Source organism: Cellulomonas sp. KRMCY2 (assembly GCF_000526515.1).
Lineage (GTDB): Bacteria > Actinomycetota > Actinomycetes > Actinomycetales > Cellulomonadaceae > Actinotalea.
Genome location: NZ_JAGF01000001.1, coordinates 850,866 through 1,080,580, shown reverse-complemented (window position 1 = coordinate 1,080,580; position 229,715 = coordinate 850,866). Strand labels below are relative to the sequence as shown.

The 229,715-nt window shown below is 71.5% G+C and carries 200 protein-coding genes, 4 tRNA genes and 6 pseudogenes (2 of these 210 cut by a window edge); 118 read left to right on the top strand and 92 right to left on the bottom strand.

All coding sequences use genetic code 11. The annotated features are described in order from the left end of the window. Window positions 1–101, top strand: partial view of a SpoIIE family protein phosphatase gene (locus K415_RS0105260; protein WP_024286041.1) — the 3' end only. It extends 2,035 nt beyond the left edge of the window; 101 of the gene's 2,136 nt are visible here — the last part of the coding sequence; the start codon falls outside the window, past its left edge; it ends in the stop codon at window positions 99–101. Between the two features lie 67 nt (window positions 102–168). On the opposite strand, the gene K415_RS0105255 is transcribed toward K415_RS0105260, so the two are convergent. After that, entirely contained in the window at window positions 169–507 is a 339-nt protein-coding gene (locus tag K415_RS0105255; protein WP_024286040.1) for an STAS domain-containing protein, read from the bottom strand. Window positions 508–746: 239 nt separating this feature from the next. On the opposite strand from K415_RS0105255, the gene K415_RS0105250 reads away from it, so the two are divergent. The 17 genes from K415_RS0105250 to K415_RS0105165 all read left to right on the top strand — a co-directional run bounded on the left by K415_RS0105250 (window position 747) and on the right by K415_RS0105165 (window position 17,726). Next, window positions 747–2,033, top strand: a complete 1,287-nt coding sequence (locus tag K415_RS0105250) for an adenylosuccinate synthase (protein WP_024286039.1) — start codon at window positions 747–749, stop codon at window positions 2,031–2,033. 4 nt (window positions 2,034–2,037) lie between these two features. Then, window positions 2,038–3,369: a phosphoribosylamine--glycine ligase gene (gene purD, locus K415_RS0105245; protein WP_024286038.1), complete on the top strand. Its 1,332-nt coding sequence runs from the start codon at window positions 2,038–2,040 to the stop codon at window positions 3,367–3,369. Beyond that, entirely contained in the window at window positions 3,366–4,202 is an 837-nt protein-coding gene (locus K415_RS0105240) for a L,D-transpeptidase (RefSeq protein WP_024286037.1), read from the top strand. Before purD ends, K415_RS0105240 begins: the two co-directional genes overlap by 4 nt. A gap of 30 nt (window positions 4,203–4,232) precedes the next feature. Continuing rightward, the gene (locus tag K415_RS0105235) at window positions 4,233–5,159 is read left to right on the top strand and encodes a phosphoribosylaminoimidazolesuccinocarboxamide synthase (RefSeq protein ID WP_024286036.1); all 927 of its coding nucleotides are present in this window, start codon (window positions 4,233–4,235) and stop codon (window positions 5,157–5,159) included. Further along, window positions 5,159–6,724 (top strand): amidohydrolase, encoded by a 1,566-nt coding sequence (locus K415_RS0105230; protein WP_024286035.1) that lies wholly within the window; start codon window positions 5,159–5,161, stop codon window positions 6,722–6,724. The genes K415_RS0105235 and K415_RS0105230 overlap by 1 nt, the downstream gene beginning before the upstream one ends. A gap of 77 nt (window positions 6,725–6,801) precedes the next feature. Further along, complete coding sequence (locus tag K415_RS0105225; protein ID WP_024286034.1) at window positions 6,802–7,848, top strand: zinc-dependent alcohol dehydrogenase family protein; 1,047 nt, start codon at window positions 6,802–6,804, stop codon at window positions 7,846–7,848. Next, on the top strand, window positions 7,848–8,918 hold the full coding sequence (locus tag K415_RS0105220; protein ID WP_024286033.1) for a zinc-dependent alcohol dehydrogenase family protein: 1,071 nt from the start codon (window positions 7,848–7,850) through the stop codon (window positions 8,916–8,918). Before K415_RS0105225 ends, K415_RS0105220 begins: the two co-directional genes overlap by 1 nt. A gap of 108 nt (window positions 8,919–9,026) precedes the next feature. After that, window positions 9,027–9,350: a hypothetical protein gene (locus tag K415_RS0105215; protein ID WP_024286032.1), complete on the top strand. Its 324-nt coding sequence runs from the start codon at window positions 9,027–9,029 to the stop codon at window positions 9,348–9,350. Window positions 9,351–9,413: 63 nt separating this feature from the next. Beyond that, window positions 9,414–9,737: a PadR family transcriptional regulator gene (locus K415_RS0105210; protein WP_024286031.1), complete on the top strand. Its 324-nt coding sequence runs from the start codon at window positions 9,414–9,416 to the stop codon at window positions 9,735–9,737. Then, window positions 9,737–10,945 carry a hypothetical protein gene (locus tag K415_RS0105205; protein WP_155859374.1) on the top strand — a complete coding sequence of 403 codons (1,209 nt, stop codon included), beginning with the start codon at window positions 9,737–9,739 and terminating at the stop codon, window positions 10,943–10,945. Before K415_RS0105210 ends, K415_RS0105205 begins: the two co-directional genes overlap by 1 nt. A gap of 167 nt (window positions 10,946–11,112) precedes the next feature. Further along, the gene (gene purS, locus K415_RS0105200) at window positions 11,113–11,391 is read left to right on the top strand and encodes a phosphoribosylformylglycinamidine synthase subunit PurS (protein WP_024286029.1); all 279 of its coding nucleotides are present in this window, start codon (window positions 11,113–11,115) and stop codon (window positions 11,389–11,391) included. A 65-nt stretch (window positions 11,392–11,456) separates the two neighbouring features. Next, complete coding sequence (purQ, locus tag K415_RS0105195) at window positions 11,457–12,143, top strand: phosphoribosylformylglycinamidine synthase subunit PurQ (RefSeq protein ID WP_029663195.1); 687 nt, start codon at window positions 11,457–11,459, stop codon at window positions 12,141–12,143. Between the two features lie 17 nt (window positions 12,144–12,160). Beyond that, window positions 12,161–13,186 (top strand): GNAT family N-acetyltransferase, encoded by a 1,026-nt coding sequence (locus K415_RS23845; protein WP_197024673.1) that lies wholly within the window; start codon window positions 12,161–12,163, stop codon window positions 13,184–13,186. Next, window positions 13,186–13,758 carry a GNAT family N-acetyltransferase gene (locus K415_RS0105180; protein ID WP_024286027.1) on the top strand — a complete coding sequence of 191 codons (573 nt, stop codon included), beginning with the start codon at window positions 13,186–13,188 and terminating at the stop codon, window positions 13,756–13,758. The genes K415_RS23845 and K415_RS0105180 overlap by 1 nt, the downstream gene beginning before the upstream one ends. 206 nt (window positions 13,759–13,964) lie before the next feature. Beyond that, a complete protein-coding gene (locus K415_RS0105175) occupies window positions 13,965–14,327 on the top strand; it encodes a DUF4214 domain-containing protein (protein WP_024286026.1) in 363 nt (120 codons plus the stop codon). Further along, window positions 14,282–16,732: a DUF4214 domain-containing protein gene (locus K415_RS0105170; protein ID WP_024286025.1), complete on the top strand. Its 2,451-nt coding sequence runs from the start codon at window positions 14,282–14,284 to the stop codon at window positions 16,730–16,732. The genes K415_RS0105175 and K415_RS0105170 overlap by 46 nt, the downstream gene beginning before the upstream one ends. Window positions 16,733–16,874: 142 nt before the next feature. Beyond that, complete coding sequence (locus K415_RS0105165) at window positions 16,875–17,726, top strand: alpha/beta fold hydrolase (RefSeq protein ID WP_024286024.1); 852 nt, start codon at window positions 16,875–16,877, stop codon at window positions 17,724–17,726. Window positions 17,727–17,794: 68 nt separating this feature from the next. Here the strand turns inward: K415_RS0105165 and K415_RS0105160 are convergent, their stop codons facing one another. The 6 genes from K415_RS0105160 to K415_RS0105135 all read right to left on the bottom strand — a co-directional run bounded on the left by K415_RS0105160 (window position 17,795) and on the right by K415_RS0105135 (window position 24,674). Beyond that, window positions 17,795–19,462: a bifunctional 3'-5' exonuclease/DNA polymerase gene (locus K415_RS0105160; protein ID WP_024286023.1), complete on the bottom strand. Its 1,668-nt coding sequence runs from the start codon at window positions 19,460–19,462 to the stop codon at window positions 17,795–17,797. Between the two features lie 70 nt (window positions 19,463–19,532). Continuing rightward, window positions 19,533–19,991, bottom strand: coding sequence for a VOC family protein (locus K415_RS23840; protein ID WP_024286022.1), 459 nt, complete (start codon window positions 19,989–19,991; stop codon window positions 19,533–19,535). Then, window positions 19,970–20,776, bottom strand: a complete 807-nt coding sequence (locus tag K415_RS22520) for a DUF6884 domain-containing protein (RefSeq protein ID WP_024286021.1) — start codon at window positions 20,774–20,776, stop codon at window positions 19,970–19,972. The genes K415_RS23840 and K415_RS22520 overlap by 22 nt, the downstream gene beginning before the upstream one ends. A 75-nt stretch (window positions 20,777–20,851) precedes the next feature. Beyond that, window positions 20,852–21,967: a MaoC/PaaZ C-terminal domain-containing protein gene (locus K415_RS0105145; protein ID WP_081785180.1), complete on the bottom strand. Its 1,116-nt coding sequence runs from the start codon at window positions 21,965–21,967 to the stop codon at window positions 20,852–20,854. 2 nt (window positions 21,968–21,969) lie between these two features. After that, window positions 21,970–23,346 (bottom strand): 3-oxoacyl-ACP reductase, encoded by a 1,377-nt coding sequence (locus K415_RS0105140; RefSeq protein WP_024286019.1) that lies wholly within the window; start codon window positions 23,344–23,346, stop codon window positions 21,970–21,972. Next, window positions 23,343–24,674 (bottom strand): acetyl-CoA C-acetyltransferase, encoded by a 1,332-nt coding sequence (locus tag K415_RS0105135; protein WP_024286018.1) that lies wholly within the window; start codon window positions 24,672–24,674, stop codon window positions 23,343–23,345. Before K415_RS0105135 ends, K415_RS0105140 begins: the two co-directional genes overlap by 4 nt. A 90-nt stretch (window positions 24,675–24,764) precedes the next feature. Here K415_RS0105135 and K415_RS0105130 point away from each other — a divergent pair, with 90 nt between their 5' ends. Beyond that, on the top strand, window positions 24,765–25,478 hold the full coding sequence (locus K415_RS0105130) for a TetR/AcrR family transcriptional regulator (RefSeq protein ID WP_369795184.1): 714 nt from the start codon (window positions 24,765–24,767) through the stop codon (window positions 25,476–25,478). Between the two features lie 89 nt (window positions 25,479–25,567). Then, window positions 25,568–27,658: an acyl-CoA dehydrogenase gene (locus K415_RS0105125; protein ID WP_024286016.1), complete on the top strand. Its 2,091-nt coding sequence runs from the start codon at window positions 25,568–25,570 to the stop codon at window positions 27,656–27,658. A gap of 31 nt (window positions 27,659–27,689) precedes the next feature. Here K415_RS0105125 and K415_RS0105120 read toward each other — a convergent pair whose 3' ends face one another. The 4 genes from K415_RS0105120 to K415_RS0105105 form a co-directional block, all read right to left on the bottom strand. After that, window positions 27,690–28,445 carry a phosphotransferase gene (locus tag K415_RS0105120; RefSeq protein WP_024286015.1) on the bottom strand — a complete coding sequence of 252 codons (756 nt, stop codon included), beginning with the start codon at window positions 28,443–28,445 and terminating at the stop codon, window positions 27,690–27,692. Between the two features lie 96 nt (window positions 28,446–28,541). After that, window positions 28,542–29,450 carry a LacI family DNA-binding transcriptional regulator gene (locus K415_RS0105115; RefSeq protein WP_024286014.1) on the bottom strand — a complete coding sequence of 303 codons (909 nt, stop codon included), beginning with the start codon at window positions 29,448–29,450 and terminating at the stop codon, window positions 28,542–28,544. Window positions 29,451–29,552: 102 nt separating this feature from the next. Further along, a complete protein-coding gene (locus tag K415_RS0105110; protein ID WP_034661043.1) occupies window positions 29,553–30,614 on the bottom strand; it encodes an ATP-dependent DNA ligase in 1,062 nt (353 codons plus the stop codon). A 42-nt stretch (window positions 30,615–30,656) separates the two neighbouring features. After that, the gene (locus tag K415_RS0105105; RefSeq protein ID WP_024286013.1) at window positions 30,657–30,866 is read right to left on the bottom strand and encodes a hypothetical protein; all 210 of its coding nucleotides are present in this window, start codon (window positions 30,864–30,866) and stop codon (window positions 30,657–30,659) included. 14 nt (window positions 30,867–30,880) lie between these two features. Here K415_RS0105105 and K415_RS21440 point away from each other — a divergent pair. Continuing rightward, window positions 30,881–31,954: pseudogene (locus K415_RS21440) on the top strand (ATP-dependent DNA ligase). A 301-nt stretch (window positions 31,955–32,255) separates the two neighbouring features. Here the strand turns inward: K415_RS21440 and K415_RS0105095 are convergent. Beyond that, window positions 32,256–32,612, bottom strand: a pseudogene (locus tag K415_RS0105095) (transposase); the annotation flags it as partial. A gap of 445 nt (window positions 32,613–33,057) precedes the next feature. Between K415_RS0105095 and K415_RS0105090 the strand changes: the two are divergent. From K415_RS0105090 to K415_RS0105080, 3 genes are all read left to right on the top strand, one after another. Beyond that, window positions 33,058–36,393, top strand: coding sequence for an RHS repeat domain-containing protein (locus K415_RS0105090; protein ID WP_231494830.1), 3,336 nt, complete (start codon window positions 33,058–33,060; stop codon window positions 36,391–36,393). A 446-nt stretch (window positions 36,394–36,839) separates the two neighbouring features. Further along, window positions 36,840–37,226 carry a hypothetical protein gene (locus K415_RS0105085; RefSeq protein WP_024286010.1) on the top strand — a complete coding sequence of 129 codons (387 nt, stop codon included), beginning with the start codon at window positions 36,840–36,842 and terminating at the stop codon, window positions 37,224–37,226. Window positions 37,227–37,495: 269 nt separating this feature from the next. After that, the gene (locus tag K415_RS0105080; RefSeq protein ID WP_024286009.1) at window positions 37,496–38,020 is read left to right on the top strand and encodes an RHS repeat-associated core domain-containing protein; all 525 of its coding nucleotides are present in this window, start codon (window positions 37,496–37,498) and stop codon (window positions 38,018–38,020) included. A gap of 731 nt (window positions 38,021–38,751) precedes the next feature. Here the strand turns inward: K415_RS0105080 and K415_RS24890 are convergent. Continuing rightward, window positions 38,752–39,732 (bottom strand): LysE family translocator, encoded by a 981-nt coding sequence (locus tag K415_RS24890; protein ID WP_155859372.1) that lies wholly within the window; start codon window positions 39,730–39,732, stop codon window positions 38,752–38,754. Here K415_RS24890 and purL point away from each other — a divergent pair. From purL to purM, 6 genes are all read left to right on the top strand, one after another. Next, complete coding sequence (gene purL, locus K415_RS0105065; protein ID WP_024286008.1) at window positions 39,622–42,057, top strand: phosphoribosylformylglycinamidine synthase subunit PurL; 2,436 nt, start codon at window positions 39,622–39,624, stop codon at window positions 42,055–42,057. The two genes, K415_RS24890 and purL, sit on opposite strands and share 111 nt — an antisense overlap. 123 nt (window positions 42,058–42,180) lie before the next feature. Continuing rightward, entirely contained in the window at window positions 42,181–43,518 is a 1,338-nt protein-coding gene (gdhA, locus tag K415_RS0105060; protein WP_024286007.1) for an NADP-specific glutamate dehydrogenase, read from the top strand. Window positions 43,519–43,551: 33 nt separating this feature from the next. Further along, complete coding sequence (locus K415_RS0105055; RefSeq protein WP_024286006.1) at window positions 43,552–43,929, top strand: sterol carrier family protein; 378 nt, start codon at window positions 43,552–43,554, stop codon at window positions 43,927–43,929. A 178-nt stretch (window positions 43,930–44,107) separates the two neighbouring features. Further along, entirely contained in the window at window positions 44,108–48,160 is a 4,053-nt protein-coding gene (locus K415_RS0105050) for an ExeM/NucH family extracellular endonuclease (protein ID WP_024286005.1), read from the top strand. Between the two features lie 120 nt (window positions 48,161–48,280). Beyond that, on the top strand, window positions 48,281–49,825 hold the full coding sequence (gene purF / locus K415_RS0105045) for an amidophosphoribosyltransferase (protein WP_024286004.1): 1,545 nt from the start codon (window positions 48,281–48,283) through the stop codon (window positions 49,823–49,825). After that, entirely contained in the window at window positions 49,822–50,946 is a 1,125-nt protein-coding gene (purM, locus tag K415_RS0105040) for a phosphoribosylformylglycinamidine cyclo-ligase (RefSeq protein ID WP_024286003.1), read from the top strand. Before purF ends, purM begins: the two co-directional genes overlap by 4 nt. 128 nt (window positions 50,947–51,074) lie before the next feature. Here the strand turns inward: purM and K415_RS0105035 are convergent, their stop codons facing one another. Next, window positions 51,075–51,278, bottom strand: a complete 204-nt coding sequence (locus K415_RS0105035; RefSeq protein ID WP_024286002.1) for a DUF3073 domain-containing protein — start codon at window positions 51,276–51,278, stop codon at window positions 51,075–51,077. A gap of 435 nt (window positions 51,279–51,713) precedes the next feature. Between K415_RS0105035 and K415_RS0105030 the strand changes: the two genes are divergently transcribed. The 3 genes from K415_RS0105030 (at window position 51,714) to K415_RS0105020 (ending at window position 54,166) form a co-directional block, all read left to right on the top strand. After that, complete coding sequence (locus K415_RS0105030; RefSeq protein WP_024286001.1) at window positions 51,714–51,923, top strand: BldC family transcriptional regulator; 210 nt, start codon at window positions 51,714–51,716, stop codon at window positions 51,921–51,923. 177 nt (window positions 51,924–52,100) lie between these two features. After that, window positions 52,101–53,630, top strand: a complete 1,530-nt coding sequence (locus K415_RS0105025; RefSeq protein ID WP_034661041.1) for an Ada metal-binding domain-containing protein — start codon at window positions 52,101–52,103, stop codon at window positions 53,628–53,630. Beyond that, window positions 53,627–54,166, top strand: a complete 540-nt coding sequence (locus tag K415_RS0105020) for a methylated-DNA--[protein]-cysteine S-methyltransferase (RefSeq protein ID WP_024285999.1) — start codon at window positions 53,627–53,629, stop codon at window positions 54,164–54,166. Before K415_RS0105025 ends, K415_RS0105020 begins: the two co-directional genes overlap by 4 nt. Window positions 54,167–54,222: 56 nt before the next feature. Here the strand turns inward: K415_RS0105020 and K415_RS0105015 are convergent, their stop codons facing one another. From K415_RS0105015 to K415_RS0104995, 5 genes are all read right to left on the bottom strand, one after another. After that, window positions 54,223–54,504, bottom strand: a complete 282-nt coding sequence (locus K415_RS0105015) for a DUF3618 domain-containing protein (RefSeq protein WP_024285998.1) — start codon at window positions 54,502–54,504, stop codon at window positions 54,223–54,225. After that, window positions 54,501–54,920, bottom strand: coding sequence for a phage holin family protein (locus K415_RS0105010; protein ID WP_024285997.1), 420 nt, complete (start codon window positions 54,918–54,920; stop codon window positions 54,501–54,503). The genes K415_RS0105015 and K415_RS0105010 overlap by 4 nt, the downstream gene beginning before the upstream one ends. A 195-nt stretch (window positions 54,921–55,115) precedes the next feature. Then, window positions 55,116–55,191 (bottom strand) — tRNA-Phe (locus K415_RS0105005). 58 nt (window positions 55,192–55,249) lie between these two features. Continuing rightward, window positions 55,250–55,323: transfer RNA gene (locus K415_RS0105000), tRNA-Asp, on the bottom strand. A gap of 70 nt (window positions 55,324–55,393) precedes the next feature. Then, window positions 55,394–55,466, bottom strand: a tRNA-Glu gene (locus K415_RS0104995). A gap of 155 nt (window positions 55,467–55,621) precedes the next feature. On the opposite strand from K415_RS0104995, the gene K415_RS0104990 reads away from it, so the two are divergent. Continuing rightward, window positions 55,622–55,975 (top strand): metallopeptidase family protein, encoded by a 354-nt coding sequence (locus tag K415_RS0104990; RefSeq protein ID WP_024285996.1) that lies wholly within the window; start codon window positions 55,622–55,624, stop codon window positions 55,973–55,975. A 43-nt stretch (window positions 55,976–56,018) separates the two neighbouring features. Continuing rightward, on the top strand, window positions 56,019–56,924 hold the full coding sequence (locus K415_RS0104985) for an LLM class flavin-dependent oxidoreductase (protein WP_024285995.1): 906 nt from the start codon (window positions 56,019–56,021) through the stop codon (window positions 56,922–56,924). Window positions 56,925–56,949: 25 nt separating this feature from the next. Here the strand turns inward: K415_RS0104985 and galE are convergent, their stop codons facing one another. Together galE and K415_RS0104975 are read right to left on the bottom strand one after the other, a co-directional pair. Further along, window positions 56,950–57,933, bottom strand: a complete 984-nt coding sequence (gene galE / locus K415_RS0104980) for a UDP-glucose 4-epimerase GalE (RefSeq protein WP_024285994.1) — start codon at window positions 57,931–57,933, stop codon at window positions 56,950–56,952. Between the two features lie 144 nt (window positions 57,934–58,077). Beyond that, the gene (locus tag K415_RS0104975; RefSeq protein ID WP_024285993.1) at window positions 58,078–58,350 is read right to left on the bottom strand and encodes a GlsB/YeaQ/YmgE family stress response membrane protein; all 273 of its coding nucleotides are present in this window, start codon (window positions 58,348–58,350) and stop codon (window positions 58,078–58,080) included. Between the two features lie 141 nt (window positions 58,351–58,491). Between K415_RS0104975 and K415_RS0104970 the strand changes: the two genes are divergently transcribed. Continuing rightward, window positions 58,492–59,979 carry a mechanosensitive ion channel family protein gene (locus K415_RS0104970; RefSeq protein ID WP_024285992.1) on the top strand — a complete coding sequence of 496 codons (1,488 nt, stop codon included), beginning with the start codon at window positions 58,492–58,494 and terminating at the stop codon, window positions 59,977–59,979. 7 nt (window positions 59,980–59,986) lie between these two features. On the opposite strand, the gene K415_RS0104965 is transcribed toward K415_RS0104970, so the two are convergent. After that, on the bottom strand, window positions 59,987–60,760 hold the full coding sequence (locus tag K415_RS0104965) for an SDR family NAD(P)-dependent oxidoreductase (RefSeq protein ID WP_024285991.1): 774 nt from the start codon (window positions 60,758–60,760) through the stop codon (window positions 59,987–59,989). Window positions 60,761–61,002: 242 nt separating this feature from the next. Between K415_RS0104965 and K415_RS0104960 the strand changes: the two genes are divergently transcribed. Continuing rightward, window positions 61,003–61,284, top strand: a complete 282-nt coding sequence (locus tag K415_RS0104960; RefSeq protein ID WP_024285990.1) for a hypothetical protein — start codon at window positions 61,003–61,005, stop codon at window positions 61,282–61,284. Window positions 61,285–61,334: 50 nt separating this feature from the next. On the opposite strand, the gene K415_RS0104955 is transcribed toward K415_RS0104960, so the two are convergent. The 3 genes from K415_RS0104955 to adhP all read right to left on the bottom strand — a co-directional run bounded on the left by K415_RS0104955 (window position 61,335) and on the right by adhP (window position 64,753). Next, the gene (locus K415_RS0104955) at window positions 61,335–62,276 is read right to left on the bottom strand and encodes a phosphotransferase (protein WP_024285989.1); all 942 of its coding nucleotides are present in this window, start codon (window positions 62,274–62,276) and stop codon (window positions 61,335–61,337) included. A gap of 18 nt (window positions 62,277–62,294) precedes the next feature. Next, window positions 62,295–63,536, bottom strand: coding sequence for an EAL domain-containing protein (locus K415_RS22515; RefSeq protein ID WP_197024672.1), 1,242 nt, complete (start codon window positions 63,534–63,536; stop codon window positions 62,295–62,297). 206 nt (window positions 63,537–63,742) lie between these two features. Next, on the bottom strand, window positions 63,743–64,753 hold the full coding sequence (gene adhP / locus K415_RS0104945) for an alcohol dehydrogenase AdhP (RefSeq protein ID WP_034662045.1): 1,011 nt from the start codon (window positions 64,751–64,753) through the stop codon (window positions 63,743–63,745). 281 nt (window positions 64,754–65,034) lie between these two features. Here adhP and K415_RS0104940 point away from each other — a divergent pair, with 281 nt between their 5' ends. Further along, window positions 65,035–66,555: an aldehyde dehydrogenase family protein gene (locus K415_RS0104940; RefSeq protein ID WP_024285986.1), complete on the top strand. Its 1,521-nt coding sequence runs from the start codon at window positions 65,035–65,037 to the stop codon at window positions 66,553–66,555. Between the two features lie 8 nt (window positions 66,556–66,563). Beyond that, window positions 66,564–66,923: a DUF779 domain-containing protein gene (locus K415_RS0104935; protein WP_024285985.1), complete on the top strand. Its 360-nt coding sequence runs from the start codon at window positions 66,564–66,566 to the stop codon at window positions 66,921–66,923. A 71-nt stretch (window positions 66,924–66,994) separates the two neighbouring features. Here K415_RS0104935 and K415_RS0104930 read toward each other — a convergent pair whose 3' ends face one another. Then, window positions 66,995–68,422 (bottom strand): GAF domain-containing protein, encoded by a 1,428-nt coding sequence (locus K415_RS0104930; RefSeq protein ID WP_231494829.1) that lies wholly within the window; start codon window positions 68,420–68,422, stop codon window positions 66,995–66,997. Window positions 68,423–68,868: 446 nt separating this feature from the next. On the opposite strand from K415_RS0104930, the gene K415_RS0104920 reads away from it, so the two are divergent. Then, window positions 68,869–71,256, top strand: coding sequence for a TIM-barrel domain-containing protein (locus K415_RS0104920; protein WP_024285983.1), 2,388 nt, complete (start codon window positions 68,869–68,871; stop codon window positions 71,254–71,256). 240 nt (window positions 71,257–71,496) lie between these two features. Here the strand turns inward: K415_RS0104920 and K415_RS24885 are convergent, their stop codons facing one another. The 7 genes from K415_RS24885 to K415_RS0104885 form a co-directional block, all read right to left on the bottom strand. Beyond that, the gene (locus K415_RS24885) at window positions 71,497–71,631 is read right to left on the bottom strand and encodes a hypothetical protein (RefSeq protein ID WP_255347116.1); all 135 of its coding nucleotides are present in this window, start codon (window positions 71,629–71,631) and stop codon (window positions 71,497–71,499) included. A 213-nt stretch (window positions 71,632–71,844) separates the two neighbouring features. Beyond that, window positions 71,845–72,588 carry an ASCH domain-containing protein gene (locus tag K415_RS21420; RefSeq protein WP_197024671.1) on the bottom strand — a complete coding sequence of 248 codons (744 nt, stop codon included), beginning with the start codon at window positions 72,586–72,588 and terminating at the stop codon, window positions 71,845–71,847. Window positions 72,589–72,657: 69 nt separating this feature from the next. Then, window positions 72,658–73,017: a hypothetical protein gene (locus K415_RS0104905; protein ID WP_024285981.1), complete on the bottom strand. Its 360-nt coding sequence runs from the start codon at window positions 73,015–73,017 to the stop codon at window positions 72,658–72,660. A gap of 62 nt (window positions 73,018–73,079) precedes the next feature. Beyond that, on the bottom strand, window positions 73,080–73,388 hold the full coding sequence (locus K415_RS0104900) for a hypothetical protein (RefSeq protein ID WP_024285980.1): 309 nt from the start codon (window positions 73,386–73,388) through the stop codon (window positions 73,080–73,082). Then, on the bottom strand, window positions 73,385–73,561 hold the full coding sequence (locus tag K415_RS23835; RefSeq protein ID WP_155859370.1) for a hypothetical protein: 177 nt from the start codon (window positions 73,559–73,561) through the stop codon (window positions 73,385–73,387). Before K415_RS23835 ends, K415_RS0104900 begins: the two co-directional genes overlap by 4 nt. 3 nt (window positions 73,562–73,564) lie before the next feature. Beyond that, on the bottom strand, window positions 73,565–74,077 hold the full coding sequence (locus tag K415_RS0104890; protein ID WP_024285979.1) for a hypothetical protein: 513 nt from the start codon (window positions 74,075–74,077) through the stop codon (window positions 73,565–73,567). Between the two features lie 219 nt (window positions 74,078–74,296). Then, a complete protein-coding gene (locus K415_RS0104885; RefSeq protein WP_024285978.1) occupies window positions 74,297–78,052 on the bottom strand; it encodes a helix-turn-helix domain-containing protein in 3,756 nt (1,251 codons plus the stop codon). 234 nt (window positions 78,053–78,286) lie between these two features. Between K415_RS0104885 and K415_RS0104880 the strand changes: the two genes are divergently transcribed. The 3 genes from K415_RS0104880 (at window position 78,287) to K415_RS0104870 (ending at window position 79,815) form a co-directional block, all read left to right on the top strand. After that, window positions 78,287–78,799, top strand: coding sequence for a hypothetical protein (locus K415_RS0104880; protein WP_024285977.1), 513 nt, complete (start codon window positions 78,287–78,289; stop codon window positions 78,797–78,799). A gap of 26 nt (window positions 78,800–78,825) precedes the next feature. Further along, a complete protein-coding gene (locus K415_RS22510; protein WP_024285976.1) occupies window positions 78,826–79,512 on the top strand; it encodes a class I SAM-dependent methyltransferase in 687 nt (228 codons plus the stop codon). Between the two features lie 108 nt (window positions 79,513–79,620). After that, entirely contained in the window at window positions 79,621–79,815 is a 195-nt protein-coding gene (locus tag K415_RS0104870) for a hypothetical protein (RefSeq protein ID WP_024285975.1), read from the top strand. A gap of 143 nt (window positions 79,816–79,958) precedes the next feature. Here K415_RS0104870 and K415_RS0104865 read toward each other — a convergent pair whose 3' ends face one another. After that, window positions 79,959–80,366 (bottom strand): hypothetical protein, encoded by a 408-nt coding sequence (locus tag K415_RS0104865; protein WP_155859368.1) that lies wholly within the window; start codon window positions 80,364–80,366, stop codon window positions 79,959–79,961. Window positions 80,367–80,671: 305 nt separating this feature from the next. After that, window positions 80,672–81,433: a GntR family transcriptional regulator gene (locus K415_RS0104860; RefSeq protein WP_029663179.1), complete on the bottom strand. Its 762-nt coding sequence runs from the start codon at window positions 81,431–81,433 to the stop codon at window positions 80,672–80,674. 115 nt (window positions 81,434–81,548) lie between these two features. Here K415_RS0104860 and K415_RS0104855 point away from each other — a divergent pair, with 115 nt between their 5' ends. Genes K415_RS0104855 through K415_RS0104835 form a run of 5 tightly spaced genes read left to right on the top strand, consistent with a single transcriptional unit; the run spans window position 81,549 to window position 86,541 of the window. Then, window positions 81,549–82,691, top strand: a complete 1,143-nt coding sequence (locus tag K415_RS0104855; protein WP_024285972.1) for an SIS domain-containing protein — start codon at window positions 81,549–81,551, stop codon at window positions 82,689–82,691. Between the two features lies 1 nt (window position 82,692). Further along, window positions 82,693–83,679: an N-acetylglucosamine kinase gene (locus tag K415_RS0104850; RefSeq protein WP_024285971.1), complete on the top strand. Its 987-nt coding sequence runs from the start codon at window positions 82,693–82,695 to the stop codon at window positions 83,677–83,679. Next, window positions 83,676–84,668 (top strand): DMT family transporter, encoded by a 993-nt coding sequence (locus K415_RS0104845; RefSeq protein WP_024285970.1) that lies wholly within the window; start codon window positions 83,676–83,678, stop codon window positions 84,666–84,668. Before K415_RS0104850 ends, K415_RS0104845 begins: the two co-directional genes overlap by 4 nt. Continuing rightward, entirely contained in the window at window positions 84,665–85,711 is a 1,047-nt protein-coding gene (locus K415_RS0104840) for a 1-phosphofructokinase family hexose kinase (protein ID WP_024285969.1), read from the top strand. Before K415_RS0104845 ends, K415_RS0104840 begins: the two co-directional genes overlap by 4 nt. Before the next feature lie 8 nt (window positions 85,712–85,719). Beyond that, window positions 85,720–86,541 carry a class II fructose-bisphosphate aldolase gene (locus K415_RS0104835; protein WP_029663176.1) on the top strand — a complete coding sequence of 274 codons (822 nt, stop codon included), beginning with the start codon at window positions 85,720–85,722 and terminating at the stop codon, window positions 86,539–86,541. A 15-nt stretch (window positions 86,542–86,556) separates the two neighbouring features. Here K415_RS0104835 and K415_RS0104830 read toward each other — a convergent pair whose 3' ends face one another. The 3 genes from K415_RS0104830 to K415_RS0104820 form a co-directional block, all read right to left on the bottom strand. Next, complete coding sequence (locus K415_RS0104830; protein ID WP_024285967.1) at window positions 86,557–88,002, bottom strand: ATP-binding protein; 1,446 nt, start codon at window positions 88,000–88,002, stop codon at window positions 86,557–86,559. 754 nt (window positions 88,003–88,756) lie between these two features. Further along, entirely contained in the window at window positions 88,757–89,386 is a 630-nt protein-coding gene (locus tag K415_RS0104825; protein ID WP_024285966.1) for a hypothetical protein, read from the bottom strand. Window positions 89,387–89,445: 59 nt separating this feature from the next. Continuing rightward, window positions 89,446–90,390, bottom strand: a complete 945-nt coding sequence (locus K415_RS0104820; RefSeq protein ID WP_024285965.1) for a sugar-binding transcriptional regulator — start codon at window positions 90,388–90,390, stop codon at window positions 89,446–89,448. A gap of 251 nt (window positions 90,391–90,641) precedes the next feature. Here K415_RS0104820 and K415_RS0104815 point away from each other — a divergent pair, with 251 nt between their 5' ends. The 6 genes from K415_RS0104815 to K415_RS0104790 all read left to right on the top strand — a co-directional run bounded on the left by K415_RS0104815 (window position 90,642) and on the right by K415_RS0104790 (window position 97,112). Beyond that, window positions 90,642–91,700, top strand: coding sequence for an ABC transporter permease (locus tag K415_RS0104815; RefSeq protein WP_024285964.1), 1,059 nt, complete (start codon window positions 90,642–90,644; stop codon window positions 91,698–91,700). A 16-nt stretch (window positions 91,701–91,716) separates the two neighbouring features. Then, on the top strand, window positions 91,717–92,715 hold the full coding sequence (locus K415_RS0104810; protein WP_197024669.1) for a substrate-binding domain-containing protein: 999 nt from the start codon (window positions 91,717–91,719) through the stop codon (window positions 92,713–92,715). A gap of 1 nt (window position 92,716) precedes the next feature. After that, entirely contained in the window at window positions 92,717–94,276 is a 1,560-nt protein-coding gene (locus K415_RS0104805) for a sugar ABC transporter ATP-binding protein (RefSeq protein ID WP_024285962.1), read from the top strand. Window positions 94,277–94,339: 63 nt separating this feature from the next. Beyond that, the gene (locus K415_RS0104800) at window positions 94,340–94,993 is read left to right on the top strand and encodes an SIS domain-containing protein (protein WP_024285961.1); all 654 of its coding nucleotides are present in this window, start codon (window positions 94,340–94,342) and stop codon (window positions 94,991–94,993) included. A gap of 2 nt (window positions 94,994–94,995) precedes the next feature. Next, on the top strand, window positions 94,996–96,471 hold the full coding sequence (xylB, locus tag K415_RS0104795; RefSeq protein ID WP_155859367.1) for a xylulokinase: 1,476 nt from the start codon (window positions 94,996–94,998) through the stop codon (window positions 96,469–96,471). After that, entirely contained in the window at window positions 96,468–97,112 is a 645-nt protein-coding gene (locus K415_RS0104790) for a transaldolase family protein (RefSeq protein WP_024285959.1), read from the top strand. The genes xylB and K415_RS0104790 overlap by 4 nt, the downstream gene beginning before the upstream one ends. 380 nt (window positions 97,113–97,492) lie before the next feature. Here K415_RS0104790 and K415_RS0104785 read toward each other — a convergent pair whose 3' ends face one another. After that, on the bottom strand, window positions 97,493–98,230 hold the full coding sequence (locus tag K415_RS0104785; RefSeq protein ID WP_024285958.1) for an alpha/beta hydrolase: 738 nt from the start codon (window positions 98,228–98,230) through the stop codon (window positions 97,493–97,495). Continuing rightward, window positions 98,227–99,588: a Gfo/Idh/MocA family protein gene (locus K415_RS0104780; RefSeq protein ID WP_024285957.1), complete on the bottom strand. Its 1,362-nt coding sequence runs from the start codon at window positions 99,586–99,588 to the stop codon at window positions 98,227–98,229. The genes K415_RS0104785 and K415_RS0104780 overlap by 4 nt, the downstream gene beginning before the upstream one ends. 48 nt (window positions 99,589–99,636) lie before the next feature. On the opposite strand from K415_RS0104780, the gene K415_RS0104775 reads away from it, so the two are divergent. Together K415_RS0104775 and K415_RS0104770 are read left to right on the top strand one after the other, a co-directional pair. After that, entirely contained in the window at window positions 99,637–101,700 is a 2,064-nt protein-coding gene (locus K415_RS0104775; RefSeq protein WP_081784887.1) for a glycoside hydrolase family 97 protein, read from the top strand. 77 nt (window positions 101,701–101,777) lie between these two features. Next, window positions 101,778–102,779 carry an acetylxylan esterase gene (locus K415_RS0104770; protein WP_231494828.1) on the top strand — a complete coding sequence of 334 codons (1,002 nt, stop codon included), beginning with the start codon at window positions 101,778–101,780 and terminating at the stop codon, window positions 102,777–102,779. Window position 102,780: 1 nt separating this feature from the next. Here K415_RS0104770 and K415_RS0104765 read toward each other — a convergent pair whose 3' ends face one another. Continuing rightward, complete coding sequence (locus K415_RS0104765) at window positions 102,781–104,085, bottom strand: ROK family transcriptional regulator (protein ID WP_024285954.1); 1,305 nt, start codon at window positions 104,083–104,085, stop codon at window positions 102,781–102,783. Window positions 104,086–104,341: 256 nt separating this feature from the next. Between K415_RS0104765 and K415_RS0104760 the strand changes: the two genes are divergently transcribed. The 6 genes from K415_RS0104760 to K415_RS24545 all read left to right on the top strand — a co-directional run bounded on the left by K415_RS0104760 (window position 104,342) and on the right by K415_RS24545 (window position 116,178). After that, window positions 104,342–105,733 (top strand): ABC transporter substrate-binding protein, encoded by a 1,392-nt coding sequence (locus K415_RS0104760; RefSeq protein WP_081784886.1) that lies wholly within the window; start codon window positions 104,342–104,344, stop codon window positions 105,731–105,733. Between the two features lie 156 nt (window positions 105,734–105,889). Continuing rightward, window positions 105,890–106,771 carry a carbohydrate ABC transporter permease gene (locus K415_RS0104755; RefSeq protein ID WP_231494827.1) on the top strand — a complete coding sequence of 294 codons (882 nt, stop codon included), beginning with the start codon at window positions 105,890–105,892 and terminating at the stop codon, window positions 106,769–106,771. Beyond that, window positions 106,768–107,751: a carbohydrate ABC transporter permease gene (locus K415_RS0104750; protein ID WP_231494826.1), complete on the top strand. Its 984-nt coding sequence runs from the start codon at window positions 106,768–106,770 to the stop codon at window positions 107,749–107,751. The genes K415_RS0104755 and K415_RS0104750 overlap by 4 nt, the downstream gene beginning before the upstream one ends. A 66-nt stretch (window positions 107,752–107,817) precedes the next feature. Next, entirely contained in the window at window positions 107,818–110,868 is a 3,051-nt protein-coding gene (locus K415_RS0104745) for a glycoside hydrolase family 38 C-terminal domain-containing protein (protein ID WP_024285950.1), read from the top strand. After that, window positions 110,868–112,586, top strand: a complete 1,719-nt coding sequence (locus K415_RS0104740; RefSeq protein ID WP_024285949.1) for a glycoside hydrolase family 13 protein — start codon at window positions 110,868–110,870, stop codon at window positions 112,584–112,586. The genes K415_RS0104745 and K415_RS0104740 overlap by 1 nt, the downstream gene beginning before the upstream one ends. Before the next feature lie 91 nt (window positions 112,587–112,677). Beyond that, complete coding sequence (locus tag K415_RS24545) at window positions 112,678–116,178, top strand: carbohydrate-binding protein (protein WP_231494825.1); 3,501 nt, start codon at window positions 112,678–112,680, stop codon at window positions 116,176–116,178. 271 nt (window positions 116,179–116,449) lie between these two features. On the opposite strand, the gene K415_RS0104730 is transcribed toward K415_RS24545, so the two are convergent. Then, window positions 116,450–117,718 (bottom strand): MFS transporter, encoded by a 1,269-nt coding sequence (locus K415_RS0104730; protein WP_024285947.1) that lies wholly within the window; start codon window positions 117,716–117,718, stop codon window positions 116,450–116,452. Window positions 117,719–117,921: 203 nt separating this feature from the next. On the opposite strand from K415_RS0104730, the gene K415_RS0104725 reads away from it, so the two are divergent. Both K415_RS0104725 and K415_RS0104720 read left to right on the top strand, forming a co-directional pair. Beyond that, window positions 117,922–118,938 carry a LacI family DNA-binding transcriptional regulator gene (locus K415_RS0104725; protein ID WP_024285946.1) on the top strand — a complete coding sequence of 339 codons (1,017 nt, stop codon included), beginning with the start codon at window positions 117,922–117,924 and terminating at the stop codon, window positions 118,936–118,938. Window positions 118,939–119,277: 339 nt separating this feature from the next. Further along, a complete protein-coding gene (locus K415_RS0104720; RefSeq protein WP_024285553.1) occupies window positions 119,278–120,375 on the top strand; it encodes an IS110 family transposase in 1,098 nt (365 codons plus the stop codon). A 296-nt stretch (window positions 120,376–120,671) separates the two neighbouring features. Here the strand turns inward: K415_RS0104720 and K415_RS23305 are convergent. Beyond that, a pseudogene (locus K415_RS23305) lies at window positions 120,672–120,920 on the bottom strand (integrase core domain-containing protein); the annotation flags it as partial. Between the two features lie 399 nt (window positions 120,921–121,319). Continuing rightward, on the bottom strand, window positions 121,320–121,700 hold the full coding sequence (locus K415_RS22505) for a hypothetical protein (RefSeq protein ID WP_024285944.1): 381 nt from the start codon (window positions 121,698–121,700) through the stop codon (window positions 121,320–121,322). A 232-nt stretch (window positions 121,701–121,932) separates the two neighbouring features. Between K415_RS22505 and K415_RS0104705 the strand changes: the two genes are divergently transcribed. Then, window positions 121,933–122,541, top strand: a complete 609-nt coding sequence (locus tag K415_RS0104705) for a shikimate kinase (protein ID WP_024285943.1) — start codon at window positions 121,933–121,935, stop codon at window positions 122,539–122,541. 168 nt (window positions 122,542–122,709) lie between these two features. Here K415_RS0104705 and K415_RS0104700 read toward each other — a convergent pair whose 3' ends face one another. Next, complete coding sequence (locus tag K415_RS0104700) at window positions 122,710–123,312, bottom strand: hypothetical protein (RefSeq protein ID WP_051480395.1); 603 nt, start codon at window positions 123,310–123,312, stop codon at window positions 122,710–122,712. A gap of 229 nt (window positions 123,313–123,541) precedes the next feature. Between K415_RS0104700 and K415_RS0104695 the strand changes: the two genes are divergently transcribed. Then, window positions 123,542–124,075 carry an ATP-binding protein gene (locus K415_RS0104695; RefSeq protein WP_081784884.1) on the top strand — a complete coding sequence of 178 codons (534 nt, stop codon included), beginning with the start codon at window positions 123,542–123,544 and terminating at the stop codon, window positions 124,073–124,075. A gap of 62 nt (window positions 124,076–124,137) precedes the next feature. Here K415_RS0104695 and K415_RS0104690 read toward each other — a convergent pair whose 3' ends face one another. Further along, a complete protein-coding gene (locus K415_RS0104690; RefSeq protein WP_029663164.1) occupies window positions 124,138–124,632 on the bottom strand; it encodes a GNAT family N-acetyltransferase in 495 nt (164 codons plus the stop codon). A gap of 698 nt (window positions 124,633–125,330) precedes the next feature. On the opposite strand from K415_RS0104690, the gene K415_RS0104685 reads away from it, so the two are divergent. The 3 genes from K415_RS0104685 to K415_RS0104675 all read left to right on the top strand — a co-directional run bounded on the left by K415_RS0104685 (window position 125,331) and on the right by K415_RS0104675 (window position 127,116). Then, on the top strand, window positions 125,331–125,789 hold the full coding sequence (locus K415_RS0104685; RefSeq protein WP_231494824.1) for a hypothetical protein: 459 nt from the start codon (window positions 125,331–125,333) through the stop codon (window positions 125,787–125,789). A gap of 1 nt (window position 125,790) precedes the next feature. Further along, window positions 125,791–126,018 carry a helix-turn-helix transcriptional regulator gene (locus tag K415_RS0104680; protein ID WP_024285938.1) on the top strand — a complete coding sequence of 76 codons (228 nt, stop codon included), beginning with the start codon at window positions 125,791–125,793 and terminating at the stop codon, window positions 126,016–126,018. Window positions 126,019–126,123: 105 nt separating this feature from the next. Beyond that, a complete protein-coding gene (locus K415_RS0104675) occupies window positions 126,124–127,116 on the top strand; it encodes an NAD(P)-dependent alcohol dehydrogenase (RefSeq protein ID WP_155859363.1) in 993 nt (330 codons plus the stop codon). A 1,369-nt stretch (window positions 127,117–128,485) separates the two neighbouring features. Here K415_RS0104675 and K415_RS0104665 read toward each other — a convergent pair. Both K415_RS0104665 and K415_RS0104660 read right to left on the bottom strand, forming a co-directional pair. Beyond that, entirely contained in the window at window positions 128,486–129,070 is a 585-nt protein-coding gene (locus K415_RS0104665; RefSeq protein WP_197024667.1) for a maleylpyruvate isomerase family mycothiol-dependent enzyme, read from the bottom strand. Beyond that, complete coding sequence (locus K415_RS0104660) at window positions 129,067–129,900, bottom strand: metalloregulator ArsR/SmtB family transcription factor (protein ID WP_024285935.1); 834 nt, start codon at window positions 129,898–129,900, stop codon at window positions 129,067–129,069. Before K415_RS0104660 ends, K415_RS0104665 begins: the two co-directional genes overlap by 4 nt. 9 nt (window positions 129,901–129,909) lie before the next feature. Here K415_RS0104660 and K415_RS0104655 point away from each other — a divergent pair, with 9 nt between their 5' ends. The 4 genes from K415_RS0104655 (at window position 129,910) to K415_RS0104635 (ending at window position 134,435) form a co-directional block, all read left to right on the top strand. Beyond that, entirely contained in the window at window positions 129,910–131,151 is a 1,242-nt protein-coding gene (locus K415_RS0104655) for a serine/threonine protein phosphatase (protein ID WP_231494823.1), read from the top strand. Between the two features lie 767 nt (window positions 131,152–131,918). Further along, window positions 131,919–132,884 (top strand): ABC transporter ATP-binding protein, encoded by a 966-nt coding sequence (locus K415_RS0104645; protein ID WP_034661032.1) that lies wholly within the window; start codon window positions 131,919–131,921, stop codon window positions 132,882–132,884. Next, complete coding sequence (locus K415_RS0104640; RefSeq protein WP_155859362.1) at window positions 132,881–133,648, top strand: ABC transporter permease; 768 nt, start codon at window positions 132,881–132,883, stop codon at window positions 133,646–133,648. The genes K415_RS0104645 and K415_RS0104640 overlap by 4 nt, the downstream gene beginning before the upstream one ends. Beyond that, a complete protein-coding gene (locus tag K415_RS0104635) occupies window positions 133,641–134,435 on the top strand; it encodes an ABC transporter permease (RefSeq protein ID WP_024285932.1) in 795 nt (264 codons plus the stop codon). Before K415_RS0104640 ends, K415_RS0104635 begins: the two co-directional genes overlap by 8 nt. A 556-nt stretch (window positions 134,436–134,991) precedes the next feature. Here K415_RS0104635 and K415_RS0104625 read toward each other — a convergent pair. Next, window positions 134,992–136,131 (bottom strand): ATP-binding protein, encoded by a 1,140-nt coding sequence (locus tag K415_RS0104625; RefSeq protein WP_024285930.1) that lies wholly within the window; start codon window positions 136,129–136,131, stop codon window positions 134,992–134,994. A gap of 203 nt (window positions 136,132–136,334) precedes the next feature. Then, window positions 136,335–137,576 carry an IS256 family transposase gene (locus tag K415_RS0104620; RefSeq protein ID WP_024285929.1) on the bottom strand — a complete coding sequence of 414 codons (1,242 nt, stop codon included), beginning with the start codon at window positions 137,574–137,576 and terminating at the stop codon, window positions 136,335–136,337. Window positions 137,577–138,129: 553 nt separating this feature from the next. Here K415_RS0104620 and K415_RS0104610 point away from each other — a divergent pair. Together K415_RS0104610 and K415_RS0104605 are read left to right on the top strand one after the other, a co-directional pair. Then, on the top strand, window positions 138,130–139,728 hold the full coding sequence (locus K415_RS0104610) for an IS1634 family transposase (RefSeq protein WP_029663160.1): 1,599 nt from the start codon (window positions 138,130–138,132) through the stop codon (window positions 139,726–139,728). Window positions 139,729–139,847: 119 nt separating this feature from the next. Continuing rightward, window positions 139,848–141,230 carry an IS1380 family transposase gene (locus K415_RS0104605; protein ID WP_024285360.1) on the top strand — a complete coding sequence of 461 codons (1,383 nt, stop codon included), beginning with the start codon at window positions 139,848–139,850 and terminating at the stop codon, window positions 141,228–141,230. Between the two features lie 333 nt (window positions 141,231–141,563). Here K415_RS0104605 and K415_RS0104600 read toward each other — a convergent pair whose 3' ends face one another. Continuing rightward, window positions 141,564–142,679 carry a DegT/DnrJ/EryC1/StrS aminotransferase family protein gene (locus tag K415_RS0104600; protein WP_081784882.1) on the bottom strand — a complete coding sequence of 372 codons (1,116 nt, stop codon included), beginning with the start codon at window positions 142,677–142,679 and terminating at the stop codon, window positions 141,564–141,566. Window positions 142,680–142,742: 63 nt separating this feature from the next. Here K415_RS0104600 and K415_RS0104595 point away from each other — a divergent pair, with 63 nt between their 5' ends. From K415_RS0104595 to K415_RS0104580, 4 genes and pseudogenes are all read left to right on the top strand, one after another. Next, entirely contained in the window at window positions 142,743–143,231 is a 489-nt protein-coding gene (locus K415_RS0104595) for a GNAT family N-acetyltransferase (protein WP_024285925.1), read from the top strand. A 26-nt stretch (window positions 143,232–143,257) separates the two neighbouring features. Beyond that, the gene (locus tag K415_RS0104590) at window positions 143,258–144,340 is read left to right on the top strand and encodes a substrate-binding domain-containing protein (protein ID WP_155859359.1); all 1,083 of its coding nucleotides are present in this window, start codon (window positions 143,258–143,260) and stop codon (window positions 144,338–144,340) included. A gap of 1 nt (window position 144,341) precedes the next feature. Further along, window positions 144,342–145,478 (top strand): glycosyltransferase, encoded by a 1,137-nt coding sequence (locus tag K415_RS0104585; protein ID WP_024285923.1) that lies wholly within the window; start codon window positions 144,342–144,344, stop codon window positions 145,476–145,478. 93 nt (window positions 145,479–145,571) lie between these two features. Then, window positions 145,572–146,644: pseudogene (locus tag K415_RS0104580) on the top strand (IS630 family transposase). A gap of 557 nt (window positions 146,645–147,201) precedes the next feature. Here the strand turns inward: K415_RS0104580 and K415_RS0104565 are convergent. From K415_RS0104565 to K415_RS25085, 4 genes and pseudogenes are all read right to left on the bottom strand, one after another. Then, window positions 147,202–147,528, bottom strand: a complete 327-nt coding sequence (locus K415_RS0104565; protein ID WP_024285919.1) for a hypothetical protein — start codon at window positions 147,526–147,528, stop codon at window positions 147,202–147,204. Between the two features lie 393 nt (window positions 147,529–147,921). Further along, window positions 147,922–148,638: a hypothetical protein gene (locus K415_RS0104560; RefSeq protein WP_024285918.1), complete on the bottom strand. Its 717-nt coding sequence runs from the start codon at window positions 148,636–148,638 to the stop codon at window positions 147,922–147,924. A gap of 193 nt (window positions 148,639–148,831) precedes the next feature. Next, window positions 148,832–148,990, bottom strand: a pseudogene (locus K415_RS25090) (helix-turn-helix domain-containing protein); the annotation flags it as partial. A 29-nt stretch (window positions 148,991–149,019) separates the two neighbouring features. Further along, window positions 149,020–149,418 (bottom strand): annotated as a pseudogene (locus K415_RS25085) (recombinase family protein); the annotation flags it as partial. Between the two features lie 247 nt (window positions 149,419–149,665). Here K415_RS25085 and K415_RS0104550 point away from each other — a divergent pair. The 7 genes from K415_RS0104550 to K415_RS21405 all read left to right on the top strand — a co-directional run bounded on the left by K415_RS0104550 (window position 149,666) and on the right by K415_RS21405 (window position 153,590). After that, complete coding sequence (locus tag K415_RS0104550) at window positions 149,666–150,025, top strand: helix-turn-helix transcriptional regulator (RefSeq protein ID WP_231494822.1); 360 nt, start codon at window positions 149,666–149,668, stop codon at window positions 150,023–150,025. Next, window positions 150,018–150,506, top strand: a complete 489-nt coding sequence (locus tag K415_RS0104545) for an SRPBCC domain-containing protein (RefSeq protein WP_024285916.1) — start codon at window positions 150,018–150,020, stop codon at window positions 150,504–150,506. Before K415_RS0104550 ends, K415_RS0104545 begins: the two co-directional genes overlap by 8 nt. Beyond that, window positions 150,503–151,033 (top strand): pyridoxamine 5'-phosphate oxidase family protein, encoded by a 531-nt coding sequence (locus K415_RS0104540; protein ID WP_197024666.1) that lies wholly within the window; start codon window positions 150,503–150,505, stop codon window positions 151,031–151,033. Before K415_RS0104545 ends, K415_RS0104540 begins: the two co-directional genes overlap by 4 nt. Before the next feature lie 34 nt (window positions 151,034–151,067). Beyond that, window positions 151,068–151,823: an alpha/beta fold hydrolase gene (locus K415_RS0104535; RefSeq protein ID WP_024285914.1), complete on the top strand. Its 756-nt coding sequence runs from the start codon at window positions 151,068–151,070 to the stop codon at window positions 151,821–151,823. Window positions 151,824–151,884: 61 nt separating this feature from the next. Continuing rightward, complete coding sequence (locus tag K415_RS0104530) at window positions 151,885–152,547, top strand: recombinase family protein (protein WP_051480388.1); 663 nt, start codon at window positions 151,885–151,887, stop codon at window positions 152,545–152,547. Window positions 152,548–152,573: 26 nt separating this feature from the next. Then, window positions 152,574–152,876 carry a DUF1016 N-terminal domain-containing protein gene (locus K415_RS23830; protein ID WP_155859358.1) on the top strand — a complete coding sequence of 101 codons (303 nt, stop codon included), beginning with the start codon at window positions 152,574–152,576 and terminating at the stop codon, window positions 152,874–152,876. 93 nt (window positions 152,877–152,969) lie between these two features. Beyond that, on the top strand, window positions 152,970–153,590 hold the full coding sequence (locus K415_RS21405) for a PDDEXK nuclease domain-containing protein (RefSeq protein WP_197024665.1): 621 nt from the start codon (window positions 152,970–152,972) through the stop codon (window positions 153,588–153,590). Between the two features lie 54 nt (window positions 153,591–153,644). On the opposite strand, the gene K415_RS0104520 is transcribed toward K415_RS21405, so the two are convergent. Together K415_RS0104520 and K415_RS0104515 are read right to left on the bottom strand one after the other, a co-directional pair. After that, a complete protein-coding gene (locus K415_RS0104520; protein ID WP_024285912.1) occupies window positions 153,645–154,565 on the bottom strand; it encodes a hypothetical protein in 921 nt (306 codons plus the stop codon). A 165-nt stretch (window positions 154,566–154,730) separates the two neighbouring features. Further along, window positions 154,731–155,627, bottom strand: coding sequence for an EamA family transporter (locus K415_RS0104515; protein WP_024285911.1), 897 nt, complete (start codon window positions 155,625–155,627; stop codon window positions 154,731–154,733). An 81-nt stretch (window positions 155,628–155,708) separates the two neighbouring features. On the opposite strand from K415_RS0104515, the gene K415_RS0104510 reads away from it, so the two are divergent. Continuing rightward, on the top strand, window positions 155,709–156,185 hold the full coding sequence (locus K415_RS0104510) for a CGNR zinc finger domain-containing protein (protein ID WP_024285910.1): 477 nt from the start codon (window positions 155,709–155,711) through the stop codon (window positions 156,183–156,185). A gap of 78 nt (window positions 156,186–156,263) precedes the next feature. On the opposite strand, the gene K415_RS0104505 is transcribed toward K415_RS0104510, so the two are convergent. The 6 genes from K415_RS0104505 to K415_RS0104480 all read right to left on the bottom strand — a co-directional run bounded on the left by K415_RS0104505 (window position 156,264) and on the right by K415_RS0104480 (window position 161,418). Continuing rightward, the gene (locus tag K415_RS0104505; RefSeq protein ID WP_155859356.1) at window positions 156,264–156,875 is read right to left on the bottom strand and encodes an IS630 family transposase; all 612 of its coding nucleotides are present in this window, start codon (window positions 156,873–156,875) and stop codon (window positions 156,264–156,266) included. A 4-nt stretch (window positions 156,876–156,879) separates the two neighbouring features. Beyond that, window positions 156,880–157,257 (bottom strand): helix-turn-helix domain-containing protein, encoded by a 378-nt coding sequence (locus tag K415_RS0104500; RefSeq protein ID WP_197024663.1) that lies wholly within the window; start codon window positions 157,255–157,257, stop codon window positions 156,880–156,882. Between the two features lie 234 nt (window positions 157,258–157,491). Next, window positions 157,492–157,564, bottom strand: a tRNA-Lys gene (locus tag K415_RS0104495). A gap of 208 nt (window positions 157,565–157,772) precedes the next feature. Further along, complete coding sequence (locus K415_RS0104490; RefSeq protein ID WP_024285907.1) at window positions 157,773–158,987, bottom strand: hypothetical protein; 1,215 nt, start codon at window positions 158,985–158,987, stop codon at window positions 157,773–157,775. After that, window positions 158,984–159,532, bottom strand: a complete 549-nt coding sequence (locus K415_RS0104485) for a sigma-70 family RNA polymerase sigma factor (protein ID WP_051480385.1) — start codon at window positions 159,530–159,532, stop codon at window positions 158,984–158,986. The genes K415_RS0104490 and K415_RS0104485 overlap by 4 nt, the downstream gene beginning before the upstream one ends. Before the next feature lie 209 nt (window positions 159,533–159,741). Then, entirely contained in the window at window positions 159,742–161,418 is a 1,677-nt protein-coding gene (locus K415_RS0104480) for a GAF domain-containing protein (protein WP_024285905.1), read from the bottom strand. A 248-nt stretch (window positions 161,419–161,666) separates the two neighbouring features. Here K415_RS0104480 and K415_RS0104475 point away from each other — a divergent pair, with 248 nt between their 5' ends. Then, a complete protein-coding gene (locus K415_RS0104475) occupies window positions 161,667–162,032 on the top strand; it encodes a VOC family protein (protein ID WP_024285904.1) in 366 nt (121 codons plus the stop codon). 122 nt (window positions 162,033–162,154) lie between these two features. Here K415_RS0104475 and K415_RS0104470 read toward each other — a convergent pair whose 3' ends face one another. After that, window positions 162,155–163,339, bottom strand: coding sequence for a DUF4349 domain-containing protein (locus tag K415_RS0104470; RefSeq protein ID WP_081784877.1), 1,185 nt, complete (start codon window positions 163,337–163,339; stop codon window positions 162,155–162,157). A 165-nt stretch (window positions 163,340–163,504) separates the two neighbouring features. Continuing rightward, window positions 163,505–164,122, bottom strand: coding sequence for a TetR/AcrR family transcriptional regulator (locus K415_RS24180; protein ID WP_024285902.1), 618 nt, complete (start codon window positions 164,120–164,122; stop codon window positions 163,505–163,507). A 149-nt stretch (window positions 164,123–164,271) separates the two neighbouring features. On the opposite strand from K415_RS24180, the gene K415_RS0104460 reads away from it, so the two are divergent. Beyond that, complete coding sequence (locus K415_RS0104460; protein WP_024285901.1) at window positions 164,272–165,939, top strand: FAD-binding protein; 1,668 nt, start codon at window positions 164,272–164,274, stop codon at window positions 165,937–165,939. Here K415_RS0104460 and K415_RS0104455 read toward each other — a convergent pair. Both K415_RS0104455 and K415_RS0104450 read right to left on the bottom strand, forming a co-directional pair. Next, on the bottom strand, window positions 165,843–166,355 hold the full coding sequence (locus K415_RS0104455) for a hypothetical protein (RefSeq protein ID WP_024285900.1): 513 nt from the start codon (window positions 166,353–166,355) through the stop codon (window positions 165,843–165,845). The genes K415_RS0104460 and K415_RS0104455 overlap by 97 nt on opposite strands. Then, entirely contained in the window at window positions 166,352–167,020 is a 669-nt protein-coding gene (locus K415_RS0104450; RefSeq protein ID WP_024285899.1) for a DUF2510 domain-containing protein, read from the bottom strand. The genes K415_RS0104455 and K415_RS0104450 overlap by 4 nt, the downstream gene beginning before the upstream one ends. A 158-nt stretch (window positions 167,021–167,178) precedes the next feature. On the opposite strand from K415_RS0104450, the gene K415_RS0104445 reads away from it, so the two are divergent. Beyond that, a complete protein-coding gene (locus K415_RS0104445) occupies window positions 167,179–167,637 on the top strand; it encodes a thioesterase family protein (protein WP_024285898.1) in 459 nt (152 codons plus the stop codon). 3 nt (window positions 167,638–167,640) lie between these two features. On the opposite strand, the gene K415_RS0104440 is transcribed toward K415_RS0104445, so the two are convergent. Next, window positions 167,641–167,934, bottom strand: coding sequence for a DUF4287 domain-containing protein (locus K415_RS0104440; RefSeq protein WP_024285897.1), 294 nt, complete (start codon window positions 167,932–167,934; stop codon window positions 167,641–167,643). 74 nt (window positions 167,935–168,008) lie between these two features. Then, window positions 168,009–169,670, bottom strand: a complete 1,662-nt coding sequence (locus K415_RS0104435) for a phospholipase D family protein (protein WP_231494821.1) — start codon at window positions 169,668–169,670, stop codon at window positions 168,009–168,011. Between the two features lie 125 nt (window positions 169,671–169,795). Here K415_RS0104435 and K415_RS0104430 point away from each other — a divergent pair, with 125 nt between their 5' ends. Genes K415_RS0104430 through K415_RS0104410 form a run of 5 tightly spaced genes read left to right on the top strand, consistent with a single transcriptional unit; the run spans window position 169,796 to window position 173,982 of the window. Further along, window positions 169,796–170,473 (top strand): metalloregulator ArsR/SmtB family transcription factor, encoded by a 678-nt coding sequence (locus K415_RS0104430; protein ID WP_024285896.1) that lies wholly within the window; start codon window positions 169,796–169,798, stop codon window positions 170,471–170,473. Further along, window positions 170,470–171,213 carry a PIG-L family deacetylase gene (locus tag K415_RS0104425; RefSeq protein ID WP_081784875.1) on the top strand — a complete coding sequence of 248 codons (744 nt, stop codon included), beginning with the start codon at window positions 170,470–170,472 and terminating at the stop codon, window positions 171,211–171,213. The genes K415_RS0104430 and K415_RS0104425 overlap by 4 nt, the downstream gene beginning before the upstream one ends. Then, the gene (locus K415_RS0104420; RefSeq protein WP_024285894.1) at window positions 171,210–171,560 is read left to right on the top strand and encodes a DsrE/DsrF/TusD sulfur relay family protein; all 351 of its coding nucleotides are present in this window, start codon (window positions 171,210–171,212) and stop codon (window positions 171,558–171,560) included. The genes K415_RS0104425 and K415_RS0104420 overlap by 4 nt, the downstream gene beginning before the upstream one ends. Next, window positions 171,560–172,714 carry a cysteine desulfurase family protein gene (locus K415_RS0104415; protein WP_024285893.1) on the top strand — a complete coding sequence of 385 codons (1,155 nt, stop codon included), beginning with the start codon at window positions 171,560–171,562 and terminating at the stop codon, window positions 172,712–172,714. Before K415_RS0104420 ends, K415_RS0104415 begins: the two co-directional genes overlap by 1 nt. A gap of 2 nt (window positions 172,715–172,716) precedes the next feature. Further along, window positions 172,717–173,982, top strand: coding sequence for an MFS transporter (locus K415_RS0104410; RefSeq protein ID WP_024285892.1), 1,266 nt, complete (start codon window positions 172,717–172,719; stop codon window positions 173,980–173,982). Window positions 173,983–174,048: 66 nt separating this feature from the next. Here the strand turns inward: K415_RS0104410 and K415_RS22495 are convergent, their stop codons facing one another. Next, on the bottom strand, window positions 174,049–174,552 hold the full coding sequence (locus tag K415_RS22495) for a hypothetical protein (protein WP_024285891.1): 504 nt from the start codon (window positions 174,550–174,552) through the stop codon (window positions 174,049–174,051). Between the two features lie 140 nt (window positions 174,553–174,692). On the opposite strand from K415_RS22495, the gene K415_RS0104400 reads away from it, so the two are divergent. Beyond that, window positions 174,693–175,418, top strand: a complete 726-nt coding sequence (locus tag K415_RS0104400; protein WP_024285890.1) for an AIM24 family protein — start codon at window positions 174,693–174,695, stop codon at window positions 175,416–175,418. 140 nt (window positions 175,419–175,558) lie between these two features. Then, a complete protein-coding gene (locus tag K415_RS0104395; RefSeq protein ID WP_024285889.1) occupies window positions 175,559–176,842 on the top strand; it encodes a serpin family protein in 1,284 nt (427 codons plus the stop codon). A 13-nt stretch (window positions 176,843–176,855) separates the two neighbouring features. Here the strand turns inward: K415_RS0104395 and K415_RS0104390 are convergent, their stop codons facing one another. The 4 genes from K415_RS0104390 to K415_RS0104375 form a co-directional block, all read right to left on the bottom strand. Then, window positions 176,856–178,556: an ABC transporter ATP-binding protein gene (locus K415_RS0104390; RefSeq protein WP_024285888.1), complete on the bottom strand. Its 1,701-nt coding sequence runs from the start codon at window positions 178,554–178,556 to the stop codon at window positions 176,856–176,858. Then, the gene (locus tag K415_RS21395; protein WP_034662013.1) at window positions 178,553–179,512 is read right to left on the bottom strand and encodes an ABC transporter permease; all 960 of its coding nucleotides are present in this window, start codon (window positions 179,510–179,512) and stop codon (window positions 178,553–178,555) included. The genes K415_RS0104390 and K415_RS21395 overlap by 4 nt, the downstream gene beginning before the upstream one ends. A 136-nt stretch (window positions 179,513–179,648) precedes the next feature. Next, window positions 179,649–180,749 carry an ABC transporter permease gene (locus K415_RS0104380; protein WP_024285886.1) on the bottom strand — a complete coding sequence of 367 codons (1,101 nt, stop codon included), beginning with the start codon at window positions 180,747–180,749 and terminating at the stop codon, window positions 179,649–179,651. Between the two features lie 109 nt (window positions 180,750–180,858). Then, window positions 180,859–182,511 carry an ABC transporter substrate-binding protein gene (locus tag K415_RS0104375; protein WP_024285885.1) on the bottom strand — a complete coding sequence of 551 codons (1,653 nt, stop codon included), beginning with the start codon at window positions 182,509–182,511 and terminating at the stop codon, window positions 180,859–180,861. Between the two features lie 312 nt (window positions 182,512–182,823). Here K415_RS0104375 and K415_RS0104370 point away from each other — a divergent pair, with 312 nt between their 5' ends. Genes K415_RS0104370 through K415_RS0104355 form a run of 4 tightly spaced genes read left to right on the top strand, consistent with a single transcriptional unit; the run spans window position 182,824 to window position 186,871 of the window. After that, window positions 182,824–183,963, top strand: a complete 1,140-nt coding sequence (locus K415_RS0104370) for an ABC transporter substrate-binding protein (protein ID WP_024285884.1) — start codon at window positions 182,824–182,826, stop codon at window positions 183,961–183,963. Next, window positions 183,960–184,892: an ABC transporter permease subunit gene (locus K415_RS0104365; RefSeq protein WP_024285883.1), complete on the top strand. Its 933-nt coding sequence runs from the start codon at window positions 183,960–183,962 to the stop codon at window positions 184,890–184,892. Before K415_RS0104370 ends, K415_RS0104365 begins: the two co-directional genes overlap by 4 nt. Then, a complete protein-coding gene (locus K415_RS0104360) occupies window positions 184,889–185,755 on the top strand; it encodes an ABC transporter permease (protein ID WP_197024662.1) in 867 nt (288 codons plus the stop codon). The genes K415_RS0104365 and K415_RS0104360 overlap by 4 nt, the downstream gene beginning before the upstream one ends. A gap of 24 nt (window positions 185,756–185,779) precedes the next feature. After that, the gene (locus K415_RS0104355) at window positions 185,780–186,871 is read left to right on the top strand and encodes an ABC transporter ATP-binding protein (RefSeq protein ID WP_024285881.1); all 1,092 of its coding nucleotides are present in this window, start codon (window positions 185,780–185,782) and stop codon (window positions 186,869–186,871) included. A gap of 166 nt (window positions 186,872–187,037) precedes the next feature. Here the strand turns inward: K415_RS0104355 and K415_RS0104350 are convergent, their stop codons facing one another. After that, a complete protein-coding gene (locus K415_RS0104350; protein ID WP_024285880.1) occupies window positions 187,038–188,072 on the bottom strand; it encodes a DUF2804 domain-containing protein in 1,035 nt (344 codons plus the stop codon). A 91-nt stretch (window positions 188,073–188,163) separates the two neighbouring features. Next, window positions 188,164–188,367 carry a hypothetical protein gene (locus tag K415_RS0104345; protein ID WP_024285879.1) on the bottom strand — a complete coding sequence of 68 codons (204 nt, stop codon included), beginning with the start codon at window positions 188,365–188,367 and terminating at the stop codon, window positions 188,164–188,166. Between the two features lie 161 nt (window positions 188,368–188,528). On the opposite strand from K415_RS0104345, the gene K415_RS0104340 reads away from it, so the two are divergent. After that, window positions 188,529–188,915 (top strand): VOC family protein, encoded by a 387-nt coding sequence (locus K415_RS0104340; protein WP_024285878.1) that lies wholly within the window; start codon window positions 188,529–188,531, stop codon window positions 188,913–188,915. A gap of 10 nt (window positions 188,916–188,925) precedes the next feature. Here K415_RS0104340 and K415_RS0104335 read toward each other — a convergent pair whose 3' ends face one another. Continuing rightward, window positions 188,926–189,789, bottom strand: coding sequence for an endonuclease/exonuclease/phosphatase family protein (locus K415_RS0104335; RefSeq protein WP_369795179.1), 864 nt, complete (start codon window positions 189,787–189,789; stop codon window positions 188,926–188,928). 319 nt (window positions 189,790–190,108) lie between these two features. Between K415_RS0104335 and K415_RS21390 the strand changes: the two genes are divergently transcribed. The 4 genes from K415_RS21390 to K415_RS0104315 all read left to right on the top strand — a co-directional run bounded on the left by K415_RS21390 (window position 190,109) and on the right by K415_RS0104315 (window position 193,735). Next, window positions 190,109–191,455, top strand: a complete 1,347-nt coding sequence (locus K415_RS21390; RefSeq protein ID WP_197024661.1) for an AAA family ATPase — start codon at window positions 190,109–190,111, stop codon at window positions 191,453–191,455. 189 nt (window positions 191,456–191,644) lie between these two features. Then, window positions 191,645–192,076 carry a PLD nuclease N-terminal domain-containing protein gene (locus tag K415_RS0104325; protein ID WP_024285876.1) on the top strand — a complete coding sequence of 144 codons (432 nt, stop codon included), beginning with the start codon at window positions 191,645–191,647 and terminating at the stop codon, window positions 192,074–192,076. A gap of 114 nt (window positions 192,077–192,190) precedes the next feature. Further along, window positions 192,191–192,694, top strand: a complete 504-nt coding sequence (locus K415_RS0104320; protein ID WP_024285875.1) for a dsRBD fold-containing protein — start codon at window positions 192,191–192,193, stop codon at window positions 192,692–192,694. Window positions 192,695–192,781: 87 nt separating this feature from the next. Next, window positions 192,782–193,735 (top strand): 5'-3' exonuclease, encoded by a 954-nt coding sequence (locus tag K415_RS0104315; protein WP_029663143.1) that lies wholly within the window; start codon window positions 192,782–192,784, stop codon window positions 193,733–193,735. Window positions 193,736–193,762: 27 nt separating this feature from the next. Here the strand turns inward: K415_RS0104315 and K415_RS0104310 are convergent, their stop codons facing one another. Then, on the bottom strand, window positions 193,763–194,293 hold the full coding sequence (locus tag K415_RS0104310; protein WP_024285873.1) for a flavodoxin family protein: 531 nt from the start codon (window positions 194,291–194,293) through the stop codon (window positions 193,763–193,765). A gap of 102 nt (window positions 194,294–194,395) precedes the next feature. Between K415_RS0104310 and K415_RS0104305 the strand changes: the two genes are divergently transcribed. Continuing rightward, entirely contained in the window at window positions 194,396–194,944 is a 549-nt protein-coding gene (locus K415_RS0104305) for a DUF1697 domain-containing protein (protein ID WP_024285872.1), read from the top strand. Between the two features lie 16 nt (window positions 194,945–194,960). Here K415_RS0104305 and K415_RS0104300 read toward each other — a convergent pair whose 3' ends face one another. From K415_RS0104300 to K415_RS22475, 8 genes are all read right to left on the bottom strand, one after another. Beyond that, on the bottom strand, window positions 194,961–195,686 hold the full coding sequence (locus tag K415_RS0104300; protein WP_024285871.1) for a M50 family metallopeptidase: 726 nt from the start codon (window positions 195,684–195,686) through the stop codon (window positions 194,961–194,963). 32 nt (window positions 195,687–195,718) lie between these two features. Continuing rightward, entirely contained in the window at window positions 195,719–196,543 is an 825-nt protein-coding gene (locus K415_RS0104295) for a LamG-like jellyroll fold domain-containing protein (protein WP_024285870.1), read from the bottom strand. Continuing rightward, on the bottom strand, window positions 196,524–197,213 hold the full coding sequence (locus tag K415_RS0104290; protein WP_024285869.1) for a signal peptidase I: 690 nt from the start codon (window positions 197,211–197,213) through the stop codon (window positions 196,524–196,526). The genes K415_RS0104295 and K415_RS0104290 overlap by 20 nt, the downstream gene beginning before the upstream one ends. A 66-nt stretch (window positions 197,214–197,279) precedes the next feature. Continuing rightward, window positions 197,280–197,909: a TasA family protein gene (locus K415_RS0104285; RefSeq protein ID WP_024285868.1), complete on the bottom strand. Its 630-nt coding sequence runs from the start codon at window positions 197,907–197,909 to the stop codon at window positions 197,280–197,282. Between the two features lie 94 nt (window positions 197,910–198,003). Next, window positions 198,004–200,073: a bifunctional diguanylate cyclase/phosphodiesterase gene (locus K415_RS22490; protein WP_081784872.1), complete on the bottom strand. Its 2,070-nt coding sequence runs from the start codon at window positions 200,071–200,073 to the stop codon at window positions 198,004–198,006. Window positions 200,074–200,284: 211 nt separating this feature from the next. After that, window positions 200,285–203,680, bottom strand: coding sequence for an EAL domain-containing protein (locus tag K415_RS22485; RefSeq protein ID WP_024285866.1), 3,396 nt, complete (start codon window positions 203,678–203,680; stop codon window positions 200,285–200,287). Further along, window positions 203,677–207,117 carry an EAL domain-containing protein gene (locus K415_RS22480; protein ID WP_024285865.1) on the bottom strand — a complete coding sequence of 1,147 codons (3,441 nt, stop codon included), beginning with the start codon at window positions 207,115–207,117 and terminating at the stop codon, window positions 203,677–203,679. Before K415_RS22480 ends, K415_RS22485 begins: the two co-directional genes overlap by 4 nt. A gap of 57 nt (window positions 207,118–207,174) precedes the next feature. Then, the gene (locus K415_RS22475; RefSeq protein ID WP_197024660.1) at window positions 207,175–210,609 is read right to left on the bottom strand and encodes an EAL domain-containing protein; all 3,435 of its coding nucleotides are present in this window, start codon (window positions 210,607–210,609) and stop codon (window positions 207,175–207,177) included. A 293-nt stretch (window positions 210,610–210,902) separates the two neighbouring features. On the opposite strand from K415_RS22475, the gene K415_RS0104260 reads away from it, so the two are divergent. The 6 genes from K415_RS0104260 (at window position 210,903) to K415_RS0104235 (ending at window position 216,191) form a co-directional block, all read left to right on the top strand. After that, on the top strand, window positions 210,903–212,438 hold the full coding sequence (locus K415_RS0104260) for a DEAD/DEAH box helicase (RefSeq protein WP_024285863.1): 1,536 nt from the start codon (window positions 210,903–210,905) through the stop codon (window positions 212,436–212,438). Continuing rightward, window positions 212,413–213,096 carry a 1-acyl-sn-glycerol-3-phosphate acyltransferase gene (locus K415_RS0104255; protein WP_231494820.1) on the top strand — a complete coding sequence of 228 codons (684 nt, stop codon included), beginning with the start codon at window positions 212,413–212,415 and terminating at the stop codon, window positions 213,094–213,096. The genes K415_RS0104260 and K415_RS0104255 overlap by 26 nt, the downstream gene beginning before the upstream one ends. 47 nt (window positions 213,097–213,143) lie before the next feature. Next, window positions 213,144–213,554: a peptide-methionine (R)-S-oxide reductase MsrB gene (gene msrB, locus K415_RS0104250; protein ID WP_024285861.1), complete on the top strand. Its 411-nt coding sequence runs from the start codon at window positions 213,144–213,146 to the stop codon at window positions 213,552–213,554. 13 nt (window positions 213,555–213,567) lie between these two features. Beyond that, a complete protein-coding gene (locus K415_RS0104245) occupies window positions 213,568–214,203 on the top strand; it encodes a hypothetical protein (protein WP_231494819.1) in 636 nt (211 codons plus the stop codon). Window positions 214,204–214,569: 366 nt separating this feature from the next. Beyond that, a complete protein-coding gene (locus K415_RS0104240; protein WP_024285859.1) occupies window positions 214,570–215,184 on the top strand; it encodes a DUF47 domain-containing protein in 615 nt (204 codons plus the stop codon). A gap of 5 nt (window positions 215,185–215,189) precedes the next feature. Further along, window positions 215,190–216,191 (top strand): inorganic phosphate transporter, encoded by a 1,002-nt coding sequence (locus K415_RS0104235; protein WP_024285858.1) that lies wholly within the window; start codon window positions 215,190–215,192, stop codon window positions 216,189–216,191. Between the two features lie 53 nt (window positions 216,192–216,244). On the opposite strand, the gene K415_RS0104230 is transcribed toward K415_RS0104235, so the two are convergent. From K415_RS0104230 to mshD, 3 genes are all read right to left on the bottom strand, one after another. Beyond that, the gene (locus tag K415_RS0104230; RefSeq protein ID WP_024285857.1) at window positions 216,245–217,231 is read right to left on the bottom strand and encodes a histidine phosphatase family protein; all 987 of its coding nucleotides are present in this window, start codon (window positions 217,229–217,231) and stop codon (window positions 216,245–216,247) included. A 5-nt stretch (window positions 217,232–217,236) separates the two neighbouring features. After that, a complete protein-coding gene (locus K415_RS0104225) occupies window positions 217,237–219,564 on the bottom strand; it encodes an RNA degradosome polyphosphate kinase (RefSeq protein WP_024285856.1) in 2,328 nt (775 codons plus the stop codon). A 64-nt stretch (window positions 219,565–219,628) separates the two neighbouring features. Beyond that, on the bottom strand, window positions 219,629–220,621 hold the full coding sequence (gene mshD / locus K415_RS0104220; RefSeq protein ID WP_034661023.1) for a mycothiol synthase: 993 nt from the start codon (window positions 220,619–220,621) through the stop codon (window positions 219,629–219,631). 149 nt (window positions 220,622–220,770) lie between these two features. On the opposite strand from mshD, the gene K415_RS0104215 reads away from it, so the two are divergent. After that, the gene (locus K415_RS0104215) at window positions 220,771–221,889 is read left to right on the top strand and encodes an NAD(P)-binding domain-containing protein (RefSeq protein WP_034661021.1); all 1,119 of its coding nucleotides are present in this window, start codon (window positions 220,771–220,773) and stop codon (window positions 221,887–221,889) included. 136 nt (window positions 221,890–222,025) lie between these two features. Here the strand turns inward: K415_RS0104215 and acs are convergent, their stop codons facing one another. Together acs and K415_RS23820 are read right to left on the bottom strand one after the other, a co-directional pair. Next, complete coding sequence (gene acs, locus K415_RS0104210; RefSeq protein WP_051480777.1) at window positions 222,026–224,053, bottom strand: acetate--CoA ligase; 2,028 nt, start codon at window positions 224,051–224,053, stop codon at window positions 222,026–222,028. Between the two features lie 123 nt (window positions 224,054–224,176). Next, entirely contained in the window at window positions 224,177–225,214 is a 1,038-nt protein-coding gene (locus K415_RS23820; RefSeq protein WP_024285853.1) for a hypothetical protein, read from the bottom strand. A 212-nt stretch (window positions 225,215–225,426) separates the two neighbouring features. Here K415_RS23820 and K415_RS0104200 point away from each other — a divergent pair, with 212 nt between their 5' ends. Genes K415_RS0104200 through K415_RS0104190 form a run of 3 tightly spaced genes read left to right on the top strand, consistent with a single transcriptional unit; the run spans window position 225,427 to window position 228,138 of the window. Further along, the gene (locus tag K415_RS0104200; protein WP_029663133.1) at window positions 225,427–226,815 is read left to right on the top strand and encodes an OFA family MFS transporter; all 1,389 of its coding nucleotides are present in this window, start codon (window positions 225,427–225,429) and stop codon (window positions 226,813–226,815) included. Window positions 226,816–226,817: 2 nt separating this feature from the next. Continuing rightward, entirely contained in the window at window positions 226,818–226,997 is a 180-nt protein-coding gene (locus K415_RS0104195; RefSeq protein WP_024285851.1) for a hypothetical protein, read from the top strand. A gap of 55 nt (window positions 226,998–227,052) precedes the next feature. Then, complete coding sequence (locus K415_RS0104190) at window positions 227,053–228,138, top strand: NADH:flavin oxidoreductase/NADH oxidase (protein WP_024285850.1); 1,086 nt, start codon at window positions 227,053–227,055, stop codon at window positions 228,136–228,138. Between the two features lie 47 nt (window positions 228,139–228,185). Here K415_RS0104190 and K415_RS0104185 read toward each other — a convergent pair whose 3' ends face one another. After that, the gene (locus K415_RS0104185) at window positions 228,186–229,613 is read right to left on the bottom strand and encodes an NAD-dependent malic enzyme (RefSeq protein ID WP_024285849.1); all 1,428 of its coding nucleotides are present in this window, start codon (window positions 229,611–229,613) and stop codon (window positions 228,186–228,188) included. Between the two features lie 73 nt (window positions 229,614–229,686). On the opposite strand from K415_RS0104185, the gene K415_RS0104180 reads away from it, so the two are divergent. Then, window positions 229,687–229,715, top strand: the 5' end (the start) of a protein-coding gene (locus K415_RS0104180; RefSeq protein WP_024285848.1) for a hypothetical protein. The gene runs 952 nt beyond the window's last position; the window shows 29 of its 981 coding nt (coding positions 1–29); its start codon is at window positions 229,687–229,689; its stop codon lies beyond the right edge, outside the window.

Sequence of the window (229,715 nt, the reverse complement as noted above, 5' to 3'; positions counted from 1 at the left end):
GGGGCTGGCGGCCGGCGGGTACCGGCAAGCTCGTGTGGGCGCGGGTGCGGCCGGTGCCGTTCGGCAACCTCACCAGTGCCCGCGGGCCCGAGCAGTCCTGACCCTCGGTCGGTCCTGACCCCGGACGGTCCGGTCCCTCGGGCGGCGGGCGCCGCCTCGGCCGACGCCTCAGGAGACGATCGACTCCACCGGTGGGCACGCGTGCTCGGTGTCGAGCCGGAACATCTGCAGGGCGCCGCAGACCTCGAGCACGAAGAGCTCGCGCTCGTCGCAGCCGCGCAGCACCGTCGCGCCCCCGCGCTTGCGGCCGGAGTCGGCGAGCGAGATGAGGAACGCCGCCCCGGTGGAGTCCATGAAGGTGACCCCGCACATGTCGATGACCAGGAGCTGGCGGCGCAGGCCGGTCACGCGGGCGGCGATCTCGGGGAACTGGTCACGCTCGGCCAGATCGAGGTCACCGGAGATGACCAGCGTGGTGGTCGCCGGGGACATGGCGATCTCGATCATGGGGTTCTCCAAGAGGGGGCCGGGGGGCCAGGCCGTGCTCGACTGTAGTCACGCCGTCGGGCAGCCGCACGTCAGGACCGGTTCAGGTCGGGGGAAATCACCCGGGTGGGAACGGCCGCGGCGGCGGGCACCCTGCCCGGGACGAGACGGCCGCTCCGGGCAGGTCCACCTCCGGTAGCCTCGATGCGGCACTCGGGAGGTCCCGGTCGTGTGCCACTGCTCCCGAGAGAAGGATCCTCATGCCAGCCGTCGTGGTGCTCGGTGCCCAGTGGGGCGACGAGGGCAAGGGCAAGGCCACCGACCAGCTCGGGTCGCGCGTCGACTACGTCGTGAAGTTCAACGGCGGCAACAACGCCGGGCACACCGTGGTGATCGACGGCGAGAAGTACGCCCTGCACCTGCTGCCCTCGGGCATCCTGTCGCCAGGGGTCACCCCCGTGATCGGCAACGGGGTCGTGATCGACCTCACCGTCCTGTTCCAGGAGATCGACGCCCTCGACGTCCGCGGTGTCGACACCTCGCGGCTGCTGGTCTCGGCGAACGCGCACATCATCCCGCCGTACAACCGGACCATCGACAAGGTCACTGAGCGGTTCCTCGGCAAGCGCCGGATCGGCACGACCGGGCGCGGCATCGGACCGACCTACGCGGACAAGATCAGCCGCGTCGGCATCCGGGTCCAGGACCTGTTCGACGAGCACATCCTGGCGCAGAAGGTCGAGGGGGCGCTCGACCAGAAGAACCACCTGCTGGTCAAGGTCTACAACCGCCGCGCGATCACCGTCGAGGAGACCGTCGCCGACCTGCTGGCGTACGCCGAACGGCTCCGGCCGATGGTCGCGGACACCGCGCTGATCCTGAACAAGGCGCTCGACGAGGGCAAGACGGTCCTGTTCGAGGCCGGTCAGGCGACGATGCTCGACGTCGACCACGGCACCTACCCGTTCGTCACGTCGTCGTCGGCCACTGCGGGCGGGGCGTGCACCGGCTCGGGTGTCGGACCGACCCGGATCGACCGCGTGGTGGGCGTCATCAAGGCGTACACGACCCGGGTCGGTGAGGGTCCGTTCCCCACCGAGCTGCTCGACGACACCGGCGAGTGGCTGCGCAAGCAGGGCGGCGAGTACGGCACGACGACCGGCCGTCCGCGGCGCTGCGGCTGGTACGACGCGGTCGTCGCGCGCTACTCGAGCCGGGTCAACGGGCTGACCGACCTGGTGGTCACCAAGCTCGACACCCTGACCGGGCTGGCGAAGGTGCCGATCTGCGTCGCCTACGACGTCCACGGCACGCGGTACGACGAGATGCCGTTCGACCAGAGCGACGTCCACCACGCCGTGCCGGTCTACGAGGAGCTCGACGGCTGGTGGGAGGACATCACGGCCTGCCGCACCTTCGACGAGCTGCCGGTCAACGCCCAGCGGTACGTCCTGCGGCTCGAGGAGATCAGCGGGACGCGGGTCTCCGCGATCGGCGTCGGCCCCGGCCGCGAGGCGACCATCGTCCGCCACGACCTCCTCGGCTGACACCGTGCGGATCCTGGTCATCGGTTCGGGCGCGCGGGAGCACGCCATCATCCGTGCGTTCGCCGGTGGTCCGGCGGGCCCGGCCGGCTCGGTCGGCCCCGCAGGTTCGGCGGGCGCGGCGCACGAGCTGCACGCGGCACCGGGCAACCCGGGGATCGCGGCCCTGGCGACCCTGCACGACGTCGACCCGATGGACGGGGCGGCCGTCGCTGCCCTCGCCACCGAGGTGCAGGCCGAGCTGGTCGTCGTCGGGCCGGAGGCGCCGCTCGTGGCGGGGGTCGCCGACGCGGTCCGGGCCGTGGGGATCGCGTGCTTCGGGCCCACCGCGCAGGCCGCGGCGCTCGAGGGCTCGAAGGCCTTCGCCAAGGACGTGATGGCCGCCGCGGGTGTGCCGACCGCCATGGCACACGTCTGCACGACCGTCGAGGAGGTCGCCGAAGCCCTCGACGCGTTCGGCGCGCCCTACGTGGTCAAGGACGACGGTCTGGCGGCGGGCAAGGGGGTCGTCGTGACCTCGGACCGCGAGGAGGCCCTCGAGCACGCACGTGGCTGCCTGGAGCGTGGAGCCGGTCACGGCGCGGTCGTCGTCGAGGAGTACCTCGACGGGCCGGAGGTCTCGCTGTTCTGCCTGACCGATGGCGTGACAGTCGTGCCGCTGGCCCCGGCGCAGGACTTCAAGCGGGCCCTCGACGGCGACGCCGGCCCCAACACCGGGGGGATGGGCGCGTACTCGCCGCTGCCGTGGGCCCCGGCGGACCTGGTCGACGAGGTGGTCGCCCGCGTGGCGGAGCCGACGGTCGCCGAGATGCGGCATCGCGGCGTCCCGTTCGCCGGCGTCCTGTACTGCGGCCTCGCCCTGACCGGTCGCGGAGTGCGGGTGATCGAGTTCAACGCGCGGTTCGGCGACCCCGAGACGCAGGTCGTCCTGGCGCGGCTCGCCTCGCCGCTCGCCGAGGTGCTCCTCGCGGCGGCCACCGGTCGTCTCGACGAGCAGCCGCCGCTGCGCTGGCACGACGACGCCGCGGTGACCGTCGTGGTCGCGGCGCACGGCTATCCGGGCACGGTGCGCGCCGGCGACGAGATCGAGGGTGTCGCCGAGGCCGAGCAGGTCCCCGGGGTGCACGTGCTGCACGCCGGGACGGCACGGGCGCAGGACGGCGGGCTCGTCTCGGCCGGCGGGCGCGTCCTGTCGGTCGTCGGGACCGGTCCGGACATCGACGCGGCCCGGGCGACCGCCTACGCCGGGGTGGAGCGGATCGCGCTGCGCGGCTCGCAGCACCGCACGGACATCGCCGCGACGATGCCGGAGCTCGAGGTGCCGGAGGCCGCTCTGTGACGAGGCCCGACGGCGGTGCCGACGGCCGTGCGTGCGGCAGCCGGGACGCGCAGCGGGGTGGTCCGACGGTCCGAGCCCTCGCCGCGCTGGTCCTGGTCGCGCTCCTCGCGGGGTGCTCCGCCGGGTCGCCCGACGAGGCCGCGTCTCCGACCGCGTCGACCGGACCTGAGCCGTCGCCCACGGCGGAGCCGTCGCCCACCCCGACACCGGAGCCCGACCCGGCGGTGACGGTGGTCGCGACCGCCTCGGTCGACCCGGTGGAGGTCTTCGCGAGCCCGGACGACGCGGCACCGACGCAGGTCGTCGCCGCGGCCGACGCCATCTCCCTGCCCGGTCAGGTCCCGGTGACGTTCGTGGTGACCGAGCAGCGCGAGGACTGGCTGCAGGTGCTGCTGCCCGTCGAGCCGCAGGGGTCGAGCGGCTGGGTACGTGCTGCCGACGTCGCGCTGTCGATGACCGACGACCTGATCGAGGTGCGGTCGGCCGAGCACCGTCTTCTGCTCCACCGGGGCGACGAGGTCGTGCTGGACGTGGCGATCGGGCTCGGTGCCGAGATGGTGCCGGTCGGCAGGTACTTCCTCAAGGAGCTGCTGCAGCCGCCCACGGCCGGCGGGGTCTACGGCGCCTACGCCTACGGCCTGTCCGGCTACCCGCCCGCCCTGGTGTCCTTCGCGGCCGGCCGGGGTGTCGTCGGGATCCACGGCACCAACCAGCCGACGGTGGTCGGCACGGACCCGTCGGTCGGCTGCATCGTGATGACCGACGCCGACATCGTCCGCCTGGTCGAGGAGATCGGCCTGCCGCTCGGCACGCCGGTGGAGGTCGTTGCGTGAACACCCTTCTGCCGCTGGGAGACTGACCACATGACCCTCGAGCTGCCGGGCTGGACGCACACCTACTCGGGCAAGGTCCGCGACCTGTACCTGCCGTCGGCGGGCTCGGCGGCGGCCCAGGAGCACGGCGACGTCGTCCTGGTCGTGGCGAGCGACCGGATCAGCGCCTACGACCACGTCCTGGCGACCCCGGTCCCCGGCAAGGGGACGGTGCTGACCCAGCTCAGCCTGTGGTGGTTCGAGCAGCTCGACGACCTCGTGCCCCACCACGTCGTGACGGCCGCACCGGGGGCCGCGGGGGTGCCCGACGCCGTGGCCGGGCGCGCGATGGTCTGCCGTCGGCTCGAGATGTTCCCGGTGGAGTGCGTGGCCCGCGGCTACCTGACCGGCTCGGGGCTGGTCGAGTACCGCGCAGGCGGCGCGGTGTGCGGGGTCCCGCTGCCGGCCGGGCTCGAGGACGGGTCGCGGCTGCCGGAGCCGATCTTCACCCCGGCCACCAAGGCCGAGCTCGGCGAGCACGACGAGAACGTGACGTTCGACCTCGTGGCGCAGCGGATCGGGGCCGACGACGCGGCCCGCCTGCGTGACCTGACGCTGGCCGTCTACCGCCGGGCCGAGGTGATCGCGCGCGACCGCGGCGTGATCCTCGCGGACACGAAGCTCGAGTTCGGTCGGGCCCTGCAGGGGCCGCACGCCGGTCGGATCGTCCTGGGTGACGAGGTCCTGACCCCGGACTCCTCGCGGTTCTGGCCCGCCGACGCCTGGCAGCCCGGCCGGGCCCAGCCGAGCTTCGACAAGCAGTTCGTGCGCGACTGGCTGACCTCGCCGGCGTCCGGCTGGGACCGCGCGGCGGACACCCCGCCGCCGCCGCTGCCCGCCGACGTCGTGGCCCGCACCCAGGAGCGCTACCTCGACGCCTTCCGCCGCCTCACCGGTCGCGACCTCGTCCTGCCCTGATGCGGGAGGCCCACCGGTCCGAGGACGACGACGGCGCCGCTCACGGCAGGCCCGTCCTGCTGCGCGGGGGACGGCTGGTCGACGCCTCCGGGGGACGCAGCGGTGAGCCGGTGGACGTGCACCTCGTCGCCGGCCGCGTCGCCGCCATCGGGCCGCAGCTGACCGCCTCGCCGGGGGACGACGTCGTGCACCTGGACGGCCGCTGGGTCGTGCCGGGGCTGTGGGACGCGCACACCCACATGACCCAGTGGGCGCTGGCCCGACGGCGGCTCGACGTGTCGACGGCGACCTCGGCCACCCGCGCGGCCTCGCTCGTGACCGAGCGGCTGCGCGCCGACCCGCCGCCGGCCGGGCTCCCGCTGATCGGCTTCGGCTTCCGGGACGGCCTGTGGTCCGACGAGCCGACCGCCCGGCTGCTCGACGACGCGGCCGACGCGGCGCACCGGCCCGACGTCCCTGTCGTCCTGGTCAGCGGCGACCTGCACTGCGGCTGGCTGAGCACCGCGGCCGCGCGGTCGTTCGGCGTCGCGACCGACCCCGGCGCGTCGCCGGACGGCTCGGGCCTGGTGCGCGAGCGTCAGTGGTTCGCAGTGATCGACCGGCTCGGGGAGGCGCCGGACGACGTGCTCGACGGCTGGGTCGCCGAGGCAGTAGCCGCCGCCGCGGCGCGAGGTGTCGTCGGCGTCGTGGACTTCGAGGCCGCCGGCGGCATCGACGTCTGGGCGCGGCGGTCCGCGGGTGGGCCGCTCGGGTTGCGCGTGCAGGCCGCCGTCTGGCCGGACGGGCTCGGGGCGATCGTCGCGCGCGGTGTGCGCAGCGACGACGTGGTGCCGGGCACCGCCGGTCTGGTGACGATGGGCTCGCTGAAGATCATCACCGACGGATCGCTCAACACCCGGACCGCCTGCTGCGCCGACCCGTACCCGGGGCTCACCGGGCCGGGGGCGACCGGCGTCCTGTCGGTCCCGCCGGACGAGCTGCGGGCCCTGATGCGCCGAGCGGCGGCAGCCGGCCTGACCTGCGCGGTGCACGCGATCGGGGACCGCGCGAACACGCTGGCGCTCGACGCGTTCGACGCGACCCGGGCGCGGGGCAGCATCGAGCACGCCCAGCTCCTGGCGCCGCGGGACGTCGGCCGGATGGCCGCCCTCGGTGTGGTCGCGAGCGTCCAGCCCGAGCACGCGCTGGACGACCGGGATGTGGCGGACCGGTACTGGGCGGGCCGCACCGACCGCGCCTTCGTCTTCCGCTCGCTGCACGAGGCCGGGGTCCGGCTGGCGCTGGGCTCGGACGCACCCGTCGCACCGCTCGACCCGTGGCAGGCGATCGGTGCCGCCGTCGAGCGCACCCGGGACGCGCGGCCGGCCTGGCACCCGGAGCAGCGGATCCCGGTCGAGGTGGCCCTGCGCGCCACCACCGGTGGCCGGTCCGTCGTCGCCGGCGGTGACCTCGCCGACCTCGCCGTTCTCGACGCCGATCCGCTGACCCGGCACGGTGTCGACCTGCGGACCATGCCGGTGGCCGCGACGATGCTGGACGGGCGCTGGACGCACCGGACGGTCTGAGCCGCAGCCGGCGACTGCGGGTACGTCCGAGCCACCACAATGGTCAGGTCCACGACGCGCTCCGAGGCGAGGTGCTCATGAAGGCAGCGATCATCCACGGCGGCTTCGACGTGCGGGTCGAGGAGGTTCCCGATCCCGTGCTGCTCGAGCCGACGGACGCCGTCGTGCGGGTCCTGATGTCCTGCATCTGCGGCAGCGACCTGTGGCCGTACCGGAGCACCGGGCCGCGCCGCAACGGTCCCGCCCGGATCGGCCACGAGTTCCTCGGCGTGGTCCAGGAGGTCGGTGCCGACGTCGCGACGATGCGACCGGGCGACGTCGTCATCGCACCCTTCATGTGGTCCGACGGGACCTGTCCGCACTGCCTGGCCGGGATCCAGACGTCCTGCCTGCACGGTGGTGGCTGGGGCGAGGACCGGGTCGACGGCGGTCAGGGTGAGGCGGTCAGGGTCCCGCAGGCCGACGGCACACTTGTCGTCGCACCGGTGGCGCCGGACGACGAGCGACTGCCCGCACTGCTGACCCTGTCCGACGTGATGGGCACCGGCCACCACGCGGCGCTCGCCGCCGGGGTCGGGCCGGGCTCGACCGTCGCGGTCGTGGGCGACGGCGCCGTCGGGCTGTGCGGGGTGCTCGCGGCGCGGCGGCTGGGCGCGGAGCGGATCATCCTGCTCGGCCGGCACGACAGCCGGGTCGCCGTGGCCCGCGGCTTCGGTGCCACCGACGTCGTGCCCGAGCGTGGTGACGACGCCGTCGCCCGGGTCATGGAGCTGACCGAGGGACTCGGCGTCCCGCACGTCCTGGAGTGCGTCGGCATGCAGTCGTCCTGGGACACGGCCGTCGCGATCGCCCGGCCGGGTGGGACCGTCGGCTACGTCGGTGTGCCCAACGGCATGGAGTCCGGGCTGCCGCTGCGCACGATGTTCGGCAACAACATCGCGGTCCGCGGCGGGGTCGCCCCGGTGCGTTCCTACCTGCCCGCGCTCATGGCCGACGTGCTCGACGGCACCATCGACCCGTCGCCGGTCTTCGATCTGGAGCTCCCGCTGGACCAGGTTCCGGACGGCTACGCGGCGATGCACGAGCGACGGGCGATCAAGGTCCTGCTGCGGCCGGGTCGTTGATGCGCGCCGTCCTCTTCGAGGAGTTCGGTGGGCCGTTGACGGTGGCCGACGTGCCCGCGCCCGCGTGCCCCTCGCACGGCGTCGTGGTCCGGGTCGAGGCGACCGGCGTGTGCCGCAGCGACTGGCACGGCTGGCAGGGGCACGACGACGGGATCGCGCTGCCGCACGTCCCGGGTCACGAGCTCGCCGGGACGGTGGTCGAGGTCGGCGCCTCGGTGCGACGGTGGCGGAGCGGCGACGTCGTCACCGTGCCCTTCGTGTGCGCGTGCGGGACGTGCCGGGCGTGCCTGGCCGGTGAGCAGCAGGTGTGCGAGAACCAGACCCAGCCCGGCTTCACCGGCTGGGGCTCGTTCGCCGAGCTGGTCGCGCTGGACCACGCCGACGTCAATCTCGTCCGCCTGCCCGACGGCATGACGCCGGTCACCGCCGCATCGCTGGGCTGCCGGTTCGCGACCGCCCACCGGGCGCTGACGGTGCACGGCCGGGTGCGCGAGGGCGACTGGGTCGCGGTGCACGGCTGCGGGGGCGTCGGGCTCTCGGCGGTGATGATCGCGGTCGCGGCCGGGGCACGCGTGGTGGCGCTCGACGTGTCGGCCGCTGCGCGGCAGGCCGCGACGGAGCTGGGCGCCGAGGTCGTGCTCGACCCGCGTCCCGCGGGCCTGCCGGACGCCGACGCGACGCCGGAGGCGGTCGGTGCGCGGGTCGTCGACGCCACCGGTGGTGGGGCCGACGTCTCGCTCGACGCGCTCGGCCACCCGGACACGGCCGTCGCCTCGGTGCTCGGGCTGCGCCGGCGCGGGCGGCACGTCCAGGTCGGTCTGCTGCTCGCCGGGCATGCCAGGACGGCCCTGCCGATGGACCGCATCGTCGGCTGGGAGCTCGAGGTCTACGGCAGCCACGGGATGGCCGCCCATGGGTACCCCGCGCTGCTGGCGCAGGTCGCGAGCGGTGCGCTGCGGCCCGAGCTGCTGGTCGGCCGGACGATCGGCCTCGACGCGGCGGGCGCAGCGCTCGCGGCGATGGCCGACCCGGGCGCGTCCGGACCGGGCATGACCGTCGTCGTGCCGTGACCGGGGTGGACGGGGCAGGCGGGGTGGACGGGCGGGGTCGGGGTGGAGGACCTTGGCTCCTGTCGGCGGACGGCACCGCGTCGTTCGCCTGAGCTGGAGGTGGTCGAGGTGTCCGTCCGGAACATGCGTCCGGTGCTGCTCGTGGCGGCAGCCCTGCTTCTCCTGGCGGCCTGTGCCGCGGGGCCGAACGACCTGATCAACACGGCGGCGGCCACCGCCACCGAGCCGGCCGGGTTCTGGTTGGGCCTGTGGCACGGGGTGATCGCGCCGATCACCTTCATCATCTCGTTGTTCAACGAGGGCGTGGGCATCTACGAGGTGCACAACAACGGCGGCTGGTACGACTTCGGCTACATGATCGGTCTGTCGGTGCTGCTCGGCAGCGGCGGCCGGGGGAGCCACGCGGCGAGCCGCAGCCGATCCCGCCGGTAGTCGAGTCCCGCGATGCTTGTGCGATAGGTCGTCTCGCGATATATATCGCACGTGCGCTTCAGGATGACCGAGCAGGCGTACCTCGTGCTGCTGTCGCTCGTCGACCAGCCCCGGCACGGCTACGGCATCGTGCAGGCGGTGGTCGACCTCTCGGCCGGTGCGACGGCGCTGGGTGCCGGGACGCTCTACGGGTTGCTCGACCGCCTGGGCGGGGCCGGGCTGGTCGAGCCGAGCGGCGAGGAGGTCGTCGACGGTCGACTGCGTCGCTACTACCGGCTGACCGAGGCCGGGACCGCGGCCGTCGCGACCGAGACCGCGCGCCTGCACGCGCTGACCCGGCGGGCGCAGTCGGTGCTGCACGCCGGACCGGCGCTCGGTGGTGCGTGATGGCGCGGCAGCAGCCCGCCCTTGCTGGGCCGCCCCGCGGGGTGAACCCGCGGTTCGAGCGGAGTGTGACCCGCTGGCTCCGGGCCTACCCGCCGCGGTGGCGCATCGTGCGGGGTGCCGAGCTGTTCGGCGTCCTCGTCGACCTCTCGCGGCCCGACGACGATCGCCTGAGCTTCCGGACAGTCGTCGACCTGGTCCGGTCAGGGTGGGCGACGCGCTGGCGTGAGCGCCCACCGCTACCCACCTGGTTCCTGTACCGGTTCTTCAACCGCCGCATCCCGGCCGCGCACCGTGGATGGGCGGCTGACGACATCGACGGCGCCCTGTACCCGACCCGGCAGTATCTGGCCTCGATGTGGGCGCTCCTGGTGATCTGGTCGTTGTCGCTTCCGCTCGGGAGCGCACAGCCCGCTGAGGTCTACGGCTTGATCATCGTCGGACTCGGGCTGGCATCGCTGGTGCTCTGGCCGAACCACTACCGCCGCCAGGCGCGCCTCAAGCACCTGGTGCCGCAGCCCGGCGAGCTTCTCGTGCCGGGGGTGCTGATCGGCCAGGAGGTTCCCGGTGTCCGGGTCGACGCCCGATCCGCCCTGCGCTGGGCCGTGCCGGCGCTCGGACTCGTCGCGGTCGGCTCGGTCGTCTCGGTGCTGGCCGCGCCCAAGGCGCTCCGGACGATCCCGCTGGACGTAGGCAGCTGGGAGATCGTCGTCGGCCCGATCGGCACAGGGCGGACGGTGGCGCTGATCGTGCTCGGCGCCGCCCTGCTGGCCGGGGTCCGGATCGCCGTCGTGGCGCAACGCCGGCTGCGGCGGTGGCTCCCCGAGCGGGCGGGCCAGCCCTACCGGGTCCTCCGCCGGCTCTCGCGGACCGGTCGCGTGAACGTGGTCCTGTGGACCGGCGCGGTCGGTGCGCTCGTCTGGGCCGAGGTCGCCGGGACGCTCGCGCTGGTCCTGAGCGTGCCGCTGGGTGTTGCGGCGATGCTTCTGCTTCCTGGTGCCGCGGTCGCGCTGGCGACGATCTGCCGGAGCGACCCGGCCGACGTGGACGATCTCGCCGGCTACGACGTGTGGTCGACGGCAACCCGCGGCCGGGTGCCGGACGTCGACCGTCTCGCGATCGCGGTGCGGCCGCTGGCCGGTCCGGTGCCCGACGGTGCCGTCGTCCCACCGCACCGGCTCGGGGACCCGCCCTACCCCGTCCTGCGGTAGCCGTTCCCGGCGACCGCGCTGCCCCTGCAGTCTCACCGCTCGGGGGTCGAACCGTGGGCACGCGCGTCGTCGCGCACGCCCGGCTGGGTACGCTGGCCTCGGCCGAGCACAGCGCCGTGCAGCGCGCCGCAGCAGCTGCCGCCCAACACCAGCACCTGGAGCTCCCCGTGGGACGTGTCATCGTCGATGTGATGCCGAAGCCCGAGATCCTCGACCCGCAGGGCAAGGCCGTCGCCGCTGCCCTGCCGCGGCTCGGCTTCACCGGGTTCGTCGGCGTGCGCCAGGGCAAGCGGTTCGAGCTCGAGGTCGAGGGCGAGGTGACCGCCGAGGTGCTGGACGCGGTGCGCCGCGCCGCGGAGACCGTGCTGTCCAACCCGGTGATCGAGGACGTCGTCCGGGTCGCCGCGGCAGAGCAGCACGACGCCGGTCAGGAGCACGGCGAGTGACCACGCCGACCGCCACCCAGAACGGGTCCGCCGGTCCGCGTGACGGGTCGGCGGCCGGTGCCCGCATCGGTGTCGTGACGTTCCCCGGGACCCTCGACGACCGGGACGCTGCCCGCGCCGTCCGGCTGGCCGGCGCCACCGCCGTCCCGCTGTGGCACGCCGACGCCGACCTGTACGGCGTGGACGCCGTCGTGCTGCCCGGTGGCTTCTCCTACGGCGACTACCTGCGCGCCGGGGCGATCAGCCGCTTCGCCCCGGTGATGGACTCCGTCATCGCCGCCGCGGCCGGTGGGCTCCCCGTGCTCGGCATCTGCAACGGCTTCCAGATCCTGTGCGAGGCGCACCTGCTGCCGGGGTCGATGATCAAGAACGACCACCGGACGTTCGTCTGCCGCGAGCAGGTGCTCGCCGTCGAGAACGTCGACACCGCCTGGACCCGCGACTACACGCCCGGCGAGCGGATCACCGTCCCGCTGAAGAACCAGGACGGCCAGTTCGTCGCCGACGAGCACACCCTCGACGAGCTCGAGGGCGAGGGCCGCGTCGTCTTCCGGTACCAGGACTGGAACCCGAACGGCTCGCGCCGCGACATCGCCGGGATCTGCAACGCCGCAGGGAACGTCGTGGGGCTGATGCCGCACCCCGAGCACGCCGTCGAGCCCGGCTTCGGACCGGACGGGCCGCGCGGCCCGCGCACCGGGACCGACGGGCTGCGGCTGTTCACGTCGGTGCTCGGCGCCCTCGTCCGCTGAGCGGCCCAGGGCGCGCGATGGACCGGGACGACGCCCCGCAGGTGACCGGTGCGGTCGAGATCGCTGTCGTGCCGTGGCACGACGACGACGCCGCGCGGTTGCGCGAGGAGCAGCAGACCGAGCTCGCCGGCCGCTACGACGGCGAGGGTGACATCGAGCCGATCCTCCCACCCGAGCAGATGCTCGGCACGGTCCTGGTCAGGGTCGGCGGTGAGGTCGCGGGCTGCGGTGCACTGCGTGACGGCGGTGGGTACGGGCCCGGCTACGGCGAGCTCAAGCGCATGTACGTCCGCCCGGCGTTCCGTCGCCGCGGCCTGTCCCGGCTGATCCTCCTCGAGCTCGAGCGGATCGCCCGTGAGTACGGGCTCGCGCGGTTGATCCTGGAGACCGGCGTCCGCCAGCACGAGGCGATCGGCCTGTACCGCTCGTCCGGCTACCGGCGGATCGCCGGCTACGGTCCCTACGCGACCGAGGTCCGGTCGGTCTGCTACGCCAGGTGGCTCGCGCCCGATGCCGGGACACGGGTCCTGGTCATCAACGGAACGGTGGGCGCCGGCAAGACGACGATCGCCGCCGCTGCTGCCGCTCTGCTCGGTGAGCGCCAGGTCCCGCACGCCTGGCTGGACGCCGATGTCTTCCGCCGGGTGTGGCCGACGCCTCCGGGTGATCCCTTCGCCCAGCAGGTCGTGTTCGCGCAGCTCGCTGCGATCGCGCCGAACCTCGCCGCGCACGGGTACTGGCGGGTGCTGCTCGCCGACGTGGTCGAGGACCCGGCGGACCGGGAGCGCTACGAGGCAGCCTTCGACGGCGCGGACGTGGCCATCGTCCGGCTGACCGTCAGCGAGGCGAGCCGGCTGGCCCGGTTGACCGAGCGGGAGGACGACCGGAGCGCACGGGACTGGCACCTGGCCCGGACGGTCGAGCTCGACCGGATCCTCGACACCGCCGGCCTGGACGACGTCGTCGTCGACAACGACGGGCGCCCTCCCCGCGAGGTCGCCGCCGAGGTGCTGGCCGCGGCCGGCTGGGTCGAGGAGTGCTGATGGAGCACGCCGTCACGCTCAGCGGGCACGGGTTGCGACTGGAGCCGCTGGCCCTCGGGCACGCCGAGGCCCTGGTGTCCCTGGTCGACGACGGCGTCTGGGCCGGCACGACGTCGCCCACACCGCGCGACGCCGCGCACATGACGGGCGTGATCCGCACCGCGCTGGAGACGCCGGACCGGTACGCCTTCGCGGTCCTCGACGCCGGCACGGCAGAGGTCCGCGGGTCGACCTCGTTCTACGACGTGCTGCCGGCCCAGCAGCGCTGCGAGATCGGGCACACCTTCTACGGCCGGCAGTGGTGGGGTGGGCGCACCAACCCGGCGTGCAAGTACCTGCTGCTCAGCCACGCCTTCGACACGTGGGGCATGCACCGGGTCGCCCTGCGCGCGGATGCCCGCAACGTGCGCAGCACCGGTGCCATGCGCCGGCTGGGCGCCGTCCCCGAGGGTGTGCTGCGCGGCCACCGGATCGCCGCCGACGGGTCGCGGGCAGACACCGTCTACTTCTCGGTCCTGGCGCCGGAGTGGCCGGCCGTGCGGGACGGGTTGCTGGCGCGCCTCGCGGTGTGACCGGGCGGGTGCCGGCGGTCCCGATCATGGTCCCGGCGGGCGCTGGGCCGAACGGGTGGGATTGTGACCTGCGGCGATGCTGGATGGCCCGATGGCGCCCGCTCCTGCGCGCGGCTGGATACGGTTCTCATGATCGCCTCCCCCAGAGTGATCATCCCCGCCACGGCCGTCTCCTGTGACGTCCGGCTTCGACCCAAGGAACCCCCATGAGTGCGTCGAGCCGCTTCCGCGCGACCAGCCGTCGACGCGGGTCTGCCCTGGTGCTCGGGGTGTGCCTCGTCGTCGCAGGCGCATCCAGCGCGAACGCACGGCCGGCGGAGGTCCGTGCAGGAGCGACGGTGCCTGCGTCGGCCACGACCTCCGGTACCGGCACCGCCGCCGCCACCGTCGTTGCTGATACCGAGGAGTCAGCGGTCGAGCGATACATCCGACGGGTCTACCTCGACCTGTTCGACCGGGCACCCGACCCGACGGGGATGGCGGGGTGGACCGCGGCGCTGAACAGCGGCACGCCCGAGTCGCGGTGGCGAACTCGATCACGTACAGCACCGAGTACCGCGCGCGACTGATCGGCGCCTCGTACGCGCGCTACCTGAACCGCGGACCCGACGCGGTCGGACTGAGCACGTGGCTGGCGGCGATGAAGAACGGTTGGACCATCTCCCAGATGGAGTCGGGCTTCATCGCCTCCCCGGAGTACTACGCGAAGGCGGGTTCGACCGATGCGGGTTGGGTCGCCGCGCTCTACACCGATGTGCTCGGCCGGGCCGCCGGGGCGAACGAGATCACCTACTGGACGGGGCGACTGGCTGACGGCGCGGGGCGCGTCCCCGTGGCCATGGGGTTCCTGCTCTCGACCGAGCGCCTCCGGACCGTGGTGGACGAGCACTACCAGCACCTGCTCGGCCGCGGCATCGACCCGTCAGGCCAGTCGACGTGGGTCGGCATCCTGCAGGCCGGCGGGCGCGATGAGGCGATCATCGGCGGGATCATCGCGAGCGACGAGTACTGGTCCCGCGGCGCCGCCACACCCGCGGTGCTGACGGCGTCCGCGCTGGTCCGCGCCGGTTCACCGCTGGCCGTCTCAGGCTCCGGGTTCAAGCCCGGCTCCACGGTCCGGGTGTCGCTCCAGACCGGACCGCTCGACCTCGGCACCGTCGCGGTCTCTGCGGGGGGCGCATTCAGTGCCACGCTCCTGGTACCGGCAGGGGTCCCCGACGGCGTGCACACCGTCGTGGCGGAGGGTCGCGACGGCTCAGGCCTGCCGACGAGGGCTGTCGCGTCGGTCCGCGTCGACTCGACGGGCCCGAGCGTCACCACGGTCACGGTCTCCAAGCCCGTCGCAGCGCCCGGGGATGTGGTGACCTTCCAGGGGAGCTTCGCTGATGTCGCGGGTGTGGCCTCGGCCAGTCTCCGGGTCGGACCTGGCGCCGGCTTCTGCGACCCGACCGCTCGTCTGACGGAAGGCTCCGCGACGCTCGGTACCTGGTCGGTCACGTGCACCGTGCCGCTCGATGCGACGGCGGGGCAGTACACCGTGACACCGTCCGCTGCCGACGTCGTCGGCAACTGGCTCAACACCAACGGTGGGCCGACGACGACGGTCCGCGCGACGTTCACCGTGGCGCCCGTCGTCATCGTGCCGCCGGACATCCCTGCGGTCCAGGTCACCGCGGGATCGGTCGTCCGGCCGGGTGGTTCCCTTGCCGTCTCCGGCTCGGGGTTCAAGCCAGGCTCGACGACGCGCCTGGTCCTGCACTCCGACCCGATCGACCTGGGCACCGTGACGGTCTCCGGTGCGGGCACGTTCAGCACCACCGTCACGGTCCCGTCGTCGACGCCGGAGGGTGCGCACGAGATCGAGGCCGCGGGGCAGGACATGGCCGGCAGTGCTGCCGGTGCCACGGCCCCGTTGGTCATCGACGCGTCACCGCCGGTGGTCGACTGGATCACCGTGTCGCCGACGACTGCCTCGCCGGGGCAGGTCCTGACCTTCTCCGGCCACTTCACGGACGCCGTCGGCCTCGCGTCGGCCGCCCTCCAGGTCGGCATGAACGGTGACTACTTCTGCGACACGACCACAGCTCTGACCTCGGGCACCGTCCGTGACGGCGTCTGGTCGCTGTCCTGCACCGTGCCCGCGCTGGCCCTCTCCGGCCCGCACGAGGTTCTGGGCTTCGCGTACGACATCGCCGGCAACTGGGGCCACGGCACACCGATGGTCGGGGACCCCGTCCGGGGCACCTTCACCGTGATCGGTGGGCGTGAGCCGTCGGTGCCGGTCGTCTCGTCCGTGACCGTGTCACCCGCTGTCGTGGCCCCTGGCGAGCCATACGTGATCAGCGCGGACATCACCAGTGACGTCGGCATGACCACCGTCCAGCTGGTCTCGGCGCTCGATGGTGCCGAGGGCGTGGAAGCCCTCTGCACCACCGAGACCGCGACGCTCACGGCCGGGACGGCCACGGACGGGACCTGGTCCCTGAGCTGCACCGCGCCGGCGCAGGTGCTCTCCGGGAGCTACACGGTCACGGCCTACGGCTGGGACGCCGGCGGGATCTGGTTCAACGGGTCGATCGGGGAGACACCCCGTGGCACCTTCACCATTGCCGGTGGCTACGCCGACGTCCAGCGGCCGACGGTCGTGTCGGTCGACGTCACCCCGTCGCCGGTCCCCGCCGGCCAGACGTTGACGATCAGCACCCACCTGACCAGCCCGGTGGGTGTCGCCTTCGTCCAGATCGAGTCGACGGCGGACGGGGTCGAAGGGAACTCGTCCTTCTGCAACGGCGTCGCGACCCTGACGTCCGGCACCGCCACGGACGGTTACTGGACCATGTCCTGCACCGTGCCTGGGACGGTCGCCGCGCCGTTCTACACCGTCAAGCCCTACTTCCGGGACGTGCTCGGGCAGTGGGTCAACGTCAACGGGCCGTACACCAGTGACGTGCGGGGGCACTTCGAGATCGCCTGAGTGAGCTGAGCTGAGCTGAGCTGAGCTTGAGCTGCGCTGAGCTTGAGCTGCGCTGAGCAGGGCGCGGCGGTGCGGTGCGCCCGCCCCTGCTCAGGGCGGGTCGGCGCGTGCCGCCCCGGGCGCGGCTGGCTACCGTGAGGCGATGGTGATCGAGCGGGAGGTCGTCGTCGGCGCCGGGCGGACGGTGCGCACGTACGAGACCGGGGCCGGCGACCCGGACGAGCTGACCGTGATCTGGCACCACGGCTCCCCGCACACCGGTGCCCTCCTTCCGCCGTTGCTGGCCGCGGCATCCGAGCGGGGCATCCGGCTCGTGTCGTACGCCCGACCGGGCTACGGCGGATCCGTCCCGGCACCAGGTCGGGACGTCGCGTCGGCTGCGGGTGACGTGGCGCGGATCGCCGAGGCTCTCGGTGTGGGCAGGTTCGCGACGATGGGCGCATCGGGTGGCGGACCGCACGCCCTCGCCTGCGCGGCCCGGCTCCCGGACCAGGTCATCGCTGTCGTCTGCCTGGCCGGGCTTGCGCCGCTCACCGGGGACATCGACTGGTTCGGCGGCATGACCGCCAAGGGTGCGCTGCGAGCGGCCGTCGCGGGACGGGACGAGCGGGCCCGGTACGCCGAGACCGCGGAGTTCGATCCCCGCACCTTCACCGACGCCGACTGGGCGGCGTTGTCGGGACCGTGGGCGTCCTTGGGTGACGACGCCGGACGGGCCGCCGCGGCCGGTGGTGACGGGCTCATCGACGACGACGTCGCGTTCGCCGCTCCGTGGGGCTTCGACCCGGCGCAGATCGGCGCACCCGTGCTCCTCGTCCACGGCGGTCAGGACAGGATGGTGCCGCCGGCGCACTCCGCCTGGCTGGCCCGCCGGATCGGGCGCGCAGAGCTCTGGCATCGGCCCGACGACGGGCACGTCTCGGTCCTGCGCGAGGTCCCGGCGGCGATGGACTGGCTCGCGGGCCACCACGCGCGAGACGTGCGAGCCGGGTAGGGCCCGTCTCACCCCACCGCGCGGACGGCTCCGCGCCGACGGCTCCGAGCCGGGCCGGCCCGGTCGGGTCACTTCGCCGCGTCGTAGCTGTCCACGACCGACACCTGCAGCGCGAAGTCGACGGGCGAGTCGCCGAAGAGCAGCCGGCCCGCCTCGTTCGCAGCCTCGCGCACCGCCTCGGCGACCTGGTCCGCGACGATCGCCGGGGAGTGCACCATGACCTCGTCGTGCAGGAAGAAGATCAGGTGGGGTCGGCCCTCGACGGCCAGGAGCCGACGCCGCAGGGCCGCCATCCAGCACAGGGCCCACTCCGCGGCTGTGCCCTGGACGATGAAGTTCCGGGTGAACCGGCCCCAGTCACGTCGCCGTCGCCGCGCCGCGCGCACGTCGTCCGGTCCGGCGTCCTCACCGGAGGCCGCCTGCATCTGGTCCTGCCAGAGGGCACCGGGTGCCGGTGAGGAGCGGCCCAGCCAGGTGGAGACGATCTCACCCCGCTCCCCGGCGCGCGCCGCGGCCTCGACCATCCCGACCGCCTGCGGGTAGGCCCGGGTCAGCTGGGGCATGAGCACGGCGCTCGCCCCGGTCGTGGCGCCGTAGATGGCTCCGAGCATCGCGACCTTGGCCTGCTGCCTGGTCTCGACGATGCCGCCGTCGACGACGCCCTGGTAGAGGTCCGCCTGGCGGCCGGCTGCGGCCATCGCCGCGTCTCCTGACATCGCCGCGAGGACCCGGGGCTCGAGCTGTGCGGCATCGGCCACCACCAGGCGCCAGCCGGGGTCGGCGCGGACCGCGCCCCGGATGCTCGCGGGCAGCTGAAGGGCGCCTCCACCGCTCGTCGCCCACCGCCCGGTCACCACACCGCCGGGCACGTAGTCGGGCCGGAAGCGGCCGTCGTGGACCCAGGTCTCCATCCACGACCAGCCGTTGGCGCTGAGCAGGCGAGCGAGCTTCTTGTACTCGAGCAACGGCGCGACCACGGGATGCTCGAGCGCGCGGATCTCGTGCGTCCGCGTCGTGGTGACGTCGAGGCCGGCGAACCGCAGAGCACGCAGCAGGTCCGGCTGGGAGTCGACGTTGAGCGACGCCTGGCCCAGCGTCGTGCAGATCTCGTCGGCGAGTGCCTCGAGCCGTGCCGGCCGGCCGCCGCCGCGGGGCCGCTCGCCGAGCAGCCGGGTCAGGAGCTCGTCGTGCACCTCGGTGCTCCACGGCATCCCGTCGTGGCGCATCTCGGCCGCGATCAGCGCCCCGGTCGACTCGGCGGCGAGCAGCAGCCGCAACCGGCCCGGCTCCCTCGACCCGGCGACCGCGGCGAGCTGGCGCTGCAGCTCGGCGGGCGCGTCGAGCCGGTCGTCGACGGCGGACGCCGCCCGCGGGTCGTCGAAGAGGCTCGCGACGATCGGCGTCGGATCACCTGTCCTGGGTCCGTCCCAGGGACCCGGCGGCGCGAGCGCGACGGCGGAGTCGTCGCACAGGACGCTGCGCCGCAGGATCGCGTGGCACAGCCGCAGGTCGTGGCAGCGCTCGACCCGCACCCCGGCGGCGAGCAGGGCCGGGTAGCGGCGGGACGTGTCGTCCCACGCCCAGCGCGGGTGCTCGGCCTCCCGCTGGGCGACCGCCGAGGGCAGCTCGATCGCCGTGACCTCGGTCCGGGAGAGCGGTGCGCCGTCGTCGGCGGTCTCCTGCAGGACGACGAGGTCGGGCCGCTCGACGTCGTCGTGCACCACCAGGAAGGACACGGTCCATTGTCGCGGACACCGCCGACAACCCGGCGCAGGCCGTGCGCCCGTCCGCGACGAGCGACCGGGCTCAGTCGACGGGCCCCAGCCGAACGGTGCCGTCGGGGTCGACGGACCATCCCGGGTTGTGGGCGACCTCCCAGAGCGTGCCCGCGGGGTCGGCGAAGTAGCCGTGGTACCCGCCCCACTCCGCCCGCTGCGCGGGTTTGCGGATCGTCGCACCGGCGCGTGCGGCGTCGGCGAGCACGGCGTCCACCTCGGCCGCCGACCCGACGTTGTGGGCGAGGGCGACCCCCCGCGGCCCCTGAGCTGCACCCGCCGCCTCGTCGGGGACGAGGGTGGGGTCGACATCCTTGGCGAGCTCGCCAGCGCCGAAGATCGAGAGCGCGAGCCCGTGCCCGACCTGCAGGAACACGATCTGCCCGGGGACGTCGAGGATCGGCTCCCAGCCCAGACCCTCGACGTAGAACTGGCGTGCCTGCTCGACGTCGGGCACGCCCAGGGTGATCAACGAGACGTTCGGATCCATGGCACGACGGTAGCGGTGGGCACCGACACGTCACCGGGATCGGGCTGGTGGGTGTCGTACCAGGCCAGCGTCTCGCCCATCGAGTGCGCGACGACGGGGTCGGTCAGGGCGGCGCCGGCCCGCTCCACCGCAGGGCGCAGCGCGTCGACGTCGTGGTCGCCCGCATGGATCTCCACCACCGTGCCGGCCAGTGGCGCGAACGCGGCGAGCTGCCCGACGACGAACTCGGCCCAGCCGTGCCGGTACGTCGCGGGCATGTCACCGAGGACGACGTCGTACGGCGCGATCACCTCGTCCGGTGCGACCAGACCCCACCGGCTGCTGAGCACGAACCACGGGCGACCGGAGGCCTCGGCGTAGCAGCGCCGTCGAGCGAAGAGCGTGCTCGTGTACAGGAGTCGTGCGGGCGCGGCCTCGGTCTGCATCGACTTCACGCTGCCGATCAGCAGGACGTCAGCGGTCGGCAGGGCGCCCGCGCCGTCCGGTGCGATCAGCTCGTGGGACGGTCCGCCGAAGAGGGCGGGTTGGCGGGGCAGCCCGCGCGCTCGCCGGTACAGGCCGTGGCCGACCCGTTCGAGCACCGGACGCCGACCCGCAGGGCTGTAGTGCTCGACGCCCGGCGCATCGCTCTGGGTGAGCTCGACGATCTGGCTCTCCACGGTGCTGGGCCGGACGTCGGGGTAGCTCTGCGCGAACCACCGCAGGATGTCCTGCCGGGTGAACGGTGCGGGCAGGGTCCGGGCGCACTCGTCGAGCAGCTCGCTCACGGGTCGGTCGTACTTCATGGCGCCTCCAGCAGCAGGCAGCACCGCGTGCGTCCAACCATGGCAGACCCGCGGGCGGCGTGGTGCGTCCCGCGATCAGGCGGGCGGCGCCACGCTCCCACGGAGGTGTCGTCGCCCGGTCCGTGCGTCCCAGGCCGCGAAGGTGAACCCACCCGCCGGGCCGGCACCGGCGGCGTCGTCGGCTGCGATGCGGACCGTGACGGTCGACGGCAACAGCACCGGCTTGGCGAACTCGACCTGCCAGACGTACGACTCGCCGCGCGCGGCCCCGACGTCGGCCAGGGCGCGCGCCGCGGTGTACATGCCGTGCGCGATGGCCCGCGGGAAGCCGAAGGCCTTGGCGGCGAGCGCCGACGTGTGGATCGGGTTGCGGTCCCCGGACACGGCCGCGTACCGCCGGCCGACCCCGGCATCGAGCCGCCACAACCCGGTCGGCTCCGGCGCGACCCACACCTCCCGCTCACCGCCCGAGTCGTCGGACCGGGGCGCGTCCCCCGAGGGCCGTGGCTCTGCCGGCCCTGAGGGGCGGGGGGTCGGGGGCGTGAGGTGGTAGCCCTTGGCGAGGTAGGTCGAGGTGCCACGCCAGGCGATCTCGTCGGCCACGCTCACCTCGGCGACGAGGTCGACAGTGACGCCGGAGCGGTGGCTGCGCAGATCGGCCGCGCGCACCCGGATGTCGACGGTCTCGCCGAGGCGGATCGCGCGACGCTGCTCGACCCGGTTGGCGACGTGCACCATCCCGAGCAGCGGCAGCGGGAAGTCGGCACGCACCATGAGCGCTGTCGCGACCGGGAAGGCCAGCACGTGCACGAACCCGGCGGGCAGCGCATCGCTTGCGGTCTCGCCCAGCAGGTGCTGGTAGGCGGTCAGGTGCGCGGCGTCGGGCCGGACCCCGCGCACGACGAGCGCCGTGCCCGGCAGGTCGGTGGCCGCCACGGCCCGACGGCGGGTCGCCCTGGCGCGTGCGGTCCCGCCGACACCGCGCAGGTACAGGCCGCCGAGCGCGGGGACCTCGGTGAGCTCGACCACGACCGGCAGCGGAGCCAGGTCCGGATCCGAGCCTGCGTCGCCCGGATCCGAGCCCGAGCCCGCCGCGCCGCCCGAGCTGCCCGAGCCTGCGGAGCCGCGCGAGCCACCCGGACGACCCGCGCCACCCGTGCGGACCGACCCACCAGGGCCGGGCCGCGTCATCTTCACGCGCCCACCAGGTTCTGCCCGCACACCCGCACCACCTCTCCGTTGATGCCGCCCGCCTGCGGTGATGCCAGGAAGGCGATCGTCTCGGCGACGTCGATCGGCCGGCCGCCCTGCTGCAGGGAGTTGAGCCGGCGGGCGACCTCGCGCGTCGCGAACGGGATGCGCGCCGTCATGTCCGTCTCGATGAAGCCGGGCGCCACGGCGTTGATCGTGCCACCGGCGGCGGCGAGCGGCCGGGCCGAGGCGCGCACCATCCCGATCACCCCGGCCTTCGACGCGGCGTAGTTGGTCTGCCCGCGGTTGCCGGCGATGCCACTGGTCGAGGCCAGGCACACGATGCGCGGTGCGGGACCGAACGAGCCGGATCCGAGCAGTGTCTCGGTGATCCGCAGCGGTGCCGTCACGTTGACCGCGAGCACCGGGTCCCACTTCTCGGGCGTCATGTTGACCAGCAGCTTGTCCCGCAGGATCCCGGCGTTGTGGACCACCACGTCGACGTGCCCGTGCCGGGCCGTGACGTGCTCGAGCAGACGGGTCGCGGCGTCCTCGGCCGTGACGTCGAGCTGGACGGCGGTGCCGCGCACCTCGTTGGCGACCTGGGCGAGCGCGTCGCCGGCGGCCGGCACGTCGACGACGACGAGGGTGGCCCCGTCCCGCGCCAGCGTGCGCGCGATCGCCGCGCCGATCCCGCGTGCCGCGCCGGTGACCACCGCGACGGTGCCGTCGAGCGGCCGGTCCCAGTCGGTCGGGACGGACCCACCGTCGGATCCCACGTGCACGAGCTGCCCGTCGACGAAGGCCGAGCGTCCGGACAGCAGGAAGCGCAGCGCGCCGACGGCCGACGGGGCCCCGACCCCGACGTCGGCCGCGAGCACGATGCCGTTGCCGGTCGCGCCCGCCCGCAGCTCCTTGGCCAGCGACCGGAGCATGCCGTCGACGCCCTGCCGCGCGGCCGCGACGAGCGGTGGGACCGCGGCGCCGTCGGCGCCCTGCTGCGCGTGCGGCTGCGGCGACCGCGACACGGTCACGACCCGTCCGCCGGGCACGAGCCCGCGCAGCACAGCCCCCATGCGCAGCATCGGTTCGCCCAGGTCGGCCGGTGCGCCCACCTCGGTGAGCACCAGGACGACAGCGCCGAACCGGTCGTCCGGCCCGCCGTGGCGCCGTACGTCCAGGTCCCAGTCGACGAGCTGTGCGGCGACGGCGTCGGCGTCGGCCGCGGACGCCGGGTCGCTGAGCACCAGCACGGCTCCGGGTACCAGGGGTGCACCGGGCACGTGGCGACGCAGGACGGCGGGACGCGGTAGGCCGAGGCGCTTGGCGAGGGTCTTGGTGAACCCGGAGTTGACCAGGTTCAGGTAGGTGTCGGTCATGCTGCCTCCAGGATCGCGACGACGGCCTGCCCACCGGCAGCGCACACGGAGATGAGCCCGCGCCCCGAGCCCTTGGCGGCGAGGAGCTTCGACACGGTGGCGACGATCCGACCACCGGTCGCTGCGAACGGGTGCCCGGTGGCCAGCGAGGAGCCGTTGACGTTGAGCCGGCTGCGATCGATCTCCCCGAGCGCACCGTCGAGCCCGAGGCGCTCGCGGCAGAACTCCTCGTCCTGCCACGCGGCCAGGTTGCACAGCACGGTGCCGGCGAACGCCTCGTGGATCTCGTAGAAGTCGAAGTCCTGCAGGGTCAGGCCGTTGCGGGCCAGGATCCGCGGGACGGCGTGCGCGCCCGCCATCAGCAGACCGTCCCGGCCGTGCACGAAGTCCACCGCACCGACCTCGACGTCGACCAGGGTCGCCAGGACCGGCAGGCCGCGCTGCTGCGCCCACTCGTCGCTGGCGAGCAGCACCGTCGATGCGCCGTCGGACAGCGGGGTCGAGTTGCCGGCCGTCATCGTCGCCGGCACGTCCAGGTGCGTGCCGAAGACGGGCTTGAGGGCTGCCAGCTTCTCCAACGAGGTGTCCGCACGTAGGTTCGCGTCCCGGGTCAGGCCGCGGTACGGGGTCAGCAGGTCGTCGAAGAAGCCTGCGTCGTAGGCGGCGGCGAGGTTGTGGTGGCTGGCCAGGGCGAGCTCGTCCTGCGCCTTACGGGTCAGCCGCCAGGCGGCCGTCGTCAGGGCCTGGTGCTCGCCCATCGAGAGTCCGGTGCGCGGCTCGGCGGTCGTCGGCGCCGACGGCGCGAGGTGCCCGGGCCGGATCCGGGCGAGCGCGGCGAGCCTCTGCGGCGTCGTCCGCGCGCGGTTGAGGTCGAGCAGAGCCCGGCGCAGCGGGTCGCTGACCACGATCGGGGCGTCCGAGGTGGAGTCGACGCCGCCGGCGATCCCGGACTCGAGCTGCCCGAGGCGGATCTTGTTCGACAGCCCGACGACGGTCTCCATGCCGGTCGCGCAGGCCTGCTGGACGTCGTAGGCGGGCGTCTCGGGCGACAGCGCCGAGCCGAGCACCGCCTCGCGGGTCAGGTTGAAGTCCTTGGAGTGCTTGAGGACCGCGCCGGCCGCCACCTCGCCGATGCGCTCGCCGGCCAGCCCGAAGCGAGCCACCAGCCCGTCGAGCGCCGCGGTCAGCATGTCCTGGTTGCTGGACCGGACGTACGGGCCGCCGGACCGGGCGAACGGGATCCGGTTCCCCCCGACGACGACGGCTCGGCGTGGCCCTCGGGTCTCGGGTGCGGTCTTCGAGCGGGTCGTGCTGCGGGGTGCCGCCATGGCAGGTCCTCTCGCGTCGTCGTTGAGGCGGTGGTGGTGGTGGTGGTGCGTCAATGCCCGACACTCACAGTACCTGATACTGTCGGTCTTGTGAGCCGCATCACACCAGCAGTGCCGCCGGACCACGGACCGGACGTCGACGACGAGGCAGCGCTCTCGTCCGACGGCCGCTCGACGCGTTGGGACGACCACCGGACCAGCCGGCGGGCCGAGCTCGTGCACGCGGCCCGGCGCGCGGTCCACCGGATCGGGCCCGACGTCTCCATGGACGAGATCGCCGCGACCGCCGGGACGTCCAAGTCGATCGTCTACCGGTACTTCGCCGACAAGACCGGGCTGCAGGTCGCGGTCGGCGAGGCGGTCATCGCCCAGATGCACACCGCCCTGGACGAGGCTGCCCGCGCGGCCACCACGCCGCGGGACGCCCTCCGGTCGATGATCGACATCTACCTGGAGATGGTCGAGGCCTCCCCGAACGTCTACTCCTTCGTCACCCGCCCGGTGACCGAGGACGCCTCGGCGCCCCTCGGCCACTTCCTCGAGGCGGTGGCGGCGCTGATCGCCGAGCCCTTCGCGAGGGTGCTGACCGCCGGGACCCGCGAGCCTGCGCTCGCCGACGTCTGGGCGGCGGGGGCGGTCGGCTTCGTCCGGGGCACCGGCGACTGGTGGCTGACCCACCGGTCCGACGCGGACGCGCCCACCCGCGAGGAGCTGACCGAACGCGTGACGGCCTGGCTCTGGGCCGGCCCGGTCGGCTCCCTGGCACGCACCCGCTCCACGCCGTCCACCGCCGCCGACACCTGAACCGCCGCCGAGACCCGTACCGCCGCCGACGCCTGAACCGCTGCCGACACCCGAACCACCGCCGAGACCCTCAACGACGAGGAGCCATCATGAGCACCCAGACCACCCGGACCACCCAGAGCCGGACCACCCAGCGCGCCCGGCGACCGGTGACCGTCGTCCCCGGCCCTGCCGCGCAGGTCGACGTGCCGCTCCTCGAGCAGGTCCTGCTGGGCAGGTGGGCCGACATCCGGCGCAGCGCCCGGGCCCTGCTCGCCGACCCGAGGCTGCACCGGGTCGAGGGGCAGAGCGCGGCCGAGCACCGTGAGCGGGTCCTGGCCCAGCTGCGGATCCTCGCCGCGGAGGGTGACGTCCTGCGCTCCTTCCCGGCGGCGCTGGGCGGCGCGGACGACCACGGCGGCAGCCTCGCGCGGTTCGAGGAGGTCGTCACGGCCGACCCGTCCCTGCAGATCAAGGCCGGTGTGCAGTGGGGTCTGTTCGCGTCGTCGATCCTGCACCTGGGCACCGCGGGCCACCATGAGCGGCTGCTCCCGGCGGCGATGTCGGTCGAGGTCCCCGGGGCGTTCGCGATGACGGAGACCGGCCACGGGTCCGATGTCGCGAGCATCGGGACGACCGCGACCTACGACCCGCAGACCCAGGAGTTCGACCTGCACACCCCCTTCCGGGCGGCCTGGAAGGACTACCTGGGCAATGCGGCGATGCACGGGACCGCTGCCGTCGTCTTCGCCCAGCTCGTCACCGCCGGTGTCAACCATGGCGTGCACGCGTTCTACGTGCCGCTGCGCGACCCGGCGACCCTGGACTTCCTGCCGGGGATCAGCGGCCAGGACGACGGGCTCAAGGGTGGGCTCAACGGCATCGACAACGGTCGCCTGCGCTTCGAGCACGTGCGGGTGCCCCGCCACGACCTGCTCAACCGCTACGGCGCCGTCGCGCCGGACGGCGCGTACTCCTCGCCGATCGCGAGCCCCGGCCGCCGCTTCTTCACCATGCTCGGGACGCTGGTCCAGGGCCGGGTCTCGCTCGACGGCGCCGCCGTCAACACGAGCAAGCTCGCCCTGATCATCGCGGTCAGCTACGCCAACGAGCGACGCCAGTTCACCGGGCCGTCGGTCACCGACGAGGTCGTGCTGCTCGACTACGCCGAGCACCAGCGACGGCTGCTCCCGCTGCTCGCGCAGACCTACGCCCAGGTGTTCGCCCACGAGCGCATGCTCGAGACCTTCGACGGCGTCTTCTCGGGCGCGAAGGACACCGAGGCGGACCGGCAGGACCTCGAGACGATCGCCGCGGCCCTCAAGCCGACCTCGACCTGGCATGCGCTGACGACGCTGCAGGCTGCACGGGAGGCCTGCGGCGGTGCCGGCTTCCTGACCGAGAACCGGCTCGTCTCGCTCCGCGCGGACCTCGACGTGTACGTCACGTTCGAGGGTGACAACACCGTGCTGCTCCAGCTCGTCGCCAAGCGGCTGCTCGCCGACCACGCCAAGGAGTTCAAGGACGTCGACGCCGGCGGGCTCGCCCGGTACGTGGCGGGCCGGGCGGCCGACGCCGCACTGCACCGGACCCCGCTGCTGCGCGTCGTGCAGACCCTGGCCGACGGGGGGGACGTGCGCCGGACCGCCGGGCACCTGCGGGAGACCGAGGCGCAGCGCGAGCTGCTCACCGACCGGGTGGAGACCATGGTCGCGGAGGTCGCTGCGGCGCTGCGACCGGCGACCAAGGCGCCGCGCGACGAGGCCGCGCGCCGCTTCAACGAGCACCAGCACGCGCTGATCGAGTGCGCGCGGGCCCATGCGGACCTGCTCCAGTGGGAGGCGTTCACGGCGGGCCTGTCGAAGGTCGACGACCCGGGCACCCGTCAGGTCCTCACCTGGCTGCGCGACCTGTTCGGGCTCACGGTCATCGAGCGCAACCTCGCCTGGTACCTGATCAACGGCCGGCTCTCGGCCGGGCGCGCCCGCACGATCACGTCGTACGTCGAGCGCCTCCTGACCCGGCTGCGCCCGCACGCCCAGGACCTCGTCGACGCGTTCGGCTTCGGCCCCGAGCACGTGCGGGCCTCGATCGCCACGGGTGCCGAGCGGGACCGCCAGGACGAGGCGCGGGAGTACTACCGTCGGCTCCGGGCCAGCGGCGACGAGCCCGTCCAGGAGCGCTCCGCGCCGAGACGCTGAGCCTGGAGCCGAGACGCTGAGCCTGGACCGGTCAGGCCAGCAGCTCCCGGCGCAGGGCGGTGCCGTTGGCCACGATCCACTCGGCGTCCCGACGCCAGGCGTCCCCGTGCCCCTCGTCCCACAACCGGGCCCACGGCTGCTCGCCGGTCTCGTGGCCGCCGTGCAGCAGCGCGTGCATCGACCACGTCCGCGGCGCAAGGGTCTCGGCGAGCCGTGAACGTCCGGCCTCGTCGAGCCGGTAGCCGTCCGCGAGCCCGCGCAGCCGCGCGACCACCTGCGGCCACGGGGTCGCAGGCTCGAGGGGGACGAACCCGTGCGCGGCATAGGCCAGGTCCCACGTGCGGGTGCCGGGCGAGCAGCCGTCCCAGTCGATCAGGACCAGGCGTACGGCGCCGACCACGAGGTTCCACGGTGCGATGTCGTTGTGCACGACCAGGTCGGCGCCGTCGGTCGGGATCGGGCAGACCCACGCCGCGTCGGCCGGCGGCGTCCAGCCGTCGAGGGCGTCGTGCAGGTCCCGGATCAGGCGTCCGACGTCGGCGGCGTCCACCGGTGGCACGTCCGGCCCGGTGGGGTGCGCCATCGGGCCGGGGACGTACTCCACGACGTGCCGGCCCGCATCGTCCAGGCCGTGGCTGCGTGGGGCGTTGCGGAAGCCGACGTCGGCCAGGTGGGTCAGCAGCGCGTGGACCGCCGGAGTCTGCGGCCCGGCCGGCCTGCGGACCGTCCCGCCGATCCGGACGAGTCCTACCGTCACGTTCCCGCCGGTGAGCGCCTCGCTGTCCACCGCGCCATCCTGCCGGACGACGGGCTCCCGCGTCCGCCCGGCTGTGATCCCGCACCTGCGACGCCAGTGCCACGCGCGGGACCGCGCAGCGTCAGGTCACGGCCTCGCGCCCGGGGCGCAGCCGCAGCTCGAGCGGACCACGAGCTCGGTGGGCAGGGTGACCCGCCGGGCCTCCGCGCGGGGTGTCGACATGCGGCGGTCGAGGACCTCGGCGGCCAGTGCGCCGAGACGATGCATCGGCTGGTGGACGGTGGTCAGGCCCGGGCGCGAGTAGCGGGCCGCCATGACGTCGTCCCAGCCGGTGATCGAGATCTGGGAGCCGACGTGCAGGCCGGCCTCCTCGGCCGCCAGGACGGCGCCCAGCGCGATCTCGTCGTTCGCGCACACCAGGGCGCGGGGGCGGTCGCCGGCTGCGAGCATGTCGCGGACCGCGTGGTAGCCGTTCGTCTCGTTGAACGCACACTCGACGACGTCCAGGCGGCTGCCATGGCCGGCGAAGGCGTCCCGGACCCCCTCCCAGCGTTCCGCGGCGTCGGGCGAGGCACCGGGGGAGCCGACGAACCGGACCGAGCGGAAGCGGTGCGCGGCGAGGTGCTCACCGAGAGCCACGGCACCGCTCCGGTTCTGGACGCGCAGGCAGTCGGCGCCGGGCACGGGAGGACGGGCGACGAGCACGACGGGCAGCCCGGTGGCGAGGATCTCCTCGACGACCTGGTCCGACGCGGTGCGGCCGAGCATCACGAGGCCGTCGACCCGGCCGGCCAGCTCGCGGACGGCCGTGGCGACGTCGGGCAGGCCTTCGGTGGCCTGGACCAGGACGCTGCGTCCGGCCCGTGACGCGGCCTCGACGTAGCCGAGCAGAACCTCGGCGTAGTACGGGCCGGACAGGTCGGGAAAGACGATCCCGTTGGCCGCGTGCCGCTGCCCCGCCGGAGAGGCGCCCAGGCGGGTCGGCTGGGCGGCGACCTCGCCGGTCGTGATCCCGACTGCGGCGGGCTGCGCCACGTCAGAGATCGTCGTCGACGGGGGCCCGGGCAGAGGGCCAGTCATCCTGTGACCCTGGACCCGATCGGCGACTCACGCAAGGTGCATTCGGGTGGTCGGGCCTCACCCGAGGACGTCGGCCAGGTCGAAGCGCACCGGGTGCTCGAGCTGGGCGTAGGTGCAGCTCGCGGGCTCACGGTCGGGGCGCCACCGCACGAGCTGGGTGGTGTGCCGGAACCTCGGCCCCTCCATGTGGTCGTAGCGCACCTCGACGACGCGCTCCGGTCGCAGCGGGACGAAGGCCAGGTCCTTCCCGGCGTTCCACCGGCTGCCCGCGGCCTCCTGCGGTGTGCGGGTCCCGGCAGCCTGCGCCGCCGCCGTCCACGGGTGGTCCAGGGCGTCGGTGACCAGCGGTGCGAGCTCGGCGAAGAGCTCCTTGCGCCGGGCCATCGGGAAGGCGCTCGTGACCCCGACCGACGCGAGCGTGCCGTCGTCGGCGTACAGGCCCAGGAGCAGCGAGCCGACGGCGTCGTCGGTGCCCTTGTGCACGCGGTAGCCCGCGACCACGCAGTCTGCTGTCCGCTCGTGCTTGATCTTCGTCATGACCCGCTTGTCCGGCTGATAGGCCAGGTCGGTCCGCTTGGCGACGATGCCGTCGAGCCCCGCGCCCTCGAAGACCTCGAACCAGCGCCGCGCCTCGTCGAGGTCGGACGTGGCGCGGGTCAGGTACACCCCCGGCCCGATACCCGCGACCGCCTCCTGCAGGCGGGCCCGGCGCTCGCCGAACGGCCGGGGCATCAGGTCGTCGTCACCGAGGGCGAGCAGGTCGAACACGACCAGCATCGCGGGTGTCTGCCTGGCGAGCATGCGCACCCGCGAGTCCGCCGGGTGGATCCGCTGCAGGAGGGCCTCGAAGTCCAGGCCGGTCGCGTCCGCGCTCGGGACCACGATCTCGCCGTCGACGACGCAGCGCGGCGGGAGCTCGTGCAGGCACGCGGCGACGACCTCGGGGAAGTAGCGCGTGATCGGCTTCGTGGTGCGGCTGGTGATCTCGACCTCGTCGCCGTCGCGGAAGACGATCGCCCGGAACCCGTCCCACTTGGGCTCGTAGTGCTGGTCGGGCGGGATCTGCGACACCGCCTTGGCGAGCATCGGCGCGACGGGTGGCATGACCGGGAGATCCATCGCCCCAGTGTGGAGCCGAGCGGCCGATGGCGCACGCGCCGGCTATGTCGGTCGGCGACGCAGGGCCGCGTCGATGCGGTCCCCCTCGACGGCGAGCCATGCCTCGGCACGGGGCAGCCGGTCCTTGACGCCCTGCATCCACCAGCGTCGGAACACCGGGTCCACATCCGCCGCGGCGGACATGACGAGGGTCGAGTTGTGGGCCCGCTGTCGCGCGACGGGCACGACGACGGCGCGCTGCCTGGCGGTCATGCCGTATGCCGTGCATGGACCTCCCCGTGATGCCGCCTGTGGCCCCGATGCTCGCCAAGGCCGTACCCACCATCCCGGACCTGGGCCACACGGAGCCCAAGTGGGACGGCTTCCGAACCATCGTGTTTCGCGACGGCGACGAGGTGGTGCTGGGTAGCAGAAACGAGCGGCCGATGACCCGGTACTTCCCGGAGGTGATCAACGCCATCAAGGAGCAGACTCCGCAGCGGTGTGTGCTCGACGGCGAGATCATCGTCGTCACCGCTGATCGGCTGGACTTCGACGCCCTCCAGCAGCGCGTCCACCCCGCGGCGAGCCGCGTGAAGCTGCTCTCCGAGCAGACCCCAGCAGCCTTCGTCGGCTTCGACCTGTTGGCTGAGGACGACGAGAACCTCATGCGTCGCCCGTTCCGTGAGCGCCGAGCGCGACTCGTTGCCGCCATCGGCGACGCATCCGGACGGGTCTTCCTCACGCCCAGCACACCGGACTTCGCCACCGCGCAGGACTAGTTCACCCGCTTCGAGGGCGCTGGCTTGGATGGCGTGGTGGCGAAGCCGCTCGACAGCCCGTACCAGCCTGACAAGCGCAGCATGTTCAAGATCAAGCACGAACGCACGGCCGACTGCGTGGTCGCTGGCTACCGCCTCCACAAGACGTCAACGCAGAGCAGACCGCTCCTCGGCTCGTTGCTCCTCGGGCTGTACGACAACGGCAGACTCCAGCACATCGGAGTGGCCGCGTCCTTCACCACCGCCAAGCGTGCGGCACTGCTCGACGAACTCCGGCCGTTCGAGAGCGGCACCGACGACCATCCGTGGGCCGACTGGGGCGATCAAGCCATCGCCAACCCGGACCGGATCCCCGGGACGGTGAGCCGGTGGAGCCAGGGCAAGGACCTCTCCTTCACACCACTGCGGCCTGAGCTTGTGGTCGAGGTCGCCTACGACCAGATGCAGGGCAGCCGACTGCGACACACCGCCCGCTTCCGCCGCTGGCGCCTCGACCGCGATCCCTCGTCATGCACCTACGACCAACTCGAAGTGCCTGGCGACTTCCGGCTCTCTGAGATCCTGAACCTCGCACGCTGAGCTCCGGGTTGGTGTGCCTCTTCGCAGGTGTCGGAACCTGGAGCGTCGGTTCCCGTGGATAGCGTTCGAGCGTGGCTAAGGCCGTCCGGGTGCGTGAACTCGGCGCACGGGTATCCCGCAGCGTCGTGGGCCACGCCGACCCGTCGACCGGCCTTAGCCTCGATCTTTCATCGGGCCGGGGTGTGAGGTCCGGAAGCGGCTCGGTAGCCGCTGTGGTTCCTGATTCTGGCCCGCGGGTGTGACAGCGGGCCCGCTGTCGTGCGGGGTGGGCGCGGGTACCGGGCTGGGGTCGTGCTCGAGGTCATGGCGAGGGTGGTGTCCGGTGTTGGCCGGGTGCCAGTGCTCCGAGGCGGTCCAGGCCGCTCAGCGTGAGTGCGGCGAACGGTGATCGGGTGGCCAGGTGCAGGCGGACGCGTCGCCCGGAGGGGGCCAGGGTCGCGGGGATCGTGAAGAGCCGGAACCGCAGGGCCTTGGGCTCCCAGCGGCGAGCCTCGTGCCCGTGCAGGGCGAGCATCTGCATCCAGGCAGTGATCTCGGCGGCCAGCGCAACGACGACGCACCAGATCCGGTTCGCGGCGAAGGAGTGCAGGGGCAGGTTCGCCAGGCCGGTGTCCTTGGCCAGACGGATCCGGTCCTCGCAGCGGGCGCGTCGCCGGTGGCCCCGCTATGAGCGGTCGAGGTCGTGTCGGTGGCGGTCCACGAAGGCGGCCATGCCCGGCACGGTGTAGGCCACTTGCCGACAGCGTCTCGGTTCGAAATGACATCACAGGCACTATCGGGCCTTGGTTCGGCGCCTCGGGTGCGTTGCCCGGCGTCCGCGTTCGCGTTCGTCGAAACGGACATTCCTTGACGATCTTGGGCGTATCGCGGTACTCCTTACATGCCAGCTGACGCTAGGGGGCGCCGGGGGCCGACCTGTGGGGGCCAGGATGCGTGCAGCTCGGTGGGGTCTTGTTGCGCTGGGGACGATCGCGGCGATGGTCGGGACGACGGTCCCGGCGTGGGCGGCGACACCGAGTGTCCCGACAACTCTGGTGTTCGAGCGGCCTGTGTCGCACACACCGGTCCTCGCGGCGACGGTGGCCGATCCTGATGGTGGGGCGGTGACGGCGAAGTTCTTCGCCCGCTCCCCGGGGTCGGGGACGTGGAACTACCTCAACGGCACCACGGTCGCGGCGACGTCGGGGCAGGTCGCTCGCGCGACGCTGCCGGCGTTGAGCGCGGGTTCGACGGTCGAGTGGACGGTCCAGACGTGCGACGCGACGCAGTGCTCGACGTCGGCGCCGGTCAAGACGAGTGTGGTGGCCGGCCTGTTGGGCGCCGGTGGTCGTAAGGGCGCGACGCCGCTGCCGTTCCAGCTCGGTGACCGGGTCCAGGGGCAGGTCGACGTCGGCACCGGCAACCTCTTGGTGGTCGCCGAGGGCCTGGCCGCGCCCGGCGTCAACGGGGACACCCCGGTGGGGATGGCCTACAACTCCCTCGCGCTGGTCGGTCTGGCGTCCCAGGCGGTGACCGCGAACCCGGCGGGCTTTGGGTGGACCCAGACGGTGGGTCTGGGTGTGCGGGTGGAGTCCCAGGCCGACGGGTCGGTCATCTACTGGGGTCCGTCCGGTTTGTCGGGGACCTTCGCTCCGAGCGGTACGGCCGGCGTGTGGGTGCCGCCGGCGGGGTTCACCGCTGACCTGGTGCAGATCACCGGCGGGTGGACGTTGACCGATCACGCCAGCGCGCATAAGCAGACGTTCAACGCTGCGGGCCTGTTGACGTCGATCACCGACCGCAACGGCAACGTCACCACGATCATCTACAACCCCTACGCCGCGACGGTCCCCCTGACGGTTACTGGCAACGCCGGCCCGACGGCCGCGAGGGCCGTCAACGTCGTGCGGAACACCAGCACGGGTCGGATCTCCGGGCTGAACCAGAGCGGGACCGGGTCGGTCTCGCGCGCCGTCGCCTACGGGTATGACGCGGCCGGTGACCTGGTCACGGTCAAGGACGCTCTGAACCGGACGACCACGTTCACCTACTCCGGGCACAAGCTGATCACCGTGGCGGCCCCTGGTGGGGTCACGACGCACTTCACCTATGACTCCCGGGCGCGGGTGACCTCGGTGCGCCAGGTCAACACGACCGCCGGATCCCCCGGGGACACCTGGACCCGCTTCGCCTACCCGAGCGCCACGCAGGTTCTGGTGTCGGACGGCGCCCAGGAGCAGGCCGGGTCTCCGACGACCGGACCGCACACTACGTACACCCTGACCACCGACCAGCGGGTCAGCACCGCGGTGGACGCCGCGGGCCGGACCCGGTCCGCGCAGTACACCCCGAACTTCGACCCGGCTAGCACCACCCAGGGCGCCGGGCCAACCGGTGCGACGACGTCGATGACCTACGGGGCGAACAGCGGTGAGTCCCTGACCCAAGCGGCCGCCCCGACCGGTGCGACGCGGGGCTGGGCCTACACGAACACCGCGGCGGCGACCAAGCACCTGCCGTCCTCGAGCACAGACAGTGCCGGCAGCCAGTCCCTGTTCACCTACAACGGTGCCGGGAACGCGATGACGGCGACCAGCGCCCTGGCCGCTCAGGCGACCTTGACCCGTAACACCGACGGGACGGTCGCGACCGCGACCGGCCCGGGGAACGCGCCGAACGCCACGGGGTACACCTACACCAACGCCCAGGTCACCCAGGTGACCCCGGTGACCGGGTCGAGCCTGGGGGTGCGGAACTTCACCTACGACCCCTACGGGCGCCTGGCGACCGAGACTAACGGGCGGGGGATCACCACGACCTACACCTACGACGTCCTGGACCGGGTCACCGGTACCGACTACTCCGGTACCACCCCCAACCCGGACGTGTCCTACACCTACGACAGCGCGGGTCGGCTCGCGACCCGCACCGACCCCGCTGGGACCACGACGTCGACCTATGACCAGGTCTCCAACCTCCTGACGCGCGTGAACACGTTTGACAACAAGACGATCAGCTACGGCTATGACAAGGCCGCCCGCCTGGCGAAGGTGACCGACGGGCGCGGGAACACGACCTACGCCTACGACACCGCGGGGGCGCTAACAGCGATGGAGTACAACCAGGGCGCCGGGAGGGCCACGACCCGGTTCGCGGTCGATGACAAGGGCCGGCGCACCGACACCTGGATGCAGACCAACACCACCAACACGATCTGGGCCGCGCACTCCCACACCGACTACGACGCCTCGGGGCGGCCCGCCCGGATCATCGGGGAACGCAACGCACCTTCCAGTGGTGGTGGGGCGCCGACCGTGGAGGTCGACCTGACCTACTGCTACGCCGCCAGCTCGACCTACCCCACGTGCTCGACCACCCCGACCAACGACCGGTCGTTCGTGCAGTGGCGGGCGAACAACCTCACCGGCCAGGTCACCACCTACACCTACGACACCGGTGGGCGCCTGACCGGCGCCGCGATGACCGCAGGGACCAAGGCTGACGGCACGACCATCGCGGCGGTCACCTACATCTACACCTACGACGCGCGCGGCAACCGCACCACCGCCTCGACCACCACCGGTGGGGTCACCACCACCCAGACCCGCGCCCACAACCCCGCGAACCAGCTGACCACGGCCGGGTTCACCTACGACGGCGCGGGGAACCTGACGGCCGACCCCACCGCCGGGACCATCACCTACAGCGCCGGCGACCAGATGGCCGCCGTCACCCGCAACGGCACCACCTATGACTACACCTACGCCGGGACCGGCAACAACGAGCTCCTGCGCCACGAAGTCGGGGCCTCCACCTACGCCTACACCTATGGCCGCGAAGCGGCGAACGGGCGCCCGGTCATCGAGCAGGTCCACCTGGGCACCACCCAGTCCGCTTACCTGGACAACGACCCCACCGGTCAACCCATCCAGCTGCGGACCTCCACCGGCCAGGCCCTGCTCTACATCTACGACGGCCTCGGCTCACCCGCCGCCCTGCTGACCTCGTTTGACACCTCCGCGTTCCAGTACTCCTTCGACCCCTACGGCGTCGCCACCCTCGAACAAAGCTCCGGTGGGAACGCCGTCGCCCAAACCCCGTTCCTCTACACCGGCGGCCTGCACGACCGGACCACCGGGTGGATCAAGAACGGCGCCCGCTACTACACCCCAGGCGAAGGCCGCTGGACCCAACACGACACCCTCGACGCACCCCTAGACCCCAACAACGCCAACAGGTACGCCTACGCCGGCTGCAACCCCATCAACTACACCGACCCAACGGGCCGCTCACTCAGCGACTCAACGATCTGCGCGATGCCTGGATACATTACTGGCGGAATATTCACGGTTGGTCTCGCGTTCGCGCCTATATCTGCAGGTGCAAGCATTGGGATAAGCCTCGCCATAATGGGAGCAACGGCCTGGGCCACCGAGATTTCTTGCAGGCACACGCGATGACCCTCAGGCGGAGCGGCCTGATCGCCTACGCTGTTGGCCTCTCGGTCGGCTTTGTTTCTCTCATAGCGGCTGACATGAGGGCTGCAGAACACCTCTTGTGGAGCATGGCACTCGGGGTTGCGTCAGCAGGAGTGGTGGTCGTGGCACTTGTCATCCGTAAGCGAAGAAGGGCTCGCCATGCGTCGGACAGCCACGCCGACGAGAGGCTGGGTCCCACTGCCTAGGAAGAAGTGCCCAGGTGTATTCGGGGCTCAATGCCGAATGCTTCTTGCGAATCTCGCAGAGCGCCGCCGCAGGACACGGCCGGTGCTCGCTGGTGCGTTTCACTGGCGAACCAGTGCTGAGCCTGGTCGCTCGCGGGGACGAGTCAGTAGTCTGGTCGGTGGCTGTGTCTCTGGGGCTATAGCCCAGATCTTGACGACCGCGTTTACGACTAATGACTAGAGGTGGAGACGTTGATGCGAGAGCGGTCAGGTGAGCACGCTGCGGATGGGCGCGCGATCAAGGTGCTCTGGCGGGGACTGGCGAACAGGCGCGTCGCGACGCTGTGGTCGATTGGCGGTATCGTCACGGTGGACACGGAAGGGATCCATTTCGAGCCGAACCGAGTGGAGCGGGCCCTTCGTTCGCGAGGGATGCACATCAGCGCTTCCGACATCGAGTCCTTCGATCTGCGGCCGGGCCTCTTCGACAACGTCTTCGTTGATCTCGCCTCTGGGAAGACGGAACGCTTCAAAGCCACTGAACCGTCCGCAATGTTGGAAGCACTTCGAACGCTAGGTGCGGGGGGAGCCCGTCGCAGCAGTAGATCCCATGGCGACGACCTCGCGTGAGCTCCAGCCTAGGTTCGGCGCCCGGCTGCGCTGCGTCTGAGTGTTGAGAGGAAAGAGATCACCGTGATTCGAATCGGCTTGTCACTGGTCACGCTACTCGCAGGAATCGGCTTGCTGATATTTGCGAGCAATGCCGGATCGGTTGGAGCGGCGAGCATGCTTATCGTCGCCGGTCTGGGCAACGCACTCTGGGCAATCATTGTTTTGCGACGAACGAGGCTCGACCGTCCGGCTTAGGCGGAACAGTGCGAGGAAAGCGGGACACCGGATTGCGCTGCGGTACGTGCAAAACAGCCACGCACCTACCCGGCGCTCTCCGATCACCCGCCGCCCTCCTGACCTCCTTCGACACCTCCGCGTTCCAGTACTCCTTCGACCCCTACGGCGTCGCCACCCTCGAACAAAGCTCCGGTGGGAACGCCGTCGCCCAAACCCCGTTCCTCTACACCGGCGGCCTGCACGACCGGACCACCGGGTGGATCAAGAACGGCGCCCGCTACTACACCCCAGGCGAAGGCCGCTGGACCCAACACGACACCCTCGACGCACCCCTAGACCCCAACAACGCCAACAGGTACGCCTACGCCGGCTGCAACCCCATCAACTACACCGACCCGACAGGCGAGAACGCGTGCAGCCTCGCCGCGACGATCGCCGGCGTCGTTCACACCACGATCTGGGCAACAGCCGCGTCGGCGGCCTTCACGGGCGGGACCAGCCTCGCAGTTGGCGCCGGCGTCAGCCTCGTGCTCGGCGTGTTCTGGGGCGCGATATCAGAGTTCGGATGCAACTGATGACTAGGGCACAGAACGACACGGGTACGGCCGTCACCCGATTCGCGTGGATTTCTCTCGTCCTGACGGTGGCTTCACTGGCGGTAGTCGCAGCCCAGATCGCGTCCGGGCACAACGACGCGCGTCCGAACGATCAGTTCAGTCGGGTTTTTCTCGCAGGATGGGTTGCCAATCTAAGTACGGCCGTACTCCACACAATGGTGACTCGTGCGAAGTGGCCGATTGGCGCGCGAGTGCTGGTCTTAGCGTTGAACTGGTTACTAACGGCTGCCCTCATTTTCTGGGCAGCTACCCTACTGTGGCGATGACGGGTGTCCAGACTCTTCGAACATCAAGGATGTCGATCGTGTCTAGAGTTCATCCGAGGCGCCTACGGGCGCCTGGCGATCACGGCCGACCCCACCGCCGGGACCTTCACCTACGGCGCCGGTGACCCGCACCCCAGAAGGACAGGTCGGGACGAAGGCGCCCCTCGCGGTGGTCAGGGTTCAGGTGAGTCACGCCCGGGGCCGGGCGACCGATGGCAGCCTGCCAGCCAGTCCCAGACCAGCCGCCAGCGAGACCCACAGAGGTTCAGTGAAGGAACCCGTCCCACTTGGGCTCGTAGTGCTGGTCGGGCGGGATCTGCGACACCGCCTTGGCGAGCATCGGCGCGACGGGTGGCATGACCGGGAGATCCATCGCCCCAGTGTGGAGCCGAGCGGCCGATGGCGCACGCGCCGGTCACGACGTCAGGCGAGCCGTCGTGCCGCCAGGGTGACCGCGCCCAGGGTGGCGTAGACGACGGCGGACACCCGGTCCAGCACGACCATCCGCAGCCGGGGCACCAGGCGACGCAGGCCGTCGCCGCCGATCACCCAGAGCCAGTCCAGCGCGCAGGCCATGGCGACGAAGACCATGCCGAGCGTGAGCATCTGTGCCCACACGGGGCCGGCGTCCGGCCGGACGAACTGGGGGAGCAGGGCGAGGAAGAACAGGGCGGTCTTGGGGTTGAGCGTCCCGACGACCGCGCCGGCGCGGACGGTTCGGAGCCACGGGTGCCGGCCAGGGTCCGCGGGCACGGCCAGGTCGGCCAGGTCGGGCGGTCCGGACGGCTCGCCCAGCGCGCCGACAGTCCCCGGTGTCCGGGCCCGCCAGGCGCGCACCGCGAGCCAGAGCAGCCACGCCGCGCCCGCAACCTTGACCGCCGTGAACGCCGTCGCGCTCGTCGCCAGGACCGCCGAGACACCGAGGGATGCCGCGACGACGTGCACCGTGTTGCCCACCTCGATCCCGACCGTCGCCGCCAGACCGGCCGACCGGCCCGGCGAAGCGTCGTGGTGAGGATGAAGCCGACGGCCGGCCCGGGGCGGCGACCAGGGCGAGGCTCGCGGCGGCGAACAGCAGCAGCGTCTGCCGCTCGACCATCGTGGCTCCCCTCGCAGCGCCGGCGCGTCCTCGGTGCTGCGATCATCCTGCGCGGCCGGCCCGGGTGTCGATCCGGTCGGCGGGCCGGGTGCTCCGGTGCGGAGCGGGCCGCATCCGGCGTGCGAGACGCGGACGGTCCGACCGGCCGACGCGGGTAGCCTGAGGCGTCCCCTTGGGCCTCCGGTAGGGAATCGATGACCACCGCATCCGACAGTGCCGACCGTGCCGACCGTGCCGACAGCGCCGACCGTCCTGACACCGCCGACGCCGCCCGCCCCGGCGGGCTCCCCGACACCGTCGAGCACGCGGCCGCGACGCCGCAGACGGCCCTGCCGTACGCCGAGCTGGGCCTGAAGACCGACGAGTACCTGCGCATCGTCGACCTCCTCGGCCGGCGTCCCACGGCTGCCGAGCTCGCCATGTACTCGGTGATGTGGTCCGAGCACTGCTCGTACAAGTCCTCCAAGGTGCACCTGCGCCAGTTCGGCGAGAAGGTCAGCCCTGCCATGCGCGAGCACCTGCTCGTCGGCATCGGGGAGAACGCCGGTGTCGTGGACATCGGCGACGGCTGGGCGGTGACGTTCAAGGTCGAGAGCCACAACCACCCCAGCTTCGTCGAGCCCTACCAGGGGGCGGCGACGGGTGTCGGCGGCATCGTCCGCGACATCATCTCGATGGGCGCCCGCCCGGTCGCGGTCATGGACCAGCTGCGGTTCGGGGCGGTCGACCACCCGGACACCGCGCGCGTCGTGCACGGTGTCGTCTCCGGCGTCGGCGGCTACGGCAACTGCCTCGGCCTGCCGAACATCGGCGGCGAGCTCGTCTTCGACGCCGCCTACCAGGGCAACCCCCTGGTCAACGCCCTGTGCGTCGGCGTCCTGCGGCACGAGGACATCCACCTGGCCAACGCCTCAGGGGTGGGCAACCTGGTGGTGCTGTTCGGCGCCCGCACCGGCGGGGACGGCATCGGCGGCGCCTCGATCCTGGCCAGCGAGACGTTCGACGAGACCAAGCCGTCGAAGCGACCGAGCGTCCAGGTCGGCGACCCGTTCATGGAGAAGGTGCTCATCGAGTGCTGCCTCGAGCTCTACGCGGCGCGCGTCGTCGAGGGCATCCAGGACCTCGGTGCAGCCGGCATCTCGTGTGCGACCTCGGAGCTGGCGAGCAACGGTGAGGGCGGCATGCACGTCGACCTCGAGAAGGTCCTGCTGCGCGACCCCTCGCTCACCGCGGGCGAGATCCTCATGTCGGAGTCCCAGGAACGCATGATGGGGATCGTCACGCCGGCGAACCTCGACGCCTTCCTGGCGATCACCGACAAGTGGGACGTCGAGACGGCGGTGATCGGCGAGGTCACCGGGACCGGCCGCCTGACCATCGACCACCACGGTCACCGCATCGTCGACGTCGAGCCCCGCTCGGTCGCGCACGACGGCCCCGTCTACCACCGGCCCTACGCCCGCCCGGCCTGGATGGACGCGCTGCAGGCCGACACGACCAGCGGAGCCGACGGCGCGGCTCGCTACCCGCGGCCGGCCACCGCCGCCGAGCTGCGCGCGACGCTGCTGCGCCTGGTCGCCTCGCCCAACCTGGCGAGCAAGGCGTGGGTCACCGACCAGTACGACCGGTTCGTGCAGGGCAACACGGCGCTCGCGCAGCCGGACGACTCCGGGGTGGTCCGGGTGGACGAGGAGAGCGGCCTCGGTGTGGCCCTGTCCACCGACGCCAACGGCCGCTACGCCAAGCTCGACCCGTACGTCGGTGCGCAGCTCGCGCTCGCCGAGGCGTACCGCAACGTGGCCACCGTGGGCGCCCGCCCGCTCGCCGTGACCGACTGCCTCAACTTCGGCTCGCCCGAGGACCCGGACGCGATGTGGCAGCTGGTCCAGGCGATCACGGGTCTCGCCGACGCCTGTCTCGAGCTCGGCATCCCGGTGACCGGCGGCAACGTCTCGCTCTACAACGGCACGGGGGAGCCCGGGACGATCGACTCCTCGATCCACCCGACCCCGGTCGTCGGGGTGCTCGGCGTGCTCGACGACGTCGGCCGGGCCACCCCGTCCGGCTGGCGGGTACCCGGCCAGGCCGTCTACCTGCTGGGCACCACGCGGCCTGAGCTGGACGGCTCGGCGTGGGCCGACGTCGTGCACTCCCATCTCGGCGGCCGCCCGCCGGTGGTGGACCTCGCCGCGGAGCGCACCCTCGCGGCCATCCTGGTCAACGCCTCACGCGACGGCCTCGTCGATGCCGCGCACGACGTGTCCGAGGGCGGGCTCGCCCTGGCGCTGGTCGAGTCCTGCCTGCGCTACGGGACGGGTGTGCGGGTGTGGCTCGCCGAGCTGTGCGAGCGTGACGGCGTGACCCCGTTCGAGGCGCTCTTCTCGGAGTCGACCGCGCGGGCGATCGTCGCCGTGCCGCGCACCGAGGAGGTCCGGTTCGTCGACATGTGCACGGCCAGGGGCATCCCCGTGCTGCGCATCGGCGTGACCGATGACACGGCGGACTCGCGTGACGGAGTCAGCTCCGCAAATGACCAAGGACCCACGCTCGACGTGCAGGACCTCTTCACGATGTCCTTGGTGGATCTCGACCAGGCCCACCACGGAGCCCTGCCCGCGATCTTCGGCTGATCGCCGGAAGGCGACGGCGAGCGGGTCGCTGGAACGACGCACACGACACTGCCCGTCACAGGCCCGAGGCATCGGCGTGCCCCCGGCCGCGACGGCGGGAAGGGCACTCCGATGGACCACGCGATGGACAGCGCGCTCGAGCCCGTCTTCGCCCAGGTGCTGCGACGCAACCCCGGCGAGGTGGAGTTCCACCAGGCGGTGCGCGAGGTCTTCGACACCCTCGCGCCCGTCATCCGCAGGCATCCGCAGTACGGCGACGCGGCCATCCTGGAGCGCATCTGCGAGCCGGAGCGACAGATCATCTTCCGGGTCCCGTGGGTCGACGACACCGGCCGGGTCCGGATCAACCGCGGGTTCCGGGTCGAGTACAACTCCGCGCTCGGCCCGTTCAAGGGCGGCCTGCGCTTCCACCCGTCGGTCTACCTCGGCATCATCAAGTTCCTCGGCTTCGAGCAGGTGTTCAAGAACGCCCTCACCGGGATGCCGATCGGTGGCGGCAAGGGCGGCTCGGACTTCGACCCCCGCGGTCGCTCGGACGGCGAGGTGATGCGCTTCTGCCAGTCGTTCATGACCGAGCTGTACCGGCACCTGGGCGAGTACACCGACGTCCCCGCCGGCGACATCGGCGTCGGCGGCCGGGAGATCGGCTACCTCTTCGGCCAGTACAAGCGGATCACCAACCGCTACGAGTCGGGCGTGCTCACGGGCAAGGGCACCGGCTGGGGCGGGTCGCTGGTCCGCACCGAGGCCACCGGGTACGGCACGGTGCTGTTCGCCCAGGAGATGCTCGGGACGCGCGGCCTGTCGTTCGAGGGTCTGCGGGTCTCCGTCTCCGGGGCGGGCAACGTCGCGATCTACGCGATCGAGAAGGCCCAGGCGCTGGGTGCGAACGTCGTCGCGTTCTCCGACTCGTCGGCGTACGTGGTCGACGAGGGCGGCGTCGACCTCGCCCTGCTCAAGGAGATCAAGGAGGTCCGGCGTGGCCGCGCTGCGGACTACGCCGCGCAGCGCCCCGGCGCGCGGGTGGTCACCGGAGGCAGCATCTGGGACGTCCCGGTCGGCGTCGCCCTGCCGTGCGCGACCCAGAACGAGCTGACCGGTGACGACGCCAAGGTGCTGCTGAGCAACGGCGTGGTGGCCGTGGCCGAGGGCGCCAACATGCCGACGACGCCCGACGCCGCCGCGCTCTTCCAGGAGGCCGGGGTGCTCTTCGCGCCCGGCAAGGCGGCGAACGCCGGTGGCGTGGCGACGTCGGCCCTCGAGATGCAGCAGAACGCCTCGCGTGACTCGTGGAGCTTCGAGGACACCGAGGCGCGGCTGGCGCGCATCATGTCCGGGATCCACGCCGCCTGCGCCGGGACGGCCGAGGAGTACGGCGCTCCGGGCAACTACGTCCTCGGCGCGAACATCGCCGGGTTCCGCCGGGTCGCCGACGCGATGCTCGCGTTCGGCGTGGTCTGAGCCGAAGCGCACAGGCGTGGTTGGCTTGTCCGCATGCCACCGCGTCGCCGGACCGACCCCGGACAGGGGCGCGCCGCGTTGAGGGCGTGGCGCGCAGATCCGGCGGCCGCGACCCGCGACGTCGTGCGCACGGCGGTGCGGTTCACCCTCGAGGAGCTCGCCTCCGTGGCGCCGGGCAACGCCGTCGAGGTGCGGGTCCCGCCGGACGGCGCCGTGCAGGCCGTCCCGGGCCCCCGGCACACCCGCGGAACCCCGCCCAATGTCGTCGAGACGGATCCGGCGACCTGGCTCGAGCTCGTCACCGGAGCGCTGACGTGGGCCGACGCGGTCGCCGGCGCGCGACTGCGTGCCTCGGGCGAGCGGGCCGACCTGGCGGCCTGGCTCCCGCTCCAGGCGGCCCGGGACCGCTGACCACGGGGTGTCCACCAGATGGACGGTCCGCTCAGCCGGTGAACATCCGCTGTCGAGGCCGTGACCGATGTCACATCGGGCCTGGTGAATTCACCCGCGACCGGTCTACGGTTCGGCACGTCAGGGCGCTATAAGCGTCTCCCCGTCGTGCACACATGACCCCTGGAGGTCCGCCACGATGCACACCATCCGGCGCAGCAACCCGCGCCACGTCTCCCTCACGGCAATCAGCGCCCTGTGCCTGGTTGCCGTTCTCGTCCCGCCCGCCGCGGCCGCGGACGAGGCCACGCTCCTGGCGGCGACCCACACCATCGCCGAGGTGCAGGGAGCCGGTGCGGCCACCACGATCCCCGGCACGACGGTGACCGTCGAGGGCGTCGTCACAGCCGACCACCGCACGGGCGGGTACAAGGGCATCTACGTCCAGACGGCCGGCTCGGGTGGCGTGACCGACGCGACCCCCGGGGCCTCGGACGGCGTCTTCGTGTACCTCAACGCCCGGACCACCGCCGCCCAGCTCGGCGACCTGGTCAGCGTGACGGGCGTCGCGGCGGAGTACTTCGGGCTGACCCAGATCAACGCGAGCGGCGCAGCCGACCTGGTCCAGGTCGTCGGCACCGGTACGGTGCCGGCCGCCGTCGCACTGCCGGACACCCTGCTGGGCGCAGATCGCGAGCAGTACGAGGGCATGCTCGTCGCCCCGCAGGGCGAGTACCTCGTGGCCTCCACCCACGAGGTGGACCGCTACGGCACGGTGTGGCTCACGACCGGGCCGGCGCTGCCCGTCAAGAGCACCGAGCTGGCCCCGGCCGGGGCGGAGGCCGACGCGATCGCCGCGCAGAACGCCGCCCGCCGGCTGCTTCTCGACGACGGCAAGAACGCTCAGGTCACGGGTGCGACCCAGCCGTACCTGACGGCCGGTGACCCGGTACGGACCGGGGACGCCGCCGTCCTCGACGGCCTGCCGTACGTCCTGCACTACGGCTTCGACGAGTGGCGGCTGCAGCCGATCACGCCGATCGACGCGACCACCGCGGCCGGCGCCAAGGCGTCCTTCACCGAGCGCAACGCCCGGACGACGGCCCCGGCCGACGTCCTGGGCGACGCCGACGGCCTCGTCGTCGCGGCCTTCAACGTGCTCAACTACTTCACCACGTTCAGCAGCGTCGACGCCGACGCCCGTGGCGCGGTGGACCAGGCGCAGTTCGACCTGCAGAAGCCCAAGATCCTTGCGGCCATCACGGCGCTCGACGCGGACGTCGTCACCCTGATGGAGATCGAGAACTCGGTGCACTTCGGCGACGGGACACCCGATGTCGCCCTCGCCGACCTCGTCGCCGGGCTCAACGGCCAGGCCGGATCGGACGTGTGGGCCTACGCGCCGACACCGGCGGCCCTCGTCGGGGCCGCAGCGCCGGCCACCGATGTGATCATGAACGCGATCATCTACCGGACCGACGCGGTGACCCCGGTCGGCGAGAGCACCGCGGACGTCGACGAGACGGTCTGGGACATCGCGCGCGAGCCGATCGCCCAGACGTTCGCCACTGTCGCCGGCGACGGCAACGAGTTCACCGTGGTCGCGAACCACTTCAAGTCCAAGGGCGGCACCGGGACGGAGCCGGCCGACGGGCAGGGCTTCTTCAACGCCGAGCGGGTCGAGCAGGCGGGCGCGGTCGTCGACTTCGTGGCCGAGCTCCAGGCGTCGACCGGCGTCGAGGACGTCGCCGTCATGGGCGACCTGAACTCCTACAGCCACGAGGACCCGATCGGGGTCTTCGCGCAGGCCGGGTTCGTCGACCTGGTCGCCACCCACGCGGCCGGCCAGTACACGTACACGTTCGACGGTGAGCTCGGGTCCCTCGACCACGCGCTCGCGACGCCGTCGTTCGCCGCCCGGGTGATCGGCGCGGACGTGTGGGAGATCAACTCCCCGGAGTGGTTCGGCTACCAGTACTACGGCTCCTTCCCGCAGGCCGAGGCCGGTACCGTCTACCGGTCCTCCGACCACGACCCGATCCTGTTCGGCCTCGCGGACGTCGTCGAGCCGACGGTCACGATCGACCTGCTCGGCATCAACGACTTCCACGGGCGGATCAAGCCCAACGGTGTCGAGGCCGGCGCGGCGGTCATGGCCGGAGCGGTCAACGCCTTCCGTGCCGCGAACCCGAACACGGTGTTCCTCTCGGCCGGCGACAACATCGGGGCCTCGACCTTCGAGTCCTTCGTCGCGCAGGACCAGCCGACCATCGACGCCCTCAATGCGGCGGGCCTCCAGGTCTCCGCGGTGGGCAACCACGAGCTCGACCAGGGCCGGGTGGACCTCGACGACCGGGTGATCCCCGCCGTCGACTTCCCCTACCTCGCAGCCAACCTCTACGACCGGGCCACCGGTGAGCCTGCGTACGACGAGTACTGGGTCACCGACGTGGACGGGGTCGACGTCGGCTTCGTCGGCGCCGTCACCGAGGCACTGCCGTCGCTCGTGACGCCTGCCGGCATCGCGAGCCTCGAGGTCCGGCCGCTGGTGACCGAGGTGAACCGCGTCACCGCAGAGCTCAGCGACGGTGACGCGACCAACGGCGAGGCCGACGTGATCGTCGTCCTCGTGCACGAGGGCCCGGCCACCTCGGCCATCGCCGACTCGACAGGTGACTCGGTGTTCGGCCAGATCGTGGCCGGGCTCGACGCCCAGGTGGACGTCGTCTACTCCGGGCACACCCACCAGGCGTTCATCCACCAGATCCCGGTGGTGGGCTGGGCCGACGGCCTGACCCGGCCCGTGGTGCAGAGCGGCCAGTACGGCACCAACCTCGCGCACGTCAGCCTCACGGTCGACACCGCATCCGGCGACGTCGTGGCGAACTCGGCCGAGCTGGTCCCGCTGGCCCCTGGCGGTGCGGCGGCCTTCCCGGCCGACCCGGCCGTCAAGGCCATCGTCGACGCAGCCGTCGCCGATGCCGCAGTGCTCGGCCGGGTGTCGCTCGGCTCGATCACCGCAGCCCTGCTCCGGTCGTACCAGGCCGACGGGGTGACCGAGAACCGGGGCGGGGAGTCGACCCTCGGCAACCTCGTGGCCGATGCGCAGCTGTGGGCTGCCGGAGACCTCGGGGCGCAGATCGCCTTCATGAACCCGGGCGGCATGCGAGCCAACCTCGCCTACGCCTCGACCGGCGCGGACGACCCGGACGGGAACGTGACCTTCAAGGAGGCGGCGGACGTCCAGCCCTTCGCCAACACGTTGGTCACCATGACGCTCACCGGCGACCAGGTGGCGCAGGTGCTCGAGGAGCAGTGGCAGCCCACCGGGGCCCAGCGACCCTTCCTCAAGCTCGGCGTCGCCGGCCTGACGTACACCTACGACCCGACCGCCGCAGCAGGCGACCGGATCACCCGGGTGCTCGTCGGTGGTACGCCGATCGACCCGGCCGGGTCGTACACGGTGGTCGTGAACTCGTTCCTCGCCTCGGGTGGCGACAACTTCGCGACCCTCGCGCTGGGGACCGGGAAGGCCGACTCGGGCCGGATCGACCTGCAGGCCTTCGTCGACTACTTCGCGGCGAAGACCCCGATCAGCCCCGACCTGACCCAGCGGTCCGTCGGTGTCCACCTGGACACCCCGGCCGGTGGCTACCTGCCGGGTGCGACGGTGACCGCGAACCTGTCCTCGTTGGTCTTCAGCCGGATGGCGGTCCAGCCGGCTGAGGTGACCCTGTCGATCGACGGCACGCCGGTCGGGACCTTCCCGATCGACCCCGCGATCGTCGACACGACCGACGAGCAGGGGCGTGCGACGGCGACCTTCGCGGTCCCCGCCGACGCGACCGGCGAGACCCTCGAGGTGGTCGCCACGGTGGCGGGGACGGGCACGACGGCGTCCTTCATGCTGCCGCTCGCGGCCGCTCCCGTGCCGGCCTGTGCGGTCACCTACGACGCCTTCCGGCTGTGGCCGGTCACGCTGCTCGGTGCGGTCACGGTGACCAACACCAGCGCCGAGGCCGTGCAGGGCTGGCAGCTGCAGTGGCAGTTCACCAAGGGTGAGAAGGCCAAGCTGGGCCTCGGCGCCGGCATCCGCCAGCGCGGAGCGACAGTGACGGCGACCAGCACGCGCTGGAACGCCACGATCCAGCCCGGCGAGGACGTCTCGTTCGTCTTCCTCGGCACGGCGCCGCGAGGGTTCGCGACCCCGAGCAGCTTCACGCTCAACGGGCAGGAGTGCTCGATCGGCTGACGCCGGATGCCGGGCCCGGCGGCCGACACGGTCGCTGGGCCCGGCATCTGCCCGGAGTCGGCCCGTCCATCTCCCGGGCACCTGGACGGCCGCCGTCCCACGGTGTGACAACATTGTGGCGTGGCCCGTGGTGACGGACGTCTGACGCACGACCTCTTGCCTGGCGAGAAAGGTCCTCAGGACGCCTGTGGCGTCTTCGGGGTCTGGGCTCCCGGCGAGGAGGTCGCCAAGCTCACCTACTTCGGCCTCTATGCGCTGCAGCACCGGGGCCAGGAGTCGGCGGGGATCGCGACCTCCAACGGTGAGCAGCTCCTCGTCTACAAGGACATGGGCCTGGTCTCCCAGGTCTTCGACGAGACAGCCCTCAACGCCTTGACCGGGCACCTGGCCATCGGCCACACCCGCTACTCCACGACCGGCGCGTCCACGTGGGAGAACGCCCAGCCGACGCTCGGCGCGACAGCGGGCGGGACGGTGGCGCTCGGGCACAACGGCAACCTGACGAACACGGCCGAGCTGGTCGACCTGGTCGCCGAGCGGTACGGCTCGAAGCGTCGTGGCGAGCTGGCGCGCGGCAACACCACCGACACGGCGCTGGTCACGGCGCTGCTCGCGGGCGACCCGGACCACACCCTCGAGGCGACCGCGATGGAGGTGCTGCCGCTGCTGCGGGGTGCCTTCTGCCTGGTGTTCATGGACGAGCACACCCTGTACGCGGCGCGCGACCCGCACGGCGTGCATCCCATGGTCCTCGGCCGGCTCGAGCGGGGCTGGGTCGTGGCCAGCGAGTCCGCAGCCCTCGACATCGTCGGTGCGTCGTTCGTCCGCGAGGTCGAGCCCGGCGAGCTCATCACGATCGACGCGGACGGCTTGCGCAGCCAGCGCTTCGCGGCGGCGACGCCGACGGGCTGCGTCTTCGAGTACGTCTACCTGGCACGGCCGGACACCGCGATCGCCGGCCGCTCGGTGCACGCCGTGCGGGTCGAGATGGGTCGCACCCTCGCCCGCGAGTTCCCGGTCGAGGCCGACCTGGTCATCCCCGTGCCGGAGTCCGGGACGCCGGCCGCGATCGGCTACGCGGCAGAGTCCGGGATCCGGTACGCACAGGGCCTGACCAAGAACGCGTACGTCGGTCGCACCTTCATCCAGCCGTCGCAGACCTTGCGTCAGCTCGGCATCCGGCTCAAGCTCAACCCGCTGCGTGAGGTCATCCGGGGCCAGCGCCTCGTCGTCGTGGACGACTCGATCGTGCGGGGCAACACCCAGCGCGCCCTGGTGCGCATGCTTCGCGAGGCCGGCGCGGCCGAGGTGCACGTGCGGATCTCCTCGCCGCCCGTGAAGTGGCCGTGCTTCTACGGCATCGACTTCGCGACCCGGGCCGAGCTCATCGCCACGGGCCTGTCCGCGGAGGAGGTCGGCCGGTCGATCGGTGCCGACTCGCTGGGCTACATCTCCCTCGAAGGCATGGTGGCCGCGACCGAGCAGCCCGCCGCCCAGCTGTGCATGGCCTGCTTCACCGGTCGATACCCGATCGAGCTCCCGCCGGCGGCCCGCCTCGGCAGGAACCTCCTGGAGCAGAGCGAGCTGCCGCTGGGTGCCCCGGAGGACGGTCTGGCCACGTTGATGAGCGGCGTCGGCGGCGTCGGCGCGCTGGACCACCCGTGAGCGGCCACGACGGTGCAACGCCCCAGGTCACCTATGCCTCGGCCGGTGTCGACACCGCGGCCGGGGATCGCGCCGTCGACCTGATGAAGGGCGCTGTGCGTGCGACGCACGGCCCGCAGGTCCTCGGTGGCTTCGGTGGGTTCGCCGGTCTGTACGACGCCTCGGCGTTGACCGGCTACCGCAGGCCCCTGCTGGCGACCTCGACGGACGGCGTCGGCACCAAGGTCGCGATCGCCCAGGCGCTCGACGTGCACGACACGATCGGCTTCGACCTCGTGGGCATGGTGGTCGACGACATCGTCGTGGTCGGCGCCGAGCCGCTGTTCATGACCGACTACATCGCGACCGGCCGTGTCGTGCCGGAGCGGGTGGCCGCCATCGTCCGCGGGATCGCGGCGGCCTGTGCGGAGACCGGCACCGCGCTGATCGGCGGCGAGACGGCCGAGCACCCCGGTCTGCTCGGGCCGGACGAGTACGACGTCGCCGGTGCGGCCACCGGTGTCGTCGAGGCGGACGACGTGCTGGGCCCGGACCGGGTGCTGGCGGGCGACGTGGTGATCGCGATGGCGTCCTCGGGCCTGCACTCGAACGGCTACTCCCTGGTTCGACGGGTCATCGAGGTCGCCGGCTGGCGCCTCGACCGGGACGTGCCGGAGCTGGGTCGGACGCTCGGGCTCGAGCTCCTCGAGCCCACCCGGCTCTACACGCGTCCCTGCCTCGACCTGGCCAGGTCGGCCGGTGCGCACGTCCACGCGTACAGCCACGTCACCGGCGGCGGCCTGGCTGCGAACCTGGCGCGCGTGCTCCCGGCCGGGCTCGTCGCCGACGTCGATCGCTCGACCTGGACCGTCCCGCCGATCTTCGACCTCATCCGTGGCCTGGGCGGCGTGCCGTGGCACGACCTCGAGTCGACCCTCAACCTCGGGATCGGGATGGTCGCCGTCGTCGGCGCGCAGGGCGCTGACGAGGCCATCCGTCGCCTCGCAGCCGCTCAGGTGCCGGCCTGGGTGCTGGGAACCGTCCGGATCGACGAGGGTGAGAGCGGGCCCGACATCGTCCGGGGCACCAAGGGCGTTCACGCGGGTGCCGTGCACCTGCGGGGGAGCTACCGCAGCCGTTGAGCCCGTGACTCGCGGGTCAGGTACTCGCGGGTCAGGTCATCGCGTGTTCAGTCACTGAGCGCTGTCGGTCGGCCGAGGAGGAGTCGGCCACAGGGGACGGCGAGCGGCCACCGGGGACGGCAAGCAGATCAGCGCTCGTCGGCGGTCCAGTCGGCGTACTTCTCGGCGTCCTCGTGCTTCTCCGGAGCGTGGCGGCTCTCGGTCGCTACGTCGGTACGGCGTCCACCGGACGTGAGCTCCTGCTCGAGGGCGCGATAGTTCGGCTCGTAGCTCGAGTACTTGAGCTCGCGAGCGACCTTCGTCTGCTTTGCCTTCTGACGGCCGCGCCCCATGGCATCGACCCCCTCCAACGTAGAAGCGGGGCGGCACCGTGCTGTCACGTGCGGCCCCGGGGTGCTTGTGCTTCGTCGTGGGCTAACGGTACATGGCCTGCGGCCCTTCCGGCGACTCGCTCTGTGTCCGGCTGTCCCGGCCGGGGGGTGAACTGCGTCCGGTCCGCCCATCGGACGGTTCTCACATTCACGCTTTCGACGGTCGGTCACCCGTGTCACGACCGATCCGACACCGGTCACGACGGCGGACGACTGATCCGAAAGTCATCGAGAACCCGGACGGTGCAGATCGCGGACGTGTCGCGAGCCCACGTTGCGCGCGCCCGGCATGTCGCGAGTAAGGTGATTTGATACACATTTGTGATGACGTGAACAGGTCGGAGCGACGCACCGGACGTCCGCCGCGCTCCTTCGGCCCACCGGAGGGAGGATCACGTGTCAGCACGCCCGATCAGCTCCGAGGCGCTCCTGACGCCGTCGGAGGTAGCCGAGCTCTTCCGCGTCGACCCGAAGACGGTGACGCGCTGGGCCAAGGCCGGGAAGATCACATCGATCCGGACCCTGGGTGGCCATCGGCGCTACCGCGAGGCCGAGATCCGTGGCCTCCTCGGTGGTGTCCCGGGACAGCGGGCGGCCAGCGCCTGACCCGGGCGCACCCCCGGCAAGCACGGCGGCGGCGGCTACCCCACATGGTCGGCGCTGCCGCTCTCCTTGACCGCCGGGCCCCACCGACCCACGGCCCGGCCTCGACCCGTCCCGCAGGGTCACGGCGATGTCCGATTCTCGCCAGACCGCGTCGCGGGGGCATGTGACGATGTGCCCATGACAGCGTCCCCGGCTCCGACGATCGACAGCGACGTCGCCTATCGCGCTGTGATGGGTCGCGACCCGCGGTTCGACGGCCGCCTGTTCGTCGGGGTCCTGAGCACCGGCATCTACTGCCGGCCGTCGTGCCCCTCACGGACACCCAAGCGGGAGAACTGCCAGTTCCACCTGACGGCGGCCGGCTGCGTCGCGGCCGGGTTCCGGGCCTGCCGCCGATGCCGCCCCGATGCCCTGCCCGGCTCACGCGACTGGGACGTCGACGCGGATCTCGCGCACCGCGCCCTGCGCCTGATCGGCGACGGCGCCGTCGACGACGCCGGCGTCGCGGGCCTGGCACGGCGCGTCAACGTCAGCGCACGCCACCTGCACCGCGTCCTGGTCGCCCAGGTCGGAGCCTCCCCGGTCCAGATCGCTCGGACCCGCCGGGCGCAGGTGGCCCGGATGCTCGTCGAGCAGACGTCCTGGCCGATGAGCGACGTCGCCTTCGCGGCGGGCTTCGCGAGCGTCCGTCAGTTCAACGACGTGTTCCGCGCCGAGTACGGGGCGACGCCGACCGCCCTGCGCCCGCAGCAACCGATGCGCGGCGCGTCGACCGGTCCGGGGGCGTCGACCAGTTCAGGGGGGTCGACCGGTCCGGGGAGCGGCTCCGGGCTCCCGCGGGGCGACCGGGGCGCGACGCTCACCGTGCGGTTGCGCACCGCCCAGCCGATGCATGCCGAGGCGTACCTCCGCCACGTGACGGCCCGGGCCGTGCCGGGCCTCGAGGCGGTCGACGGCGCCACCGTGCGTCGCGTCGTTCCCGGCCGCGGCGGCCCGATCCTGGTCGAGCTGACTGTCGACGGCCAGGTCACGGCCCGGCTCAGCATGACGGCCATCGACGACCTGCCGCGGGTGGTCGGGCGGCTGCGGCACTGGGCCGACCTGGATGCCGACCCCGTGCGCGTGGACGCCGTTCTCGGCGCGGACCCGCTGCTCGCGCCGATGGTCGCCGCGCGGCCCGGTCTTCGCGTGCCGGGGACTGCCGACCCGGCTGAGCTCGCGATCCGCACGGTCCTGGGTCAGCAGGTGAGCGTCGCCGCGGCGCGGACCTTGACCGCGCGCCTGGTGGCCACCTTCGGTGAGCCGACGGTGTTCGGCCTGAGCCAGTTCCCCACGCCCGACCGGCTCGCTGCGGCGGGTCCGGACGTGCTGGCCCGGATCGGCCTGACGACCGCGCGCGCCGCGACCCTGGCCCGGCTGGCCGAGGTGCTCGCCGCCGGCCTCGACCTGGGTCCCGGCGCCGACCGGGACCTGGCCCGGGCCACGCTCGGTTCGATCCCGGGGGTCGGACCCTGGACCGTCGAGTACGTCGCCCTGCGGGCGATGGGCGACCCCGATGCCTTCCCTTCCCACGACCTCGTGCTGCGGCAGGCCCTGGGTGGCCTGTCCGCCGCCGAGGCGGGGCGCCGCGCCGAGGCCTGGCGGCCGTGGCGCGGCTATGCCGCGCAGCACCTGTGGACCTCTCGAACCTGGATGGAGACACCATGACCACCTCGACCTTGCTCGCCGGGACGGTGCCGACCCCGGCCGGCGCGATGTGCCTGGCCGTCACGCCGGACGGCGTCGTGCGGGCGGCCGGGTTCGGCGACCTCGACCTGTTGCTCGGCCGGCTGAGCCTCGCGGAGCCCGCCATGGCGGCCGGGGCGGTGCAGGCGCGCCGGGTGACGATCGACGAGCTGCCGGCGGCGGTCGTCGACGCGGTGCGTCGGTGGGCAGCGGGGGAGGTCGGTGCCCTCGACGTGGTTCCGGTGGACCAGCCGGGCGGGCCGTTCTTCCAGGACGTGTGGCGGGCCATGCGCCGGGTGCCGGCGGGCACCACCGTGACGTACCGCGAGCTCGCCGAGATGTCCGGCCGTCCGGCGGCGGTGCGCGCCGCCGGCTCGGCCTGCGCCCGCAACCTGGTGGCGCCCTTCGTGCCGTGCCATCGCATCGTGCGCAGCGACGGCACCCTCGGTGGGTATGCCTACGGCCTGGACGCCAAGCGCGCGCTGCTGGACCACGAGCGCGGTGCCCTGGCCGGCTGACCCCTCAGCGCTCGCTGGCCGGCTGACCCCTCAGCGCTCGCTGGCCGGCTGACGCCTCAGCGCTTGCGCAGGATCGCCCCGACGAGGGCCGCTGCCGCCGCGGCAGCCGCACCGATCACGACCCAGCCGGTCCTGGAGGGCTCCGGCTCACCGAGCGGCCGCACCTCGCCGGTGACCCGGCGCTTGAGGTCGACCAGCGCGATCTTGGCCTCGTCGGCGGCGTGCGCCGCCTGGGTGCGCGGGTTGAGCCGTTCGGAGAGCTCCTCGACGGTGCTCCTGAGCTCGGTGCGGGTCCGGGCGATCTCCGCCTCGATCTCCTCGGGTGTGGTCCCGCTCATGAGGTCAGTCCTTCCTTGAGGGCCTCGACGTCGGCCTTGATGCTGGCCTGCGCGCGCTCGGGCATCGGTGGGGAGCCCTGATCGAGGGAGCGCTTGCCGACGGCGACCATGACGCCGGCGACGACCAGCAGGATGACGGTGACGATGAGGGCCGCGAGCCAGGCCGGCACGGCGTTGGCCAGACCGAGGACAGCTGTGGCGATCAGGGTGGCGAAGGCGAAGAAGCCGAGGAACGCCGCTCCGGCGAACAGGCCGCCGCCGATGGCCGCGTGCTTGGCCTTCTCGGTCATCTCGGCCTTCGCGAGCCGGATCTCGTCCCGGATGAGCTGGGAGAGCTTCTCCGAGAGAGTGCTCACGAGCTCACCGATGCTCGGCCGGGCGTCGTTGCGATCGGGAGTGCTCTGCGTGCTCGTCACCTCACCACGTCCTTCTTCCGTCCTGGGTACCTCGGGCGTCGGCCTCCTGGCCGGTCCCGGTCCCCATTCTGGGTCACCCCGCAGCGGAGCGCAGTCCGATCGGCGATCGCGGGGCCGTCGGCCGTGCCGGAGACGACGACGCCCCGCCAGGTCAGGGTCCTCTGACGGGCGGGGCGGGTGCTCTCGCGGACGAGATGGTGGCCACTGGCAGGGTCGAACTGCCGACCTTTCGATTTTCAGTCGAACGCTCTACCAGCTGAGCTAAGTGGCCGTGCTGTGCTGATGTCACAGACGTCGACGCCCGGTCTGCTGACCGGGCGGACGACGAGCGACCCCGACGGGACTTGAACCCGCGACCTCCGCCGTGACAGGGCGGCGCGCTAACCAACTGCGCTACGGGGCCTTGTGGTGAGACAAGGTTCCTGTGCTGCTTCGTTCTCCGTGCTGGTCCTGCTGGTGGTGCGTACTGCTCGTACCCCCAACGGGATTCGAACCCGTGCTACCGCCGTGAAAGGGCGGGGTCCTGGGCCGCTAGACGATGGGGGCCCGTGTCATGGACGCCCGTGACGTCTCGCGTCGAAGACCTCAGAAAGCATACGGGAGCCGCCTGGTATCTCCAAAGCGGCCCCGAGGATCGCGCACGGCGAGCGGCGAACGGCGATGACGCCGACGACCGCGGGCGATGGTCGACAATGGATCCCATGGTCGAGATGTCGCGTGCGGAGTTCGAGGGAGCCGTCAGCGACGCCCTCGATCTCATCCCGGCCGAGCTCGCGGCCCAGATCGACAACGTCGTCGTCCTCGTCGAGGACGACGCCCCCGACGACGAGCCGGAGCTGCTCGGCCTCTACGAGGGTGTTGCCCTGACCGAGCGGGACGGCTGGTGGGCTGCCGGCTCGCTGCCCGACCGGATCACGATCTACCGCAACCCGACGCTCGCCATCTGCGAGACGGTCGAGGAGGTCGTCGAGGAGGTCGCGGTCACGGTGGTGCACGAGGTCGCGCACCACTTCGGCATCGACGACGAGCGGTTGCACGAGCTGGGCTGGGACTGAGCCGGTCGACCGACCGGCCGGCCGTCGGACCGAGGGAGACACGATGCGGATCGGGATCGTGCTGCTGCCCCAGCAGCGCTGGCACGTCGCGCGCGAGCGCTGGGTGCGTGCCGAGGAGTACGGCTTCGACCATGCCTGGACCTACGACCACCTGGCCTGGCGGACGCTGGCCGACGAGCCCTGGTTCGCGACGGTCCCGCTGCTCGCGGCGGCCGCGGTGGTCACCGAGCGGATCCGGTTGGGCACCTGGGTCGCGAGCCCGAACTTCCGCCACCCGGTGCCCTTCGCCAAGGACGTCATGGGCCTCGACGACATCAGCTCCGGACGCTTCCTGCTCGGCCTCGGCGCGGGCGGCACGGGCGCCGACGCCGACGTCCTGGGGCCGGGTCCGGTGCCGCGCGTGCGGGCCGCACGCTTCGAGGAGTTCGTCGACCTCCTGGACGAGCTGCTGACGCAGCCGGTGACCGAGCGCACCGGGGAGCACTTCGAGGCGCACGGGGCGCGGATGATCCCGGGCTGCGTACAGGCTCCGCGGGTCCCGTTCGTCGTGGCCGCGAACGGTCCGCGTGCCCTGCGCGTCGCGGCCCGCCACGCCCAGGGATGGGCCACCTACGGTCCGTCCCTCGAGCCCGAGGCGATCGAGGCCATGGGCACGGCTGCGGCCACCGAGCTCTGGTGGGACGGGCTCGCCGCCCTGGTGGGGCGGTTCGAGGCGACGGCGCGCGAGATCGGGCGCGACCCGGCGAGCGTCGACCGGTACCTGAGCCTGGACGGTGCGCCGGTGTTCTCGATGGACTCCTACGACGTGATGGCGCAGGGCGTGGAACGTGCGCGCGCGCTCGGGTTCACCGACGTCGTCGTGCACTGGCCGCGCGCTGCGGGCGTCTATGCCGGGCGCGAGGCCGTGCTCGAGGAGATCGCGAGTCGGCTGCCTGAGCTGCGCGCCTGACGGTCCGGGGTCGGTCCGGTGCGGGTCAGGAGTCGGCAGTGTGCCGGCGGGCGTCCCACGCGCTGGCGACCATGTCGAGGAGCGTGTTGCGCATCTGCCAGTCCAGGTCGCGTGCGGCGAGCTCGCCCGACGCGACGATCCGGGCCGGGTCGCCCGGTCGGCGCGGGGCGAGCTCGGGGGTGAAGTCGATCCCGGTGACCTCGGCCATCGCCGTCATGATCTGCCGGACCGAGACGCCGTCGCCGCTGCCCAGGTTGTAGACCGGCTCGAGGGTCCGCCCGGCCGCCAGGGCCCGGGCCGCTGCGACGTGCGAGACCGCCAGGTCGGCGACGTGCACGTAGTCGCGGACGCAGGTGCCGTCGGGCGTCGGGTAGTCCGTGCCGTTGATCCGAGGCGTGCGCCCCGCGACGAGGGCGTCGAGCACCAGCGGGAAGAGGTTGTGCGGGCTGGAGTCGTACAGGTCCTCGCGCCCGGAGCCGACCACGTTGAAGTACCGCAGCGACGTGTGGCGCAGGGGAGCCGGGCCGTCGGCACTCGCCCGGGCCTGGTCCCGCAGCAGCCACTCGCCGATCAGCTTGGTCTCGCCGTAGGGCGACTCCGGCAGGGTGGGGGTGCGCTCGGTGACCACGTCCGTGTCGGGGGTCCCGTAGACGGCGGCACTCGAGGAGAAGACGATCCGGGTGACGCCGGCCTCGCCCATCGCGCGCAGCAGGCTCACGGTGCCCGTGACGTTCTGGTCATAGGTGTGCAGCGGGCGGTCGACGCTCACCCCGGCGTACTTGAAGCCGGCCAGGTGGACGACACCGGTCACGGCGTGGTCGCGCAGGGCTGCCAGCACCAGGGGTGTGTCGAGGATGCTGCCCCGCACGAACGGGACGCCGTCCGGCACGAACTCGGCGTGCCCGGAGGAGAGGTCGTCGATCACGACCACGTCGAGCCCTCGGTCGATGAAGGCCTGCACGACGTGCGAACCGATGTAGCCGGCACCGCCGGTAACCAACCAGGTCATGGGTCGACCATATCAACAAACCCGAAAGAAAATCAACAAAGCCAAACAGGGATGATCGGGCGCCGGTCGGTCCCGCCGGCCGGGACGCACCGGCCGGACGCACCGGTGCCCGGCGGCACGTGGCCACCGGGCGCTCGGGGGCGGTCAGAGGCGGCGCCGGCCGCCGAGCGTGCGAGCGGCGAACGTCACGCCGATGACCGCGAGGCCGATCTGGATGAAGAGCTCGATCCAGTCGATGCCGTCCGTCGTCTCGACACCGAGGGCCCGGGCGAGCAGTGAGCCGAGGAACGCAGCCACCACCCCGACGATGATCGTCATCGGGATCGAGATCTTCTGTCGCCCGGATGCGAAGAACCGGCCGAGGGCACCGATGATGATCCCGACCACGAGCGCACTGATGATGCCGTCGATCTCCATGGCGAGACCCTTTCGTCGATGGTCCTGGTCGAGGGACGCCCCGTCCAGATGAGGGACGCTAGACGCAGACCGTGGGGTTCGCACGTCGAGAGCGCGACGCACCGCGGAGCCGAAGTGCCCGGATCGCCCTACCCTGGGCCCGTGACCCTGACTCTCCCCCCGACGTCCTTCCTGCCCCTCGCCGCCCGTGCCGCGGTCGATGAGGGCTCCGGCGGCGCGTCCGGCGTCGCCGTCGTCCTCGCCGTGGCCGCCGCCCTGATCGCGGCCATCCTGCTCGCCGAGGTCGTCGCCGCCGTCGTGCGGGCGATCGGTCACCGCTCCTGGTTCGCCCAGAACCTCTCGCGCCGGTCCCGGCGTCCGTTGCGGGCCGTGCTGCTCGTGGCGGCGGTCTGGATCGCGGTGCGACTCGTCACCGAGCAGCCGCCGGCCGGTCCTGATTGGCTCCCGGCCTTCGAGCACGTGCTGCTCATCGCCACGATCATCGGGGTGGCCTGGCTCGTCGGGACGCTGGCCTTCGTCGCCGAGGACGCCGCGGTCGCGCGCTACCGGACCGACGTGCCGGACAACCGGCACGCCCGACGGGTGCGCACCCAGGTGATGGTCCTGCGCCGGATCACTGTTGCGGTCCTGGTGGTCTGCGCCGTGGCCGGCGTGCTGCTGACCTTCGACGCCGCGCGGACCGCGGGCGCCGGCCTGCTGGCGTCGGCCGGGTTGGTGTCGATCGTGGTCGGGCTCGCTGCGCAGACCGCGCTCGCGAACATCTTCGCCGGCGTCCAGCTCGCGTTCACCGACGCGATCCGGGTCGACGACGTCGTGGTGGTCGACGACGAGTGGGGCCGGGTCGAGGAGATCACCATGACCTACGTCGTGGTGCACCTCTGGGACGACCGGCGCCTGATCATGCCGTCGACCTGGTTCACGACCAACCCGTTCGAGAACTGGACCCGGCGGGCGGCCGACCTGCTCGGCACTGTCGAGCTCGACCTGGACTGGGCGGTGCCGGTCACCGAGATGCGTGCGGAGCTGACCAGGCTGCTGCAGTCGAGCGACCTGTGGGACCACCGGGTCGGCGTGCTCCAGGTCACCGGGGCGACCGGCGGCCTGGTCCGGGTGCGGGCCCTGGCCAGTGCGGCCGACGCCCCGACCCTGTTCGACCTGAGGTGCAACGTGCGCGAGGGCCTCGTGCTGTGGCTCCAGCGCGTGCACCCGGAGTCGCTGCCGAAGACCCGGCTGGAGCAGGTCCCGTACCTCGACGCCGGTGGCGCCCGACGCGACGGCGCTCACCCGACCGGCGCTCACCCGACCGGCGAGCAGCCGGTCACGGGCGTGCAGCCGATCACCGGGGAGCAGCCGATCACCGGGGAGCAGCCGTCCACCGGCGGGACGCCCCCGGGCGAGACGACGACCACCGGCGAGACGGCGACCCGTCGGCGCAGGGCAGCGGCCGGCCGGCCGGACGACACCGTGCGGCTCGACGTCGACCGGGACGCGCGGCTCTTCACCGGCAGCCTGCAGGCGATCGAGAGGTCCAAGGCCTTCGCCGGCCCCGGCGAGGACGTGATCGCCGAGCGCGAGCAGACCGCCGAGGGCCCCGTCGTCGGAGCCGAGCCGCGACGACACACGCAGTAGCGCCCGCTCAGCGCGGCAGCGTGACCCCGGTGATCGTCGCGAGGCGCGCGAGCAGGCCGTCCTGCAGCGCCACGTCGGAGGCCTGCGGGTTCGCCTCCTGCAGCGCGAACCGCTTGACGTAGCGGCCGGTCACCCGGGCGTCGTCCTCGTCGCTGGTCGCGAGCCACACCTGGGTCGCGGCACCGTCGCCGACCTCGTCCCAGGCGTCCGGACCGCCGAGCTTCGTCTTGATCCAGCCGGGGTCCACCGCCGTGGCGAGCACCCCCGGCCACAGCCGGGCGACCGCGAACGCGAGCATCACGTCGCAGAGCTTGGAGTCGGAGTACGCCTGCATGCCGTCCCACGGTCGGCCGGCGTGCTGCAGGTCGTCGAGGGCGACCGAGCCCTGGGCCTCCAGGCCGGAGGTGAGGTAGACCAGGCGCGCCGGACGCGGCATGAGGGCGGTGAGCAGGTACGGCGCGACGGTGTTGACCTGGAAGATGCGCTCGATGCCATCGGCTGTGACGGTGCGTTCCGTGGCCCCGCCGCCCACCCCGGCGTTGTGGATGACCGCGTCGAACGGCCCGGCGGCCGTGGCGTCGGACGCAAGGTCGCGGGTCTGCGCGAGGGATGCGAGGTCGCCGACGACGACGTCCCGCAGTCCTGGGAGCCGGCTGTGCACGTCAGCGGCGCGCTGGTCGTCGCGGGCGTGGGCCACGACGTCGTGCCCCGCCTCGAGGAGCAGCCGGGCCGACTCCAGGCCGATGCCGTCGGTCGAGCCGGTGACGAGGACGCGTGACATGGGGGCTCCCTGGGTCGGGGGAACGCCATCGTCCCACCTGAGGTTCCCCGACCGGCGACGCCGTGGCCGACGTCGTGCCGGCCACGACCGTCATGATCGGTCTGTCCACCCAGTGGACGGTTGGCGCCCCAGCGTTTGCGGCCCTGGCCGAGGCTTGTCACGGTGGACGCGCCCGAGACGTCCGGGCCTGGATCTCCTCGATCCCCCGGACTGTCACCCCCGGCACGATGAAGGAGCGACCTGTGCTCACGCTGACCGACAACGCCCGATTCGCACTCCAGGACATCGCCACCCGCGCAGGGCTGCCGGACGACGGCGGTCTGCGGATCGCCGAGTCCCCGGTCCAGGAGGGCAGCTTCGAGCTCTCCCTGGTCCCCGAGCCCGTCGACGGCGACGAGGTCATCGAGGCGGACGGCGCCCGCGTCTTCGTCGAACCGCTGACCTCGACGATCCTCTTCGACCAGCAGCTCGACGCCGCCCCGTCGGACGACGGCACCGGCTTCCTGCTCGCCCCCCAGGGCTGAGCCGAGCGCCCTGGACCGCGCCTCGCCTCGACGACTGAGAGAGCCGCGGGTCATTCCACGGCGCGGCCGAGGCCGGCCAGGGTCTCGGCGAGCAGGGCGTCCATGCCCTCGCCCGCCGCGTACTCCGCGAGGGCCGCGCTGACGGACACGGCGGTCGTGCGGGCCCGCAGCTCACGGTCGGGCGGCACGTCGCCGTAGGCGTCCAGGAACGCCGTGCGTGACGCGCCCTCGAAGGCGGAGTAGCCGATCATCAGGTCGACCGACGGGTCCGCCAGCGCCGTGTCGCCCCAGTCGATCACCCCGGCCAGGGCCCTGCCGTCGACCAGGACGTGGCGCGCGTGCAGGTCCCCGTGCACCAGGACGGCCTGCCCCGGTGGTGTCGGCGGCGCCGCCGCGGCGCGGTCGAGCAGCACGTCGACGCGTGGGTCCGCCGCCCAGATGCCGGCCGCGACGAGCCGGCCGAGACGTTCGCGCGCCCGGGTCGCCGTCCGGCTCGCGTCCGCGCGACCCAGCGGATCCGACGGCAGTGCGACGTCGGATGCCGCCGCAGCCGTCGTCGTCGCCGCGGCGAGGTCCGGCGCATGCAGCTCGCGCAGGAAGCTGCCGAGCGACGCCGCGACGTCGGTGCGCTCGGCAGACGGCAGCCCGGCCTCGGCGAGCTCCCGACCCGGCAGCGCGCGCGTGCCCCAGAACGGCCAGCCGACCTCCGGCGTCGGGGTGCCGACGAAGACCGGGTGGGGGATGGGCACCGCGAAGCGGTCCGCGAGGTGGCGCAGCACGGCCAGCTCGCGGCGCGACCCGTCGAGGGCGATCCGCCGGTGGATGAAGCGGAAGAGCCACGCGTCGCCGACGGCGAGCACGACGTTGTCCCAGCCGGCGTCGAACGTGCGGACCGGCAGGCCGGCGAGGTCGGGGAACTGCTCGGCGATCACGCGTCCGGCGAGCTCTGCGTCGATGACTCGTTCGGCGGTCCACTCACGTCGTCCGGTCATCGGCCGAGGATAGACGTCTCAGCCGGGCGGCGACGGGTTGCCGGCGGTGATGCGCGCTCGCTGGTTCGTGATCACCGGGCTCACGCCGGGCACCGGGAGGGACTGCGGCAGCCCGACGAGGAAGCCCTGCACGGCGTGCGCGCCGAGCGACGCCCACGTGGTCAGGTCGCCGACCTCCTCGATGCCCTCCACGACCAGCTGGGCGCCGGTGCGGTGGGCGAACTCGATGAGCGAGCCGGCCAGCGCGCGGCGCAGCGGGCTCCCCGCGAGGTTCTGCGTCAGGGACATGTCGAGCTTGATGGTGTCCGGGGCAAGCTGCACGATGTGCCGCAGGCTCGCGAACCCGGCGCCCGCGTCGTCGACGGCGATCTTGACGCCCATGAAGCGCAAGGCGTCGACAGTCCCCTGGAGCAGGTGATAGTCCTCGACGACCGCGTGCTCGGTGATCTCGACGGTGAGCTGGCGGCCGTGGGCGGAGCGGACGAGGTCGAGCATGCCGGCCTCGCCCAGGGTCGCCGGCGAGGCGTTGACGGACAGCTCCACGGTGGGCGGCAGCTCGTGGGCGGTGGTGAGCGCCAGCTGGATCGCGGCGAGCTCCAGCTCGGTGCCCCGGCCCACCTGGTGCGCAGCGGCGAACCAGAGGTCCGGTGTCCGGTACGGCTCGACGTCGAACCGCGTCAGCGCCTCGACGCCGATCAGCATGCCGTCCGCGAGCGAGTAGATGGGCTGGTAGACGGAGTGGAACGCCTGGGTGTCGATGACCTCGTCGATCAGGGGCAGCAGGCTCTCGTCCACGTCGGGCCCACCGGACTCGGACCGGGTGATCGCGTTGCGGACCTCCGAGGCGAGCTGCTGCTGGTAGACCCGGTCCCGCATGGTCAGGGCGAGCGATGCGATGCTCCCGACGATCATGAACATCGCCGCCCGGAACAGCCAGCTGCCGACCTGCTGCGGCTCGCCGGTGACCGTGCTGAGCGGCATCAGCGGACCGCAGATCACTGCTGCGACCGCGGACGTGCCGATCGACCCGCGCAGTCCGAACGGCAGCGTGGCGAGGATGATCGGGATGTAGAACAGGTGGGGCAGGGCGCGCTGCGTGCCACCGCTCGTGTAGACCGCGACCCACGCTGCGACGAGCATGACGCCGAGCGTCAGGACGGCCACCCAGGCGGGCACCTGCACACCACGCACGACGGCGCGGTCGACCCAGCCCAGGCCGGCCGGTGGTGTGGCGGCGACCGGGATGGCAGTGCGTGTCATCGGCGCCCCCTCCATGGCTGCTCAGGTCCGCTTCGTACCGGTGTACCCAGTGTGTCGGCATGTCGGGCAGGCAGGTAAAGGGGTGTCCTCCACCGAGTTGCCGGCCCTCCGGTGGGCAGGCAGCGGCATCGGATGAACCGGACGAGCCGCACCCCAGCGGCGCGGTTCGTCCGGCCCGGTCCTCCGAGCTCGGTGCGTGATCGCGATCAGTACGTGATGACCACGCGCCCGTCGATCTGGCCGCGGCTCATCTCGCCGAAGATCTCGTTGATCTCGCCGAGTCCCCGAGTGGACACCGTCGGGTGGATCTGGCCGCGTGCGTAGAAGCTCAGGGCCTCGTCCAGGTCCTGGCGGGTGCCGACGATCGAGCCCCGCACGGTCAGCCCCTTGAGCACGATCTCGAAGATCGACGCCGGGAAGTCACCTGCCGGGAGGCCGTTGAACACGATGGTGCCACCCCGTCGCGTCATGCCGATCGCCTGACCGAACGCTGACGGGTGGACCGCCGTCACGAGCACACCGTCGACCCCACCGGTCGCCCGCTGCACGGCCGCAGCCGGGTCGCCCTCGCGCGCATCGACGACGACCTCGGCACCGTGCTTCTTCGCGAGCGCGAGCTTGTCGTCGGCGATGTCGACGGCGACCACCCGCAGCCCCATGGCCCTCGCGTACTGCACCGCGATGTGCCCGAGGCCGCCGATCCCGGAGATGGCGACCCACTGGCCGGGGCGCGCCTCGGTCATCTTCAGACCCTTGTAGACCGTGACACCGGCGCAGAGGATCGGCGCGACCTCCGTCGTGTCCACACCGTCGGGGATGCGTGCGGCGAAGCGCGAGTTGACGAGCATGTACTGACCGAACGAGCCGTCGACGCTGTAGCCGGCGTTCTGCTGCTTCTCGCAGAGGGTCTCCCACCCGGTGCGACAGTGCCGGCAGGTGCCGCACGCGGACCAGAGCCAGGCGTTGCCGACCAGGTCCCCGACGGCCAGGTCGTCGACGCCCGCACCGATCGAGACGACGGTGCCGACCCCTTCGTGGCCCGGGATGAACGGCGGGCTCGGCTTGACCGGCCAGTCGCCGTTGACCGCGTGCAGGTCCGTGTGGCAGACGCCGCTGCTGATGAGCTCGACGAGGGCTTCACCCGGTCCAGGCTCCGGGATCGGGACGTCCTCGATGGTGAGGTCCTCGCCGAACGCCGTGACTACGGCCGCCTTCATGGTCGTCATCTCGAACTCCTTCGTTGGTGATGGTGTGCACGGATCGGCTGGTGGAACCGGGGTGGACGGCGGTGCCCGGTACGAGCACGACGGACCAGGGGCGCCGCCCCGTTGCGGCGCGCCACGACGGGCAGGCTAGGCAGGTCGACGTTGCGCGACCGTTGCACGCCGCCCTGGTTGACGCGGCTGACACCCGGGTGTTCAGTCAAAGGCACGGTGCTCGCCGTGTAGGCCGACGCGGCACCGACACGAGGTTCACTGCCGTGCAAAGGAGCAACGACATGAAGTACGTCGCACCCGGCCAGCCCGGAAGCATCGTCTCGGTCAAGCCGAGATATGAGAACTTCATCGGTGGCAAGTGGCTCGCGCCGACGCACGGCAAGTACCGCGTCGACGTGACCCCGGCCACCGCCGGGCCGATCGCCGAGGTGGCCGAGTCCACACCGGAGGACGTCGAGCTCGCTCTCGACGCCGCACATGCTGCGAAGGACGCGTGGGGTGAGGCGACGGCGACCGAGCGCGCCGCGGTGCTCAACGCCATCGCCGACGTGATCGAGAAGAACACCGAGATGCTGGCGGTCGCCGAGAGCTGGGAGAACGGCAAGCCGGTCCGGGAGACCCTCGGCGCGGACATCCCGCTGGTCGTCGACCACTTCCGCTACTTCGCCGCAGAGGCACGTGCGGAGGAGGGCACCTCCACGGAGATCGACAAGGATCTCGTCGCCTACCACTTCCGTGAGCCGCTGGGTGTCGTCGGGCAGATCATCCCGTTCAACTTCCCGCTGCTCATGGCGGCCTGGAAGCTCGCGCCGGCGCTCGCGGCCGGCAACTGCTCGGTGCTCAAGCCGGCCTCCCCGACCCCGTGGTCGATCCTCAAGCTGATGGAGGTCATCGAGGACGTCCTCCCGCCGGGAGTGATCAACGTCGTGACCGGCCCCGGTGCGGAGATCGGCAAGGCGTTGGCCACCAACCCGCGGATCGCGAAGATCGCGTTCACCGGTGAGACGGTGACCGGGCGGCTGATCATGCAGTACGCGGCGCAGAACCTGATCCCGTCGACCACGGAGCTGGGCGGCAAGTCGCCGAACATCTTCTTCAGCGACGTGATGGCGCACGACGACGAGTACCTCGACAAGGCGATCGAGGGTCTGGTGCTCTACGCCTTCAACAAGGGCGAGGTGTGCACGGCCCCGTCCCGGGCGCTGATCCAGGAGGACATCTACGAGGAGTTCATGGCGCGCTGCCTGGCGCGGATCGCCAAGATCAGGCAGGGCGACCCGCTGGACACCGAGACCATGATCGGGCCGCAGGTCTCCAAGCAGCAGATCGAGAAGATCGCCTCGTACGTCGACATCGGCCGCGCCGAGGGTGCCGAGGTCCTCATCGGGGGCCACCGGGCATCGATGGAGGGCGACTTCGCCGGCGGCTACTTCTACGAGCCGACGGTGCTCAAGGGCCACAACAAGATGCGGGTGTTCCAGGAGGAGATCTTCGGCCCGGTGCTGGCGGTCACCACCTTCAAGGACGACGAGGAGGCGTTGGCGATCGCCAACGACACCCTCTACGGCCTGGGCGCCGGGGTCTGGACACGCGACGGGAACCGGGCGTACAAGATGGGCCGCAAGATCAAGGCCGGTCGCGTGTGGACGAACTGCTACCACGCGTACCCGGCCGGCGCGGCCTTCGGTGGCTACAAGATCTCCGGCGTCGGCCGCGAGAACCACCGGATGATGCTCGACCACTACAGCCAGACGAAGAACCTGCTGGTCAGCTACAGCACCAAGCCACTCGGCTTCTTCTGAGGAGTGTGATGTCGGAGCCAACGATTCCGGCACGCATCACCGCCACCCCGGCGGCGCGCGAGGCGATCGCCCGCCTCCGCGCCGCGCGGGGCGCTCCGGTGATGTTCGTGCAGTCCGGCGGATGCTGCGCCGGCAGCACACCGATGTGCTTCCCCCTGGGGGAGTTCATCATCGGCGACGTCGACGTGCTGCTCGGCGACGTCGACGGCAGTCCGTTCTACATCGACAAGCGCCTCGACGAGGCGTGGCACCAGGACGTCTTCCTGCTCGACGTCGAGGAGGGCGAGCCCGAGGACTTGTCGCTGGCGGCTGGGGACAACCTGCACTTCGTCACGCTCTCTCCCGCCTGCGTCGTGCCGACGGACTGAGGCTCCCGCCGCGGGACTGCCGCCCTCAACCACCGGCGCAGTCCCGCCGCGGGATGGCGGCCGGTGCCCGGTCAGCCGGAACGGTCCGGGCCGGCGTCGAGGGTGAGCTCGCGGTCCAGGAGGTCGGCGTGCGCGCGAGCCCGTATCCACCCTGGAGACCCCTCCGGATGCAGGGTGAGCAGCCGCTGCCACGCCGCCCAGTCGCCCACCCCGGTCGGGCTGCGGGTCCACGCCTCGAGGGCCGTCGGGTCGTTCGTCCGGGCGAGCGCGGCGCGCATCTCCGCATCGAGCTCCGTCCGCAGCTCGATGACCCCCGGTGCCTCCGACCGAGGCAGCACCGGCCCGCGGTAGAGCTCCACGGCCCCCGCGACGTCGTCCCGGGAGAGCCGTTCGTGCACGTCGTCGATGTCGGTGCGGATCCGGCCCTCGGGGCGATCGGTGAGCCGGTAGGGCCGGGAGCTGCCCAGGAGGTCACCGGCAGTGTGGCGCAGGCGCGACATCTCGGCCCGGACCGTGACGCTCGAGAGGGTGCCGGGGTGCAGGAGCGCGGCGAGCGCGTCACCCGTCAGCCCGGTGGGGTTCCTGCTGAGCAGGAGGAGCAGCTCGGCATGGCGAAGCGTCGCGACCTGGCGGACGCCGCCGCGCAGGAGCGTCCCCGTCAGTGTCCCGAGGACCTCGAGCCGCCAGGCAGACCCCGACCCCGGGTCGCCCGGGGTGATCCCGGGGAGGGCTTCGGCGGCAGCGTCGGGTGAGCGGGCACGCCGGACGCGCGAGCGGCGAGTGGTGTCGTCCAACCTCGCCCGCAGGGCACGAACCGCGAGCTCGGACTCCATCGCGGCCACCGTCGCGCGCACGAGCGAGTGCATCTGCGGCGAGGCCGCCGGGTCGCGTCCGGTCACGTCGAGAACGCCGAGCAGGCGACCCGTGACGGGGTCGTGCACCGGCGCTGCCGTGCAGCTCCACGGCTGCATGGCGCGCGTGAAGTGCTCTGCGCCGAACACCTGCACCGCGCGATCCGTCGCCAGGGCCATGCCGGGCGCGTTCGTGCCGGTGTCCTGCTCGCGCCACTGAGCGCCCTCGACGAAGCCGACCCGCTCGACGGCGCTCCGCACGACGCGATCGCCTTCGACCCACAGCAGGCGACCCGCGTCGTCCACGAGCGCGACGAGCATGCCCTCCGAGCCGCCGCCATCGAGCAGCAGCCGGCGCGCGATCGGCATCAGCGGCGCGAGCGCGTGCCCGCGTCGGAAGGCTGCGAGATCCGCGCCGGCGACGTCCACGGGTGGTCTCGGGGTCTCGGGGTCGACGCCGCTGCCGCGGCTGCGCAGCCACGACTCCAGCACCACGCGGCGCACCCGCGCCCGCGCCCGCGGCGAGCCTGGGTCGCCGCTCGCCGCGCCGCCCGACATGAACAGCTCGTGGGCGACGCGCAGGCGTGCGGCCACGTCGGCGGGATCGGCTCCGCTGGGCCAGGCGATCCACGGGCTCGTGGGCGTCAAGCGGTACATCCCCTCGACGTCGTCGTCGGGCGGTGCGGGCGGTGCAGGCGATGCAGGCGACGCACTGCGGCGCGGTGAGTCCCGCGCCCCCTGAACGGTAGCCCGACGAGCCCGACCCGGGTAGGGCTCCATCGGCCGGTCAGGGTCGGCGACGGGGTGTGGTCGCGATGACCCGAGCGACCCAGCAGCTCGTCATCCTCACGAGCTCCTGACGTCGGCTGCGAACTCGTCGTTCTCATCGACCCGGAGGGGTTCAGTGCGGGCATCGACGCAGCGGTCGGTCGTCATGTCGGACGCCGTCGGCACTGACAGGAGCGCGTCCGCTGGTGTGGATCAGACCACCGGGCATGCTGGGGGCACATGCCCGGCGATCGATACCGCGCGCCACCTCGTGGACGCGCGCACCAGGTCCCGGCAGATCGCGCCGGGAGAGAGGGGTTCGGCTCATGCCTAGGACGGACCACTACGTACGCTTCGATCGGGTCGACTCCGTCGAAGAGACGGACCACGGGATCATCGCGACCCTTCACGGCGAGCGCCTCCGGATCGATGTCGTCCGCGACACCGTCGTGCGGGTGAAGATCAGTCGCGGCGGAGTGTTCGACGAGTCGCCGACCTTCGCCGTGTGCGTCGATCCCCTGGCGCACGGCGTGCCGTTCACGGTCGAGAACGCCTCAGGCCTGGTGCGCCTGCGGACTGCGGAGATGGTGATCTCGCTGTGGCTGGACCTGTTCCGGATCGACGTGCATCGGACCGACGGCAGCCCGGTCGTCGAGACCGTGGTGGACGTCGAAGGTCGGTACTGGAGCTACGCCACCCTCAACGACGCCTTCGTCGTCCGTCGGAGGTGCCGCCGGGAGGACGCGATCTTCGGTCTCGGGGAGAAGTCAGGACGCCACAACCGCCGGGGGCGCGAGTTCACCCTGTGGAACACCGACGTCCTCGCCCCGAAGGCGACCGGTGAGATGGACACCAGTACTGACGCCGACCCGCTCTACGTCTCGATCCCGTTCTTCTACCACCAGGCATACCCGACGGGTGCGATCGCCGGATCCTTCGTGGACAACGGCTATCGCGCGAGCTACGACTTCTCACCGGGCGAGGAGTACGCGGTCCAGTTCGACGGCGGTCAGTACACCGAGTACATCTTCGCCGGCCCTGACATGCCGGCGATCCTCGAGGACTACACCTGGTTGACCGGGCGGACCGCTCCACCCCCGCTGTGGTCGCTGGGCTACCACCAGTGCCGCTGGTTCGACTACTCACAAGATGCGGTCGAGACCCTTGCTCGGCGTCACCGCGATGCCGGCATCCCGTGCGACGCCCTCTGGTTGGACATCGAGCACCTGGACGGATACCGGGTCTTCACCTGGGACACCGACCGGTTCCCCGACGTGCCCGGCATGCTCACCCGGCTCGATGACCAAGGTTTCAGAGTCATCACGATCGTCGACCCGGGGGTCAAGCACGACCCGGGCTACTGGGTCTTCGACCAGGCACTCGAGCGCGACGTGCTGTGCCGCACCGCGGGGGGCGACCACTACATCGGCCAGGTCTGGCCGGGCAGGACGGTCTTCCCGGACTTCGTCACCGAAGAAGCCCGGGCCTGGTGGGGCGAGCTGAACGCCGCGCACGTGGCATCGGGCCTGGCCGGGATCTGGAACGACATGAACGAGCCGGCCACCGGTGCGATCGACGCGGCGGCGATGAGGTTCGGACGAGGGCAGTACTCCCATGAGCGCTATCACAACCAGTACGCCCTGCTGATGGCGATGGGAACGACCGCGGGGCTGCTAGAGGCGATGCCCGAGAAGCGGACGTTCGTGTTGTCGCGGGCCGGTTCCGCGGGCATTCAGCGGTACGCAGCCAACTGGCTGGGCGACAACGCATCCCGGTGGGACCACCTGTCGCTGAGCATCCCGATGGCCAGTGGGTTCGGGATCTCCGGGCAGGCCTTCGTCGGTGCGGACATCGGTGGCTTCTGGGGGGACACGAACCCGGAGCTGTTGCTCCGTTGGATGCAGTACGGAGCCCTGACGCCGTTCTGTCGGAATCACACCGGTGCGAACACCGTCGATCAGTACGCCTGGGCGTTCGGCACGGTGGTCGAGGGCTACGTGCGCGAGGCGATCCGCCTTCGCTACAGACTCATGCCCTATGTCTATGCCAGCTTCCTGCGCGCATCCGAGAGCGGTGCCCCGGTGCAGCGCCCCTTGGTGTTCGACCACCAGTACGACGCGCTGGTCCGGGACATCGACGACCAGTACCTCTTCGGCCCCGACCTGCTTGTGGCGCCGGTCCTGGCGCCGGGCGTGACGTCCCGGCAGGTCTACCTTCCGGCGGGGACCTGGTTCGACTGGCACACCGGTGAGCGCCACCGCGGCAAGCAGTACGTCAGAGCGACGACCCCGATGGATCGAATCCCGATCTACGCCCGCGGAGGAGCCGTCATCCCGATGTGGCCGGAGGCCCCGGCGTCCACCGACGGGTACTTCCCTGCACTCATCGAGCTCCACCTCTTCGTCCCGGACGGTGACGACACGTCGACGTCGTTCCTCCAGGAAGATGACGGGATCACCTTCGCGGCCTCGGGCGGCGCCCGCGTCCGGACCAGCTTCGAGGTCACCCGCCAAGGCAGCGAGGTGACGGTCCTGGCGGGCGTCGAGGGGGACGGGTTCCCACAGTCCGCCCGCGAGGCCTTCCACCTCGTCGTCCACGGGGCGGTACCCCGCGCGGTACGACTGGACGACGAACCACCTCGTGCCTACCTCGGCCGCGTCCCGATCCCCAACACGGGTCAAGGATTCGTCGTCCGACTCGATCTGGGGGCCTGAGCAGTGCGCAGTGGTGCGGGCTCACGACGTGGGAGCCACGACGGCGCAGCGGGCGGAGATCACTTCGCTCTCCGGGCGTCGGCTCCGCCGCCATCCCGCAGTATCGCGGTCATCCTCTTGCCCCTGGCCAGCTCATCGACCTGACCTTGCTGTCCGGACGCCACGTGATCGTCCCGACGAACGCGTGCTGATCGGCGGGACGTGCGTTCGCGCCGACGAGGTCGATCTGTGACGGTTCGGTCAGTGGTGCTGGTGGGCCAGGGCCGTGGCCAGGCGCTCGATGAGGTCGTACGGGATCGGGTCCCGGTACGGGAACCTCAGGGTGTCCTTCTGTGCCCGGTAGGGGGCCACCTCGGCCTCGAGGTCCGGGGTCATGGGCGGGAACCGGGTAGATGCCTACGTGGTGCTTCCAGCCCGCGAAGTGGAGTGCGTACCGGCCGCCCAGCACGACGGCGGGCATCCCGTAGCGGATCCGTTCCTCGGCCCCGGGCAGTGCCCGGCGCATCGCAGCCGCCACGTCGGAGAGCACCGGCTGAACATCTGCGGGGAAGGTGGCGATGTACTCCTCGGTGGTGGTGACCGGATCGTTCATGCGCTGCGGCTCCTGGGGGTGCTGTCGCTGTGCAGTGAGGTGACGTGGAACCGGACCACTGCCACCTCGGCGTCATCGGCGAGGTCGGGGTAGTGGTGGTTCAGTCCGGCACGCAGTGACGCGACGGAGCCGGCGTTCTCGCGGGTCGCATCCTCCTCGGTCAGCCGGTCCAGGCGTGTGCAGCCGACCTCGTCGACGACGCCGGGGAGCCGGCGAAGGCCGTCGTCGTCCTCGAAGACGAACCATGCCGGCCCCACCGAGACCGGATCGTCGAAGCGGATGGTTGCCGTCTTCAGGCCGGCTCGCACGCCGTCGTAGTAGGCAGGGCTGAACCGGATGAACCTCTCGGGTGACGCGTCCGGGTAGTCATAGGCGAACGGCAGCAGCTTTCTGATCGGCCGGTAGTCCGGCCCCTGCGCGGTCGGGACGATCACGAAGCAGTCGGGGTGCTGGTCGAGGATCGTCTGACGGCATCGGCCGCACGGCGGCAGGACGCCGCGACCACCATTGCCGACGGCGACGATCGTCGTCAGCGGCCCGGCCGACGCGGAGGCCGCCATGCCCAGCACGACAAGCTCAGCGCAGGGCCCGCCGGTGAAGTGGTACACGTTCACGCCGGCGTAGATCGTCCCGGTGGTGTCCATCGCGGCAGCGGCCACGGTGTGGTTCGGATCCCCGCCGAGGCTCTCGGCGAGCTCGGACGCGGCCTTCAGGACACGCAGCTCGTTGGGGTAGAGCACGCACGCATCCTGACAGAGCCACCCGCCGGCGCGGACGCCGCTGGGGAGGCGCGCCCTGGTCTCGGCTCCTCACTGCCGCGTCAGCGTGACGACCTCCTGGCCGCCGGTGGTCAGGGTCATCGTGTCCCCGTCGATCGCGACCTGATAGGTGATCTGGTTCGGCGCCTGACGCACGACCAGGGAGTAGTAGCCACCGGTCGAGGTCGAGGACAGGGTGCACGTCTCCGGTCCGCCGATGTCGAGGACGGACGTCCCGTTGTAGTACATGCCGGAGCACGACCCGTCACCGTTGATGATCTTGGTCTCGGATCCGTCGGAGGCGGACCAGGTTCCGGTGATGCTGACCGGCGACGACGAGCAACCCGCGACCATCGCGGCGGAGACTGCGATGACCGTCGAGATGGAGGCGGTCCGGGTGACTGGACGCATGAGACTTCCTCTGGGGTTGGCATCGGGGAGTGCTGGAGGCAGGACGGCGAGCCGGGGTTCGGTCACCAGGTCCCGGAGTCCCAGTCGGTGACGTCTTCGAGACGCCCCTCGGGGTTCTCGCTCGAGAACGGACCGCAGAAGTCCACGATCGCCTGAGTGACGCCGAGGATGTTGCCGGTGTCCGTGGGCTCCAGGTCGTGGGCGGCGAGCAGGTCCATGGTGACCTCGGCCTGCTCGCCAGGGCTCAGCGCGCCGTACTCGGCGCACGTCAGGTCGTCGGGTGAGCTGCAGCCCGACAAGGTCGCCGCTGCCATGGCGGTGACGATGCACACGGCTGTGGCCCGTCGCCCCGCGACCGTCCGGCGGTTCATGGCTGGGCCCGATCCTTGAGGGCCTCGCCGGTGGCGAGCAGTGCCGCGCCGCCCAGACCGAGCACGATCAGGACGGGGACCTGACTGGGGTAGAAGCCGATGATCGAGGCCCAGACGATGGCGACGAGGGCCATCGCCCCGCCGACGACGCGAAGAACGGTGACGAGCTGCACGGTTCACTTCCTCATTCCGACGGGGACCAGGTGGGTCTGACTCGTGCCGCCCTGGGAGGTGACGGCTTCGGCGATCTGTTCGCGCACTTCCCGCATCCGACTCGTGATCCCGCTGGACTGGATCACGCCGTCGTGAGTCGTCCAGTTGGTGACGCGGTAGGTGCCGACGGTGCCGCCGGCGCCGTCGGGCTCGAACGCGGCGGCGCCCGACCACTCGGTGCCGAGCTTGTTGCCCAGGGCCACCCGCAGCAGATCGGGTCGGGACTCGCTGACGTGCATCTTCCCGACGAGGGTGGGGACCTCGTGCGGCAGGGCGAGTCGTGCGTCGACCGCCCGGCACACGCTCTCCGGGGGGGACGGGGCGGCGAAGGTCAGGACGGTGTGGATCTCGTCGACGCCCTTGGAGTTCGTGTTCTTGTAGATCACCTTGGCGGCACCATGGCTGATGCCCTTCTTGATGTACTGGATGGCCACGACGACCGCGACGATCCCGATGAGCACGAGCAGCGTCTCCATGATCGATCCCTCCGGGTCATGCCCCGGGAGATGGTTCGTGCGCGCTCCGGGGTGCAAGGGAAGTCAGCCACGTCCGGGTCCGGCGTGGGCGGGATCGTGCGTTCGGAGTTGTCCGGCCAATACCCGCCCGCTCGCGTCGTGCGCGACGAGCTACCGGGACAGTGCGCGACGAGCTACCGGGAGAGTGCGCGACGAGCTACCGGGACAGTGCGCGACGAGCTACCGGCAGAGGGCGGGAAGCTCGAGGTCGCCGGCGATGCGCGCCCACTCGGCCTGCGTCATGGCCAGGCCCCGGACGGCGCTCGCGCAGATCTCGGCATTCGCCTCGGCCAGGGACGTGTTCCAGATCCGGACCGTCCGGTCGGCACCCGCGGCGCTGAGATGGTGCCCGTCCGGGGAGAACTCCAGGCCGTAGACCGTTCCGGCGATCCCCGCCAGGGTGGCCCACCGAGCCGGGTGCTGGCGGTCCGTCAGGTCCCACAGGCGCACGGTGCCATCGGTCATCGCGGCGGCCAGGAGGGAGCCGTCAGGGCTGAAGGCGAGGTTCGTGGCATACCCGTCCGCCCACACGAGGGGCGCTCCGAGCGGGGTGGGCCGTGCCGGGTCGGTGACGTCCCACAGCCAGATGGTCTTGTCGTTCCCGCTGGCGGCGATGGTTCGGCCGTCCGGACTGAAGCCGGCGCTGTAGACGTACCCGACAGGTCCGGTCAGGGGTTCCCCCAGGAGCTGGGGGTCGGCCAGGTCGCTGACGTCGACGATCAGGACCTGCCCGTCGAGCACCGAGGCGACCAGCGTCCGGGCGTCCGGCGAGAACGCGGCCGCGTAGACGAAGCCGCCGAGGTCGTCGAGGCGTGACGTCGGTGCGTCGGGGATGCCTCGCGACAGGTCCCACAGCGAGATCGAGGTGTCGTCCGAGGACACGGCCATCCGGGTGCCGGACGCGTCGAACGCGACCGAGTCGACCCAGTCGGAGTGCGCCTGCACCGAGGTGAGGTACGTTGGGTCGCCGGCGTCGGCGACGTCCCAGAAGTGCAGCGCACCGGTGGTGTCCCCGGCCACGACGAGGCCGAGGACGTCCGAGATGTCGACGGCGCCGTCGAGGCGGACACCGGCGGGCGGTGGTGCCAGGCTCAGCCGGGTCACCGCGTCGGGGTCGGACGCGTCCCAGAGCTGGATCCCGTCCGCCGTCGCGGTCGCGACCAGATCGGCTCCGAAGACACCCTGGCCCGGGATCGACGTGAAGCCGGAGAGCGTCGAGCCGGGATAGGTCCACTCCCGCACGACGCCGTCGGCCCCGCCGGAGTAGAGGCGTTCGTCGTCGGGGGACCAGCCGGCGCTGAGCAGGGTGGTGGGATGCACCAGGGCCTGCGTCACCGCACCCGTGCCCGTCCGCCAGATCCACAGGTGCTGGTCGGAGCTCGGCGCGGCGAGCAGCGACCCGTCGTTGCTGAAGCTGACGTCGTTGACCCACGACGCCGGCCCGGCGAGGACCAGGCCGGCAACCGGCTCGGCCGGGTCGGAGATGTCCCACAGGTGGACCAGGGTGTCGATCGCTCCGGCCGCCAGGGTGTGCCCGTCGGGGCTGATGTCCAGCGAGGTGATCTGGCCGCCGGCCGCGGTGACGTCCTGGGCGAGCCGGTCGGGGTGGGCCGGGTCGCTCACGTCCCACAGCGCCAGGAGCCCCTCCGAGCCCGCCGTGGCGAGGAGATTCCCGGACGGGTCGATCGCCACGGCCTGGGCGGTGCCCTCGAAGGCGGGCAGGACGGCCACCAGGGCGAACCCGTCCGCCGGGGTGTCCCGCTGCCACAGGTGAACCGTTCCGTCAGCCACAGCGGCGGCGAGCGTCACGCCGTCGGCGCCGAAGGCCAGGCCGTAGAGCGTCGTGCCGACCTCGGCGCCCAGCACGTCGATCGGGACCGGGTCCTCGGGGTCCGACAGGCGCCACAGGGAGAGCCGACCGCTGTCCCCGCCGGTGGCCAGGACCTGGCCGTCGGGGCTGAAGGCAACCGCGTAGACGGCCCCGTCGGGCACCGGGATCTCCGCGATCTCGTGCGGCTCGGTGCCTGTGGACCAGACCATGATCGTCGCCTGGTCGGTCCCGACGGCGACCATCGAACCGTCAGGGCTGATGTCGAGGGCGTTGACGATGCCGGGGGCCTGGGCGAGCCGGGAGACAGCGGTACGACCGGACGCGCTGAGCAGCGCGGTGCGCGCCTCGAGCGTGTCGGCGGTCAGGTAGGAGGCGGCGGCGACCTGCCCGGCCAGCGCCGGGTCGGTGACGGCCAGGCTCTGGGCGGTCACCGCGAGCTGACGCGAGACGGCCAGGTCCCGCTCGTCGGAGACGTGTCGCTTCTGGGCCACCGCGGCAGCGGCGAAACCGCCGGTGGTCGCGGTCAGCACGGCGAGGCCCGCCGCGAGCACCCGCAGCCGCCGGGTGGTCCGGCGCCTCGCGCTCGCGCGCTGGAGCTCGGCGACCGAGCTCGCGTGCAGGAACTCGACCTCGGCCGGCTCCAGGCCGCCCCGCTGGTCCGGGTCGCCGGTCCAGGCGACCGCGGTCTCCAGCGCCGAACCCCGGTACAGCAGGTCAGGGTCGCGCCCGGAGATCAGCCAGTGCTGGACCGCTTCGGTGAGCCGGCTGTGGGTCCGCAGACCGTCGCGGTCGGCGTCGAGCCAGGACCGGAATCGCGGCCACGCGGTCAGCAGGGCCTCGTGGGCGATCTGGATGTGCTCCTGATCGGAGATCAGCAGGCGGGCATCGACGAACGCGGTGACGACCTCCATCGCCAGCGTCGATCCGAACTCGCGCGGGACGGCCATCCGACGGGTGTCCGCCGCACCGTCACGCACGTGCACCAGCCGCGAGAGTGTGCGCCCGGCGGCGGCACGCTGCTCGTCGGTCAGCCGGTTGTACACCTCCTCGGCGGTCTGGGCGATGGATCCGGCGAAGCCGCCGGCCTCCCGGTACTGCGCCAACGTCAGACGGCGGCCGGACGCCGCCAGCCACGACGCGAAGAGCACATGCGACAGCAGCGGGAGCACACCGGTCTCCAGGTCCGAACCCGGGGTCGACCGGGAGCCGGCCGTGGCCTCGGCGACGAGCACCTCGACGAGCGCGTCCTCCACCTCGATCCCGACCGCCCGGGCCGGCTCGACCACGACCCGTCGCAGGGCCTCAGCGGACATCGGTCCGACCAGGACGTTGTTCTCCGTGAGCCAGGTGGTGAGGAGCTCGACGCCGAGGATCCGGTCGAAGAAGTCGGCACGTACTCCCAGGACCACGACGACACCAGCGCGGTGGATCGCGGCGAGCGCCTCGACGAAGGTGGACGACGAGGGCGTCTGCCCGGCTGCGAAGAGCTCCTCGAACTGATCGACGATCAGCACGCCCCCGACCCCGGGCCCCGAACCGGCCATCGCATCGGCCAGGGCGGCAGCGGGGTCCTCGCCCGGCGTGACGACGACGGCCCGGCGGCCTTCGGCGATCAGGGTCGCGGCAAGGCCGGCCCGCAGCAGGGAGGACTTGCCCGACCCCGACGAGCCGATGACGACCAGCGGCGTCGCCGGCCCCGCGGTGACCGTCGCGACCAGCGTCCGGGTCAGGGCCTCCCGGCCGAAGAACAGCGCCGCATCCTCGGGCTGGTAGGCCGCCAGCCCGCGGTACGGGGCCGGGGCCGTCGCCGGGCGCCGGCCCGGCCGGCGCCGCAACCGGCCGATCGCGGCCACCCACACGACGGTCTCGGACTCGGGGACGTCGAGCACGGTGAGCACCCGCACGAACTGGTCCACGGCGGCCAACGGGGGAAGGTGGCGTCCGCTGAAGTAGCCGCCGGCCGTGGCGAGCGGCAGGCCGGCGGCTTGAGCCACGTCGCGGATCGTCAGACCGCGTCGTTCGCGAAGGTGGGTGAGCGCTGCGGCGAGCTCCTCACGCGAGCTCGCGGTCGCAGGACTCGGCTCGGGACGATCCTTGACGGCCATCCCAGCTCCCTCGTCGATGCAGCATCGGGCCCGCGGGACAGCGTCGGCGGCCCCCGAAGCGTAACGATCCTCGACACCGCTGCGGCCGCACGATCACCCACGCCGCCCGCGGGTGATTGCCCGGACAACGCCGAACGCCCGATCCCGCACGTCGGCGCGCTCCGTCTGACTGACTTCGCACAGGGCGCGGCAGCGCTCAGCTGCTCGGCACGATCAGGGACCAGGGAGGACGACGTGAGCGTCGACGGAGTGGGCTGGCGTCACCGGTGGGACGACCCGCCTGGCGTGCAGCGGTGGTGGGACGGTGCGCACTGGACCAACCGGATCACCGGCGGCGCGGCGCTGGCCGCCCTCACGGCGGCCAAGAGCGCCGTCGACGGTCAGGCTTTCCCGGACGTCGCGGACGTCCGCGAGCTCGAGGTCCTCCGGCAGCGGGTGCGCGAGCTGGAGAGCGCGGGCGTCGTGGCGACCGGCGAGCCGGTGATCGCCGGGATGTCGACGCCGTCGGTACCGACGCCCCCGGTGGCGGTGCGGGCCCCCGGGCCCCGATCGACCTCGGAGAAGATCGGGACCGGGCTCGACGTCGTCGGCCGTGGGGCTGCGATGGTCTCTCGGGTGCTGGTCTCGCTCCTGTGGGGAGCGGGCGTCGTGGGCTGCTTCGCGATCGGTCAGCCGCTCCTGGCGCTCGCCGGGATCGCCTACCTGGCCTATCTGTGGGTGTGGCGCGGTCGATGGCTGATCTATTGACCGCGCGGACCTCAGGGTCCGCCGTGATGTCCCGGGGCGTGTTCTGGCGGGTGTACGCCCGGTGGTACGACGCACTGTGGGACACGGGGCTGACGGCAGCTGTGGCGCGGCGTGTCGTTCAGGAGGTGCCGCCGGAGCTGCCCGTGATCGAGCTCGGAGCCGGCACCGGGCTGGTCACCCGCGAGCTCGCCGCCGCACGACGGGTCGTGCGCGCCTGTGAGCCGGACCCGGACATGCGCGCCCGGCTGGTCGCGAGAGACCTCGACGTCGAGCAGGTGACGGACGAGTCGATCGAGGAGTGCCACCCCCCGGCGGGCGACTGCTGCGTCGTCGCGGTCAACGTCCTGCACCTCGTCGCCGACGTGCCGGCCTGTCTGGAGCACCTGCGGTGGATGGCCGGCCCGCACGGCCGCGTCGTCGTGGTGGTCCCGACTGCCCAGGCGACCCTGGGCCGGGTGGCTCGCGCGCATCGTTCGGCAGGCGCCGGAGCGACGCACAGCGTCCTCTTCCTCCTCGCCCATGTCGTCCTTGGTCCGCTGGCAGCGCTCGCCGGAGTCCGCCTCTCGCCCGCACCCTTGGCCCGCCCGTCGCTTGTCGGTGTGGTGGGCGACGTCCAGGAGGTGCACGTGCTGGACGGGCCCGATCGTCCGATCGACGGATGGGCGAGAGCCGTGACGTCTGTGCACGCGGTGACGCACCAGTGTCAGCTCTGACCACGTGGAGGTTCTCGATGCGCCACCGGGACATGGGATATCGCCTTCGGTGACCTTGTTGTCGAGATCGACGGCCCGATCGACGGCTCGCGCGAGTTCGACCACGCCGTGGCAGGTGGCTTCCCCGCTGCGGACGCCTCACCTGCCGACGTGTTCACGTCCTCATGGGCACCGGAGAACCAGGAGTCGGGCTACGTGCCCGACCCGGGGGAGATCCAGGTGCGCACCGAGGGTGACGCGGTGCGGATCGTCCACACCAGCATGGATGGGCGCAGCACGACCACGACCTGCACCAAGGAGTGACGGCAGCTCGCCGCCGCCGCTCGGGACTCCTGCGCGCATCGACGTCCACGGCGGCCGAACCTCGGCGTAGGCGCACCATCGGGACGGGCGTCGGCTCCTGTCGCCGCGCGTCCATCCATCGGCGGCCCCTGAGCGAGGTCCGGCTACCGGCTCGGCACCATCGTGACGTGCACCTCGGCCGCCTTCAGGCCACGGGCCTCGGCCAGCGCCTGGACCATCCTGCCCTGCGCCTGCTCCAGCTCGTCGACCAGGAAGGTCACGCCGAGCGCCTGGTTGCACCACACCCGCCACCCGGCCCCCTCGGGGTTTGCGCAGGCGGTGAAGCTCTGCACCTCGAACACCACACCGCCGTCCGCCTGCCACGCGGCGTGCACCTTGGCGCAGGCCGCGGCGATCATGAACTCGGGTGACGCTGCGTGCCCGACGAACTTCTCGGTGGCCACCACCCGGCCCCGGTGGTCGAGCAGAGCGATCCGGGCGTCTCCCATCGCTGCGGAGGTGAAACGGTAGGTCCACCCCTCGGGCAGCTCCGGTGCGCGCGCAGGGGACACCACCCGTCGCTCGGGAGCGTCGTCGGCAGCTGCAGCTGCAGGCGCCGCGGATGCGGCCTCCGTGGCGGGAGCGGGCGCCGGCTCCGGTACTGCGGATGCGGCCTCCGTGGCGGGAGCGGGCTCCTCGGGGGCGTTCGGACGCGTGCGGCTGAAGAGGGGCATCGTCGGATCTCCGGATCACGGGACGGGGTGCTGACTAGGTTGTCGGCCGACTGAGCCGCGTCCGACACGTCCGAACGGGTGACAGAGGCTCCGCGTACGTCGAGCGTGAGCCCGATGCACTTGGCGACGGCGGTCACCGGCGGTCAGTCCGTGATCGACGCGTGGAAGGTGTACCGGTCCCCGCGGTAGGCCTGCACCGTCAGCTCGATCGGCTGACTGTCCTGATTGAACGTGAGCTGCGTGGCGCTCAGGATGGGGACAGGTCCGTCGATGTCCAGCAGCTCCCGCTCCTCCTTCGTGGCATTGCGTGCCTCGACCGAGTAGTCGGCGTAGCGGGGAGACTGCGGGGGATCGGCCGCACGCAGCAGTGCGTACAGCGACGTCTCTGAGAAGTCGGCCTCGCCCATCGCGGGAGCGATCGACAGGGGTAGCCGGTTGTGCTCGACGGCGATCGTGAGGTCGTTGAGGTAGCGGACGCGTCGCATCTCGAACAGCTCGGTGCCCGGGACGGTGCGCAGCAGATCGGCCTCATGCACAGTGGCCGGGCGGATGGCTGTCTCCAGGACACGACTGCGCATCCGCAGCCCCCGTTGAGAGGCGAGATCCGAGAAGCCCTGGACCCGATCGCGCCCGAGCCGGCCGGCCCCCTCGAGCGAGCCCCGCGCCACCGCCCATCCCCGCGCCGGGAGGGAGACCAGCACTCCCTGTGCCTTGAGCTCGTTGAGCGCGGCGCGCACCGTGACACGCGAGACCCCGAAGCGCTCGGTGAGGCGCCTTTCCGACGGCAGACGCGCCCCGTCGGCCCCCGCCTCGCTCACCAGGTCGGCACGGATGTCCGCGGCCAGCCGCTCGTAGAGCGGCCGTGCGTCGATGCCGAGAAGCCCACCGTGATCCGCTGCGTCCATACCACCAGAATACCAGTTGGCCGCCAGTCCAGTAAGATACCAGTAGGATACTGTTGACAGTCCAGACGGAGACCGCTTACAGTCCGGTATCCGCAGTGTCGCGAGGGAGAGTGCTATGGCCACCGAAGTTCGGACCGTTCTAGGGTCCTGCAGGACCGGGTTCGAGATCGCACAGCAGCCGCGCGTCTGGCGCGACGTCGCGGGCGTCGTCGAAGGGCGCCGCGGCGATCTGGACCGTTTCCTCGCCGATGCCCTGGCGGATCCGGCGTGCGTGGTCGTCCTCGCCGGCGCCGGGACGTCGTCGTTCATCGGTGAGCTGGTCGCGCACCCGCTTGCACGTCGGCTCGCGCGCACCGTCACGGCCGTCCCGACCACCGACGTGGTCTCCGCGCCGCACGCCGCGCTCCCGGTGGACCGCCCCGTCCTGCTGGTCTCGTTCGCGCGCAGCGGTGACAGCCCGGAGTCCGTTGCCGCGGTCGAGCTGGCAGATCGCCTCACGTCGACGGTGCGGCACCTCGTGATCACGTGCAACCCCGACGGCGACCTCGCTCGTCGCTGCGGGAGCCGCGACGACGCGTTCGTCCTCGTGCTCCCGCCCGAGTCGAACGACGAGGGGTTCGCCATGACCTCGTCCTTCACCGGGATGGCGCTCGCGACCCTGCTCGCCTTCGGCGTCGATGTGGACGTCGAGCAGCTCGCGGTCGCCGGCGAGGCCGTGCTGGCCGGTGTGGAGCCGGCGGTTGCCGCACTCATCGCGCAACGCCCTCGTCGGCTGATCTACCTGGGATCGGGTGCCCTGAAGGGCCTGGCCCACGAGTCCGCCCTGAAGTGCCTCGAGCTGACCGCCGGCCGGATCTTCGCCGTCGGGGACGCGTCGATGGCCTTCCGCCACGGGCCCAAGTCCACCCTCGACGCGGACACGGTCGCGGTCGTCTACCTGTCCAACGACGAGTACACCCGCGCGTACGACCTCGACATCGCCCGTGAGCTCTCCGCCGCCATCGGTCGAGAGCGGGTGGTCGTGGTGGACGGCGCCGGGGAGGCGGACGTCCCGGCGGTGACCTGGCGGGTACCCGGCGTCGCCACGCAGGCTGACGCGGCCTGGGCGCTGCCCGCGATCGTCTTCGCGCAGACCCTGGCGCTCGCCGCTTCGCTCGACGAGGGCTTGTCGCCGGACAACCCGTTCCCCGGTGGCGAGGTCAACCGGGTCGTCCAGGGCGTCGTCATCCACCCGCTCACCGCGAACAAGGGGTCGTGACGTGTACCTGGGCGTTGACGGCGGCGGCACCAAGACCGCGTTCTGCCTGCTCGACGACGACGGTGCCGTGGCAGCCGAGTCCCGCCAGAACAGCATCTACTACTTCACCGAGGGCATCGGTCTCGTCGAGAGCGTGCTGCGCGACGGCGTACGGGCGGTCTGCGACGTCGTCGGACTCGCGCCGGAGGCGCTGACCCACTCGTTCGTCGGGATCCCGTGCTACGGCGAGGTCAGCGGGGACCTGCCCGAGCTCGACGCGATCCCCGGCCGGGTGCTCGGCACGGACCGCTACGCCTGCGGCAACGACATGGTCTGCGGTTGGGCCGGGTCGCTCGGCGGTGCTGACGGCATCAACGTCGTCTCCGGCACCGGCTCGATCGCCTACGGGGAGCGGGGCGGCACGAGCTGGCGGGCCGGCGGATGGGGTGAGCTGTTCGGTGACGAGGGCTCCGGGTACTGGGTCGCGATCCAGGGGCTGAACGCCTTCACCCGCATGAGTGACGGCCGGCTTCCGGCCGGGCGACTCGTGGGCGCCGTGCGGGCCGCGCTCGGGCTTGCCGCAGACCTCGACGTGATCGACGTCGTCCTCAACCAGTGGCACGGGGATCGCGCGAAGATCGCCACCCTCAGCCGGGCGGTCGGGGAGGCCGCCGACGCGGGGGATACCGTCGCGGCCGACATCCTGCGGGCGGCCGGGCGCGAGCTCGCCCTCCTGGTCGACGTCGAGGCCGATGCCCTCGGGTTCGACGACGGCGAGGCGATCCCGGTCTCCTACTCGGGCGGCATGTTCGGGTCGCCCCACGTCCGCGAAGCCTTCGCAGCGGGGGTGCGTGCGAGTGCGCACGCCTACGACCTCCGCGCGCCTCTCCTGCCGCCGCACGTCGGCGCGGCGGTCTACGCCGCACGCCTCGCGGGGCACCGGTTCGACCCCGACCAGCTCGAGCGCCTCCAGTCCGAGACGAACACCCAGGAAGGAATCCCCTCATGAGCTCCACCGGCAACGTCGCCGCGGCTCGCCGTGGTACCAGCTGGATCCCGTATGCAGCCCTCCTCGTCCTGTTCTGGGGCGTCTGGGGCGCCTTCTCGAGCCAGCCCACGTCGAGGTACGGCTACCCGGACGAGATGGTCTACGTCATCTGGGCGTGCACGATGCTGATCCCCGCGTACTTCTCCATGCGCGGACGGACCTTCGACCGGCGCGGCGTCGCCACGAAGTACGGCCTGATCATCGGTCTGACCGGGGCGGGCGGCCAGCTGCTGCTCTTCAAGGCCCTGACGATGGGTCCCGCCTACATCATCTTCCCGATCATCGCGCTCTCGCCTGCGATCACCGTCGTCATGGCCCTCGTGTCCCTGCGGGAACGGGTCAACCGGCTGACGGCGATCGGCGTGACCATGGCACTCGTCGCGATCGTGATGTTCTCGATCTCGTCGGGTGACTCGGAGCTGTCCACCGGCCCCTACCTGGTGCTGGCCGTGCTGATCTGCATGGCGTGGGGCGTCCAGGCCTACTTCATGCGCAAAGCCGCCACCGTGGGCGTCAACGACGCCACGACGTTCGGCTGGATGACGATCACCGGGATCCTGCTGATCCCGCTGGCCATCGTCATGATGGGCGGTCTGCCCGGTGGGTTCCCCTGGCAGGCCCCCGCCCTCACGGCCGCGACCCAGGTGCTCAACGCCGTCGGTGCGCTCTTCCTCGTGATGGCTCTGAGCCGCGGCAAGGCATCCATCGTGGCGCCCGTCACCAACGCGCTCGCACCGGTCCTGACCATCATCCTGTCGTTGGTCATCTACCGGACGCTGCCGTCGGCCTACCAGACGATCGGCATCGCTCTCGCGCTCGCCGGGTCCACGCTGATGGTCTACAGCGACGAGAAGCGCGGCGAGGAGCTCACTGTCGGCGCCGTCGCGGACGGCGGTCGCACGCCACGGGTGCTTCCCGCCGCCGAGGACACCGTCCCCGAGGTCCGGTGACCTCACCTGACGGCGCGACCCCGTCGCCCGTGCCCACGATCCGGGCAGGGGCGGCGGGTCGCGCCGGGGTGGCACTCCGGGTCGCGACCGTGACGCTCAACCCGGCGATCGACGTCACGTACGAGGTGCCCGCGCTCGTGGTCGACGACGTGGTGCGGGTGCGGGACGTGCGGGTGCGCGCCGGCGGCAAGGGTGTGAACGTCGCCGCCGTGGCGGCGCACCTCGGCGCCGAGCCGACTGCTCTCGTCCTGACGGGCGGACGCGCGGGAGCGGAGCTGACGGAGGGTCTCGCGACACTCGGCCTGCGCACGCTGACCGTCGACGCGCTGACCGACGTGCGTCGCACCGTCGCGGTGGTGGCGGACGACGGCACCACGACGAGCCTGCAGGAGGCGGGCGCGTCTGTGCGCGACCCCGACCAGCTGACGGGTCAGGTTCTCGCAGCTGTCGACGACCTGCTCGCGCAAGGGGTGCGTGCTGTCGCGGTGAGCGGTTCCCTGCCGCCCGGCTGCCCGGTGGACCTACCGGCGCGGATCGCGCGGCGGTGCCTCGACCTGGGCGTGCCGGTGGTGGTGGACACCTCGGGTGCGGCTCTCGCGGCCGTCGCCGGGTCCGGCGCGATCCTCACCCCCAACCGCGACGAGCTCGCGGAGCTCGTCGGAGGAGCGGTCGCGGACGGGGACGTGGTCGCTGCCGCCGGGCTGCTCGTGCGGGGTGGCGCGCCCGCTGTGGTGGTCACGCTGGGTCCCGATGGCGTCGTCGGCGTGACGGCCACAGGGGCGCTCGCCGCCCGACCTCCGGTTGCGGTCCGCGGGAATCCCACCGGAGCAGGGGATGCCGCCGTCGCGGCCCTCCTGCTGCACCTCGCGGCAGCGGGCGACGCGGCACACGTGGACTGGCCGGAAGCGCTCGCGGACATGGTCGCCACGTCCGCCGCCTGCGTCCTGCGTCCGGTGGCCGGCGAGATCGACCGTGCGTCCCGTGACGCGTGGCTGCCCGACGTCCGGGTCCAGGTGCTGGGCAAGGACGGTGGGGGCCGATGATCGGCGACATGGCCGCCATCGCGCACGCCTACCGCGCGCAGGGCCGTGCGGTGGGGGCGTTCAACGCGATCCTGCTCGAGCACGCCGAGGCGATCGCCTCCGGCGCCGAGGACGCCGGGCTGCCGGTGATCCTCCAGCTCTCGCACAACGCCGCGCGCTACCACGGCGCTCTGGCGCCCATCGCGCGGGCAGCGCTCGCGATCGCCGAGGCGGCCGCCGTGCCGGTGATCGTGCACCTCGACCACGCCGAGGACGAGGCGCTCGTGGACCAGGCGCTCGACCTCGGTATCCGGTCGGTGATGTTCGACGCGTCCACGGTGCCGTACGACGAGAACGTGGCACGGACGGCCGCAGTGGTCGAGCGCTGCCACGCGGCGGGCTGCTGGGTCGAGGCCGAGCTGGGCGAGGTCGGCGGCAAGGACGGCGCCCACGCGCCGGGAGTGCGAACGCACCCTGCCGAGGCCGCTGCGTTCGTGGCGGCCACCGGCGTCGACGCGCTCGCGGTGGCGGTCGGATCGTCGCACGCCATGGCCAGCCGCGACGCCGTGCTCGACGACGCGCTCATCGCCCGACTGCGGGACGCCGTGGGAGTACCCCTCGTCCTGCACGGCTCGAGCGGGGTCCCGGACGAGGGGCTGCGCGGCGCGGTGCGTCACGGCATCACGAAGGTGAACGTCGGGACCCGGCTCAACGCCGTCCTGACGGGCGAGGTGCGTCGGGTGCTCGCCGAGCGCCCGGATCTGACAGACCCCCGGAGGTACCTCATCCCGGGGCGCGATGCCGTGCGGGCCGAGGTCGGCGGACTGCTGCGCCTCCTCGCCGGTCCCTGAGGGCGCGCAGCGGCGCTACTGCCACGCCTGAAGCAGGTCGTCGGCGGTCCACACCTGCGCGAGCCGGTCATCAGCCACCGCGCCCGCAGGGCACACCGCCACCAGGGGCGTGCCCGATCCGACGTCGGGGATCGCGGTCGCGTCCTTCGCGAGCTTGGTGAGCTCGGCTGTCGTGACCCTGCTGTCAGGACGCCACTTGATCGTCCCGACGAACGCGTACTGGTCAGCAGGTCGTGCGTTCGCACCGACGAGGTCGATCTCCGGCACGTTCGATCGCGGCCACCAACCGCCGACCGCCCGCACCTCAGGCCACCGACTGTCGGGCAGCAGACGCTCGAGGGCATCACGCACGACGGGTTCGATCGCGCGGCCCCGCCAGGTCGTGTAGTCGTCGTGGACGCGCCGCAGGGCGAGGTCGCCGCGCCCGCGATCGATGTCGTCCACGGCAGGACCGACGTACCGGAGCCAGAACCGCAGGCCGGGGTCGGCGACGCGCCAACGACGGTTCTTGGTGTCCGACTTCGTCGACAGGGGCTCGTCAGCGACGGCAGCACGCCTCGTCGACAGGGTGTCGAGCGCCTCGCTGAGAGTCGCCGAGTTCATCGGTCTGCCTCCGGTGGACTGCGCGATCGAGGTGAAGGTCCGCTCACCCTTCCCACCGATCGCAGTCAGCACCGTCCTGGGCGAGGCAGCCGTGGGGAACTCGCTGTCGAGGATCCGCTGCCCGGACACCACGAGCGGGGTGATCGCATCCGAGAGCTGCGTCGCGAGGAACTCCTGGCGGCCCATCCCCGGCGCCCACGCGCGGGTCACGGTCGGCAGGCCACCGGTGATCAGCCAGGCGTCGAACGCGTCGATCCCGGTGGTACCGGTCATCCGGCCGACGTCCCGTGGGGACAGCACGTCCAGAACCATCGGGGTCGCCCGGCCGTGGAACGGGGCGTCGTGGTGGTCGAGCGCTTCCATCATCGCGAGGTCCGACCCGAGCAGGAGCAGGAGGACGGGCTTGCGGGACAGGTCGTGGTCCCACACCCGCTGGAGCTCGCCCGCACCACCGGGGATGCTCGCGAGGAGCCATGGCGCCTCGTCGATCACGACGATCGATGGCCGGTCGGCGGGCAGCAGCCGGTCGACGATCCGCAGCGCATCGGTCAGGGTCGACGGGGTCGTGGACTGCGCGAGCCATGCCTCGGGCAGGTCCGACTGCGCAGCGGCCGCCATGAGGGCCCGCAGCTCGGCGGCGGGGTCGGCGCCTCGCGCGGCCTGGAAGTACACCGCTGGGAGACCGGCCCGAGAGATCAGCTCGGACACCAGCCGGCTCTTGCCGACCCGCCGACGACCACGCAGCAGCACCGCGGTGCCGAGGTCGTGGGTCCGGCCCGCTCCCGCGCGTGCGCTGATCTCCGCGAGCAGCCGGGTGAGCCGGTCGAGCTCGACTGTCCGTCCCACGAAGTCAGACATCTGACACCCTTCCGAGTTCAGTTGGGTCAAGCATACTATGGAGGGGCAAAGTAAACTGCGACGTAGTGGACGCCGCGGGCGTCGGGGCGAGACGCACCTCAGTCCTCGACCACGCTCCTGTCGCGTCGGATCAGGCCGGCGCGGACGAGCTCGTCGATGCGGGTCGGGCGTCACCGATCGGCCTCGGCGGTGGCGGCCATGAACTCGACGAACTCGGCAGTGGTCCCCGTGGCGGCGCACACGGCGCAGGCGCACGGGCAGGCGTGCCGCTGCGAGGTAGCGGCCGCGTCCGATGGTTGAGTGTGTCTCGGTCACCGTGCGGCGGTAGTGGGGCACGGTCTCGGCGGGCGCCGTCTCGGCGCGGCGGGCGCATCCGACGATCACGCGCATCCCCGCCTCGATGGGCGGTGACTCTACAGCCGCGCTGGCGGGATGTCCGGGTCGTCTGCTGGCTCTCGACCCTCTGCGGCGAAGGCGCTCCGACGGCGCGGCTGACGAGGAACTCGGCCACGACGCCGCGAAGGGTGTTTGTCCGCAGGTCCGACATGCCCCATCGCCAGAAGTCCGAGACGGTCGAGCCGTCGAGACCGACGAAGGACTCCGACCCGGTGAGCAACGGCGCAGGGGGAACAGGCCCGATCGGCACGCCGGTTGGCTCAGGCATGGTCTGACGCTAGCCCGGGGTCGGGCGGCGGGTGTGTCGGACGGCCGCTCCCCCAAGGAGTTCCTCTGCCGAGCATGGTGGCGTGGTCGGTCAGCTGACTAGAGGTGCGTCGTCGTGCGCCGATCCGCGGACCGCGTTCAGCCACGCACGCGGACTGGCGGCCGAGAGGATATCGGTCCCGCTGACGATCCAGGTCGCACCGTGCTGCTGTGCGTTGAGCGCTGCGCTGTGCGTGACACCGCCGTCCACGCCAAGGAGTGCCCGACCGCGCAGGGTGCTGATCCGTGCCAACGCGGTCTCGGCGAAGGCCTCCCCGCCCTGCCCGGGATGAACGCTCATGACCAACGCGCCGAGTCCCGGAGGGACGTCGGAACCGATCACCGTGTCGGGAGAGAACGCGACAGCCGGCGTCGCACCGCGCGCCGCGATGCGCTCGACGGCGAATCGCCAGCCCGCGGCTTCGACATGGACGGTGACGACTTCGCAGAAGCCTGTCCAGGCATCCACGTGCCGGAGGGGATCGCGGACCATGAGGTGTGCCTCGGCGCGTAGGCCAGCGGCAGCGGTGACCGCCTCGGCGCGAGCGGGCGTGAACCCGCCGTCTCGAGCGAACTCGCCGTCGGTGGTGTCCCAGTGGAGCAGGTCCAGTCCGGCGTCACCGAGGCGGATCGCCTCGGTGGTCAGGAGGTCGTCCGCCACCGACCAGAGCGAGGCGGCCACCCGCAGGCGACGCCTCGATGGCGATGACGGCACGGCGATCGGCCTGCCGCTTCGCGCGCTCACGTGGCCTCACGGCGCTCTGCCCGCTGGGCGGGAGCGTTCTCGACGGCGGGCCCGGCCAGGATCACCTCAGCGAGCTGACGGTCCGTGACGAGTTCGGTGAACAGGCCCGCACGCGCCACAGCCAGGACGGCACCGGCCTTCACCGCACCGCCGGCGACGCCGACGACCCGGGGGATCCGCGAGAGCTGGTCGGCGGTGATGGAGATGCACCGCTCGGCGAAGTCGGGGGCGATGCGTGATCCGTCCGCGCCGAGCAGGATCGCGGCGATCTCCGCACGTACCCCCCGGGCGAACAAGTCGTCACGATCCTCGGCATTCATCGTTGCGCGCAGCTGCGAGGCGGGCGGGTCCCATGATCCGACGGCGACCACCGCCGTGGTGATGTCGTCGAACATGCGCAGGGCCTGGGCGACGTCGGGTTGCCGGCGCAGGGCGGTTGCGGTCGCGGCGTCGTCCACGACGAGGGGGGCGAAGATCGGCTGGGCGGTACCGCCGGAGTTGAGTGCGACTCTCCGGACGATCTCGACGGGCGAGTCCTCGAGGTTGGACCCGACCGCGCCCGTGAGCTGTACCACGGAGACCCGGGGGAGCGAAGGCATCGACTCCACCATCGCCGACAGGGTGCGCCCCCAGGCCATGCCGACGACCTCCCCGGGGCGCAAGGTGGCACCGAGAAGCTCGGCCGCAGCGGTCCCGACGCGCTGCCGGGACTCGTCGTCGTCACTCTCCACAACAATGGCGTCCTGCAGGCCCAGGTGAGCCGCCAACCGCGCGGAGAGGTCCGCATCGATGGTGCCGTGGTCGTGCAGGGTGATCGTCACGATTCCCAGGGCCCTTGCCTGCTCGAGCATTCGAGCCACCTTGAACCGTGAGTAGCCCAGCTCCTGGGCGATCTCGACCTTGCTGCGGTCCTCGAGGAAGAACCGTCGCGCCACGGTCACGAGGCGGGATCGTTCCACAGAGCTGAGTTCGCTGCTCGTTTGAGCGTCAGTCTCGCTCATTCTGTTATCAGACCGTGACATGAGCCCTCCTTGCCCGCTTCCGTTTCCGCCCGTAGTCTCAATCGCATGAGCGCAGCATATGCTCATCTGAGCGGTCAGGCAAGCGGTCGCGGCGTGCGGGCCGCCCGGTGGTCCGCCGCATCGGCAGGTCAGAAGCCGGCGAGGGTCGCCGGTCTGCAAGGAGGCAGAAGATGACGCGACGTCGCGTCCCTGAAGAGCTCGGCATCGCCGTCGTCGTCGTCCTCGTCGGCGGCATCCTCAGTGCGATGTCCGCGCAGTTCCGTACCGTCGACAACCTTCAGATCCTGCTGCTGAACGGGGCGGTGATCGCCTTCCTCGCGCTGGGGCAGACGTTCGTGCTGCTCACCGGAGGCATCGACCTGTCGACCGGATCCAACGTCGCGATGACCGGGATGATCGCGGCGCTCCTCATGCAGAGCGGCTTGCCCTGGACGCTCGCGGCGCTCGCTGCGCTGGCCGCCGGAGTTGTCGTGGGCCTGTTCAACGGGGCGCTCGTGCACTTCCTCGGGCTGCCGCCCTTCATCGTGACGTTCGCCAGCTTCGGTGTCGCCGCGAGCATCCCGCTCATCCTCACTGGCGCCAGCTCGGTCTCGGTCAAGGACCCCGCGTTCGCGATCGTTGGCCGTGGTGCCCTGTTCGGCGTGCCGATGCCCGTTGTCCTGGTCGCCGTCGCTGCGGTCATCCTGACGGTGCTGCTGCGCCTGACCCCGACGGGTGTCCACATCTACGCGGTCGGCGGGAACGCCGAGACAAGCCGCTTGGCCGGCATCCGGATCGGTCGCACGACGATGCTCGTCTACGCGATCAGCGGACTGTGCGCCGCGATGGGTGGCCTCATCGTCACCAGCCGCCTCATGGTCGGCTACCCGAGCGCGGGCTCGGGCAACGAGCTGTTCTTCTCCATCGCAGCCGCCGTGGTCGGCGGCGTCAGTCTCTTCGGCGGCATCGGTTCGATCCCCGGAGCACTGCTCGGTGCCGTCCTCATCGCCGAGGTCTCGAACGGGATGAATGTCGTGGGCGTGCAGAGCTACTGGCAGCCCCTCGTCATCGGCCTGATCATCCTGCTCGGCATCATCCTCGACACCTACCGCCGCCGGGTCTCGTTCAGCGAGGTCCTGCAGCGCCTTCGCAGCCGTGGCGCCGTCCCGGTCGCGCCCCAAGCCCCCCCACTCAGCGAGGCCGTGGCCGCCGACGGCGCCACCACGAGCCACACCACCACCAGGAGGTAGTTCGATGCAACGACGCATGACCCTTGCAGCAGGTCTCGCTGCGGCAGCCCTCACCCTTGCCGCGTGCAGCGGCGCGGTCGACACCGGCCAGGACGCGGAGCCCACCGAGGACACCGGAACGGCAACCACGGACTCGGGGCGCCCGGCCGCCTGTGACGAGGAGACCCCGTACCTTGCAGTCGCACTGCCGAACCTCACCAACCCCTACTACGTCGCGATGAAGCAGGGGTTCGAGGACGCCGCAGAGGCGAACGGCTTCGAGGTCGAGGTCCAGATCGCCAACGACGACGACGCCGCCCAGCTCGCTCAGGTCCAGTCCATGCTCCAGAAGGAGCCCTGCGCTCTGGCGCTCAACGCGGTCAAGTCCGAACCGGCGGCCGCCATCGTCAAGGCCGCGAACGATGCGGGCGTCCCGGTGTTCACGGTCAACGTCATCGTCTCCGAGGAGGCCTTGACCGATCAGGGTGCCGAGATCATGCAGTACCTCGGTGCGGACAACGCTGCTGGTGGTGCACAGATGGCCGAGCAGGTTCTCGCGGACCTCGGTGCGGACGCGACGTTCGAGATCGGGTTCATCACGGAGCCCGACGAGGTCCCGGTCCTGATGCGTGACGAAGGCTTCGAGGAGGCCATCGCGGTCAACCCGAACGCCACCGTCGTGGCCAAGGTCGACGGCAACGTCAAGCCCGACGACAGCCTGCAGGCCACCACCGAGCTGCTCTCCGGCAACCCGGGTGTCACGGTCCTGTTCGCGAGCACCGGTCCGGCCACCTACGGCGCACTGCAGGCCCTCCAGGGCAACGACAACGTCAAGGTGTACGGCTTCTGCGCCTCGGAAGAGCCACTGACGGGCATCTACCCGGCCTGCGTGGCCCAGGAGCCCGCCGACTACGGCAAGCGAGTTGTCGAGCAGGTGCGTGCCTGGGTCGACGGGGCGACCCCCGAGCCGGTCATCCTGCGGCCGCTGAAGATGTTCCTCGACGGCGACACGCCGGCACCGGGCGAGGTGGGCTGACGTGAACGGGCCGGCGGCGACGGATCACACCCAGGTGGACGGAGGCCTGCGCGCGCACGACGTGATCAAGCGGTACTCGGGCGTCCCGGTGCTCAAGGGTGTGTCGGTCGCCGTCCGGCCCGGCCAGGTCGTCGGACTGGTCGGCCACAACGGCGCCGGCAAGTCCACCCTCCTGCGGATCCTCGCCGGAGCGACCAACCCGGACGGTGGACGGCTCGAGGTCGACGGCCAGGCCCTGGCCCTCGCCTCACCGGCCGACGCCCTCGAGGCAGGGATCGCGACTGTCTACCAGGAGCTCTCGCTCCTGCCGAACCTCACGGTGACGCAGAACGTCTTCCTCGGCACCGAGTCGGCGCGGGCGGGCATCATGCTCCGTGAGGACATGCGCCGCCGGGCACAGGACCTGATCGAGCGGTTCGAGCTGAAGCTCGACGTCGACCGTCGGTTGGGTGACTACCCGGTCGCCACCCGCCAGCTCCTCGAGATCGCGATCGCGACGCACCGCGACGCGAAGTACCTGTTGCTCGACGAGCCGACCACCAGCCTGGAGGGCGACCAGGTCGAGCGTTTCCTGGCCAAGGTCCGGTCGTTGGCGAACGACGAGGGCCTGGGAATCCTGTTCGTTGATCACAAGCTCGACGAGCTGTACTCCGTGGCCAGCGACATCGTGGCCCTGGTCGATGGTGAGGTCCGGATCAGCGGCTGCGTCGACGCAGTCAGCCGCGCCGACGTGGTGCAGGCGATCGCAGGTCCGGACCACCGCCCGCTAGCGGGTCGCGGCGCTTCCTCCGTACCGGAGGCTCCCGATGCGACCCGCAACCCGGTCGACGACCGCCCGGCGGCACTGGAGGTGCGCGAACTGCGCACGCCCGTGCTTCAGGGCGTCAGCCTCCGGGCCCATCCGGGTCGGGTACTGGGTCTCTACGGCCTTGTCGGCTCCGGGCGCACAGAGTTCCTGCGGGCGCTGGTCGGCCTGGACGCGGCTGCTTCCGGCGACATCGAGCTCCGCGGCTGCCCGTACCACCCGCGCAATCCCGCAGCTGCCCAGCGGGCCGGGCTCGTGTACCTCACCGAGGAACGCAAGATCGACGGGATCGTCCCCGGGCTGGACTCGGCCACCAATGTCGCCCTGCCCATCCTGGGGTCCTTCACCCGGCTCGGGTTCCTCGACCACCGTGCGATGCGACGAGGCGCCAGCTCCTACCTCGACCAGCTCCGTGTGCTGGGCAATCGCAACGCCCCCGTCGTCAGCCTCTCTGGGGGCAACCAGCAGAAGGTCCTGCTCGCTCGGGCGCTTGCCCAGGAGCCGACGGTCCTGCTCCTCGACGAACCCACCAAGGGCGTGGATCTGGGGGTCAAGGCGGAGATCCACCGGATCATCCGTGCGCTCGCCCACGACGAGGGCCTGACGGTCGTCCTGGTCTCCAGCGAGGAGGACGAGATCCTCGAAGTCTCCGACGACGTCGTGATCTTCGCCCATGGGCGCTGCACCGGTGAGCTGCTGCCCGCCGCCGCCCTCAGCCCGTCCCAGCTGCGCCACGCCGCATGGAACGCGGCCTGACGTCGTGCCCAGGCGGCTCTCATCGAGCCCGCCGCACGGACCCCCACCACCATGAGGAGCACCATGCCCGACCCAGAGCCCGCCACGATCCTCGCGGCCGCCCGTGAGGCCATTGAGACTGAAGCGGCCGGGGTGCTCGCTGTCGCCGAGCATCTCGACGAGAGCTTCGTCCAGACCGTCGAACTGCTGGCCGGGTGCACCGGAAAGGTCTTCGTCACTGGCTCAGGGACGTCAGGGGCAGTAGCCCGGCGGATGGCGCACCTGCTCTCGGTCTGCGGCACGCCCGCTGTGTACGCCCAGCCGATGGACGCGCTGCACGGGTCGATGGGTGCGATCGTCGAGGGCGACATCCTCATCGCCATCTCCCATGGCGGCGAGTCCAACGAGGTCAACGAGCTCGCCCGGCGCGTGCGTGCCCGCACCGTCCCGATCGTGTCCCTGACCTCCGCCCCCGAGTCCACTCTCGCCCAGCTCGGCGACATCACCGTCGTGCTGTCCGACGAGGACGTCGACCCCGGTGGAGTCATCGCAATGGGCAGCACCCTGATGGTCGCCGTCTGGGGTGATGCACTGGCCTACGTCCTGATGCGGCGCAGTCGCTACGGTTGGGAGCAGGTCCTGGAGACCCACCCGGCCGGTGCGGTCGGGCAGATCGCCGAGCTCCCCGACTCCCTGCCGTCGTTGTCCGGCACGGGCGCGGCGCACCCGGAGGAGTGAGCGTGGGCGTCGTCGCCGGCATCGACAGCTCGACCCAGTCCTGCACCGTCGAGCTGCGGGATGCACTCACCGGAGTGCTGATAGGCCAGGGCCGAGCACCGCACCCGCCGACCTACCCGCCGATCAGCGAGCAGCCTGCGCACGCGTGGTGGCAGGCGCTGGTCGTCGCTCTGGGGGCCGCGGTCAGCGCCGCCGGGATCAGCGGCCGGGAGATCGACGCGGTGAGCGTCGCAGCGCAGTGCCACGGCCTGGTGATGCTTGACGCCTCGGGCGAGCTGCTGCGCGACGTGAAGCTCTGGAACGACACGACCTCGGCGCCGCAAGCGACTGCGATGGTCGAGCTGCTGGGTGCTGCCACCTGGGCTGACGCTGTCGGCTCGGTCCCGACCGCCGCGTTCACGATCACGAAGCTTGCCTGGGTCGCCGAGCGTGAGCCGCACCTGCTCACCCGCCTCGCGCAGGTCATGCTCCCGCACGACTACCTCACCTTCCGCCTCACGGGACGGGCGGTCACCGACCGCTCCGAGGCATCGGGAACCGGGTACTACGCCGCCCACGAGGGTCGTTGGCGCTACGACCTGCTCGATCGGCTGGTCTCCCCGGACGTCGACTGGCCCGCGGTCCTGCCCGTGGTCCTCGAGCCCGGCGAGCCTGCCGGGCAGGTCACGCGAGCCGCGGCTGAAGTCTTGGGGCTGCGCCCCGACGTCGTCGTCGGTCCAGGCGCGGGTGATCAGCACGCCGGAGCCCTGGGCATCGGTATGGCGCCGGGCGAGGTGCTCTACAGCCTGGGTACCTCGGGAGTCGTCATCAGCGTCTCGCCAGACCCGGTGCACGACCCGACCGGCTGGGTCGACGGAGTCGCGGACGCCGCAGGCGGCTACCTGCCTCTGGTCTGCACCCTCAATGCCACCAAGGTCACGGACACCATCGGGCGCATCCTCGGGGTCGACCACACGGAGCTCGCACGCCTCGCCCTGGCCGCGCCGGTCGACGAAGAACGACCGACCCTCGCCGCATTCCTCGACGGTGAGCGCTCCCCCGACCGCCCCCGTGCCACCGGCCTTCTCGGTGGGCTCACCACCGCAACAACCCGCGAGGGCCTTGCCCTGTCCGCCTACGAGGGTGTGCTCCTCGGCCTTCTCCGTGGCCACGACGCCATCCGTGCCGCAGGCGCGACGGCCGACGGGGCCGTACTCGTCGCGGGGGGCGGTGCGCGGTCCGCCGCGTATCGCCAGGTCCTCGCCGATCTGCTCGGAGCGCCGGTCTACACCCGCGACGCACCCGAAGCGACCGCCCGTGGAGCGTGCATCCAGGCTGCCGCAGTGCTCAGCCGGGCTGACATCGGGACGGTGCGCGACTCCTGGACGCCGCCCACCACGAGCACCACGATCCCTCGTGCCGCGGTCCCTGATGCCGTTCGCGAGCGCTACCTCGCGTTGGCGGAGGATCGCACGTTCGACAACGAAGGGATCGCATGACTCTCTACCTCGACTCCGCGGACCGCGACGCACTCGCTCCGCTCCTCGCGACAGGTCTGTTCGCCGGGGTCACCACGAACCCGCTCCTGCTCGCGCGAGCAGGGCTGACCAGCGCCGATCTTCCGGCGCTGCACGACTGGGCCGTCGCCCACGGCGCTCGCACCGTCTTCCTTCAGACGCTCGGCACCGACGTCGACCAGATTGTTCGCGAGGGCGAGAATCTGAGGGCGTTGAGCGAGCGTGTCGTCGTCAAGGTCCCCGCGACCCGGGCCGGGCTGACCGCGACCCGGAGGCTCGCGGACTCCGGGGTACCCCTCTTGGTCACCGCGGTCTACCGGGCATCTCAGGCGCTCCTTGCCCAGGCCGCCGGCGCGCAGTACATAGCCCCCTACCTCGGCCGGATGACTGCTGCCGGCCGATCCGGCTACGAAGAGATTCTCGCCATGCGGCGGATCCTGACCGAAACCACCCTGGAGATCCTCGTCGCGAGCATCAAGGACGTTGAGGCGGTGATTGCGCTCGCGGCGGCCGGTGTGCCTTCATTCACCGTCGGCCCCGAACTCGCCGCGAAGCTCCTCGACGACGACCTCTCGAACGCCGCCGCCCAGGAGTTCGAGGCGATCGCGCTCGCCGGATCCTGACGGCGCTCGGATCGGGGCGCACGGGCCTGAAGCTCTGGCTCCTGACGAGCGGCTCGCCTATCGTCTACGCGGCGGAGATCTCGGACACCGGGCTGCACTCGCTCGATGGTGCTCGGCACCTGCGTTCGATCGGGGCGCCCGGGAGCGTGACCCGGCTTCCCGGACACCTGACCCACCGGAACCACTGTCGCCCGGCAACAGGAACCGCGTCCGCGACCTGCCAGCCAGGGACCTGAACCGGGGTGTCCACCATCTCCCGGAGTCCCACACTGCGGATACTTCCTCGGTGCTGCCATGACCCTCATCCTCCGTGGCTTGCAGCCCTCCACGGAACCCGGGGCGATTCAGCTCCGGGCGTCCCGTCGATCGTGTTCGTCGAGCTAGCGGAGTCCGCTCGGCTCGAAGCAGCCGCGTCTCAGCCATCCCTCGCACAGGTCCGTCCACTGTCGAATCGTTGAGTTGTCCCGACCAAGGCCCAGCCCGTGCCGACCGTGCGGGAAGACGTGCAGCTCGACCGACACTCCCGCCTCGATGAGTGCCTGCGCGTAACGCAGAGAGTGTGTGGCCGGAACAGTGGCGTCGTCGGCCGTGGTCCAGACGAAGGTTGGTGGCGTGGCGCGGTCGACGTGGCGGTCGAAGGACACCTGCACTCGTGTTCCGCGTGACGGGTTCGTGCCGAGGATGTTGTGGGTACTGCCGGGGTGGGGGTGGACCTCGAAGCTGATGACGGGGTAGGCAAGGATCGCGAAGTCGGGCCGCTGACCCGCTCCATCGCCGGTCACCTGGCCGCCGGCGGTGGACAGCGCGGCGGCGAGATGCCCTCCGGCGGACGAGCCGATGACTCCGACGGGAAGGTGGACCGGTGTTCGGCTGCGCACGTGCCGTAGTGCGGCGCGGGCGCCGATGAGCGCGGCAGGCCATGCGTGCGGCCCGACGGGGTAGCGCAGGACGTAGGCGTCGTACCCGAGAGCAGCGAGCCATTCGGCGTAGGGCTCGGCCTCATGGGGGGCGTGGCGTTCGTAGCCTCCGCCGGGCAGCACGAGGACGCCGCCGATGGGTTCGCCCGCGGCAGGGACGAGAGTCGTCGAGTCGGTCACGGCGCCTGAGGGCGTGATCACGGTTCGAGCCCGAGATCCGCCACGGTCACCGGCTGACCCGTGGCCAACGATCGGTTGGCCGCGAGCCCGACGACGGCTGAGGCGATGCCGTCGCGCCATCCGGCCGGCCGGCCGAGCGGGTCGTCGCCCGGGCCGAGGAGCACGTCACGCAGCAGCAGGGCGTCCCCGCCGCCGTGGGCGCCCTCGCCGCTGGGGATCGGCACTTCGTACGCCTCTTCGAAGTGCCGCTGCACCACGAGACGTTCACCGTCGAGGCGTGCAGCACCAAGGCGGGTCCCGCCGTGGTCACGCCTAGCGGAGGGGTCGACGACCTCGCTGTCGGGCAGGTGGGCGGCGCGCTCCACGACGTCGAGCTCGGCGCGTCCACGGGTTCCGGTGACCGAGACGCGGTATCCCTCCCAAGGGCTGTAGGCGATCAGGGAGTAGGTCAGCTGGACGCCGCGGGTGTAGCGGACCATCACCGACATGGTGTCCTCGATGGTGACTCCCGGTGCGAAGACGTCCTGGTCGCGCCGGTACCCGTCGAAGCGCTCACCGTCGAGGTACATCCGCCGGAACGGCTCCGAGCTGCGCAGGTCCATGGCCCACGGGTCGACCGGCGCCTGCAGGCTCGGGCCGCCGGGGGCGCCGGGTGTGCCGCGCTCAGGCCGAGGCAGACCCGCCTCGCCGAGGCCGGCGCCATCGGGCCCGTAGAACCGCAGCGCACCCTGGGCGTAGATGCTGTCCGGCCAGTCGGCGAGCCACCAGTTGACCAGGTCGAAGTGATGGGTGGCCTTGTGCACCAGCAGGCCACCGCTGTTGGCCTTGGCGCGGTGCCAGCGACGGAAGTAGTCGGCCCCGTGCCCGGTGTCCAGCAACCACTCGAAATGCACCGCCGTCACCTCGCCGATCGCGCCGGAGGCGATCACCTGCTTCAGGGCGCTGTTGCGCGGCGAGTACCGGTAGTTGAAGGTCACGACGGGCTCGCGGCCGGTCGCCTCGGCTGCGGCCTGGATCTGCCGGCAGCCGGCGACGGACATGGCCATGGGCTTCTCCAGGATCACCTCAGCGCCGGCGTGCAGTGCGCGTGCCACCACGTCGCCGTGAGTGCTGTCCGGGCTGGCCACCACCACGACATCGACTGCCTCGGTGCGGATCATCGTCTCAAGCTCAGGGGGCGCATACGTCGCCACCGGCGAGGCTCCCGCGGCGTCGACGACCTCGTCGTAGTAGCCGGACCGGGCCGGGTTGGGCTCGCACCAGGCGACGATCGACCCCGCCCGGCGGAACGGACCTAGCAGCGCGTCGACGTACATTCCCGCGCGGTTTCCGGTCCCCACTATCGCGAACCGGCGAGGAGTCGTGTCGGCGGTTGTCATTCGGGCTCTCCTTGACTCGGGCCGCCGAGGAGGCGGTTGGCGAAGGCAATGTGGATCGGCGGCCTCGGAGAACGAGCGTGGCGCCATGCGTCCGTCCTGGCCACCGGTGTGCTCCGTCCTCGTCCGGGGATCGTGCCTGGACATTACTCCGACAAACAGAATAATGTACGACGGCGGGTCCGGCCAAGAGTCGTGCCGACCGAGCAGGCGGCGATGCAGAGGGGACTGACGATGCGGTGGACGTTTGCTTCGCCGGGGGGCGACGTCGCTCTGACGGTGGGGCTCGACGGCGCTGGGCGCCTGTCATGCGACGCGGCGCGGCGAGGCGCCGACCAGGTGACTGTGCTGCTGGGCATCGAGCGGGCAGACGCCTCGTTCGACGCCGGGCTGGCCGCGCTGGGCGCGCCGGTGGTCGGGGCCGTCGACGAGGCGTACGAGATGCGTCACGGGAAGCGCAGCCGGCTCCATCATCACGCCACCACGGCGACCGTCGCCGTGTGCAACGCGGCGGGCGATCGGCTCGACCTCGACCTGCGGGTGTATGACACCGCCATCGCGTTCCGGTACCGCTTTCCGGAGAACGACGACGACGGCCGGCTTCGGACGGTCACTGGCGAGATGACGACCTTCAGACTCCCGGCGGACGGGCGGGCGTGGCTCCAGCCCGTGTCACCGTCCGACAGTCCCGACCACGCGCACGAGAACCTCTACGCCAACGGCGTCCCGATCGGCACGCCGTCACCGTCGCACGCGTGGGACCTCCCCGCGACGTTCGAGGTCGAAGGCCATTGGCTGCTGGTCGGCGAGGCCGACCTGGACGCGGGCTACCACGGCGCCCGGCTGGCCGGTGCGCCGCACGGGCGCTCGTACGCCGTGGTCGGGCCCGACTCCTGGGAAGGGCGCGGCCTGGGGGCGGCGCAGGCGTCGTCGACCCTGCCGTGGACGTTGCCGTGGCGGTTCATCGGGTTCGCGGACACCGCGGCGGCGTTGCTGGAGTCCACCGTCGTGACGGACCTGGCCCGGCCGAGCCGCCTTGCTGACACCTCGTGGATCCGCCCAGGCCGCGCCTCGTGGAGCTGGTGGTCGGACGTGTCCAGTCCGCGTGACCTCGCCACGCTACGCCGGTTCGTCGATCTCGCAGCCGAGATGGGGTGGGAGTACTCGCTCATCGACGCCAACTGGACGGTCCACTCTGAAGCGGAGATGCGTCAGCTCGTCCGCTACGCCGCCGCCCGCGCGGTGGGCATCTGGCTCTGGTACAACTCCGGGGGCCCGCACAACGACGTTGCCGGGGAACCTCGGGACCTCATGCACGAGCAGGTCGTCCGTCGGCGCGAGATGGCCCGGATCGCGGCGTGGGGGGTCGTCGGGCTCAAGGTCGACTTCTTTCACTCCGACAAGCAGGATGGCATCGGCCGCTACCTCGGCATCCTGGAAGACGCAGCCGAGGCCCGGCTGATGGTCAACTTCCACGGCTGCACCGTCCCCCGCGGCTGGGAGCGGACCTGGCCGCACCTCATGACGATGGAAGCGGTGCGTGGCGCTGAGTGGTACCTGATCAACCTGGCCTTCGCCGACGACGCCGTGTGGCACAACACGGTGCTGCCCTTCACCCGCAACGTCATCGGGCCCATGGACTACACGCCTGTGACCTTCAGCGACACCTTCCGGGCGCGGCGCACCACCGCGGCGCACGAGCTTGCGCTCGCCGTCGTCTTCGAGACCGGGATCCTGCACTTCGCCGACTCTGCCGAGTCGTACCGCAATCAGGACCCGGCCGTGCTCGACGTCCTCCGCCGCGTGCCCGTAGCGTGGGACGACACTGTGGGCCTGGCGGGGGAGCCGGGCGATCACGCCGTGATGGCCCGGCGCAACGGCGACACGTGGTGGGTCGCGGGCATCAACGGCCCCAACGCGAACCCGGGGGCCGACCTCGACCTCACCCGGCTCGGGCCGTTGCGTGGCACGTGGTGCATCGTGCACGACGGGGCCGGGCGCGACAGTGTCTTGACGCGGGAGGTGCGGATCGACGACCAGCCGGAGTTCGCCGGCTTCCGAAGTCCGCCGATGGCCGCTGGCGGCGGCTTCGTCGCCCGCCTCGAAGCCCACTGACCGCGCAGTCCGAGTGCACAGCGCCGCGACCGAGGCGACCTTCGCACCCGAAGGCGCCCGAACGAGCCGAGCCCGGGATGTCACCGGTACGAGACGAGGAGACCATGCACTTCGACCTGCCGCTCGACCAGCTGCGCCAGTACCGGCCCGAGATCGCGGTGCCCGAGGACTTCGACGGGTTCTGGGCAGGCACCCTCACAGAGGCGCGACGCCACGACCTCGGTGTCAGCGCGGCGCTCGTCGACACCGGGTTCGCCGCGATCGAGACGTACGACGTGCGATTCGCCGGGTTCGGTGGCCACCCGATCCGTGCCTGGCTGCGCGTACCGGCCGACCGCCGAGGAGGGCAGGCGCCGGTCGTCATCGAGTACCACGGCTACGGCGGCGGCCGCGGGTGGGCGATCGACCCGGTCATGTGGCCGCTCGCCGGCTACGCCCACCTGTCCGTCGACACGCGGGGCCAGGGTGCGGGGCGGCAGCGGAGCGCCACGCCCGACCCGGAGCCGGGCGACGCAGGAGAGCCGACGGGGTGGATGACACGGGGGATCCGCGCCCCTGAGACGGCCTACTACCGGCGGGTCTTCACCGACGCCGTGCGTGCGGTGGAAGCCGCCCGCACCCTTCCCGGCGTGGATCCGGCCCGGGTCGTCGTCACCGGCGTCAGCCAGGGCGGCGGCATCGCGCTCGCGGTCGCCGGTCTCGTACGGGATCTCGCGGCGGCAATGGTCGACGTCCCGTTCCTGTGTCACATCGAGCGCGCGATCACCCTGACCGACCGTGACCCGTACCAGGAGATCGTGCGCTTCCTGCGGGCGCACCGCGAGGAGGAGCCGGTCGTGCTGCGGACCCTGTCGTACGTGGATGCAGCCAATCACGCCGTGCGCGCGAATGCTCCCGCTCTGTTCTCCGTCGGGCTGATGGACCTCACCTGCCCGCCGCGGACCGTGTTCGCCGCGTACAACCGCTATCACTGCGACGACAAGGAGATCGTCGTGTACCCGTACAACGATCACGAGGGCGGTCAGGCACCGCACGAGCAGGCGAAGCTGGACTGGCTACGTGCGCGGGTAGCGCCCTGACTCAGCCGAGCAGCAGGGCCGAAGGCCGGGCGGCGAACGTGCCGTCGAGCACGAGGCTGGCCGCGCCGAGCGCGCCGACGTCGGCACCGAGCGAGGTGCCGACGACCCGGACGTCGTGGATGTCCCGCATCACGAACTGCGCAGAGACCTGCGACTCCAGCGTCGGCAGGTAGTGGCGCGCGGCCGGTTCCCAGGCCGGGCCACCGACGACGAATAGGTTCGCGTCGGTCAGGTCGGCAACCGTGGCGATCGCGCGGGCGAGCCGCCGCGCGCAACGGTGCAGGATCGCCAGTGCGCGCTCATCGCCATCGTCGGCAGCGCGACAGACCAGAGAGAACCGTCGGATCGCCCCCATCCAGTTGTCCTCGTCGGGGCTGGCCCCGAGGACGCCGGCTGCCTCGGCCTCCCGGGCCAGGGTCAACGGGGAGACGGTCACACCGAGGCAACCGCGCTGGCCGCACGGGCACGGCGGGCCGTCGACGTCGACGATGAGGTGACCGATGTCGCCCGCGTTGCCGGAGTGCCCGCGCACGACGATGTCGTCGGTGACGATCCCGACGCCCACGCCGGTGCCCAGGTACAGCAGTGCGAAGTCGCTGGCGCCCACGGCGGCTCCCGCCCAGCGCTCGGCGACTGCGGCGGCCGTGACGTCCTTGTCGAGGACGACGGGGAGTCCGGTGGCCTCCCCGAGGCGGTCGCGGAGCTTGACCCGGTGCCAGCCGGGCAGATGGGGCGGGTCGACGACGATCCCGCCCTCCGTGTCGATCGGTCCGGGTGAGGCGATGCCCAGCCCGACGATGCTTGTCGCATCAACGCCGGAACGCGTGATGAGGTCGTCCAGCGAGCGCGACATCTCAGCAAGGATGCGGTCGGGCTCGGTGGTCACCCTCGTCTCATGGCTCGCGTGCGCGACGAGGCTGCCGCCCAGGTCGAGCAGGACGTAGGTGATCGTCGCCGGATCGATGTGCAGGCCCAGAGCGTGCCGGCTGCCGGGTACCAGCTCCAGGGTCCGGCGGGGCCGGCCGAGCCCGGTCGAGCTGGTGCCGGTCTCGGCGATCAGCCCTTGGTCGAGCAGGCGCTGGCAGATGTCGGATACCGTCTGCGCGGCGAGCCCGGTGCCGGCGGTCAGCTCGGCGCGGGAGACGCCCGCGCGGGAGCGTCGGATGGCGTCCAGGACGACAGAATGGTTGAAGTCGGCGACGTGCGTGAGGTTCGACCCTCGTCGCAGGCCCGGCCGCCGTGCGGTGGGCGCCGAACCGCGATTCGTCACCTCGAGCGAATTCCGGCCGGACGCCATCTGCGCCATCACTCCCTGAGTCCTCACCGTGCCGACGCCACGACCGGGCCCCGCCACTCTAGCCGGGACGGCGTGCGACCCGGGTCATCCCGGGTCTTGACTAATTCTGATTGCCGGACTTAGTCTACGGCTCGTTGGTGCGCGCTGGCCCACGTGGCCCGCGTGCGGCAACGAGGGTGGGTGGTTCGACCTGCGGGTCGCGTCCCGGTTCCAGCCGTGTCCCGCCCGGTCGCAGGCGATCGGGCCACTTCGTGAAGGAGTTTCGATGATGAGACGGAAGTCTTTGCACATGGGCGCGGGGGCGGTCATCGCCGCCGCGGCGCTCCTCCTGGTCGGATGCACCACCGATACTGACTCCCCGGACACGTCCGACGGTGCGGCGCCGGCGGAGAACGTCCCGGTGACGATCTCGATCAGCGACCTGCCGACCACCGAGAACCAGGAGGCCCGGGACGCGCTGCTGGCGCAGGTCGCCGCGTTCGAGGACCTGTACCCGGACATCACGGTGGAGGCGACCGAGACCGTCTGGACGGCCGACACCTTCCAGGCGATGCTCGCCGGCGGGACGATGCCAACCGTGATGTCCGTCCCCTTCACGGACATCGCCTCGCTCATCGAGCGCGACCAGGTGGCCGACATCACCGACTACATCGCCGACTCGGAGGTGCTGGCCCACCTCAACCCCGCCCTGGCCACCCTCGCCACCGACTCGGACGGGAAGGTCCGCGGTGTGCCGATCGCGGCGTACCCGATGGGCCTGATCTACAACCGCACCCTGTTCGAGAAGGCGGGTCTTGACCCGGACGACCCACCGCAGACGTGGGACGACGTGCGCGAGGCGGCCAAGGCGATCGAGGAGAACACGGACGCCCAGGGCTTCCAGGCGATGACGGCGGACAACACCGGGGGGTGGGTGCTCACCACGATGTCCTACGCGTTCGGCGGCACGCTGATCGACGAGGAGGGCGCCGCGACCATCGACAACGAGGCGACCCAGCAGGCTCTGGAGTTCTACCGGTCGTTGCGTTGGGACGACAACACGTTCGGCACCAACTTCCTGGTCAACTACGGCGACGCGAACAACGCGTTCGCAGCCGGCCAGGTGGGCATGTTCGTCCAGGGTGCCGACCTGTATCGGAACGCAGTCGTCAACCTCGGCATGGACCCGGACGACTTCGGTGTGGCTCCGCTCCCGCAGGACTCTGATGGGCTCGGCACACTGGGTGGCGGCAACGTCGCGGTGGTCAATCCGACGGCGACACCGGAGGAGATCTCCGCCGCGGTGACGTGGATCGAGTTCTTCCGCTTCGGGCGGTTCCTCGATGAGGAGGTCGCGGTCGCGCAGGCCGAGGCCGACGTCGCCAATGGTCAGGCGGTCGGTGTGCCGGAGATCCGGATCGTGGGAGCCGAGGAGTACGACCAGTGGCTCGGCTGGGTGGCAGACCTCGTCAACGTTCCCCGCGACCACTTCGAGCTGTTCCTCTCGACCGTCGAGGACGTGGCGCTGGTACCGGAGCCCGCACCCAGCGGTCAGGAGATCTACGCGGCACTCGACCCGGTGGTACAGGCGGTCCTCACCCGGCAGGACGCCGACATCGACCAGCTGCTCGGCGACGCACAGGGCACCGTCCAGGGCATCCTCGACGCCGCAAGGTGAGGTAGGCGCCCCGGCCGGATCCGTGCCCGCGGACCCGGCCGGGGGGACCGTTGGTCGGGTGCCCGGTGAAGCGCCGGGACGGGAAGGAGCGAGATGCGCGCGGCAAGCTCGAGCGTCGACGGGGCTGTTGCACCAGCGCCCCCGTCGCAAAGGTCGGTGACGCCGGCAGTCTGGGTGCGGCGCGGTGGACTGAGCACCCTCGCCTTCGGGCTGCCGATGGTGCTCGTGTTCGCGCTGTTCTCGTGGTGGCCGATCCTGCGCAGCGTGGTGATGAGCCTCCAGCAGACGAACTTCATCGTCACCGAATGGGTCGGCGTGGAGAACTTCGCGCGGGTGCTGGCCGACCCGCTGCTCGGCCGGGCAGCCTGGAACACGGTGCAGTTCATCCTGTGGTCGGTTGCCATCGGCTTCCCGACGCCGATCCTGCTGGCGGTCTTCATCGCCGAGCTGCGGCGCACGAGAGCGTTCGCGTCGGTGCTCGCGTACCTGCCGGTCATCGTGCCGCCGGTGGTGGCGGTCCTGCTGTGGAAGAACTTCTACCACCCGAGCGAGTCGGGCCTGTTCAACACCGTCCTCGGGTGGCTCGGGGTGGGGCCGTTGGCATGGCTGAACGACGGCGACCTGGCCGTCCCGGCGATCATCGTCGAGGCGACCTGGGCGGGCTTCGGCACCGCGACCGTCATCTACCTGGCGACCCTCATGACGATCCGCACGGAGCTGTACGAGGCGGCGGAGATCGACGGTGCCTCGATCCTGCGCAGGTTCTGGCACATCACGCTGCCGCAGATGCGGGGGACCTTGCTCATCATGTTCCTGCTGCAGGTGATCGGCGTGTTCCAGCTGTTCACCGAGCCCTACATCATGACCGGGGGCGGTCCGGAGAACCGGACGGTGACGGTGATGATGCTCATCTACCGGTACGCCTTCGTGTCCGGCGACTACGGGCGTGCCACGGCATTGAGCCTGCTCCTCGCCGCCGCGCTGGCCGTGCTGTCGGCGGCCTACCTGTGGGCGACCCGCCGCTGGAGCCAGTCGTGAGCGCGCCGGTGTCCGAGCTCGGCGTGAGGACCGGACCTGCCGATGGAGCGACCCGCGAGCGGGTCCGCCGCATCTGGCGCTCCCGCACGCCGAGGGAGTCGGACGGCGAGCTCAGCATCGTCTCCTTCCAGGACCGCAAGGCGCCCCGGGTCCGACTGGCGCTCGCGGTGGTGGGCGTCCTGGTCCTCGTCGGCCTGGTGCTCACCAGCGTCGGGCCGTTGGCCTGGCTCTTCAAGGCGGCGACCTCCACCTCGACCGAGACTCTGGCCCAGCCGTTCGCGCTGTGGCCCTCCGGACTCCACTGGGACAACTTCGTCGAGGCCTTCCAGCGGGTCAGGTTCGGCACCTACCTGGCGAACACGCTCTGGATCTGCCTGGGCAACTGGCTCCTCGGGATCCTCGTCGCGACCAGCGGCGGGTACTTCCTGGCAATCCTGCGGCCCGCGTACGCCAAGGTGATCTCGGCGATGCTCCTGGCGACCCTGTTCATCCCGGGCGTCGTGTCGCTGGTGCCCCTTTACCTCACCGTCATCGACGTCCCGCTGGTCGGCGTCAACCTGCTCAACTCCTTCTGGGCGGTCTGGCTCCCGGCGGCGGCCTCGGCGTTCAACGTGCTGCTCGTCGAGCGGTCCTTCGCGGCGCTGCCACGGGACGTGTTCGAGGCTGCCCGCATCGACGGCGCGGGCAAGCTCCGCGTGTTCTGGTCGATCGTGCTGCCGATGTCGAGGCCGATCCTCGGCGTCGTCTCCCTCCTCATCGTCGTCGCGGGCTACAAGGAGTTCCTCTGGCCGCTGCTCGTCCTGCCGGACGCGGGCAAGCAGCCCCTGTCCGTCGCCTTGCCCCGGCTCGAGCAGACCACCGAGCTGTCGGTGTACCTGGCTGCGCTCTTCCTCGCGCTCGCCATCCCAGTCCTGTTCTTCGTGCTCTTCCAGAAGCACTTCCTCAGCGCGGCCAGCAGCCAGGGCGCGATCAAGGAGTGACCGCAACCCCCTCCGGCCGCGGACATCAACCGCGGGCGGACCGAACGAAGGGCTCGACGTACCTCGATGCACCACAACGACCAGCACGTCACGGAGCGATCGCACCGGACTCTCGACGAGCAGCTCCTGCCCGCTGTCCACCGCGCGCGCGCCCGGGTGGACGTCGAGGCGTGGGAGGTCCCGGACGAGCCAGTCGCATTCGAGGAGGCCGTCGCGGCGGCATACCGACCGCTGGCGGTCGGCGATGCATGGGGCAGGCCGTGGGGTACCACCTGGTTCCACCTGCGGGCCCGCGTGCCCGAAGACTGGCGGGTCGGGAAGGACAGCCTCGAGCTGCTCGTCGACCTCGGGTTCACGGATTCAAGCCCCGGCTTCCAGGCGGAAGCGCTGGCCTACCGGCCCGACGGGCGGATCCTGAAGGGGATCGAGCCGCGCAACGCCCACGTGACGCTCCCTCAGCGGCCCGGCGAGCCCGTGGAGCTCTACCTCGAGGCGGCGTCGAACCCCGACATCGCCCAGGGTGGGCGTGCCTTCCTGCCGACACCGCTCGGCGACAAGGAGACCGCAGGCGACCAGCCGCTGTACCGGCTGCGCCGCCTAGAGCTGGCGATCCGCGACGTCAGGGTCTGGGACCTGGTCCAAGACGTCCGTACGCTCCACGGGCTCCTCGACGTGCTGCCGAGGGACCGGCCGCGATACGCCACCGTTCTGCGTGCGTTGGAGCAGATGCTCGACGTGATCGACCCGGACGACGTGCCGGGCACCGCCGAGCAGGCGCGCGACCTGCTCGCACCCGTGCTCGCCAGCCCAGCCAACGCGACCGCGCACACCGTCGTCGCGGTCGGGCACGCGCACATCGACTCGGCGTGGCTGTGGCCGGTGCGGGAGACCGTGCGCAAGTGCGCACGGACGTTCGCCAACGTGCTCGACCTGATGGACGAAGATCCCGACTTCGTCTTCGCCTGCTCGTCGGCCCAGCAGTACGCCTGGGTGAAGGAACGGTACCCGGCGCTGTTCGAACGGGTCCGGGCCAGGGTTGCGGAGGGTCGCTTCGTCCCGGTCGGCGGCATGTGGGTCGAGTCGGACACCAACATGCCCGGCGGCGAGGCGATGGTCCGCCAGTTCGTCGCAGGCAAGCGGTTCTTCCTCGAGGAGTTCGGGCTGGAGTCGCAGGAGGTGTGGCTGCCCGACTCGTTCGGGTACTCCGCCGCGCTGCCGCAGATCGCCGTCGGCGCGGGCAACCGGTGGTTCCTGACCCAGAAGATGTCGTGGAACGACACCAACACGATGCCGCACCACACCTTCCGGTGGGAGGGCATCGACGGCACGCGGATCTTCACCCACTTCCCGCCGGTGGACACGTACAACTCCGAGCTGTCCGCGGTCGAGCTCGACCGCGCCGAACGCCAGTTCGCGGACAAGGGGGCGACGAACGTCTCGCTCGTGCCGTTCGGCTTCGGGGACGGCGGCGGCGGCCCGACCCGGGAGATGCTCGCCGCCGCGCGGCGAGCGGGCGACTTGGAGGGTTTGCCGCGGGTGCGACTCGGATCTGCACAGAGCTTCTTCGAGGCGGCCGAGGCCGACTACGCCGATCCGCCGGTGTGGTCGGGCGAGCTCTACCTCGAGCTCCACCGCGGCACGTACACGTCCCAGGCGCGCACCAAGCGGGGCAACCGGCGCAGCGAGCACCTGCTGCGCGAGGCCGAGCTGTGGGCGGCGGCGGCCGCGGTGCGCACGGGCGCCTCGTACCCGTACGACGAGCTCGAGAGCGCATGGCACACCGTGCTGCTGCAGCAGTTCCACGACATCCTCCCCGGCTCATCGATCGCCTGGGTGCACCGCGAGGCGGAGCGCAGGTACGACGAGCTCGCACAGCGGCTCGAACCCCTGATCGACGACGCGCTCTCCACCCTCGTCGGCGCCGGGTCGTCGCCCCTGTGCGCGAACGCCGGCCCGCTCGCGGTGGCCGACGCCCCGGCCCTGGGCGTGGCGCCGGCGCTGTCCGACGGTGCCGCCCCGACGGTCACCGCCACCCCGGAGGGTGGAGCCACGCTGGACAACGGCCTGCTGCGGGTGGTCGTCGACCGGGACGGCCTGATCCGGTCCGTCCGCCACGTGGCGACCGGGCGCGAGGTCGTGGCCGCCGGCGCCGCCGCGGGCCTGCTCCAGCTGCACCGGGACACGCCGAACAAGTGGGATGCCTGGGACATCGACGCGGCGTACCGGCGGGTGCACGAGGACCTCACCGAGGCGCAGTCCGTCGCCGTCATCGACGGCGCCGACGGCGCGTGCGTCGAGGTTCGCCGGATGTTCGGCGCGTCGAGCGTGGTGCAGCGGATCGCGCTGCGGCCAGGCTCCACGTCGGTCGACCTGACCTTCGACATCGACTGGCACGAGCGGCAGAAGCTGCTGAAGCTCACCTTCCCCGTCGCCGTGCACGCCGACCGGTTCGCGGCCGAGACCCAGTTCGGGCACGTGTTCCGGCCCACGCACACCAACACGTCATGGGAGGCCGCCAGGTTCGAGGTCTGCGCGCACCGCTGGGTGCACGTCGCGGAGCCCGGCTTCGGCGTCGGGGTCGCGAACGACTCGACCTACGGGCACGACGTGCGCCGCGAGCGCACCGGTTCGGGCGACGAGGCGACGGTGATCCGCCTCAGCCTGCTGCGGGCGCCGCTCTTCCCCGACCCCGAGGCGGATCAGGGTCGGCACGCGTTGGCGTGCTCGCTCGTCGTCGGCGCGGACGTCATGGACGCCGTCGCCGAGGGTTACCGGCTCAACGTCCCGCCGCGCGCGATCCTCGGCGCGGGTCCGAGCGCTCCGCTGCTCGCCGTGGACGACCCGGCGATCGTCGTGGAGGCGGTCAAGCTCGCGGAGGATCGATCAGGGGACCTCGTCGTGCGCCTGTACGAAGCGCGCGGGGCAGCCCGGGCGGGGACGCTGACCACCGCCTTCGAGTGGGAGGCGGTGGTGGCGACCGACCTGCTGGAGCGACCGCAGGCTGAGGTCAGTGCCGACGGGCGAACGGGCCGGGTGGAGGTCGCGCTGCGCGCATTCGAGATCCGCACCCTGCGCTTCTCCGGCGCGCGGGCGGCGGGTACGGAGGAGCGGACGTGATGCCGACCGACCGAGCCGTGAGCGAACGAGCCGTGGCCGACCGAGCCGTGACCACTGCCGAGTGGTGGCGCGACGCGGTGATCTACCAGATCTATCCACGGTCGTTCGCCGACTCCGACGGCGACGGCGTCGGCGACCTGCCGGGGATCACGGCGCGCCTCGACCACCTGGCTGATCTCGGGGTCGACGCGCTGTGGCTGACGCCGTTCTACCCGTCGCCGCAGGTCGACATGGGCTACGACGTCGCCGACTACTGCAACGTCGACCCGCTCTTCGGCACGCTCTCCGACGTCGACGCGCTGCTGGCGCGGGCCCACGGGCTGGGCCTGCGGGTGATCGTCGACATCGTGCCGAACCACTGCTCGTCGGCCCACCCGAAGTTCGCCGCGGCGCTGGTGGCCGGACCAGGGTCGCCGGAACGGGAGTGGTTCGTCTTCCGGGAGGGCCGCGGCGCCGATGGGTCGCAGCCGCCCAACGACTGGCCCGGTACCGACGCCGGCACTGCCTGGACGCGCGTCGCGGCGCCCGACGGCGCCCCCGAGCAGTGGTACCTCCATCTGTTCGACGCGGCGCAGCCGGACTGGAACTGGGAGAACCCGGCCGTCGCCGACATGTTCGACGAGGTGCTGCGGTTCTGGCTCGACCGCGGTGTCGACGGGTTCCGGGTGGACGTCTCGCACGGCATGGTCAAGGCGCCTGGGCTGCCGGACATGGGGCCGCGGTCCTGGAACCAGGTGATCCCGACGGTGGACCCCGCGACGCGCCCTCCGATGTGGGACCAGGACGGTGTGCACGAGATCCATCGCCGCTGGCGGAAGGTCGTCGACGAGTACGACGGCCGCGTCCTCGTCGCCGAGGCGTGGCTGGACGCGCGACGCGGCATGCTCTACGTGCGGCCCGACGAGATGCACCAGTCCTTCAACTTCGCCTACCTGGTCACCCCGTGGCGGGCCATAGACCTGCGGACGACGATCGACGTGAGCCTCGCGGCGGACGGCTCGGTCGGCGCGCCGACGACGTGGGTGCTGTCCAACCACGACGTCGTCCGCCACGCATCGCGCCTGGGCTACTCGGCCGACTCCGCGCCTGCTGGCGGCATCGGCCTCGGGGACCCGCAGCCGGACCGCGCGTTCGGGCTGCGCCGCGCCCGAGCCGCGACCACGCTCATGCTCGCGCTTCCGGGAGGGGCCTACCTCTATCAGGGCGAAGAGTTGGGCTTGCCGGAGGTGACCGACCTGCCCGACGAGTCGCGGACCGACTACATCTGGTTCGCCAGCGGCGGGACGAGCCGGGGCCGGGACGGCTGCCGGGTGCCGCTTCCCTGGGTGCACGACGCCCCGTCGTTCGGGTTCGGGCCGGGCCCGATGAGCTGGCTGCCGCAACCCGCCTGGTTCGTGCACCACGCCGTCGACGTCCAGCGCGGGCTCGCGGGATCCACCCTCGAGCTCTACCGGCTCGCTCTGCGGCTGCGCCGCGAGCTCGGGCTCGGTCACGGCGACGTGGTGTGGCTCGAGACGCCACCGGACGTCCTCGGTGTCCGCCGCGGTCCCGTCACTGTCCTGACGAACACGGGCTCCGAGGCGATCCAGGTGCCGGTACTGGCGGGCTCCCGCCGGCTTCTCGACTCGACCGGCGAGCACACCGGCGCGCCGCTCGAGTCCCCGACCGCGACCCTGCCCCCCGACACGACGTGGTGGTTGGTACCCGATCGGGGCTGACCGTCATCGCAGACGGGCGCCGCCGAGCCGGCGCCGCACGACTCCGCCATTCGCACTCGACGAGGAGGACGAGATGAGAAGGACAACGGCAGTGGCCGCCACACGGCGACGACGGTTGGTGGCCGCGATCGCGGCAGTGGCAACGGCGATGGGCGTGGCGGCGATCGCGATCGTCGCCACGCCTGCGACGGCGGCAGGTACCAGCACGCTGGTCGGTGGGTTCGAGTCCGATGCCGAGCGCTGGTGGGCCACCGGGACCGCTGCCGCGAGCTTCGCGCGGGTCCCGGCGGCCGACGCCCCGGAGGGGTCGCAGGTGGGTCAGGTCCAGCTGACTGACACCGTCAGCGGGCTGTACGAGATCGTCCGACCGCTCCCGCTGGCGGTCGGCTCGCTGTCCTTCGCCATCAAGGCACCTGATCTCGAGCGGATCGTCGTCCGCCTGATCGACGCCACGGGACGGGCGCACCAGACCGAGCACATCCTGGACGCGACCGAGGACTGGCAGGTCGTCACGATGAGCGACCCGACCGCAGGCGACGCGTACATCGCCTGGGGCGGTGTCGACGGCGCGGGCTGGCAGGACCCGGCCGTCCAGCTGAGTCTGCTCGTCGACACCCGGTGGGTGCGCGACCCCCGTCCCGCCCAGGCCACCATCCAGGTGGACGACGTGCGCGTCGTCTCACCCGCCGTACCTACCGGTCCGCTCACTCTCAGCCAGACGACCGTGGGCAACGTCGTCGTCGGCGACGCGCCGGTGACCATCGGCTACTCGACGACCGGCGACGCGCTGCGCTGGACCCTGCGCGACGCGTCGGGCACCACGGTCGGTGCCGGTGAGCTTGCCGATCCGGGTCCCGACGGCGTGCTGCCGCTCGACGTCGGGCCGGGCTGGTACTCGCTGACGGTGCAGGCCCTTGCGGACGGCGCGGTCATCGCCACCGAATCGACGACCCTGGCGAAGGTGGCCGGTCACACCGCCGCCGAGGACAGCCCCTTCGGCGTCGCGACCCACTACGCCTGGGACTCGTGGACCACCGACTCTGTGCCGCTGGTCACCGCCGCCGGGCTGGGCACCGTGCGTGACGAGGTCTCCTGGAGCTCCCTCGAGCAGCAGCGCGGCGTCTACGACTGGAGCGTCGCGGCCTGGACGGACGTGCCGACCGGCGCTGGCCTGGACCTCTTGCTCATCCCGGGGTACGGCAACCCGCACTACGACGGCGGCGACAAGCCGACGAGCCCGGAGGCGATCGCGGCCTACTCGGCGTACGCCGCAGCGCTCGCCGAGCGGTACCAGGACGTGTCTGCGGGCATCGAGATCTGGAACGAGTGGGACCTGAGCATCGGCAACACGACCGCGGGCAGCCCGGAGGCCTACGTCGAGCTGTTGCGCGCGGCCGCGCCGGCGGTGCGCGACGTCGCGCCGGGCCTCCCGATCATCGGGCCTGCCGTGGCGATGCTCTCCACCGACTGGCTGGAGCGGACCTTCCAGCTCGGTGCGCTGGACTACGTCGACGGCATCGTGCTGCACGCCTACAGCTACCCGGCGCCGGCCGAGGCGCTGGACGCAACCCTGACAGCGGTCGACGCACTGGTGCGCCAGTACAACGACGGCGAGCCGATCCCGCTGTGGGTGACCGAGCACGGCTGGCCGACGGGCAGCAACGTCCGGGCGATCACGGAGGCCGGCCAGGCGAGCAACCTGACCAAGTCGGCGGCGATCGCGGCCGCCCACGGCGTCGGCCGGTACGTCTGGTATGACCTGCAGAACGACGGCGTCGACGACGCGAACACCGAGAACAACTTCGGGCTGATCCATCACCCGGACGACGAGCTCGGTGGCCTGACACCCAAGCCTGCGTACGTCGCCTACGCGACCGCGACCTCCTTCCTCGACGACGTCACGTTCGTCGGGCGAGACCAGACGATCGACTCGGTCTGGCAGCTGACGTACGCCTCCGGCGCAGGAGACCCCGACCTGCGCGTGCTGTGGGCCGAGCAGGACGAATCCGTCGGCATCCGCTCGGGCGCACCGTTCACGGTGACCACTCAGTACGGGGCCGCCACGGCGTACCCCGCCACGGGCGACGGTGCGGTGGTCCTCCAGCTCGACGACGAACCGGTGTACGTCTCCGGCGTCGTCGAGGCGGTGGCCGCGGACGCGTCGGCGCTGACGATCGACGAGGCGTTCGTCGGACAGCCGATCACCGTGCGATGGACGGCGGACAACACCGCCGGGACCGCCGGGCAGGAGTACGTGCTGACCGTCGACGGGCTGGCCGAGCCCGTGGTCCAGACGGTCGCCGCCGGCGAGACCGGGACCCTTGCCTTCACCCTCGCCGCACCAGCCGCTGCCGGGCCCGTGCGGGTGGTGGGGGAGCTGTCGGTCGACGGCGACCCGCGGGGTGTGCTCAGCGCCGAGGTCGATGTCCAGAAGGCGCTGGCCCTGACCGGCACGCACACGATCGACCAGGACGGTGCCCAGACCCTGCGCCTGCGCCTCTCGAACCGTGCGGCGGGCTCGTTCACCGTCGACGGGATCGACTGGACGATCGGCGATGCCGCCGGGCAGGACGGCACCGGGGCCGAAGTCGTGGGAGGGTCGGCGCTCGTCGTCGACGTACCGCTCGGCGACCTGGCCGAGCGGGTCACCTGGAGCGCCACCGCGCGCGTGGCGGGGCACGACGACCTCACGGCGGCCGGCGTCGTGGCGCCGGTCGGCGACGTCACCGACGCCGGCGAACGGCGGATCGCGGTCGACGGGGTGCTCGACGACCTCGCCGGCCTCAGCTCCGTCACCTTCGGCCTCGACGAGGGTGTGCTCGAGGCGACGGCCTGGTACACGTGGGACGCCGACGCCCTGTACCTCAGTGCGGCCGTGACCGACGACGTGCACCACCAGCGGGCGACCGGTGGGAACATCTGGCAGGGCGACTCCCTGCAGCTGACGTTCGTCGCCGGTGCGCCAGGCGAAGAGCTGCGGACCTACAACGAGATCGGCGTCGCGCTGACCCCCGAAGGGTCGGAGCTGTACCGGTGGCTACCGGCCGGCGGCACCGGGTCGATTCCCGGCGCCCAGGTGGCGGTGACGCGGGACGATGCCGCATCCCTGACTGTCTACGAGGTCGCCCTGCCGTGGTCGAGCCTCGGCGGCTGGGACCCGGGCGACGGCCTGTTCGGCTCGTCGCTCGCGATCAACGAGAACGACGGGGCGGGCCGGACGTGGGCAGAGTGGGGCGGCGGCATCGTCAGATCGAAGGACCCGTCCCTGTTCAACGCTGTCCGGCTGGTGCCGGCCCCGCCGGCACCGGAGTGGGATCCGGGCGCCACCTACCTCGCGGGTGACCTGGTGTCGTACCAGGGCGCGGAGTTTCTGGCGTCGTGGTGGACCCGCAACCAGGAGCCGGGCAACCCGTGGGGGCCGTGGCAGGAGATCGTCACCGCGCCGGACGGCACCGCGGTCTGGACCCCGTCGCGCATCTTCGGCGGGGGCGACGAGGTGCTCCACGACGGCGTCAGGTACGTGGCGCAGTGGTGGACCCGCAACCAGGAGCCCGCTGCAAGTCCCTGGGGGCCCTGGCGGCCGACCGCGTGAGACCGACCTGGTGGGGAGGCGGCCCGGGCGGAGAGCCTCCCCACCAGGTCTTCGCGGGTCGGCGGCGCGCAACGCCGGGTTCCGAGCCCGGGTGGAGCAGATGAGTGCACGGGTGAGCGAGATGACCCACCTGATCCCCGTCACCCGCGCTCACGCCTGCGTTCGGGCTCAGTCGTCGCGGCTCACGTGGAAGTGACCAGCTGACGGCGTTGCCGTCGGGGTCGCGGCCGCGCCGGTGGTCCACCTGTCGAACGGCACTCCGGCCGGCGCATTACGAATACACATGACCCGCTGCCGATTGGTCCGCGGACTCGTTGTTGGCGGACCGTGTCACTCTGCCGGAGAGCACGCGTGAGGACACCATGACGAGCAGTCCGGCGGCGGGCACGACGAGCAGGCCGAGGCGGAGGGAGGACGCATCGGCTATCGCGCCGACGACGGGGGGCGACACAAGAAAGCCGACCCGCAGCAGCCAGCTGACGATGGTGAGTCCCGTGCCACGTCGAAATCCTGGAAGTTCGTCGGCAGCGTGCATTGCCGCCGGGATGAGAGTCGCGACACCGAGGCCGGCGAGACCGAATCCGACCACCGTCCCGAGGACCGTGGGGACGGCCAGGGCAACGCCCATCCCGACGAAGACGACCAACCCACCCGTGCGTGCCACCGGGCGCTGGCCGAAGCGGTCGACGAGCCGGTCGCCGCAGATCCGCCCGACGAACTGCATCCCCTGGAGGGCAATGAAGCCGACGCCGGCGACGAACGCCGATGCCTTCAGGGAACCCGACAGGTAGATGGCCGACCAGGAGCTTCCCGCGTCCTCCACGATGGCACCCGACGCGGCGATTACCACGAGCGCGGCGAGAACCCCGTACCTGGCGAGCAGTTCCGGCCTATGCCTCGAGCGAGGCGACCCGACGTCAGGAGCCAAGGCGGGCTCGAGGTCGACGGGCTCTGCACCGGGCAACAAGAACCAGTTGGCGGCCACGGCCATGAGGCTGAAGAGCACGGCCGAGCCGGCGAGCTGCAGCGCCACGGGCACGGCGAGCTGCGCGGCGACCGCGCCGAGAACCCCGCCAAGGACCGCCCCGACGCTCCACACCGCGTGGAAGGAGTTCAGGATCGACCGTTTGTAGAGCCTTTGGACGCGTAGCCCGTGCGAGTTCTGAGCGACGTCGGTGATCGAATCCATCGCTCCGGCGAGGAAGAGCCCTCCGGCCAGTGCGATCCAGGCGGGCGCCACCCCGGCGATCAGGATTCCGACCGCCGACAACACGGCTGCAACGATCGCCACCCTGGCCGAGCGGAACCTGCGCACCAGCATCCCGGCCGTCAAACCGGCGAGAAGTGCGCCGAGGGGGAACGCGGCGACAGCGAGGCCGAACGCGGCGTTGCTGAGGTGGAGGCCGGCCTTGACCTCGGGGTACCTCGGCAGGAGGTTGGCGAAGATGGCGCCGTTGGTGAAGAACAGCATCGCCACGCCGGCGCGGGCGCGGACAGCCTCCCGGGGTGGTCGCTGAACTGGAGTCGTCGTGGAGGTCATCACGCGGAAGGTTCCTTCTTGAATAGTTGACGTGGCTGGCTGCTACCCGTCCCGCTGGAGACAACCGAGGGCACGAGGAAGCCCTTACGCGTCCGTACGCACCAGCGTGACCGGCGCGATCGTCGTGAACGTTCACGGCGATGTGACCTGCGTCGCGGCGCGACCGTGAACGTTCACGGCGACGCTACCAGTACTGTCAGTTCATGGCAATCAGCGTTGCAGCGACCACCATCCTTGACGTGGCCCGGGTCGCCGGCGTCTCCCGACAGACCGTGACCCGAGCCCTCAACGGTCTTCCCGATGTCAGCGCCGCAACGCGCGAACGGGTTGTTCGGGTTGCCCGTCAGCTGAACTACCGCCCCAATCGCGCCGCGCAAGGCTTGGTGCGTGGTCGCGATGTGACCATCGGCCTGGTCATGGAAGACCTTCGCAATCCGTACTATCCCGAGCTCGCATCGGCACTGAGCCGCATCGCTTCGGAGCAAGGTTGGAGTGTCATCCTGTGCGACATCGGAGACGAGGAAGAAAAGGCTCGCGCTCGGCTCGAGTCGATGGTGCAACGTGTTGACGCGCTCGTGCTCACAGGCTGCCGTACGGATACCATTGGACTACTTCCCGAGGATGCCCTTCGCGGAAAAGCTCTCGGCATTCCCATCGTCATCTTGGATGGTTCGTCGGACGATCAGGTGGATGCCATTGTCGAGATCGACTACCAGGCAGGCGTCCGTGCGGCCCTCGATCACTTGACGGCGAGCGGACGTTGCCGGATCGCCATGATCGATTCGAGCCACATTGCCTCGTCGCGGCGCGAGTCGTACCGCGACTACCTGCACGAGCACGGGCTGCCCTGGACCAGTCGATCCGAGTTCCGCGCAGACGAAACCCATGAGGGCGGAGTCCGCGCAGCTCAAGAGCTGCTCGGTCACTACCCGGAGGCGGACGCGGTCCTTGTGTACAACGACGTCATGGCGATCGGCGCGTTGAAGGGGTTCGCGCGGGCCGGGACTGCCGTTCCCGGTGACATCGCGGTGGTGGGCACGGACGGCTTGGATATCGGGACCCTTGTCACACCGGAGCTCACAAGTCTCTCGATCGACAAGACGGCACTCGCACAGCATGCCATCGAGCTCGTTGACAACATCCTCTCCGGCCGGGCGCCTGCCGGTTCGCGTGAACGCCGTCGCATCGGCCTCACGCTGGTGGTGCGCGAGTCCGCCTGATCGGCCGGTGGCTGCTTGGCCCTCAGGACAACCACAGCGGGCGGCAGGCCACCGCAGGAGGACGCGCGTGTCCGCCTCTGGCACCAGCTGGCCCGTGCCGGCATCGACCATCAGGACACCCGGGCACCGCCCACGAGCCGGCGGGTGACCCTCGTCGCCACGCGTCCGTACGGCGGGGGGCGTGGAGCTCGCCGAGGAACTCGCCGAGACCGGACTAGACGGTATGGAGTGACCGCCCGGGTGTGGGTGGTTGCGGGCCGGGGCCTCACTCACGCAATCTCGTGGGTTACCGAGTAGGGGCTGCCTGCTCGGCCTATCCGACATGTGTGGGAGGCCCCGGTGTTCTCTGAGCGTACGAGTGTGGGGCTCGACGTGCACGCACGGTCGGTCGCGGCGGCTGCGATCGATGGCGTGACGGGCGAGCTGTTCCAGGCGAGGTTGACGCCCTCGCACGAGCACATCCGCGGGTGGATAGGCGCGTTGCCGGGTCCGGTCGCGGCGACGTATGAGGCCGGGCCGACCGGCTTCGGGCTCGCGCGGGCACTGAAGGCGGACGGGATTCGGTGCGTGGTCGCGGCTCCCTCGAAGTTGCAGCGACCGTCGGGGGATCGGGTCAAGACCGACGCCAGGGACGCGGTGCACCTCGCCCGGCTGTTGCGGCTGGACGAGATCACCGCCGTGGTCATTCCCTCCGAGGACCAGGAGGCGGCCCGGGACCTGGTCCGGGCGCGAGAGGACTGCCGCGGGGACTTGATGCGAGCCCGGCACCGGCTCTCGAAGCTGCTGCTGCGCCACGGGATCGTCTACGACGGCGGGCAGGCGTGGACCGGGACCCACGACGGGTGGCTACGACGCCAGCACTTCGAGGCCCCGGCGGTGCAGATGGCCTTCGAGTCCGACTACGACGCCGTGCTCGCCACCGATGCGCGCCGCGACCGGCTCGACGCTGCGATCACCGCGATGGCCACGGACAGCGAGTTCACCCCGGTCGTGCGGCGGTTGAGCTGCCTGCGGGGTGTCTCGACGTTGACGTCGTTCGCCCTGGCGGTCGAGATCGGTGACTGGCACCGGTTCACCGGCAACACCATCGGCTCCTTCGTCGGTCTGGTCCCCAGCGAGCACTCCTCGGGGGCCCGCCGGGTGCAGGGCTCGATCACCAAGACCGGCAACACCCACGCCCGTCGGCTGCTGGTCGAAGCAGCCTGGCACCACCGGGCCCGCTACCGACCCGGTGCGACCATGTTGGCCCGCTGGGACCTGGCCTCACCGGCTGCCCGCGCCCGCGGTGACGAGGGGAACCGGCGTCTGCACGCCCGCTGGGTCCGGTTCGACGAACACCACAAGCGACCCGTGATCGCCAACGTCGCCATCGCCCGCGAGCTCGCCGGCTGGTGCTGGTCACTGGCCACCCTCGAGGACCACACGACGGCCCGCTGAACCACCAGGCCCACGATCTGACTCCTGACCCCAGACCGGTAGCAGCGCGTGGAGCGACCCGCGAAACTCCTATGAGCAACGAGCCCCCAGGCTCGCGACGCCCGACTCTAGACCCGCGATCCGCTCCTGCCGAACAGCCCGTCCTGCGGTAGCCAACCCGCGCATATCAGTCTGACCGCGCGTCGCCAACGACACGCTCACCGGACCCCGGGGCCACAGAGTCAACAAGGAGGCGCCGCCCAGAACCCATCCGGGCGGCGCCTCACCCTGCCCACTTGACAGCGGGTCCCTCCATATCAGGTGTTCTGGCTCATGACGTTGGTGACGCCTGCGTGGAGGCGTGAGGCCGGGGGCTGGTCGCCGGCGGCGGTGTGGGGCCGATGGTAGTTGTAGTGGACGTTCCAGATCTTGATCGCTGCGGCGCGTTCGGCCTCGCTGGTCCAGATGCGGGCGTAGAGGAGCTCCTCGGCCAGGATCCGGTTGTATCTCTCCACTTTGCCGTTGTGCCGCGGGGTGTGCGGGCGGATGCGCTGGTGGCGCGACGCGACGGTGATCTCGGATTCCTCGACGGTGCCGCGACCGATGATGATGGCGACGTAGCCCGCCGGTGCGCCCCCGGCCCTGGGCCGCAGGACGTAGGCGCCGATGCCGTGGGTGCTGGTGAGCTCGTGCATGGCGGCGACTCGTGAACGAGCCTCGGCCTCAGTGACGGTGCTGCCGCCCCGTGCGGTGAACAGATCGGCGAGCCACGCCGCGTCGGCGAGCGTCTCGCGCGTCAGGATGAACCGCCCGGTCGCGAGTTCGGGCGGCATCGGGGTGAACGTCACCCCGATAGTCAACAGCCCCAGGTGGCACGCGGACATGCCGCCGTCCGCGCTCCTGCCGATGTGCGTGCGCCTCGGGCAGCCTTCGACGGCGTTGCTTCACCGGAGCCGCGTCCAGCCTTACTCGCCGGCCAAAGGTTCCGACGGCGGGTGCACGAGGGCGTTGAGTAGGTCGTGTAGGTCGCCGCCCTCGTTCAGGATGCGGCTGCCCTGTCCGTCGGTTGCAGTCAGGGCCAGGTCGGCATGCGGAGGCCCGTCGATTGCGCGCACTCCGTCGAGCACCGACAGCACGCCGAAGAGCGCGCTGTGACTCGCATCACGGACTACCTCAACCACGAATCGCTGGTCCGCCGCCGGAAGGCGCGCGAACCACTCGTGGAGGGTCACCGTCCGCGCATGGGGGCTCCGCCCAGGTGGAGACTCGAGCGCAGAAACGACTCCCTGCACCGTGGAGTCGAAGACGGTCAAGACCAGCGCTGAAACGAACTCGTCCGGACTCACGCCTACATCCTGCCCCGGATGCCTGATCTGTTTGGCAGGTTGGGGCGGTGAGCGCCCGCACACCTCGCCGGGCTGACCGATGCACGCTCATGCGCGTTGAGGGCGGCTACGCTCGCCCGGATCTGCCGCACTCCGCGCTCGTGCCGAAGAGTGGACGTCCAGCCCCTCGGCGAAGCCGCCGGCTGCCCGACGGCTTCGCCGGCCGTAGGTGCCTCCGTGCGACGATGGCGGCGTGGATGGCGTGCCTGTCTTGGTGCTGGTCGGACCGGCTGCGGTCGGTAAGTCGACTCTGGGGGCGCTGGTCGCCGATCGCCTGGGGGTTCCTTTCGTCGACGTCGACGAGTTGGGTGACCAGTACTACGTCGAGGTCGGATGGAGCATCGACCGGCTCGTGGAGCGGGCCACGGCTGTAGGTCGCGTCGCCGCGGAGCGAGAGTGGGAGCCCGCGCGAGCCCATGCGGTGCGTCGTGTGCTCGACGACCACCCGGGTGCAGTGGTCGCGCTCGGCGCTGGGCATACGAGCTTCACCGATCCCCGCATGGCGGGCAAGGTCAGCCGTGCGCTCTCAGCGGTGCCGCACGTCGCGCTCATCTTGCCGTCGCTGGATCGCGACGACGCACTCGTCGAGCTGCGCAGGCGATCGCTCGCGACGAAAGGTACCGATTGGGTCGCCTCTGGACATGACTTTCTTGCCGAGTGGCTCGACGACAAGGCCAGCCGACGGGTGGCAACACTCGTCGTGATCACTGACGGGGAGGCTCCTGGCGCGACGGCTGGGCGACTTCTCGATCATGTACGCAAGAAGATCCCGCCAGACCAACGCGTCGCACCACAGTCATAGCCGGCGCTCATCCCCTGGCCGTCACCGCCCGCGTGGGCCCTGGGAGCCCGGATCTGCCGCGATTCGCGCGGCCCTGCCGATGTCCGGGTGGCGGGCGGCTGCTGTCGGCGGGACGGTGCCGCTGTGCGACGCGCGACGCCGCCTTCGGGCGGTCGGGTGGATCCGCCATCATCGGCCCGCTTCCGTCGGCACGCTCCCGTCCCAGCGCCAACGGTCCTGCCGAGGTCGGTCGCCCAGCGGCATGCGACCGCACGAGTAGAGCAGCACGTCGGATGGATCCCCGGAGGGAGCGGCGGGGAAGAGGCGACGAAGGACGTGATCAGCGAGTTCGGCGGGTGGACGCCAGGTGGTGGTGGGGACGAGCCCACGGATGATGTCGTAGGTGTGGACGAGAGTCTCGGCGATCCCCATGGCTGCGAACCCTTCAGAGTCGGAGACCCCGTAGATGTGGTAGCCGCGATCTTTCGCGTCGGCGCCAACGGCCGCCCGGCGAAGCAGCTCCCCATGGACCACGATGGCGTCGAGCAGGCGCGGGACGGTCGCCTCAGAATCGAGGGCGAGCTCGGTACTCAGGTAGTCCGGGCCTGCGCGGCCGTAGACGAGCTGCACGGCGTAGAAGTACAGATCATCGGCGATGTGCAGCGCGGTGTCCCAGCAGCTCCAGTCGAGGTCGCCTGCTCGGGCCGCGCGCCAGTCGAGGTCCGTGTGGGGCTCCAGCGCCGAGACACAGGCGGCTGTCGCCGCGGGAACGAGGTCCGCCAGGGTGCCCACTCCATCAGCGAACCGGACCGCTCCGGGATGCGCAAGCGATCACACGAGGTCGACCGCGCTGCACGACCAGTCATGCAGCCGCAATCAGAGCGACCCGCCCCGGGCACCTACCCGAGACGGACCGGCCAGCCAGCACCCGAGCATCACACAGCCGCTGCCCGCACCTGTGCCGAACAGCGGTAGCCGAAATTGGGGCGGAGACGCCGTCCTTCCGGGGCATGCTTCAGGCATGCTGAGCCCACGTGCTGGGGACGGCGATGAAGCCGTGGCGGTCGTTCAAGTAGTCCGGGATCACCGCTCGGGTGGGCGGCTCGTGATCGTCTGCGGTTTGCCCGGGAGCGGCAAGACGACGCTGGCGAAGACCCTCGCGGCCGAGATGCCCGCAATCCGGTTCGGGCCGGACGAGTGGATGGATGCCTTGGGCGTCAACCTCTGGGACACCGACGTCAGGGCGCGGGTCGAGGCGCTGCAGTGGTCGGTGGCCAAGGAGCTGATGGCGCTCGGCGGGTCGGTGATCATCGAATGGGGGACGTGGGGTCGAGGGGAACGTGAGGCACTGCGCGCCGAGGCTGTTGCGTTGGGCGCCGCCACAGAGCTGGTCTACCTCGATGTCGACGACGACGAGCTCTGGAAACGGATCCAGGGCAGAGGGCTCGAGGACCCTCCCGTGCAGCGCCCTGACCTACGTGCGTGGAGAGGACTCTTCGAGGCGCCGGACAGCGAGGAACTCGCCCGCTACGACGCCTCATCGACCCCGACCTGACGCACGCTCAAGCCGCGTTGACGATGGTCCGGCTCGCTCGCATCGATGACGGTCGTCGAGGATCAGCCGGCCGGCCTCTCGCATGCGAACCAGAGAAGTTGCCCCTGCTCGTCGGACGTCGCGCGTATCCGGTGGAAGCCGCCGAGCTTGTCGAGGACCCGCAAGGATGCCGCGTTCCAGGGCCGGATGGTTGCCCAGACTTGTCGGCGGCCCGTTGCGAACGCGGCCGGGAGCACGGCGCTCGCCGCTTCGGTGGCATACCCGTTGCCGTGTGCGTCGGCCAGAAGCTCGTAGGCGATCTCGGGCTCCTCGACGGTGCCGCGACCGATGATGATTGCGGCGTAGCCCGCCGGTGCGCCCCCGGCCCTGGGCCGCAGGACGTAGGCGCCGATGCCGTGGGCGCTGGTGAGCTCGTGCATGGCGGCGACTCGTGAACGAGCCTCGGCCTCAGTGACGGTGCCGCCGCCCCGTGCGGTGAACAGATCGGCGAGCCACGCCGCGTCGGCGAGCGTCTCGCGCGTCAAGATGAACCGCTCGGTCGCGAGCTCGGTCGGCATCGGGGTGAACGTCACCCCGCAAGTCTGCTGCCTTGGGCGACGCGCGGTCACAGCCGCCGACGGCGCGCTCGCGGGGCCGTGATGCGCGACCGACCTCTGCCGCCCGCCGCCCGCCGCGGGCCTCAACTTCTGATGCCGGGCGCCTGCTAGTCCACCAAGGCGCGTGGGTCGTCAGCTTCTCTACCATGGTCGCGACGTCGCGGTGGGGGTCACCAGAGACGAGCCTGGCGCATGATCGACATCGAGAAGGCTGCCAGATGGCTGCCAGAGCCGCCCCAGCCGGCCGGTCGAGCCTGCCCGACAACCCCCTGACCAGCAAAAACACAGTGGGCCCCGTGGGGCTCGAACCCACAACCTACGGATTAGCAGGTAGGGCATCAGAACGGGCCATCGCCGACTATGAGACACACTGCTGGCCTGCGCCTTCGCATCAGCGAAGACCATCTCGCGTCACGCGCGTTCACAGTGCACATCAGTGACACACAAGGGACGGCCGCGCCGCCTTCGGGCAGGGGACGCGGCCCGTAGAACTCGCGGGGTTTCACCCGAGACGGCACGAGGCCTCGCGGGTGTGCCCACGCATGGCGCACCCGCGCGACGGCGAGGGCTTCGGTGTGTCGGGGCGGCGACCACGGGTGACGGCTCGCGATGGATGTCACAAATTCTTGACATCCATCGCCACACGCCCTACTGTCGTGATGTCAAAGATTTTCGACTTCCAGGACGAGGCGGTCACGGTGTCGTACGAGGAGCGAGGCGCCTGGGTCTACCTCGTCGCCGTTGTCGCGACGTTCGCCGGCTACGTCGCCGTGGTCCTCGGCCGTGCGGGCGGGGGTGCGCCGGCCGATGCCGACTACGTCGCCCCGCTGCTGTGGTCCCTCGGCATCTCGATCGCCGTCACCATCATCGGGCGCATCGTGCTGGAGATCGTCCGGCCGGGCGACGGCACCACTGCCGATGTGCGGGACAAGGAGATCGCCCGGTCCGGGGACAACGTGACGGGCATGGTTGTGGGCTTCGGGGTGCTCCTGCCACTCGCCCTGGCCCTGATCGAGGCCGACCACTTCTGGATCGCGAACTCCATCTACGCGGTGTCCGCGCTCGCCGCTGTGGTCGGCACCGCGGTCAAGCTCGTGACGTACCGCCGGGGCTTCTGACGTGGTCAAGCCCACCCGGGTCACGAACACCGTCCGCGACCTCCGGGCAGCGCACGGCGAGATGACCCAGGCCGAGCTGGCCCGCCGCATCGGCGTCACCCGCCAGACCGTCATCGCTATCGAGCAGGGCAGGTACTCCCCGTCGCTGGAGGTGGCGTTCCAGATCGCCCGCGTCTTCGGCGTCGGGCTCGACCAGGTCTTCGCCTACCCCGAGGTCGGCGAGCACTGACCGCACCCGCCTGACTGCATCCACCCGAACCCACCTCCGCAACGCCCGGCACGCGAGGAGCACCTCGCGGCCGTGATCCCGCACACCCTCGGCAAGGAGCCCGTCATGACCACCGAACCCCTCCCGCGCACGATGACAGCCTCCGTGCACCGCCGCTACGGCCCGCCCGAGGTGCTGCACCCCGAGCAGGTGCCCGTACCGGCCCCGCGGCCCGGCGAGGTGCTCGTACGCGTCGGAGCGGTCGCCGCGAGCGCCGCCGACGCAGCCCTGCGCGCTGCGCGGCCGGCCATCGCGCGCCTCGCGGGCGGGCTGCTGCACCCGAGGAACCCGATCCTGGGCAGCGAGGTGGCCGGCGTCGTCGTCGCGCTCGGGGAGGGCGTCACAGCTGTCGCCGTAGGGGAGCGGGTCGTCGGCGCGACCGGCGCCCGGATGGGGGGGTACGCCGAGTGCGTCTGTCTGCGGGCCGTTGGCATCGCCCGGGTGCCGGACGGCCTCACGCTGCCCGACGCGGTCGGGGTCACCGAGGGCGGCCTCACTGCGCTCCCGTTCCTGCGGGACCAGGCGCGGCTGTTGCCCGGTCAGCGCGTTCTCATCAACGGTGCGTCCGGGTGCGTGGGGGCCGCCGCGGTGCAGCTTGCGGCGGACCTCGGTGCCGAGGTGGTGGGGGTGTGCAGTGGCCGCAGCGCCGAGCTGGTGCGATCGCTCGGGGCCACCGAGGTGATCGACTACACGGCCGAGGACTTCACGGCTGCACGCGGCGCGTACGACGTCGTCTTCGACACGGTGGCGACCAGTTCCTTCCGGCGCTGCCGGCGGGCACTTCGCCCCGGCGGCGTGTACCTGACGACCGCGCCCAGCCCGGTGGCAGCGGTGCAGAGCCTGCTGACGCGAGGGGCCAGGCGGCGCGTGCGACTCGCCTTCACCGGCCTGCGGCCCCAGGCGGACAAGGCGGCCGACATGACCGTCCTGATCGGACTGGCGGTGGAGGGCCGCATCCGGCCCGTCGTGGACCGCACCTACCCCCTTGCCGACGCCGCGGAGGCCCACCGGCTCGTCGACTCCCGGCACAAGCGCGGCACCGTGGTTCTCGTCCCCTGACCCGGAACCGCCCACCCCGAGGTCAAGGAGGGGGAGCGTATCCACGCAGGGGCCGTCGACGTCCATGTTCGTCCGGATCTGTCGACCTTCGACGTGTCGACCTGCTGCGGACCGTCAGGGCCCGCAGAGTTGCTCGCCCGAACTCCTCGGGCCTCTGACCAGCACAAACACAGTGGGCCCCGTGGGGCTCGAACCCACAACCCACGGACTGGCAGGTAGGGCATCAGACCGAGCCATCGCCGACCATCAGACGCACTTCTGGCCTGCGCCTTTGCATCAGCGCAGACCATCTCGCGTCACACGCGTTCACGGTGCACATCAGTGACACCCAAGGGACGGCCGGGCGGCCTGCCGCCAGGCGACGCGGCCCCGTAGCGCTCGCGGGGTCTACCCCGAGGCGCCCCGTCGTTCCCGGCTGCTGGAAGCCGGCCGACCCGAGTGGCACCGTGTTCGGGCGTAGCAGTCGAGGTTCAGCTCATCCGGGCGGTGCGTCATGGCGTCGACGCCCGCGGCGACCACCTGGACAAGATCGAGAATTGGGCCCGCCAAGGAACCCATCGTGCGGGCCTCTGGCTGACCCTCGTGAGCGAGCGACCTGACGGGCCGCGGGGACCTGCCGGGGTGCAGCTAGGGCGTGTCTCCCAAGTCCCTGGCCGAGGGGAACTTGAGATCGTCGAGGGTCGAGGGTCGAGGGGTCGAGGGTCGAGGGCCGAGGCGGCGTTCGGCTCGACGATGCACGGTTGTCTCTGGGTTCGTGTTGTCGACGACGAGCCGGGCGCGTCGCCACGGCTCGGCTTCCCGGAAGTAGATCCGATGCGCGCCGAGGTACCGCTCGAGCAACGACGGCTCAAGTGGTGCGCCGGCGCGTGCCGCCATGCGCCGCTCCGCTTCGCTGAAGGGGATCGCATGGAAGATCGAGTAGTCCCAGACGGCTCGGAGTTCGTCGCGATGCAGGAACGTCCCCTCCACCGGTACGACCGCGTCGGGGGCCGCCTGACGGGCCTCGGCGAGGAGCGGGCGCCCAGATGAGCGATCGAAGGTGCCGGGCCGGTAGATGCCCGACCCTCGCGCTCGCAGCGGCGCAAGCACGTGCGCGACAAGCCCTGCGTAGTCGTACGTGTCGAGCCAGAACCCCTCGGGCGAGTAGCGGCGCGGGCGTGCCGGATCTCAGCGGGGTTGAAGAAGTCGTCGGCGTGCACGAGGACGGTAGGACGCGACGTGATGGACTGGGCAAGCTCGGCGAGCAGGGTGGTCTTGCCGCTGGCGCCGATCCCGTCGATCGCCACCAGTGCGCGCGTGGGTGGCAACTCGCCGAGGATCGTCTCGGCGAGTCCGGCGACGAAGTCCGCTCGAGCGACCCCCGGCATGGCTACCTCCGTCCCTCAAGGCGCGACTTGGGAGACACGCCCCAGCTGCTCGGTGCCGACACGGGCACCGTCTGACGTCCGAGGAACCCGGCCAGTCGGTCGCTGGGCGTCGCGGTGGCGGGAACATCGACGGCAGAGGCGAAGTTCGAGCCGCGCGCGTCGTCGGTGATCAGCGACGACGCGAGCGCCCAAACGTCGTTCGCCAGGTCCGCCGGGGTCAGATGGTCGCTGTCCCGGGCGACCCCGATGTCCCAGCCGTGCATGGTGAACTCGATGGCCCCTGCTCGAGCCGCGGCCTGTGCACGTTCTTTCTCACTCGTCGTGGACAGCGTGGCGGCCAGGCGTGTCAGGGACTCGCCGACGATGGACACCGGATCGGGGTCGTCGGCCCGTGCCGGTTCCGGCAGGGCCAGGTCTCCGGTCTCCACCAAGGCGATGAGCCCGTCGGCGACATCGGCGAGATGGAGAACGACCCTGCCGGCGTCCCACTCATCGCATGGTGTGGGCAGCCGCAGGTCGTCGCTCGTGAGATCGCAGACGACCGTCTCGGCGTACTCCATTGCCCGGCGAAGCAACTCGAGGCTCATGCGGTCTCGACCTGCGGTACGTCCCATGGCGCGGTCCCCAGCACGTCACCGGTCTCCAGCAGGGACTTGAGGTTGGCGAGCACCGCGGGCCACCCGCGCGAGATTCCGTTGAGCATCTCGACGTTGGGGAGGTTCTCGTGGGTCACCGTCAGCCGGACGATGCCCTCGTGTGGTTCGACGACGAACCTGACCACCGACGGTCCGCCGGCCCGCTCCTTGTCGGAGTCCTCGAACGTGATCGTGAGCCGGGTCGGCGGTTCGGCTTCGAGTACGGTTCCCGCGACATCGACGGCGTTGGAGCCATCCACTCGGCGGTGCTCCCAAGGCGAACCGACCTGCCAGTCGGAGACGTTGGCGTGCCCCCAGTAGCGTGCTGTCAGGTCCGCGTCGGTCAGGGCCTGCCACACCTGCTCTGCGCTTGCCTGGATGTAGGTCACGTAGACGTACGTCGGCACGGCTGTCGCCGCTCCGGTCGCCGTCGGGGTCGTCGTGGTCTCGGTCATGGCGTACTCCTCTGCTTGATGCTTGATGCTGCTCAGGGCGGCCAGCCGGGGCGCGTCGTACGCCGCGATCCAGCGCTCCCCGATCTCGTGGATCGGGGTGGGGTTGAGGTAGTGCAGTCGCTCTCGCCCTCGTCGTACGACGGTGACGAGGTTGGCCTGCACCAGCTGGTCGAGATGCTGCGTCGCCGACTGACGCACCATCTCGAGGCTGCGGCAGAGCTCGGTGAGCGTCTGACCGTCGTGGTGACGGAGGCGGTCGAGAAGCAGGCGACGGGTCGGATCGGCCAGGGCCTTGAACACCGGGTCGAGGGTCCACTCCTCTGTCATGGATCAATCATGCAGGGGTTTACCTGCATATGCAAGAACGCCGTCAACCTGGCGCGTGGTGACTGTCAGCTCTGGAAGTTCCCTGCACGAGTCACCGGGCACGGCTTGAGGGGGAGTTGGCATGTCGGCGCGGAGCGGCCGAAGGTCGCGGACACGAACGTGAGGCGGCCGCTGTCTCACGTTCGTGTCCGGATCCTCAGTGGCGGGCAGAATGGCGTGATCCTCACCACCCGACGTGTCCGTCACGACCTCGTGTCGGCCTCGCTCGCAGCCCGCGACGACGACGAGCTGGCGGCGTTCCTCCACGCCGCACCCACCAGCGCTGTGGGCGTGGGCGGTGGCTCCTCGGTGCTCGACGTCGACGGCATCATGGTGTTCGCCAAGCGGATTCCGATCACCGACCGGGAACTGGCGCATCCGCACAGCACAGCGAACCTCTTCGAACTGCCGACCTCCTGCCAGTACGGCATGCACCGCCTCGCCGGCCCGGGCTTCGGCGCGTGGCGCGAGCTGGCCGCGAACATCACCGTCACCGAGGGAGTCCTCGGCGGTGAGTCCGAGTCCTTCGCCCTGCTGCACCACTGGCGGGTGCCACCGGGCCGCCCACCTGTCGCGTCCGAGCACCGGGACATCGAGGCGGTCGTTGCCCAGTTCGGAGGCGACCCGGCGGTGCGGATCCGCTTCGAGGAACTGGCCGACGCGGGCTCCAGCCTCGTGCTCCTTCTCGAGTACCTTCCCGATCGGCTGCTCGACAGGCTGAACGACCCGGTGGGCAGTGCCGAGACGTTCGAGCGGCAGCTCTTCGAGGCCGTCGCCTTCCTGCGTAGCCGCGAGGTGCTGCACATGGATGGACACTTCGCCAACATGCGGGCAGACGACGATCGGATCTACCTCGTTGACCTTGGGCTGGCCACATCGCCTCAGTTCGATCTGTCCGACGCCGAGCGCGACTTCGTCGCGCACAACATCGACCACGATGCGGACTACGCGGCGATGCGACTGGTCAACTGGCTGGTCACCACGGTGTGTGGGGTGCCGGTGCCGACCAGCGGTGGTCCTGCTGCACGCAACGCATACGTGAGTCGGTGCGCGAGCGGCGACATCCCGCTGGACGTGCCGGCGGCAGTGGCGGGCATCCTCGCCCGTCACGCTCCCGCTGCGGCCCAGATGAACGACTTCTGCTGGCGCCTGGTCGACGGCGACATCCACGCGCAGTATCCCGGGCCCATCGTCGGGCTGCAGCCAAGGTAGGGCGACAGGACCAGCCGCTGATCTCGAAGGCGCAGCGAGGTGCCCAGAGCTGACTCTGGATCGGCGGCTGAGCGACGCCGCGGACACGCTCACGCGCATCGGACACGTCCGATGCGACCCCGTACAGGAGCGCCTTGCACAGCCTCCAGGGCGTCGATGCCCGCGAGCGGTGCCTCGCGCTCCAGGCCGTCCGCCGTCCCCTCTCGGACCGGCCTGGGGCGAGCGTCTAGCAACACACGTGAGTGACAGCCCGACATGGGACGCACCAAGAGCAGTGTCGTTGCAGGTCATCGCATCAAGTGGGCCCCGTGGGGCTCGAACCCACAACCTACGGATTGAAAGTCGCTTGTGGTGGGAGATGGGGCGCCTGGTCAGGGTGCCGAAAACTGGCCTGACCTGCGGCGATGCCTTCCGACACTTCTCATCGGTTAGGCCATGTTCTTGGCTGGTTGCGGACTAGATGCGGACCGAAAGGTGGCCAGTTCGCCAAGGCAAGACCGACGCAGGTCGTGAAGCGCGCTCACGTCGTTGCTCACGCTGTAGGCCAGTCCCATCCGTCCAGTCTACCGACGAGGTCATGATGAGGATCGCCCTCGTAGCCCTCGTCGAACGGTGTGACCTGCTCACCGTAGAGGACAACGAGAGTCTCGTGAGCGCCGCCGCGGAACTCTTGAGCAGCATGTCGGCAAGATACTCCCGGTAGCCTTCGGCGACCGCAACTCGTGCTACGGGTCGAACGGAATCAAGGGATCGGACGGGGGGCTCGCATGGACGCGCCGGCTGTGGAGGTCGTGGGTCTCGTCCGCACGTACCGCACCGGCAAGGGCTGGCGGCCGAAGGGACCAGAGGTCACGGCGCTCGCGGGTCTTGACCTGACTGTCCCCCAGGGCGAGGTGCACGGCCTCCTAGGCCCCAACGGTGCCGGCAAGACGACGCTGTGCCGTGTCCTCTCGACGAGCCTGCTGCCGTCGTCGGGTTCCGCGAAGGTGCTCGGCCACGACGTGGTCAGAGAGACGGGGGTCGTCCGTCCCCTCGTCGGCATTGTCTACGGGGGCGAGCGTGGCCTGTACTACCGGCTGACGGCTCGGCAGAACCTGCGTTACTGGGCGGCCCTCTACAAGCTCTCCGATGCCGCCGCGTCTCGTCGTGCGCAGGCGCTGCTCGACCGAGTGGGCCTCGCAGACAAGGCAGATACGCCGGTTGAGACCTTCTCACGTGGCATGAAGCAGCGACTGCACCTGGCACGCGGACTGATCGGCGAGCCGAAGGTCGTGTTGCTCGACGAGCCGACCACCGGCATGGATCCGGTCGCCGCGCACGACTTCCGAGCGCTCGTCGGCGAGCTGCGGGCCGAGGGTCGAACGGTCCTGCTGACGACGCACGACATGGCCGAGGCCGAAGAGGTCTGCGACCGCGTGACTCTCATTGACGGCGGTCGGGTGATCGCCACCGAGACCCCTCGTGGCCTGGCACGCCGCGCCACCCGGGCGTTGCGCGTGGAGGCCGACGACGTGCCGGTCGAGGTGGTTGACCGCGTCCGCCGACGTGAGGGCGTGCTCGACGTCGTCGTACGCGACGGAGTGATGTCGGCGCGGGTTGACGGGGAGGATGCGTCAGCCGCCGTGCTGGAGCTCCTCGTGGAGTCGGGAGTCAGGTCGCTCCGGACGCTCAAACCGCGGCTGGAAGACGTGTACATCGAGCTGGTCGGCGCTCGCGGCATGGACGTCCGGTGAGGGCGGCACTCGCTGGCGCCCGGATGCAGCTGTGGCGGGCACGGCGCTCACCCGACGACCTGCAGATCCTGTTCACGACGCCGTTCTTCGCCATCGTGCTGCTCGGCATGACGCTGGCGGCAGGACGCGACGACCTGCTGGGGCATGCGCTTCTGGCGCCGGTACTGATGGGGCTCTGGATGTTCAGCATTGCCCTCGCCGGGGACGTGCTGCTCGAGGAGAAGGGCGGCGGCACCCTCGAACTGGCGATCAGCTCGCCGACCTCGCTGCTCTGGGTCGTGCTCGGACGCATCGGTTCGGTGACGATGCTGGGTCTGCTGCCGATGGTCGAGACCTACCTCGTCGCGCGGCTGCTCTTCAGGGTCGAGGTCGAGGTGCCGCATCCCGGAGTCTTCACCGTGGCCGCCCTGGCGACCACCTTTGCCATGGCTGGCACGAGCACGCTCATCTCAGCCTGGTTCGTGCTGGCGCGAGGAGGCGGCATGTTCGCGAACTTCCTGAGCTATCCGGTGTACATCCTCAGCGGCGTGATGGTGCCCGTGGCGTTCCTGCCCGACTGGATCGAGCCGCTGTCGCGGCTGGTCTTCCTCACCTGGGGTGCCGAGCTGCTGCGAGACAGCCTGGAGCCCGGCCCTGTGTCCGACGTCGGACTGCGACTGGCGGTCGTGGTCGGGTTGGGACTCGTCGGCCTGGCCGCGGGGCAGGGGCTCGTGCGGCTGGCTCTCCGCCGGGTCCGTGAGCTTGGGACGGTCAGCAGTGCGTGAGCAGCTGCGGGTGCTCAAGCACACTGCGATCGGTGCCTTTGCCGAGTACCGCGCGTTCTACACCTGGCAGTCGTGGCTCGTCGGCTGGCTGCTGCGGCTGCTGATGCAGGCATCGTTCTACGCCCTTGTCGGCCGGCTGCTCGGCTCGCAGCAGCAGGTCGAGTACCTAGTGGTCGGCAACGCCGTCTACATCGTGGCGATGGAGGCCTGCATCGTTGTCCTGGCCACCGTCAGCGAACGACGCGCCGGGACGCTACCGCTGATGGTCGCAGCCCCGGCAACGCACCTAACCGTCTACCTGGGCCGCGGGGTGCACTACCTCACATCGGGGCTCCTGACCTCGTCGATCGCCCTGTTCACGTTGCCGCCCCTCTTCGGGATCAGCCTGCCGATGCCACAAGCGCTTCTCGCTCTCCCGATGATCGTGCTGATCGGCCTGGCCGCGTACGGCTACGGAGCCGCGGTCTCGTGCCTGGTGCTGCACAAGCCCGGCCGTCGATGGACTGCGATGAACCTCAGCTACCTGGTGCTTCTTGCGTTCGCCGGCGTGAACGTGCCCGTGGACTTCTGGCCCGGCCCGGTCCAGGCCGTTGCCCAGGTACTGCCACTGACGCACGGTCTGACGGCCGTGAGGACGTTGCTGGACGGCGGCCCCGCGGCTGAGATCGCGGCGCAGCTGGCGCTGGAGGCTGCAGTAGGGGCGGGATGGTTCGTGGTCGCCGCCCTCGGCTTCGCACAAGTCGTCCGGGTCGGCCGTGCCCGTGGAACGCTGGAGCTGGCTGCCTGAGGAGGGTTGGACTTGCCCGCGGCCAAGTGATCTCGAGCCCGATATCACCCACAGCGATACCGGTGGTTGCCAGTCCGCCGGGATTGCGTTGATCCGGCCGCTCGTGGTTGCTCCCCTGTGGGGTCAGGGCATGGACTCTTGTGGCTCGGCTCGAGGTCGGCCGCATGCTCGCCTGGGAGCGCTTAGGCCCTCTCGCAGGTCAAGGAGTAGTCCTCGTTGATCGTGAGGGACCAGCCAGCGCACGCGGGCTCGTCAACCCTGCCGATCGGTTCGCCTTCCTCGGTTTTCCACGACGAGCGCCGTACCGTGGCACCCGTCCATGACCACCTCGATGCCTCCGTGCGGTCCCACGGCCTGGGTCCAGGGCCGTCAGGGCGTTCGATGGTCACCACCAGCTTCTGATCGGTGAGGTTGTGGTACCAGATCTGTGGGTTGGCGGCGTCGTAGACGAAGCAGCCACCGAGAACGCCGACGAGGACTGCTCCGCACACGGCGAGCCGTAGCCGACGACGCGATCCCATGGCGAGCCCCTGCTTCCGGTGGCCGTCCTCCGCCGTTATGTCTGGCGTCGGGTGCCGCGGGAGGCCATCTCGTAGCGGGCCGCGTGCTCGCGCAGGTATTCGCGCAGGTAGGGGATGGCGAAGTCGACGTAGCCGCGCCGGGTGGGCTCGATGACGCCCGCGGCGATGAGGCGGGCGCGGTAGGTGGAGGCGTAGTACGGGGTCTCACCGAGTCGGCGGGCGATCTCGCCGGTCGAGGACTCCCCTGGGTCCTGCGACATCGCCAGGAGATAGGTGCGGTCGACGGCAGACAGGTCCGCCAGTGCCGTCGCGTGCACCGTCGCCCCGAGGCGCTTGCGTGCGGCCGGCACGCCGGCCCGGACGGCGGGCAGGTCGATGACGTCCCCATTGGCCTTGCGCCACACGTGGTAGCCGACGAGCTGGATCATGAACGGGTAGCCGCCAGTGGCCTGCGTCGCCTCGTCGAGGGCGTCGTCGGCGATCGTGCGCCCCTCGTGGGTGATCGTGGTGTGCAGGGCATCGCGGACGGCGTCGAGCGGGACGTCCTCCAGCTCGAAGCGGGTGGCGCGGCGCAAGAAGGTCAGGACGTCGTCGCTGAGCAGGTCCGAGACCGCTGAGGGAAGGCCCGCCATCGCCAGGGCGATGTCCCGGTCTTCCCTGATGAGGTGCTGCACGGTCGCGGCGAGGTCGCGCAGGTCGTCTCGTCCGCCCTTGTGGACCTCGTCGACCGTGATGAGGAGGCCTGCGCCGCGGCTCTCCATGACGTCGAGGAGGCGACCCAGCTCGTGGCGCCACTCGACGACCTCCGCGGGACGAGTCGAGACCGTCACGCCCCCACCGATCACCGGCAACGAAACGCCCGTGAGGGTCCGGGTCGGCGCGGTGGTCGGATCGGCTTCATGGAGGGCGCGGGTGACCGCGTGCTGCAAGCGGCCCACGAGCCCCGGTGTGGCGGTCTCGGCGAGCGTCACCCAGCCGTGGCGCAGCGCCTGGTCCCCCACCTCGGTGAGCATCACCGTCTTGCCGACACCCCGCGTGCCGGTGAAGAGCGCGAGGCGACCCGGCGCGCCAGGGCCATCCTCAAGCGACTCGACAAACTCCTCGAGCACCTCGTCACGGCCGACCAACAACGGCGGCGTCGCGCCAGCAGTCGGCCTGAACGGGTTCCGCGCCATCCGTGAAGACTCCTTTGCAATCTTTGCAAAGAGTCGCACGACAGCACGGGTTCAGGCAAGCATGGTGTCGAGCGATTACCAACGATTACAAGCCGCCCTTGCTCGGGGAGCTCCGACCGGAGCGCGCTCGCGACGGCCTGTCGCAGGGTCCGGCGGTCAAGTCCCCGGACGTGGTGTGTGACGGTTGCGCGTGATCTTCGGGTTCAGGCGCTGAGCGCCGGGAGCTGGGGCGGGCTGACCTCCTGAGTGTCGGGGACGGCGGTGAGTCGTGCTCGGCCCAGGACGTCCAGGGCGAGGTAGCGGCGTCCTTCGGCCCATTCGTCGTGCTGCTCGGCAAGGACGGCTCCGACGAGGCGGATGATGGCGGTGCGGTCGGGGAAGATCCCCACGACGTCGGTACGCCGGCGGATCTCGCGGTTGAGGCGCTCGTTCGGGTTGTTCGACCAGATCTGGCGCCAGACCTCCTTGGGGAAGGCGGTGAAGGCCAGCAGGTCCGCCCGGGCGGTCTCCAGGTGGTCGGCGACCTTGGGCAGCTTGTCTGCGACGGTGTCCAGGAGCCGGTCGAACTGGGCTGCGACGGCGTCCGCGTCGACCTGGTCGAAGACCGAGTGCAGCATCGTCTTGACCCACGGCCAAGACGCCGTGGGGCAGGTGGCCTTGAGGTTGACCGTGTAGTGGGTCCGACACCTCTGCCATGACGCCCCGGGCAGGGTCGCGCCGATCGCGGCGACCAGCCCGGAGTGCGCGTCAGAGGTCACCAGCTTGACCCCGGTCAGGCCGCGTGCGGTCAGGTCCCGGAAGAACGTCAACCACCCCGCCCCGTCCTCGGCGGTCGAGACGTCGATCCCCAGGATCTCGCGGTGCCCGTCGGCGTTGACGCCGGTGGCGACCATCACCGCGATGTTCACGACCCGCCCGCCCTCACGGACCTTGACGGCCAACGCGTCGGCGGCGCAGAACGTGTAGGGGCCGGCATCCAGCGGTCGGGTCCGGAACGCGGCGACCTGCTCATCGAGATCTTGGGCCATCCGCGAGACCTGGGACTTCGACAGCCTCGTGATCCCCAGGGACTCGACGAGCTTGTCCATCCGCCTGGTGGAGACCCCGAGCAGGTAGCAGGTCGCAACCACGCTGGTCAGGGCCGCCTCGGCGCGCCGGCGGCGCTCCAGCAACCAGTCCGGAAAGTAGGTCCCGGACCGCAGCTTGGGGATCGCCACGTCCATCGTGCCGACCCGGGTGTCGAAATCGCGGTGCCGGTAGCCGTTGCGTGTGTTGGCCCGCTCCGGGGTCCGCGCGGCGTAGTCGGCCCCGCAGATCGCGTCGGCCTCGGCGCCCATCAGCGTTTCGATGAACGTGGCCAACAGGTCACGCAGCAGGTCAGGGCTGGCGGTGGTCAGGTGCTCGTGCAAGAAGCGGGCAGGGTCCAAACTAGATGCAGCGGTCATCGCGGGTCCTTCTCTCGAGTCGACTTGGTAGGTCTCTCGAAGAATCACGCGGTGACCGCCTACACGTCTACAACGACGCCCCGATCAAGGCCGAGCTCGCACACCACTCTGCGGGACGCCACTCGGCCGGTGTCAAAGCGCGATTGAGGTCGGAGCCGCTGTTGATGCGGAAGTTCACCCCGAGCCCGCCTAGTGTCCTCGATCACCGTGCCGGTGTCGGCCGGGCGAGCCGTCACGTCGTAGTCGACGTGGATCGGGCCGTTTGCCGCGCGCGGGTCGGTCGAGGAGATGGTCACTGCAGGGTCCGGGCAAGCCGCGAATACCGACAGGTCGATGTGGACGTCGCCGTTGGTGTCCGGGGTGAAGGGTTCGGGCCACCCCCACCCTCGGCAGTCGGTGGCCTGCTGCACACCTGGGTATCCCGGCAGCTCGTCGTAGGACCTGACTCGTGCCACCCTCGGTCCTCGACTGTGATCGCAGGCCGCTGACCTGGTGATTCGCTCCGCGGTCGGTGGTGATGTCACTAAGAACCTCGTCGTGGAAGCCTTCGGGGGTGGTCTCGCGGTTCGTGCGCAAGGTCCGCACCGCCTCGGGGGCGGTCGCGGTGCAGATCGTCACGCGCCGGGGCCGGCAGGTCGAGCAGGTCGAGCACGTGGGGTCTGCGTATACCGATGCCGAGCTTGCGTTGCTACTGACTGCCGCGCGTGAGCGCTTGTCCCCGGGGCAGGACGTCCTGGACCTGGGGGACCTGCCGGTGGTGGCGGTGCGGATGGACGACGTCGCGGACTGGACCACCGAAGCGACACTTCCCCTGGAACCGGCGACAGCGATGCCCGGTGGGCGTCCTGCCTCGGTCGCTGCGGGTGGGCGGGTCGTGGGGACATCCGCCGACCTGTTGTGGAAGGTCCTGACCAGCGCATATGCCCGTCTCGGGTTCGACGTGCTGGGTGATGACGGTTTCCGCGCGATGGTGCTGGCGCGGATCGTGGAGCCGACGTCCAAGGCCGAGGTCGTCCGCGTCCTGGACGAGATCGGCGCACCGGCGGTCGGTCTGCGCACCCTGTTCCGGTCGCTGGCCCGCTGCCAGGAACAGGACTACCGCGGGCAGCTGGCCACCGCGGCGTGGGCGCACTCGGTCCACACGGGCGGGACCGCGGCCCTGGTCCTCTACGACGTGACGACCCTGCACTTCGAGCGCCCCGACGAGGACGAGCTGCGCAAGGTCGGCATGAGCAAGGAGCACCGCGTCGACCCGCAGGTCCAGGTCGGGCTGCTGGTGGACCCGGGCGGGTTCCCCCTCGAGGTGCACCTGTTCGAGGGCAACAAAGCCGAGACCACCACCCTGATCCCCGTCCTGACCGCCTTCGGCGAGCGGCACGACGTGACGGACCTGGTCGTGGTCGCTGATGCCGGGATGCTCTCGGCGGGCCACCTGAACGCCCTGGAGGACGCCGGGTTCTCCTTCATCGTGGGCTCGAGGATCACCAAGGCCCCCTACGACCTGGCCGATCACTTCGCCCGGCACGGGAACTTCTTCACCGACGGGCAGGTTCTGGAGTCGGTCCGCGACATGGGCACCGGCAAGGCGGCCCGGGGCAGGCGGGTGGTCTACCAGTGGAAGTTCAAGCGTGAGCAGCACGACAACAAGGCCATCAACGCGATGATCGCCCGGGCCGAGGAGATCGCCGACGGGCGCGCCCCGTTGAAGAAGGCCCGGTTCCTGAAGGTCACCGGCGCCACCAAGGAACTCGACCAGGCCACGATCGACCGGGCACGCCAGCTGGCCGGCTTGAAGGGCTACGTCACCAACCTGCCCACCTCGACGATGGACGGCGCAGCGGTGATCGCTGCCTACCACGACCTGTGGCACGTCGAGCAGTCGTTCCGGATGACCAAGGGCGACCTGCGAGCCCGGCCCGTGTTCCACCACCAACGCCAGGCCATCGAGGCCCACCTGACCGTCGTGTTCGCCGCCCTGGCCGTCGCCCGCCACCTGCAAGACGCCACCGGCACCAGCATCAAGAAGATCGTCCAGGCCCTACGCACCGCACGCTCAGCGACCATCGAGATCAACGGCCAACGACTCACCCTCGACCCCAACCTCACCGGCACCGTCCGCGCCATGCTCACGCGGCTCGAAACGGGTCACTAACCTCGCGCTTTCATGGCAGGGGGCGTTGGGGTCGTGGCGTGACGTGAAAAGTGCTCCTGACCTGGGATGATGTGGCTTGTCGAGGGCCGTGTCAGTCCAGTTCGAGGAGCACCTTTCAGGTGAAGCAGACTACCGGGTTCTATCCGCGGCTGACGGTCGACACGAGCGGGCGGACAGCGGTGGGCCAGGCCGGTGGGGTGCTGTTGTGCTCCACGGTCCGGGCTGCGGGTCTGGACGTGGCCCTGTCGGGCGAGCTGGCCAGGTGGCGGCGGCCGACGGCCAGGCATGACCCGGCCAAGGTCCTGCTGGACCTGGCGATCACCTTGGCCCTGGGTGGGGACACCTGCTCAGACCTGGCGGTGGTCCGCGCCGAGCCGGCGGTCTTCGGGGCGGTGGCCTCCGACCCGACGCTCTCGCGCACGATCGCGACCCTTGCCGGCGACGCCGACCGGGCGCTGGCCGCGATCGACCGGGCCAGGGCCACGGCCCGAGCGCGGGTCTGGGAGCGGGCCGGGGCCGGCGCCCCGGACCATGACGTCAGCGCCGACGCCCCGCTGGTCGTGGATGTCGACGCGACCCTGGTGATCGCGCACTCGGAGAAGGAGAACGCCCGCCCGACGTTCAAGAAGGGCTTCGGGTTCCACCCGTTGTGCGCGTTCGTCGACCACGGGCCCGCCGGGACCGGTGAACCGTTGGCCATCATGCTGCGGCCCGGGAACGCCGGGTCGAACACCGCCGCCGACCACATCACCGTGATCAGCGCCGCGTTGCGTCAACTGCCCGGAGCCCGGCGCGGGAAGTCGGTGCTGGTGCGCATCGACGGGGCGGGGTCCACCCACAAGGTCATCGACTGGCTCACCGGTCGCCGGTTGTCCTACTCGGTCGGGTTCACCCTGCCCGAGAACACCCCTGACCTGCTACGACTCATCCCCGAGCACGTGTGGACCGAGGCGTGTGACGCCCACGACGCCGTCCGGGACGGGGCATGGGTCGCCGAGCTTACGCACCTGCTGGACCTGACCGGCTGGCCGCCCGGGATGCGCGTGATCGCCCGCAAGGAACGGCCCCACCCCGGAGCCCAGCTGCGGTTCGACGACGTTGAGGGGATGCGGATCACCGCGTTCGCGACCAACACCGTCCGCGGCCAGCTGCCCGACCTGGAGCTGCGCCACCGGCGCCGGGCCCGCTGCGAAGACCGGATCCGCATCGCCAAGGACACCGGCCTGGCCAACCTGCCCCTGGCCTCCTTCGCCGCCAACCGGATCTGGTGCGCCGTCGTCGCGTTGGCCGCCGACATCACCGCCTGGATGCAGATGCTCGCGTTCGCCGACACCGCGGCCCGCCGCTGGGAACCCAAGAAGCTGCGCTACCGGATCTTCACCATCCCCGCGACACTGGCCCGCACCGGACGACGCGTCCGGCTGCACCTGTCGGCCCGATCCCCCTGGGCCCACCCGACCCTGACCGGCCTGAGCCGCCTGGCCGAACTCGCCCCGGGCTGAACCCCGCGAACTCGTCCCCACGACCCCGCCCGACCCCCGGCCATGGAACCGGCGCCCACCCGAGGCGAGACCCGGGAACCTGTCACACCCAACCGCAACAATCAGACCCCAGCGACGCCACCGACGGCCGCCCCACCGACCTCAGCCGCACCGCGAAAGATCGAGGCTAAGCGAGTGGCACGAGTCAGGCCCGACGAGCGCCGGACCGCCAGAAAGGCGCTGGGCGCTCGTCGGGGTGGGACGCTCGGGCCGCATCGCCTCGATTCGGGCCTGACGCTGACAGGGTCTCTTGGCACCCCCCGGAGCGGTCGCCGAATGCGTCAGCTGAGATCGTCAGACTCCATTGGCAGCCCGTCTCACAGCATGCGCGACGCGGGCGACCGTCGAGTCAGGCATCGAGCCCCACAGGGGCAGGCAAAGTACGTCATCGCGTGCGCGGTCCGCCAAAGGTGTGGGAGCGTCGGTCGGCTGCGAGGCGACCGCGAATCGGCCTGCGAAGTATCGGCGCGACTCGATTCCCTCCCCGCCCAAGGCTCTCGAAACGTCGACCGCCAGAGGCCGGCCGTCAGTGGTCCTCAATCGCACGGCGAACGCTGCGGCATTGCTCGTCGCGTCCGCCCGCTGGATGAGCGGCATCACCCACGGCTCGTCGAGGAGCGCGGAGTAGGACTCGATGTGCCGTTTCCGCGCGGCGATCTCCTCGTCTAGATGATCGAGTGCGACGAGGCCGACAGCGCTGACGAACTCGTCCGCCTTTCCATTGGTCCCCGCGGGGTCGGCCTCCCACTCGCCCATGCCGAAATTGCGGAGCCGGCGGACCCGCTCAATCACGTCATAGTGACGGGATGACACGGCGCCTGCCTCTACGGCGCAGAGAAGTTTCGTCGCATGGAAACTGAAGGCGCTTCCGTCTCCGGCCCAGCTCAGGGGGCGCCCACGCCAATCCACGCCGACCGCTGCCGCAGCGTCGAAGACGAGTGGTATGCCGTGCAGCCGAGAGACCCGCTCGAGTCCCTCAACATCCGCCGCGAAGCCGAAAGGGTGGGTTACCAGAAGTGCTGCGGTGCGCGGGGTTACTAGTCGGTCGACGATAACTGGATCTGCCGTGAGTGTCGCGTCCTCGACGTCCGCAAAGACGGCCCTTCCACCGGCACTCCGGACGGCCTGCACCGTCGCGGCGTGGGTGAAGCTGCCCACGATCACCTCGTCGCGATCTGGCCGTGCGCCCACTCCAACGGCTGTGAGGAGGAGCTGGATCGCCGCGGTACCGTTGCGGACCACTGCGGTGCTCGGCCAGGCGAGGCGTTCGACGAACGCGCGCTCGAAACGGCTCTGAACAGGGCCGCCGTTGGTAACGACACCGCGCTCCCAGATGCCCCGTACTAGTTCAACGACCTTCTCGATCGGTGGGAGTGCGGGACGTGTGAAGGGTACTGGCTCGAGCGCCATGATCCGTCCTCAGTCCGGGTGTGCGTGTACGCACCGTGAGGTTACTGCGGTTATCATCGCCTCATGTCCGTGCGAGTCCGCGCCGCCTGCAGCGACGACCTGGCCGCCGTGCTTGCGCTCTTGCGCGAGCTCCATTCTGAAGACCCTGCCGTTCCGCTACCGCACGCGTGTGCCGTCTGGGACGCCATCCTCGCGCAGCCGGGCCGCACGGTGCTTGTGGCCGAGAACGATAGCGGTCACATCGTCGGGACCGCTGAGATCACGATTACTGAAAACCTCACCCGCGGGGCGCGACCGTTCGGGCTCGTCGAGAACGTTGTCGTTGAGGAGTCGCAGCGGCGCCTCGGTGCGGGACGTGCGTTGCTCGACCGAGCGACCGAACTAGCGCGTGCCGCCAGCGCGTACAAGGTGCAGCTCGCAAGCGGATCCGCCGATGCCACGAGCTTCTATCAGGCAGTCGGCTGGTCGGTCGCCGGTGAGACGATGAAGCGTTACTTGGCGGGCTCGGCTTTGACGGACGCGGGCAAGGCACCAGCCGACACGGCGCCATAACCGTGATCCACAATGTGCGCTCTCGCATGCGCAAGCCACAGGTATCGCGTATGGCCGTCGTCCTGCTCCCGCTATCGGTGCTCGTCTGCATTGCCGGTGCATCGCTCCTCATTGGCGCCGGATTCGATCGGGCGCTTGCTATCGGCGCTGTCGCTTATGGCGTAGCCGCTCTCGTGCTTGCGGAGATTCGCACGCGAGACGCTCCGACCAAGTCGATAGTGATCGTGGGAATCGACGACGTCGCCTTCATGACCAACGTCGTTGAAGGCCTGCGCGAGGAACTAATGGGTTCGGTGCCCTTTGAGTTGAAGATTCTCTCCCCGGGCGCGCTGGAGAAGACGCCCAGCGCATGGCAAACCCGGCAGATCGAGAGCGCCGCTGCAGCGTCGGCCGACGCATTGGTGATTGTGCCGGCTAGCGACGATTCCGGACTATGGAATGCTCTCGCTCGTCACATACGCCGCGGAGTGACGGTGGTCGCCGTTGACCGGCATCCGCGAAGGGCACTATTCCTCGACGCGGGCCTGCAGCCGCCGCCCTACGTTGCCTCCGATTTCGTCATGGGCGGTCGGCTTGTGGGAGAAATTATCGCGGATCGGCTTGCGGCGGACCCACATTCTCGTGCCCTCGTCGCCCTTGGCCCGGGAGAGTCTGGGCCGGGGGTGGCCCGCTCAAGCCAGGTTCTCTACGAGCTCGCTCGTCGGGGCATGTCGGGTCGCATGCAGGCTGCCGAGCTCGGCTCGTGGGATGTAGCCGAGGCGGTCACTCACCTGGCCGGTCCGCTCGAATCACTCCTTGCTAGGCGCCTGGCCCGCGTTGTGGTCTTCTGTGGAGACGATCGCATTGCGGTGGCACTTCAGCGTGAGTGCGCACCACGCAGGGCCTGGGCCGGGAGGGTTGAACTCGTCGGATACGACGGCGCACGTGCGGTCGACGGGCGTCTTATCGCGCTGGAGCATGATCTCGTCATCGCGACCGTGGATACCCAGCCGAGGGCGCAAGGGGGGGTGGTCGGCCAGATCCTGCGGGAGGCATACCACCGTGAGGCTTCCCAGGACACAGACCAGAGGCTCGTAGATCCGGTCCTCGTGCGTCCGGGCGGAGTGTGACATGCGCGTCCTCGTGACGTCGCAGCCCGGTCTCGGCCATCTCAACGGAATAATCTCCCTCTCGCTGGCGCTGCGGGAGCGCGGGCATGAGGTACTGGCCGCGGGCGCCCCCAGCGTCATCGCGGCGTTCGGTCGTGCCGGGGTGGCCGGCGAAGTGCTCGTAAGTGAGCCGCCCGGGTCGGACTCGCAAGAGACGCTGGACGCGGTGCCGGAGCTGCGCCTCGCGCCGGCACCGCAGCGCTTGGCCCATGTACGCGCGCATGTCGGGATTCGGACGCGCGCCTTCGCGCTCGTTGACGCGCTCCCGCTGTTGGTCGACCGGTGGGAGCCTGATCTCCTGCTCCGTGACGAGACCGAGCTTGCCGCGTGGGTCGTCGCCGAGGGTAAGGGCCTACCCGACGTATCGTTCGAAGTGAGTTCGCACTGGCCCCGGCGACGGTGGAACGCTGAGGTTGGTGGAGCATTGACAGAACTTCGCACGCACGCGGGCCTCGCGACGTCCGCTGCGGGCCCGGCTGCAACGCTCTTTCGCTACCTGCACCTGAGCAATGGCCCGAGGTCTCTCCGCGACCCCGAAATCAGTCTTCCGCTCAACACGATCGACCTTGCACCTGCATTCTTCGAAGGCCACGCGGGCTTTGTTCAACTGGACCCGGGGCTCACCGGACATGCGTACGTCGCGTTTGGCAGCGTGTATCGGGCGCCCGCCGATGTCGTGCTCTCGGTCGTAGAGACGCTCGCAGCCTCCCTCGGGTCTGTAGTCGCGGTGGATGTACGGTCGAACCACAGCGGAGTGGCGTCCCATCCGTACGTCCCCCAGACTCCCGCGATGGAGAATTGCGCCGTGGTTGTCTGCCACGGCGGCCGCAATACCGTGCTGACCGCCCTTCGGCACGCGGTGCCAGTAGTCTGCGTCCCGATTGGGTCCGACCACTTTGACGTCGCCAGGCTGGTTGTCCGGTCTGGTGCGGGGGAGGCCGCCAGCTGGAACGCCGACGAGGTCGTCTCGTCTGCCGTTCGCGTCGCGACAGAAGCGCGTTACCGCCGGGCCGCGCACCGAGTCGCCGCCGAGATTGCGTCGATGCCCGGCCCGGCTCACGCGATCGAGAGGATGGAAGCGGTTGCAGCGCGGGTATAGGCGGGCGTGTCGGCCCGTCGGGCTTCCGGTACGGAGCGACTAGCGCGGCGCGTGGTTAGTTGGTTTACGGTTGACGGGTTGGGACGATGGGGTATGGCGAATCGTCCTGCCCCGGGTTTGGTGATCGGTGATGCGGATCGTGTGGAGCTGGAGCGGCTGACGCGGTCCTCGTCAGTGTCGGCGGGTCTGGCGCAACGGGCCAGGATCGTGCTGCTGGCCGGGCAGGGGTTGTCGAACACGGCGATCGCCGGGCGGGTCGGGGTCAGCCGTCCGACGGTGCTCGCGTGGCGGAGCAGGTTCGCCGGCAAGGGGCTGGCGGGCCTGGCGGATGAGCCCCGTTCTGGGCGGCCGCGCCGTGTGGACCGGGCCAAGGTCATCGCGACCACGCTGCGCCGGCCGCCGAAGAAGTACGGGGTCACGCACTGGTCCACGCGGCTGCTGGGCAAGCACCTGGGCATCGGGGACGCCACGGTCGCGGCGATCTGGCGGGAGGCGGGGATCCAGCCCTGGCGGGCCGGCTCGTTCCGGTTCTCCACCGACCCCGAGCTGGTCGCCAAGGTCACCGACGTCGTGGGGCTCTACCTGGCCCCGCCGGAGAACGCTGTCGTGCTGTGCGTGGATGAGAAGTCCCAGATCCAGGCGTTGGACCGCACCGCACCGGTCCTGCCGACCCAGCCGCACCTGATCGAGCGCCGCTCCTCGGACTACGTACGCCACGGGACCACGACGTTGTTCGCCGCGTTGGAGATCGCCACCGGCAAGGTCACCGGCGCCCTCAAGTCGCGCCACCGCCGACAGGAGTTCCTTGCGTTCTTGCGTCAGGTCGCCCGGGCCTACCCCGAGCGCGAGCTGCACCTGGTGATGGACAACTACGCCGCCCACAAGACCCAGAGATCAAAGCCTGGCTGGAGGCCAACCCGAGGGTGACGGTCCACTTCACCCCGACCCACGCCTCCTGGATGAACCTCGTCGAGGTCTGGTTCTCGATCATCGAACGCCAGGCCATCCACCGCGGCACCTACCGATCGGTCAAAGACCTCAACGCCAAGATCCGCCAGTTCATCGACGGCTGGAACGACCGCGCCCACCCCTTCGTCTGGACCAAGACCGCCGACGACATCCTCAAGAAGGCCAACCGTCAGACCACATCAGACGCGCGGCACTAGTTGGTATTCGGCGGGGTGATGGGATCAAGGTCCGGGAGGGCCCGAGGCTCCATGCTCCTAGCCCCGAGATTTCGCGGGCGCAGCGTGCCGTAGGCGCCTCAGCGTCCAATGCGAACCGGCGTCGCCCACACAGCCCTCGGCGTCCAGAAGGCCGCCAGATGGCTGCCAGTGAGGCCTTGCACCCTAGATGGCTTGCGGGCCGCAACCCCCTGACCAGCGCAAACACAGTGGGCCCCGTGGGGCTCGAACCCACAACCTACGGATTAACAGGTAGGGCATCAGAGCGGAGCATCATCGACCATCAGAAATCACGTCTGGCCTGCGCCTTCACGTCAGCGGACACCACCTCGCGTCACGCGCGTTCACGGAGCACATCAGTGACACACAAGGGACGCCACGGCCCAGTGCGTTCTCGTGGTGCAAGGCATCCAGAAGAAGGTGAGCGCTCTCCCTGCCAGCCAACGCATGATCGACGGCGTCTGACTCCGGCATCGGACTGTGCTCTTGCACAAGCAGCGCGGGGTGGCGGCCGACCTCGCTCATCGAGATCTCGAAGGTCACAGGAACCCGTCCACCGGGCGGCCGGCAAGAGCGGCGGCGGCAGCACCAGCACCAGCACGGATGGCCTCCTCAGCGCTCGAGGCGTTGACGATCGCCCGGTCGAGCGCCGCCGAGGCGAGCTCGACCGCCCTCTCGGCAGGGATCCAGGCAGTCGCGGGTATCGGCGGCGGATAGATCGGCCTGACGGTCCGCAGCGTCGCTACGGCCTCGATGGCGCGGAACGCCAGATCGAGGTCCGGGTCATCGGCGGAGATCGCCACGAGCGGGTCGAGAGCCTGGCGGATATGGACGGGAACCGGCTGCGTCGGTACGTCGAACGTCATGGCTGCGGCCTTCCGTCTTCACGCCCGGTTGTCTGCCCTGATGGTCACTCCTGTGGACGGGGGACCCGACCCTGTCCACTGTGGGTCACCGCGCCAGGCCAAGCCTGCCCTCGGCGTCAGGAAGCCCGACCCGGCCCCCCGGGGCAGTCGCGCCGTTACGATCGCCCGCGCTGCCAGCGGAATGCCCGCCCGCTTCCCTGAGGTGCGCAATCGCGTACCCGCCGTACGACGCAGCAGCCGGCAACGCGCGGCGCCCGCTCGTGTCGTTGATCCTCTCGGACGTCTCGTCCCCGGCGGACGGTGACGACGACGGGGTGGTGGGGTCAGGTGGTGGTGTGCTCGACATGGCGATCGGTGTACCGGTGAGCACCCACGAGGGAAGGGCGGGGCGACCTACTCAGGGGCCTCGGTCGCGTCGTTGGCTGCCGCGTCGGAAGCGACGCCTGCCTCGAGGGCTTTGAGCGCGTCGCCCAGCTTCTGCTCGAAGCTCTCGGCGGCCCGGATGTGCTGCTTCACGGCTCGTCGACGCTCACGGCCGACGAGAAGGCTCGACGCAATGAGCGTGTTCGAGCGCGCGGCTGTGAGCGACACCGCGAGGTGCACGACCGGGAGTGCCTTCGCCTGCAACGCGGTCAGGTGGTGTCGAGCACTGGCGAGGTCGGCGCGGTTTGCCGCCTCGATGACGTCGGCGCGCTTGCGGTCGTAGGCGATCAGCGCGAGCCCCATGTCTCCGTGGCCGTACAGGTTCCGGCGAGCGAGAACGCTCCGCCAGTCTGCCGTTGCAGCTCCCAGCCGCTCGATGAGGGCGAGGTTGTGCGCATGCCACGTGTTCGGCTTTCCCCCGGCCGCGACGACGGCGTTCGCCTTGGTGATGGTCGTGTCGATGTCGGCCATGAGGTTCGCGAGGAGCACGTACTGCGACTCGGCGGCGCTCACGGCCTCTCCTGCGTACTTACGCTCGTGCTCGATCGCCTGGAGGTTGTAGCTCGCACGTACACCACGGACCGATCCGAGGTACGCGATCACCGCGGCGATGAGTGCGGCGAGCACACCACCGCTCACGCCGATGACCGCCGCCGTTAGGGCGACCACGGCCTGGCTATCGTTCATGAGTCCTCATGGTGGCAGCGGAAGAGGTCCGGCACCGCCGTATCAGTTCCTTGGAAGTGAGACGCTCCCCGACCCCCGCTCGCCCGGGCTGCCGGGTGTGACCTTCAGCGGTAAGTGGCGTGGTTTCTTCAGCGGTATTTGGCGCTGTCCAGCGCGCGGCTGCCGCTCACGTTTGGGTCTCCGGTTCCCCTACTCAGCGCTGATCGGTCGCCTTGGAGTCGAGTGCTGGAACTGCAGTGAGGGCTCGCCGCACCGTGGTCCTGCTGATGGCCAGGGCCTGGGCGATCTCGCTGAGGCTGGATCCGGACTCGCGGAGCCGGCGGGCTTCCGCGAGGTGGGCGGGGGTGACGACGGTGGGCCGGCCCCGAGTCGTCCAAAGGCCCGGGCGGCGGCGAGGCCGGCATGAGTGCTCTCTCTGACGAGGTTGGCCTCTGTCTGGGCGAAGGCAGCGAGAACATCGAGGATCGTCCGCCCGGCGGTGGTGCTCGTGTCGATCGGCTCGGTCAGCGAGCGGACGCCGATGTCACGCGCTGCAAAATCGATGACGAGTTGGATGAGCTCTCCGGTACGCCGCCCGATCCGGTCCAGGCGCCAGACGATCAGGATGTCGCCGGGCCGCAAGCAGTCCAGAACCTCGGTCAGGCTGGACGTGGCGTACTGGCCGTTGCCGACGTCGCTCCAGACGCGAGCGCATCCCGCGGCACGAAGGGCATCGAGTTGGAGCTCCAGGGACTCCTTCTGGGTCGGGACCCTCGCGTAGCCGAGGTGATCGCCGCTCATGGTGAGAACGGTGTCACGGTCAGCTCGGATTCGCAGATCTGGATGGCGACCTGCCGTCCGATAGGGGTTCGGCTACCGAGACGTCGTTTGTGCCGCTCCACTGCCTCGCGGCGTCGACCAGCTCGGGGTGGTCAGCCAGCGCACGTCGATCAGGAAGAGGCCACCTGCGCTTGCCAAGTGGCCGACAGCGGCCCCATACTCAAGTATTCCATTTATCACTGGAGTCCTTGTGCGAGATGAGTTGAGCTTGACCTTTGCGGCTCTGTCCGACCCCACCCGCCGGGGTCTGTTGGAGCGGCTCAATGACGGGGCAGCCACGCTGAAGGAGCTGGCGGCACCGTTGGACATGACGCCGCAGGGCGTGTCCCGTCACCTCCAGATCCTCGAACACGCGGGCCTGATCAGCCGGGGAAGGAGCGCGCAGTGGAGACCGTGCGAGCTCCGCAGCGAGCCGCTGCAGTCCGCGGCTGGCTGGCTCGACCAGTACCGACGCTTCTGGGACGCCTCTTTCGACCGGCTCACCGAGCACCTCAGCGACTCGGGACCGCCCCGGATGCCAACTGCGAACGACCCGACCCCAACTCGAGAGGAGCAGCGCGATGCCTGAACTCAGTAACGCCGGAGCCACCACCGCCGCGCTCGGCCGCTGCAGCTTCACCATCACCCGCACCTTCGACGCCTCTCCCAAGGACGTCTTCGCGGCCTGGACCGACCCGGAGCAGGTCGCGGCTTGGTTCGGACCCCGCGGCCTGACCGTCCCACCGGAGCGACTGTCCATGGACGTCCGCACTGGCGGCTCGTGGACGCTGACGATGGTCTCCAACGACGACGGCGCGGAGTACCCCGTTGCGTTCCGGTACGAGGAGATCGAACCTCCGGCCCGCCTGGTCCTCACGACCTCCACCACCGGCCCGGACGGTACGGAGCAGGAGGTGCGGGTCACCGTCGTCTTCCGCGACGTCGGGAACAGGACGGAGATGACCTTCGCCGTCGAAGACCTGCCCACCGGTGACGGCAACAAGTCCCTGCGCGACGGATGGGACTCCTCCTTCGACTGCCTCACTGCTCACCTCGGCAGGCGCCAGTGACAAGGCCGCGCCCGGACGCGCAGCCAGCCGATCAGGCGCTCCTGCCGCAAGGCGACCTGGGTCTGCTCGACGCACTGGCGGCCCGGCAACTACTGGCCTCTACTGAACTGGCCAGGATCGCCTACGTTGCGTCGGACGGCACTCCGCGCGTGTTCCCGATGCTGTTCCACTGGACGGGCGACGAGCTGGTTCTGTGCACCTTCGCCGGCGCCCGGAAGATCGCCGCGATCCGCGCCAACCCGTCTGTCGCCGTCACGATCGACGCCGCCACCACGCCGCCCAAGGTGTTGCTCCTGCGCGGCCGGGCGACCGTGCGCGAGGGCGACGGGATCCTGCCGGAGTATCGCCTCGCCCACCGGCGCTATGCAGGACAGCAGCAGGGCGACGCCAACGTCGCGGCCGTCGACCATCCCGGGGTCCGCATGGCGCGCATCGGCCTGCGCCCGGCCTGGGTCGGGCTGCTCGACTTCGTGACGAGGATGCCTGGCGGCGTCTCCGCAGAGGACTTCGACAAGCGAGGGCGGTGATGCTGGCCCCGCCCGGCCGTCCCGTGGCATGGCTATGACGTCGTTCCTTCTCCTTCCGGGCGCAGGGGGTGACCCGTGGTACTGGCACCTCGTCGTAGGCGAGCTCGTCAGGCAGGGGCACCAGGCGACCGCGGTCGACCTGCCCGCGGACGACGAGACCGCCGACCTCGACCGATACACGGACATCGCCGTCGCAGCCGCCGCCGGGATGGAGGACATCGTGGTGGTCGCCCAGTCGCTCGGCGCCTTCACTGCGCCACTGGTCGCAAACCGGCTTCCGGTCGCGTCGGTCGCCCTGGTGAATCCGATGATCCCGTTACCCGGTGAGACGCCCGGCGACTGGTGGTCGCGATCGGGTCATGACCAGGCGCAAGGCTCGCCGGCAGCCGACCCGGATGTTTTCACCCACGACCTGCCCCCGGCCGTCGCCGCAACCTTGGCCGGGCGCCAGCGAAGCCAGAGCGCGACTGTGTTCGCGTCCCCCTGCCGTTACGACTCGTGGCCGGCGGTCCCGATCCACGTGCTCCTGGGAGCGGACGACCGGTTCTTCCCCGCAGCCTTCCAGGTCGGGCTGTGCCGCGCCCGGCTTGGCATTGAGCCGGTCGTCATGCCGGGAGGCCACGCCATTGCCCTGTCGCAGCCCCTAGAAGTCGCCAGACGTCTCGTCTGCATCGGCGAGTCCGCTGTGGTTACCCGGCCTCGCACGAGGCTCGGGACGGCGGTGCCAGCGACCAAGGGCCTGCTCCAGCCCGAGAACCCGCCATCTACCGGCCAAGACTCAACGCCATAAAGCTCTGAAGATCACAGCCGGGCACGGCGCGTCGTGTTCCACAAACCCTCGCTAAACACACATCGCGGAACGCGGTCACGTCGGTAACTTCCGGTACGGTCGCAGCACGGAGCTGGGGTACGCGCGGGTCTCGACCGTCAAGCAGGACCTCGAACGTCAGCTCGACGCGCTCACCGCGGTCGGCATCGCGCCGGAGCGGATCTTTGTGGACAAGAAGTCCGGCGCCCACACCGACCGCCCCGGCCTGAACGCGCTGCTGGAGTACGCGCGCGAGGGTGACGTGATCGTCGTGCACACCCTGGACCGGCTTGGGCGCACCGTGCGCGACACCCTCAACCTCATCCACGACCTGACCGAACGCGGCGTCGGGCTGCGCAATCTCGCCGACCCGATCAAGGTCGACTCCTCGAACCCCGCCGACCCGATGGGCCAGCTCGCCCTGGTGCTGCTGGCGCTGTTCGCGCAGATGGAACGCACCTACATGTTCGAGCGTGCCGCGCTTGCCCGGGCCGTGGCTGCCCGCAACGGCCGGCGCACCGGGCGCCCCAGCGTGGTGGACCCCGACAGGCTCACCTACGCCGTCTACCTGCGCGACACCGAAGGGCTCACGATGAGCGAGATCGCGGCCAAGACCGGCATCACCCGCGCCACCCTCTACCGCCACCTGCCACCACGACCCGCCGAGCCGATCACCGCCGGCGGACAGCCGGAGCCCCGCGCCTGAGCCTGACGCCCGGCCGCGACCGGTCGATGACCGACTACCGGCAACTGCTCGAGGAGGTCCTGGCGGAGGTCCGCGCGGCGCGGATCCGGGCCGGTCGGGCGGTCAACGCCGAGCGCACGCTGCTCTACTGGCGTATCGGCCAGCTCATCCTGGAACGTCAACAGCAGGAGGGCTGGGGCGCCACGATCATCGACCGGCTCGCCGCCGACCTCGCCGCCCAGTTCCCCGGTATGCGCGGCTGGTCCCCACGCAACCTCTGGTACATGCGGGCCCTGGCCGAGGCCTACCCCACCCGCGATCGTGCAACAGCTGTTGCAGGACTCCCCTGAGGTCACCTCACCGTCCTGATGTGCCAGGTCCCCGACCCCGCAGCGCGGGCCTGGTACGTCGAACAGGCCACCCGATACGGGTGGTCCCGCTCCGTGCTCACCCACCACATCGGCGCTGACCGCTTCCAGCGGGTCGGGCAGGCGCCGGACAACTTCACCGCCACGGTGCCAGTTGGCGAACAGGATCTCGTCCGCGAGGTGCTCGCCGACCCCTACGACCTGGAGTTCCTCGCCCTCGACCCCGCCCATTCCGAACGCCAGCTCGAGAACGCCCTCGTCGCCAAGCTCAGTGCGTTTCTCACCGAGCTCGGCCAGGGATTCGCGTTCGTCGGCCGCCAGTACCGCCTCCCGGTCGGCGACCGGGAGTTCTTCGCCGATCTGATCTTCTTCCACCTCGGCCTGCGCCGGTTCATCGTCTTCGAGCTCAAGGTCGGCCCGGTCGAGCCCGAGCACCTCGGCAAGCTCTCCTTCTACGTCACCGCCGTCGACGAGCAACTGCGTCGACCCGAGCACGGCGACGGCCCCACGATCGGCATCCTGCTCGCCGGCCACCGCGATGACGTCGTCGTCGAGTACGCCCTACGCACCGTCGACGCGGCCCTGGCCGTCGCCACCTACACCACCGACCGCACCCTGCCCGCCGACCTGCGCGCCGCCCTGCCCAGCAGCGCCGAGCTCGCCGACCTCATCACGGACGTCACCGACCCCGAGTAGCCACGGCCCCTCCTCCCGGGACCGCTCCACGCCCAGCGCGATAGGCGCCGACCCCTAGCTAGTAGCTCCTCCGGCGGTCGAGGTGTCGGCGGCCGGTGAACCACCGCGCGGTCCGACCGCCACGGTGGGATCGCTGTAGTGCGCGAGCAACGCGCCCGTCGAAGCGATGACCGCGTCCGCGCCCGCTCGGCTCCACCGGAACTCACTGGTGATGGCATCGTTGTGACTCGCCGCGTCCGCCAAGCCCTTGACCGCGTAGTAGAGCGCCGCCCACCGCTCATCCTCGGCCCGGTTTCGCGGCTTGGTCTCGTGCGTGCGGCTCTCGGCCGGCAGGTCGATGAGCCTGCGCAGTTCTTCGAGCGCAGATCTACAGGTGGACACCGCGCCCGCCCATTGCTGGTCGCGGGCCCGGTCATGCGCCTCACGCAGTCGAGTCGTCGCCCGCGTGAGCGAAGGCGCTTCGCCGAGGTCTGTCGTTGCTCTCGCGCCTAACGGAGCCGGCACGCGAAGGTAGATCGCGAGAGCAGTCCCGAGCTCGTCGAGCATTGCGGACCACCGATGAGCCGGGATCCGGTAGCCGACCTCGGTCTCTGCTACCGGGTGCACGCCCGGAGGGGGTCTGACCAACGAGAGCTGGAGCGTGAACCGGAGCTCGACGTCCCGGCCGGGTTCGCGGCCGAGGGCGTCGATCTGCTCTTCGCTGAGCGTGACCAGAACCGATCCGGTTCCGCCGCGTTCGCGCAGCACAACTGCGGTCGGGGCGATGGCGCCCAGCCACGCGACTGTCGCGCCCGCGCGCACGTACCCGGTGAGCATCGCTGCTTGTGTACGCGTGCCGTCGGCCATCGGGAGCCAATCAGCCGATGACCGATACGACAGCGAGAGCGCGTGCACCCCAATGCCTCGGATGAGGTGCACATCGTCGAAGTCCAAGCGGACACGACCGTGGTCGAACTGCAGGTCTGCCGTGATCATGACAACAAGGCGTACAGCCCAATCCACCCAGAACCACGACGACGCGCTGGCCCGACTGCGACCGGCAACCGCTCGCGCCGACGCCGGCGCGCGGGAACGTGTCGTCGCGCGTGACCGCAGCGCTGCGGCGTCACGCAGCCCGCACAGCTAGCGGCGCCGCACCGATCAGCCGGCCGTGAGCAGGCCGCACGCGGCCAGGGCCAGCGCGATCCCGACACCCTGGCTGCGCGACAGTCGCTCGCGGAGCACCACGCGGGCCAGCACGATCGTGGCCAAGGGGTAGAGGCCGGCGACGACGGCGACGACGCTGAGCTCGCCGTCCCGCAGGGCGAGCATGAGGAGCGCATTCGCGACGCCGAGCACCAGACCGGCACTCGCGGCGAGAAGCGCAGTGCGCGACCGGTGGTGCCGGGAATCGACTGAGGCCCCGTGACCGTCCAGCCAGGTGACCCGGACCCTCGTCCCGCGGAGCAGGACGAGGACCAGCAGGGCGAGCCCAAGCAGCAGCAGACCGCTGACGACCTCCACGAGCACAGGGCCGAGACCCGATCCGGCCGGGGCCGCATCCAGGGCGATGATGGACAGCCCGAGGCTCACACCGGCGACCGTGGAGAGAGCGAGCGCGCGGAGGTCGACGCCCTGCTGGCGCGCCTCACGCGGGACGCCGAGGAGCAGGGCGGCGCCGATCGCGGCCGTCACGCCCAGCCAGCCGACACCCGTCAGCCGTTCGCCGAGGGCCAGCGCGACGGCGATGGGCACGGCGGACTCCAGCATCGCGATGGGGGGCGAGAGGAGGCTGATGGGTCCGGCGGCCATCGCGGCGTAGAAGGTCGTGAACCCGACAAGGGCGCTGACTCCGGCCGCGACGCCGGCGAGGATACTGGCCGACGTCCACGCTCCCGGCACGATGAGGACGCCCGCGGTCAGGGCAAGCGTGGCGAACAGGTAGGCGAGTGCTGTGACGACCAGTACCGGTGACCGCCGGGCGGCGAGCGCGCCGAGGAAGTCGGACACCCCGTAGAGCAGGCTCGAGGCGACGGAGATCAGGACGACCAGCAGCATGGTAACCACCATATCGCGTACACTGGTGACATCGGGTGCCGGCAGTGCACACCGGTCGGTGAGAGGTCCGGGATGGGGCAGATGACGGAGCAGGTGACGCTCCTGGTGGACTTCCTCAACACCCTCGACGTGGAGCACGGGGCGGATCTGCTCGACGACCGTGCTGCCTACGCCGGTTGGGGCCGTGCGCGATGCCTCGACCCCGGTAGCGCGGCCGAGGCCGGAGCGCTGCGGGCGGCCGTCCGGGCGAGCCTCCTGGGCGTGGCGGCGCCGACCTTCGCGTCGCGGGTCCCGGTCGTCCTGGCCGCCGGCGAAGGTCCACGCCCAGCACCGGTGACCGTGGTCGAGGCGGTCCTGGCAGCGGGCGCAGCGCTTGTCCTGACCGGGTCATGGGATCGGCTCAGGCTCTGCCCCGCTGACGACTGCCAGCAGGCCTTCTTCGATCGCTCACGCAACCGGTCACGGGTCTGGTGCGCGATGGCCGACTGCGGGAACCTCGCCAAGGCGCGCGGCTACCGGGCGCGCGCCAGGGGCGAGGGCCGGGCGCCCGCCGTCTGATGGCCCAGGGCTCGAGGTCACCGAGATAGCGAGAGCCGAGACGGACGACGAGGCGGGCCGCCTAGTAGACTGTCGCTTCTAAAGGGTTGGGTATAGGTGCCGGAGTTTGATGCGGGCGTCGCTGGTGGTGAACCTCCAGTCCACTTGGCGCTCGTCGGCGTTGGTGGCGCTGGCCCAGGCGGTGAGTTCGTCGTTGAGGACATCGAGGTCGGCGATGCGTCGGCCGAGGCATTGCTTGGTCAAGCAGGACAGTTCGATCTCGGCGATGTTGAGCCATGACCCGTGCTTGGGGGTGTGGTGGATCTCCAACCTGCCTGCCAGGGCGTAGGCCTTCTCCGGCGGGAATGCCTGGTAGAGGGAGGCGATCGAGTGGGTATTGAGGTTGTCCATGACGAGTACGACCTTGTCCGCCTCGGGGTAGTCGACGTTCAGGAGATGGTCGACGCCGTCGGCCCAGTCGACTCGGGTGCGGGTGGACTCGGCGTAGGCGCGGCGCCAACCGCGCAGCGGTTCGACCCACACGAAGATCGAGCAGGTGCCGCAGCGGATGTACTCGGAGTCCTGCCGGGCCATCCGCCCGGGCGCAGCCGGCGTGCCGGGCCTGGCGTCGTCGAGCGGCTGCAGTGGCTTCTCGTCCATGACAACCACGGGGTAGGCCCGGTCGTAGGGGCGGGCGTAGACGCCCAGCACGCCTTCAGATGAGGCTTATGCGCCCCCTTTGTAGGACCCGCCCGATCGTGGAGTGGTCCATCGGCGGTATCCCCTCGGTCAAGGCCACCTGTCTCTCCAGCAACCGCAGCGTCCACCGCTGACGTCCCGCCGGCGGCTGGCTGCACGCCAACGCGATCACCCGGGCCTCGACGTCACCGGTCACCTTCGGCTCCACCGGCGGCGTGGTCCGCTTCTTGCGCGTGATCACCTCCTCGACCCGACCGGCATGCGTCGTGAACGCCTTCGCGACCAGATACACCGTGCTCTCCGACGCACCGACCCGTTCGGCCACCACCCGACGCTCCGGCGCCGGCCCGCCCGACTCGTCCAAGGCCAGCAACACCCGGGCCCGGGTGATCATCCGGGCAGGATGTTTCCCCGACGAGACCACCTTGGTCAGCTTCGCACGATCCCCAGCACTCAAGGAGACCGTGAACTCCTTTGGACGAGGCACGCTGTCAACTCCTTCTGGTCGAGTACCAACCGGAACAGCGGACCACACATACCCATCAGATTAGAGGCGACACGCTACTAGTGACTACACCAGGGAAGCGCGCGCTCGAAGTGCCGAGGGCGAGCGTTAGTGCAGGTCAGGTGGGCCCCGTGGGGCTCGAACCCACAACCTACGGATTAAAAGTCCGCAGCTCTACCGATTGAGCTAGAGGCCCGGGTGATGAGTGGATTCACTCGTGGAATGCTCCGGACAACACCCTTGTCGTTCGCAGCTGCACGCGGGCCCGCTGCTGCCGACGAGATCGAAGGTACCGCCTCGCTGGGGCGGTGCAGTCACCAGGGTGATCACGCCCGACTCGGGTCTGGCGCGATCCGGAGGGTCCGGGACAGCGCCCGTGTCGCCCGAGTCGCGTCCTCGCGCGGCTACGGGAGCGTGATCGGGAACGGCCCTCCGATCGCGACCCTGGGCGCCGGGGAAAGGTCGGGGCCGGCGGAGGCGAGGATCACCGCGTAGACGTACAGGTCGTACGTGCCGCCACGGACGTTCCCGTACCTGTCGGCGTCGGGGCAGGACGCAAACCACTGGTAGACCTCGGCGGAGAACGACTCGCCCTGGCCGACGTCGAACGTGGCGCCCGAGTCGAACTCCTCCCGGGTGGGGTCGTACAGCCGGCTCACGACCATGCCGTCGCGGTCGACGAGCATGGCGTGCAGGGTCTGCGGCACTAGTCCCGTCAGCCGGCCAGGACCGGTGGCCGTCACGGTCACGTCCACGTGAAGGCCCCGCTCGACGTCGTCGAGGTCGATGCCCGGGTCGAGCGTGACGTCGAAGTCGGCGTCCACATCTCCGGCGAGCAGATCGGCCGGCGCCGGGCGGCCGCACGCGGGCACCAGGTCGGGCCACTGCCCCGCCATCTGGCCACTGCCCGGCTCGAAGCTGACCGGCGCCAGCTCCAGCGTCTCCCCGCCGTCTGTGCCGTCGGTGGTCGTGGTGGCGTACGCGCGGTACGTGCCGGTCAGCGGACGTCCCGTCCGGCAGTCCACTGCGTCGAAGAGCCCGTCCGGCGAGATCCCCCCGCTGCCGTCCGTGGCCTCGACCTGCAGCTGGTTCGCGGGATCGGTCCAGAACGCCACCGTCCCGTCCGGACCCACCAGCATCGTCGTCACCCCGGAGCGGTCACCCCCGTCGAACTCGCCTCCGGGCACGTCCGACGTGGTGACCACGTTGACCAACAGCGTCGACCCGACGTTGTTGCCCCACTCGAACCCGGCGGTCTCCGGGTCCAGCGTGCCGACGACGACCGCGCCCTGCACCTCGATGTCCGGGGCGTCCGTCTCGTCCAGCGCGTAGACGGTTCCGCACAGCGTCCCGTCGGACGTCGAGGAGCCCGTCGGCGCCGGGGTCGCGGTGACCACGGGTGCGACGGGTGAGACGTCTGCCGGGGCGTGACCGCCCACCAGAGCCACGGCCGTGACGACCGCGCCGAGCGCCGCCAGCCCGCCTGCGGAGCGGAAGACGACAGCCTGTGTGCGGCGCCGGCGCACCTTCGACCGTGCGCGGTCCACGTCGACCGGGCGGGTTGCGTCAGCCGCGCCCGCCGTGATGTCCCGCAGGGCTTGTCCGAAGTCCATGCTCATCGCACGTCTCCCTCGTTCACGAGGACGGGCTGGTCGGTGACAGGTGGGGCGAGCGGTCCGAGCAGGGTCTCCAGGCGTCCGACGGCGAGGCTGAGGTAGCGCTTCACGGTCCCGTCCGCGAGGCCCAGCAGGTCCGCGATCTCACCGACCGTGAGGTCGTCGTAGTAGCGCAGCACCACGCATGCGCGCTGCTGGGGCGCCAGCCGACCGAGCGCCGCACGGACGTCGCTGCGCACACCCACCTCGTCGGCCGGTCCGTCCTGACGCTCGCCCCGGACCAGCAGGTGCCGCACCCGCTCCCACTGCCGGCGCCGGCGATACGCGTCGATCCACGTGGTGAGGATCGCCGTCCGCACATACCCCTCGGCCGACGAGATCTCGAAGTGCCGACCGCGGACGAACGTCTTGACCAGGGCGTCCTGCACCAGGTCCTCGGCGTCCCGCAGGTCACCGGTCAGCAGGTACGCGTAGGCGTTGAGCGCCCGGCCGCGCTCATGCGCCAGGACCGCCATGACGTCGTCGCTGCGCTGACGCATGTCATCCATGTGGCCCTCTCACCGGTGGTGGTGCATACCTTCCACCCCCAAGGACGGGAAGCGCGGCCGAAACGTTGCACTCGTCGGCGAGCAGGCGCGCCCGAGACCCGGCGGCGGACGAGAACGAGGTGTCCGCGTTCCTCGAGCGTCACTCGCGCAGAGCGGCGGGCGACGGTCGGCCCGACCGGATCTGAGGGCTCCCCCCGGACGTCGTGCCGTCAGTCGAGGGCTGCGGTCCAGCGCAGCAGTGCGCCACGGCCCGACGCCGGTCGCAGCAGCGAGAACGTCCCGCCCGACTCGTGCGCCCGCTCGGCGAGGTTCTTCGTGCCGGACGCCCGCGTGGGCGCCGGCGGAACACCGACACCGTCGTCCTCCACCTCGACCGCGATCGACCCCAGCGGGCCCGAGGTCACCAGGAGCCGGACGGCGACGGACCCGGACCGGGCGTGCCGAGCCACGTTCGACAGACCTTCACGGACGACCGCGACGACGTTGTTCGCGCGGCCCGGCGCGACGAGGTCGTCGATCGTGCGCCACTCGGCCGGGTCGGCGTCGTCGGTGTGCACGAGCCGGCCGTCGACGCTGATGGTCATCGTGGGGGCGAAGCCCAGTGAGCTGTGCGCGAGCTCCACCTCGGCCTGCACCCGTTCGACCAGGGGGATCGTTGCCCCGGGGTCGTCCAGGGTGCGCACGATCACCCGGATCTGGCGGATGCCCGCGTCCACGTGATCGACCGCGGACTCGAGCACCTTGGCCATGGCCGGCGAGACCGGGTCCTGGGCGCTGCGGCGTGCGCCCTCCAGCTGCATGCCTGCGGCGAACAGCTGCTGGATCGCCATGTCGTGCAGGTCCCGCGCGATCCGGGTGCGTTCGTCGTGCAGGACGGCCCGCCCGCGCAACCGTTGGGCGTCGGCCAGGACGAACGCCAGGGCGGCCTGGGAGGCGAACGTCTGCGACATCGCGAGGTCGTCCGCGGTGAAGGGCGCCGCGCCGGGGGGCCGGAGCAGCAGGAGCACGCCGATCCCCTGACCCGCGGCATGCATCGGGGCGAACAGGGCCGGCCCGTAACGCCCGAGTGGTCCGCTCACGGCCGTGGTGGTCAGCGACGCGACGATCTGCCCCGCCCCCACGTCGAACGCCGCACGCACGCAGGCGTCGGCGGACACGTCCAGGCCGAGCAGAGCCTGCTGCCCGGTACCGGTCACGATCTCCAGCAGAAGCTCGCCCTCGGGCCCGGGCAGTGCGAGGGCGGCACTGTCGGCGCCGTCGATGTCCTGGGCGGCTGCGGCGATGCGTTCCAGGACGTCCTCCTGGTCGGCGCCCTCCAGGAGCATGGTCGTGATCGCCTGGCCGGCGGCCTGCCACTGCTGCTGGCGGCGCTCGAGGGCGTACAGCTGGGAGTTCTGGACGGCGACGGCGGCCGCGGCCGCGAGGGAGAGGACCACCGACTCGTCCTGGTCGTCGAACCCGCCGTCCTTCTCCGAGAGGTACAGCGTCCCGTACCGCTCGCCGCGCACCCGCACGGCGGCACCCAGGAAGGAGCCCATCGGAGGGTGCCCGGCGGGCAGCCCCTGGAAGGCAGGATGCGAGCGCAGGTCGGCGAGCCGCAGCACGCCCTCGTCCGGGATCTGGCCGAGCACTCCTCGTGCATGTGGTGGGTGCCCCAGCGCCGCCGCGGTCCGGGGGTCGACGCCGCTCTGCACGAACGTGGTCGACGCCCCGTCCTCGTCGACGATGTTGATCGCACCGAACCGGGCGCCGGTCAGGGAGGTGCTGGCTGCGACGAACCGCTCGAGCAGACTCGGGGTGTCCAGGTCGCCGGCCAGGGCAAGGATCGCCGACATCAGCTCGGCGGCGACGGTCGACGTCGCCGGCGGTGCGACTACCTGCTCCACGCCGCACCCTCCGTCGCCCCATACACCCAGGTCACGGTACGCGACCAGGGACCTATGTCCCATCGTGTGCCCAGATCGCCGTCGCCGTCAACGAGCGGCGGGCTGAGCGGACCTGAGGGCTCCCGCCACAGCTCACGCGGGGCGCCGCCGCGCGAGGGCTGCCGGGTCGGTCGCATGTCGGTGGATGCGCCTAGCCTGCGAGGTCTCTGGTCGGCTGCCGGTGGCCGGCCCTGGTGGAGGAGGGTTCCATGGCGCACGGAGACATCACTCACATCGACATCCCTGTCGCGGACCTCGGTCGCGCGACGTCGTTCTACAACGGCCTCTTCGGCTGGGACATCCAAGCGTTCCCCGGCTTCGAGGGCTACCCGATGTGGCGCGCACCGAACGGCGTCAGCGGCGGGGGCCTCGCCCCGCGCGAGGAGGGCTTCACCGCGCCCCGCAGCTATGTCGAGGTGGAGTCGATCGACGACACCCTCGCGCGGGTCGTCGAGCTCGGCGGTCAGGTGAAGGCGCCGAAGCGTCAGATCGATCCGACCAGCTGGTGGGCATCCATCGAGGACCTGGACGGCAACGAGATCGGGCTCTACGAAGGGTCGACCGCGACGGAGTGACGCCCGCGAGGGCATCCATGCGAGATACCTGTCGACACGACGACGGCGCGCCTTCGGGCGGTGCTCGCCGCTCCGGTCCCAGAGCCCTGGAACTGGAGCCCTGGAACCGGAGCGGCCGAGGATCAGGCCGGCGGCGGCGGCTCCGACGTGGTTGTGCTCGCCGGCGGTGTGCTCGCCGGCGGTGTGGGTGCCGCGGCCGGTGGGAGCAGCTGTGCCAGCGTCGGTCGCTGCGGGCCCTGCGCTGCATGGTTCCTCGGAGCGGGCTGACCGGGCCCCGTGCGGTCCACCATGGGTGGCAGGGCCGTCGTCGGGCCGGCGGGGCCGTCGGGCCGAGGCGACCGGGAGCCCTGCCGCGTCCGGATCGGCTTGGCGATGTAGTACCCGGCCACCGTCAGCAGTCCGAAGAAGACAAGCCAGGGGAGCAGCACTCCGACGACCTGGAGCGCGTCCGAACCCCAGGCGTAGAAGGCGTCCCAGCCGCGGGTCAGACCGGCGATGAAGCCCGTCTCGGGCTCGGGCTCGGGCGCCGGCGGCGGCGGCGGGGCGGCCTCGGGGCTGTAGACCTGGACGGTCAGCGTCGACAGCACGGTGTCGTGGGTGTCCGCGCGCTGCTGGGAGAGCAGGTTCTCGAGCTCGACCAGGCGCTGGTTGAACATCTGCTCCAGCTCGAAGGCCTCGTCGCGGGAGGTCGCGGTGGCGAGCCACTGCTCCGTCCGGTCGGCGGACATCTGCGCGACCCTGATCCGCGCCGCCAGGTCCGTGACGCCCACGGTGATGTCCTCGCGGTGCAGGTTCACGCTCTGCACCTCACCGTAGGTGGAGAGGTGCTCGATCGCCGCGTTCATCGTGGTCGGTGGCAGCTTCACCGTGATGCTCCCGCGCGCGCCCTCGTGCTCGGTCGCCGCCTGGAACTGGCGATCCACCTCCCCGCCGCCGGCGTCCACGGCGTAGTCGGCGATCCGGTCCAGGGCCGGGTAGGGGTCGTCCACCAGAACGCCCACGACGGCCGTGGTGACGAAGGTCAGCCCGGCCTCGGCCAGGTTCCGGTCCGACGTCGGGGCTTCGGCAGCGGTCTCGTCCAGGCCGGCGGACTCCCCGTCTGCGCTCGGCTCCTGAGCCGCGGTCGCACCGTCGTTCTCGCTGCCGAGGTCCTCGAGGGCGCCGTCGGTCTCGCCGGCTGGTGCATCCTGCGGAGACTCGACGCCGGAGTCGGCGGACCCCGCCTCGTCACCGGCGCCGGCGCTGCAGCCGGTGAGCGTCATCGTCGCGGCAAAGGCCACGACCATCCACATCCTTGGGGTTCGCATGGCGTCAGGCTAGGGGGGATGATCAAGGCGCGTGGGGACATCGGGGCATCGTGATGGATTCGGGACCAGTACCCGAGCTTCGTGATCGTTTCGGGACCGAATCTTGGCCATCGCGACACCGCACAGCAACCACGCGGTCCAGGCGAGCGAGGGGGTCGGGAGGTCTCAGGGTTCGGTGCCCAGCTCCTCGGGCGTCGGCAGGTGCAGCTCCGGTCGCGGGACCGGCAACCCCGCCCGGTCTTCGCGGCGCAGCGAGCGCAGGACCAGCGTCAGGGCCCGTTCGACGGGCACGGCCCCGGGCGCGGCCGGCCGGGCGGCGATCACGCCGTCGATCATCGCGATGGCGAGGAACACGTCCGTCAGGGTGACGTCCGCGCGGACAGCACCGCTCCGGTGCGCCGCATCGAGCGCCACCGACAGCAGCGTCTGTGCACGCTCGACCACGGCGTCGACCCGCGCGTGGGCGGGGGTGGACCTGCGCACGGCGGTCATGAGACCGGGTGCGTCGAGCTGGAACGCACAGATCTCCACCAGGAGGTGCTCCAGGACGTCGGCGTCGGGGTGGTCGCGGGCGTCCCGCTCGAGTGCGTCGAGCCGCATCTCCAGCACGGCGGCGATCAGCGCGCCGCGGTCAGGGAAGTGCCGGTACAGGGTTCCGTGCCCGACGCCCGCGCGTCGGGCGATCCGCTGCAGCGGGGCCGCCGCACCGTCCTCGCGGAAGACCTCGGCGGCAGCAGCGACGATCCTGGCCCGGTTGTGCCGGGCGTCCCGCCGCTGGATCACCCGACGAGCGTAGCCGGGCGTCGCGCCCGGAAGCCCGCCCTGGTGGACGGGGGCTGGGCAGGTTAGGCTCGCCGAACCGGACACCGGTGTCCGGTTCTCGTCGCGCACGGCAGCTCGGTCGCGCACGGGAGCTCGCAGGAGAGGTGCTGATGGCCGACTTCGATGACGTCGTTGATGTGGTGATCGTCGGGACAGGCTCGGCGGCGATGACCGCGGCGCTCGCGGTGAAGGAGGCCGGCAAGCAGCCGCTCGTGCTCGAGAGCACCGAGCTGTACGGCGGCTCGTCGGCGATGTCCGGTGGCGGCCTGTGGATCCCGAACAACCCCGTCATGCGGGAAGCGGGCGTCGACGACTCGCTCGAGAAGGCGCGCACCTACCTGGACACGGTGATCGGCGACGTCGGCCCGGCGAGCTCGCCCGAACGGCGCGACGCGTTCCTCCGCCAGGGCCCGGAGATGGTCACCTTCCTGCGCGGTCTCGGCATGAAGTTCGTCTATGCCAGGGGCTACTCGGACTACTACCCGGAGAAGCCGGGCGGCACGCCCATCGGTCGCGCCATCGAGGGCGAGCGCTGGAACGTCAAGAAGCTCGGACCGTGGGCCGCGAAGGTCCGCGGCCTCATCCCGATGGCCGCGCACACCTACGAGGTCGGCGCGATCAACCTGTCGTTCCGCACCCTCAAGGGCTTCCTCACCGCCGCGAACGTCGTCGGTGTCCAGACGATCCTCCCGCTCCTGATCGGCCAGAAGAAGGTCGGCCTGGGCAACAGCCTGATGGGCCAGATGCTGCATATCGCGCTGCAGCGCGACATCCCGGTCTGGCTCAGCTCTCCGATGGTCGAGCTGGTCACCGAGGGTGACGCCGTCGTCGGGGTCGTCGTCGAGAAGGCGGGCAAGCGGATCCGGATCGGTGCCCGGCAGGGCGTCATGCTCGCGGCCGGTGGCTTCGCGCAGAACGACGAGATGCGGCAGAAGTACCACCCGCACCCGATCACCACGACGTGGACCAGCGCCAACCCCGGTGACATCGGCACCGCCGTCAACGCCGGCATCGACGTCGGCGCCGCGCTCGCCCTGATGGACGACGCCTGGTGGGGCCCGTCGGTCATCAACCCGAGCGGCGCCGCCCAGTTCCTCCTCGCCGAGCGCTCGCTGCCGCACGGCTTCATCGTCGACGCGAGTGGCGAGCGCTTCATGAACGAGTCCGAGTCGTACGTCGACGCCGGTCACCACCAGTACGCCCGCAACGCGACCGTCGGCGCCATCCCCGCCTACCTCATCATCGACTCGCACCACCGCCGCTGGTACCCCTTCGGCATGGCCCTGCCGGGCATGACGCCGAAGAAGCTGATCGAGTCCGGGTTCTTCACCAAGGCCGACTCCCTCGAGGAGCTGGCCGGGAAGATCGGGGTGGACCCGGCAGGTCTGCGCCGCACCGCCGGCCGCTTCGCCGAGTTCGCCCGGCGCGGCGTCGACGAGGACTTCCACCGCGGCGACAGCGCGTACGACCGGGTGTACAGCGACCCCAGGGTCAAGCCGAACCCCAACCTGGGCGCCGTGAGCAGGCCGCCGTTCTACGCCGTCAAGATCTGGCCGGGCGACCTCGGCACGAAGGGCGGCCTGCTCACCGACGAGCACGCCCGCGTGCTGCGTGCGGACGGATCGATGATCGAAGGTCTCTACGCGGCCGGCAACACCTCGGCCTCCGTGATGGGCAACACCTACCCCGGTCCGGGCTCCACCATCGGTCCGGCCATGACCTTCGGGTACATCGGCGGCCGGCACGCGGCCGCCAAGGGACCGACCCGCGAGGGGTAGTGCGGCCCTGCCGGCCGCCACGTGCGCCGCAGGACCCCGACGGCCTCGCTCCGCTGGTGCCCGACCGCCTCGACGCCTGGCGCGCCCAGACGCCACGTCTCGCGAACCTTGGACGCGAAGAACTGGTGCTGCAGGTACCCGATCCGCATGCCGCCGGCGTCCAGCACGTCATACGTCGCGTGGCCGAGGTTCATGCGGGTCTGGGCCCGGAACGAGAAGAGCGGTGCGCGCCGTTCCTTGTCCGCGAAGAAGCGGAACTCCTCCGAGAGCGTCATCTGCTCCATCCGCGCGAACGCGAAGATCTCGCCGTGCTCGTCGTTCGGACCCAGGGTCCGGAGCTCGTAGAGGTTCTCGGTCAGCGTGATCCGGTGCTTGACGGTGAATCGCTCGACACCGATCAGGACCGGCGTGCTCACCGTGCTCCCTCGATCCGCTCGCGTCCGACCAGCCCTCTGACGAACCGCCTGACGCTCGCTCCGACCGGCAGCACCCGCCAGACGAACGTCCCGATCCCACCGACGAGGGAGAGGATGCCGGCCGCCGGCAAGACCGCGGCGAGGAGCGTCGTGGTGCTCGACGGCGCGACCCGCCCGGCGGCCGGGTCGGTGGCCGGGTAGACGACCCGCGCCGAGTCGCCGACGGCCGGGCAGTCGCTCGACGAGCCGGACGACCCGGCGACGTACGAGCTCCCGTCGACCTCGTAGGCGACGTCCGGGGCGCAGCGCCACAGGCCCTTGGCGCTCAGGTGCCGGTTCTGCGCCACGACCGTTCCCTGGACGGTGACCTCGCCGGCGCCGACGCGCCCGTCGTCCCAGTGCATCGTTCTGGTGATGAACGCGCTGAAGAGCAGGACGGCCACCCCGACGACGATCATCCGGACCGCGATCCCGGTCGCTCTGACCGGCTCACTGCCGAGGTACTGCTGCGCGGTGGTGAGCTTGGACAGCAGCTCCAGCGCCGGGGTTCCCGGCGGACCGGTCGAGGGAAGCGACTGCCGGTACTCGGTCCACCTCTGCCCGTCCCAGAAGCGCGTCATCCCTGGCTCGCCGGGAGCGGCGTACCAGCCTGCCTGCGGGCTCATGCGCACTCCGTCTCGCGGTCGGTCCCTGCGTGACGGGCAGAGACGATCGATGGCGCAGTCGGCGCACCGGGAGACTCATCGGCACGACGGCCGGGGAAGTTGACCATCGACGCCGCCATGACCGCCGCACGCCTCCCGCACCGGCCTAGGGTGACGACGTGAACCAGCAGCTGCCACGGACCGGCCGTGGCCGCGTCGTCATGCCCGTCCGATGGTCCGACGTCGACCTGTTCGGCCACGTCAACAACGCCGCCTACCTGCGCTACCTCGACGACGCCCGCTTCACGCTGTTCCCGTCGATGGGGGTCGACGAGGACGGGGCGCTGACGGCGTCGATGCTCGTCGTGGTCAAGCACGAGATCGACTACCTCGCGCCGCTGACCTTCACCCCGGCGCCGTTCGCGGTGGAGGTGTGGGTGTCCCGCATCGGGCGGTCGTCGGTGGACTTCGGCTACGAGATCGTCGACGCGGACGACACCGGCACCGCCTACCTGCGCGCGAGGTCGCGGATGGTGCAGCTGGACAAGGACACGCACCTGTCCCGAGCCTTCACACCCGACGAGCGCGCCGCGTACGAGACCTTCCTCGAGGACGCACCCACGCTGCACCCGTGGTGACCCCTACGGCTTCGGTCGGGTCGCCTTGCCGTCGAGCCAGAGGGTGTCGGACTCGTCGCGGTGCGTGCCGGTGGTCCCGACGTGCTTGGTGGCGATCCCCGGACCGTTCTTGATCACGTGCCACAGGGCCATCGCGTGACCGCGACCGAGGTCGTAGTCCGCCTTGAGCCATGCGACGACGTCGCCGGCCTTCGTCTCTGGGGCATCGAAACCCTTGCTCCGGGCGATCTCGACGAGCGTGCGTGGGGTCAACCCCGTCCGGTCCTCGATGGCGTCGAGGTATGCCTGGAACGACATGGTGAGCCTCTCGGTCGATTGCCGACGTGTCCGCACACGCTAGCGCGGGTCGGCGCAGGAGGTGCGGACGGGCCTCAGTGGTGCCCGCGCACCTTCATCCGCGGCGGTCGGCCGTCCGGGTCGACGATCGTGCGGTAGGCCGGAACGGCGAGCCGGCGCTGCCACGGCGTGGGGACCGCCATGACGTGCGTGCGCAACCGTCCGGGCGGACGCGGACCTGCGCAGCCGCCCGCGTACCAGGCGTCCAGCGCCGCGACGCTCCGACGCAGGGTCGCGACGGCCTCGTGGGGGTCGAGGAGAGCGTCGTCGTCGGGAAGCTCCAGGTGCTCACGCCACAGCTCGAGGCGCAGGCCCCGCGCGAACGTCCGCGCGCCGTCGCCGAGCCCGGCCGGGTCCGGGGGCTCACGGAGGTCCGGCGCCTCGTCGACGACGGCTGCGGTGAGCTCGGAGTCGTGGGTCCAGGACCGGCGGTTGAAGTTGTCGCTGCCGACCGTCGCCCACACGTCGTCGACGATGCAGACCTTCGAGTGCACGTAGACGGGCCGGCCGTCGTCGTTCTCCAGGTCGAGGATCAGCACCCGGTCCCGGCCGGCCTCCCGCACGATGTCCAGGGCCTGGGTGTGCCCGTGCATGGCGACCGGGATCGTCAGCTCCGCGTCCTGGTCCGGGAAGCGCGGGACGACGACGACCAGGTGCATCCGGGGCTCCTTGCGCAGGGCCTCCGCGAACACGCGCGCGACGCTGGTCGACCACAGGTACTGGTCCTCGATGTAGATCAGCCGCCGGGCCCGCCGCAGCGCCTTGGCATACCCCCGCGCGATGCTCCGCTCGCCGTGCGGGGCGAACGGGTAGCCGGGCCAGCGGTTCGGGTAGGTCCGCAGCAGCTGGACCGAGCAGGTGCCCGTGGCCGGCGGGTCCGGCAGTGGCTCCGGCAGCGGGCTCGGGTGCCGTTCGGGCAGGTCCAGCAGGCGCTGGAGGATGCGCCACGGGCTCCTCGACAGCTGGGCAGGGTCCCCCCACCGCTCCCGGAACACCTCCTCGACGTCCCGGACCGCCGGCCCGCGCACCTCGATCTGCACGTCGTGCCACGCGGGCTCGCCGCCGTACCACCGGGCGAACGGCATGCGCTGGGGGTCCCCGAGGTGCTCGATGTCGTCGCGCCTGCTGTGCGCGACGTCGATCCCGCCGAGGAAGACGACGTCCTGGTCGGGCCGGCCCGGGTGGAGCAGGACGACGAACTTCTGGTGGTGGCTGCCGAAGGGCCGGACCCGGTGGTCCAGCAGCACCTCGCCACCGGCGTCGTTGACCGCCTCCGAGAACAGCCGGTTCTGCCGACGGGAGAAGCGCATCCGGTCCATCTGGGAGCGCCACACGAGCCCCCTGACGATCACGCCGCGACGCGCGGCCGCGGCGAGCAGCTGGGTCACCGTCGTGCCGTCGTCCCGGACGAGCTCGTCGGGGTCCACCCGCCAGCCGGCCAGGAAGACCGCGTCGCCCGGTCGCGTGCGGTCGACGGCATCCGCGAGCGCGGCGAAGTACGGGCGTCCGTGCACGAGCGGCCGGACGGTGTTGCCCTCGGTCCAGGTCCGCATCCCGGTGGACCGGTTGCCGCGCTGGGAGGCGGTGAGGAACCAGTGGTGGTCGGGCTCGAGCGGGGCGGCCGCGGGCACCGCGAAGTCATCGGGAGCGACAAGCCGCACGCCCTCCCGACGGAACTCGAGCCGGAACGGGGCCACCCCTCAACGGTCGCACACCAGGGCCCTGCGCGCAGGGGATCCCGCAGCTGTCCCCGCCCGTCCACCCGGACGGATCCTCCGGTATATTCAACGAATCGCTTGATCCATTGATCGGGAGGACACCCATGCGCGCCAGGGAGTTCAAGGACGCGGTGTACGAGCAGTTCGCCCGCGTCGCGTCGGCGTTCGCAAGCCCCAGGCGGCTCGAGGTGGTCGACCTGCTCGCGCAGGGTCCGCGGTCGGTCGAGTCGATCGCCCAGCAGACGTCGATGACGGTGGCGAACACCTCCCGGCACCTGCAGGTGCTCCGCAGTGCCGGGCTGGTCACGTCGTCGCGGGACGCCCGCCACGTGGTCTACCGGGTCGCGGATCCCACGGTCCTGGCCGGGTTCCGGGCGCTGCGCGAGGTGGCCGAGGTGCGGATCGCCGAGGTCCGCTACCTGGCAGAGGCGTTCTTCGGTGAGGTCGACGGGGTCGAGCCGCTCGACATCGCGCAGCTGCTCGAGCGGAGCGGTCAGGGCGACGTCGTCGTCGTCGTCGTCGACGTGCGCCCGCCGGAGGAGTTCGAGGCCGGCCACATCGCCGGGGCGCTGAGCGTCCCGCTGGCCGAGCTCTCCGGCCGGATCGCCGAGGTTCCCACCGGGTCGACAGTCGTGGCGTACTGCCGCGGGCCGTACTGCGTGCTCTCCGCCGAGGCGGTCCGGCAGCTGCGGGCGGCCGGGGTCCACGCGCTCCGGCTCGATGCGGGAATCGACGAGTGGCGCCGGGCCGGCCGCACCGTCGAGCTCGGTGCAGCATCATGAGCGGTCCGGCCCTGCCGCCCTGGCGTTCGGTGCTGGCGGTCGTCGCGCATCCCGACGACGAGTCGTTCGGGCTCGGCGCCGTGCTCAGCGCGTTCGTCGAGCAGGGCACAGCGGTCCGGGTGCTGTGCCTGACCCGCGGCGAGGCATCGACGCTGCACGGGGTCCCGGGCGACCTCGACGCCGTGCGGGAACGCGAGCTCGTCGACGCTGCGAAGGAGATCGGCCTCGTCGGCGTCCTCCTGCGCTCGTACCCCGACGGTGGGCTGGCGGCCGTGGCCCTCGACGCGCTCGCGGCCGAGGCCCGGGAGGCGGCCCGCGCGGCGGACGCGGACGGGATCGTGGCCTTCGACTCGACCGGGGTGACCGGTCACCAGGATCACGTGCGGGCCACCGAGGCCGCACTCGCAGCCGCGGCCGTCCTGGACCTGCCCGTCCTGGGCTGGACCCTCCCGCGCACCGTCGCAGACACGCTCAACGTCGAGCTCGGGTCATCCTTCGCCGGCCACGACGACGACGCGATCGACCTGGTCGTCCCGGTCGACCGCACCCGGCAGCTGCGCGCCGTGACCTGTCACGCGAGCCAGGCGGTGCCCGGCAGCGTGCTCTGGCGACGCCTCGACCTCCTGGCCGGTCGCGAGCACCTGCGCTGGTTGACCACCCCGTCCGCACCCGCACCATCGACCGAACGGACCGGGGCTCCCGCCCCGGCAGCCACCTCGAAGGACTGGATCACGCCATGAACGTCCTGATGATCATCAACGGCCCCGCCTATGGCGCCGACGCCACCTACAACGCCGTGCGGCTCGCGGCGGCGCTGGCCAAGCGCGACGAGGTCACGATGCAGGTGTTCCTCATGGGCGACGGCGTGACAGTCGCCATCCGGAACCAGAAGACCCCGGACGGCTACTACCGGCTCGACCGCATGCTCTCCGCCGTCCCGCGCAACGGTGGTCAGGTCCTGTGCTGCGGGACCTGCATGGACGCGCGGGGAGTCAGCCAGGAGCTGCTCGTCGAGGACGCCCATCGCTCCACGATGGAGGAGCTCGCCACGCTCACCCTCGCGGCCGACAAGGTCCTGGTGTTCTGATGGGTGACGACGTCGTCTATCTCGACCACAACGCGACGACACCGGTCCTGCCTGAGGTGCTCGAGGCGATGCTGCCGTACCTGACCCGGCACTTCGGCAACCCCTCGAGCGGTCACGCACTCGGTCGACAGGCGGCCGACGCCGTCGCGCAGGCTCGCGCGCAGGTCGCCGAGCTCCTCGGTGCCCGGCCGGACGAGGTCGTCTTCACCTCCGGCGGCACCGAGGCCAACAACCTCGCCATCCGCGGGGCAGCCGCGGCCGCCGACCCCGTGCGGCGCCGGATCGTGACCTCCGCTGTCGAGCATCCCGCCACGGTGCAGCCCGTGGAGCAGCTGCGCGCCGAGGGCTGGCACGTCACGACCGTCCCGGTCACGGCGACCGGTCACATCGCCGCCGCCGACCTCGTCGCCGCGATCGGGCCTGACGTCGCCCTGGCCACCGTCATGCTCGGGCAGAACGAGACCGGGGCTCTGATGCCGGTGGCCGAGATGGCCGCCGCGGCCCGGGCGGTCGGCGCCGTCGCGCACACCGATGCCGCGCAGGCGTTCGGGAAGGTCCCGATCGACGTCGGTGCGCTCGGCGTCGACCTGCTCTCGATCGCCGGCCACAAGTGCTACGCCCCGAAGGGTGTCGGCGCGCTGTACGTCCGTCGGGGCACCGCCGTGCGGCCCGTCCTGCGCGGGGCGTCCCAGGAGCACGGGTTGCGGCCCGGTACCGAGAACGTCGCGAGCATCGTCGGGCTGGGCGCCGCGAGCGCCCTGCTGGGTCGCGACCTGGTGAGCGAGGGCGAGCGGGTCGCCGGCCTGCGTGAGCTGCTGTGGGCGACGTTGTCCGGGCTCGTGCCCGGCCTCGTGCGCCTCACCCCGGTCGAACGCATCGTGCCGAACACCCTGCTCGTCTCGCTCCCCGGCGCCGCCGGGTGGGACGTCCTGGCCGGCTGCCCCACCGTTGCGGCTGCGACCGGATCGGCCTGCCACACGGGGCAGGGGTCGGGATCCGGGGCCGTCCTGGCCATGGGTGTCGACCCGCGCACCGCGAGCGGCGCGGTCCGGCTGTCCCTGGGGCGGCACACGACCGCCGACCACGTCGCGCGAGCCGCGGCGGCGCTCGGTACGGCGTTCCGGGCCGCGGCGATCCGGGCTGCGGCGATCTGACGATGCGCGTCGGCCGCCCACCCGTTCTCGGCCTGCGTGCGAACGTCGCGCAGTTCAGCCTGCTCGTCGCGGTCAACGCTTTGGTCGGCGGGATGCTGGGCCAGGAACGGACGGTGCTCCCGCTGCTCGCCGAGGCCGAGTTCGGGCTGCGCGCCTACACGGCGACCCTGACGTACATCCTCGCCTTCGGCCTGGCCAAGGCCGTGACCAACTACCTCGCCGGGACCTGGTCCGACCGGTACGGCCGCAAGCCGGTGCTGATCGTCGGGTGGCTCGTCGCGGTGCCGGTGCCGCTGCTGCTGATCTGGGCGCCGACCTGGACCTGGATCGTGGTCGCCAACGTGCTCCTCGGCGTGAGCCAGGGCCTGACCTGGTCCACCACCGTGATCATGAAGATCGATCTTGTCGGCCCGGCCCGGCGGGGTACCGCGATGGGAATGAACGAGGCGGCCGGGTACGTCGCCGTGGCCGCTACGGCGCTCGCCACCGGCTACCTCGCCGAGGCGTACGGGCTCCGGCCGGCCCCGTTCTTCCTGGGCATCGCCTTCGCCGGGCTCGGGCTCGGCCTGTCGACCCTCGTGGTCCGTGAGACCCGCGGTCACGCCCACCTCGAGGCAACGACCCACGTCGCCCGGGACGACGGACGCCATGACCACCTGCACGACGCGCTGACCGACCGGCAGGTGTTCGTCCAGACCAGCTTCCGCGAGCCCGCGCTGTCCTCGGCGAGCCAGGCCGGGCTGGTCAACAACCTCAACGACGGCCTCGCCTGGGGCCTCTTCCCGGTGCTCTTCGCGGCGGCCGGGCTCTCGATCGCGCGCATCGGCATGCTTGCCGCGCTGTATCCGGCGGTCTGGGGCGTCGGGCAGCTGCTCACGGGGGCGCTGTCGGACCGGTGGGGCCGCAAGTGGTTCATCGCCGCCGGCATGTGGGTGCAGGCCGTCGGTCTGGCGCTGGTCGCGGTCAGCGACAGCTTCGGGTGGTGGGCGGTGGCGGCGGCCCTGCTCGGTGCCGGGACCGCGATGGTCTACCCGACCCTGCTGGCGGCCGTCGGCGACGTCGCCCACCCGGCCTGGCGCGCCCGGTCGGTCGGCGTCTACCGGCTCTGGCGGGACGGCGGGTTCGCCGTCGGCGCACTGCTCGCCGGTGTCGTCGCCGACCTCCTGGGAGTCCGCGCCGCGGTGTGGACGGTCGCAGTGCTCACGGCGGTCTCCGGGCTGGTCGTCGCCGTCCGGATGTACGAGACCCACCGGCGTCCGGTGGCCTGATCGACGTCCGGGCGTGGCTCGCACCGGCGACGGGGGCCGCCGGTCAGCCGGCCCGGGCGCTCGTGATCAGCGATCGCCGCTGTCGTCCGTCGTCATCCAGGACGGCGGCGGGGGCGCGGCGACCGGAGCGGCCGGGGGTGCCTGCGGCACAGGTGCCGGAGCCTGCGGTGGCTCGGGGCTCGGCGGTCCGCCGGCGCCGAACGGCGGCGGTGGCGTCGTGCCGGCCATCCCGGGGGGTGGTGGCGTCGTGCCGGCCATCCCTGGTGGCGGCGGGACGGCGCCGGCCATCCCCGGTGCGGGCGGTGGTGCGGTGTGCAGGGCGAACGAGCGGATCGCACCGCTCGAGTCCAGCTCCTGGAGGTTCGTCATGACGCGCGCGCGGTCAGCGGGGTCTGCCGGGCGTCCGCTCGCCTCGAGGTAGGTCAGGACCCCGAGGTCGTGGAAGTACCTGTCCACGTCACCGGCCCCGGCCGGCTTCGGACCACCGGTCAGGCCCGAGCTGCCCAGCGCCGTGTCTGCCTTCGCCGCCAGATCGCTCGCGGCGGCCTTTGCCTTGTCCAGGAATCCCATGTCAGCTCCTCCACCGGGCCTGCGGAGTTCATCTGGCCCACTCACGCGAAAGCCTACGCACGGCCCGCCCGTCTCGTTAGAGTTTCAGCGAGCCCGGCCGACGGACCAGGACGACGACGACGTACGAGGGGACGAGAGTCATGGCCATCCACGGATCGCTCTTCACCGACTTCCGCGAGAACGCTTCCCAGGATCCGTTCTCGCTGCAGAACAAGAAGCTCCTGAAGATCCAGATGGGCTATGGCCCGGTGTGGGCCAAGACCGGCTCGATGGTTGCGTACCAGGGCGACGTCCGCTTCGAGAACAAGGGCTCCGGCGGCCTGGACAAGTTCCTCAAGTCCAAGCTCACGGGCGAGGGCGTCGACATGATGCAGTGCGTGGGGCAGGGCGAGCTCTTCGTCGCCGACCAGGCCTCCGAGATCCAGGTCATGTACCTGGAGAACGACGCGATCTCGGTCAACGGCAACAACGTGCTCGCCTTCTCGTCCTCGATCGAGTGGGACATCCACCGCGTGCAGGCCCGCGGCAGCATGATGGCCGGTGGCTTGTTCAACGTCGCCATGCGCGGCACCGGATATGTCGCGGTCACGACGGTGGGCGAGCCGGTGGCCCTGGACGTCGCGAGCGCACCGACCTTCGCCGACGCCCAGGCTGTCGTCCTGTGGACCGCGGGCGTGAGCATGGACATCCGGGTCGACACCGGGGGACTGAAGTCGATGATCCGTGGCGGGACCGGTGAGCTTCTCCAGATGGCCTTCGGCGGGCAGGGCTACGTGCTCGTGCAGCCGAGCGAGTCCGTGGTCTCGGGCGGGCACCAGGCGACCCAGAGCAAGAGCGGCGGGCTCGGCAGCCTCCTGGGCGGCTGAGCCGGCCCGACCGACCCACCGACGGCGAGCCACCGGCCGCGGTGCAAGCCTGCGGCGCGCCCGGACACATGCGGAGCAGGTGGCCGCACGGCCGTGGTCATCGTGTGGGACGGCAATCGTGTGGGACGGCAGAGGGTGACATGGTCCAGGTCCGTGGGTGTCCGGCAGGGTCGCTGCGGATCGCAGCCACCTCGCTGCGGATCGCGGCCACCGCGCTCGCGGTCGCCGCTCTTGCCGCCTGCGGCGGTGCAGGCGGCGCCGCTGACACGATCGTGCACCGCGGGCAGGTCCAGCCTGTCCAGGCCGGCTCGTTGACCACTGCCGACGTCGCGGCCGCCCAGACCGCGTTCGGTCTGGACCTGCTGCACGCCGTGTGCGGGCAGCAGCCCGGCGAGAACCTGCTGCTGTCCCCGACGTCCGCAGCGGAGGCGCTCGGCCTCCTCTACCCCGCTGCCGGCGGGCAGACGGCGACGGACGTCCGACAGGTGCTGCACCTGCCCGCGTGGTCACCCGACCTGGTGGCGGCGATCCGCGAGCACACCGACGCGCTCGCCGGCCTCGGGTACGACGGCGACCTCGAGGCCGACGACGCCCCGGACAGCCTCCGGGTCAGCAACCGGATCTGGACCCTGACCGGCCTCGAGCCGGAGCAGCAGTACCTGGACGACGTCGCGACGGCGTTCGATGCGCAGGTGCAGTCCCTGGACTTCGCCGGTGACCCCAGCGGGGCGACGGACACGATCAACGAGTCGGTGAGCGACGACACCGCCGGGATCATCGAGCGGCTGTTCGACGACGCGTTGCCGGACAGCACCGTCGTCGTGCTGACCAACGCGCTGGACCTGAAGGCCAGGTGGCTCCGTCCGTTCACCGACACCCGGCCCGCGGACTTCGCGGCGCCCGGCGGTGCGGTGACAGTGCAGCTGATGAGCGGTGGGTCCGGTGCCGGTCGCACGGCGGGCGGGTGGGTGGCCGTCGAGCTGCCCTACCGGGACGGCACGCTGACGGCCGTCGCGATGCTCCCGCCGTCGGGCACCGATCCGTGCACCGTCGACGGGGCAACCCTCGCAGCGCTCGACGACGCCTCGACGACCGAGGTGGACGGCGCCCTGCCGCAGCTGAAGATCGAGCAGACGCACCAGTTGTTGTCGCTGCTGACGGGTCTCGGCCTACCGGCCATCGGTGACTACTCGGCGTTGGGCGGGGACGGGCTGGAGATCTCCCAGGTCGTGCAGAAGACGTTCCTCGCGGTCGACGAGGACGGCACCGAGGCCGCTGCGGCGACCGGTGTCGGGGTCGGCGTGACCGCACTTCCGGCGGCCCGCGACCTCGTCGTCTTCGACCGGCCGTTCCTGCTGCTCCTGACCGACACCGCGACGCGCTCGCCGCTGTTCCTCGGGGTCGTGAACGACCCGTCCGCGTGAGGCCCGGCCGTCGTCAGTGGGCCGTCGCCTCGTCTGCCGCCCGCAGCCGGTTCCACTCCGCCCGGCGCAGGGCCTGCTCGTCGGGGTCGGGGACCGGCAGCGAGGCGAGCAGCCGCTGGGTGTACGGGTCCTTCGGCGCGCCCAGCACCTGCGCACCGGTGCCCTCCTCGACGAGCCGGCCGCGGTAGAGCACCGCGATCCGGTCGGCGAGCATGTCGACGACGGCGAGGTCGTGGCTGATGAACAGCGCGGCGAAGCCGAGCTCACGCTGCAGCTCGTCGAACAGGTCGAGCACCTTGGCCTGCACCGAGACGTCCAGGGCCGACGTCGGCTCGTCGGCGATCAGCAGTTCGGGGTCGAGGGCGAGCGCCCGGGCGAGGCTCGCGCGCTGGCGCTGGCCGCCGCTGAGCTCGTGCGGGAACCGGTCGCCGAAGGCCCGCGGCAGCTGGACGGCCTCGAGCAGGTCGTCGACCCGCCCGCGGGCGTCGTGCCAGCTCGGTGCCCGACCGTGCACGACGAGCGGCTCGGCGACGCACTGGGCGATCGTCAGGAGCGGGTTGAAGCTCGTGGCCGGGTCCTGGAACACGAAGCCGATGCGGCTGCGCACCGGACGGAAGGCGCGCTCGTGCCGGCCGTTCATCTCGACACCCAGCACCCGCAGCGAACCGCCGCTGACCCGGGTCAGGCCGGCGATCGCCCGCCCGATCGTCGTCTTGCCGCTCCCGCTCTCGCCGACCAGGCCGAGGACCTCGCCCGGACGGATCACCAGGTCGACGCCGTCGACCGCCGTGAAGTCGGGCTTGCGGAACCGGCCCGGGTAGACGACGCGCAGGTCACGGGCCTCCACGACGGGAGTCTTCTCGGCCCAGCCCGGTGCCCGCCGCTCGGCCCGCTCCTGGGCACGGGCGAGGCCGACGCCGAGCCGGGGGACGGCGGCGAGCAGCTCCTTGGTGTAGGCCTCGTGCGGCGCGTTGAACAGCGTCCGCACGTCGGCCTGCTCGACGATCCTGCCCTCGTACATCACCGCGACGCGGTCGGCGAGGTCGGCCACGATGCCCATGTTGTGCGTGATGAGCACGACGGCGGTGCCGAACTCGTCACGGCAGCGGCGCAGCAGGTCGAGGATCTCGGCCTGGACGGTGACGTCGAGCGCCGTCGTCGGCTCGTCCGCGACGATCACCCCCGGGTCGAGCACGAGGGCCTGTGCGATGACGATCCGCTGCTTCTGCCCGCCGGAGAACTGGTGCGGGTAGTGGTGGACGCGCGCCTCCGGGTCGGGGATGCCGACCCGGCGCAGCACGTCGACCGCCTTGGCCAGCGCCTCGGCCCGGGTGTACCTGCCGTGCGCCCGCAGGCCCTCGGCGATCTGCCACCCGACGGGGAAGACCGGGTTCAGCGCGGTGGACGGCTCCTGGAAGACCATCGCCGCGTCCCGGCCGCGCACCGCCCGCAGCTGCGCGCCGGAGAGCTGGATGACGTCGCCGTCGGTCGTGCCGTCCTTGCTCGTGAGCACGACGGCGCCCCGCGCGGTCGCGGTCTCGGGCAGCAGGCCGAGGATCGTCTTGGCGGTGACGGTCTTGCCGCTGCCGCTCTCGCCGACGATCGCGAGCACCTCACCGGCGTGGACCGACAGGCTCACACCGTCGACGGCGGTGACCCGCCCCTGGTCGGTGGCGAAGGCGACCTGCAGGTCGCGGATGTCGACGACTGTCATCGGGCCCCTCCCGTGGGGTCGGGCTCTTCGAGTCCGCCGAACCCCGCAGGTCCGGCGCTGATCGGGCCGCCCGGCACGACCGGCACCTCGCCGACCTCGAGCGGCTCGTTGGCGACCGCACGGCGGCTGCGCAGACGCGGGTCGGCGAGGTCGTTCAGGCTCTCGCCGACGAGCGTGAGGCCGAGCACGACCAGGACGATGGCCAGGCCCGGGAACATCGAGGTCCACCAGATGCCGCTGGTCACGTCCGACAGCGCCTTGTTCAGGTCGTAGCCCCACTCGGCGGCCGCGGTCGGCTCGATGCCGAACCCGAGGAAGCCGAGGCCGGCGAGCGTGAGGATGGCCTCGGAGGCGTTCAGCGTCAGGATCAGCGGCAGCGTGCGGGTCGCGTTGCGCAGCACGTGCTGGACCATGATCCGCATGTGCCCCGCGCCGATCACCCGCGCGGACTCGACGAACGCCTCGTTCTTGATCCGGACGACCTCGGCGCGCACCACCCGGAAGTACTGCGGGATGAAGATCACGGTGATCGAGATCGCCGCCGCGAGGATGCCGCCGTACAGGCTCGACTGGCCGCCGCTGATGACGATCGCCATGACGATCGCGAGCAGCAGGGACGGGAACGCGTAGACCGCGTCGGCGATCACGATGAGCACCCGGTCCAGCCAGCCGCCGAAGTAGCCGGAGACCAGGCCGAGCAGCACGCCGGCGACGATCGACAGCGCGACCGCGACGACGATCACCAGCAGCGCGGTGCGCGAGCCCCAGATCACCCGGGAGAGCACGTCGTAGCCGCCGACGGTCGTGCCGAGCAGGTGCCCGGCCGACGGTGGGAGCTGGGCCCCGAACGGCCCGTCGGCGTTGCGCAGCTGGCCGAAGCCGTACGGCGCGAGCAGCGGGGCGAGCAGGGCTGTCAGGAGGAAGATCCCGCTCAGCACGAGGCCGGCGACGAGCATGCCGCGCTGCAGGCCGATGCTCTGGCGCAGCTGACGCACGACGGGCAGGCGCTGCCAGCGCGGGGGGCGCGGCGCGGGCGGGGGAGTCGGCTCCGGCACCGCGGGGGCGCCGGCGGGGATCGTGGCGTCGGTCATGTCAATACCTCACCCTCGGGTCGATCAGCGCGGCGAGGATGTCGACGACGAAGTTCGTCACGGCGACGATCACGGCGAGCATCGCGACCAGACCCTGCACGGCCACGAAGTCCCGGGCCTGCAGGTACTCGGCGAGCTGGAAGCCGAGCCCCTTCCACTCGAAGGTCGACTCGGTCAGCACCGCGCCGCCGAGCAGCACCGCGATCTGCATGCCCATGACCGTGATGATCGGGATGAGCGCGGGGCGGTACGCGTGCTTGCGCAGCAGGCGGGACTCGGAGACCCCCCGCGAGCGGGCGGCCTCGATGTAGCCCGTGCCGAGGGTCCCGATGACGTTCGTGCGCACCAGCCGCAGGAAGATCCCGCCGGTGAGCAGGCCGAGAGCCAGGGCCGGCAGGACGGCGTGCTGCAGCACGTCGGAGATGATCTCGCCGTTCCCGCTGCGCAGGGCGTCGATGAGGTAGATGCCGGTCGGGTTGTCGAGGCCCTGCATCTGGATCTCGGTCCCGGTCGAGGCGCGCCCGGCGACCGGCAGCCAGCCGAGCCAACGGGAGAACACGAGCTTGAACAGCAGGCCGGAGAAGAAGACGGGGGTCGCGTAGCAGAGGATCGCGAAGATCCGCAGGACGGCGTCCGGGGCCTTGTCGCGGTAGTAGGCAGCGACCTGGCCGAGCGGGATGCCGACGACGAAGGCGACCACCAGGGCGTAGAAGGCGAGCTCGACGGTCGCCGCGCCGTAGGTCGTCAGGACCTCGGTGACCAGCCGGTGGTCGCTGAGGGTCGTGCCGAAGTCGCCGTGCAGGATGCCGCCCAGGTACTCCAGGTACTGCACGTGCAGCGGCCGGTCGTAGCCGGCCTCCGCGATCCGCTCGGCGAGCTGGTCAGGTGTGAGACGGCCGCCCAGCGCCGCGGTGATCGGGTCGCCGGTCGTGCGCATGAGGGCGAAGACGGTGGTCACCAGGATGAAGATCGTCGGGAAGATGAGCATGAACCGGATCAGGATGTAGCGACCGAGACCGCCTCCGGTGCGCCGTCGTCGCGCGGGTGCGGGGTCGGGTGCGGTGTCCGGCACGGTATCGGTGAGGTCCGTCGTGGTGGTCATGTCTCTCCGTCGTGGCTGCGGTCAGGCCTGGTGACCTGCCCGCGCGCGGGGGCTCCCGGTGGTCCGCCTCGAGCGGGCGGACCACCGGGAGCCTGCGGTTCCGTTCGGGTCAGCCCTTGGACAGGGCGCCGTAGCGGAACTTGAAGGACGCGTCGAGCGTGTCCTCGGCCCCCGAGACGTCCGGTCCGACGACGGCCACCTGGGCACCCTGCAGGAACGGCACCGTCGACAGGTCAGCGGCGACACCTGCCTGGATGTCCTCGATCAGCCCGGTCCGCTCTGCGGCGTCGGGCGTGCTCGCCTGCTGCAGGATCATGTCGTTGACCGCCGGGTTGTCGTAGTGGTTCGCCAGGAAGTTCTCCTTGAGGAAGAACGGCGTCAGGTAGTTGTCGGCGTCGGAGTAGTCCGGGAACCAGCCGAGCTGGTAGGCCGGGTAGACGTCCGAGCTGCGGTCCTTGGAGTACTGGACCCACTCGGTGGTCTGCAGGTTGACCGAGAACAGGCCGGTCGACTCGAGCTGATCCTTGATCAGCGCGTACTCGTCGCCTGAGGACGGACCGTAGTGGTCGTTCGAGTACTGCAGGCTCAGCTCGACCGGTGTGGTGACACCGGCATCCGCCAGCCGACCCGCGGCCTTGTCGGCGTCCGGCCCACCGGTGCCGTCGCCGTAGAGGTCCTTGAGGACCTCGGTCGCGCCGGTCAGGCCCGCCGGGACGTAGGAGTACAGCGGCGTGAAGGTGCCCTTGTAGACCTGCTCGGCGATCTCGTCGCGGTCGATCAGGTCGGCGACGGCCTGGCGGACGGCCAGCGCCTTGGCCGGGTCGGCCTCGGCGGTCCCGGCTCCGTAGGGCTGGGTGTCGAAGTTGAAGACGATGTACCGGATCTCGCCGCCGGGACCGTCGACGACCTTGACGCCGTCGTCGGACCGCAGGTCCTCGATGTCGGTCGCGGACAGGCTCCGGAACGCGACGTCGATGTTCGCCTCCTGGATGTCCAGCTTGAGGTTGGAGGACTCCGCGTAGTACTTGACGTTGATCGTCTCGGTCTTCGGTGCGCCGAGCAGGCCCTGGTAGTCAGGGTTGGCCACGTACGACACGAGGTTGTTCATGTCGTAGTTCGTGATCACATACGGGCCGGCGAACGCGTTGCCCTCGACGATGTCGGCGTCCGGGGTCAGGGCGTCGGCCGAGAAGACGTCCTCGTCGACGATCGGGCCGGCCGGGCTGGACAGGATCTGCGGGAAGACCTGGTCGTTCTCCGACTTGAGGTGGAACACGACTGTCGTGTCGTCGACCGCCTCGGTGCTGTCGAGGTTGTACAGCAGCGACGACGGCCCGTTCGGGTCGGCGATCGCGAGCTGCCGGTCGAACGTGAACTTGACGTCCGAGGCGGTGAGCTCGTTGCCGTTCGCGAAGGTCAGCCCGTCCTTGAGGACGACCGTGTACTCGGTCGGCGCGGTGAACTCCGCCGACACGGCGATGTCCGGCTCGACGTCCGGGCTGCCGTACGGCGTGTTCAGCAGGAACGGGAAGACCTGGTTCATGACGGCGAACGAGCCGTTGTCGTAGGAGCCCGCGGGGTCGATCGTCGTGATCTTGTCGGTGGTCCCGATCGTCAGGGTCCCGCCGGTCGTGGTGTCGTCGGTGTCGCTGGTGCCTTCGCTGTCACCGCCCCCGGTGCAGGCGGTGAGAGCCAGTGCCGTGACTGCGATGCCGGCCGTGGCGATCAGCGTGCGGCGGCCGTACCTGGAGACGGATGTCATCCCCGAACCTCTTCCTCTGGTGCGCCTGCGGCCAGGGAGTCGTCGCCGCAGCCGCCTGTGGCGGAATATCGATGTCCATGATTAGCACATTTTTGTTTCGAACTATGGACAACGTTCACATCGATTCGGTAAAGACGCCATCTGGCCTAGCCGGTCGGGGGGTCGAGGCCGTCCCCGGACCCGGCGCGGGAGGTTCTTCATCCGACGTGGCCTCGGTGTTCACCGAGTGCACCCGGAGCCGTCGCCTGGCCTGCGTACAACCTGTCCCGTGCCGACAACCCCGGTCGGCGTGCCTTCTACCAAGGGACACCGATGCGCAAGCTGAGCCTGTTCGCCCCGCTCGTCCTGACCGCGGTCACGCTGACCGCCTGCAGCTCACCCGCACCAGGTCCGACCACGAGCCCGACGGCCGATGCCGCCGCAGGCGTCGACTGCGGCACGACGATCGACGAGATCGCCGACGCGGCCGCCACCGAGGGGTCGGTGAACCTGATCGCGCTGCCGGACACCTGGGCCAACTACGGCGGCATCCTCGCCTCGTTCCGGGACACCTATGGGATCGACGCCCAGGTCGCCAGCCCGGACGCGTCCTCGGCGGACGAGATCACCGCGATCGCGACCCTGCGTGGCCAGGCGGACATGCCCGAGGTCGTCGACGTCGGCGCCTCCTTCACCCAGCAGCTGATCGACGAGGGCTACGCCGAGGCGTACGAGCCGGTCGTGTGGGACGAGATCCCGGACGCCCTCAAGGACCCCGAGGGGCGCTGGGTCGCGGCCTACTACGGCGTGATGTCGATCGCGACCAACACGACCCTGGTGCCGGACGCGCCGACGACCTTCGCCGAGCTCGCGGAGCCGCAGTACAGCGGGATGGTCACGCTCAACGGTGACCCGCGCGAGGCCGGCGCGGCCTTCGCCGCCGTCATGGCGGCATCGCTCGCCAACGGCGGCAGCTTCGACGACATCCTGCCCGGCATCGAGTACTTCGCCGAGCTCAAGGCGCTGGGCAACCTGCAGTCGATCGACGTCACCGAGGCCACCCTGGTCTCCGGCGAGGTGCCGATCGCCCTCGACTGGACGTACAACTTCCCGGCGCTCGTGCCCGTGCTCGACGACGCCGGGTTCGACCTCCAGGTCACCGTGCCGGACGACGGCGTGTACGCCGGCTACTACGCGCAGTCCGTGATCACCGACGCCCCGCACCCGTGCGCCGCGCGGCTGTGGCTCGAGCACGTCGTCGGGGACGACGGCGCTCTGGGCTACCTCGAGGGTGGCGCGATCCCGGCCCGTTACGCGTCGCTGGTCGAGGCCGGACTGGTCGACGACGAGCTGGCCGCGAACCTGCCGGACGCTGCCACGATCGAGGCGATCGAGTTCCCGAGCCAGGCCCAGATCGAGACTGCGAAGGCCGTCCTGGCCGAGCAGTGGGGTCCGCTGGTCGCCGACAAGTGACAGGTCTCGACCTTGCCGCAGGTGCGGCCGGTCCGGTGTCCCAGGTGGGCGCCGGGCCGGTCGGGCTGCTGACCTGGCTGCGCTCGCACCGACCGAGCGGCACCGCGCTCGCCGTCGCGCCGTTCCTGGCCTTCGTCGCCGTGTTCCTGCTCTGGCCGACGGCCAGCGTCGTCGTCAGCGCGCTGACGCCGGACGGGCAGCCAGGGTTCAGCGCCGTGCTGCGCGCGATCTCCGGGCCCTACCGCAGCGCGTTCCGCAACTCCCTGAGCCTGTCCGCGACGACCGCCGTGGTCGGCGGGGTCCTCGGTCTGCTCCTCGCGCTCGCCGTGCGCGGAATGGACCGTCCGCGCTGGCTGCGCCCGGCGCTCGATGCGTGGTGCTCGGTCGCGTCCCAGCTCGGCGGGGTGCCGCTCGCCTTCGCCTTCGTCGCGGCCCTCGGCACGCAGGGCGTCGTGACCAAGGCGCTCGCCGCCATGGGGATCGACATCATCGGTGCCGGGTTCTCGCTGTCCACCCTGGCCGGGATGGCGATCGTGTACCTGTACTTCCAGGTGCCGCTGATGTTCCTGGTCGTGATGCCGGCCGTGTCCGGTCTGCGGGACACCTGGCGCGAGGCGGCCACGCTCATGGGTGCCTCGCCGGTGCGCTACTGGCGCACCGTGGCTGCGCCGATCCTGGCGCCGTCGGCCCTCGGCGGGATGCTGCTGCTGTTCGTCAACGCGTTCAGCGCCTACGCCACGGCGTACGTGCTGAACGCGAGCGGGCAGATCGTCCCGCTGCAGATCCGGTTCGTGCTGCAGGGCAACGTCATCACCGGTGAGCAGGACCTCGGCTACGCGCTGGTGACCTGGACCATCGTGGTTCTGCTGGCGGGCCTCGGGCTGATGGGCCTGCTGCAGCGCCGGGCCGCACGATGGTCCCGCGGATGAGTGTGCCGAACCGCCCCGCGGGTCGAGGTACGGCCCGCCGACCCGCCGTCCGCCGCTCACCGGTGCACTGGTTCCGCTGGACCTACCTCGTCGCGCTCGGGCTCTTCTTCGCCGTGCCGCAGCTGGCGATGGCCCGGTTCGCGTTCCAGAACGTCCCGGTCGCCCTGCTCGACCGGACGACGCTGGGCACGGGCTGGTCGCTGGCCCGCCTCGGTGAGGCGCTGGCCGAGCCCGACCTGTGGGCGGCCGCCCGGGTCAGCCTGCTGCTCGCCGGGCTCGCGATCGTGCTCAACCTCGCGCTCCTGCTCCCGCTGGCCGTGCTCGCCGAGATCCGGGTGCCGCGGCTGCGCGCCGTGCTCGCCGGCGTGACCCTGCTGCCTTGGGTCGTGCCACCGATCGCGCTCGTCGTCGGCGTCGCGGCGACCTTCCGGGCGGTCGCGCCGTGGTTCCTGGCCAGCCCGCTGAGTCTCGTCCCGTTCTATGCGCTGTGGGCCATGCCGTTCACCTATCGGGCGCTGGACGCCGGGTTGCGGAGCATCCATGCCCGCACCCTCGTCGAGGCGGCCCGGAGCCTCGGTGCGTCCTGGTCGACGGTGCTCGTGCGCGTCCTGGCGCCCAACCTGAGCGCATCGGTCGTCGCCGCCTGCGGGCTGACCGGCGCGCTCGTGCTGGGCGAGTTCGCCTTCGCGTCGCTGCTGCTCAAGGACACGCTGCCGACCTACCTGGTGAGCTACCAGCGCGGTGCGCCACAGGCGGGCATGGCCCTGGCGCTCGCCCTCATGGTGCTCACCGCCCTCACGCTGGGCGGCGTGGTCCACCTGCTGCGGCGGCGCGGCCTGGGCGTCGCCACACCCGGCATCTGACGTCCCGAAACCGGAAGGATCACCATGGCCACCATCGAGATGACCGGCGTGCGCAAGGAGTTCGGCAGCACCGTCGCGCTCGCCGACCTGCACCTGCGGATCGAGTCCGGCGAGCTGGTCTGCCTGCTCGGCCCGTCCGGCTGCGGCAAGACGACAGCGCTGCGCCTGCTGGCGGGGTTCGAGCAGCCGGACGCCGGACGCATCCTGGTCGACGGGTCCGACGTGACGACCGTCCCGCCGCAGCGCCGGCGGTTCGGCATGGTCTTCCAGGAGTACAGCCTGTTCCCGAACCTCACCGCACGGCAGAACATCGAGTTCGGGCTCAGGGTGCGCCGCGCGGGCAAGGTCGAGATCGCCGCGACCGTCGACCGGCTGCTGGCGGTGACCCGCCTGGAGAAGCACGCCGCCAAGTACCCGCACCAGATGTCGGGCGGCCAGAAGCAGCGCGTGGCGCTGGCCAGGGCGATCGCCACCGCCCCACGGCTGCTGCTGCTCGACGAGCCGCTCTCGGCGCTGGACGCCCAGGTCCGCGAGCACCTGCGCGACGAGATCCGCCGGCTGCAGCAGGAGGTGGGCGTCACCACTGTCTTCGTCACCCACGACCAGCACGAGGCGATGGCGGTCGCCGATCGGGTCGCGGTCATGCGCGACGGCGTCCTGGAACAGATCGACCCGCCGCGGGTGCTCTACAGCCGGCCGGCGTCCGCCTTCGTCGCCGGTTTCGTCGGTACGGTGAACCGGCTGCCGGCCGATCGGGGCAACGACGGTGTGTGGCACGTGCTCGGGTCGCCGGTCGAGGTCGCCGGTACCAAGACTGCGGCGGCTCGTGCCGAGACCGCGGCGGGCCGTGCCGAGACTGCGACGGCGGCCTCCGCGGCGGGTCTCACGGCGGTCGTCCGACCCGAGCAGATCGGCCTCAGCCGCACCGTCGTGGGCCGCGGCGCCCGGGTGGTCGGGCTGTCGTTCCTCGGCGCGCTCACCCGCGTGACCCTCGACCACCCCACGCACGACCTGATCACCGCCGACCTCCTCGGCGAGTCGGCGGACGGCCTGGCCGTCGGTGACCTGGTCGGGCTGTCGGTGCGTCCGGGATCGGGAGCCGTCCTGCTGCAGTGAGTGCTAGGCCTGCGGCGGATGACCGGGGCGGGCCGGCTGGCGGCGTCGACGCTGTCGTCCAGGTGCGCCGCCAGCAGCCGACCGGCGATGTAGGGGTCGTCCCGGAACGGTGCCTCGCTCGGCTCGAGGAGCTCCGGCCGGCGCACGGCTCGTGCGATGTCGGCGATCACCAGCGGTTGCGCGCCTCCTCGGCCCAGCCGACGGCTCCGTCGACGCCGACCCAGGTGCCGGCGTCGTCGGCCATCGCACCCGACCAGGTCCCGAAGCACTGGTGCGTCTCCGCGGCGATCAGCAGGAGGTCGGTCCGCGCCGCGCGCTCGTGGAACGGGGTGAAGGTGAGGTCGACCGATGCCCGTGCGGGATCGTGCACCCGCCACGGGGCGAGCCAGTCGGAGCGGTCGTAGGTCCACACCAGGTCGGCGCTGATCTTGTGCAGCCGACCGTCGACGAGCAGGGCGTTCTCGGTCGAGCCCGTCCCGTCCGTCCAGGCGCCACCGATCTGGACGCCGACGACGTGCCCGTCGACGACCCCGCTGCCGGCCCCCCAGTTCCAGCGCATCGAGTACGGCCACCGCCCGCGACCGAGATCGAGCACCGCCCATGAACCGTCGTCCGGCACCGGGTGCACGGTGCCGTCCACGGTCACGGTGCCCCGGGCCGGACGCGCGACGTCCTTGACCGTGTACTGGAACAGCCGGTCGCCCCAGGGCACGACGACACCGAGGGACTCGTGCCCCGGCGGCTCGACGGCGACGACGTCGACGCTCACGCGATCGGTGCGGGCCCGCAACCGGGTGCCGGCGGGGACCGGGTCGAAGGCGATCGCGAGGTTGCGCGCGAGGGCGCGGGTCGGCCCGTCGCCCAGGTTGTCCGGCAGGGTCGTCCCCCGGGCCAGCGGGACGACGGCGACCGTGTCGACCTCGAGCCCGGTCGACCGGTCCAGCACCCACACCTGGTGCTGCGCTGCGTAGTCCAGGTTCGCCACCGTCAGTGCGATCACGTGGGTCGGGGTGACGGTGGCCCAGTACTCCCAGCGCTTGGCCCGGCCCCAGCCGCGCAGGGGTGATCGGGGCCACGGGGTGGGCGGCAGGGCCGTCCGGTGCACCGGGTGCCGGGTCCACCCGACGGCCCGCGGATCCAGGCGGCCGTCCGGCCGGCACAGGTCCACCGGCTCGAGGATCTCGCGCTCCCCGGCGGTCACGGCGCCGCGCCTGCGGTCACGGTGCCGCGCCTGCGGTCACGGTGCCCCGCCGACGCTGCGCACCTGGGCTGCCACGGGCCGCGACCGGTGACTACGCGGAGGCTGCAAGGTCGGCGAGCGGGCCGGTTCGCCCGGACGTCACGGCCGCGACCTCGTCGTCGAGCAGGGCGACCAGGACGCCGTCCGAGCCGTCGTCGTCGAGCAGGTACAGGGCGCGCCTGCCGCACGCGCAGACGTGGTGCTCCAGCTCGCCGTCGTCGAAGAAGACGCAGGTGTGGTTTCGGGTGCTGGTCATGGCTCGACGGTAGCCACGGCCACTGACACGTCGTCGGACGACATGCCGTCCGACGCGATGTCCGCCCGGTTCCCCTTGTCGGGCCCGACGCGACGCGGTAGACCGGACGGACGGCGTCGGGTGCCGGCGCCACCGGGTGACCAGCGAGGGAGGTGACCGCCATGGGCGGTCGTGTCGTGCACTTCGAGCTCCCGTTCGACGACGGCGAGCGAGCACAGGCGTTCTACGCCACGGCCTTCGGGTGGGCCGTGACGGCCATGCCCGAGATGGACTACCTGCTCGTCATGACCGGCCCGACGCCCGAGCAGGGTCCGCCGACGGAGCCGGGGTTCATCAACGGCGGCATGATGCCCCGACGGGACTCGCTCAGCGGCAGCCCCGTCGTCGTCGTCGACGTCGAGGACATCGATGCCACGCTCGCCACCGTCGAGTCGCTGGGCGGCAGCACGGTCCAGGGCAAGGCCGCCGTCGCGGACATGGGCTTCACGGCCTACGTCAAGGACACCGAGGGCAACGTCGTTGGCCTGTGGCAGAACGCCCTCGGCTAGAGGCAGCCGGTCAGCGGTTGACCGCCACCCGTGGGCCCACCTGGACGTCCACGGCGACGGCGCGGTGGTCGGACAGCCCGAGGTCCATGGCCCTGCCGTCGGCCTGGGCCGTGACGTCGCCGGACGCGAGCACATGGTCCAGCTGGCGGCGCGGCTCGGTCGCCGGGAACGTCGGCGCGGCGGCCAGCGGCCGCCAGCCGGTGATCCTGGCCGGTCGGGCGCCGGGGAGGTTGAGGTCGCCGAGCAGGACGACGGGCCTCGGCTCGGGTCGTAGCAGGCGCACCAGGTGACGGAGCTGCACCGCACTCCACCACGGGATGTGGCTGAGGTGGGTGGCGACGACGGTCAACGGCCCACCCGGGACCTCGATCACCGCGACGACCGCGACCCGCGGCTCGTCGAGCACGAGCCGTGGTCGGTGGCTGCCGGGGAAGACGGCCGGGACCAGACCGGGCAGGTGCGGCAGCGCCAGCGTGCGCCACGAGCGCACCGGGAAGCGGCTCAGCAGCGCGATCCCGTAGCTCGGGGCATCGGGTGGTGGATCGCCCCGCACGACAGTCCACACCACCGGCAGGCCGGACATGGTCGCGACGAACCGGTGCTCGCGGGCGCCCATCGCGTCGGCGGCGAGGGCCGTCAGGTCCATGCCGTGCGATCGCGGCTGGTCGCGGTCGACCTCCTGCAGGGCGAGCACGTCGGCGTCGAGCGCGGTGATCGCCGCGGCGTACCGCGCGAGGTCCACCTCGCCGTCGACCGGAGCCCGGCCGTGCAGGATGTTGAAGGTCGCGATCCGCAGGGCCCCGGCGCGCGGGCCGGGTAGGTCGGGCAGCCCGGGTACGTCGGGCAGCGCTGTCGAGCCGTCGTCAGGAGACATCCGCACACCGATCTCTGCGAGGTGAACCCTGGACCGGTTCCTGCGATCACGGTAGCCGAGGGTGCCGGGCGTGGCCCGGAGCGATCCCGGTGCGCCGCCGGCCGGGTGCGCCGGCTGTGGGTGCGGGCTGGTCGTGGCGGTCCCGGCGGGACGGCGACCCGCGCTGCTACGTTCCCGCCATGACCTCGGCCGACTCGCGACGCGACCTCGATGCGCTGCTCCGCAGCCGGATACCGCTGGTCGTCGTCGAGACGCGTGACGAGGCGAGTGCGCGGGCCCTGATCCTGTCCCTGGCCGGTCGGACGACGCCCCGACGGCGGTGTTCGAGTGGCAGGTCACCGAGGGCCTGCGCCGGGCCGACGTCGACCTCGGCGGGCCGCAGCGCTTCAACGCCGACCCGGCCCAGGTGCTGGCGACGATCCGGGACGGCGGCATGCCGGGGATCTACGTGCTGCTCGACTTCCACCCGTACCTGGACGAGCCGCTGAACGTCCGGATGCTCAAGGACATCGGTCAGGGCTACGACAAGGTTCCCCGCACGGTCGTCCTGATCAGCCACGACCTGGAGGTGCCGACCGAGCTGGAGCACCTGTCGGCGCGCTTCGAGCTCGCGTTCCCCGACCCGCGGGAGCGGCGCGCCATCGTCGACGAGGTCGCCGCGCAGTGGGCGCGCGAGAACCGCGTGCCGGTGACCGCCGACGAGGCGTCGATCGGGCTGCTGGTCGAGAACCTCGCGGGCCTCTCGGTCAGCGACACCCGGCGGCTGGCCCGGACCGCCGTCTACGACGACGGCGCGGTGACCGCACGCGACGTCCCGGCCGTGATGAAGGCGAAGTACGAGCTGCTCAACCGTGGCGGGGTGCTCGGCTTCGAGTACGACACCGCCAGCATGGCCGACCTCGGTGGGATGGCGCGGCTCAAGGCCTGGCTCGTCCGGCGGCGGCCCGCGTTCGACGGGACCGCGCAGGATCTCGACCCGCCGCGCGGGGTCTTGCTGCTCGGCGTCCAGGGCTGCGGGAAGAGCCTCGCCGCCAAGGTGGCCGCCGGGACGTTCGGGGTGCCGCTGCTGCGCCTGGACCTGGCCGCTGTGCACGACAAGTACGTCGGGGAGTCCGAGCGCAAGCTCCGCGAGAGCCTCGCCACCGCGGACGTCATGGCGCCGTGCGTGGTCTGGATCGACGAGATCGAGAAGGGTCTGGCGACGTCGGACAGCGACACCGGGTCCTCGCAGCGGCTGCTCGGCATGTTCCTGACCTGGCTCGCCGAGAAGCGCGGCCGGGTGTTCGTCGTCGCGACCGCCAACGACATCGCCCAGCTGCCGCCCGAGCTCATCCGCAAGGGCCGGTTCGACGAGATCTTCTTCGTCGACCTGCCGGACGAGGCGACGCGCGCCGACGTGCTGCGCATCCACGCCGACCGCCGCGAGGTCGCCCTGACCGACGGCGACCTGCGCATCCTGGCGCAGCAGTCGGGCGGGTTCTCCGGCGCCGAGCTCGAGCAGGCGGTCGTCTCGGCCGCCTATGCGGCGCACGCGGACGGTGGCCCGGTCGGGCCGTCGCACGTCCTGGCCGAGCTCCGCGCGACGCGACCGCTGAGCGTCGTGATGGCCGAGCGGGTCGCGGCGCTGCGGGCGTGGGCCGCGGAGCGGACCGTCCCGGCGAACTGAGGGCCCGGGGCAGACCGCTGCGTCCGGCGGGTGCGGCCGGCGGACGCTACGGCATCCGGGTGACCTGCGACGCGATCCGCACGAGCAGGTCCTCGATCCTGTCCGCGGGCGCCCGCTCTGCCCTAGGTTGTCTGCAGGCCCGGCCAGGACGCAGACCGGGGCACTGTGCTCGGGCGCGAGGGGGATCCGATGCTTCGTTACTACCTGCCCTACCTGATCGAGCTCGCGCTGCTGGTCTTCGCCCTGATCGACTGCATCCAGACCGACTCGGCGGCCGTGCGCAACCTCTCGAAGACGGTGTGGGTCCTGCTCGTGATCCTGGTGCCGATCGTCGGCCCGGTCGCGTGGCTCGTCGCCGGCCGACCGGCCGCCGGGCAGCGCCGGCGCTCGGTCCCGTGGCCGTCGACCCAGACGGCAGGGTTCCCGGAGTACGAGCGGCCCCGGCCGGCCCGCGGGCCCGACGACGACCCGCACTTCCTCGCCGAGCTGAACGCGCCGGACCCCGAGCAGCAGGCCATCCTGCGGGCCTGGGAGGCGCAGCTACGCGAGCGCGAGGAGCGCCTGCGCGCCGGCCAGGACGAGCCGGGCGCCGAGCCCGTGGCGGATCCCGACCGCGGCTGATCACCTCGCCGGACGCGCCGCCGGGAACCGCCGCCAGGACCTGCCGCAACGCCCTGCACAGAGGGCCCCGGCAGGCGCATGATGGAGGGGACCACCCGTGAGGGGAGTGCAGCGATGAAGGCAACCGTTGGTGACAGGTTGGTCCTGGCGTCGAGCGTGGTGGACGGTACCGTCCGCGACGGCAGGATCGTGGAGGTCCGGCACAGCGACGGTTCTCCGCCGTACCTGGTGCAGTGGCTCGACACCGGTGAGCGCACGCTGGTCTTCCCGGGCCCGGACGCGCACGTCGAGGCCGATGTCGGCCTCGCACCCCCCGGCCAGGCGCCGGTCCCCGGCGGCAAGCCCGTCGTCCCGACGGCCGCGACCTGGCGGGTCCAGGTGATCGTCGACCACGACGGCCCCGAGACCACGGCCCAGGCGGTGCTCGTCACCGGCGACCCGGACCATGTGGGCGCGTCGGGGCGTGCCCGGCGCAACCCGCACGACCCTGCGACGCCCGTGATCGGCGACGAGATCGCCGTCGCACGCGCGCTGCACCACCTCGCGGACCGGCTGATCGACACGGCCGAGGAGCTGATCGAGGACTCGACCGGTCGCCCGGCGCGGATCCACGACTGATCCCGTTCACCCCGCAACCCCGCAACCCCGCAAACCTCGCCGCCGCGCCACCGCGCGCCGGATCGGCGCCCGCGCAAGGATGCGGGGATGAGCCTCGACGTCGGACGGACTGCCGGACCTCTGCTGCTGCTCGACACCGCCTCGCTGTACTTCCGCGCGTTCTACGGCGTGCCGGACTCGGTGCGGGCGCCTGACGGCACACCCGTGAACGCCGTCCGCGGTCTGCTCGACATGACCGCCCGGCTGGTCACGGCGCGACGCCCGAGCCGGCTCGTGGCGTGCTGGGACGACGACTGGCGCCCGGCGTTCCGGGTCGAGGCGATCCCGGGCTACAAGGCGCACCGCGTCGCGGCGGACGGCGGTGAGGAGGTGCCCCCCGACCTGACCGCACAGATCCCGCTGATCATCGCGGTGCTCGGCGCGCTCGGCATCGCGCGGGTCGGTGCGCCGGGCTACGAGGCGGACGACGTGATCGGGACCCTGACCGCACGCGAGGTGGCCCGCCCGCCCGCCGAGCGGGTGCCGGTCGAGGTCGTGACCGGTGACCGCGACCTGTTCCAGCTGGTCGACGACGAGGCCGCGGTCCGGGTGCTCTACACCGCACGCGGGATCAACGACCTGGACGTCGTGGACCAGGCGCGGCTCACCGAGCGGTACGACGTGCGCTCCGGCGCGGCCTACGCGGACATGGCAGTGCTGCGCGGGGACAGCAGCGACGGCCTGCCCGGCGTCGCAGGCATCGGGGAGAAGACCGCCGCCGCGCTGATCGGCCGTTACGGGTCGCTCGACGCCGTGCTCGAGGCGCTGCGCGACGGCGACGGTGGTCTCACCCCGGCGCAACGGCGGCGACTGACGGACGCGCTGCCCTACCTCGCGGTCGCGCCGCGGGTCGTGACGGTGGCACGGGACGCCCCGGTCGCCGAGGCCGACGACCTGCTGCCGCCCGAGCCGCCCGACCCGGACGGTCTGGTCGCGCTCGCGGCTCGCTCGGGACTCACGTCGAGCGTCAGCCGGCTCCTGGCGTCCTTCGCCGCCCTGTGACGCCCGGGCCGACCGCCGACCTGTGACTCAGCGCTCGCGGATCCGGGACGCCCCGAGCTGCTGACCCCAGGCGCGCGCGGCCTCGAGCTCGCCGTCGACGAGACCGTCGCTCTTGCCGTGCACGCGGAAGCTGCGGGGCGGCGCGACCGGCCGTCCGCCGAGCTGGCGCAGCGCCTTCTCAGCTCCTTTGGCCGCCGATCCGGGCAGGTTGGGCTTGAGCACCTTGGTGTCGAAGGTGGCGACGGGCAGGCCGCCGGTCGGCATGGTCAGGTCGCCGAGCCACTCCCGGATCCCCTTGCCGGTCGACACGACGCCGGCCTTGGCCTCCTTGGCCGCGTCGGCGCGGGTCGAGGACCGGCTGAGGCCGAACGCGTGCGTCGGCCCGCCGACGACCAGGAGCGTGATGTCGTCGGAGAGCTTGCGGCTGCCGGGCGCCGCCGCGAAGGTGCCGACCTCGATGACGCGCACCGGGCCGGAGCCCGCGAGCCCCGCTCCGATGGCCTCGGCGACGGCCTTGGTGCTGCCGTACATGGACTCGAACACCACGAGAGCTGTCATGTGACCACAGTGTCCACGAATCTGGCCCTCGCGCCAGTGCCGATCGCCCTCCGGGAGGGGTGAATCCTCGCCGGCGTCGGCCGCTGCGCCTAGCGTGGGCGGATGACGAGATACGCGGTGTTCCTCCGGGGCGTCAACGTCGGCGGCGTCGCCGTCACGATGGCCGATCTCAGGCGGGTGCTGGCCGACCTCCCGCTCGGGCAGGTCAGCACCCTGCTCGCCTCCGGGAACGTGGTGTGCACCTTCGCCGGGTCGTCCGCCGACCTCAAGGAGATGGTCGAGCGCGCCCTGCGCGACGGGTTCGGCTACGACGCCTGGGTCGTCGTGCTCACTGCCGAGCGGCTCGGCGAGCTGCTCGACGGCTGCCCGTACCCGGCCGACTCGCCCGACACCCACACCTACGTCACGGTGACGAACGACCCCCTGGCCCTGGACGGGCTGGCCGCGGCGGTGAGCGCGGTGGATCCCGAGGCCGAGGAGACACGGCTCGGTCCGGAGGCCGTGGCGTGGCTCGCACCGGTGGGCGCGACGCTCAGCAGCGTGCGCTCGACAGTCGCGTCGAGGTCGCGCCACCGATCGGCCGTGACCGACCGGAACCTGAGGACGATGATCAAGGTTCGGGCCGCGCTCGACGCGCTCGCCGTCACCTGACCCGGCGGGCGGGCTGTCATCCGGCGGTGAGTCGCTCCACGACGTCAGGCAGCAGGAGGGCGGCGCCGGCGGCGGCGGCGGCCACTGTGACCAGCCCGAGGACCGCGACCCAGACGGCGCCCGGGACGTGCGTCAGCCCGGCGAGCTGGTCGGCGTCGGAGGTCCGCGCGCCGCCACGCCGGCGGGAGTGCGCCAGCTCGGCGACGGTGCGCGGCGCCGCGAGCAGCAGGAACCAGGTCGCGGTGTAGGCGACAGCCGACTGGGTGGTGGGCGGCCCCCACCAGGTCACCGCGAAGGCCACCGCACCGCAGGCCAGCACGACCCACAACCCGAAGAGGTTGCGGATCTGCAGGAGCAGCAGCGCCAGGAGCACCAGGACTCCCCAGAGCAGGGCCAGGGGACGCCCGCCGGCGAGGACCGCGGCGGCGGCGAGCCCGACGAACGCCGGGCCGGTGTACCCGGCGAAGAGCGTCAGCACCATGCCGGCACCCCGTGGCCTGCCACGGGACACGGTCAGCCCGGAGGTGTCCGAGTGCAGCCGGATCCCGGTCAACCGCCGTCCGGTGAGCACCGCGATGACGGCGTGGCCGCCCTCGTGCGCGACAGTCACGACGTGCCGCGCGACCGGCCACACGCCCGGCAGCAGCACGAGGGCCAGGGCGGCCAGCGCGGTGGCCAGCACGACACCGGTCGACGGCAGCGGTTGAGGCGTGGTCAGGCGGTCCCAGATCTCCGGCGGCACGCGCTCATGGTGTCAGGTGCGACGGGTTGCGCTCACCAGGTGTCGGCCAGGGCGAGTCCGGCGACCGCCGCCGCGTCGAGCACCTGGTCCAGGACGAGCACCTCGTCGACGACCAGGTCCGCGCCCGCCAGGCCGGAGCCGACAGCTGCACCGACCGTCAGGGTCATCGGCGCGACGACGACCGGGCCCGGCGGACCGGCAGCGACCGCGATGCCGTCGACGTACAGGGTCGGGCCGGTGGCGCCCGAGGTCAGGACGACGAGATGGGCGGTGGCGCGCGGAGCCAGGGCGGGCGCGGCCAGGACCACCGGGGCGCCCCCGGCGTCGTCGTAGCGCAGCTCGAGCGCGCCGCCCGCGACGACGACCAGCCGGAAGGCCTCCCCGCCGTACCCGTGCACGGCCACCAGCTCACCGTCGGCGGCCGCACCCGCGGTGGCGTCGACCAGCAGGGCGACAGTGGCGTCCTCCGGAGTGGTCAGCGGCACCGGACCGGACGTCAGCCCGCCCTCGAGGGTCCCGGCCAGGTCCCAGGCTGCGCTCGCCGGGTCGCACGCGAGGAGCCCGGGCGCCTGCAGGTCGCCGACCCGCAGGCTGGCCGGCTCGAAGCGCCACTCGAGCACGGGCCCGAGAGCCGCGACGGCCTGGCTCCAGTCGATCGGGTCGCACGGACCGACAGTGACCGTGGCGGTGACGTCTGCTGCACCGGTGAGGGCGGCCGTCGTCGTTCCCGGCACGGGCAGGACAGGGCCGGCGAGTGCGCCCAGGGCGCCACCCAGGAGGACGACCAGGACCGCGCGGCCGCTCGGCCGGCGGTGCGCACCGGCGCAGGGCCCGCGGTCAGTCGAGGAGCAGCGCATCGAGGCGGCCCTCCGGGGAGTCCGGGCCGGTCGCAGCGGCAGGCTCTCGTCGCCGGCGCTCGGACCACGAGTCGACGAGCTCGAGCAGGGCGAGCAGGATCAGCGGTGGGGCGAGCATCACCCACCGGCCGGTCGGTGAGTGCGCCCAGCCGATCCGCGAGCCCCATCCGTGGTGGGCCTCCAGCACCACGCCCCGCACCCGGGTCAGCGGGGTCGCGTTGGGGTCGTTGGTCTGGTTCGCATCGCCCTTGGTCAGGATGAACGCCCGTTCGACCGGCTCCCCCGTCGCGGGGTCGTGCTGGGGCACCATCTCACCGGTCGCCGAGTTCTGGATCATGGCGGGCAGCATGACCATGTCGACGATCCGGTGGGTGACCATGTGCTCGGCGCCGGGCGGCCAGAACGAGGCGACCTGACCGACCCGGAGCTGGCTCGGGTCGGTGACCGCCTGGATCACCACGGCGTCCCCGGCCTGCACGTAGGGCGCCATCGAGCCGGACGTGACGATCAGCAGCCGTTGGCCCTGGGCGCCGAACCACAGCGGCACGGCAAGGCTCGTCACGAAGGCGGCGAGGCACGCACCGATGACCGCCCACACGAGCCCACGCAGCAGGCGGACCGGCCGGCTGCGCCCCGGGAGCGCCAGCCCCGGGTGGACGCGGTGGATCACCCTCGGTGCACCGGGAGGCGCATCGAGGGAGACCGGTCCCGCTGGTGTGGTCGGCACGGCGGGCTGTCAGTTGTTGACTGTCTGCTCGGCGTCGAACGTGAGGGTCAGGTCCGCCGTCGTGCCCTGGAAGGCGTTGGTCGTCGCGGCGGGCAGGTGCACGACGAAGCAGAGGGTCTCGGTGGAGCCGGCACCCAGCGGGCGGTCACCGAGGTTGGCCCCGGTCGCCGAGCTCCCGACCAGACCCGTCGAGACCAGCGGCAGGCCCTCGTCGGTCCCGATCGCGGTGCCAGCCTCGACCCCGGCGGCGCAGGCGGGGTCGGCGTAGACCGCGAGGTCCAGCTCGCCGGCCAGGTCCGCGACCTGGTCGTTCGTCGCGACGAGCGAGATCGAGTAGCGCAGCTCGAGGCTCCCGGCGTTGGACACCGTGACGGACCCGTACGAGGAGTCACCCGGCGCCATGTTCCCGGCCCCCAGGGTGACCGTCGGTGACATGACCGCGGCGATGTCGACGGTCCCGGTGGTGAAGTCCGAGGGCATCGTCTGGGTGTCGGTGAACAGCGCGCCGGTGGTCAACGACGTCACCCCCGCTGCGGCGAGGGCGACCGTCACCGTCGTCGCGATCAGCCGGGCCCGTCGGGCCGGGTCGACGCGGGTGGTGCGGGGTGGGTCGATCATCTCTCGGATCAGGTCGTCCATGGCGGGTCCTCCGGTGTGGGCCGTACGGGGGATGGGTGGTCGGTGGGTCGGATGGGTCGGATGGGCGCGGGCCGGGCCGGCCCCGGTCGGGTGGTCAGGTGCGCACCGGTCCGCGCTGACCGACCGCCTCGGCAGCCGGGACCGCGTGGGAGTACCAGAAGCCCTGGGCCTGGTCGACGTCGAGGGACAGCAGCGTCGCCGCGGTCCGACCGTCCTCGACCCCCTCGGCGATCACCTGCATGCCGAAGGAGTGCGCGAGGTCGACCATCGCCTTGACGACGCTGGCGGCCCGGCGCGCATCGGCGTCGGTGCGCAGGTCCTCGATGAAGAGCCGATCGATCTTCAGGGTCTCGACCGGCAGGTCGCGCAGCTGGGAGATCGAGGTGCTGCCGATGCCGAAGTCGTCGATCGCGACCCGGATCCCGGCGTCGACGAGCCGCTGCAGGACGGGTACGACGCGCCCGGGGTCGGTCACCAGGACCGTCTCGGTGATCTCGACCTCGAGCCACTCCGGACCGACGTCGTGCTCCAGGAGCAGCCGGGTGATCGTGTCCACGATCTCGGTGGACGCGACCGCGTGCCCCGAGAGGTTGACCGCGACCGGCAGGCGCTCGTCCGAGGCCCACCGGGAGAGCTGTCGGGTCACGGTCCGCAGGGCGAACTGCGTGAGGTCGTCGATCAGCCCGGACTGCTCGGCGAGCGGGATGAAGGTCGAGGGTTCCACCGCGCCCCGGGTCGGGTGCTGCCAGCGCATCAACGCCTCGAGCCCGACGGTCGCGCCGGTGACCAGGTCGATCTTGGGCTGGTAGTGCATCGACAGCTCGCCGGGACGGGTCAGGGCCCGGTGCAGCTCGGCCTGGAGCACCAGACGGGCCGGGCTCGAGTCGTCGTCGGCGAGGTCGTAGACGGCCACCCCGAGCCGGTGCTGCTTGGCGGTGTACATCGCGACGTCGGCCTTGCGCATCAGGTCGCTCGCGTCGTCGGCGTGCTCGGGGAGCGCGGCGACGCCGATCGACGTCGCGACGTGCACGTTCATCTCGCCGAGCCGGAACGGCGCGGTGAAGACCGCGCGTGCCCGGTGGGCGAGCCGCTCGGCGTCGGCGACCGAGGCGAGGCCCGGCAGGAGCACGGCGAACTCGTCGCCGCCCAGCCGTGCGACCAGGTCGCGGCCGCGGAAGGTGTCCATCAGGCGCTCGGCGACCTGGACCAGGAGCTCGTCCCCGCGGTCGTGGCCGAGCGAGTCGTTGATGTCCTTGAACCGGTCGATGTCGAGCAGCAGGATCCCGACGCCGTGCCGGTCCAGCCGGGCGGCGGCCACGGCCCGGTCCAGGCGGTCGAGCAGCATCCGCCGGTTGGGCAGACCGGTGAGCGCGTCGAGCAGAGCCATCCGGGCGTTGTCCATCGCGCTGCGCTGGAGCCGGTCGGAGGCCGTGTGGACGGTCCGGTACAGGACCAGCCAGAGCAGCAGCAGGCCGCCGCCGGCGACCAGTCCGAGCGTCCGCACGGCCGTCGCCTGGGTCGCTGCGGTCGGCGTGTGGTCCAGCATGACCTCGGCCGCACCGACGAGCTGACCGCTGTAGGTGACCGGGACGTACACGTCCATCACCGGATCGGTGCTCACCCCACCGGGCGGCGTGGCCCCGCCGGCGCCGGCGCCGGCAGCGCTGGTGGCGGCCACGCTGGTGCCGGCCACTGCCGTGTGCCCCACACCGAGCACCTCGACCTGGGTCAGGACCTCGGGCGCCGGGACGCCACGCAGCACCGCGGCGTCGAGGCGGGCGGTGTCCGCGAAGCCGATCGGCGCGCCGGTCGCGGTCCCGCCGGTGGTGTCGAGCAGGAGGGTGCCGTCCGCCGTCCAGAGCCGGACGCCCAGGAGCCGTGGATCGACCTGGTCGATCACCGCGGTGACCTCGCCGGCGGCGTCCGGGTCCAGCAGCCCCGTGCCGTAGGCGTCGAGGGGCACGACCGAGGTGGTCCAGCCGGCGACCGCCTCCGCGGTCGCGACGTCGTGGGCGAGCGCCTGGTCGTCCAGGGCCTGGGAGGTGGCAGCGACGAGTGCGACCCCGAGCACGGCCGTCCCCGTCAGGCTGATCAGGGCGAAGCGCCTGGTCAGGGAGAGCCCTCTGCCTGCGCGCGGGGTCGCGGGGACGGCTGACGGGGGCATCGGGGGCCTTTGGTGTGGGGCAGCGGCAGGTGCGGGGAGGGACCGGGTCGTGGGGGGGCGACCGGTCGGGACGAACGCGGCTGCTCTGGGGGGATGGCCGCGATCATGGACTGCAATCTGTGACGCTATGTCCGCCGAAGTGGGGGCTCAAGACCCATCTGGGGTACAACGCCGAATTTCACCCCATACCAGCGCGCTCCGGGAACCGCCGTCAGCGCTCCGGGGCGTGGGTCGTCGCGAGGGCTGCGACGGGGGTGCCGAGCAGTGCGCCCGCCTCGGCCCCGGGCATCGCGGGCGCGTACAGCCAGCCCTGTGCGGTGGCGCAGCCCATGCTCCGCAGCTGGTCGGCCTGCGACTGCGTCTCGACGCCCTCGGCGACCACGTCCATGCCCAGGGTGCGGCCCATCGCGACGATGATCCGGACCAGCTCGTTGGTCTGGACGTCGAGGTCGAGCTGCCGGACGAACGACTGGTCGATCTTGAGGGCGTCGACCGGGAAGGCGCGCAAGGCGTTGAGGGAGGACTGGCCCGTGCCGAAGTCGTCGATGTGCAGCCGGACCCCGGCCGCGTGCAGGTCGGCCATGATCTGGCGTGCCGCCTCGGGGTCGGCCATGATCACGGACTCGGTGATCTCCAGGACCAGGCACCGCGGAGGGACCCCGTGCCGGGACAGCGCCTGGGTCACGATGAGCAGCAGGGCCTCGGACCAGAACTCGCGGTGCGAGAGGTTGACCGAGACCGTCACCGGTCCGCCGTAGCCCACCCGCCAGGCGGCGATCTGCTCGCAGACCGTGTCGATGATCCACTGCCCCAGGGGCACGATCATCCCGGACTCCGACATCACCGGCAGGAAGTCCATCGGCAGCAGGATCCCGCGCTCGGGGTGCTCCCAGCGGACCAGGGCCTCGAACTGGGTCACCGCCTCCCCGTCGAGCGAGATGACAGGCTGGTAGTGCACGAGGAACTGGTGCCCGACCAGTGCGGCGCGGACCTCGGACTGGGCCTGCAGACGTCCGGTGGCCCGGGCGTGCATCGTGGGGTCGAAGACGCTGGCCGTGCCGCGCTCCGCCTCCTTGGCGTGGTACATCGCGATGTCCGCGTCGCGGAGCACCTCCTCGGCGCCGTCGTAGCTGGTCTCCGAGGTGGTGATGCCGACGCTGGCCGTGACCGAGACCTCGTGCCCGGCGAGGACGACCGGCGCGGCGATGCGCTCCTGGAGGCGCTCGACGATCGAGAGGACGGCCTCGTGCTTGAGGTCGAACAGGAGCACCGCGAACTCGTCGCCGCCGAACCGCGCGGCCGTGTCGACCGAGCGGAGGTCCCGCCGCAACCGCTCCGCGATCGTCTTGAGCAGCTCGTCGCCCATCAGGTGACCGAGCGAGTCGTTGATCAGCTTGAAGCCGTCCAGGTCGAGGAAGACCACGGCGAACCGGGTCGCGTCGCTCCGGTGCGACTGGTCGATCGCCCACTCCAGCCGTTCGAGGAAGAGCCGGCGGTTGGGCAGGCCGGTCACGGTGTCGTACAGCGCGGCCTCGCGCAGCCGCTCCTCGAGCTCCTTGCGGTCGTCGATGTCCGACAACGAGCCGACGAGCCGCCGTGCGCGCTGACCGGGCTCACCGACCGGCAGCCCCCGGCACAACGTCCACCGGTACTTCTCGTCCGGCCCCTGGACCCGGTGCTCGACGTCGAACGGCTCGTGGTCCAGGACGGCCCGCACGAGCGCGGCGCGGAGCACGGCGCGGTCGTCCGGGTGCACGCGTGAGCCCCAGGGCAGGAGCTCGGGGGCGTCCTGGCGGGCTACCGGGTCCGAGCGGTCCGGGCGGTCGTCGGTCACCCGGGCGGTCGTGATCCCGAGCATGGCCTGGCACCGCTCGGAGTAGAAGCACTCACCGTTGGCGACGTCCCAGTCCCACAGCCCGTCGTGGGTCGCGGCCGTGGCGAGCGCGTAGCGCTCCTCGCTCAGCCGTACGCCCTCGAGCAGGATCTCCTGCTTGAGGGCGACGCCGAGCAGGGACGCCCAGTGGTTGTAGGTCGCGCGACCGGTCCCGGCCTGCGTGTCGACCGGCCCGACCACGCACAGCAGGCCGTGGTCGCCGCTGGCGCCACGGATCGGGATCACGAAGGTGACCTCGTTGTTCGCGGGATCCGCCTGCGCGACGACGGCGCTGGGCGGGAAGTCCTCGACCCGCAGCCGGCCCTCGACCTCTGAGGTGAGGGCGCCGTGCGGGTCGTAGACGCCGGCGATCCGCATCAGGCCGTCCTCGCGCGGTCCGTCCCACAGGGCGAGGCAGCCGACGCGGACCGAGACCCTGCTCAGCCACGCGAGGTCGCCGGGATCGCTGCCGACGCGCCCGAGCAGCCCCATCCCGACGTCGTACTGCTCGACGAGCGAGACCACCAGCTGATCGGCCCGTGCGACCCCGGCCATCGCCTGCAGGCGCCCCAGGCTCGTCACGATCCGGGTCAGGCAGTGGATGAGCGCCTCGTCCCCGGGCAGGTGCGCCGCGCGCAGCACGCCGGCGTGCCCATCGAGCGCTGTGATCACCGCTCCGGTGAACCGTTCGACAGTCTCCGGGGACGGTGTGGACGGGAACAGGGCGCGCAGCCGCGCCGCGATGAGCTCGTCGAGCGCGGTGACGTCGATGTCGGTCATGACCAGTCCGTGCTCGTGCGGAGCCGTGGCGTCACCCGGCAGCCCGAGGTGCTCGAGGACCGTCCGGACCAGTGCGGCCCCGGCCTCGGCGCCCTGCAGCCCGGCCTCCGCCGTGCTGCCGCCGCAGCCGCAGGACCGACGCGGGACGAACGTGGACGGGACGGTGTGCCGCCGGTGCTCGACGGGCTCACCGCGAAGCTCGGCGAGCGCCAGTGCCGCGGCGCGCGCGCCCAGCTCGGTGATCTTCTGGTCGACGGTCGCCAGCGGAGGTGAGCTGTGCCAGCCCGCCTCGACGTCGTCGAAACCGATCACCGCGAGGTCCTGCGGCACCCGCAGCCCGTGGGCTGCGAGCTCAGCGATCAGGCCGAGGGCGATCCGGTCGGTCGTGGTGACGACAGCGGTGATCGCCGGTCGGGCCGCCGCGACCGCCGACGCGGCGCCGCGCCCACCCGGCTCGACGTGGTCCTTGGTCGAGAAGTAGAGCCCGTCCGGGTCGAAGCCGTGGTCGGCCATCGCTGCCAGGTAGGCGTCGTGCCGCTCGCGCATGTCCGTCTGGGCCAGGTTCCCGACGAAGGCGATCCGACGGTGCCCGTGCTCGACGAGGTGCTCGACGGCGGCCCGCACGCCCTCCTTGTTGTCGGCCATGACGGTGGCTGCGTCGACGTCGAGGTCGTTGCTGACGAGCACGACGGGCGTGCCGGCCGCACGCAGCGTGCGCAGGTAGGAGGCGTCCGAGGCCTGCGCGACGGCGATGAAGGCGTCGATGCACCCGGCGCCGACCGGGGCGTCGATCGTCGGGGCCGGGACGAACTCGTCACCGGTGCGGCCGGCGTCGAGGGTCTGGATGAGGGTGACCCGACCACCCGCAGCCGCCACCTCCTGGACGACGCCGGCCAGGACCTCGCCGAAGTAGAAGCCGCCGGTGACCGGCGACAGCACGCCGATGTGGATCATCGTTCACAGGTCCCGACCAGGACGGCCGAGGGAGCCGGGACGGGGTCGTCCGTGGCGTCCAGCGTCGTGCCGAGCAGCGCGCCGGCCGCACCGCCGGGCAGAGCCTTGGCGTACAGCCATCCCTGGGCGTTCGCGCAGCCGAGCGCCCGGAGATGGTCGGCCTGCTGCCGGGTCTCCACGCACTCGGCGACGACGTCGAGCCCGAGCGCGGTGCCGATCTCGAGGATGATCCGGACCAGCTCGGCCGTCTGCTGCGAGACGTGCAGCTCGCGGATGAAGGAGCCGTCGATCTTCAGCGCGTCGACCGGCAGGGTGCGCAGCGCGTGCAGCGAGGACTGGCCGGTGCCGAAGTCGTCGATGTGCAGCTGCACGCCCGTCGCGTGCAGCGCCGCCATCAGCTCCCTGGCCGCATCGGGCTCGGTCATGACGACGGACTCGGTGATCTCCAGGACGAGACAGCGCGGCGGGACCGCGTGTCGCGCCAGGGCGCCCGCCACGGTCTCCAGGAGGTCTGCGGCCCAGAACTCGCGGTGCGAGAGGTTGACCGCCACCGCGATGTCGCCGCCGTAGGCCAGCCGCCACTCGGCGATCTGGCGACACACCTCGTCGATGATCCAGCTGCCGAGGGCGACGATCGTGTGGTTCTCCGCCATCACGGGCAGGAACTCGATCGGTGGCAGGAGGCCCCGGTCGGGGTGCTGCCAGCGCACCAGCGCCTCGAACCGGGCCAGGGCCGAGCCGTCGAGGGCGACGATCGGCTGGTAGTGCACGACGAACTGGTGCTCGGCCAGGGCGGTGCGCAGCTCGCCACGCTCCCGCAGCCGCCCGGTCGCCCGGGCGTGCATCGAGGCGTCGAAGACCCGGGCGGTCCCGCGCTCGGCCTCCTTCGCGTGGTACATCGCGATGTCGGCGTCCCGCAGCACGTCCTCGGCGCACGTGTAGCCGCTCTCGGAGGTCGCGATGCCGATGCTGGCCGTGACCGAGACCTCGTGGCCGCCCAGGACGACGGGTGCGGCGATCCCCTCGTGGATGCGCCGGGCGATCACGAGCACCTCGTCGGGGACCGGGTCGACCAGGAGCACGGCGAACTCGTCGCCGCCGAACCGCGCGGCCGTGTCGACCGAGCGCAGATCGGCGCGCAGCCGATCCGCGACCACCGTGAGCAGCTCGTCACCCATGAGGTGGCCCAGCGAGTCGTTGACCAGCTTGAAGCCGTCCAGGTCCAGGAAGATCACCGCGAAGTTGGCCCCCCGCCGGCGCCGTGGCTGAGCGACCGCCAGGGCCAGCCGGTCGAGGAACAACCGCCGGTTGGGCAGCCCGGTCAGCTCGTCGTACAGGGCGCCCTGGCGCAGCTGCGCCTCGAGCTCCTTGCGCGGGTTGATGTCCGACAGCGACCCGACGAGGCGATCGACCGGCCCGGCTCCCGAGGTGACGCCCAGCCCGCGGAGCAGGACCCAGCGTTCGCACCCGCCCGCGAGCGCGACGCGGAACTCGGCCTCGATGGGCTGGTCGCGCCACGACATCGCCTTGGCCATCGCCTCGCGCACGGTCGGCTCGTCCGCAGGGTGCACGCACCGCCACGCGTCGCTGTCGGTCAGGTCGTCCTCCTGGCCGCCCTCGGGCAGGCCGAGCAGGTCGCGGCACCGGGCGGACAGGAACAGCAGGTCGGTGGTGAGGTCCCACTCCCAGAGCCCGTCGTTGGCGGCCTTCGCGGCGAAGGCATATCGCTCCTCGCTCATCCGGACGGCGGCGTGGAGCTCCTCGTCCTCGAAGGCCGAGCACAGCAGCGTGGCCCAGTGCCGGTAGGTGTCCCGGGCGGACGACGTGTCGATCTCGGCGATCACCGCGAGCAGGCCCCAGTCGCGGTCCCGGCTGCGGACCGGCACGACGAGGCACACCTCGCGGTGCCGGCTCGCCGCCTTGGCGATCATCGCGGTCGGCGGGAAGCTCTCGACCGGCAGCTCGGAGCCCACGAGATCGGCGGCGTCGCCGCTCGCGTCGAACTGTCCGACGATCCGCACGTGCCCGTCGGCGGCGCCGTCCCAGAGCCCGAGCACTGCCGATCGGACATGCGTCGCGGCCACCCAGCGCAGTCGGCGCGGATCTGTGCCGCGGGCGTCGAGCAGCGCCGCGTCGACGGCGAACTGCTCCTCGAGCGCGCTCTCGAGGCTCTGCGACCTGCGCAGGTACGCGCCGGCCTGCATCTGCCACAGGCCGGCGGTGACCTGGGCGGCGCCGCACGCCGCCCGGCTGCCGGGGCGCGCCTCCCACGAGGTCAGGACCTGCACGTACTCATTGATGGCGTTCGCCACCGGGTGCAGCATCTCCGGCCGGGGCGCCAGCCGGTGCAGCGTGGTGAGCAGCCGCTGGACCTGCTCGGTGGACGGGTCGCGGTCCTGCGCCAGCACCCGCTCCACGTCGTCGACGGCCTGGCGGACCCGGTCGTCGGTGGGCGCGACGCCGATCGCCTCGCGTCCGGCCAGCAGGGTGCCACGCAGCAGGTCCTTGAGCTCGTCGCGCAGGGTGTGCCGCGTCGTGTCGGTGCCACGCACCGAGCGGTGGTCCGCCGAGCCGAGCAGGTCCGTCACGCACCCGCACGAACCGCGCGCCGCGACCACCACGGCCGGTGAGCTGAAGGTGATCGGCGGCACCGGCTCGCCGTGGATGCACGAGACGACGAGCCGGCCCGCGAGCGCTCCCACCTCGTCGAAGCGCTGGCTCACGCTGGACAGGGTCGGTGTGCTGAACGCGCCGGCCTCGGTGTTGTCGAACGCGACGACGGCGACGTCCTGCGGCACCGCCACCCCGGCATCGGCCAGGGTGGTGAGCATGCGGAGGGCGGTGCGGTCGGTGGCGACCATCAGGGCCGTCGGCCGGATCGGGGCGTCGAGGAAAGCGCGCGCGGCCGTGACCCCGCCGGTCTCGGTGGGGTCGCCGGCCTCGAACAGCAGGTGCGGACCGGACTCCAGCTCATGGATCGCCAGGGCCTCGAGATAGGCGGCGTACCGCTCCTGCATGTCGCTCTGGGTCAACGCCCCGGCGAAGCCGATCCGGGTGTGCCCGTGCGCGATGAGGTGCTCCACGGCGGCGAACGTGCCGCCGTGGTTGTTGGGCAGGGCGACGGGTGCGTCGAAGCCCTCGACGCGGCTGCTCGCCAGCACGACCGGCTTCCCGGCGGCACGGATGCGCGCGAGGTACGGACCGCCGGCGGCGAGCGAGACGGAGACCACGCCGTCGATCTCGTCCCAGGCCACCGGCAGGTCGTAGCCGGGGACGCGGTCCAGCTCGTCCGGCCGGTCGTCCGGGTCGACGGTCTGCACGACGACGACGCGTCCGCCGGCCGCAGCGACCTCGCGCGTCAGGCCCGCGAGGAGGGCACCGTGATAGAACCCGCCAGTGCTGCGGGCAAGGGCGAGCACCGTCATCTGGTGCGACACGGGATCCTCCGGGGTCGCTGTCGGACGGATACGACCCTCCCTCTGGTCATCGGCCGTTCACCTACGCACTTGAGGGCGCCCGATGCGGGCTGTGGGGTCGAGGGCCGCGGGGTCGAGGGTGGTTCCGAGCAGGGTGCCGGCGTCGTGGCCGGACAGGGCCCGGGCGTAGAGCCAGCCCTGGGCGTCGGTGCAGCCCAGGGCGCTGAGCCGGTCGGCCTGCTCGCGGGTCTCGACGCACTCGGCGATCACCTCGAGGCCGAGGGCCCGTCCCATCGTGAGGATGACCCCGACGAGCTCGGCGGTGCGGTCGATCTCGGTGAGCTCGCGGATGAACGAGCCGTCGATCTTCAGCGCGTCGACCGGCAGGGTGCGCAGGGCGTGCAATGAGGACTGGCCGGTGCCGAAGTCGTCGATGTGCAGGCGGATGCCCAGGTCGTGCAGCGCCGCCATGACGCGGTGGGCGTGGTCGACGTCCGTCATGATCACCGATTCGGTGATCTCCAGGACCAGGCTGTGGGCAGGGACGTGGTGGCGGTCGAGGGCCAGGGTCAGGACGTCGAGCAGGTCGGTGGACCAGAACTCCCGGTGCGAGAGGTTGACCGCGACCGTCACCGGTCCGGGGTAGGTCTCGCGCCAGGTCGCCAGCTGGGCGCAGACCTCGTCGATGACCCAGGTGCCGAGGCTCACGATGGTCGTGTTGTCCTCCATGGCGGGCAGGAACTCCCCGGGCAGCAGGAGGCCCCGGTCGGGGTGCTGCCAGCGCACCAGCGCCTCGAACCGGGCGACGCCCGAGCCGTCGAGGGCGACGATCGGCTGGTAGTGCACGACGAACTGGTGCTCGGCCAGTGCGGTGCGCAGCTCGCCGCGGACCTTGAGCCGGCCGGTGGCCCGGGCGTGCATCGTCGGGTCGAAGACGCTGGCCGTGCCCCGCTCGGTCTCCTTGGAGTGGTACATCGCCAGGTCCGCGTCGCGCAGCACGTCCTCCGCGTCGCCGTAGCCGCTCTCGGAGGTCGTGATGCCGACGCTGGCGGTGACGAACACGTCCTGGCCGTCCAGGCGCACCGGTGCGGCGATCCGCCGCTGGATGCGCTGGGCGATCACGAGCACCTCGTCGGGGATCGGGTCGACCAGCAGGACGGCGAACTCGTCGCCGCCGAACCGCGCGGCGGTGTCCACCGAGCGCAGATCGGCGCTCAGCCGTTCGGCCACGGTGCGCAGCAGCTCGTCACCCATCAGGTGGCCCAGCGAGTCGTTGACCAGCTTGAACCCGTCCAGGTCGAGGAACACCACGGCGAACCGGCTGGTCGGGTGTCGCTCGAGCTGCCTGACGGCCGCCGCCAGCCGGTCGAGGAACAGCCGCCGGTTCGGCAGCCCGGTGACGGAGTCGTACAGCGCCCCGAGCCTTAGCTGCTCCTCGAGCTCCTTGCGCTGGTCGATGTCGGAGAACGAACCCACCAGGCGCTCGACCGGACCGTCGGTCGGCCCGACGCTCAGACCGCGGCACAGCAACCACCGGTACCCGCGCGCCGGGCTGCCGGCCCGGTACTCGATCTCGATCAGCTCGTCGCGGCGCGCCTGCGCGGCAGACAGCGCCGCGCGCACGAGGGCGAGGTCCTCGGGGTGGATCATCGCCTCCCACGCGGCGCGGGCCAGCGCCTCGGACTCGGCGGGCCCGGTCAGGCCGATCAGGTCGCGGCCGCGTTCGGAGACGTAGAACCCGTCGGTCTCGGGGTCGAGCTCCCACAGGCCGTCGTTGGCGGCCCTCGCGGCGAACGCGTACCGCCGCTCGCTCGCCCGGACCGCCGCCTGCAGGGCCCGCTCCTCGAGCGCCGACGCGAGCAGGCCCGCCCAGTAGTGGTAGGTCTCGCGGGCCGACGTCGTCTCGATCTCGGTGACGACGGCGAGCAGTCCCCAGGCGTGCTCCCGGCCGCGGACCGGGACCACGACGCACACCCGCCGCTGCGCGGCGGTCGCGTCGGCGACGAGGGCGGCCGGCGGAAACTGCTCGACATCGATCACCGTGCCGACGAGGTCGCCGAGCAGCCCTCCGGGGTCGTGGACACCGCTGATCCGCAGGGTCCGCGAGGCCGGGTCGTCCTCCTGGCCGCCCTCCCACAGTGCGAGCACGCCGCCGGTGACGTGCGTGCGGCGCAGCCACGCCAGGTCCCGCGGGTCCTTGCCGTCGGGGTCGAGCAGGGCGGAGTCGACCCCGAACTGCTCGTCGAGGGTCAGCTCGAACGCGCCGGCCTGGTCGACGAAGCCCGCGGCCCGCAGGGGCCACAGGCCGGCGGCGAGGGCATCGGCAGCATCCGGTGCGGCCACCGCCCGGACGTAGTCGGTCAGGGTGCCGCCGACGTGGCGCAGCGTCCGCGGACCGTGCGCGAGGCGGCGCACCTGGGACGCGAGGTCCGGGACGGCTGCCCGGGCCGTCGTCGCATCCGTCGCGGCAAGGGCGTCCACCTGGGTCATCAGGTCGTCGATCTGTCGGCGCAGCGGTCCGTCCAGCGCCTCCCGTCCGGTCATCAGCGGGCGCCGGATGTGTGTGACGCACTCGCGGCGCAGCGCAGCGGCATCGGCGGCCGACCGATGCCCCTGCCCGGGGAGCGCCCGCTGCCCGGCCGGCTCGACGCCGGGAGGCGTCAGGTCGCAGCCGCACGAGCCCCGGATGACGACTGTCGCAGGTGACGTGTGCGGGACGGCCGGCACGTCCTCGCCCCGGATCTGCGCGAGGACCAGTCGGGCCGCGAGCGCCCCGACCTCGTCGAACGGCTGGTCGACAGTCGTCAGGGCCGGGGCCGTGTAGGCCGACGCCTCGATGTTGTCGAAGCCGACGACGGCCAGCTCGCCGGGGATGTCGACCCCTGCGGCGATCATGGTCGCCATGAGGCCGATCGCGTTGCGGTCGGTGGCGACCATGAGCGCGCTGGGCCGCGACGCGCAGGCCAGGAGGGCGTTGGCGGCCTCGATGCCCCCGCTCTCGGCGTTGTCGCCCGTGCCGAGCACGTGCGTCGGGTCGATCGGGAGCCCGTGCTCCGCGAGCGTCTGCGCGAACGCCGCGTACCGGTCGATGATGTCCCGCTGGGCGAGGTTCCCGGCGAACCCGATCCGGGTGTGCCCGTGTGCGATCAGGTGCTCGACCGCCGCGACGGTGCCGTGGTGGTTGTCGGGCCGGGCTGTCGGTGCCGTGAGGCCCGCGAGCAGGTTGCTGGCGACGACGACGGGCCGGCCCGCGTCCTGGACGGCCTGCAGGTAGGCGGTCGGTGCCGCGGAGGTGATCGAGACGACACCGTCGACCTCGCCCCAGGCGACCGGGATCGAGAAGTCCGGTGCCTCGCCGATCTCGTCGCTGCGTACCCCGGGCTCGAGGGTCTGGACCAGGATGAGCCGACCGTCGACCGAGGCGACCTCCCGGGCGATCCCGGTCAGGATGGCGCCGAAGTAGTAGCCGCCGGTGCTCGGCGAGAGCACGAGGAGGGTCAGTGGACTGCGCACTGCCACCTCCTTCGCGACGCGGGCCGGCGCGACCGGCGAGCGGGCGCGCGCCGGTGGCACGACCGGGGTCCTGCACACGGTCTATCGGCCGGAACGGCACGACTCTGAACCATCGGGACCGACCATCGCGACGCAGGTCACAGGGCCTGAACTGCCGCTGAGCACGTCGATGGTGCACAATAGGTCCCAGGAGTGCGCATCCTGCGCGTCCTACGTCGTGGAGCACCGGCGGGCGAATGCCCGCATCGCCGCCGCGAGCCCCGACCATCCACCGCCGGAAAGGCGCCCTTCACATGCTCACTTTTGCTTCCCTCGGTGTGCCCGAGATCCTGGTCCGCTCGCTCGCGGAGCGTGGGATCACCGAGCCGTTCCCGATCCAGACGGCGACCCTGGCCGACACCCTCGCCGGGCGGGACGTGCTCGGCCGGGGCCGCACCGGCTCCGGCAAGACGCTCGCCTTCGCCATCCCGATGGTGGTCCGGCTCGCCGGCTCGGGGACCTCGGACCCGGCGCGCCGTCGGGCCCGTCGGCCCCGTGGCCTGGTCCTGGCGCCGACCCGCGAGCTGGCGACCCAGATCGCCGCGACGCTCGAGCCGCTGGCCGAGGCCTTCGGCCTGCGCGTGACCACGATCTTCGGCGGCGTGTCCCAGCACCGTCAGGTGATGGCGCTCGACGCGGGTGTCGACATCGTCGTCGCGTGCCCCGGCCGCCTCGAGGACCTCCTCGGCCAGAAGGTGCTGACCCTCGACGGCATCGAGATCACCGTCCTCGACGAGGCCGACCACATGGCGGACCTCGGCTTCCTGCCCGGCGTCCGGCGCCTGCTCTCCGCGACGCCGGCCCGTGGTCAGCGGCTGCTCTTCTCCGCGACCCTCGACAACGGGGTCGACCAGATCGTGCAGCGGTTCCTCGACCGGCCCACGACGCACTCGGTGGACTCGGCCGAGTCGCCGGTCGCGGCGATGACCCACCACGTCTTCACCGTCGACGGTGTCGAGACCAAGCGCGCCGTCGTGCAGCACCTGGCCTCCGGCGTCGGACGGCGGCTGCTCTTCACCCGCACCAAGCACCAGGCCAAGAAGCTCGCCAAGCAGCTCACCGCTGCGGGCATCCCCGCCGTCGAGCTGCACGGCAACCTGAGCCAGAACGCCCGTGAGCGCAACCTCGAGGCGTTCACCTGCGGCTCGGTCCGGGTGCTCGTCGCGACGGACATCGCGGCGCGCGGCATCCACGTCGACGACATCGAGCTCGTCGTGCACGTCGACCCGCCGGCCGAGCACAAGGCCTACCTGCACCGCTCCGGCCGCACCGCGCGCGCCGGGTCGGGTGGCGACGTGGTCACGGTCGTGCTGCCCGAGGAGACCGGGGACATGCGCACGCTCGCCCGGCTGGCGAAGATCCGCGCGACACCGCAGGCCGTCCGGGTCGGCACGCCCGCCCTCGCCCAGCTGGTCGGCGAGGTCGCAGCCGTCGTGATGCCCACCGCACCGCCGGTCTCGGTCCGGACCGGCCAGGCTCCGTCGGGTGCTGCGCGCTCCGGCTCGGGATCGGGTCGTGGACGCAGCACGGGCCGCGGCGCCGGCCGGACGGACGGCCCGGGCCGTGGCGCCGGCGGTGCGCCGAAGGACGCCGCCCCGACGGCCGGTGGCCGGGGTCGCCGCACCGGTTCGACGACCACCGCCAAGGCCGCACCCGTCGGCCGTGGAGCGGGCTCGCAGGGTCGCAGCGCCAACTCGCAGTTCCCGACCCAGCCCGGCTCCGGCGGCGCCCGCCGTGGCGGCGCCGTGGAGATGTCGGTCGGCGGTGGCGGCCGGCGCCGTGGCCGCTGAGGCCGCGTCGGGCCGGCACCCGATGCCGGTCCGTCGTACCGTCGCCGCTGTCCTGTTCCGGCTGATCGGCTGGCGCAAGGTCGGCACGCTCCCGCGCACCGGCATCTTCATCGGTGCACCGCACACGTCGAACTGGGACTTCGTCCTGACCCTGATGGTGCTGTGGACGGACGGCATCCCGCCCCGGCTGCTGGTCAAGCGCGAGGCCTTCTGGTGGCCGCTCGGCCCGCTCCTGCGTGCCCTCGGGGGGATCCCGACGGACCGCAGCGGGCACCGCGGGCTCGTCGAGCGGCTCGTCGCCGAGGCGCAGGCCGATCGCTCGTTCGCCCTGGTCATCGCGCCCGACGGCACCCGGCACAGGACCGACCACTGGAAGTCGGGCTTCTACCGGCTCGCGCAGGCGACCGGCCTGACTGTCACGCTCGGGTTCCTCGACGGGCCGACCCGGACAGCGGGTGTCGGCCCCACGATCCACGTCACCGGGGACATGCGGGCCGACATGGACCGGATCCGGCCGTTCTACGCCGACAAGCACGGTGTGCGGCCAGGCCGCGGCAGCACGCCCCGCCTGCGCGGCGAGGACGATGCGCAGGGCAGCGGTACGGCCGGGGAAGAGACCCACGCGACCGGGGAAGAGACCGACCCCGGACCGCGTTGACCTGGGCGGGGTCCAGCGAACGGGCGTCGAGCGAACGGAGCAGAGCGATGACGTACGAGGTGACCAAGCCGCAGGAGCAGTGGCGCTCCGAGCTGTCCGAGCAGGAGTACGCGGTCCTGCGCGAGGCCGCGACCGAACGCCCGTGGACCGGTGAGCTCCTCGAGGAGAAGCGCCGGGGCACCTACGGCTGCCGGGCCTGCGGAGCCGTCCTGTTCACCGCCGAGACGAAGTTCGACTCGCACTGCGGCTGGCCGAGCTTCTACGCCCCCACCGCGCAGGACGCGGTCGAGCTCATCGAGGACCGCTCCCTCGGCACGGTCCGCACCGAGGTCCGCTGTGCGCGCTGCGGCTCCCACCTGGGCCACCTGTTCGACGACGCGCCGCAGACCCCGACCGGCGACCGGTTCTGCATGAACTCGGTCTCGCTGACCTTCGACCCGGTCGACGGCCCGGCCTGATGCGGGTCGTCCGATGACCGAGCGGAGCCGACGGCCACGTCGACCGGCGATGCTCGACCCGAAGGCGGCGGACGAGCTGCCGGGCGACATCGATCCCGCGCTGCGTTCCGAGGTCGCGCACACGACGGCGAACGCGATCGTGCACCAGGGCCGGGCCGCCGAGGACCCGGAGGTCGTCGCGCGGCTCGTCGGCCTGGTCGAGGCCGAGGGCCTGGACACCGTTGCGGGCATGTGGGCGGACAGCCCGCCGACGACCCTGCCAGGGGCCTTGTGGCGGCTGTACGTGCTGCGCGAGTGGGTCCGGCGTGACCCGCGCACGATCGCCGAGCGCTACCGGCTGGGCGTCGTCCGCGCCGAGGTGCACGACGCCGTGGCGGGGGTCGCGAGCCCACCGGGCCCCGAGGAGGTCTCCGAGGTGGTCGACGCCGTCCTGTCCGGCGTGTTCGCCGGCGACCTCGCCGTCGCGCTCGAGCGCGGCGCCGCCTTCTGCCGTGTCCTGGCCACCGGCGCGGCCTTCGACGCCGACGCCCTCGAGGACCGCGACGCCGACCTCGCGGGCCGCCTCACCCGTGGCGCCTCGGGGCTCGTCCGCACCGCCGAGGAGCTCGAGGTCGCCGCCGGCCTCTGGCGTGCGAACCGCCTGGACTGACCGGCCTGCGGGGCTGCCCGGCGTCCCGGCCGGAGCTCGTCCGTCGGACGGTTCGTCCCCCGCACCGGCCGCACCCGGCTAAAATGACGCACGACGTCGGGTCGCGGTAGCCCCGGGCTCCACACACAGCCGCTTCGAGCGGCCTCCGCGCCGACAGGCGCTCTGCGGCCCGACGTCGCCACCTCGTCATCACCACCTCGTCATGGCCTCGCCGGCCTGCGCCATCGCCTCGCCGGTCTCCGTGGGCCGCCGTTCACGCGGGCGTCACCGCAGTGTGGCCTGAGCGACACCCGGACAGTTGTGCGTTCACGTCCAGGCTGCCCTAGCCTTTGCAGGACCGCCCCCCTCTCCCTACGGAGATCTGCCGTGCGCCTGACCCCGCGCAACACATCCTTCTTCGACCTGCTCGGAGACTCGGCGCGCCACCTCGTGGTCGGAGCCGACCTGCTCAGCCAGCTGCTCGGCGCCGAGCGCAGGGAGCGGAAGGCCTACGCGGTGCAGCTGCGCGAGGCGGAGCACGCCGCCGACGAGTCCACGCACATGATCATGCGCCGGCTCAACCAGACGTTCGTCACACCGTTCGACCGGCACGACATCTACGGGCTGGCCTCGGGCCTCGACGACTGCATGGACTACATGGAGGAGGCCGGCGACCTCATCGTGCTCTACAAGCTCGACGTCCTGCCGCCCCTGGTCGCCGACCAGGTCGAGGTGCTGCGCCGCTGCGCCGAGCTCACGGCCGACGCGATGCCGCGGCTGCGCTCGATGAAGGACCTCGCCGAGTACTGGGTCGAGATCAACCGGCTCGAGAACCAGGCCGACCGCACGTACCGCAAGCTGCTGGCTGAGATGTTCAACGACGGGACCGACGCCATCGAGCTGATGAAGCTCAAGGAGGTCGTCGACGCGCTCGAGGCCGGTGCCGACGCGTTCGAGAAGGTCGCGAACCTCGTCGAGACCATCGCGCTCAAGGAGTCCTGAGCGCGGTGGAACTTGCGCTCGTCATCGTCGTCGTCGCCTTCTCGCTCGGCTTCGACTACACCAACGGCTTCCACGACGCCGCCAACGCCATCGCGACGTCGGTGTCCACCCGGGCACTGACCCCGCGCGCCGCACTGATCATGGCGGCGGTGTTCAACATGCTCGGTGCGTTCCTCGGGACGGACGTCGCGCACACCATCGGCAGCGGGATCATCCACATCGACGAGAGCTCCGGCCAGCAGGGCATGATCATGGTGCTGTCCGCGGTCATGGGTGCGATCGTGTGGAACCTGGTCACCTGGTGGTTCGGCATGCCGTCGTCGTCGTCGCACGCGCTGATCGGGGCGCTGACGGGGGTCGGCCTCGCCGCCGGGATCACCGTGCACTGGGACGTCATCCTCAGCAAGGTCATCATCCCGATGCTCGTCTCGCCGGTCGTTGGCTTCAGCCTCGCCTTCGTGCTGATGGTCGGGGTCCTGTGGCTCTTCAAGAACGCGAACCCGCACAAGGTGACCCGTCGCTTCCGCATCGCACAGACCGCGTCGGCGGCCGCGATGGCCCTGGGCCACGGTCTGCAGGACGCGCAGAAGACGATGGGCGTGATCGTCCTCGCCCTGGTCGCGGGGGGTTTCCACACCGGCGACGAGATCCCGGTCTGGGTGAAGATCTCCGCGGCGCTGGCGATCTCGCTCGGCACGTACTCGGGTGGCTGGCGCATCATGCGCACCCTCGGCCGCAAGGTCATCGAGCTCGACCCGGCGCGCGGGTTCGTGGCGGAGTCCGTCGCCGCCTCGGTGCTCTACATCACGGCCTTCGTGTTCCAGGCGCCGATCTCGACCACCCAGACGATCACCTCGGCGATCATGGGCGTCGGTGCGACCAAGCGCCTGTCAGCGGTCCGCTGGGGGGTCGCCGGCAACATCGCCATCGCGTGGGTGCTGACCATCCCGGCCGCCGGAGCCGTGGCAGCCGGCGTCTACCTGACCATCACCTACTTCTTCGGCTGAGCCACCGACGTCTTTTGCCTGGCCCGCACGACCGCCCGCGCAGGGGTGGGCCGTCAGACGTGCGGTGGGCGGTGGTGCTCGAGCGCCACGACCCGGGCGGACCTCCCCGCGCCGGCGACATGGGCGACCAGGACCTCACCGGTGCGCAGGTAGGGGTCGGCGGTGGGCAGGACGCCCACGGTCCACCGCCGGGTCGACTCGCCGATCACGTCCAGGACGGTGCCGAGCACCGGCCGGTGGGTCGAGACCAGGACGTCGCGCGCGTGGGCCAGGTGGTCGGTCAGGACGGCGACCACCGTGGCGCGGTCGCTCGCGTGCGCGGACTCGGTCAGCGCCTCGAGGGTGGTGACGGGGAGCCCGGTGGCGCTCGCGTACGGCTCGACGGTCCGCACGCACCGGTCCCAGGGGCTCGTGACGATCTCGCGGACCCCGAAGGCCGCCAGCGCGGGCACCAGCGCCTCGGACTGCGCGCGGCCCAGCGGCGTCAGCGGACGGGAGGCCTCCCCGCCCGACCATCGGGCGCGCGGACGTGCCTGTCCGTGCCGCACGACGGCGAGCACCCGGGTCCGGAGCCGATCGGCCGCCCAGAGGCTCTCCACGACCTTGAGCGGGGCGCGGTCGGTCCGGCGGGTCAGGAGGTCCGCTGCCGTCGAGGTGCTGACCCACACGACGTCGTCGATCTCGGTGAGCTCGGCGGGTCGGACGGTGCCGCGCGCCTCGACCGCCACGGCGTCGCGCTCCTCGGCGATCCGCGCGGACCAGTAGCGCACGGCCTTGCCGCGGCCGTCGGGCGTCCGGTAGCGCAGCCCGGGGAGGGGGACGCCGAGCACGACCGGGACGCCGATCTCCTCGGCGACCTCGCGCACGGCGGCGGCGGCCACCCCCTCGCCGGGGTCCAGCTTGCCCTTCGGCCAGGACCAGTCCTGGTAGCGGGGGCGGTGCACCAGCGCCACCTCGAGGCGGCCGGACTGTTCGCGCCACACGACCGCGCCGGCCGCGTGCACGACGCCGAGGGACGTGCCCTCGTGCGTGGCGAGCACCTGGCTCAACGGTCGCGCGCGGGACGACGCCGCTGCCGGGCGATGAGCAGCTCCTGCAGGTCGCGGAGGTGCTCGCCGTCCGGGCCGACGTGGTGGCGTGTCCAGTCGCCGTCGGGACCGAGGTGCCAGGACGACGTGCGGTCGTCCATCGACATCGTGATGAGCTCGATGAGCTCGGCGACGTGATCCGGGTCGCCGATCCGCACGAGCGTCTCCATCCGGCGGTCGAGGTTGCGGTGCATCAGGTCGGCCGACCCGATGAAGACCTCCGGCTCGCCGTCGTTCGCGAACGCGAAGATCCGCGCGTGCTCGAGGAAGCGACCGAGGATCGAGCGCACCCGGATCGTCTCGCTCAGCCCCGGGACGCCCGCCCGCACGGCGCAGATGCCGCGGACGAGCAGGTCGATCGGTACGCCCGCCTGCGAGGCGCGGTACAGGGCGTCGATGGTCGTCTCGTCGACCACCGAGTTGACCTTGATCCGGATCCAGGCCGGTCGTCCGGCGCGGTGTGCGGCGGTCTCCCGCTCGATCCGCTCGAGCAGGCCCGAGCGCAGTGAGCGCGGCGCGACCAGGAGCCGCTGGAACCGGGCCTTGGGCGCGTAGCCGGAGAGCTGGTTGAACAGCCGGGTCAGGTCCTGGCCGACCTCGGGGTCGGCCGTGAGCAGGCCGTAGTCCTCGTACAGCCGGGCGGTCTTGGGGTTGTAGTTGCCGGTCCCGACGTGGCAGTAGCGGCGCAGCCCGTCCATCTCCTGGCGCACGACGAGCGAGAGCTTGCAGTGCGTCTTGAGGCCGACGATGCCGTACACGACGTGCACGCCCGACTGCTCGAGCTTGCGCGCCCACGAGATGTTGGCCTGCTCGTCGAACCGGGCCTTGATCTCGACCAGCGCCAGCACCTGCTTGCCGGCCTCGGCCGCGTCGATCAGGGCGTCGACGATCGGCGAGTCGCCGGAGGTCCGGTAGAGCGTCTGCTTGATCGCGAGCACCTTGGGGTCGGCGGCGGCCTGCGCGAGGAAGGCCTGCACCGACGTCGCGAACGAGTCGTACGGGTGGTGCAGCAGGATGTCGCGCGCCCGGATGGCAGCGAAGATGTCGGTGGGCGACGCACTCTCCACCTCGGCGAGGTGCCGGTGGGTGCCGCCGATGAACCGCGGGTAGTGCAGGTCGGCCCGGTCGAGGTCGGCGATCAGGTTCAGACCGGTCAGGTCGAGCGGCGCCGGCAGCTCGTAGACCTCGGACTCGGTGACGCCGAGCTCGCGGATCAGGAGCTGGCGCACGCGCGGGGCGGTGTTCTCCGCGAGCTCGAGGCGCACCGGCGGGCCGAAGCGGCGGCGCAGCAGCTCCTTCTCCATCGCCTGGAGGATGTTCTCGGCGTCGTCCTCCTCGACCTCGACGTCCTCGTTGCGGGTGACCCGGAAGGTGTGGTGCTCGCGCACCTCCATGCCGGGGAACAACGAGTCGAGGTGCACCGCGATGACGTCCTCGAGCGGGACGAACGACGTCGGGCCGCGCTCCAGGTCGGCGGTCTGGGTGCCCGGCGCGCTCGGCCGGCCACGTGCGTCGACCGCGATGAACCGAGGCAGCAGCGGGGGGACCTTGACCCGCGCGAAGTGCTCCTTGCCCGTCGTCGGGTTGACCACCACGACGGCGAGGTTCAGGGACAGCCCGGAGATGTACGGGAACGGGTGTGCCGGGTCGACGGCCAGCGGCGTCAGGACCGGGAAGATCTGCTTGCGGTAGAACTTGTGCAGCCGCTCCTGCTCGTCGGCGCCCAGGTCGTCCCAGTGCACCAGGGTGATGCCCTCGGCGACGAGAGCCGGCTGAACGGACCCCGTGAACACCTCGGAGTGCGCGTCCATCAGCTCCTGCGCGCGGCTGTCGATGGCCTCGAGGACCTGACGCGGGCTCAGGCCCGAGGCGGCGGTGACGGCCATCCCGGTCGCGATCCGTCGCTTGAGGCCGGCCACCCGGACCATGAAGAACTCGTCGAGGTTCGAGGCGAAGATCGCCAGGAACCGCACGCGCTCCAGCAGGGGCAGCGACTCGTCCTGCGCGAGCGCCAGCACGCGCTCGTTGAAGGCGAGCCACGAGAGCTCGCGGTCGCTGAAGCGGTCCTCGGGCAACGGCTCGACGGGCTCGCCCGGCGCTGCCTCGCCGTCGCTCGGCGCGCTGTCAGGCACGTCCGCCCGCTCGTCCCGCAGTGCGTCCAGGGGCTCGACGTCGCCGTCCAGCACCGCCGTCGAGGGGTCCACGGCGGCCACGTCGTCCGGCACCGTCGGCTCCTGGTCGGGGGGCGCGGTCGTGGCGGCGCTCGTTCGGGCGTCGGTGGTCATGGGAAGCATCGTTGCACCAGAAGGCGAACACCGGGAGTCGGGCGGGCTCGACCGGTGGGGTGGGTCACCGGTACTGGACGTCGACCCGGGAGGTCTCGAAGCCAGCCGCGAGGTAGGTCCGGACGGCGCCGGCGTTCTGCGGCGACGTGTACAGCACCACGCGCCGCAGCCCTCTGGCGGCGAGATGGTCGACCGTCGCAGCGGTCAGCAGCCGCCCGAGCCCGCGGCCCTGGGCGTCGGGATCGACGCCGAGAACGTAGAGCTCGCCGGTGTCGCTGCCCGGCTCGACCTTCATCCACACCGACGCCACCAGCCGCCCGGCGCGCTCGGCGAGGAGCAGGTCGTCGGCGGAGAACCACGGTTCGCGCTCGCGGGCCGCCAGGTCGTCGCGGGTCAGCCGGCCCTGCTCGGGGTGGTCGGCGAAGGCCCGCGCGTTGACCGTCAGCCAGGCCGCCTCGTCCTGGCCCACGACGAACGGGCGCAGCACGATGTCGTCCGGCACCGGCACCGGTGCGGGGCTCGGCACGGGACGATCGCCGGTGGGGTCGTCGCCCGTGGGGCTGCCCGGCAGGTCGAGGGACATCTGCCACAGCTCGCGCGTCACCGCCAGGCCGGCCCTGGTCGCCAGCGCCGTCGCGCCGGGGAGGTGGCCGTGCGCCCAGATCGCCGGTCGCTCGACGCCGTTCGCCCGGGCGGCGTCGAGCACGGCGGTGAGCAGCGCAGCGCCGAGACCGCGGCCCCGGGCACGCGGCGCGACGGCCAGCTCGGCTGTGCACGTCCCGGTCACCGACAGGTCCACCTGGGCGTAGCCGACCAGCTCGGCCGGCTGGGCGCCCGGTTCGAGACCCGGTTCCGCGCCCGCGTCGGTGACCAGCACGTGCACGACCGTGACCTGCGGGTCGAGCAGGTTGAGCAGGGTCTGCTCGCCGAAGGCCTCGACGCCGTCGGCGCGTGCGACCTCGACGGCCAGCGCGCGCACGGCGTCCGCCGTCACGGCGGGAAGCAGGCCGCGACGGGTGATCTGACGGGTCCCCGGTGCGGCGTCCGACTCGGCCATGGGCCCATCCCATCACGACGTGTCCGCGCGCGGGTCACCCGATCGCCGCCTTGAGGTCCGGCGACCGGTGGTCGATGCACTCAGGAGAGATGTGCGCTTCCTGACACAGGGCCTGCCCGATGCCGGGGCGCCGGAGGGAGCTGGGTGCTGTGCGGGTGGATGTCGTCGTCGTCGGGGCTGGGCAGGCAGGGCTCTCGGCGGCCTACCATCTCGGGCGCGCCGGCCTCGCCCCGTACACCGGGTTCGTCGTCCTGGACGACGCCCCGGGCCCCGGCGGTGCCTGGCAGCACCGTTGGGACTCCTTGACGATGGCACGCGCGCACGGCCTGAGCGCGCTGCCCGGCCTGCCGATCCCCCGGCTCGACCCGGACGAGCGGGCGTCCGTCGCGGTCAGCGCGTACTTCGCCGATCACGAGCGTGCCTTCGGCCTCCCGGTCGAGCGACCCGTACGGGTGGTCTCGGTACGCGAGGCGGAGCCGGGTGAGGCCGACGCCGACGACGACGGTGCACCGACGCCGGGCGGCCCCCACGGCGGGTTGCTGGCGGTCGAGGCGGACCGGGGGACGTGGTTCACCAGGGCCGTGGTCAACGCGACCGGGACGTGGCGCAAGCCGTTCTGGCCCGCCTACCCGGGACGGGCGGCCTTCCGTGGCCGACAGCTGCACGTGCGCGACTTCCGGACCGCGGCGGACTTCACGGGGCAGCACGTCGTCGTCGTCGGTGGCGGGACGTCGGCCGTCCAGCTGCTGCTGCAGATCGCCGCGGTCACGAGCACGACCTGGGTCACCCGGCGGCCACCGGCGTTCGTCCACGCCGAGCTCGACGAGGACGCGCGGCGGGACGCGGTGGCCGAGGTCGACGCGCGCACCAGGGCCGGCCTGCCGCCGCAGAGCGTCGTCTCGGTGACCGGCCTGCCGATGACCCCGGAGACCCGGACCGGGCTGGCCGGTGGCGTCCTCGACCGGCTGCCGATGTTCGAGCGGATCGTGCCGGACGGCGTCACGTGGGCGCCGCGCGACGTGCCGCCGGCTCCCGAGCACCTCGCGGCGGACGTGCTGCTGTGGGCGACCGGGTTCCGGCCGGGGCTGGACCACCTGGCGCCGCTGCGGCTGCGGGCGCGCGGCGGCGGGATCGTGATGGACGGGCCGCAGGTCGTCGCCGACGCCCGCATCCAGCTCGTCGGCTACGGGCCGAGCGCGAGCGTCGTCGGAGCCAACCGGTCCGGCCGTCAGGCGGTCCGCAACCTCCGCCGCCTGCTCGACTTCTGACCGACACCGTGACGCGCCTTCTGACCGACACCGTGACGCGCCTTCTGACCGACACCGTGACGCGCCTTCTGACCGACACCGTGACGCGGTCGGCGACCCCGGTGCGACACACCGGGGGAGGCGGAGTGCGGGACGGTCAGGTGGGCGGTGGGGTGTGCAGGCCCTCGGAGATCAGGTCCATCACGGAGGAGTCCGCGAGCGTCGTGACGTCGCCGACCGTGCGGTGCTCGGCCACGTCGCGCAGCAGCCGCCGCATGATCTTGCCGGACCGGGTCTTGGGCAGCTCGTTGACCACCAGGATCGTGCGTGGCTTGGCGATCGGCCCGATCTCCTTGGTCACGTGGGCGCGCAGGGTCGCCGCGACGTCGGCCCCCTCGCCGATCTCGTCCGCCCGGTCCAGGTACTCGGCGCGCAGGATCACGAAGGCAACGACCGCCTGACCTGTGGTCTCGTCGCTCGCCCCGACGACGGCGGCCTCGGCGACCATCGGGTGGGAGACCAGGGCGGACTCGATCTCGGTGGTGGACAGCCGGTGGCCGGAGACGTTCATCACGTCGTCGACCCGGCCGAGCAGCCAGATGTCGCCGTCCGCGTCCTTCTTGGCGCCGTCGCCGGCGAAGTAGATGCCCGGGAAGCGGGACCAGTAGGTGTCGGCGTAGCGCTGCGGGTCGCCCCAGATGCCGCGCAGCATCGCGGGCCACGGCTCGGTCAGGACCAGGTAGCCGCCTGAGCCGTTGGCCACCGGGTGCGCCTCCTCGTCGACGACGTCGGCCGCGATACCCGGCAGCGGCGTCTGCGCCGAGCCGGGCTTGCCCGAGGAGATCCCGGGCAGCGGGGAGATCATGATGGCGCCGGTCTCGGTCTGCCACCAGGTGTCGACGACCGGGGTCCGGTCACCGCCGATCACCCTGCGGTACCAGGTCCAGGCCTCCGGGTTGATCGGCTCGCCGACGCTGCCCAGCAGGCGCAGCGACGACAGGTCGTACCCGCCCGGGATGTCCTCGCCCCACTTCATGCAGGTGCGGATGGCCGTCGGCGCGGTGTACAGGATCGTCACGCCGTATTTCGAGACGATGTCCCACCAGCGGCCCTTGGTCGGGGTGTCCGGCGTGCCCTCGTAGATCACCTGCGTGGCGCCGTTGACCAGGGGTCCGTAGACGACGTAGCTGTGCCCGGTGACCCAGCCGACGTCGGCAGTGCACCAGAAGACGTCCGTCTCGGCCTTGAGGTCGAAGACGTTCAGGTGCGTGTACGCGCACTGCGTCAGGTACCCACCGGTCGTGTGGAAGATCCCCTTCGGCTTCCCGGTCGTGCCCGAGGTGTAGAGGATGAACAGCGGGTGCTCGGAGCCGACCAGCACGGGCTCGTGCACGTCCGATGCCGCCTCGAGGGCCTCGTGCCACCAGACGTCCCGCCCCGGCGTCCAGGCGATGTCCTGGCCGGTGCGACGCACGACCAGGACGTTGCGTGCCGTCGTGCCCCGGTGGTCGGCCCCGTCGACCGGTCCGACCGCGCCGGCCGGCGAGCCGACCGCCTCGTCGACGGCAGGCTTGAGGGCGGTGGCGGACCCGCGGCGGAACCCGCCGTCCGCCGTGATGACCAGGACGGCCTGCGCGTCGGCGATGCGCGTGCGCAGGGCCTCGGCGGAGAAGCCGCCGAAGACCACCGAGTGCACGGCGCCGATGCGCGCGCAGGCGAGCATCGCGATGACCGCCTCAGGGATCATCGGGAGGTAGATCGCGACCCGGTCACCGGTCTGCACGCCGAGGGCGACCAGCGCGTTCGCCGCGCGCGACACCTCGCGCTGCAGCTCGGCGTAGGTGATCGTCCGGGTGTCGCCCGGCTCGCCCTCGAAGTGCAGTGCGACGCGGTCGCCGTGGCCGGCCTCGACGTGCCGGTCGACGGCGTTGTAGCAGGCGTTGAGGCGTCCGTCGCCGAACCAGTGGGCCACGGGTGCGGCGGACCAGTCGAGCACCTCGGTGAAGTCGGTGCCCCAGGAGAGCAGCTGACGCGCCTGGTCGGCCCAGAAGCCCAACCGGTCGGCGGCGGCCCACGCCTGCAGCTCCGGGTGCGCGTTGGCCTGCGCCGTGAACTCGGCGCTCGGCGGGAACCGGCGGCCCGCGCCGACCGGGCTCTCCAGCGGGTTCGGTTCTCCGTGCGTGATCGCGTTCACGAGTCCTCCGGGCGCAGCGTCAGTGGTGCGGGCGGTCGCACCGGTGTCGTCGGTGCCCTCGGATCGTAGGCACAACTCGGCTCAGGCGGGACCTTGGTCCGTGGTGACCACGCGTCAGGGGGCCGTGTGACCTGGGCCGGACGTCGGTCCGGCGGCGGTCCGGGCTGCCTCGGCGCGAGCTGCTTCGGCGCGAGCGGCCTCGGCGCGGGCGGCGTCCGCCTGGGCTGCCTCAGCTGTCGCGACGCCCTCGGCCCACCGACGGCCGATCCGCCGCGCGATGGCCGTGGCGAGACCGGCCGTGAGCAGCAGGATGCCCGTGACGACGAGCTGGCCACTCATGGCGCCCTCGGTCAGCTGGTCGACGGCAGCGGGCACGACCCGGTCGGCAGACAGCGCCTCGACCGTGTCGTCGAGGGCAGCCGGCACGACGAGGTAGGCCACGCCGAGGCAGACTCCCCAGACGAGACCGCCAGTGATCGGGACCGTCGGCGACCAGACACCGAGCAGCACGATGACCGCGAGCAGCAGGGCGCCGACGACGAGCAGCGTCAGGCCCAGGGCGTCGGTGAGCGGGCTGTCGGTCCCGACGAGATCTGCCATCCGCGCCGTGCCGATCCCGGTCAGGAGCAGGGCCACCGGGGTCAGGACCAGACCGAGCAGGAAGCCCACGAGGTGGCGGGCGATGCCGGGCTTGCCGGGTGGCTCGGGCAGCTCAGGGACCGCCTCGTCGCCGTGCTCGTGCGCACCGGTGGCGTGGTCGGCCCGCAGGTTCCGGCGCGTCTCCGGCACGGCGGGCGGGACGACGGGAAGGGCGCCGGCCGGTGCTGCGGCGGGGGCCGCCGGTGCAGCCGCGGTGGGTACCTGTGCGGGGGCCGCCGTGGGCGGCGTCCCGGGCAGGGCTGAGGTCGGCGTGACGTAGGCGCTCGGTGTCGCGGGGTACGGCCGCGGCGCGACGTGCTCGGCCTGCGTGGGCGGGGGCGGCGGGCCCTGGGTCGGCGGGGCCGGCGACCCGGACGGGGCCTGCAGGGGTGGAGCCGGTGGGGCCGCGGGGCTCGGCTGCCCGGTGTGCAGAGGCCCGTCTCGCGACGGCTCCGCGAGCGGGGGCACCGAGGTGTCGCGCTCGTCGGGCTCACGGGACGTAGGCGTTGACATGTCAGGCTCCTGTCACTTCCAGCTGCTCCCTGGCGGCGCCGGGACCTGACTGCCAAGGTAGCGCCGCCGCTCTGCGGGCGCGCGCCCAGCGGAGCGCGGATCCACCCGCCGTGACCAGCCCGGCAGACCAAGGTCCTGCACCCTCGTCGCCTCGCCCCGCGACCATTGACCAGCGACGGCCACCATGGGCCCCCCACCTGGAAGGACCCCTGATGAACTTGCTGGATCGAAGCCGCACGATTGCCCCGCCCGGCTTCAACCGCTGGCTCGTCCCGCCGGCAGCGTTGGCCGTCCACCTGTCGATCGGACAGGTCTACTCCTTCTCGGTCCTCAAGGACCCACTGATCCAGAAGTTCTTCCCGGAGACCGGGGTCGGCACGCCGATCGCCGTCATCTTCTCGATCGCGATCGTCATGCTCGGCCTCTCGGCTGCCTTCGGCGGCGTGTGGATGGAGCGCAACGGTCCGCGCAAGGCGATGGTCCTGTCGGCGTTCTTCTGGGTCACGGGCTTCCTGGTCGCCGCGCTCGGCGTCCACCTGGGCCAGCTCTGGCTCGTCTACCTGGGCTACGGCGTGATCGGCGGCATGGGTCTTGGCATCGGGTACATCTCCCCGGTCTCGACCCTCATCAAGTGGTTCCCCGACCGCCCGGGTCTCGCGACCGGCCTGGCGATCATGGGCTTCGGCGGTGGCGCGCTCGTCGCAGCCCCGCTGACCCAGAAGCTCCTCGACAGCTACGGCGCCGACCCGGTCGACGCCCTCGTGCCGACCCTGCTGACCCTCGCCGCCATCTACGGCGTGCTGATGGCGGCCGGCGCCACGGTGATCCGGCTGCCCGCCCCGGGCTGGGCGCCGGCGGGCTGGGTACCGTCGATCAAGAAGGGGTCGATGCAGACTCACGCCGACGTGCGGGTCCGCAACGCCGTCCGGACGCCCCAGTTCTACCTGCTGTGGATCGTGCTGTTCGTCAACGTGACAGCCGGCATCGGCATCCTCGAGGACGCCAAGCCGATGATCCAGGACTTCTTCCCGAACACCGTGACCGAGGCGACCGCGACCGGCTTCGTCGGCCTGCTCTCGCTGGCGAACATGGGTGGGCGGTTCGGCTGGTCCACCCTGTCCGACCGGATCGGCCGCAAGCAGGCGTACGCCATGTACCTGGGTGTCGGCGCGATGCTCTACACGCTGCTCGCGGTAGCCGGTGACACCGCCACTGCCCTGTTCGTCACGGTGACCTTCTTCATCGTCTCCTTCTACGGCGGTGGGTTCGCGACGATCCCCGCCTACCTCAAGGACCTGTTCGGCAAGCTCGAGGTCGGCGCCATCCACGGCCGGCTGCTGACGGCCTGGTCGGCAGCAGGTGTCGCAGGACCGCTGATCGTCAACACGATGGTCGACGGCCGCCGTGAGGCGGGGCTCGACGGCTCGGCGCTCTACATCCCGTCCATGGTCGTCATGGCCTGCCTCCTGCTCGTCGGCTTCGTCGCCAACATGCTGGTCAAGCCGGTCCACGAGGATCACCACGAGCCCGATGCGGGCGCCACCATCGCCACGCCGGCCGAGGCGCTCGTTCTCGTCGGCACCGCTACGAAGGAGTCCTGACCATGGCTGTGACCCTGACTGAAGCCGTCGAGGACGGCACCGTGACGGCCGAGCGGACGATTGCCGTGCGCCCCGCCGTGCCGGTGCGGATCATGGCCCTCAGCCTGTGGGGCATCGTCGGCGGCCTGCTCAGCTACGGGATCGTCATGACGGCCATCAAGGCCGCGTCGCTCTTCTCCTGACACCTGTCGTGGCCGGGCCGGAACATCGGCCCGGCCCGGCGGGTTGGGACCATCCGTGACCCCACACCTCTTCGAACCCCTGACGCTGCGCGGGGCGACGTTCGCCAACCGGATCTGGCTCGCCCCGATGTGCCAGTACTCGGCCGTCGACGGTGTGCCGGGCGACTGGCACCTCGTGCACCTGGGCGGCCTGGCCTCCGGGGGGTTCGGCCTGATGCTCGCCGAGGCCACGGCCGTCGTCCCCGAGGGCAGGATCACCCCGCAGGACGTGGGGTTGTGGGACGACGTCCAGGTCGACGCCTGGCGACGGATCACCGACTTCGTGCACGAGCGGGGGACGCCGATCGGCGTCCAGCTCGCGCATGCGGGCCGGAAGGCCGCCACGTATCGACCGTGGTCGCCGACCCAGGGCAGCGTGCCGGTCGACGACGGCGGCTGGGTGAGCGTGGCGCCGTCGGCCGTTGCCTTCCCGGGTCTTGCGGCGCCCACCGAGCTCACCCGCGAGCAGATCGCCCGGGTCCCTGGCGACTTCGCCGCTGCCGCCGCCCGCGCCCTGCGGGCAGGGTTCGACGTCGTCGAGATCCACGCCGCCCACGGGTACCTGCTGCACCAGTTCCTCTCGCCGCTGTCCAACCTGCGTACCGACGGGTACGGGGGGCCGCTGGAGAACCGCGCACGGCTGCTCCTCGAGGTCGTCGACGCGGTGCGGGCCGTCTGGCCGGACGACCGTCCGCTGCTCACCAGGATCTCGGCGACGGACTGGACCGACGGCGGACTGACGGTGGCGGAGAGCACCCGGGTCGCCGCGGACCTCGCGGCGCACGGCGTCGACCTGGTCGACGTGTCCACCGGTGGGAACGTGCCGGCCCCGATCGCCTTCGGACCGGGCTACCAGGTGCCGGCCGCCAGGGCCGTGCGGACGGGAGCCCGGGTGCCGGTGTCGGCCGTCGGACTGATCACCTCGGCCGAGCAGGCCGAGCAGATCCTTGCCGCCGGCGACGCGGACGTCGTGATGATGGGTCGGGCCGCCCTGCGCGACCCGCGGTGGCCGCTGCGCGCGGCGCACGACCTGGGGCTGCCCGTCGCGACCAGCGGCAGCGCGCCGTGGCAGCCGCAGTACGTCCGCGGCGCCTGGCACTGACCTAGGCGACGCGCTGACCGGGGCGACGCGCGGGGCGGGCAGCGAGGTCAGACCGCCGGTGCCACGGGCTCGGCAGGTGGCGGGCCGGCGGCTGCCCTGGCCGCCTTCTCGACGGCCGCAGCGACCCTCGGGGTCACCTCCGGGTTGAAGACGCTCGGCACGATGTAGGTCGGGTTGAGCTCGTCGTCGCTGACCACCGAGGCCAGTGCCCTGGCGGCGGCCAGCAGCAGGTCCGTCGTCACGCGGTGGGACTGCGCGTTGAGCAGCCCGCGGAACACCCCGGGGAACGCGAGCACGTTGTTGATCTGGTTGGCGAAGTCCGACCGGCCGGTGCCGACGATCGCAGCGTGCTGCGCGGCGTCGTCCGCGTCCACCTCCGGGCGCGGGTTGGCCATCGCGAAGACGATCGAGTCCGGCGCCATGGTCGCGATGTCGTCCCCGGTCAGGATGTCCGGCGCGGACACGCCGATGAACACGTCGGCCCCGGCGAGCGCCTCGGGCAGGGTGCCCGTCGCACCGCGCGGGTTGGTGTGCTCGGCGGTCCACCGCAGCGACTCGTGCAGACCCGGGCGCGCCAGGTGCACGACCCCGGCGATGTCGGTGACCACGACGTCCTTCGCCCCGGCGGCCAGCAGCAGCTTCAGGACGGCGGTGCCGGCTGCCCCCGCACCGGAGAGCACGATGCGCACCGTCCCCAGATCCTTGCCGACGACCTTGAGCGCGTTCGTCAGGGCGGCGAGCACGACGATCGCCGTGCCGTGCTGATCGTCGTGGAAGACCGGGATGTCGAGGCGCTCGCGCAGCCGTCGCTCGATCTCGAAGCAGCGGGGCGCGGAGATGTCCTCGAGGTTGATCCCGGCGAAGACCGGCGCGATCGCGCACACCGTGTCGACGATCCGGTCGACGTCGGTGGTGTCCAGCGCGATCGGGAACGCGTCGATGTCCGCGAAGCGCTTGAAGAGGGCCGCCTTGCCCTCCATCACCGGGAGCGCCGCCAGCGGCCCGATGTCGCCGAGCCCCAGGACCGCTGTGCCGTCGGTGACCACTGCGATCGTGTTGCGCTTGATCGTCAGGTTGCGCGCGTCGGCGGGCCGCGCCGCGATGGCTTCGCAGATCCGCGCGACGCCGGGCGTGTAGATCATCGACAGGTCGTCCCGGTTGCGGATCGGCACCTTCGACTCGATCGAGAGCTTGCCGCCCAGGTGCATCAGGAACGTCCGGTCGCTGACCCGGCCGACGGTGACCCCGGTCAGGAGGCGCAGCCCTTCGACGATCTCCGCCGCGTGCTCCTCGCCGCGGGTCGCGCAGGTCACGTCGACGCCGATGCGCTCGTGTCCCGACGTCGTGACGTCCAGCGCCGTGACGATCCCGCCGGCATGCTCGATCGCGGTGGTGAGCTCGCTGACCGCCGTCGGCCGGGCCTGGACCTCGAGGCGGATGGTGATGGACGACGAGACACTCGGCGTTGAGCTCATGGCAGCCATTGTGCCCAGACCGGCGCACGTGCGGGCGACCGGAGCCGACAGTCGACCCGCCTACGCTGGGCCGGTGCCCAGCCACCCGCTCGATGCCCTGAC

What these genes read in the sequence shown, in the direction of transcription:
- purL (WP_024286008.1), top strand. Translation starts at nt 39,622, where the DNA reads ATGACCACCGCATCCGACAGTGCCGACCGTGCCGACCGTGCCGACAGC.
- K415_RS0104660 (WP_024285935.1), bottom strand. Translation starts at nt 129,900, where the DNA reads ATGACAGAGGAGTGGACCCTCGACCCGGTGTTCAAGGCCCTGGCCGAT.
- mshD (WP_034661023.1), bottom strand. Translation starts at nt 220,621, where the DNA reads ATGGCCGAGTCGGACGCCGCACCGGGGACCCGTCAGATCACCCGTCGC.
- K415_RS0104200 (WP_029663133.1), top strand. Translation starts at nt 225,427, where the DNA reads ATGAACTTGCTGGATCGAAGCCGCACGATTGCCCCGCCCGGCTTCAAC.
- adhP (WP_034662045.1), bottom strand. Translation starts at nt 64,753, where the DNA reads ATGAAGGCGGCCGTAGTCACGGCGTTCGGCGAGGACCTCACCATCGAG.
- K415_RS0104515 (WP_024285911.1), bottom strand. Translation starts at nt 155,627, where the DNA reads ATGCTGCTGGTCGTCCTGATCTCCGTCGCCTCGAGCCTGCTCTACGGG.
- gdhA (WP_024286007.1), top strand. Translation starts at nt 42,181, where the DNA reads ATGGACAGCGCGCTCGAGCCCGTCTTCGCCCAGGTGCTGCGACGCAAC.
- K415_RS0105025 (WP_034661041.1), top strand. Translation starts at nt 52,101, where the DNA reads ATGACAGCGTCCCCGGCTCCGACGATCGACAGCGACGTCGCCTATCGC.
- K415_RS0104665 (WP_197024667.1), bottom strand. Translation starts at nt 129,070, where the DNA reads ATGAGCCTCGAGTTGCTTCGCCGGGCAATGGAGTACGCCGAGACGGTC.
- K415_RS0104940 (WP_024285986.1), top strand. Translation starts at nt 65,035, where the DNA reads ATGAAGTACGTCGCACCCGGCCAGCCCGGAAGCATCGTCTCGGTCAAG.
- K415_RS0104645 (WP_034661032.1), top strand. Translation starts at nt 131,919, where the DNA reads ATGGACGCGCCGGCTGTGGAGGTCGTGGGTCTCGTCCGCACGTACCGC.
- K415_RS0105015 (WP_024285998.1), bottom strand. Translation starts at nt 54,504, where the DNA reads ATGAGCGGGACCACACCCGAGGAGATCGAGGCGGAGATCGCCCGGACC.
- K415_RS0104475 (WP_024285904.1), top strand. Translation starts at nt 161,667, where the DNA reads ATGGCGCACGGAGACATCACTCACATCGACATCCCTGTCGCGGACCTC.
- K415_RS0104425 (WP_081784875.1), top strand. Translation starts at nt 170,470, where the DNA reads ATGAGCGGTCCGGCCCTGCCGCCCTGGCGTTCGGTGCTGGCGGTCGTC.
- K415_RS0104595 (WP_024285925.1), top strand. Translation starts at nt 142,743, where the DNA reads ATGTCCGTGCGAGTCCGCGCCGCCTGCAGCGACGACCTGGCCGCCGTG.
- K415_RS0104400 (WP_024285890.1), top strand. Translation starts at nt 174,693, where the DNA reads ATGGCCATCCACGGATCGCTCTTCACCGACTTCCGCGAGAACGCTTCC.
- K415_RS0104460 (WP_024285901.1), top strand. Translation starts at nt 164,272, where the DNA reads ATGGCCGACTTCGATGACGTCGTTGATGTGGTGATCGTCGGGACAGGC.
- K415_RS0104655 (WP_231494823.1), top strand. Translation starts at nt 129,910, where the DNA reads ATGCAGGGGTTTACCTGCATATGCAAGAACGCCGTCAACCTGGCGCGT.
- K415_RS0104485 (WP_051480385.1), bottom strand. Translation starts at nt 159,532, where the DNA reads ATGGATGACATGCGTCAGCGCAGCGACGACGTCATGGCGGTCCTGGCG.
- K415_RS0105105 (WP_024286013.1), bottom strand. Translation starts at nt 30,866, where the DNA reads ATGACCGCCAGGCAGCGCGCCGTCGTCGTGCCCGTCGCGCGACAGCGG.
- K415_RS0105225 (WP_024286034.1), top strand. Translation starts at nt 6,802, where the DNA reads ATGAAGGCAGCGATCATCCACGGCGGCTTCGACGTGCGGGTCGAGGAG.
- K415_RS0104845 (WP_024285970.1), top strand. Translation starts at nt 83,676, where the DNA reads ATGAGCTCCACCGGCAACGTCGCCGCGGCTCGCCGTGGTACCAGCTGG.
- K415_RS0104510 (WP_024285910.1), top strand. Translation starts at nt 155,709, where the DNA reads ATGACGGAGCAGGTGACGCTCCTGGTGGACTTCCTCAACACCCTCGAC.
- msrB (WP_024285861.1), top strand. Translation starts at nt 213,144, where the DNA reads ATGACGTACGAGGTGACCAAGCCGCAGGAGCAGTGGCGCTCCGAGCTG.
- K415_RS0105145 (WP_081785180.1), bottom strand. Translation starts at nt 21,967, where the DNA reads ATGACGCGGCCCGGCCCTGGTGGGTCGGTCCGCACGGGTGGCGCGGGT.
- K415_RS23845 (WP_197024673.1), top strand. Translation starts at nt 12,161, where the DNA reads ATGGACCGGGACGACGCCCCGCAGGTGACCGGTGCGGTCGAGATCGCT.
- K415_RS0104625 (WP_024285930.1), bottom strand. Translation starts at nt 136,131, where the DNA reads ATGGCGCGGAACCCGTTCAGGCCGACTGCTGGCGCGACGCCGCCGTTG.
- K415_RS0104440 (WP_024285897.1), bottom strand. Translation starts at nt 167,934, where the DNA reads ATGTCGTTCCAGGCATACCTCGACGCCATCGAGGACCGGACGGGGTTG.
- K415_RS0104335 (WP_369795179.1), bottom strand. Translation starts at nt 189,789, where the DNA reads ATGTCTCCTGACGACGGCTCGACAGCGCTGCCCGACGTACCCGGGCTG.
- K415_RS0104260 (WP_024285863.1), top strand. Translation starts at nt 210,903, where the DNA reads ATGCTCACTTTTGCTTCCCTCGGTGTGCCCGAGATCCTGGTCCGCTCG.
- K415_RS21395 (WP_034662013.1), bottom strand. Translation starts at nt 179,512, where the DNA reads ATGCTCGTCGCCGGCCTCGTGCTGAGCGGGATCTTCCTCCTGACAGCC.
- K415_RS0105230 (WP_024286035.1), top strand. Translation starts at nt 5,159, where the DNA reads ATGCGGGAGGCCCACCGGTCCGAGGACGACGACGGCGCCGCTCACGGC.
- K415_RS0104900 (WP_024285980.1), bottom strand. Translation starts at nt 73,388, where the DNA reads ATGAACCGCCGGACGGTCGCGGGGCGACGGGCCACAGCCGTGTGCATC.
- K415_RS0104320 (WP_024285875.1), top strand. Translation starts at nt 192,191, where the DNA reads ATGAAGGCAACCGTTGGTGACAGGTTGGTCCTGGCGTCGAGCGTGGTG.
- K415_RS0104590 (WP_155859359.1), top strand. Translation starts at nt 143,258, where the DNA reads ATGCGCAAGCCACAGGTATCGCGTATGGCCGTCGTCCTGCTCCCGCTA.
- K415_RS0104765 (WP_024285954.1), bottom strand. Translation starts at nt 104,085, where the DNA reads ATGGCGCAGATGGCGTCCGGCCGGAATTCGCTCGAGGTGACGAATCGC.
- K415_RS0104730 (WP_024285947.1), bottom strand. Translation starts at nt 117,718, where the DNA reads ATGACCTCCACGACGACTCCAGTTCAGCGACCACCCCGGGAGGCTGTC.
- K415_RS23840 (WP_024286022.1), bottom strand. Translation starts at nt 19,991, where the DNA reads ATGGATCCGAACGTCTCGTTGATCACCCTGGGCGTGCCCGACGTCGAG.
- K415_RS23820 (WP_024285853.1), bottom strand. Translation starts at nt 225,214, where the DNA reads ATGTCAACGCCTACGTCCCGTGAGCCCGACGAGCGCGACACCTCGGTG.
- K415_RS0105235 (WP_024286036.1), top strand. Translation starts at nt 4,233, where the DNA reads ATGACCCTCGAGCTGCCGGGCTGGACGCACACCTACTCGGGCAAGGTC.
- K415_RS22510 (WP_024285976.1), top strand. Translation starts at nt 78,826, where the DNA reads ATGTCCCGGGGCGTGTTCTGGCGGGTGTACGCCCGGTGGTACGACGCA.
- K415_RS0105020 (WP_024285999.1), top strand. Translation starts at nt 53,627, where the DNA reads ATGACCACCTCGACCTTGCTCGCCGGGACGGTGCCGACCCCGGCCGGC.
- K415_RS22495 (WP_024285891.1), bottom strand. Translation starts at nt 174,552, where the DNA reads ATGGGATTCCTGGACAAGGCAAAGGCCGCCGCGAGCGATCTGGCGGCG.
- K415_RS0104890 (WP_024285979.1), bottom strand. Translation starts at nt 74,077, where the DNA reads ATGGAGACGCTGCTCGTGCTCATCGGGATCGTCGCGGTCGTCGTGGCC.
- K415_RS0104345 (WP_024285879.1), bottom strand. Translation starts at nt 188,367, where the DNA reads ATGACCAGCACCCGAAACCACACCTGCGTCTTCTTCGACGACGGCGAG.
- K415_RS0104740 (WP_024285949.1), top strand. Translation starts at nt 110,868, where the DNA reads ATGCCGACCGACCGAGCCGTGAGCGAACGAGCCGTGGCCGACCGAGCC.
- K415_RS0104185 (WP_024285849.1), bottom strand. Translation starts at nt 229,613, where the DNA reads ATGAGCTCAACGCCGAGTGTCTCGTCGTCCATCACCATCCGCCTCGAG.
- K415_RS0104675 (WP_155859363.1), top strand. Translation starts at nt 126,124, where the DNA reads ATGACCACCGAACCCCTCCCGCGCACGATGACAGCCTCCGTGCACCGC.
- K415_RS24885 (WP_255347116.1), bottom strand. Translation starts at nt 71,631, where the DNA reads ATGACCCCGGACCTCGAGGCCGAGGTGGCCCCCTACCGGGCACAGAAG.
- K415_RS0104315 (WP_029663143.1), top strand. Translation starts at nt 192,782, where the DNA reads ATGAGCCTCGACGTCGGACGGACTGCCGGACCTCTGCTGCTGCTCGAC.
- K415_RS0104860 (WP_029663179.1), bottom strand. Translation starts at nt 81,433, where the DNA reads ATGGACGCAGCGGATCACGGTGGGCTTCTCGGCATCGACGCACGGCCG.
- K415_RS0104620 (WP_024285929.1), bottom strand. Translation starts at nt 137,576, where the DNA reads ATGACCGCTGCATCTAGTTTGGACCCTGCCCGCTTCTTGCACGAGCAC.
- K415_RS0104395 (WP_024285889.1), top strand. Translation starts at nt 175,559, where the DNA reads ATGGTCCAGGTCCGTGGGTGTCCGGCAGGGTCGCTGCGGATCGCAGCC.
- K415_RS0104375 (WP_024285885.1), bottom strand. Translation starts at nt 182,511, where the DNA reads ATGACATCCGTCTCCAGGTACGGCCGCCGCACGCTGATCGCCACGGCC.
- K415_RS0104935 (WP_024285985.1), top strand. Translation starts at nt 66,564, where the DNA reads ATGTCGGAGCCAACGATTCCGGCACGCATCACCGCCACCCCGGCGGCG.
- K415_RS0104285 (WP_024285868.1), bottom strand. Translation starts at nt 197,909, where the DNA reads ATGGACGACCTGATCCGAGAGATGATCGACCCACCCCGCACCACCCGC.
- K415_RS0104920 (WP_024285983.1), top strand. Translation starts at nt 68,869, where the DNA reads ATGCCTAGGACGGACCACTACGTACGCTTCGATCGGGTCGACTCCGTC.
- K415_RS22520 (WP_024286021.1), bottom strand. Translation starts at nt 20,776, where the DNA reads ATGAAGTACGACCGACCCGTGAGCGAGCTGCTCGACGAGTGCGCCCGG.
- K415_RS0104815 (WP_024285964.1), top strand. Translation starts at nt 90,642, where the DNA reads ATGACGCGACGTCGCGTCCCTGAAGAGCTCGGCATCGCCGTCGTCGTC.
- K415_RS0105250 (WP_024286039.1), top strand. Translation starts at nt 747, where the DNA reads ATGCCAGCCGTCGTGGTGCTCGGTGCCCAGTGGGGCGACGAGGGCAAG.
- K415_RS0104470 (WP_081784877.1), bottom strand. Translation starts at nt 163,339, where the DNA reads ATGCGAACCCCAAGGATGTGGATGGTCGTGGCCTTTGCCGCGACGATG.
- K415_RS0104325 (WP_024285876.1), top strand. Translation starts at nt 191,645, where the DNA reads ATGCTTCGTTACTACCTGCCCTACCTGATCGAGCTCGCGCTGCTGGTC.
- K415_RS0104760 (WP_081784886.1), top strand. Translation starts at nt 104,342, where the DNA reads ATGATGAGACGGAAGTCTTTGCACATGGGCGCGGGGGCGGTCATCGCC.
- K415_RS0104305 (WP_024285872.1), top strand. Translation starts at nt 194,396, where the DNA reads ATGACGAGATACGCGGTGTTCCTCCGGGGCGTCAACGTCGGCGGCGTC.
- K415_RS0105110 (WP_034661043.1), bottom strand. Translation starts at nt 30,614, where the DNA reads ATGGATCTCCCGGTCATGCCACCCGTCGCGCCGATGCTCGCCAAGGCG.
- K415_RS0104690 (WP_029663164.1), bottom strand. Translation starts at nt 124,632, where the DNA reads ATGCCGACCGAGCTCGCGACCGAGCGGTTCATCTTGACGCGCGAGACG.
- K415_RS0104380 (WP_024285886.1), bottom strand. Translation starts at nt 180,749, where the DNA reads ATGACCACCACGACGGACCTCACCGATACCGTGCCGGACACCGCACCC.
- K415_RS22515 (WP_197024672.1), bottom strand. Translation starts at nt 63,536, where the DNA reads ATGACACGCACTGCCATCCCGGTCGCCGCCACACCACCGGCCGGCCTG.
- K415_RS0105035 (WP_024286002.1), bottom strand. Translation starts at nt 51,278, where the DNA reads ATGGGGCGCGGCCGTCAGAAGGCAAAGCAGACGAAGGTCGCTCGCGAG.
- K415_RS0104500 (WP_197024663.1), bottom strand. Translation starts at nt 157,257, where the DNA reads ATGATCACCCGGGCCCGGGTGTTGCTGGCCTTGGACGAGTCGGGCGGG.
- K415_RS0104360 (WP_197024662.1), top strand. Translation starts at nt 184,889, where the DNA reads ATGAGTGTGCCGAACCGCCCCGCGGGTCGAGGTACGGCCCGCCGACCC.
- K415_RS0104780 (WP_024285957.1), bottom strand. Translation starts at nt 99,588, where the DNA reads ATGACAACCGCCGACACGACTCCTCGCCGGTTCGCGATAGTGGGGACC.
- K415_RS0104410 (WP_024285892.1), top strand. Translation starts at nt 172,717, where the DNA reads ATGCGCGTCGGCCGCCCACCCGTTCTCGGCCTGCGTGCGAACGTCGCG.
- K415_RS0105180 (WP_024286027.1), top strand. Translation starts at nt 13,186, where the DNA reads ATGGAGCACGCCGTCACGCTCAGCGGGCACGGGTTGCGACTGGAGCCG.
- K415_RS0105210 (WP_024286031.1), top strand. Translation starts at nt 9,414, where the DNA reads ATGACCGAGCAGGCGTACCTCGTGCTGCTGTCGCTCGTCGACCAGCCC.
- K415_RS0104725 (WP_024285946.1), top strand. Translation starts at nt 117,922, where the DNA reads ATGGCAATCAGCGTTGCAGCGACCACCATCCTTGACGTGGCCCGGGTC.
- K415_RS0104565 (WP_024285919.1), bottom strand. Translation starts at nt 147,528, where the DNA reads ATGACGTTCGACGTACCGACGCAGCCGGTTCCCGTCCATATCCGCCAG.
- K415_RS0104775 (WP_081784887.1), top strand. Translation starts at nt 99,637, where the DNA reads ATGTGGATCGGCGGCCTCGGAGAACGAGCGTGGCGCCATGCGTCCGTC.
- K415_RS0105050 (WP_024286005.1), top strand. Translation starts at nt 44,108, where the DNA reads ATGCACACCATCCGGCGCAGCAACCCGCGCCACGTCTCCCTCACGGCA.
- K415_RS0104545 (WP_024285916.1), top strand. Translation starts at nt 150,018, where the DNA reads ATGCCTGAACTCAGTAACGCCGGAGCCACCACCGCCGCGCTCGGCCGC.
- K415_RS0104450 (WP_024285899.1), bottom strand. Translation starts at nt 167,020, where the DNA reads ATGAGCCCGCAGGCAGGCTGGTACGCCGCTCCCGGCGAGCCAGGGATG.
- K415_RS0105205 (WP_155859374.1), top strand. Translation starts at nt 9,737, where the DNA reads ATGGCGCGGCAGCAGCCCGCCCTTGCTGGGCCGCCCCGCGGGGTGAAC.
- K415_RS0105140 (WP_024286019.1), bottom strand. Translation starts at nt 23,346, where the DNA reads ATGACCGACACCTACCTGAACCTGGTCAACTCCGGGTTCACCAAGACC.
- galE (WP_024285994.1), bottom strand. Translation starts at nt 57,933, where the DNA reads ATGACCTGGTTGGTTACCGGCGGTGCCGGCTACATCGGTTCGCACGTC.
- K415_RS22490 (WP_081784872.1), bottom strand. Translation starts at nt 200,073, where the DNA reads ATGCCCCCGTCAGCCGTCCCCGCGACCCCGCGCGCAGGCAGAGGGCTC.
- K415_RS0104800 (WP_024285961.1), top strand. Translation starts at nt 94,340, where the DNA reads ATGCCCGACCCAGAGCCCGCCACGATCCTCGCGGCCGCCCGTGAGGCC.
- K415_RS0104195 (WP_024285851.1), top strand. Translation starts at nt 226,818, where the DNA reads ATGGCTGTGACCCTGACTGAAGCCGTCGAGGACGGCACCGTGACGGCC.
- K415_RS0105165 (WP_024286024.1), top strand. Translation starts at nt 16,875, where the DNA reads ATGGTGATCGAGCGGGAGGTCGTCGTCGGCGCCGGGCGGACGGTGCGC.
- K415_RS0104745 (WP_024285950.1), top strand. Translation starts at nt 107,818, where the DNA reads ATGCACCACAACGACCAGCACGTCACGGAGCGATCGCACCGGACTCTC.
- K415_RS0104490 (WP_024285907.1), bottom strand. Translation starts at nt 158,987, where the DNA reads ATGAGCATGGACTTCGGACAAGCCCTGCGGGACATCACGGCGGGCGCG.
- K415_RS0104585 (WP_024285923.1), top strand. Translation starts at nt 144,342, where the DNA reads ATGCGCGTCCTCGTGACGTCGCAGCCCGGTCTCGGCCATCTCAACGGA.
- K415_RS0104990 (WP_024285996.1), top strand. Translation starts at nt 55,622, where the DNA reads ATGGTCGAGATGTCGCGTGCGGAGTTCGAGGGAGCCGTCAGCGACGCC.
- K415_RS0104965 (WP_024285991.1), bottom strand. Translation starts at nt 60,760, where the DNA reads ATGTCACGCGTCCTCGTCACCGGCTCGACCGACGGCATCGGCCTGGAG.
- K415_RS23830 (WP_155859358.1), top strand. Translation starts at nt 152,574, where the DNA reads ATGACCGACTACCGGCAACTGCTCGAGGAGGTCCTGGCGGAGGTCCGC.
- K415_RS0105175 (WP_024286026.1), top strand. Translation starts at nt 13,965, where the DNA reads ATGAGTGCGTCGAGCCGCTTCCGCGCGACCAGCCGTCGACGCGGGTCT.
- K415_RS0104430 (WP_024285896.1), top strand. Translation starts at nt 169,796, where the DNA reads ATGCGCGCCAGGGAGTTCAAGGACGCGGTGTACGAGCAGTTCGCCCGC.
- K415_RS0104245 (WP_231494819.1), top strand. Translation starts at nt 213,568, where the DNA reads ATGACCGAGCGGAGCCGACGGCCACGTCGACCGGCGATGCTCGACCCG.
- K415_RS0105220 (WP_024286033.1), top strand. Translation starts at nt 7,848, where the DNA reads ATGCGCGCCGTCCTCTTCGAGGAGTTCGGTGGGCCGTTGACGGTGGCC.
- K415_RS0104905 (WP_024285981.1), bottom strand. Translation starts at nt 73,017, where the DNA reads ATGCGTCCAGTCACCCGGACCGCCTCCATCTCGACGGTCATCGCAGTC.
- K415_RS0104370 (WP_024285884.1), top strand. Translation starts at nt 182,824, where the DNA reads ATGCGCAAGCTGAGCCTGTTCGCCCCGCTCGTCCTGACCGCGGTCACG.
- K415_RS0105255 (WP_024286040.1), bottom strand. Translation starts at nt 507, where the DNA reads ATGATCGAGATCGCCATGTCCCCGGCGACCACCACGCTGGTCATCTCC.
- K415_RS0104225 (WP_024285856.1), bottom strand. Translation starts at nt 219,564, where the DNA reads ATGACCACCGACGCCCGAACGAGCGCCGCCACGACCGCGCCCCCCGAC.
- K415_RS0104295 (WP_024285870.1), bottom strand. Translation starts at nt 196,543, where the DNA reads ATGCGCTGCTCCTCGACTGACCGCGGGCCCTGCGCCGGTGCGCACCGC.
- K415_RS0104770 (WP_231494828.1), top strand. Translation starts at nt 101,778, where the DNA reads ATGTCACCGGTACGAGACGAGGAGACCATGCACTTCGACCTGCCGCTC.
- K415_RS0105055 (WP_024286006.1), top strand. Translation starts at nt 43,552, where the DNA reads ATGCCACCGCGTCGCCGGACCGACCCCGGACAGGGGCGCGCCGCGTTG.
- K415_RS0104885 (WP_024285978.1), bottom strand. Translation starts at nt 78,052, where the DNA reads ATGGCCGTCAAGGATCGTCCCGAGCCGAGTCCTGCGACCGCGAGCTCG.
- K415_RS0104975 (WP_024285993.1), bottom strand. Translation starts at nt 58,350, where the DNA reads ATGGAGATCGACGGCATCATCAGTGCGCTCGTGGTCGGGATCATCATC.
- K415_RS0104415 (WP_024285893.1), top strand. Translation starts at nt 171,560, where the DNA reads ATGGGTGACGACGTCGTCTATCTCGACCACAACGCGACGACACCGGTC.
- K415_RS22485 (WP_024285866.1), bottom strand. Translation starts at nt 203,680, where the DNA reads ATGATCCACATCGGCGTGCTGTCGCCGGTCACCGGCGGCTTCTACTTC.
- K415_RS0104390 (WP_024285888.1), bottom strand. Translation starts at nt 178,556, where the DNA reads ATGACAGTCGTCGACATCCGCGACCTGCAGGTCGCCTTCGCCACCGAC.
- K415_RS0105135 (WP_024286018.1), bottom strand. Translation starts at nt 24,674, where the DNA reads ATGGCGGCACCCCGCAGCACGACCCGCTCGAAGACCGCACCCGAGACC.
- K415_RS0104955 (WP_024285989.1), bottom strand. Translation starts at nt 62,276, where the DNA reads ATGACCGGACGACGTGAGTGGACCGCCGAACGAGTCATCGACGCAGAG.
- K415_RS0104560 (WP_024285918.1), bottom strand. Translation starts at nt 148,638, where the DNA reads ATGAACGATAGCCAGGCCGTGGTCGCCCTAACGGCGGCGGTCATCGGC.
- K415_RS0104600 (WP_081784882.1), bottom strand. Translation starts at nt 142,679, where the DNA reads ATGGCGCTCGAGCCAGTACCCTTCACACGTCCCGCACTCCCACCGATC.
- K415_RS0104340 (WP_024285878.1), top strand. Translation starts at nt 188,529, where the DNA reads ATGGGCGGTCGTGTCGTGCACTTCGAGCTCCCGTTCGACGACGGCGAG.
- K415_RS0104310 (WP_024285873.1), bottom strand. Translation starts at nt 194,293, where the DNA reads ATGACAGCTCTCGTGGTGTTCGAGTCCATGTACGGCAGCACCAAGGCC.
- K415_RS0104355 (WP_024285881.1), top strand. Translation starts at nt 185,780, where the DNA reads ATGGCCACCATCGAGATGACCGGCGTGCGCAAGGAGTTCGGCAGCACC.
- K415_RS0104790 (WP_024285959.1), top strand. Translation starts at nt 96,468, where the DNA reads ATGACTCTCTACCTCGACTCCGCGGACCGCGACGCACTCGCTCCGCTC.
- K415_RS0104535 (WP_024285914.1), top strand. Translation starts at nt 151,068, where the DNA reads ATGACGTCGTTCCTTCTCCTTCCGGGCGCAGGGGGTGACCCGTGGTAC.
- K415_RS0104420 (WP_024285894.1), top strand. Translation starts at nt 171,210, where the DNA reads ATGAACGTCCTGATGATCATCAACGGCCCCGCCTATGGCGCCGACGCC.
- K415_RS0104695 (WP_081784884.1), top strand. Translation starts at nt 123,542, where the DNA reads ATGCTGAGCCCACGTGCTGGGGACGGCGATGAAGCCGTGGCGGTCGTT.
- K415_RS0104835 (WP_029663176.1), top strand. Translation starts at nt 85,720, where the DNA reads ATGGCCGCCATCGCGCACGCCTACCGCGCGCAGGGCCGTGCGGTGGGG.
- K415_RS0104830 (WP_024285967.1), bottom strand. Translation starts at nt 88,002, where the DNA reads ATGTCTGACTTCGTGGGACGGACAGTCGAGCTCGACCGGCTCACCCGG.
- K415_RS0104855 (WP_024285972.1), top strand. Translation starts at nt 81,549, where the DNA reads ATGGCCACCGAAGTTCGGACCGTTCTAGGGTCCTGCAGGACCGGGTTC.
- K415_RS0104810 (WP_197024669.1), top strand. Translation starts at nt 91,717, where the DNA reads ATGACCCTTGCAGCAGGTCTCGCTGCGGCAGCCCTCACCCTTGCCGCG.
- K415_RS0104520 (WP_024285912.1), bottom strand. Translation starts at nt 154,565, where the DNA reads ATGATCACGGCAGACCTGCAGTTCGACCACGGTCGTGTCCGCTTGGAC.
- K415_RS0104985 (WP_024285995.1), top strand. Translation starts at nt 56,019, where the DNA reads ATGCGGATCGGGATCGTGCTGCTGCCCCAGCAGCGCTGGCACGTCGCG.
- K415_RS0105125 (WP_024286016.1), top strand. Translation starts at nt 25,568, where the DNA reads ATGAGCACCCAGACCACCCGGACCACCCAGAGCCGGACCACCCAGCGC.
- K415_RS0104685 (WP_231494824.1), top strand. Translation starts at nt 125,331, where the DNA reads ATGTCAAAGATTTTCGACTTCCAGGACGAGGCGGTCACGGTGTCGTAC.